The following is a 226,656-nucleotide window of genomic DNA, read 5'->3' as shown; positions in this document are numbered from 1 at the left end:
CATCAGGACGCTGTCGATGATGTACACCGTGGCGTTGGCCGTCTTGACGTTGCCGCAGACGACCTTGGCGGAGCCGTTGACGGTGTAGGACTCGCCCGAGCCGGAGGTGGTGAGCGTCGCCTTCTCCAGCGTCGGGAAGGAGCCGTGCGCCAGGTCCTTCGGCGCGAGCTGCTTGCCGACGACGTGGTAGGTGAGGATCTTCGTCAGCTGGGCCTTGTCATTGAGGACCTTGTCCAGGGTGGCCTTCGGGATCTTCGCGAAGGCGTCGTTGGTGGGCGCGAACACGGTGATGTTCTGGGCGTTGTTGAGGGTGTCGACCAGGCCGGCCTTCTTGACCGCGGCCACCAGCGTGGACAGCGCCGGGTTGTTGGAGGCGGCCGTGGCGACCGGGTCCTGGGCCATGCCGTCGAAGGAGCCGGCACCGTTCTCGGGCACGGCCGAACAGGCCGGACCGAACGGCTGGTCGGCCGAGGCGGTGCTGCCGGCGGAGCCCTTCATGGCGTCGTCGGAAGGGGCGGCGGATGCCGACGCCTTGGCGGAGGAGTCGGACTTGGCGGAGTCGCCGCTGTTGTCGGAGCAGGCGCTGAGGGCCAGCGGCAGGGCGGCCGCGGCGGCCAGGGTGACGGCGATACGGCGGATACGGGTGTTCACGGGGTTCTCCTGGTGGATCGGTGGATGAGTGGATGAGTGGATGTCACGGCAGCAGGTGCTGCCTTGTCGGTACGGGGAAACGGTCTTGGGGGGACTTGGCGGGTCTCGGCGGGTCTCGGCGCGGCTCAGTCGACGGTGACGACCACGGAGTGCCATCCGCTGGCCCCGTCGGGGATGGTGCGGGTGCGTTTGTCGGTCTGCCGCGCACCCGTACGGTCGGTGGCCCGCACGGTGAGGGTGTGGCCGCCCCTGGTCGCCTGCCACGGGAAGGACCACTGGCGCCAGGTGTCGGCGGTGTCCTCGGCGGCGAGCCGGGCCGGCTGCCAGGGGCCGTCGTCGACGCGGACCTCGACCCTGTCGATGCCGCGGTGCTGGGCCCACGCGGTACCGGCGACCATGACGGCGCCGGCCTTCGGCCGAGCGAAGGGCTTCGGCGTGTCGATGCGTGACCCGGTCTTGATCGGCGCTCGGCGGGCCCAGCCCCGCTTGACCCAGTAGGGGTCGTAGGAGTCGAACGTGGTCAGCTCGATCTCCTTGATCCACTTGCAGGCGGACACGAAGCCGTAGAGCCCGGGTACGACCATGCGGACCGGGAAGCCGTGCGCGAAGGGCAGCGGGGTGCCGTTCATGCCGAGCGCGAGAAGGGCGTCCCGGCCGTCCATGACGTCCTCGACCGGGCTGCCGATCGTCATGCCGTCCACCGAGCGGGCCACCAGCTGGTCGGCCGGGCCGCCGCGGGAGGGCGGCTCCACCCCGCACTCGGCCAGCAGGTCGGCCAGCCGCACGCCGATCCAGCGGGCGTTGCCGACGTAGGGACCGCCGACCTCGTTGGAGACGCAGGTGAGCGTGATGTCGCGCTCCACCAGATCCCGCCGCAGCAGGTCGTCGAAGGAGAGCGTGCGCGGCCGGGCAACACCCTTGCCGTGGAGGCGCAGCCGCCAGGTGCTGGCGTCCACCTTCGGCACCACCAGAGCGGTGTCCACCCGGTAGAAGTCGCTGTTGGACGTCACGAAGGGGCTGATCCCCGCGATCGCGAGCCCGGCGCCCCGGGGAACGGCCGCCGCCGGCGAGGCTGGGCGCGGCAGCGTGATGCTCGCGCGTGAGGCGACGGCGGCGTGGCCGCGCGCACCGTTCAGGCTCCTGCCGAGGACGCCGGCTCCGACCGACGCTGCGGCGGCCGCTGTCGCCGCGACCACGAAGCCGCGGCGGTCCCATCCCTCGCCCGACGAGGGCACCTCCGGTACGTCGGCGGCTTCGCCCGCGCGCCCGGGGCGGGTGAGACGGCCGACCAGGAGGAAGAGCACCGCGGCTCCGGCGAGCGCACCCGCCAGGGAGGGCAGCGCATCGGTGGGACCGGTCGAGTCCGGCCGGTTCAGGGCCGCGGCGGCCCCCACCACGCCGAACACCATGACGCCGGCGGCTCCGGTACGGCGGAAGCGCAGCGCCGCGGCTCCCAGCGCCAGGGCGAAGAGCATCAGCACGGCGAGGATGCCGAGTTGGAGAACCGTCTTGTCCTCGGTGCCGAAATGCCGGATGGCCCAGTCCTTCACGGCGGCGGGCGTACGGTCGATGGCCGCCCCGCCGACGGCCACGACCGGACTCGCCTCCGGGCGCACCGCCGCCGACGCCAGTTCGGCGACGCCGAGCGATGCGACGCCGGCCAGCACGCCGCTGCCGGCGGCCAGGCCGCGCCGGGCCCAGCCGGGGCGTTGCCGCGTTCTCTTCTCGTCGTCGGTCACGGCCGGAATCCGGCTCCGTGCGTCCGGTGGATTGGTCAACTCCCCCATCGAGTGAACATTTCCGCCGGACCCATCCGCAGCGGCCACGGCAACGGATAACGGGGAATTCGGCGAACGCGGCGTATGCGCGGCCCGATCAGGAGGCGGTGGTCCGGACCGGAGACCCGCGGCGCCCCGGACCCCTCGTCCGCCGGCGAAAGACCGGCGCCCCGGCCAATCCGCTGCCCCTGACGGCCTCGGATCACCCGCGTACGGCGTCAAGCCGCGACCGCCGCCCGACGCCGTACGAGGCGGGCGTCCGGAGCGCTCCCGGTGGGCGGGGCGGCGGGCATCCGGCGCATCGTCACGAGTTGCTCGCGCAACGCCCCTACAGGTAGGAGACCCCCACCCGATGAAGACACCCCGGAAGCCCCGGACCACCCCCACCACGCGGACCCCGCGCACCACCCGGTTGTCCCGGACCTCGCGGCCCGGCGCCGCCCACCAGCTCGCCGCACTCGCCGAAACAGCGCTCGGCGGCCCGCTCCCGCTGGCCCTGCGCGCCTGGGACGGCAGCGAAGCCGGCCCGGCCGGCGGCCCCGTCGTCGTGATCCGCTCCCGGCGGGCGCTGCGCCGTCTGCTCTGGCAGCCGGGCGAACTGGGCCTGGCCCAGGCGTACATCACCGGCGAGATCGACGTCGAGGGCGATCTCGCCGACGGTCTGCGCGCGATGTGGGCCGCCGCGCGGGAACGCCGTCTGCACGCGCCCCGCCTCGGGCCCGGCGACCTGTCCCGGGCCGCTGGTACGGCGCTCCTGCTGGGCGCCGCCGGCCCGCGGCCGCCCGTACCGGCCTCGCAGGCGCGGCTGCGCGGCGGCCTGCACACCAAGGCCCGCGACCGGGCCGCCATCAGCCACCACTACGACCTGTCCAACGACTTCTACCGGCTGCTCCTCGACGAGACCATGGCGTACTCCTGCGGCTACTGGACGCGCCAGGACCCGGACTTCACCGCGGCCGACGCCCAGCGCGCCAAGCTGGAACTGATCTGCCGCAAGCTCGACCTGCGACCGGGCGCGCGGCTGCTGGACATCGGCTGCGGCTGGGGTTCCCTCACGCTGTACGCGGCCGAGCGGCACCGGGCGAAGGTCACCGCCGTCACCCTGGCGGGAGAGCAGGCGGCCCACGTACGGGAGCAGGTCGCCGAACGCGGACTGCGGGACCTGGTCGAGGTGGTGTGCCAGGACTACCGGGACATCACGGGCGGCGGCTACGACGCCGTGTCCGCGGTCGAGATGGGCGAGCACGTCGGACCCGCCGGGTACCCGGCGTTCGCCGCCGCCCTGCACCGGCTGGTCCGCCCCCGAGGACGCGTGCTGGTGCAGCAGATGTCGCGGGGGGCGACGGCGCCCGGCGGCGGCGCCTTCATCGAGGCGTACATCGCCCCGGACATGCACATGCGCCCGCTCGGCGAAACGGTCGCCCTGCTGGAAGAAGCGGGGCTCGAGGTCCGCTCGGCCGAATCGCTCCGCGAGCACTACGTCCTGACGGTCGCCGCCTGGCACCGCACCCTCGAGGAACGCTGGGCCGACTTCGTCGCGCTCGTCGGCGAGGAGACGGCCCGCGTGTGGCGCCTCTACCTGGTGGGGGCGGCCCTGGCCTTCGAGGAGCGCCGGATGGGAGTCGACCAGGTCCTGGCCGTGCGTCCCACCGCCGACGGGCGAGCGGGCATGCCCGCGGCACCCGGGGGTTGGCAGGCGGCGCGCGACTCCGGCTGAGGAGCAGGACGACGGGGCCGTACCCTCAGGGCGGCCGTAGGAAAGGGGCGCCGGCATGGCACCGCACACCACCCACTCCCCCGCGCTGCTGTCGCGCCGGGCGCCCGATCGCCCCGTGGCCGCCGTCCTGTTCCTGCACGGTGGCCGGGCCGACAGCCGGGCGCCGTCACGTCCCTGGCACCTGGCGGCCCTGCGGATGCACCCCTTCGTCCGGGCGGTGGCCGCCGCGGCACCGGACGACGTCCTCGTCGGCAGCGTCCGCTACCGCATGCGGGGCTGGAACGGCCCGGACGCCGACCCGCTGCGGGACGTCCGCCAGGCGCTGGCGGAACTCCCGCTCCGCCCCGCGGCGATCCCCACGATCCTCGTCGGCCACTCGATGGGGGGCCGCGCCGCCCTGCGCGCCGCGGAGGCACCCCAGGTCCGGGCCGTCCTGGCGCTGGCGCCCTGGTGCCCCGACGGCGAACCGGTCGCCCACCTGCGGGGCAAGCGCGTCGTCGTGCTCCACGGCGACCGCGACCGGGTCACCGACCCCCGCGCGTCCGCCTCGTTCACCCACCGGGCGCGTTCAGCCGGCGCACACGCCGACATCACCCTCGTCCCCGGCGGCGACCACGCGATGCTCCGCCCCAGCACCTACTGGCACCGCACCGTACCCCCCACGATCGCCACCCTCCTGACCACCCTGCCCCCGCCGGCCTGACCAGCAAGGAGCAGCGCGGCAGCGGTCAGACGTTGAACCAGACCACGCACAACGCCCACCCTGGATACAGGCCGCGCAACACTCCGGGCTGTAATAGTTTCTGTACTAGACTTGTGGCCATGACGTCCTCCCGCCCCGGCGGCACGGAGAACATCTCCGTCTCGATGCCCTCGGAACTCCTCGGCGCCCTGCGCACGCGCACCGGCAAGCGCGGAGTTTCCGCCTATGTGACCGCGGCGGTCCGCCACCAGCTGGCGATGGACGGCCTCGCCGAGATCGTGGCCGCCTATGAAGCCGAGCACGAACCGTTGAGCGAGGCCGAGGTCCAGGCCGCGCAGCGCGAACTGTTCGGCGACGCACCGGCGCCGTACGCGTCCGGTGACAGCGCCGCATGAAGGAGCCCGCGGCCAGGTGCCTGGTGCTCGACTCCCAGGCGCTATCGCTGCTGCTGCGCAACGACCGCCGGATGATCACCCAGATCGAGGCTGCTCGTCGCGTGGGCGTGCCCGTCCTTGTGTCGGCCCTGACCGTGGTGGAGGCCGTCTACGGGAAGACGGACACTGCCCGGCTGCGCTGGCTGCTCTCCCGCCTTCAGGTCCAGGACGTCACCCAGGCGGACAGCCTCACCGCGGTGCAGCTCCTGAGCGACGCAGGCGGCCTTCACGGGCACAAGTACGCCATCGACGCCCTCGTCGCGGCGATGGCGCTCCGCTCCCCAGCACCCGTCCTCGTACTGACCTCGGACCGCGACGACTGGTCGAAACTGTGCGGCGACCGCGTACGGATCAAGGACGTCTGACCCCTCGGCCCTACTCAGGCTGAATCCACCTGCTGATCGACTGCGTGCTTCGTAGAAGGCATCTGCGAGGGCGACGATGATCGCGTTGACGACCGGCCCGTCGCCCACGAGTCTGCGGCACTTCTTCGCCTCCACTGCCCTGGCAGGCTGCGAGGCGTGAACCTGGTCTTACCGTCCACTTCGACCAGGCCGGCGGAGAGGCATGCCTTCTTGAACCGGTAGCCGTAGGAGGGGATGGTCGGCATCACGCCGGCGCCAGACTGACGCGGCGAGGAGAAGGTCCCGCGTCGAACCCGTTTGCCTCCTCGCTGGATGCGCTCACGCCCTCCACGCTTGTCGGCACGTGATCCATGCGCCACCATCGAAGGCCATACCGCGCTATGGTTGATGTATGGCTACCAAGAAGGTGACTATCACTCTCGACGAATCTCTGGTCGAAGCCCTAGCCGGAGCCGCTGAGGAAGAAGGCATCCCGCTCTCCCGCCTCGTCGCCGGAGCAGCCGAACGCGAGCTGCGCCTGCGGGCCGGCCGGGCCGTCATCCAGGAGTGGCAAGCAGAACACGGGGCCTTCACCCCCGAAGAGCTCGCTGCCGCCCGCGCGGATCTCGCCGCCGCCGACGCCGATTACCTCAGCGGCCCCGGAGCCTCGGCCGCGTGAACATCCCCTACCTGTACGACGCCGGGGCGCTCATCGCCATCGACAACGACGACCGGCGCATGTGGGCCCGCCACAGCCTGGCCCTCGACGACGGCCGGGACATCCACGTCCCGTCCGTCGTCGTCAGCCAGGCATGGCGGGACTCCCGCCGCCAGGTCAGACTCGGCAGGTTCCTCGCCGGGTGCCAGGTCGTTCCCGTCGGCATCGAAACCGCCAAAGCCGCAGGCATCCTCTGCGGCAAGGCCGGCACATCCGACATCGTCGACGCCACCGTCGTGACCATGGCAGCCAGCCTCGGCGCCATCATCTGGACCTCGGACCCGAACGACATCCGCACCCTCATCGACGCCCAGGACATCAAACCCGCTCCCGTCATCCGCACCGTCTAGCAACCGATGACAGCTGACGACCCGACCCGTTCGCGTACTCGCTGAGCCTTTTCATCATCGGTTTGGGTGAGCAGAGCCTGGCGGCCGGCACTCAGGCGCCGCCAGCGGCTACCCAGCTCCCGGCGGCGTGGAGCCCCTACGGACGCCGCTCCTCCTGAGCCGGATCAGGGGGAAATCACACCGCCACGAGCCGGACCCGCTCGCCGCACAGCTTGGCCATGTCGTCAATATCGGAAGTCAGCATGACCACGGGGCGGTGCTGTCGCAGCGCGGCCTCGGCGATGGCCGCATCGATCGCGTACTTGTGTCCGTGCAATCCGGCGTTCATCAGCAGCTTCGAGGCAGCCCTTGCCTCCTCGTCGGCGACGGGAACGACCCGCAGCCCGGAAAGTACCCGGTTCAGGCGGGACTTGTTCGTACGGGCGTGGACGGCCTCGATGATGGTGAGCGCACTGATCACGACCTCTATGCCACGCGAGCGCGCCTCAGCGATCAGAGCAACCACCTGTTCTTCGTCAGCGAGCAGCTTCGAAAGTCCCTCGCTGTCGAGGACGAGCGTCCCCTCGTGACTCAGCCTGCGGCGGGCCACTCGGCCTCTTCGGTGAACACCTCGTCGAAGACCTGCCGCGCCCGCTGACGAGCCGGCTCGGAGACCGGCCCCTTGCGGCTCTCGTAGTCCGCCAGGTACTCGTCCAGGATCTGCCCGCGCAGCTCACGCTCGACCGCCTCGGCGATGAACGCGGAGAACTCCCGCTTGCCCACCCGAGCCCGGATCGCCTCCGCGGTCCCCTCCGGCAGCGACAAGCTCACCCGCGTCGCCGGCCCTTCCCCGATGCTGTACGTCGCCTCAGCCATGGCCCCGATTGTGTCAAACGAGTAGGAAAAGCGTCACGTCCGCACTACCTTCACAGCTCGATCAGCGCCCCGCTCAGACAAATCCCAGCACGGGCACCCCCGTCCCATCCCAGCACCATCCCAGCACGGGAAAAAACCAAGGGCCCGACCCCGAAGGGCCGGACCCCATCTGACCTGCACATTTGCCAGATCGGCGACGTAATGGCACGTCGGCGACTACACGTTGAAGCGGAACTCCACGACGTCGCCGTCCTGCATGATGTAGTCCTTGCCCTCCATGCGGGCCTTGCCCTTCGCACGGGCCTCGGCGACGGAGCCGGTGGCGACGAGGTCGTCGAAGGAGATGACCTCGGCCTTGATGAAGCCCTTCTGGAAGTCGGTGTGGATGACACCGGCGGCCTCGGGGGCGGTGGCGCCGCGCTTGATGGTCCAGGCGCGGGACTCCTTGGGGCCGGCCGTGAGGTAGGTCTGGAGCCCGAGGGTGTTGAAGCCGACGCGCGCGAGGGTGGCGAGCCCGGGCTCGTCCTGGCCGACGGACTGGAGGAGTTCGAGGGCCTCGGCGTCGTCGAGCTCGGCGAGGTCCGCTTCGAGCTTCGCGTTGAGGAAGATCGCCTCGGCCGGGGCGATGAGCGCGCGCTGCTCGTCCTTGAACGCCTCGTCGGTCAGCTCGTCCTCGTCGACGTTGAAGACGTAGAGGAACGGCTTCGTGGTGAGCAGGTGCAGTTCGTGCAGCAGGGCGCCCTGCTCGGTGCCCTTGGTGATGCCGTGCGAGAAGAGGGTGTCCCCGGCGGCGAGGATCGTCTGCGCGGCCTCTGCCGCGGCCAGCACCTTCGCCTTGTCCTTCTGCATCCGCGACTCCTTGGCCAGGCGCGGGATCGCCTTCTCCACGGACTGCAGGTCGGCGAGGATCAGCTCGGTGTTGATCGTCTCGATGTCGTCCCGGGGCGAGACCTTGCCGTCCACGTGGACCACGTTCTCGTCCTTGAAGGCGCGGATGACCTGGCAGATCGCGTCGGACTCCCGGATGTTCGCGAGGAACTTGTTGCCCAGGCCCTCGCCCTCGGAGGCGCCGCGGACGATGCCGGCGATGTCGACGAAGTCCACGGTCGCGGGCAGCGTACGGGCCGAGCTGAAGATCTCGGCGAGCTTGTCCAGCCGCGGGTCGGGCACCCCGACCACACCCACGTTCGGCTCGATGGTGGCGAACGGGTAGTTGGCCGCCAGCACGTCGTTCTTGGTCAGGGCGTTGAAGAGCGTCGACTTGCCGACGTTGGGCAGGCCGACGATTCCGATGGAGAGCGACACGTGACGTCTTCCCGTGGCAGGAGGTGGGAGCTGGCGCCGACCAGTCTACGGGCCGCCGCCCCGCCCCCGGCCCCGCCCGCATCGCAGCACGCTCCCGCCGCCCGCATCGCAGCACACCCCCACCCCCCCGCTCCGCGAGCCGGCCGTCCACCCCGCAGGGCCCGCCACCCCCACCACCCCCACCCCTCACTCGAACGGGCCACTTCGAACAGAGGGCCCAGGCGAGCGAATCCGCGTGTCCCGGGCGCGCGCCGCCCTCGCCACGCGCCTACGTTGAGTAGGTGGAGCAACACACAGCGCGTACGAGCATGACCGCCCGCACCGTCCCCACCGCGCCGGCGGCCCCCGCGAACACCCGCACCGCGGCCCCCCGCACCGCGAACCGCCCGACCCCGAACCCGAACCAGCGCCCGAACCAGCGCCCCGGCAAGGCCCCCGCCAGACCCCCCGGCAAGCCCCCGGCCGGCACCTCCAGCGCCGCCCTCCTCACCGCGGCCACCCAACGCCTGCGCGCCCTGCCCCGCCCCCGTCCCCGCCTCACGGGCCTGGGCACCGGCGCCCTGACCACCGTGGTGACCGTGCTGGCCGGGGCCGCCGACGCCTTCCTCTTCGACGGCCCCGGCACCTTCTTCGGGCTGGTGTTCGTCGCCGTGTGCATCGCCGCCGCACTGTACGTACGGCCGTACGACCTGGTGGCGGCGCCGGTGGCGGCACCCATCGCGTTCGCCGCCGCCGTCACCCTGACGGCCGACGGGGGCGACGGGAGCCTCGTCGGGCACCTGGTGGGGGTCTTCACCGGCCTGGCCACGATGACCGGCTGGCTCTACACCGGTACGGTGCTGGCCGCCGCGATCGTGGCGGTCAGAGCTTTGCGGCAGCCATCGCCGCGCCGACGATCCCGGCGTTGTTCTGGAGCTCCGCGGGGACGATCTCCGCGCTGATCCCGTGGATCAGCGGCAGGAACTTCTCCGGTTTGCGGCTGACCCCGCCGCCGATCACGAACAGGTCGGGTGAGAAGAGCATCTCCACGTGCGCGAGGTACTTCTTCAGCCGCCGCGCCCAGTGCTCCCAGCTCAGGTCCTCGTCCTCGCGGGCCTTGACCGACGCGCGCTTCTCCGCGTCGTGGCCGTGCAGTTCGAGGTGGCCCAGCTCCGTATTGGGCACCAGGTGGCCGTCAACGAACAGGGCGCTGCCGATCCCGGTGCCCAAGGTGAGCAGCATGACGGTGCCGCCGCGGCCCCGCCCGGCCCCGAAGGTCATCTCGGCGACCCCGGCGGCGTCCGCGTCGTTGAGGATGACCACGGGCCGGCCGAGCCGCTCGCTGAGCAGCTTGCGCGCGTCCACGCCCACCCAGCCGCTGTCCACGTTGGCGGCGGTGCGGGTCACCCCGTCGACCACGACACCGGGGAAGGTGACGCCGAGCGGCCCGGAGTGGCCGAAGTGGCCGACCACCTCGGCCACCCCGTCGATGACGCTCTCCGGCGTCGCCGGGTGCGGGGTCAGCACCTTGAACCGCTCTTCCGCGAGCTCGCCCCGGTCGAGATCGACCGGAGCGCCCTTGATACCCGTACCGCCGATGTCCACACCGAACATGTTCATGGCCCCCAGGTTAAAGGTGGGTGGAATCGCTCACCTCTTGGCCGATGCCCGCTCGGCGGCCTCCGCACGCAGATCCCGGCGCAGTTCCTTGGGCAGGGAGAACTGGATGGACTCCTTCGCGGAGGTCACCACCGACACGTCGTCGAAGCCGCGCGCGGCCAGCCACTCCAGCACCCCGTCCACCAGGACCTCCGGCACGGACGCGCCCGAGGTGACGCCGACGGTGCGCACACCCTCCAGCCAGGCGTCCTCGCACTCCTCGGCGAAGTCCACCAGGTAGGACGCGCCGGCCCCGGCCTGGAGGGCGACCTCCACCAGCCGGATGGAGTTGGAGGAGTTGCGCGAGCCGACCACGATCACCAGGTCGGCCTCGGCGGCGATCTGCTTCACCGCGACCTGGCGGTTCTGCGTGGCGTAGCAGATGTCGTCGCTCGGCGGCGAGACCAGCTTCGGGAAGCGCTCCTGGAGGGCGTCGACGGTCTCCATGGTCTCGTCGACCGACAGCGTGGTCTGGGAGAGCCAGACCACCTTGGACTCGTCGCGCACCTTGACCTTCGCCGCGTCGGCGGGGCCGTCGACCAGGTGCATGCGCTCGGGGGCCTCGCCCATGGTGCCGACGACCTCTTCGTGGCCCTCGTGGCCGATGAGCAGGATGTCGTAGTCCTCGCCGGCGTACCGGACCGCTTCCTTGTGCACCTTGGTGACCAGCGGGCAGGTGGCGTCGATGGAGGCGAGGCTGCGCTCGGCGGCCTCCTCGTGCACGACCGGGGCCACGCCGTGGGCGGAGAAGATCACGATCGCGTTCTCCGGCACCTCCTCCGTCTCGTCGACGAAGACGGCGCCCTTCTTCTCCAGGGTCTGGACCACGTGTTTGTTGTGCACGATCTGCTTGCGGACGTAGATCGGGGCGCCGTACTGCTCCAGCGCCTTCTCGACGGTGACGACGGCGCGGTCCACACCCGCGCAGTACCCGCGGGGGGCGGCAAGAAGGACACGGCGGGCGGAGTCAGAGGTCATGCCGTCCATCGTACGGGGCCGCTCCCGACGCGGGGCGGGGTGTCGGCGGGGCGCATTAGGGTGCCGTCATGGCTCTGAACACCTCGGCGGAAGCGCCGATTCCGGTCGGCGAGGTGTCGCGGCTGATCGGCGGCTGGATCGACCGGCTCGGGGCGGTGTGGGTGGAGGGCCAGATCACGCAGCTCTCCCGCCGCCCCGGCGCCGGGGTGGTGTTCCTGACGCTGCGCGACCCCTCGCACGACACGTCGATCTCCGTGACCTGCTACCGCGCGGTGTACGAGCAGGTGGCCGACGTGGTCGGCGAGGGCGCGCGGGTCGTGGTGCACGCCCGGCCGGAGTGGTACGGGCCGCGGGGCACCCTGTCGCTGCGGGCGGCCGAGATCCGGCCGGTCGGGATGGGCGAACTGCTGGCGCGGCTGGAGCAGTTGAAGAAGGCGCTGGCCGCCGAGGGGCTGTTCGCGGCCGACCGCAAGCGTCCGCTGCCCTTCCTGCCCGGGCTGATCGGCCTGGTCACCGGGCGGGCGTCGGCCGCCGAGCGGGACGTACGGGAGAACGCGCGGCTGCGCTGGCCCGCCGTCCGCTTCGAGGTGCGCAACGTGCCGGTGCAGGGCGCCACCGCGGTGCCCCGGGTGATCGAGGCCGTGCAGCAGCTGGACGACCACCCGGAGGTGGACGTCATCGTGGTGGCCCGCGGCGGCGGCAGCGTGGAGGATCTGCTGCCCTTCTCCGACGAGCGGCTGGTCCGGGCGGTCGCCTCCTGCGGCACCCCGGTGGTCTCCGCGATCGGCCACGAACCGGACACCCCGCTGCTCGACCTCGTCGCCGACCTGCGCGCCTCCACCCCGACCGACGCCGCCAAGCGCATCGTGCCGGACGTGCGCGAGGAACTGGCCCGCGTCCAGCTTGTACGGGACCGGGCGCTGCGGGTGGTGCGCGGCATCCTCGACCGGGAGGAGCGCGGCCTGGCCGCGGCGCTCAGCCGCCCCGCCCTCGCGCAGCCCTACCGCATGGTCGAGCAGCGCGAGGCGGAGGTCGCCGACCGCACCGACCGCGCCCGGCGCACCCTCGGGCACCTCCTGGACCGCGCCGACGCCGACCTGACCCACACCCTGGCCCGCGTCGTCGCCCTCTCCCCCGCCGCCACCCTGCGCCGCGGCTACGCCGTCCTCCAGCGCTCGGACGGCACCGCGGTCCGCGCCCCGGCCGACGTCACCCCGGGTGACCCCCTGCGCGCCCGCGTCGCGGAGGGCGACTTCACCGTACGGGTCGAAGCGGCGGGGGAAGCAGCCCGGGAAGCCGGGGAAGCCGGGGAGGAGGGCACGGGATGAAGGACGAGCGGGAGTTCTACGAGGTGGCGGGGGTGGAGTGGCGGGCCGATCCCGGGGCGGCCGGGGTGGCCGAGCGGCGGCTGTCGGCCGGGGCGGACCCGGCGGTCGAGCAGACGCGGCTGGCGCGGTGGGAGCCGGGGCTGGACACCTCGGCCGCCGGCGTGATCCGGCACGCGTACTACGAGGAGGTGTACCTGCTGGAGGGCGAGTTGGAGGACCTCACGCTCGGCCGGGTCTTCACCGCCGGGTCCTACGCCTCCCGGCCGCCGGGGATGCCGCACGGCCCGTACCGCACCCGGACCGGGTGCGTGATGCTGGAGATCCGCACCCCGGCGTGACCGGGGGTGTCCGAGGTACGCCCTAGGCTTGCGGGTATGGCTGACCAGGATTCCGGCGCCGTCCTCGGCTACGAGCAGGCGCGCGACGAACTCATCGACGTGGTGCGCCGCCTGGAGGCGGGCGGTGCCACCTTGGAGGAGTCGCTCGCGCTGTGGGAGCGGGGCGAGGAGCTGGCCAAGGTCTGCCGGCGCTGGCTGGAGGGCGCCCGGGCCCGCCTGGACGCGGCGCTGGCGGCGGAGGAGCAGGCCGAGGAGGCGGACGGCCCCGGCACCGAGTAGCCGGACGAGCCGGGGGCAGAGCCGTACGGCTACGGCTACGGCTTGAGGGACGCGGCGAAGCTCTGGAGCCGGCTGGTCGGGGCGGTGCCGAGCACCACCGTGGTGACCCCGCCCTGCTCGCGGACGAGCGCGTCGTAGCGGCCGCCGGTCCAGCGCTGCCAGGCCACGCCGTTGACGGGCAGCGTGTGCCCGGTGTCGCGGTGGCCGTTGATCGTGACCTGGGTGATGAAGTCCGCCGGGTCGCCGTTGGTCTGCTCCAGGGCGACGTACTGCTGGTCGGGGTCGACGAAGCCGACGTGCCAGGTGACGTTCTTCGGGTCGCTGCCGGAGTACGTCACCGACGTCGCGTTCCACTTCGCGCCGAGCCCGGTGGGGCCGGCGACCGGGAAGGGCGCGTCCCGGCGGGCCTGCTGCAACTCCACGGTGTACCCGACGCTCTCGGTCTTCACCGGGGTGGCCTTCGAGTCGTGCGGAATGAACAGGTAGATCAGGTAGACCGCCACGCCGAGCACCAGCATCGACAGGATCAGGTCCCGCACCGTCTTGTTGCCACCACGCTTGTCCGCTGCCACGCGCCCTATCGTCCCTCATCCACGTTTGCGCTCCGTCCGCCGGGTACCCGCAAAGCAGTGCCCGCTCATGTGACATGCCCCCTGCTCAGATTCGCAGTTCACCCGATAGGGTCGCACTACCCTCATTTTCCGGCCGTCCTCGTACAGAAAGGTGCGCGTGATGACCGAACAGCACTTGCCTCCGCAACTCGAAGTGAGCCCGGAGGCGCCCGACCGCAACCTTGCCCTCGAACTCGTCCGGGTCACGGAGGCCGCCGCGCTGGCCTCGGCCCGCTGGGTGGGCCGGGGCGACAAGAACGGCGCGGACGGCGCCGCCGTGCGCGCCATGCGCACCCTCGTGCACACCGTGTCGATGAACGGCGTGGTCGTCATCGGGGAGGGCGAGAAGGACGAGGCGCCGATGCTCTACAACGGCGAGCGGATCGGCGACGGCACCGGTGCGGAGTGCGACGTCGCCGTGGACCCGGTGGACGGCACCACGCTGACCGCCAAGGGCATGCCGAACGCCGTGTCGGTGCTCGCCGCGGCGGACCGCGGCACCATGTACGACCCCTCGGCGGTCTTCTACATGGACAAGCTGGTGGCGGGCCCGGAGGCGGCCGAGTTCGTGGACATCACGGCGCCGCCGGCGGTCAACATCCGCCGGGTGGCGAAGGCGAAGGGCATCGCCGTGGAGAACGTGACGGTCGTGGTGCTCGACCGGCCGCGCCACGACGAACTGGCCCGGCAGATCCGGGAGACCGGCGCGCGGATCAAGTTCATCGCGGACGGCGACGTGGCGGGCGCGATCATGGCCGCCCGCGAGGGCACCGGCGTGGACCTGCTGCTGGGCATCGGCGGCACCCCGGAGGGCATCATCACCGCCTGCGCGATGGCCTGCATGGGCGGCACCATCCAGGGCAGGCTGTGGCCCAAGGACGACGCCGAGCGGCGCAAGGCACTGGACGCGGGCCACGACCTCGACCGCGTCCTGCACACCGCGGACCTGGTCAGCGGCGACAACGTGTTCTTCGTGGCGACCGGCATCACCGACGGCGAACTGCTGAACGGCGTGCGCTACCGCGCGGAGACGGCCACCACCTCGTCGCTGGTGATGCGGTCGAAGTCCGGCACGATCCGGCAGATCGACTCGGTGCACCGGCTGTCGAAGCTGCGGGCGTACAGCGCGATCGACTTCGACCGCGCGAACTGAGGCCCCCCGCGCACCGGTCGGCCCCCTTGACGGGCTGGTAGGCGCCCGCCCGCCCCGCTCCCGCCGGGCCGGGCGGGCGCCCCCCGGGGCGGCGGGGCGCGTTCTGCGCACCCTTCACCGCCGGTGCGCGGCGCGGTAGGTTGCGTCCTCGCCGGGGGGCGCTCGCGTGGCGAGTCCGCTGTGACGCGCGACGCGGTGCATCCGCCCGCCGGACCGACCGCGACGGAGGGGCGTGACGATGAAACGTGCGAGCGGGGACGGAAGAGCAGCGGGGGCGGGCCGGCAGCGGACCGGCAGGTGGCGGTTGGCCGGGCGCGTCACAGCGGCGGGCGCCGCGATCCTGGCGCTGGGCGCCGTGTCGCTGGCCGGCGCGGGCCCGGCGAGCGCGTCGCCGGGGACGCCGGGCAAGGCGGTGCGCGCCTCGTCCACGGCAGCGGCGAAACTCGAACTGACGGTGCACCGCGTGTCGGACGCCAGCCAGCAGGCGATGGACGACACCTTCGCCAACAGCAGCATCGATGCCATCGCGAACTCGGTGAACCACCACCTGCACGCCGTCAGCGGCTCCTCGTGCACCGCCGACGAGCGGGCCACCGTGCCGCTGGACCCGGCGACGGGCAGCGCCTACTGCTGGGACGCGGGCGACGCCGGCACGCAGAACTGGTCGCCGCAGGGCATGACCTCGTCCGGTGACGCCGACGCCGACGGCATGTGGGGCACCGACCGCGTGCTGCTCTCCGGCTGGGCCAGCGCGCCCCACACCACCGCGATGGGCCGCATCGCCGTCATCAACGACACCGAGGGCTCGGCGAACAGGTTCGGCTACCGGTGGGTGCTGCCGGTGATCCCGACGTCCGGCGGCACCGACTTCGCGCGCTTCGGCTCACACATGGGCGGCATGGTGTGGTGGGGCGACAAACTCCTGGTCACCGCATCGCTCGACGGCGACGCCCACCACAACGCGATCTACGTGTTCTCGACCAAGCACATCTACCGGGCCACCACGAACGCCTCCTGGATCGGGCACCGCGGCAGCGAGGTGTCGGCCCACGGCTACCAGTACTTCTGGCCGGCCATCGGGTCGTACAGCGTCACGTCGTCCTGCACCTACGACGACCACAGCGCCGACCGGCTGCCCTGTTTCGACGGCCTGTCCATGGACCGGTCGCAGAACCCGTACACACTGGTCGCCAACGAGTGGGTGAGCTCGGGCCTGACCGGGGTGACGTCCCGCATCTGGCGGTACAAGCTCGCGCCGACCAGCCGCCTCATGCCGATCGCGGTGAACAGCGCCGGCCATGCCGACCCGATCGACGTGTACGACACGGACATCGTCGGCATGCAGGGCACGCTGAACCGCACCGAGGACGGGGAGCGCGTCGTGTACACCGCCGACTCCCTGGGCAGCCCCGGGGTGCACGGCATCCCGTGGCGGGTCCCGCTGCCCGGCAGCGGCACGCAGACCGCGGCGAACGCCACCACCTCCACCGGCGGCAGCACCGGCGCCCAGCACACCTGGGCCCAGCACTCGGAGGGGATGACCTTCATGGCCGACCTCGACCAGGTGTGGGCGCAGACCGAATGGGCCGCAGGGCCCAACGGCGAGTACCCGACCAGCGGCACGGTACTGCGGCAGCGGATCGTGTTCGCCGTCCCGATGGGCGACCTGCGGTCCTCGCTGACGTCCTGACGGCTCCTGACGTCCCGACGGCCGACGGCGTCCGGGCGGCGTCCTGACGGCGTCCTGACGGCCTCCGATCGCCGCCGCGCGGCTCAGCCCGCGGCGGCGATCGGCGGGGCCGCGTGCTGGAGCTCCACCTCGCGGCGCCGCCGCCGGGCGAGTACCACCCGGCGCTCGGCCGCGGTCATGCCGCCCCACACCCCGTACGGCTCCGGCTGGAGGATGGCGTGCTCGCGGCACTCCAGCATCACCGGGCAGCGCGCGCAGACCCGCTTGGCGGCCTCCTCACGCGACAGCCGGGCCGCCGTCGGCTCCTTCGACGGGGCGAAGAACAGCCCCGCCTCGTCGCTCCGGCAGGCGGCCTCCGAGTGCCAGGGACCACCGAGATCCCGCGGATGTCCGAGCGGGAGCGTGGGGTCCGTGGCGGGCTCGATCGGTTGAAGCACGGGAAACTCCTGACGACGGCTTGGGGCCCCAAGGCGCGGAACTGGGGGGATTGCCACGCTTGCCCGTCACCACCCGGCGCCCGGGCGGTGCTGGGCGAGCAGCCGTGCGGCGGCGTGCCGTTCCCCTACCCGCTGTGCGCGACTTCATGCGCACCGTGTTCGTTCCCGCGTACGACCGTCGCTCCGGCGTACGCCGTATCGGACGCCCGGCCGGCGCGCCGCGGGCGACCGTCGGGCCCCGGCGCGCCCCGCTCACGTCAGGCGCTGAGCCGCTTCTTCGTCCAGTCGACGACGGTCTTGCCGCGCTTGGCCTTGGCCTCGACCCCGCCCCAGAACGCGACGCCGGTGACCCGTACCGACGGCGCCTGCGGGTCGGGCGACTCGAAGGCGCGTACGTCGGCGCCGCCCATGACGCCGATCACACCGCTGCCGTGCAACGTGACGTTCTCCGGCACCCTGATGCTGATGCCGCCCATCACCGCGGTGCAGTGGATGACCAGTTCGGGCGCGGTGAAGGTGGCCTCGGTCAGGTCGATCTCCACGCCACCCATGACCGCGACCGCGGTGATCCGGCTGCCGACCCGCCAGCGCCCCTTGCGTTCCGCGCCGCTCAGCACGGCCACGAGGTTGGGGTTCTCGCCGGTCGGGCCGACCGCGTACGGACGGGCCGCGGGGGCGGGGGCGGGGGCGGACGTGTTCCCGGCGGGCAGATCCCGTACCAGCGGCTCCAGTTCGCCCATCGTCTTGGCGGCGTAGACCCGGTCCAGCCGCTCGGAGTGCTCGGACGCGTCGAGCCGGCCCTCGGCGAGGGCCTCGCGCAGGATGTCGGCGAAACGGTCGCGGTCGGCGTCGGAGGCGCGCAGGGTCCCTGCGGGTGGCTGGGGGGAGGGTTGCGCGGGCGCGGGGGGCTGGGCGGGCGCCTCTACGGGGGGCTGGGCGGACGGTTGCGCGAGGTCCGCCGCGGGCTCGGTCACGGGCGCCGCCGCGGGTTCTGCCGCGGGCGGTGGGGGCTTCTGGAGCGGCGATTCGTCCACCCCGCCACGGTACACAGACGCGATAGATCGCGACTACCCCGAAGACCCCTGAACGCTCCCCTAGGGGGCGGGCCCCGGCGCCCCCCGGGAAGGGCCGCCGCGGGGGGATCTACTCTGAATACGCTTCAGCGTCGACGCAGCCTGTGAGGATGCCGCAATGCCCGAGTTCACGTACACGGATCTGCTTCCGCTCGGTGCGGACCCCACGTCGTACCGCCTGGTCACCACCGAGGGAGTCAGCACCTTCGAGGCGGACGGCCGCACCTTCCTGAAGGTCGAACCGGAGGCGCTGCGCCGGCTCGCGGCCGAGGCCATGCACGACATCTCGCACTACCTGCGCCCGACCCACCTCGCCCAGCTGCGCCGCATCCTGGACGACCCCCAGGCCAGCCCGAACGACCGCTTCGTGGCTCTGGACCTGCTGAAGAACGCGAACATCGCCGCGGCCGGGGTCCTCCCGATGTGCCAGGACACCGGCACCGCGATCGTGATGGGCAAGCGCGGCCAGCAGGTGCTGACCGAGGGCGGCGACGAGGAAGCCCTCTCCCGCGGCATCTACGATGCGTACACCAAGCTCAACCTGCGCTACTCCCAGATGGCGCCGCTGACCATGTGGGACGAGAAGAACACCGGCTCCAACCTGCCGGCCCAGATCGAGCTGTACGCCACCGACGGCGGCGCGTACAAGTTCCTCTTCATGGCGAAGGGCGGCGGCAGCGCCAACAAGTCCTTCCTCTACCAGGAGACGAAGGCGGTCCTCAACGAGGCGTCGATGATGCGCTTCCTGGAGGAGAAGATCCGCTCGCTCGGCACCGCCGCCTGCCCGCCCTACCACCTGGCGATCGTGGTCGGCGGCACCAGCGCGGAGTTCGCGCTCAAGACCGCGAAGTACGCCTCGGCGCACTACCTGGACGAGCTGCCGGAGTCCGGGTCGCCGGCCGGGCACGGCTTCCGCGACAAGGAGCTGGAGCAGCAGGTCTTCGAGCTGACCCAGAAGATCGGGATCGGGGCGCAGTTCGGCGGGAAGTACTTCTGCCACGACGTGCGCGTGGTGCGGCTGCCGCGGCACGGCGCGTCCTGCCCGGTGGCGATCGCGGTGTCCTGCTCGGCCGACCGGCAGGCGCTGGCGAAGATCACCGCGGAGGGCGTCTTCCTGGAGCAGCTGGAGACCGACCCGGCGCGCTTCCTGCCGGAGACCACCGACGAGCACCTCGACGACGACGTGGTGCGCATCGACCTCAACCGGCCGATGGACGAGATCCGCGCCGAGCTGACCAAGTACCCGGTCAAGACCCGGCTGTCGCTGTCCGGGCCGCTGGTCGTCGCGCGCGACATCGCGCACGCCAAGATCAAGGAGCGGCTGGACGCGGGCGAGGAGATGCCGCAGTACCTGCGCGACCACGCGGTGTACTACGCCGGTCCGGCCAAGACGCCCGAGGGGTACGCCTCCGGGTCCTTCGGGCCCACCACGGCGGGCCGGATGGACGCCTATGTCGAGCAGTTCCAGGCGGCGGGCGGCTCGTTCGTCATGCTCGCGAAGGGCAACCGCTCGCAGCAGGTCACCAACGCGTGCGCCGCGCACGGCGGGTTCTACCTCGGCTCCATCGGGGGACCTGCGGCGCGGCTGGCGCAGGACTGCATCAAGAAGGTCGACGTCCTGGAGTACGCCGAGCTGGGCATGGAAGCGGTCTGGAAGATCGAGGTCGAGGACTTCCCGGCGTTCGTCGTCGTGGACGACAAGGGCAACGACTTCTTCCAGGACCCGGCCCCCTCCCCCACCTTCACCTCCATCCCGGTCCGCCCGGGCGCCTGACCCGGATCTGGCGCGGGGTCCCGGGGGCGAGACGGGCCCGGGGGCGGGGCATCGCGGAGGAGTACGCCAGATGATCACCATCCCCGGCCCCAGAAGCACCGCGTGGGTCAAGAGCAGCTACAGCAGCGGCGAGGGCGGCAACTGCCTCGAATGGGCCCCCGCCCTCGCCCCCCACGGCACCGTGCCCGTGCGCGACTCCAAGGACCCCCACGGCCCCACCCTCACCTTCACCCCGGCCGCCTGGACCTCCTTCATCACCGCGGTCCGCACCGACGAACTCCCCACTGCCTGACCGCCATCCCCCGCAAGGAGAGACCCGCATGCTCGACGGCGTACTGATCGCGGAAAGCCTGCGGGTCGGCAGCGTCCTGGACGAGGTGCCCCTACGCCTCACCCGGATACGCCGCATCGAGGTGCCCGGCGCCGCACCCGCCCAGCCCCGCCACTGGACCCTCCTCGACTTCCAGGCCGAGGAGGCCCACGCCGAGCGCCTGGCAGCCGCCCTGTCGCGCTGCCTGGCGCCGACCGGCGGCTGGTACGCCAACTTCAACACCCCCACCGAGGCATACGTCGTCTTCCCCGACCGCGTCTTCCACTACCCCCGCGGCAACCCCGAGGCCCGCGCCGCAGCAGTCACCCACGCCCGCACCCTGGGCATCCCCACCCCCCAACTCGACTGGCAGGACTGACCCCCGGCGGCCCAACGCCAGCCCGCTCCAACGCGCCCCCATACCGGCGGCCTCACCACCCCGCCGACCGCATCGCCTCACTCCTCGCACACCGCGGCCAACAAACCCCCAACAAGCGCCCGACCGACGCAGAACGGGTGGACAACGGCCTCGCCTCGACCCGCCGGACAGCCACCCCCATCGAACCCGCCACCCTCCCCCGTCACTTCAACGCACTGCTCCGCGACGCGTCACTGCGGCCGTTCCGGTTTCACGACCTGAGGTACTCGACCGCGACTTTGCTCCTGCAGCAGGGCGTCGAACTCGTCGTCATCAAAAACTCCTCGGCCACGCCCTCGACATCGCCGACACCGACGATCCGCCAATTTGTACAGCTCCCGTCCGCTGACGCCACGATCAACTACTACTGTCGAGCCTCTCGAAACAGCACGTTGACCCCCGACAGGGAAACACCGACCCGGCCAATATCAGCTATCAAGGCCATTCAAAAATATAAAGATTGGACTCTCGACTAAATTTCTCTACTATCTCATGAACCTGCAATCCAAACTCGACTTCCGCCCATCGAATCATAGCGACCGAAAGTCCCTCCGACTGAAAATCCGATTCAACATACGAGATCGAATCAATTACTACCACCAGAGCCTGAGATCCGGCCTTCTCCGCGATCTCGCGAGAGACATGTCGCAGGCCCTTGGCAACTTCATCCTCCTCGGATTCCGTCAGCGTAGAAAGGCGGGGAAATTCCAGCCAGAGATGCTCCTCTGGAGATATCCGCATACCCTCCACGGCCATGCGGTGTTCAACGCGCGCCGTGATCGCAATACAGATTCCCCATGAGGACTTGATTAGTCGATAGACGTATGTGCTAGTCATCCCGGTTCGCCAGAGTTCAGTAGATGGAAGATATTGGACGAGAAGTAGTGTTCCGTTCCACGCGCCGTCGGCCGGGTTACGTTGTCCAAACCACGACTTCCATCACCATCCCAGAGATTCAAACCAGCGAGATCCTCGTTCCCGATGGAGAAGGACAAGATCTGCGCACCCGGCTTATTCGCAGCATAGGCTTCGGCTTCCGCGCGGATTCCCCAAGAGTAAACACCGGCCGGCCGCTCGCGACCAGTCGCGGTGGCGTGCCATCGGGAAGTGCTGCTCCAAGCGCCTGTCCCCGCTGACGCTGGCCTGCGTCCACTCCGTACTCAAGTCTGCTTTGGAGCACGCCGTCCGGCAGGAGGAGATCCTGCGCAACGTGGCCCGCAACGTCCGGATGGGCACACCCCGTCCCCGCCGATTCGAACCCCTCACCGCCGAAGAAGCCCGCGCGTTCCTCGCTGCCACCCACGGGCACCGGCTGAGCACGCTGTTCGAACTCGCCCTGCGCGCTCCGCAAAGGCGAACTTCTCGGCCTTCGCTGGGAAGACCGACCTGGCCGGCGGAACCGCCAGCATCCTCCGCACCCTCCAACGCACCAACACCGCCGGCCTGACCGCGCTGCCCACCAAGACCCAGAGCTCCGAACGACGCATTGCCTTGCCCACCGAGTGCCTGCACTCGCTCGCTCGCACGGCACCGCGACCGGCAACACCAGGAACGTGAAACGGCGGGGACCGGCTGGAAGTCCAGTGGCTACGTCTTCACCCGGCCCGACGGCTCCCCGATCGAGGGGGCCACTCTCACCCGGCACTTCAACACCCTGCTCCGCCGGGCCTCCCTGCGCCGCATCAGGTTCCACGACCTTCGCCACTCGGCGGCCACCCTCCTCCTCGAACAGGACGTCGAACTCGTTGTCATCAAGGAACTCATCAGCCCCACCCACATCGGTGCCACCGCCACTGTCTACGCCCACGTCCGACTCCGCCTCCAACGAGACGCCATCGACCTCCTCGGCAACGCCCTCCGCGATCCCGCCCAGCCCATTTTCCGACCTGACGAGGGCGACGAACCACCGCTTCGTGCAGCGCCCGTCCGCTGACGTTGCCGTCAACTACTGCCGTCAGAACACCACGAGAGACAAAAACAGCCCCGCCGGAGAACCTGGCAGGGCTGCTTTCTGCATACCAGAGCAGATTCCTTCATCGCAAACAGACGGATGCCGGAGACTTAACGCCGCGATATATTCTGCGGCTCATCTGGATGAGCATTGTCACGGAGTTCCTAGAATGCCTGACACTGCTTCGTGAACCTGAGTAGCGATACGAGTCAGCTGCCTGGCCTGGTCGGCTCCATGCGCAGCCCTTTCCATCTGCCACTCGATGAACATCGGAGCGAACCAGATGAGCTTTACGAGCCTCGAATTGATCATATCCCCTGGCTTCGGGATCTGCGAAAGCAGTGCTACATATGCCTCTCCAGCCTCCAAATCGAACTGCCCCGACCGGAGCTTCCCAAGGAATCCCGACTCGTCATCCCAGGCCGCATCTAGCAGCTCCAGCAACTCTTCCAAGACAACCTCCTACGGCCAGAAGCCAACGATCGCTTCTGCTGGCACATGTTGCCAGATTAGCACCTCAGAATCCTTCCTGGCGTAGGCGCTGTGCCTCGGACTTGACGGGAAAGGCCCATCGGAAATATCCGTATAACTAAACGGCATGCGACGCAGGTCGATTGCCACTACCCCATTTCCTTGATTGTACTTTCCGAAGGCAATGGCCGGATCCTTGCTCGTGGATATCCAGGGCGTCATCTTTTTTCCAGCGACGTGCGACAGCGGCGACACGCCAGCATTACTGGGATCACGTGCTGTCAGCCCCACCGAATGATCCTCACCGTGAGCAAGAGCCCGATAAACGATATTTCCATCGGGGTCCGGCCCGGAGGGACCGCACGTATTATGCACGAGGACCGGCGTGGCTCCCGCCAGCACATAGTACGTGTGGAGTTGCTGGACGGTGAGGTTCCAGCGGTTGGCGGTGCCGGGCGTCGCGTGGGTGCTGAGGACGGTGGCGTGGGTGTCGGTGGCGGTGTTGAGGGCGTCGCCGGGCTTGAGTTTGCCGGCGGGGACCCAGGTGTGGGTGGTGTCGTCCCAGAAGGGGTGGTTGGAGGTGGTGTGGAGGGTCGCGGCCTTGCCGTCGCTGCCCTCGATCGTCACGTCAAGGAGGTCCTTGTCGTGGTTGATCCAGACCGCCTCGACCTCACGTGGGCCCTTGTGCTTGCCGGTCGTCGGGTCCGCGGACTCGACCTCGTCGCCCTTCTTGATCTTCCCGATCGGCTTGGTCTTGCCCTTCGCCAGCAGCACGGGGGTGTCCGGCGAGAAGCTGCACTTTCCACCGCTGCTGCTGGCGGCGTCGTCGTGGGCGCCTTCGGACGCGCTGCTGGGTGCGTCCTTCGATCCGGAGCTGTGGGCGTCGTCGGTTCCTGACCCGTGGGAGTCGTGCTCGGGCTGCGGTTTCTCATGTGTGCCGCTGGCGGGCTTGCTCGGGGTGTCCGAGCCGTCCTCGTACCATCTGTCGGGGTCCATCAAGCTCGGATCGCCTGAGTCCGAAGAACCTTCCTCGGGAACTGGCCGGTAAGAGCCATGCGGCGAATCCTCGGACAGTCCAGGACCGGCATCCTCCGACTCCTCCGTGGTGGCGGAATCGTCCCCGAAGCCAGGGCCGCAATCCCCGTGCAGGAAGGCACCGCAGTCCCAACTGAGAGCCGCTCCTCCAGCGGCCATGCATTCTGGGGTGCCTATGAGGACAGTGATGTCTTCGCAGGATCCCAATGCAATGCCGGTCAATGCCGCTCCGACACCGAACCCTGTGTAATCAAGTCCCTTTCCGACCCAGTGCTTCCATCCTGTTTGGGTCGCCGTCCCCGAGCCTGACCCGGACTCCGTCGCTGTGGTCGCGCCCGTGGAGCCGCCCGAGCCGGCACCGCCGCCGCTGGACATGCCGGCACCCATTGCGGAGCCGCCTCCGGCGCCGGCCGTCGGCATGTTCACCAGCCCGGTGGGGTCGCTGCCGCTGGCGGGGTTGTCGCCGGCGTAGGTGTAGCCGCCCATCTGGTTGGGGTCGCCGGCTTCGAAGATGGGATCGGGGGTGAGGAAGCGGCCGGTGAGGGGGTCGTAGTCGCGGGCGCCGAGGAGATCCAACCCGGAAGTGGAGTCGGTGGGTTGGCCGAGGAAGCCGTGGTTCTCGTCGGCGGAGATCCAACTCGCCGGTGTGGTGCCGCGCGGGTTGCCGTACGGGTCGTAGTAGCGGCGGGTCACCGCCAGCGAGTCCGCGTCGATCGCGGTGGTGGCGGTGCCCTGGAGGTTGGCGATCTGGTAGGTCACCGTGCCGGTGCTGGACCGGGTGATGGTGGTGCCGTCGGGCCCGGTGTAGTTGCGCAGGGCCGTGCAGGTCTTGGCGGCGACGTTCAGGGTGATCTGCTCGGCGCCGCCGAAGAGGTAGAGGACGCGGGTCTTGTCGACCCCGTTGACGGCCGAGGTCTGCTCCAGCAGATTGCCGTCGGCGTCATACAGGTAGCTGCTGGTGTTCGTGCTCGTACCGGACGGCGTCGAGACCGTCGCGGTGCGGCCCTCGGCGTCGTAGGTGAGGGTCTGGGTCTGGCCGGGCGGCAGCGCGTCCGTTCCGGTGCCGATGGTGGTCCACTTCTGGCCGGCGCTGCCGCAGGTCGCCAGAGTGAGCGCGGTGCGCAGGGTGGAAGAGCCGCCCGGGTCGGTCACGCACATCGCGGAGTTCGCGACGCTGACGATCGTGCCCGAGGCGGTGACCTTCCACTTCTGGGTGGCGTCGCTGCTGCACGTGTCGAGCGTGACGACGGTGCCGGCCTTGGTGGCGTTGCCGGTGGTGTCCAGGCACATGCCCAGCACCTTCACGGTGCCGTCGGTCCCGAACGCCCATTGTTGGGCGGCGGAGTTGTTGCAGGTGTAGGTGCGGATGACGGCGCCGGGCGAGGTGTTGGCGTTGGCGTCGTCGATGCAGTACTTGACGCCGCCGGTGAGCGCGAATCCGGTGACGAGCGGGCCGGTGGTGGTCTCCTTGCGCGAGACGGTGTCGCCCGCGTTCGTGCCCGCGGGTACGGCGGCCGGATCGGCGTAGGACGGCGTCTGGGTGGCGGTGCCGACCGTGGGGTTGCTGGTGGTGGTGACGCCGGCCTGGTTGGGCAGCGACGCGGCGGTGGAACCGTTGGCCCCGGCGTAAGTGGTGGTCTGGGTGGTGTCGTTGAGCGCGTTGCCGGTGGTGTCGTGGTTCACCATGCCGGTGCGGTCGCCGAGCAGGTCGTAGGTGTAGGTCTGCCAGTACGGCGCCGGGCCGCCGACCGTGGTCGTCTTGACCGAGGTGGTCGCGGTGGTCTGGACGGAGGAGGAGGTGCAGCCGCCGACCGCGCCCACCGTCGCGGCCGTCGGGTCGGTGATGCCAGCGGTGTCGGTCCAGGCGGCGGTCAGCCGTTGGAAGGCGTCGTAGCTGAAGCACTGCGTGTCGTGCGTGGTGTTGTTCTGGAGGTCGTCGGACGCGGTGATCTCACCGGCCTGGTTGTAGCGGTAGCTGTAGACGTCGAGAGCAGTCGTCGACGGCTGGGTGAAAGTACTGTTCTGGATGACCCGGCCGGTGGTCTGGTCATACGAGGCGGTGGTGACGAGCTCCTTGCCCGGCACGCCGTAGTTGCTCTGCTGGACCCGGCCGAAGGGGTCGTGGACGGTGTTGTCCAGGTAGTCGGGGGTGTTCGCGTTGGAAATGAACCCGCCGATCTTGTCGAGGTCCCCAGCCAGGTTGTAGACGTAGCCCACCGTCTCGCCGGGGAGCCCTCCGTCGGCCTGGTAATCGACGCTGTCGAGCAGTCCGATGCCGCTCGTGTACTTGGCGGATTCGGTGTAGGTGACGCTGCCGCTGGTCGGCGCGCTGGCCTGGCCGGCCGCGGGGAATCCGTCCGCTGCGGGGACGGTCAGCGTGCTGCCCAGCGGCTGGTAGGCAGTGTTGTATCCGGTGACGGCCTGCGTGTACGCCTTGCCGGACGCGCCGTCGACGTAGCGGGTGGAGGACGTCGGGTAGCCCTTGGCCAGCGTGTCGTAGACGTACGACGCCTGCTGCTTGGACGGGTCGGGTGTCGCCGACCACGCGCCGGAGTAGGTGGCGGTGACGCGGTTGTCCCAGTCGTAGGCGTAGGAGAGGACCTGGCCGCGCGGGTCGGTGCTCTGGAGCAGGTTGCCCATCACGTCGTACTTGTCGTACGTGCTGGTGCCGGCGTCCGGGTCGGTCTGCTTGGTCTCCTGGCCCAGCAGGTTGTACTGGTACGACCAGGTGTTGCCGCCCGTGTCCTTGACGGAGGAGACCTGACCGGCCGGGGTGTAGGTGTAGCGCGTGGTGGAGTCGGCCGCGGGGACGGCTCCGGCGGTGCCCTGGGTCCACAGCGCCGTGGTGCCGTTGCTCGCTACCACGGCCACCGTGGAGTCGTTGCGGACCTTGAAGGTGGCGCCGGTGGTGGCCGCCAGGCCGGTGCTCCACTTCGAGGTGCCCGTCGTCGTGTAGACCCCGAGGTTGCCGTCCGTCCCGAACTTGGCATAGGCGCCGGGGTTGCCGGAGGTGCCGCTGTGCCAGATCTGCGTGCCGGTGGTGAGCGAGGTGAGGACGAGGTCGCCGTCGGCTTGCATCGTCAGCCGCACGCTGTCGCTGGTGAGCGACGTGCCGGACGGAATGAGCTGGCCGCCGGTGAGGGTGACGTCCTTCGCGGTGTTCTTGACGACCGTGCTCGTGGTCTGGCCCAGGCCGTTGGTGAACGTCGCGGTGGACGGCCCACCGGCAGGAGCCGTGCTGTCCGTCTCGTCCATGCCCGGGTAGGTCGTGGTGGTCGACCACTGCTTGATCGCGTTGTGCCACAGGGTGCTGCCGACCACCCGGCCCTGGCCGTCGTAGTCCGTGGTGGTCTCGGACGGGATCGTGTTCTCGTTCGCGGCGAACAGTGTGGAGGACGGCGGGGTGTCCGGCTCGGAGTAGGCAGCGTACGAAGCTGTGGCCCAGCCGTGGGAGTCGTAGAAGGAGTCCGAGATGACGCTGCCGTCGTCCGCCACCGACTCTTGCTGGGTCTGGCGGGGCTGGAGCATCCCGTCGTAGATGGTGACGGACGTCGCGTACGAGTCGTCGTCACGACGCGTTTTGGTGGTCACCGACGTCGGGTCGCCGGGGTGGGTGATGGTGCCGCCGGGCGCGGCCACGGCGCCGGGGTCGATCGAGTAGGTGTACGTCATGTCGGCGGTCTGGGTCGCCTTGTCGCGACCGGGCAGCCAGACCGCGGTGCGACGGCCGAGAGCGTCGTACGTCGTTTCGGTGACCCGCCCGTTCGGGTCAGTGCTCTTGGTCGTCTCTCCCCGCAGCGGGTCGAAGTCGGTGGTGACCTTCCACTGCTTGCTGTTGTACGTCTCGGTCTCGGTCGGTGCGGTGTTGCCGCCGGAACTGCTCCAGGCAGGGGTGAAGTCGGTATGCGTCTTCTGCCCGTTGGCGTCCACCGCGTCGGTGACACGGCCCGCGCCGTCGTAGGCGGTGCTGGTGGTGGTCTGCCACTGCTCGGTGCCGCCGGAGTAGGAGGTGGCGGTCCGGACGGCAGTCGGCTCGCCGGTCGGTGAGACGGTGCCGAACGTGCCCAGCGACGACAGGGTGCCGTTGTAGTAGGTCTGCGTGTCCGAGATGATGTTGCCGGAACTCACCGCGTCTGAGCACGGACCCGCGTGCGAGGTGACCTGGTCCGGGTAGGACAGCATCAGGGTGTTGCTGTCGGGTGCGGTGGCGTACGTGGTGGTCGCGCACGTCTCCTGAGTCGCGTCGGACACGTCCCCTTGTGCGTCGACGCTGACAGGTCGGCCTTGGGTGTCGTAAGAGGTGTCGGTCCGTGACTGGCGCCACTTGCCGCTCGCGAGGAGCGTGTACCCGCGTGTCTCGGTACCGGTGGTCCGGTGTGCGGTCAGTGCGGGCAGCGTGGAGAGGGCAGGTTCGCTGTCGCCGGGGTTGTCGTCCTGGGTCCAGGACGTCCAGGCGGTCCTGCTGTGAGTGGCCGTGGTGGTGAGGGAGAACGGGCCGTTGACGGTCTCGGCGTCGACGGTGCCGCCGGCCTTGGTGTAGGTGTCGGTCTCCAGCGGGGTCCCGGCGAGTGCGTCGGAGTCGGTGACGGTCTGGACTGTGCTGCCGCCCACCTGGGCGGTGACGCTGACCGAGCGGCGGGTGCCGTCGGCCTTGTAGTCCCCGTCCATCCCCTGGAGGTACGTGGTGGTCTGCTGGGTCACCGGTTCGGGTGCCGCACCCGTCTTGACGGTGACGGTGTGGAAGCCGCGGAACTGGTCCCAGGTGCGGTACTGGTCGTCCGTCAGGTCGGAGTCGTCGCGGTGCCACGCCGCGTCGCCGTAGCCGTACGTGGTGACCTGCGCCTCGGAACCGGCCGGGATCTTCTGCGCGTCAGGCTTGTACTGTGCGGCGATGGTGAGGTCGGACGCCGTGACCTGGTGGACCGTGACCTTGTTGAACCAGTCCTCGATCGGCTTGGACGCACCGGGGACGGTCCAGTAGACCGGGTAGCAGGAGTTGGTGTTGGAGTCCGCCATCGATGCCGACAGCGACTTTCCGGCACAGGGCGTCTCGTTGTAGTCCACCGCAATGGACTCGCCGGTCTCGGTCTGGATGGACGAGATCCGGGGTCGGTACAATGGTGGCGCCGCCGGCTCGAAGTCGTTGACCCGGTTGTCGATCTCGGTGCCGGTGAACGAGATCTCGTTGAGTGAGATGGCGCTGTTGCCGTTGCCGTACGTGTCCTTGCCGGTGTGCTGGATCGACTGGAGCCACATCACGGCCTGGAGCGATCCCGCGTCCTTCGGGTCCACGCTGGCGCCGGTGACCGGGTCGACCGCGCCGCCGGCGTCGGAGTAGACCTGGCCGAGCTGGTAGCTGTCGACCGGCAGGAGCTTGTCGGTCGAGGAGTCCTTGACATGGACCTCGGTCGTGATGGTGTCGAGCCGGGTGGTGCTCCAGAAGGTGGGGCCCGCGATGATGCACACGTCAGCCGGCACCGTGGTCGAGCCGTCCGGAATCTTCGTGGTGTCGGTGGCGTCGCAGTGGAGGTCGTACGGCACGTCGGGCCAGTGCGGGGCCGAGGAGTCCGTGAGGTCACCAGCGGCGCACTTCGTGTACGACGAGGTGGCCTGGCAGCGCTGCGCCGAGGCGAAGTCCACCTGCGCCGACGGCGTACGGTCGGCCTGCTCGTCGGCAAGGGTGTAGCCGTAGCTGATCGACTTCAGCGTGCCGCCACGGGTGTACGACGTGAGCGTGCCGGTGTCGCCGGTGGCCGCCTGGCCGCCGCCCAGGTCGTAGTAGTTCTTCTCCGCGGAGTAGTCGTAGCGCTGGACGAATCCGGAGGGCGAGACGACGAAGTCGAGGTTCCACCGCCAGCCCTCGGGATCGGCGCACTTGGACGCCTTGCCCTTGGCGGAGTCGTAGCACGGGTCGGACGACTGGGGATGCAGGACCGGGACGCCCCACGCCGACTGGGTGGAATCGTCAGACGGTGTGCCCGACTGCGGCTTGCCCGCGGTCCCGGCCGCTGTGGGGCTGTGGTCGGCGCCGAAGTACGCGGCCGTCCCGTCGGTCGTCAGGACCCGGTAGTACAGGCCGTCCTGGAGGCCGTTCGCCGCTCCGGACAGCTCCTGCACCACGGTGCCGTCGTCGCCCTGGAGCCGCCACTGCGCCACCTCGCCCGCGACGCTCGAATCCTTGCTGTCGGGCACCAGAACGCCCGAGTGCGAGCCGAAGGAGATGGTGGCGTTGTCCCCGCCCCAGCACTCGTCGCCCGAGCCCTTGAGGATCTTGTTTCCGCTGCCGTCCAGAAGGCTGCCGCACGGACGGTACGTGCGCTCGACGAAGCCCGGCTGGTAGTCCCAGCCGTCACCGATCCACGAGGACTGCGAGTTGCGGGCTGAGGTCTCACCGTCAGTGGACTGCGAGTCGTACGACAGCGCCACATCAGGGGCGCTGCCGCCGACCGCCGCCGGCACGTCGATCGGGTACGAGTAGGTGAAGGCTCCGGTCGCGGAGGCCCGCCACGTACTCGACGGGGTCAGCGAGGTGGCCGCGTAGTTGCCCTGCGACCCGCTGCTGCCGGACGTGACCACGAGCGCGGTGGCGGCCCCGGTCGCGGTGGTCGAGCTCGTGGCCTTGCTCTGGGTGCCGTCTGCTGTGCTTGCGGCGGACGAGGCGCTGAGCGACACGTCCGCGGTCAGCTCGGCCGACCCGGCGCGGTTGGTGAAAGCGATCGGTGTCTGCTGCTGGCAAGCGGCGGCCTGCGGAGTCGTCAGCGCGCAGGCAGGCACCTGACGCACCTGGAGGCGTGCGCCGTAGCCGCCGCCATATGCCTTGGTCAGGGAGGAGTAGTCGATGACCACCTTGACGTGGTCCGCGCCCGACTTGCCGTCAGCCCGGGTGAGACCGAGCAGCATGCCATTGGCTCCGAACTGCACCGCCGCGGCGTGGGAGGCGAGTTGCACCCGTACCGACGAGGCAGCAGTGGCCGCGTGGCTGCTCTTGGTCTTGGCTGCACGCGCGACCCATACCGGGAGCGAACCAGCACGTACCGGTTTGGCTGTGCTGGCCGCCGCGGACGGGGTCAGTGCGACGGTCGCGCTTCCCGCAGCGGCCCAGGACGGTTTTGACGCCTTGTACGGTGTCAGCGCCTTCGTGGCGGGCACCTTGACCGCCTGGGCCGCCGTCAGTCGATGGCCTCCCGGCGACGGCGTGGCGGCAAGCGTCTCAGGATTCCAAAGCTCACCCTTGAAGTCCGGCGACCAGGCTGTCGAGCCCTGCGCGAACGCCTCCGGAACCAGCAGCGCCGTGATCACGGCCATGACCACGGCACAGGTCAACGACCGCATCCAACTGCGGTGTCGCCGTGCCGCGAAGAAACCCCGCCCCCAAGCCATCGCGGTAACGCCCCCCTGCTGCATAGCCCGTGACGGGCCGTGTGAACACGACCACAGATGGTGCGATCGCCGGTTGGAGGCTATTGAGGCCGAACAGGCATTTCAATAGCCTGTGTTGGCCCGATGGGCATTCCATGTCCTTCTTGCGTAGCTCATGTGTCCATTCAGTGAAGGACGAAAGAGTCGCAGAAGGTGCCAATTCGGACGGCATCTTGATCACCGATCGTGACCAAGTGCCGTCGCAAACGTGTGATGGATCACAGGCCCTGGGGGGTCCTGACCTAAAGGAAGTGCCATCGTTGTTCCATTACCGCGCAAAAAAGCGCGTCCCGTCCCGTGCCCGATTCCGGCGCACGGCGCTGATCACCGCGGCTGTCGCCGTACTGTTCACGGCTCCCGCTCTTCCCTCCTACGCCGACACGCCGGCCCAGTCGGACGATCCGCTGGCGGCGGCGCAGGACCAGGCCGTGGCGAACGACCAAGCCGTCCCGGTCGACGCGTTGACCACCGAGACATACAGCGTTACCGCCAACCCTGACGGCTCCTTCACCGCGACCTCCGACCTCGATCCGGTACGCGTGCAGAAGAACGGCGGCTGGACACCGGTCGACGCCACCCTCGAGCCGAACACGGACGGCACGTACTCCCCCGCCGCGACGCCCAACGGCGTCACGCTCTCGGGCGGCGGCAGCGGCCCGCTGGTGACGCTCCACCATGCCGACGGGTCGAGCATGTCCCTGTCTCTGCCCTTCACGCTTCCCGCGCCCACCGTCACGGGCGCCGACGCGACGTACGCGTCAGTGCTCCCCGGGGTGGACCTGTCGGTGTCGGTGACGGACCAGGGCGGGTTCAGTGACGTCCTGGTCGTCCACGACGCCGAGGCTGCGGCCAATCCCCTGATCCGCCAACTGACTCTGGCCGCCTCCACCGACGGACTCACCCTGTCCGCCACTCCCTCCGGCGGTATGGAAGCCACAGCCGCCAACGGGAACCTCGACTACACCACCCCACAGCCCCTGATGTGGGACTCCGGATCCGGAAGCACGGCAACATCCTCGACAGTCGGAAAGTCATCGGCGCGCGCCGCGACCGTCGACGCATCCGGCTCGTCAACGACCGGCCCTGGCCCCGATTCCCAGGTCGTTCCCGTGCCGATGACCACCAGCGGAGACGGGCTCACCCTGACTCCGGACGCTTCGGTGCTCTCCGACCCGGACACCGCCTACCCGCTCTACATCGACCCGGCCACGAACCCGGTGTCGGAGAAGACCGGCCACTACGACGAGGTCTACTCCAACTCCGCCTGCTCCAATGTCCCCACATACGACCAGCCTCAGACCAAGGGCGAAGGAGTCGGCTACCAAGGCTACGGCGGTGCCTGCGGCAGCGGCATCGAGCGCTCCTACTACGCCATCACCACTGACAAGCTCACGACTGCCATGGTGGTGTCCAAGGCCAGCATTGCTGTCTCCACCACCTACGCCGCCAGTAACGACTGCTCCCACAACCAGCCGATCACTCTGCACACCACGAACTCCATCGACAAGAACACCGACTGGGAGAACAAGCCCGGCACCCTCGATTCCGACTACCCCGCCGTCGCCACCCACGTCGCCAGCGGAGCGAATCCGGACAACGGTTGCAGCAACACGACCGCGGACTTCAACGTCACTTCCCAGGCACAGACCATCGCCACCAGAGGCCACGACGTCTGGACCATCGGCCTGTTCGGAGACGAGAACAGTTCCGATCGGGACAACTACCTGCGGATGTCGACCGCGTTCGTCCTCACCGTGACCTTCGACATCCCGCCGTCGGTGCCGACGAGCCTGCACACGACGCCTGCTGCCCTCGGCGCCTTGAGTAGCTGCACGACCAGCGGTGACGGATGGATCGGTGCCGCCAGCGTCTCCGGTGGCTCCAGCGACGTGACCCTGCATTCCACCGTGACCTCGAACGTGTCGGGGGAAACCGTGGCGGCGCACTACCACGTGTGGGACCGGACCGTCCTCGATTCGAGCGGCGCCGCGCTGGACAAGTCCACCCCTGCCACCAGCCTGCTCGCGTCGGGAAGCGACGCTCCGAAGCCCATCGGCTTCGTCCTCAAGGACGGCCACGAATACGGCTGGGACGTCTACGCCGAGGACAAGGCCGGGAAGAGCTCGGCCATCAGCGACCACTGCTGGTTCCGGACCGACTTGACCCCTCCGCCCACGCCGACCATCGAACCCAACTCCTCTTTCCCCAGGGTCGGCGCCGGCTCTGCCGACCCGGTCGTCTACGCCAGCCCCACCGGCACCACCACGTTCGCCGTCAGCGGGACCGACAGCCTCGCCTCCGACAGCAGCTGCACCCCGAACGCCTGCCTGAGCAGCGGCATCGACCACTTCGTGTTCGCGCTGGACAGTGAACCCACCGCGACGAGCACCATCGGTCACGTGACCAGCACGAGCGCTGGCGTCGCCACCGGTTCCCTCGACGTCCCTCTGACTCACTGGGGCGTTCACACGCTCTATGTCGATGCCGTGGACAAGGCGGGCAACCTTTCGCAGGCACCGTCCAGTTACACCTTCGTCGTGCCCTGGAACCCGAACCCGGCCTACCGGCCGGGAGACATCACCGGAGACGGCAACCCGGACCTGCTGGTCACCACCAAGACCGGTGACCTGGAAGTGCTCCCGGGTGGCATGGACCCCGCGTCGAGCGCGATTCCCGTCCAGACCGGACCGGTCGCCGGCACGCAGCCCATCCGCCTCGGCGGACCGGCCATCGTCTCCACAGCAGCCCAAACACCTGGCGGCGGCGACTGGACCCACTATCTGCTCGCCCACCGCGGCAACCTGTCCGGCGGCGAAGGCGACGACCTGCTTGCCTACAACAAGGACACCCACAAGCTGTACCTCGTCAAGAACGATCTCGACCCGACCGGCGACCCATCCAGTACCCCGTGGTCGGAGTACCCCGGCTACACCGACAGCGGGAAGGACCGAATCGACCTGCTCGCCAAACCGGACTGCGAGACAACCGACAAGACGCCTGACGACTCGCTCTGCCGCACTGCCGGCTACGAAGACGACGCGCCCATCAGTCAACTCGTCGTCGCCGGAAACGTCTACCAGAACGAGCAGGGCAACCTCGCCCTGGTCACTGTCGAGAACAAAGAGTTGTGGATCTACCAGCTCAGCAACAATGGCCTCGACAACCCCATCCTGCTCGGTGACGGCGACTGGTCCGGCCTGACGCTCCTAGCCCCTGGCACCGTGAACGGCACTCCCACCCTGTGGGCTCGCGACAACAGCACCGGCGCCCTGTACAGCTACTCCCTGGCACTCGACCCTGCGACCAACACCGTGCCGCTGCTGCACGCCGCTACGCACACCACGCTGGGCCTCACCCTGCCGCCCGCCAGCTACCCGTTCGTCTCCTCCTCCGGTGACGCCAACGGCGCCACGGCGCTCGGAACAGCCGACGGCTGCCCCGACCTCTTCGCCATCACCACGAAGGGCGAACTCACCGAATTCCAGGGCGTCATGAGCGGAGGCGCCTGCGGCACCAGCTTCAGCGCCGCCCTGCCGATGGGACCGGCGACCGACGCATCCACCCACTGGTGGAACCTCGACGACGGCACCGGGACCACCGCCACCGATCAGAACGGCGCACTCGACGCCACACTGAACGGCGCCGCCGCGTGGAGCACCGACACCACCCGCGGCGAGGTCCTCGACCTCACCGGAACCAGCGGTTACGCCGAGACCACCGGACCCTCGCTCGACACGTCCAAGAGCTACTCGGTCTCCGCCTGGGTGAAGCTCACCTCCACCGCCGCCAACTCCACTTTCCTCTCCCAGTCCGACTCGAGCGGTAACACCAACGCCTTCCAGATCTACTACTCGTCCGGTGCCAACGCCTGGGCCTTCAACCGCCACAACTCCGACAACACCGTCTCCACCGACTTCACCGGGGTGTACAGCCCCACAGCACCCACCGTCGGCAAGTGGACCCACCTGGTCGCTGTCTACGACGCGAGCGCCCACACCATGACGCTCTACGTCGACGGCAGCAAAGCCGCCACCACCCAGTGGACCGGCACCGACTGGAACGCCGCAGGGCCACTTGAAATTGGCCGCCGCCAGTTCACCGGCAACTATGGCGAGTACGCCAACGGCGAGATCAGCGACGTCCGCGTCTACAACACGGCGCTCCCGCTGGCGGATGCCGTGAACATGGCCGACGACCCCAAGGCCACCCAGCTCGACTGATCCGGAAGCCGCGCCACCCGACGCGGCGGCGTCCGCCCGCCCCCTGGCGACGGGGAGCGGGCGGCGCCGTACCGGGCGGCAGTACGGCGCCTGGCAAGGGCGGGCCGTTCGGGGCCGAGGGCGCGCGGGCGGGGAGGGACGCGCCCGGGAACGTCATCTCGGCGCCGGAGAGGCCGCGTTGAGCGGACCCGCGCTTACGGGGTGACCGCCCGCCGTACGCAGTCCCGCAGGAGCTCGCGGCGCTGCTCGTGCAGTTCGGCGGGTTCGTCGGCCGCGGCCGCGTACACGTTGCTCACCGGCGACCAGGCCATGGACATCGCGATGACCAGGGCCATGATGTCGAAGGGGTCGCCCGGTCTGATCCGCCCGGCGGCCTGCGCCACGGCGATCGCGCGGAGCTTGTGGTCGTCGTAGCGCCGGGGGTCCTCGGTCAGGTGGCCGGTGGGGCGGCGCTCCAGGCGGGCCCAGGTGGCGAGGCGGATGAGGTCGGGGCGGGCCAGGTACTCGTCGTAGAGCCGCACGGCCCAGTCGGCCAGGTCCTCCACATCGATGGGCACCACGTTGGTGATGCGCTCCAGCGAGCCGAAGAAGATCGCGTCGAAGAGCTGTTCCTTGTTGCCGAAGTAGCCGTAGAGCTGCGCCTTGTTGGTGTGGGCCGCGGCGACGATCCGCTCCACGCGGGCCCCGGCGATGCCGTACCGGGCGAACTCCTGCGTGGCGGCGTCGACGATCCGGCGGTAGGTGGCGGCGCCGCGCGCGCTGGACGGCTGGTCGGACAGGGGGCCGGGCATGGGACCCACGTTAACAGACAAAACGGTCGGTTTGCCGGAGCGCCCCACGCGCCCTACGCTGAAACAGACCGAACAGTTTGTTTGTGATCTGAGACCGCGAAGGAGCCCCATGCGCACCACCACCGCCTGGCAGGCGGACGCCACGGCGCCCGCCCTCCGCCGCACCACGATCCGGCGCCGCGACCTGCGCCCGGACGACCTCGCGATCCGCGTGGACTACTGCGGCGTCTGCCACAGCGACCTCCACGCCCTGCGCGACCTTCGCGCCCGCCAAGGCGACGAGGGTGCCGCCTTGGTGCCGGGCCACGAGTTCACCGGCACGGTCCGCGAGGTCGGCAGCGCCGTCACCGGCTTCGCCCCCGGCGACCTGGTGGCGGTCGGCAACATCGTCGACTCGTGCGGGACCTGCCCGATGTGCCGGGCCGGCCAGGAGAACTTCTGCCGCGACTTCCCGACCCTGACCTACGGCGGCACCGACCGGCGGGACAGAACCACGACCCTGGGCGGCTACGCCCGCGAGTACCTCGTGCGCGAGGAGTTCGCGTACCACCTCCCCGCCGGCCTCGACCCGGCCGCGGCGGCCCCCCTGCTCTGCGCGGGCATCACCGTCTGGGAGCCGCTGCGGACCCTGGGCGTGGGCCCCGGCAGCAAGGTCGCCGTCGCCGGGCTGGGCGGGCTGGGGCACCTCGCGGTCAAGCTGGCCGTCGCGCTCGGCGCCACCACGTCCGTGATCAGCCGCACCCCGGACAAGGCCGAGGAGGCGCGCGGCCTGGGCGCGGACCGGCTGGTCGTCTCCACCGACCCCGCGCAGATGGCGGCCGTCCGGGACCGGTTCGACGTGGTCCTGGACACCATCTCCGCGCCCCACGACCTGTCCCCTTACCTGCGCGTCGTCGCCATGGACGGCACGCTCAGCCTCCTCGGCCACATCGGCCCGGTCACCTTGGACACCATCGACCTGCTGATCGGCCGCAAGAAGCTCAGCTCCGCCGGCAGCGGCGGCCGCCCCGCCACCGCCGCCCTGCTGCGCTTCTGCGCCGAGCACCAGGTCACCGCCGACATCGAGCTGGTGCCCTCGGCCCGGGTGAACACCGCGCTCGACCGCCTGGCCCGCAATGACGTCCGCTACCGGTTCGTGCTCGACATGTCCGATCTGGACGCGCCGGCGGCACAGGGCTGAGGGCGGCCAAGGCGCCCCGGAAACACGGCCGGTGACCTGCCGTTCGACCGCCGGGAACGGGTGCGCGACTGCATATGCACGCCACCGGCCGAGCGTGATCCATTACACGAACGAGTGAACGGGCAAGGGAACAAAGGGGGCGAGCGCGGCACTGTAAAAGGTATGGACGAGGGCATCGGCAAGGGCATGGACGACTTCCGGATCGAGCACGACTCGATGGGCGAGATGCGGGTCCCCGCGGCGGCCAAGTGGGGCGCGCAGACCCAGCGCGCCGTGGAGAACTTCCCGATCTCCGGGCAGCGGATCAGCCGCGCGCACATCGAGGCGCTGGCGCGGATCAAGGCCGCCGCCGCGAAGGCCAACGCGGAACTGGGCGTGATCGAGGCCGACATGGCGGCGGCCATCGTGTCCGCCGCGGCGGAGGTCGCCGAGGGCCGCTGGGACGAGCACTTCCCGATCGACGTCTTCCAGACCGGCTCGGGCACCTCGTCCAACATGAACACCAACGAGGTGATCGCCGCACTGGCCACCGAGCGGCTGGGCCGCCCCGTGCACCCGAACGACCATGTCAACGCCTCCCAGTCATCCAACGACGTCTTCCCCTCCTCCATCCACATCGCCGCGACCGCGGCCGTCACCGGCGACCTCGTCCCGGCGCTGGAGCACCTCGCGGAGGCGCTGGAGCGCAAGTCGGCGGAGTTCGCGGGCGTGGTCAAGGCCGGCCGCACCCATCTGATGGACGCCACCCCGGTGACGCTGGGCCAGGAGTTCGGCGGATACGCGGCCCAGGTGCGGTACGGCGTGGAGCGGCTCACCGCGGTGCTGCCGCGGCTGGCCGAACTGCCGCTGGGCGGCACCGCGGTGGGCACCGGCATCAACACCCCGCCCGGGTTCCCCGCCGCGGTGATCGCCGAGGTGGCGCGGGCGACCGGGCTGCCGCTCACCGAGGCCCGCGACCACTTCGAGGCGCAGGGCGCGCGGGACGGCATCGTGGAGGCGTCCGGCCAGCTGCGGACGATCGCCGTGGGGCTGACGAAGATCGCCAACGACCTGCGGTGGATGGCCTCCGGGCCGCGCACCGGCCTCTTCGAGATCAGCCTGCCCGACCTCCAGCCGGGCTCGTCGATCATGCCCGGCAAGGTCAACCCGGTGGTCCCCGAGGCGGTGCTGATGGTGGCCGCCCAGGTGGTCGGCAACGACACGGCGATCACCGTCGCGGGCGCCGCGGGCAACTTCGAGCTGAACGTGATGCTCCCGGTGATCGCCCGCAACATCCTGGAGTCGGTGCGGCTGCTGGCGAACGTCTCCCGGCTGCTCGCGGACCGCACCGTCGACGGCATCACCGCCCACCCCGAGCGCGCGCGCGAGTACGCGGAGTCCTCGCCGTCCGTGGTCACCCCGCTCAACCGCTACATCGGCTACGAGGAGGCGGCGAAGGTCGCCAAGAAGTCGCTGGCGGAGCGGAAGACGATCCGCCAGGTCGTGATCGAGGAGGGGTACGTCGCGCGCGGCGCCCTGACCGAGGCCCAGCTCGACGCGGCCCTGGATGTGCTGCGGATGACCCGTCCGTAGCCGGTGATCATCGCTGCGTAGTGGGAGGTGACCCATCCGTAACAGTGGGTTCCGTAAACTCCGTTCATGACAGCCGACCTCGACACGACGCAACCGGACGGACCGAACGCACCGCAGCCGCCCCGCTGGGCCGCCGGCGACCAGGTGCTGTGGCGCTACCGCGGCAACGGCACGGACGAGGTGCACATCTGCCGTCCGGTGACGGTGGTGCGCGACGCCCCGGACCTGCTCGCGGTGTGGCTGGCGCCCGGCACGCGCTGCATCAAGCCGGTGCTCGCCGACGGCACGCCGGTGCACCAGGAGCCGCTGGCCACCCGGTACACCAGGCCGCGCACCCGGGCGGTGGAGCAGTGGTTCGGCGCCGGGGTGCTGAAGCTGGCCCGGCCGGGGCAGCCGTGGTCGGTCTGGCTGTTCTGGGAGCAGGGCTGGCACTTCAAGAGCTGGTACGTGAATCTGGAGGAGCCGCTGCGCCGCTGGTCGGGCGGGGTGGACTCGCAGGACCACTTCCTCGACATCTCCGTCCACCCGGACCGCACGTGGTATTGGCGGGACGAGGACGAGTTCGCGCAGGCGCAGGCCGACGGGCTGATGCCGGCCGAGCAGGCCGCCCGGGTGCGGCAGGCCGGCGAGGACGCGGTGCGCGCGATCCGGGCCTGGGCGCCGCCGTTCCGCGACGGCTGGCCGGACTGGCGCCCCGATCCGGCGTGGCCGGTGCCCGCGCTGCCGGACGACTGGGACCGCCCCGCGGTGTGAATATGCCGCCCCCTGGCATGACCTTGGGTAACCGTCGGTACGGCGGCGGGGCGCGCGGCGGCGCGCCGCGATCCGGCCGCCGGGGCGCGCGGCAAAGGTGCGGGCGCCGGGCGCGATCCCCTTGGCACGCCCCCGGCTGCCGACCGTAGGATCGTTCCCGGGAAGCCTGCGCAATCGGCTGGCACGGCCTAGAGTTTGACGCCACGTCACGGGGGTACAAACGAGTGCCGCTCCTGTGCATATGCCGTACACCGCACCACCCGACCCACCCGGCCCGGCACTGTTCCACCCCGGTCCGCCCGCCCGTCCCGTACCAGCCCCGCCCCACCCCCGCACCAGCTCCGTTCGTCACAGCACGTCACAGCGCGTCACAGCAGTCAGGGAGGTCCTGAGCAGTGGATTCCGACGGTTACGAGCCCGTTGGCACGCCCTCCACCAACCCCGCGGCGGCAGCGGGGCGGGACCGTACCGGCCAGGCCGAGGCGTTCGACGCCATCGGCGACCGGTACGACGAGGCGTTCCCCCACAAGGACGGACAGCTCACCGCGGGCGGGTGGCTGATCGCCGAACTGCCGGCCGGCTCCCGGGTGCTGGACCTCGGCTGCGGGACGGGCCTGCCGTCCGCCCGGCAGTTCACCGACGCGGGCATGCGGGTGACCGGGGTGGACCTGTCCGCCGGCATGCTGGCCCGGGCCAGGGCCAACGTCCCCGAGGCGGAGTTCCTCCAGGCCGACATCGCCGACCTGGTCGAGGGCGGGCCGCTGGCGCTCGGCAGCTTCGCCGCGGTCGCGGCGTTCTTCACGCTGCTGATGCTGCCCAGAGCGGAGATCCCCGGCGCGCTGACGGCCATCCGCGACCTGCTGGTGCCCGACGGCCTGCTGGCGCTCGGCATGGTGGAGGCGGACGTCGACGACGTCTCGATCCCCTTCCTCGGGCACAGCATCCGGGTTTCGGGGTATCTGAAGGACGAACTGCTCGGCATCGTGGCGGACGCGGGCTTCGAGGTGGTCAAGGAGACGTCGTACACGTACGCCCCGGCGAGCACCGACGTGCCGCCGGAGGAGCAGATCTTCCTCTACTGCCGACGCGCCTGACCCAGCCCAGGCCGAAGCCCCGCCGCGCGCTGTCCGAGGCGGAGCACCGACGGATGGACCTACTCGCGTGACCACGGACCCGCCACACCCGCCCCGGCCGCACGCCGCGCCGCCCCCGCAGGACGCCCAGGACCCGCAGGACCCGCGCGGCCGGTTCGGGCTGCGCGCGCCGGTGCCGCCGGCCGAGGACGAGCCCGCGGCGCCGCCCGGCCCCGCGGCGCCGGGCGCTTCCGAGGCCGAGGCGCATCGCCACGACCACGGCGGAGCGGCGGCCATCGCCCGCGCGCACGACGAGCAGACCCCCGAGCCCGCCGCACCGGCCCGGCCCGGGGCGTACAGTGCACCGCGGAGCGGCAGTGCCCCGGCGGCGGGGCAGCACCACGCGGAAAGGGCGCCGGGCGAGGCGCACGGCGGGACCCGGCCCGAGGGGCCGGCCGCGGCACACGACACGGGATGGGTGCCGGCAGTGACGGAGGGGAGCGAGGCGTTGAGCTCGTTTGTGAGCACACCGCCGCGGGGCACGGCGCTGAACGCGCCCGGGCACACCGCGGACGAGGACTCGGTGGGCATGCGCATCCCGATGCCGGTGCAGACCGGCCCCGAGGCGGACCGGCTGCGGTACGTCGGCGCGGCCACCCGCCGGATCGCCCGCGGCCTCGACCTGGACGAGATCCTGCTCGGGCTGTGCCGCTCGGCGGTGCCCGCGTTCGCCGACGCCATCCTGGTCTACCTGCGCGAGCCGCTGCCGGTCGGCGACGAGCGCCCCTCGGGCCCGCTGCGGCTGCGGCTGCGCCGGGCGGACGGCGGGCTGGAGGGCCCGGGAGACACACCGGACGTGCCGGTCGGCACCCTGCCCGCGCTGGAGACGCCGTACGGCGGCGCCCCCGAGACCATCGGGGTGCTGCTGGACGGACCGCTCGCGGAGGTGCTGCGCGGGGTGCGCCCGGTCTTCGCGGAGTCGCAGCGGGCCGCCGACGCGATGGCCGAGCTGCTCGGCAACCCGCCCGGCCCGCTGCCCACCGGTCGGCGCGCCCTGCTGGCGCCGCTGCGCGGCCGGCGCCGAGTGATCGGCGCCGCGGTGCTGCTGCGGCGCGCGGACCGGCCACCGTTCGAGGCCGACGACCTGCTGGTGGCCGCCCAACTCGCCACGCACACCGCGCTCGGCGTGGACAAGGCGGTGCTCTACGGCCGCGAGGCGTACATCGCCGACGCGCTCCAGCGCGAGATGCTGCCGGACTCGCTGCCGCAGCCGACCGGTGTGCAGCTTGCCAGCCGCTACCTGCCGGCCGCGGAGTCCGCCCGGGTCGGCGGCGACTGGTACGACGCGATTCCGCTGCCCGGCAGCCGGGTGGCGCTGGTCGTCGGCGACGTGATGGGCCACTCCATGACGTCGGCGGCGATCATGGGCCAGCTGCGGACCACGGTGCAGACCCTGGCCGGGCTCGACCTGGCCCCCCAGGAGGTGCTCTACCACCTCGACGAGCAGGCCCAGCGGCTCGGTCAGGACCGGATGGCGACCTGCGTCTACGCGGTGTACGACCCGATCGCGCACCGCCTGGTGGTGGCCAACGCCGGCCACCCGCCGCCGGTGCTGCTGCACGCCGACGGCCTCGCCGAGGTGCTGCGGGTGCCGCCGGGCGCCCCGATCGGCGTGGGCGGGGTGCCGTTCGAGGCGGTGGAGCTGCCCGCGCCCGCCGGGGCGACGCTGCTGCTGTACACCGACGGGCTGGTGGAGTCGCGCAGCCGTGACGTGTGGGGCGGCATCGAGCTGCTGCGCGAGCGGCTGCACGACGCGGCGAGCGTGGTCTCCCCGCCGCCGCTGGAGCCGCTGTGCGACGAGGTGCTGGAGATCCTCGGGCCGGGTGACCGCGACGACGACATCGCGCTGCTCGCCGCACGGTTCGCCGGGATCGCGCCGAGCGACGTGGCGTACTGGTTCCTCGAACCGCAGGCGCAGACCGCCGGGCGGGCCCGGCGGCTGGTCCGGCAGGCGCTCACCCGCTGGGGGCTGGACGACCAGGTCGACGCGGCCGAGCTGCTGGTCAGCGAGATCGTCACCAACGCGGTGCGGTACGCCGAGCGCCCGGTGACGCTGCGGCTGCTGCGCACCGACGTCCTGCGCTGCGAGGTCGGCGACGACGCCCCGCTGCTGCCCCGGATGCGCCACGCCGCCCCGGAGGAGGAAGGCGGCCGCGGGCTCTACCTCGTCAACCGCATGGCCCAGCGCTGGGGCGCCACCCGTCTGGGCGCGGGCAAGGTCGTCTGGTTCGAGCTGCCGTTCTGACCGGGGCCCTCCTGCCAGGAGGGCACCCTCGTCGGGCTCCTCCGCACGGCCCTTCACACGGGTGCCATTCCCTCGTACGGCCGCCCGCTTCCAGGTGCCGTGCGGCCGGGTGCGGGCCAAGGTGGGAACCGTCATGCCCGACGGGAATCCCATGGAGGGGCGCGCGATGAGCACGTCGAAGGTTCCGGCCACGACCGACAACGCAGGCATCGCGGTGGAGAGCGACGAGCACTCGCTGACCGTCGGGCCGGACGGACCGATCCTGCTCCAGGACCACTACCTGATCGAGAAGATGGCCCAGTTCAACCGGGAGCGGGTCCCGGAGCGGGTGGTGCACGCGAAGGGCAGCGGTGCGTACGGCCGGTTCGAGGTGACCGGCGACGTGCGGGAGTTCACCAAAGCCGACCTGTTCCAGCCCGGCCGCAGCACCCGGATGCTGGCCCGCTTCTCGACCGTCGCCGGTGAGATGGGCAGCCCGGACACCTGGCGCGACCCGCGCGGTTTCGCCCTGAAGTTCTACACCGAGCACGGCAACTACGACCTGGTCGGCAACAACACCCCGGTGTTCTTCGTCCGGGACACCATCAAGTTCCAGGACTTCATCCGCAGCCAGAAGCGCCGCCCGGACAACGGCCTGCGCGACAACGACATGCAGTGGGACTTCTGGACCCTCTCCCCGGAGTCCGCGCACCAGGTGACCTGGCTGATGGGCGACCGCGGCATCCCGAAGACCTACCGGCACATGAACGGCTACGGCTCCCACACCTACATGTGGATCAACAGCGCCGGCCGGAAGTACTGGGTGAAGTACCACTTCAAGACCGACCAGGGCATCGACTTCCTCACCCAGGCCGACGCCGACGCGATGGCCGGCCACAACGCCGACTACCACCGGCAGGACCTGTGGGAGGCGATCGACCGCGGTGAGCACCCGTCATGGACGCTGTGGGTGCAGGTGATGCCGTTCGACGACGCGGCGGACTACCGGTTCAACCCGTTCGACCTGACGAAGGTGTGGCCGCACGGCGACTACCCGCTGATCGAAGTGGGGCGGATGACGCTGGACACCAACCCCGACGACTACTTCGTCCACATCGAGCAGGCCGCGTTCGAGCCGTCGAGCATGGTGCCGGGCATCGGCCCCTCCCCCGACAAGATGCTGCTGGGCCGGCTGTTCTCCTACCCGGACACCCACCGGTACCGGATCGGCCCGAACTACCAGCAGCTGCCGCCGAACCGCCCGCACGTGCCGGTGCACTCCTACGCCAAGGACGGCCCGATGCGCTTCGATCCGGCCCGCACCGGGGCGCCGTACGCGCCGAACTCCTACGGCGGCCCGGCCGCGTCCCCCGAGGCGTACGGGGACATCGCCGGGTGGCAGGCGGCCGGCGAGATGGTGCGGGAGGCGTACACGGCGCACCGGGAGGACGACGACTTCGGGCAGCCGGGAACCCTGGTGCGCGAGGTGCTGGACGACGCGGCGCGGGACCGGCTGGTCGGCAACGTCGCCGGGCACCTGTCCGACGGGGTGAGCGCGCCGGTGCTGGAGCGGGCCTTCGCGTACTGGCGCAGCATCGACCAGGCGGTGGGCGACCGGATCGCGCAGGCGGTCACGGCGCCCTGACCCCGGGCGGGCCGCGCGCCGGCCCGCCGCACGGGCGCAGCCCCGGGACACGTGTTCGCCCCCGTGCCCCGGGGCTGCTTCGTGTTCCGACCGCACCACCCAGAACGCGTCTGACCTGCAAAAACGCCCATGCGAGGAGTTATGCACAGTGGGTATACACGCGATGTATACGCATGGTGTAGTCTGCTCGCATGTCAATCGGCCAGACCTTGCTCGGGCTCCTGGAGTCCGGGCCGCGCCACGGTTACGACCTCAAGCGCGCCTTCGACGAACGCTTCGGACACGACCGGCCCCTCGCCTACGGCCAGGTCTACTCGACCATGGCCAGGCTGCTGAAGAACGGCCTGGTCGAGGTGGACGGCATAGAGCCCGGCGGCGGCCCCGAGCGCAAGCGGTACGCCATCACCGACGCGGGCATCACGGACGTGGCGGCGTGGCTCGCCCAGCCCGAGAAGCCCGAGCCCTACCTCCAGACGACCCTGTACACCAAGGTCGTCCTGGCCCTGCTGACCGGCCGCTCCGCGGTGGACCTGCTCGACACCCAGCGCGCCGAACACCTGCGGCTGATGCGCGAGCTGACCCGCCGCAAGCGGGACGGCGACCTCGCCGACCAGCTCATCTGCGACCACGCCCTGTTCCACCTGGAAGCGGACCTGCGCTGGCTGGAACTGACGGCGGCCCGGCTGGACCAGCTCGCGGCGGAGGTGGCCAAGTGACCACGGGGGGAAGCGGCGCGCACGACGCCGACACGTTCGGCACGCACCAGGGCGGCCGGGCGGCGCCACACCCCGAACCGCTGCTCCAGGCGGTCGAGGTGCGCAAGGCGTACGGACCGACCGCGGCACTCGAAGGGGCGGACCTGACCATCCGCGCCGGCGAGGTCGTCGCGGTGATGGGCCCGTCCGGGTCCGGCAAGTCCACGCTGCTGCACTGCCTGGCCGGCATCGTGCGGCCCGACTCCGGGCAGGTCCGCTACCGCGGGCAGGAGCTTTCGGCGATGACCGACGGCGAGCGCAGCGCCCTGCGCCGCACCGACTTCGGCTTCGTCTTCCAGTTCGGCCAGCTCGTCCCCGAGCTGACCTGCCTGGAGAACGTGGCGATGCCGATGCGGCTGGGCGGCGTCAAGCGCCGCATCGCCGAGCGGAAGGCCGCCGAGTGGCTGGAGCGGCTGGAGGTCGCCGACGTCGCCGCCAAGCGGCCCGGCGAGGTCTCCGGCGGGCAGGGCCAGCGGGTCGCGGTGGCACGCGCCCTGGTCGACGACCCGCGGGTCGTCTTCGCCGACGAGCCGACCGGCGCGCTGGACTCGCTCAACGGCGAGCGCGTGATGCGGCTGCTCACCGACGCGGCCCACGACACGGGCGCGGCCGTCGTCCTGGTCACCCACGAACCGCGGGTGGCCGCCTACTCCGACCGGGAAGTCGTCGTGCGGGACGGGAAGTCGCGCGACATGGAACGGGCGTCATGAGTACGCGGGAGACGGCCGCGCAAGTCGAGCCGTTCGCCGGGTTCGACGCGACCGGCGGCGGGCCCCGCCGCCCGGCGTCCGGCGGCGGACCGGCCGAGCGCTCGGCGGACGTGCGGACCTGGCTGCGCGACCTCGCGCTCGGCGCGCGCTTCGCCCTCGGCGGCGGGCGGGAGGGCTGGACCCGCACCCTGCTCACCGCGGTGGGCGTGGGGCTCGGCGTCGCCCTGCTGCTGCTGACCGCGGCGGTCCCGGCGATGGTCCACACCCACAGCCAGAAGGAGTACGCCCGGGAGAGCGCGAGCAACAGTTACGTCGCCCACCCCAGCGACCACACCCTGCTGTGGGCGAACGCCGACACGACCTACCACGAACACGACATCACCGGCTACCGGCTCCAGCGCGAGGGGGCGAAGGCGCAGCTCCCGCCGGGCCTGGACGCCTGGCCCGCCCCCGGCGAGATGGTGGTCTCCCCGGCGCTGAAGAAGCTGCTGGCCTCCGCGCCGCTGCTGCGCGAGCGCCTGGACCACCAGGTCACCGGCACCATCGGGAAGGCCGGACTCGTCGGCCCGGCCGACCTGTACTACTACGTCGGCAGCGACCAGCTGGTGGCCCGCGACGCCCAGTACGTGCACGGCAACGCCGACCGGATCACGGGCTTCGGTGCCCGCGACACCTCCGAGGACCTGGGCGCGCCGCTCGAACTGCTGCTGGTCATCGTGCTGGTGGTGCTCCTGCTGCCGGTCGCGGTGTTCATCGGCACCGCGGTCCGGCTCGGCGGCGAGCGCCGGGACCGGCGGCTGGCCGCGCTGCGGCTGGTGGGCGCCGACATCCGCATGACCCGGCGGATCGCGGCCGGCGAGGCCCTGCTCGGCGCGCTGCTCGGGCTGGCCGTCGGCGCCGCGCTCTTCCTGGGCGGGCGGCAACTCGCGGCGCACATCAGCGTGGTGTCGGTCTCGGCCTTCCCCTCGGACCTGACGCCGAACCCGGCGCTGACGGTGCTGATCGTGCTCGCCGTGCCGTTCGCGTCGATAGCGGTGACCCTGGCCAGTCTGCGCGGCACCGCGATCGAGCCGCTGGGCGTCGTACGCCAGGCGCTGGGCCGGCGGCGCCGGCTGTGGTGGCGGCTGCTGCTGCCCGCGGCCGGACTGGCGCTGCTGGCCCCGCTCTTCGGCAAGATCCACAACGGCTCGGGGATCAACGAGTACCAGGTCGCCGCCGGCGCCGTCCTGCTGCTCTTCGGGGTGACCGCGGTGCTGCCGTGGGCGGTGGAGGCCACCGTGGGGCGGCTGAGCGGCGGCCCGCTGTCCTGGCAACTGGCCACCCGCAGGCTCCAGCTGAGCAGCAGCGCCTCCGCCCGGATGGTGAGCGGGGTGACCATCGCGGTGGCCGGCGCGATAGCTCTGCAGATGCTCTTCAACGGCGTCAGCGACGACTACGTCAGCAGCACCGGCGCCGACACCCAGCGCGCCCAGGCGGTCGTGGACGGCCGGGTGGAGAACATCGCCCGGCTGAACGCCGACGCGAAGTCCGTCGCGGCGGCCCAGGGCGTCGCGCAGGTCTACGGCTACGGGGAGGTCCAGGCGACCCGCCCGGACGCGAGCAGCCTGCCCGGGCGCGCGGGCACGCAGTACACCGAACTGCCGGTCGACGTCGGCGACTGCGCCGCGCTGCGGCAGATGGCGCGGATCACCGCCTGCCGGCCCGGCAGCGTCTTCCTGGTGCCGGCGGACTCCGACAGCTATGCGGACGACGGCTACCAGCGCTATCTGCGGCCCGGCGCGAAGGTCGACCTCAACGCACCGGTCGGCGACACCTACACCGGCATTCCCCGGCTGTGGCAGATCCCGGCCACCGCCGTCCGCGCCGGCAGCCGGGCGGACGCGACGGGCTCTCACGCCTGGGGCGTACTGGCCACCCCGGAGGCGGTCAGCGGCGCGCCGCTCGGCGAGCTGGACGCGCGGCTGTCGGTGGTGCTCGACCCGCACCAGCCCGACGCGATCGAGCACGCACGCAACGCCGTGGCCCGGCTCGGCATCGACATGGACATCTACACCCTCTACGACACCCGGACGAAGGAGAGCTTCCTCCAGATCCGCCGCGGGCTGTTCGCGGGTGCGGCCTTCACGATGGCGCTCATCGGCGCCGGGCTGCTGGTGACGATGCTGGAGCAGTTGCGCGAGCGCAAGAAGCTGCTGGCGGTGCTGGTCGCCTTCGGCACCAGGCGCTCGGTGCTGGGCTGGTCGGTGCTGTGGCAGACCGCGGTGCCGGTGGTGCTCGGGCTGCTGCTGGCCGTCGCGGGCGGCATCGGGCTCGGGGCTGCGCTGCTCGCCATGGTGCAGCGGCCCTTCCAGATGGACTGGGCCGGGGTCGGCACGATGGCCGGGGTCGGGGCGGCGGTCATCCTCGCGGTGACCCTGCTGAGCATGCCGCCGCTGTGGCGGCTGATGCGGGCGGACGGGCTGCGCACGGAGTAGGAGCCCGGCAACGCCCGCGGGGACCCGCACTCCTGAAAGGGTGTGGGTCCCCGCGGGCGTTCCGATACGGCGAGGGCGGTGCGGCGCGGCTACTCCACGCCGTCCTCGACCGGTTCGCGCGGCTCGGCCGCCGCGTCCTCGGCCTGGGGCCCGGCGGGAGCCGCTGGAGCCGCAGCAGCCGCAGCGGCCTCGCCCGCCGCTCCCGCGCCGCCGTCCGCGGCGGGGGCGGGGGCCGGGCCGGTGGCCGCCGCCGGAGCCGCCGCCGGAGCCGGTGGAGCCTGCCCGGCGGGCGCGGCCACCGTCTCGGCCACCGGACCGGTTACTGGACCGGCCGTCGTGGCGCCGGACTTGGCCCGCGCCCGCAGCACACCGACGACCGTGTTGCTCACCGCGACCAGCGGCACCGCGCTGACCGCGCCGCCGATCCCGGCGATCAGCGAACCGGCCGCCACCGACAGCACCACCGCGAGCGGATGGACCCGCACCGCGCGGCCGAGGATGAACGGCTGGAGCACGTGCCCCTCGATCTGCTGCACCGCCAGCACCACCGCCAGCACCATCAGCGCGGTGAATGGCCCCTGCGTGACGAGCGCGACGACCACCGCCACCGCACCCGAGGCGACCGCGCCGACCAGCGGCACGAACGACGACAGGAAGATGACCACCGCCAGCGGCACCGCCATCGGCACCCCGAGGAAGAAGATCCCGATGCCGATGCAGATCGCGTCGATCAGCGCCACGATCACGGTGCCGCGCACGTACAGCGTCAGGGTCCGCCAGGCGCGCGGGCCGGCCTCGGCGAGCCCGGCCCGGGCGTCGGTCGGGAAGAGCCGCAGCACCCAGTTCCAGATGTTCGGCCCGTCGTAGAGCAGGAACAGGGTGCTGAACATCGCCAGCAGCACGCCGGTCAGGAACTCCACGATGACCGTGACGCCCTGCAGCCCCGCGTCCGTGAGCTGCTTGCTGTTGTGCCCGATGGCGTTGCTGAGGTTGTTGGCGACCTGGTTGATCTGGTCGTCGGTGACGTGGAAGGGGCTGTTGAGCAGCCACTTCTTCCCCTGGTCGATACCGTCCTGGAGGCTGGAGGACAGGTTGTCGACGTTGTCCATCACCTGCCACACCACGAACCAGCCGACCAGCCCCATGACGACGAAGCCGCCGATGAAGACCATCGCGGTGGCCAGCCCCCGCGGCACCCCGGAGCGTTTCAGCCGGGCCACGAACGGTTGGAGCAGCGCGGTGATCAGCAGCGCCGCCACGAACGCGAGCACCACCAGCCGGACCGCGCCGATCACCCGCATCAGCACCCACACGGTGCCGGCCAGTACCAGCAGCCGCCAGCCGATCTCGGCGGCGACCCGCATGCTCCACGGCACCACCGCGACCGGGTCCGGCACCGGCTGCGGCGCGGCGGCCTGTGCCGGGACGGCCGGCTCGGGCGCCGCGGGCGCCGCAGGAGCCGGGGCCGCCACGGGCGGCGCCGCCTGTACCGCGGCGGATTCGGTACGGTCCGGCGCGGGTTGCGCGGGCACGCCAGAGGGGGCCGTGGTGTTCACGGCCCCCTGGTGCTCCGCGTCGCGCGCGGAAACAGTGGCGTGTCTCTGATCCAGCCGCCCGGCGAGATTCGCCAAACCGGACGCGAGTGTCGCGCTCCAGTGGCGTTTGTCCGGCATCGCTGCTCTCCCCCTCGGCCCGTCGGCCGTCTGTGGCACTGCTGTGGGAGACGACGTTACCCGGGACAAGGTTGATCCGGCCGCGCGAGTGGCCGGATCGGGCGGGGTGCGCGCCGGACCCCGGTCCGGCGCCGCATCCTAGTAGTAGTGGTTGACCTGCCAGAACTGCCAGGCGTCACACGGACTGCCGTAGCGGCTGTTCATGTAGTTCAGGCCCCACTTTATCTGCGTGGCCGGGTTCGTCCGCCAGTCCGCGCCGGCCGAGGCCATCTTGGAACCGGGCAGCGCCTGCACGAGGCCGTAGGCGCCGCTGGACGCGTTGGTCGCGGTGTAGTCCCAACCGCTCTCGCGCGTCACGATGTTGGAGAAGCACATGTACTGGCCGCTGCCGACGATCTGCTTCGCCATCGCCTGCACCTGCGCGGTGCTGTACGAAGCCTGGACCGAGAAGCTCGCGCTCGGATCGCCCTTGCCGGCCTCCGCCTTGAGCTGGGCCGCCTTGGCCGCCGCGGCGTCGTCCGCCTTCTTCTTCTTGGCGGCGTCCTTCGCGGCCTGGACGCGGGCCGCCTGCTCCGCGGACTGCCTGGCCGAGGCGTCTGCCGCGTCGGACTGAGCCTGTACCTGCTCCGTCAACGACGCCTGCTGCACCTGCTGGCCGGCGGGGATGTCCGCGAGGAGGGTCGTCGTGCCCGCGGCTTCGACCGGCTGTTCGGCAGTGCCGTGGCCCTGGTCTGCACCCGACGCGACGCCGACCACGGCGCCCACAGTGGTGACCGCAGTGGCAGATGCCACCGCGAGTCCCCGGACCGAGATCCGGCTCACACGGTTTCCTTCCGGAATCGCCCGCTTGGTGACCGCACGGACGGAATCGTGCCCCTGGCGCGGTCCCCCTGGGCCGGTCCGCCGTACGGGCCGGGCGGTCACGGGGGTACTGGCCCGGTGCGAAGTCCCTTGCGGGGTCCGCGTGGTGCTCGGGCGGCTCATGGCGTCGATGTGGACTTGTGAGTGACGCGTTCCCGATCCCCGAGGGGTGACGGGAGTGCCATGAGCGGGGCCTGACAGCCTCACACCCTGCCGTACTCCGACGCCGTGCGGCAATTTCCGGTTGAGTGGCAAACTTCACATGCTGCGGAAGGAGGTAATTCCCTGCGTCCGCACCGCCCGAACGCTAAGCTGCTGCGCCCGGTTTACCCGGACGCAGCAGCATCAACTCACCTGATTATCGGACAGATACGGCGATTGCTCAGCTGCCGGCGTCCTCCAGCATCTCGGTGACGAGCGCCGCGATCGGCGACCGCTCGGACCGGCTGAGCGTCACATGCGCGAAGAGCGGATGGCCCTTCAGCTTCTCCACCACCGCGACCACGCCGTCGTACCGCCCCACGCGGAGGTTGTCGCGCTGGGCCACGTCATGGGTGAGCACCACCCGCGAGCCGGCCCCGATCCGGGACAGCACCGTCAACAGGACGTTCCGCTCCAGGGACTGGGCCTCGTCCACGATCACGAACGCGTCGTGCAGCGAACGGCCCCGGATGTGGGTCAGCGGCAGCACCTCCAGCATGCCGCGCGCCACCACCTCCTCGATGACCTCTTTCGACGTCACCGCCGCGAGGGTGTCGAAGACCGCCTGGGCCCACGGGCTCATCTTCTCCGCCTCGCTGCCCGGCAGGTAGCCCAACTCCTGCCCGCCGACCGCGTACAGCGGGCGGAAGACCATCACCTTGCGGTGCTGGCGGCGCTCCAGGACCGCCTCCAGACCCGCGCACAGCGCCAGCGCGGACTTGCCGGTGCCGGCCCGCCCGCCCATCGACACGATGCCCACCTCCGGGTCCAGCAGCAGGTCCAGCGCGATCCGCTGCTCGGCGCTGCGCCCGTGGATGCCGAACGCGTCGCGGTCGCCGCGCACCAGCCGCACCCGGCCGTCCGCGGTGACCCGGCCCAGCGCCTTGCCGCGCTCGGACTGGAGCACCAGGCCGGTGTGCACCGGCAGTTCCGCCGCCTCGGGCAGGTCGACGACCTCCTGCGCGAAGAGGGTGTCCACGTCCTCGGCGCCGACCTGGAGCTCCTCCATCCCGGTCCAGCCGGAGGTGATGGCGAGTTCCGCGCGGTACTCCTCGGCGAGCAGCCCGACCGAGGACGCCTTGACCCGCAACGGCAGGTCCTTGGAGACGACGGTCACGTCGTACCCCTCGGCCTGGAGGTTGCGGGCGACGGCGAGGATGCGCGAGTCGTTGTCACCGAGCCGGAAGCCCGCGGGCAGCACCCCGGGGTCCGAGTGGTTGAGCTCGACCCGGAGCGTGCCGCCGAAGTCGCCGATCGGGATCGGCGCGTCCAGCCGGCCGTACCTGATCCGGAACTCGTCGAGCGTGCGCAACGCCTGGCGGGCGAAGTAGCCGAGTTCCGGGTGGTGGCGCTTGGCCTCCAGTTCCGTCACCACCACGAGCGGCAGCACGACCTCGTGCTCCTCGAAGCGGGTGAAGGCGCCTGGGTCGGCGAGCAGCACGCTGGTGTCGAGTACGTATGTGCGCCGGTCGTGATCACGGCGGTTCTTGCTGGTCACCACGTGTGGACGAACCCCCTCGGGAGAGGTGAGTCTTGCGGTCCGGCAACCAGGACCCGGATGCCGGTCTGCCAGTGATATGCCCTGGAACAGCCGCGCGCATGCGGATGCATACGACAGTCACCCGACGGTCATCGCTCCGCCACGCAGCGCTCACCGCGCCCTACCGGGTCGCTCAGGCCCCGTAGCGGCGGTGCCGGGCGGCGTAGTCGCGCAGCGCCCGGAGGAAGTCGACCTTCCGGAAAGCGGGCCAGAAGACCTCGCAGAAGTAGTACTCCGAGTGGGCGCTCTGCCACAGCATGAAACCGGACAACCGCTGCTCACCGGAGGTGCGGATCACCAGGTCCGGGTCGGGCTGACCGCGGGTGTAGAGGTGCTCGGCGATGTGCTCGACGTCGAGGATCCCGGCCAGGTCCTCGATGGAGGTGCCGCGCCCGGCGTGCTCGTGCAGCAGCGAGCGGACCGCGTCGGCGATCTCCTGCCGGCCGCCGTAGCCGACCGCGACGTTGACCAGGATGCCCTCCTGGCCGTCGGTGGCCTGCTCGGCCTCCTTCAGCACGCTCTGGGTGTGCGCCGGCAGCAGGTCCATGGTGCCCACGTGGTGCACCCGCCAGCGCCCGGCCGCGGCCAGCTCGGTGACGGCGTCCTCGATGATGCCCAGCAGCGGCACCAGCTGGTCGGCCGGCCGGTCCAGGTTGTCGGTGGACAGCAGCCACAGCGTGACCACCTCGACACCGGTCTCCTCGCACCAGCCCAGCATCTCGGCGATCTTGTCCGCGCCGGCCCGGTGGCCCTGCTCCGGGCTGCCGCCGGACGCCTTCGCCCACCGCCGGTTGCCGTCCAGGATCACACCGATGTGCTTGGGGGCCTGCGACACGTCGATCCGGCGTTCCACCCGGCGGGAGTACAGCCCGTACACCAGGTCGCGCAGATTCATCGCGTACCAGCCCCTCATGTGCTCGTCGCCCGCGCGGCCACACTACTGCGCGAACAGCCGTACGCACGAACCGGGTCGAGCGGCCGCGGGCCCGCTTGCGCACCGGTTCGACGGCCGCGAACGGGAGAAGCTTCAACCACTCGTGATAAGCAGAGGCGGTGAACATCAGAAACCTCTACCGCGCCGCCGACGAGCGCTACGACACGATGGAGTACCGCCGCACCGGCCGCAGCGGCCTGAAGCTCCCGGCGGTCTCGCTGGGCCTGTGGCACAACTTCGGCGACGACCGCACCCTGGACTCGCAGCGCGCGATCCTGCGCCGCGCGTTCGACCTCGGGGTCACCCACTTCGACCTCGCCAACAACTACGGCCCGCCCTACGGCGCCGCCGAGGCGAACTTCGGCACCCTCTTCGCGCAGGACTTCCGCCCCTACCGCGACGAGCTGGTCATCTCCACCAAGGCCGGCTACGACATGTGGCCAGGACCCTACGGCGAGTGGGGCTCCCGCAAGTACCTGCTCGCCTCGCTCGACCAGTCGCTGTCCCGGATGGGCCTGGACTACGTCGACATCTTCTACTCCCACCGCTTCGACCCGGAGACCCCGCTCGAGGAGACGATGGGCGCGCTGGCCACCGCGGTCCAGCAGGGCAAGGCGCTGTACGTCGGCATCTCCTCCTACGGCCCGGAGCGGACCCGCGAGGCCGCCCGCATCCTGCGCGAGCTGGGCGTGCCGGCGCTGATCCACCAGCCGTCCTACTCGATGATCAACCGCTGGATCGAGGACGAGGGCCTGCTCGACGTCCTCGACGAGGAGGGCATGGGCTGCATCGGCTTCGTGCCGCTGGCGCAGGGCCTGCTCACCGACCGCTACCTCGGCGGCATCCCGTCCGACTCGCGGGCCGCCCAGGGCAAGTCGCTCGACCCCGAGCTGGTCAACGACGAGACGGTCACCCGGCTGCGCGCCCTCAACGACGTCGCCGCCGCCCGCGGCCAGTCCCTGGCGCAGCTCGCCCTGTCCTGGGTGCTGCGGGACCCGCGGGTCACCTCGGCGCTGATCGGCGCCTCGTCCGTCGCGCAGCTCGAGGCGAACGTCGCCGCCGTCGGCGCGGCGCCGCTGACCGCGGAGGAGCTGGCCGAGATCGACCGCCACGCGGTGGAGCCGGCCGGCGTGAACCTGTGGAGCGTCAGCAGCGACGCCTGAGCACCGGCCGCCCGGGTGCACCCAGTGCGGGGGCACCCGGGCGGGGCATCCGGGCGGGCGGGGCATCCGGGCGGCCGTCCGGCGGCGGTCAGGCCAGCAGGACCGCTGCCAGGGTGCCGGCGAGCATGAAGGGGCCGAAGGGCATCGCGGTCTTGCGGGTGGCGCGGCGGGCGGCGATGAGGCCGAGCCCCACCACGGCGCCGAGCAGGAAACCGGCGAAGGTGCCGGTCACCACGGCCCCCCAGCCGTACCAGCCCAGGACCAGCCCGAGGGTCGGGGCGAGCTTCACGTCGCCGAACCCCATGCCGGCCGGGTTGACGAAGAACAGCACCGCGTACAGCCCGCCCAGGACGGCGGCGGCGATCAGCGCCCGGGTCCAGGAGCCCTGCGCGGACGGCAGCAGGGCGGCGCCCCCGAGCAGCAGCGCGGTGAGGCCGAGCGCGGGCAGCGTGAGGACGTCGGGCAGCCGGCGGACGGCCAGGTCGACCCGCGTGAGAACGCCCCCGACGGGCACCAGCAGCAGCCACACCGCGAGTTCGGGGTGCCCGCCCACCCGCCAGGCCAGCGCCGCGCACACCAGCGCGCAGCCGAGCGCGGCGCCGTACCCGGGGCCGTACCGCCGCTGCCCCTGCGGGCACCGCGGGCAGCGGGCCGGGCCGAGCCAGCCCCCGACGGGATGCGCGTCCACCGGGCACAGCGCCGCCCAGGGCTCACCGGCGGGGACCGCCAACCGGTAGGCGGCACGCGGCAGGAGCAGCAGCCCGCTCGCTATTCCCCAGACGGCGGCGCCCGCGATCAGATAGACATGCACCGGGCCGACCGTACACGGGCGGCCGCGCCGTGAGGGAGGAACGGGTCATGCGCCGACGCTGGCGGGACGGCGAGGGGGCGCTGCGCACACCCACCGGCGAGGTGCCGCTGCACGTCGCCGCCTCCTACCGCGCCCGCACCCGGGGCCTGTTGGGCCGCAGCGGGATCGACGGCGCGCTGCTGCTCACCCCCGCGTCCAGCATCCACACCGTGCGGATGCGGTTCGCCATCGACGTGGCCTACCTCGACCGGCGGCTGCGGGTGCTCGCGGTGCGCACCATGCCGCCCGGCCGGCTGGGCCGCCCCCGGCTGCGGGCCCGGCACGTGCTGGAGGCGGAGGCGGGCGCGTTCGCCCGGTGGGGTGTGGCGAAGGGCGTCACCCTGGACGTACGGGACTGACGCCGGCTCGGGCGGCGCCGGGGTGGTGCGGAGCACGGTGCCGGCGCCGGTACGGGCGCGGCGTGCCGCGGTGCCGCACGGAAAACGGGCCGGTTCGCAGGGGGGGGAGCGCGAACCGGCCCGAGGGGGGGACTTGAACCGTACCGCGCCGGCGCCGTCCGCCGCGGTACGACACGCCGGGCTACGACGCCGCGGGTGGGGTGAAGGTGATCTCCACCCGGCGGTTCTCGCGGCGGCCGGCCTCGGTCGAGTTGTCGGCGATCGGGTACTGCTCGCCGTAGCCGCGGACCTGGAAGGTGTGGTTCGGGTCGCCGAGCGTGGCGAGCTGCGCGGCGAGCACGTTGTACACGGCGGTGGCCCGCTGCTTGGACAGCACGTCGCCGTGCGTGCTGCTGCCCAGGTTGTCGGTGAAGCCGAAGACCCGGATGGCCGAGGTGACGTGCTGCGCGTTGATGTCGCCGGCGATCGCCTGGATGCGGGACGTCGCGGTCGCCGAGAGCTTCGCGCTGTCCTTGGTGAACAGCACTTCGGACTGCAGGGCGTACGTCACCGTCGTGTTCGACGTCTCCTGCCGCTCCTCGGGCTGGCTGGCGGAGACCGAGCCCTGGTCGGTGACCGAGACGATGTCGAGGACCTTCGGCGGGGCGAGGGTTGCGCCCGCCTGGAGTTTCAGGTCAGGTGACTTCGGGTCGACCTGCACGGGCGGGGTGGCGGTGGTGTCGCCCGCGGTGGGCGGCGGGGTGGAGTCCGCGGCCGCGGGGGTGGCGGGGGCGGCGCACACGAGGATCAGGGCGGCCGCGGAGGCGCCGATCACGGCGGCGGCCCGGCGGGGGCGCGGCCCGGGGAGGGGGTAGGGCTGGGGGTGGGGACGCGGGTGGGGTGTGCGGGTCACGGCGGGGTCACCCCTCGGAGATGGAGATCTTGGCGGGGGGCATGGTGGGCAGTTCGAACTCGACGGAGGTGGTCGACTCCGGGGGGGAGGGGAACTGGGCGAAGAAGGGGCGGGTCTCCTGGGGCTGGATGCTCAGCAGCTTCATCGTGCACAGGCACCTGCCCTCGGTGTCCCTGAGGACGTAGTAGCGCTTCTTGCCGGCCTCGTCGACGAGCACCGCTCCGGCGACAGACGCGCCGGAAGCGCCGAGGGCTGTCTCATTGCCGACCCAGTCGTTGGCGTCGAACTCCGCCGTGCCGTCGTTGGTGATCTCCCCCTCCACGGTGACGAAGCCTCCGGAGTCGCGCACCGCGGAGTTGATGGTCACCTCGATGCCCTTCTCCCCCTTGATCTGGGCGAGCACCTGACTCGGGGTCGCGGACGGCGATGTCGCGCCCGTACTGGCCGGGGCGCTCGGCGAACCGCCGCCCGACGAGCTGGGTTTGGCATCGCTCTTCTGGCCGCCCCCGCCTCCGCAGCCCGCCAGCGACACGACGGCGAGGGCCGCGCATGCCACCGCGGTCGTCGCCCTGCGCCCGTACCTCATCGCTCCCCATTCCCTCACTGCTCGTCCTGCGGTGACTTGGCCAGGTGGACGGAGTAGAAGTCCGACAGGTCCAGTGTGAAGTCGCCCGCCTTCGGGTCGATGGCGAGCTCGCTGCCGTCACAGGTGAACCGGAGGATCTTCCCGTCCTTCGCGCCGAAGCTGCACCGGGGTTCGACCACGGCGGTCGCGGTCGCCTTCGCATGGGTGTCCTCGGTGCCGTCGATCACCGAACTGCCCACGGTGCTCTTCGTGATGACGGTGACGGTGTAGCCGGGCTTGTCGGCCAGCGAGTCGCACGTGGCCACCGTAGCGTCGTTGGCGTCCGCGTAGTCCGAGGCGGCGCCGCAGGCGGCCGCGTCGTCCACGCTCGCGCTTTCGAGCAGGCGGGCCAGCGCGGCGACGTCGTCGCCCTTCAAGGCGGCGAGGAAAGCGGCCTGGACGTCGTCGCGGTTCTCGCGGGCCGCCGCCAGCGCTGCCGAGTCCGCCGCCGTCTGGGCGCTGTTGCGGGTCACCGCCGCTTGGCCGACGGCGAAGTAGGCGAAGGCCAGGAAGAACAGCGCGCCGATGGCGACGATGTAGAGGCCGACCGTCTGGCCGCTGTCGTCGCCGAGCCGCCTTACTTGCCGCTGCCGCTGGTGATCTTGCCGATGGTGTTCGTGATGGCGTCCTTGATCTTCGTGCCGATGTCCGTCGTGCCCGCCAGGACTCCGATGATCACGGCGATCACCACCGCGATGCCGAGGTATTCGAAGGAGGTCTGGCCGCGGTCCGAGCGGGTCGCCGTGCGGGTGGCCAGGCGGGTGGTCAGCCGGTCCGTGCGGGTGCGGAGCCATACCTCGGCGTCCGTGTAGTGCTGGAGAACCCACCTGTTCATTGCTCGCCCCATTCCTGATCACCTGGCTCCTGGTCACGGCGGCCGGTTCCGGCCGGCCGGTTTCGTCGGGCACGGCGCACCGCCCTTCGCTGCTCCTGCCGCTCACAGCGGGCGCGTTCGCGCCCGCAGAGCCAGCATGACGCGAACTCACGCTGTGTCGTACCCCGTTCACGCAAAACAACCGGCTCACCCACCCCCGAAGAGGTCACCGAAGTGAATCTGCGAACCGATGATCGTGCCCGAGATGAGCAGGATCATGGTGGCCGGGACGAGCAGGATCGTGATGACCCCGGTCGCGCGCGGCACCATCCGCGCCGCGCGGCGGCGGGCGTTCTGCGCCTCGGTGCGGCGCATGTCGGTGGCGATCTGAAGCAGCGTGCGCGCGATCGGCGCGCCCAGCTCCTCCCCCTGCTGGAGTGCCGTGACGAACTGCCCCACCTGGTCGCTGCGGTTGCGCTTGCGCAGCTGGTCGAAGGCGTCCCGGCGGCTGACCCCGACGTCCATCTGCCGCAGCGCCACCCGGATCTCGTCCGACCAGGGGCCCTGGTACACGGAGTTGACCCGCTCCAGGGCCTGGCGGAAGCCGAGCCCGGCGCTGACCACGACCGCGAGCACGTCGAGGAAGTCCGGCAGGGTGCGCTCGATGTCGTCGCGGCGCCGCCGCACCGCCAGCCAGATCCCCAGGTCCGCCCACCACCAGGCGTACGCGAGCAGCAGCAGTGCGAGGAACCAGTTGCCGCGGGTGAGCAGCGCCAGCGCGGCGACGCCGCCGAGGAAGCCGTAGACCGCGCGGCGGGCGGCGTAGCGCTCCACGGTGAGGCCGTAGGGGTGGCCGGCGTGGTCGATCCGGGCGCGCATCTTCGCGATCCGGGCCGGGCCCATCATGCGCAGCACCATCGGCGCCCAGCGCATGCCGACCCGGTCGATGGCGTTGCCGGTGCGGGTGGTCCGGGTGCGGCCGACCTCCAGGGCGAGCGCGAGGTCGTCGGGGAGCTTGGCGTCCGCGCGCAGCAGGCCGATGCCGTGGACGACACCGGCGACGGCGGCGGCGAGGAGGACGGCGAGGCCGAGTCCGGTCAGGGTCATCGCGGCAGGCTCCTCACACGTCGATCCGGGACATCCGGCGGATGAGCGCGAACCCGACCACGTACAGCGCCAGGGCGACCAGTACGCAGATCCGGCCGATGCCCGAGCCGGTCATCGCGGCCAGCGAGCCGGGCATGATCCGGTTGAGCAGCAGCAGCGAGCCGACGCCGATCACCGGGACCGCGTAGGCGGTGACGGTGACCTGGGACATCTGGGTGCGGATCTCGCGGCGGGTCTCCTTGCGCTCCTCCAGGGTGACGGTGAGGTTGCGCAGGGACTCCACCAGGGAACCGCCGGCCCGGCTGGAGAGCACCAGCGTGGAGACCAGCACCACCAACTCGCGGCTGGGCAGCCGCTGCTGGAGCTCGCCGAGCGCGTCCTCCACGGAGTGGCCGAGCGCCATGGCGTCGGCGACCTGCTTCAACTCCTCGCCCGCGGGGGCCTCCAGCTCCTCCGCGGCCATGGAGACCGCGGTGCGCAGGGCCAGCCCGGCCTGGGTGGCGTTGGCCAGGACCCGGGCGAGTTCGGGGAGTTGGGCGATGAAGCGCTCGTTGCGCACCCGGCGCCGCCAGGTCAGGAAGGAGACGCCGGCCCAGCCGGCCAGCAGCGCGGCGATCGGCCCGAAGAACGGCGCGAGGAGCGTCGCGGCGACCACCCAGGCGGCGATGACGACACCGGCGACGGCGGCGGTGAACTGGCCGGGGGTGAGGTTGGTGCCGGTGGCGGCGAGCCGTCCGGCCAGCCGGCGGCCCCAGGCGTAGCGGCGCACCCGGCGGTCGAGCGCGGCGAACGCGGGCCGCCGGGCGGGGGCGTCGCCCTCTTCCCCGGCGAGGCGCTCGACCAGCGCGGCGCGGTCGGCGCGGCCGCCCCACCAGGCGTGCACGCCCCACACGCCGAGCGCGAGCGCGAGGGCGGCGGCGCCGAGCACGGCCAGCGGGTAGGGCCCGGAGGCGAACTGGGTGCCGGCGAGGAGGGTGCCGGCGAGGGAAGTTCCGGCGGCGAAGGGGCTGGTGGCGGTCACTTCGCCTCCCGGCTGTCGAGTTCGAGTGCGGTGGTGCCGACGCCGTAGGCGGCGGGGATGTGCTCACCGGACAGGTAGAGCCGCTCGCCGATCTCGCCGGGCAGCGGCCGGTGTTCGAACCAGCCGCGGACGATGCGGTCGACGCCGAGGGGTTCGGCGCGGAAGCGGGTGGCCGAGGTGAGCCGGAAGGTGTCGCGGCCGCGGGAGGACAGCACGGCGATCTCGGCGATCCGCCGGGTGCCGTCGACGTGCCGCTGGAGCTGGACCAGGACGTCCACCGCGGAGTTGATCTGGTCGCGCAGCGCCTCGAAGGGCACCTTGACCTCGCTCATGGAGGCCAGCGTCTGGAGGCGCAATACGGCGTCCTCGGCGGAGTTGGCGTGCACGGTGGCCAGCGAGCCGTCGTGGCCGGTGGACATCGCCTGGAGCATGTCGAGGGTCTCGCCGCCGCGGACCTCGCCGACGATGATCCGGTCCGGGCGCATGCGCAGGGAGTTGCGCACGAGGTCGCGGATGGTGATGCGGCCGTCGCCCTCGACGTTCGGCGGGCGCGACTCCAGCCGGATCACATGCTCCTGCTGGAGCTGGAGTTCGGCGGCGTCCTCGACGGTGATGATCCGCTCGCCGTCGGGGATCAGCCCGGACAGCGCGTTGAGCAGGGTGGTCTTTCCGGAGCCGGTGCCGCCGCTGACGATGATGTTGCACTTGGCGCGGACGAACGCGGACAGAAGGAGCAGCATGTGCTCGTCGAGGGTGCCCAGTTCGATGAGTTCCTGGAGCGTGTAGGCGCGCGGGAAGCGGCGGATGGTCAGCGTCGGGCCGGTCAGCGACAGCGGCGGGATGATGACGTTGACGCGCTCGCCGGACGGCAGGCGGGCGTCGACCATCGGATTGGACTCGTCCACGCGGCGGTTGACGGTGGAGACGATCCGCTCGATGGTCTGGAGGAGCTGGTCGGCGGAGGAGAAGCGGGCCGGGACGAGTTCGACCCGGCCGCCGCGCTCGACGTAGATCCGGTCCGGGCCGTTGACCATGATCTCGGTGACGGAGGGGTCCTCCAGCAGCGGTTCGAGGATGCCCAGGCCGAGGGCCTCGTCGACGACCCGGCGGATCAGCGCGGCGCGTTCGGCGCTGGACAGCACCGGGCCCTCGCGGCTGATGATGTGGCCGAGGACGCGCTCCAGGCGGGCGCGGCGCTCGGCGGCGGCCAGCGCGGACATCTCCGCGAGGTCGATCTCCTGGAGCAGCTTGGCCCGGTAGACGGCCACGAGGTGGCCCTCCTGGGTCTGCGGGGTGGCCTCTTCGACGGCGAGGCGGGCACGCAGGCTCATGGCGTCCAGTCCTCCTTCGGCATGGTCGCGTCGCGGTGCACCGGCCCGAACAGGTGGACCCCGGGCAGGACGGACGGGATGCTGACGGTGGCACGCGCGGTGATCTGCTCGGGGTTGTCCACCGGCCAGCTGATGTCGGGGTCGATCCAGCCGCTGACCGCGTCCTGGCCCGCCTGGGCTCCGGCGGTGGTGCCGCCCTGCGTGCCGTGCAGCGCGGCGGTGCGGGCGGCGGTGCGGGCCGCGGTGCCGGCCTGTGAGCCGCAGTAGGCGGCGATGCCGAGCTGGATGCCCGCGAGGGCGATGAGCAGGAGGAAGGGCAGCATGCCGAGGTATTCCAGCGACGCCTGACCGGCCGAGCGCCGCGCGGCGAGCCGCCCACCGGGCCGCCCGCCGAGCCGCCCGCCCCGGCTCCGCTCGGGACCGCCCCGGCGTCTCACGGGTTCACGCCCTGCGTGGCGGTCTCGTCGACCGTGGAGGCGTGCCCGTGCACGGTGACGGGGAAGTCGATGGCGCCCGGGAAGAGCACCGGCACCTTCAGCCCGAGGGAGACGGAGACCTGCCCGTCGGCGCGACCGACGTCCGGTCCCTGCATGCCGGAGGCCCACGCGCCCGGGAGGTCGTCGGCCGCGGCCGCGTGGAAGTCGGACCCGACGGCGGCGGCCCGGGCCGCCTGGTCGGCGGCGTTGCCCGCGAGGGTGAAGGTGTAGCCGGCCAGCACCGCCTGCCAGACGAGGATCAGCGTGATCAGGATGACCGGGGTCATGCCGAGCGTCTCCAGGGTGACCTGGCCGCGGTCCCGGTCGGCGCGGCGCAGCCGCTTCCCGCCGGACCGACCGGTCGGCGCCACCGCGGTGACCAGGCCCAACTCCCCGGCCAGCGACCAGATCCCGCCGCGGACGGCGGAGCGGCCGTCCAGGTCGTGCAGGCGTCCGGCGTCGATGACGGGCTGGAGTTCGCGGAAGCCGGCCGGGATCGCCGCCTCGGCGACCTTCGTGCCGGTGATCCGGCCGACCAGCGACGGCTGGATCTCGCTGCCGCGGGTGTAGCGGTTGACCGCGGTGGTGGTGTCCTGCGCCTTGCGGACCTGCAACCGGTCCCACATCCGCACCATCCGCTTGGCGGCGCGTACGGCGACGACGTCGGGGGTGGTGACCAACACGGCGGTGTCGGCGGTCTCGACGGCGACGGCGTTGGCGCTGGTGACCTGGGTGCCGCAGTCCACGACGACGACCTCGTACCGCTGCCGCAGGGCGGTCAGCACCAGGCGGGCGGCGCGGTCGGTGACCTCCTCGCCGCGCTCGCCCTCGGCGGGGGCGAGCAGCAGCGCGATCCCGGACTCGTGGACGTACATCGCGTCGTTCAGCACGCGGGAGGAGACGTCGGCGATGTCGGCCAGGTCGGCGACGGAGCGGCGGAACTGCACGTCCAGGTACGACGCGACGTCGCCGCCTTGCAGGTCGAGGTCGACCAGGGCGGTGGAGCGGCCCGACGCGTGGGCGGCCAGGGCGAGTTGGACGGCGGTGACGGTGGTGCCGACGCCGCCCTTGGCGCCGGCCACCGCGACCAGGGTGCCGCCGGTGACGGCGGGCAGCGCGGTCCGGCCGGGCGCGAGGTGGCGGCGCACCCCGTCCGCCCAGGCGGCCGCGGCCTCCACGCGGGCGCCCAACTCGTCGTAGGCCAGCGGCAGTCCGATCACGCCGCGGGCGCCGGAGTTCATCGCGGAGGCGAGCATCGACGGGCTGGGGTCGGCGGTGAGCAGCACCACGCCGACCGCGGGGAAGCGCAGCGCGATGTCCCGGACCAGGTCCAGGCCGGGCATCGGGCCGATCAGGTCGTGGACGACGACGACCTCGGGCAGCTCCTCGACGCCCGACTCGGCGGCGCGGGCGAGCGCGTCGAGCAGCGCGGTGGAACTGGGCAGGGCCGGCGCCGGTTCGGCGCCCGGGAGTTGGCCGAGCAGGCCGAGCAGCGCGCGGGCGGTGTCGGCGTCCGCTGTGCCGGCGAGGATGCGTACGGTCATCTCGGCCCTCCCCGGTCCGGCCGGCGCGCCGCCGTGCGGGGGCGGCCGGGGCGGCGGCCCGGAGCCGCGCCCGGCCTCATCGCCCGGCTCCCGCGGACGTGTCGCCGGAGAGCGTGTAGGTGCGGTCGCTGTCCGGGGGCGCCGCGGTGTCGCCGGGGGCGACCAGCGCGAGCCGGACATGCTCGGCGAACGACTCGGCGTACGCGACGCGTTGGGCGTCGGCGGCGTCGAGTGCGAAGGTGATCGGGACGCCCTCCTCGGACAGCCGCTGCGCGTCCTCGTTCTTGTCGAACGCCTTGATCTGGCCGACGTCCAGCACGGACGCGTTCGCCACGATGATCTTCGAGACGTCCGGGTCGGTGTCCTTGCGGCCGGCGAAGGTGGCGAAGATGTTCACCTTGGCGCCGGGGGTGATCTTGCCGGCCACCCCGGTCTCCGCGTCGATCATGATGGCGATCTCCATCTGCCCGGGCTTGAGTTCGGGCCGCGCGGCGACCATGTCGGACTCCAGCAGCGAGCCCTTCTTCAGCGCGACCGCGGCGATCTTCCCCTGGAGTGCGCCGAGGTCGCGTACCGCGGTGTCCGGCAGCCACCGCTTCGGCATGGATATCCGGCGCACCTTCGAGGAGTCCAGCGCGGTGTACGCGGGCACGTCGGCGGTCAGTTCGTACGCCGTCACCTTCTGGCCCACCTGGGTGCGGGCGTTGTCGACGACGGCGAGCACCCCGGCGAAGGCGGCGACCGCGCAGACCACGGAGACCACCAGGAGGACGACGCCACGGCGCTGACGTGAGTTCATGGGCGGGTGGACCTATCGCTTGTGGGGTTCGAGTTGGGGGCGGCGCGGCGTCTCCACGGCCCGGTCGGGCGGGCGGGCGGCGGCGTGCCGGGCGGGGGTGGTGCGCTCGCCGACCTTGGTGGCGCAGAACAGGCACTGGTCGCCGATGACTTCGAGCCCGCACCAGGTGCAGGTGTCGCGGCGCACCGAGGTGACGAGCTGGTAGAGCATGCCGACGTCGGCGATGTACGCGGTGAACTCGACCAGTCGCGAGGTGCCCCACCAGCGGGCGGAGTCGGCAGGCAGCGGCACCTCCCGCAGGGCCTGTGTCTGCCAGCCGGCGGCGAGCGGCCCGGCCACCCAGCCGGGGTCCAGGCCGCTGCCGGCCACCGCGAGCTGCGTGGCGTAGGAGGGACCGGGCGGCACGTGGGCCGCGTCGGCCTCGCCGAGGTAGGGCTCGGGGTGGGCGAGCACCGCGAAGTGCCGCCCGGGCACGAGGGACTTGACGTGGCTGCCGACGCCGACCGGCACCCGGTCCAGCTTGCTGACGGAGGCCAGCAGCGCGCCGGAGTGCAGGTAGTACGAGAGCAGGCGGGCGGCGCCGGCCAGCACGCCGGGGCCCAGGTCGGTGCCGGACAGCTGCCGCAGCTGCTCGCCGAGCAGGGTGCGGGCCAGCGGGGGCAGGGTCAGCGGCACGATGGCGATCCGGTCGCCCTCCAGCGCGGAGCGCACGGTGTGCATGCGGCGCCGGGCGGGGTCGTCCGCCTCGACGGGGGCGAGCGCGATCAGATGGCCGTGCGCGTCCAAGGCAGCGGAGGTGCGCACCACGTGCTCCTCCAGCGGCAGCGCGAGGTCGTCCGCGGTCACCGTGATGACGCTCGGCATGCGGCACCTCCCCATCTGCGGTGCGCCGGCCGGGTCGAGCGGGGGTCCGCCCGGCTGTACGCGGTGGTCAGCTTATCGACGTGTAGCAGGTTGAGCGCGGAAAGTCGCGGATCGGAAACCGTGAACGACCGGTGTCCACCAGGGGTCTTGACAACCTTATTGGTCTGGACCAACTTTCTCCCTATTACCTGTGTCCATGCCAACGATGGCCACCGGGTCACCCGCACACCCCACCACCCCCCAACTCCTTGCCCCCAGGAGGCAGTCGTGGAACGTGCATCGCGCGCGAATCAGCACCCAGCAAGCCATGCGAGGTCCGCGGCGACGTTGCGGCGCCGGCTGGTCGCCGGGCTCAGCGCCGCCGCCGTCATCGGCTCGGGCGTCGCACTCGTCACCCAGGGCGCCGCGTCCGCCGCCGACACCAACCTGGTCACCGACTCCGGCTTCGAGAGCGGGCTTTCGGGCTGGACGTGCAGCGCCGGCAGCGGCGCCGTCGTCACCAGCCCCGTGCACTCCGGGTCGAGCGCGCTCAAGGCCACCCCGACCGCGAGCGACACCGGGCAGTGCACGCAGACGATCAGCGTGCAGCCCAACTCCTCCTACACCCTCAGCGCTTGGGTGCAGGGGTCGTACGTCTACCTCGGCGCGACCGGCACCGGCGGCACCGACCCGTCCACCTGGACCCCGAGCGCCTCCTCCTACAGCCAGCTCAGCGTCAAGTTCACCACCGGCGCGAGCACCACCTCGGTGACCGTCTACACCCACGGCTGGTACGCCCAACCCGCCTACTACGCCGACGACGTGACCCTGACCGGCCCGGGCGGTACCGCGACCACCCCGCCGACCACGCCCCCCACCACTCCCCCGACGACCCCGCCCACCACTCCCCCGACCACACCTCCCACCACGCCGCCGACGAACCCGCCGGCCACCGACGTCCCCGCACACGCGGTGACCGGCTACTGGCAGGACTTCGACAACGGCGCGGCCGTGCAGACCCTGGCGCAGGTGCAGAACCAGTACGACATCATCGCCGTGGCCTTCGCCACCGCCACCACCACGCCCGGCGCGGTCACCTTCTCCCTGGACCCGGCGCTGAACTACAGCGACGCCCAGTTCAAGGCGGACATCGCGGCCAAGCAGGCGGCGGGCAAGAAGGTGGTGATCTCCGTCGGCGGGCAGAACGGCACCATCTCGGTGCGCGACTCGGCCTCGGCGACGAACTTCGCCGACAGCGTCTACAGCCTCATGCAGACCTACGGCTTCAACGGCGTGGACATCGACCTGGAGAACGGGATCGACTCCACCTACATGTCGCAGGCGCTGCGCGACCTCAGCGCGAAGGCCGGTTCCGGCCTGATCATCACGATGGCGCCGCAGACCATCGACATGCTCTCGGCCTCCAGTGACTACCTGGCCACCGCGCTGAAGATCAAGGACATCCTGACGGTCGTCAACACCCAGTACTACAACAGCGGTTCGATGAACGGCTGCGACGGCGGCGTCTACAGCCAGGGCAGCGTGGACTTCATCACCACGCTGGCCTGCACCGCGATCCAGGCCGGGCTGGACCCGTCCCAGGTCGGCATCGGCACCCCGGCCTCCAGCAGCGCGGCCGGCTCCGGCTACGTCTCCCCGACGGTGGTCGACAACGCGCTCGACTGCCTGGCCAGCGGCACCAACTGCGGCACCTTCCACCCCTCGGCCAAGTGGCCCACCATCCGCGGCGCCATGACCTGGTCCACGAACTGGGACGCGTCCAACGGGAACTCCTGGTCGAACACGGTCGGCGCGCACGTCCACGCGATGCCGTAGCCGGCACCAACCGGCAGGAGAAGAGCAGGAGAAGAAAGGGAGCGTCCCCCGGCCGGGGGGCGCTCCCTTCGTGTGCCGCCCTGCCAGGGGCGGCGGTTCGGCCCAGGCCGGCGCGGCGGTTCAGCCCAGGACGGCCAGCGCGTCGATCTCGATCAGCAGGCCGGCGGGCAGGCCGACGTAGACCGTCGTACGGGCCGCGGGCGGCTGCTCCAGGTCGGCGAAGTAGGCGTTGTAGAGGTCGTTCAGCTCGGCGAAGTGCGCGGTGTCGGTGAGGTAGACGCGGACCATCACCACGTCCTCCCAGCTCGCGCCGCCCGCGGTGAGCACCGCTTCCACGTTCGCGAGGGTCTGGAGGGTCTGCTCGCGCAGCGTCGGGCCGGCCGGGGTCGGGGCCTGGCCCGCCACCGCGGGCAGGAAACCGACCTGGCCGGCGACCTGGAGGATGTTGCCCTTGCGCACGCCGTGCGAGAACTTCGCCGGCGGGACGGTGTGCGTGGGCGGGGTGATCGCGGTCTTGAGGTGGTCGCTCATGCGTCGGTGTCCTCGTCGCTCGGTTCGTCTTCGTCAAGGTGGTGGCCACGGGGGCCTCGGTCGTCGTCGCGCGGGCCGCCGGCCGACCGGCCGGACAGCTCCTCCCCCACCGCGTAGGCGGTCCGCAGGATCAGCGGGCGCAGCCGCAGCAACTCCTCGGCGCCGACCACCACGTTGGGGGCGGAGACGGACATCGCCGCGCAGACCCGGCCGTCGGGGCCGTGGATCGGCGCGCCGACGCAGTTGATGGACTCCTCGTGGCCGCCGAGGTCACTCGCCCAGCCCTGCTCGCGCACCCGGGCCAGCTCCGCGAGGAACGCGGCCGCGTCCGGCGTCGAACGGGCGGTGTAGCGCGGGTAGTCCAGCCGTTCGGCGACCGCGCGCCGCTCGGGTTCGGGCAGGTCGGCCAGCAGCAGTTTGGCGACGGCGGCGACCGTGATGGCGACCGGGCGGCCGATCCGGGAGTACATCCGCACCGGGTAGCGGCTGTCCACCTTGTCGATGTAGACCACCTCGCCCTGCTCGTACACCGCCAAGTGCACGGTGTGGCCGGTGCGTTCGTTGAGCGCGGCCAGGTGCGGGTGGGCGATCTCGCGGATGTCCAGCGCTTCGACGGCCTGCTGGGCGAGTGCGAACAGGCGGGCGCCGAGCCGGTAGCGCTGGTCCTGCTGACGGTAGACGAGGCCGTGCTCGTGCAGGGTGCGCAGCAGCCGCAGCGCGGTCGACTTGTGCACGCCCAGCCGGGTGGCGACCTGTTCCAGGCCGGCCGGTCCCTCGGCGAGCAGCGGCAGGATGCTCAGCGCCCGGTCCACAGTCTGGCTCATCCCGGCACCCCCGCGGCCGCCGCCCGGGTCCACCCCGGGCCCAGCCGCAGCCCGGCCCACGCCTCGTCGTCGAGCGCCGCCAGCGCGTCGCAGCGCGCCCGCGGCGGCGGCACCGCGAGGTCGTCGGGCACGGTCAGGGCGGCGGCGGCCAGCAGGTGGCCGTGGCGCATCCGGTCGCGCAGCGGCAGCCCGCGCAGCGTCGCCGACAGGAACCCGGCGGCGAAGGCGTCGCCCGCGCCGACGTGCGCGACCACGTCCACGGCCGGTGCGGGCACGTGCAGCCGCACACCGCCGCCGGCCGCGGTGTGCGGCCGGGCGGCTCCTTCCGGCCCGTGGGCCGAGCCCAGGCCGGCCAGTTCCACGGGCAGCCGGGACTGCTGCGCGACGAACACCGTGGCCCCGGCGGCGCCCTGCTTGACCACCAGCACCGCCGGCTCCGGCAGCGCGGCCCGTACCGCGTCCGCGTCGGGCAGGCCCCAGGCCGCCTGGGCCTCGTCCTCCCCGACGAAGACCAGGTCGCAGCCGCGGGCGAGGTCGGCCAGCCGCCAGGGGTCGGCGTCCCGCCACAGCGCGGGGCGGTGGTTGACGTCGAAGGAGACCAGCGGGCGGCCGGGTTCGCGGTGGGTGAGGCGGGTCATCAGGGCCTGGCAGGTCGCCGAGAGCGCGCCGGTGATGCCGGTCAGGTGCAGCACCCGGCCGGCCCACACATCGCGGCGGCGCACCAGCGCGGGCGACAGCGCGGAGGCCGCAGAGCCCTTGCGGTAGTAGACGACCTCGGCGCGGCCGGCGCGGCGGTCGAGGGTGGTGGCGCGCTCCTGCGCGGTGCGGAAGTAGACGCCGGTGGGCCGGTGCGGGTCGCGCTGCACCGCGCCGACGTCCACGCCCGCCGCGGCGATGGTGTCCACCAGGTGGTCGCCGAAGCCGTCCGCGCCGACCCGGCTCACCCAGCGGGTGGCGTGCCCGGCGCGGGCGAGCGTGCAGGCCACGTTGGACTCCGCGCCGCCGATGGCCCGGTCGAAGGAGGGGACGTCGGCGAGCGGGCCGGTCCGGGAGGGCACGAAGGTGACCATGGACTCGCCCAGGCACACCACGTCGACGCGTTCGGTGCTCGGCGGTGCGCTCACGCGGGTCTCCGTTCTCGTCGGGGCGGCGGGCGGCCGGTCCTCGGCGCCCGTTGACCTCGCGCCGACCAGGATGTTAGACAACGGAGGACAAGATACGCAACGGCCGTTGCACACAGCGCAACGGCGGTACGACGAGACGCCGGCACCGCCGGAGCGCCTCCCGGGAGGGTGGATGGACATCGACGAGCAGGTCGCGGCGCTGGACGGCGAGCGGGTCGACCACCGGTTCAAGGGCCTGCCGCCGGACGCCGAGGGGCTGACCGTGGGCGAACTGGCCGCGCAGCGCCGCGACCTGTTCGGCGGCGGCTTCACCACCCCGCTGCTCGTGCTGTCCGAGGAGGCCCTGGAGCACAACCTGGCCGCGCTGGAGGAGTACACCGCCCGGTACGGGCTGGCCTTCGCCCCGCACGGCAAGACGTCGATGGCCCCGCAGCTGTTCGCCCGCCAACTCGCCCGCGGCGCCTGGGGGATCACCCTGGCCGTACCCCACCAGGTGCGGGTGGCACGGGCGTTCGGGGTGCCGCGGATCTTCCTGGCCAACCAGCTGGTCGACGCGGCCGCGCTGCGCTGGGTCGGCGCCGAACTGGACGCCGACCCGGACTTCACCTTCGTCGCCTACGTCGACTCGCTGCGCGCGGTCGAGCTGATGGACGCCGAGCTGCGCGCGGCCGGGGTACGGCGGCGGCTGGACGTGGTGGTGGAGCTGGGCGCCGGGCAGGGCGCGCGGACCGGGGTGCGCACCGACCGCGAGGCGCAGGCCGTCGCGGCGGCGGTGTCGGCGGCGGGCGCGCTGCGCCTGGTGGGCGTGGCCGGCTACGAGGGCGAGGTGCCGGCGGCCGACCCCGAGCGGGTCCGGGCCTACCTGAACCGGCTGGTGGCGCTCGCGGCCGCGCTCGACCGGGCCGGGCACTTCGCGGACGCCGAGGAGATCATCGTCAGCGCGGGCGGCTCGGCGTGGTTCGACGCGGTCGCCGACGTCCTCGCCGACGTCCCGGAGCTGTCCCGCCCGGTGCTGCGGCTGCTGCGCTCGGGCGCGTACGTCACCCATGACGACGACCACTACCGGCGGATCACCCCCTTCAACCGGGTGCCCGCCGACGGCGACCTGCAACCGGCCTTCCGGCTGTGGGCGCAGGTGGTCTCCCGGCCCGCGCCGGACCAGGCGTTCCTCAACGCCGGCAAGCGCGACGCCCCTTACGACCTCGGGCTGCCCGCGCCCCGCACGGTCCGCTCGGCCCGTGACGGCTCGACCCGCGCCGCGCCGGAGGGGCTGGAGGTGGTCAAGCTCTCCGACCAGCACGCCTGGTTGCGGGTGCCGCCCGGGGACGGCCTGGAGGTCGGCGACTGGGTGGCGCTGGGCGTGTCCCACCCGTGCACCACCTTCGACAAGTGGGTGCTCATCCCGGTCGCCCGGGCGGACGGCACGGTCACGTCGTACGTCCGCACGTACTTCTGACGCCGCCGCGTGGCGCCCCGTCCGCCGCCGGGTGGGAACCGGCGCGGCGCGACCGGGCGTGCTTGCTGACAGCAGCCCGGGGGGCTCCGTCATGGAGGTCGGTATGCAGCATCAGTCGTGGGGCCTGAGCGGCCCGCAGTTCCTGGCGCTCTACGCCGTGCTGGCGGTCGTGGCGGTGGCGGCGGTGCCGCTGCTGTGGTCGCCGCTGCGTACCGCCCGCGCGCATACCGGGCGACCCGTCGGCACTCGGAGTGACGTGTACACGCTCGCACTGGTCAGCGGTGGCGACAAGCGCGTGGTGGACACCGCCGTGCAGGCGCTCCTGGCCGCCGGGCAGGTCCGGGTCAGTCGCGACCACCGGATCAGGCCCGTGTCCGGCGCGACGGCCGCCGAACCCGTGCAGCAGGCGGTGCTGTCGGCGATCACGGCGCTGGACGGTGCGGATCTGCACGGCGTCCGCGCACGGGCGGGCGACAGCGCCGCCGTGCGCTCCGTGCACGACGAGGCAGTCGGGCAGGGCCTGGTGCTGGGCGGCCGTCAGCGGAAACGGGCTCGGCGGGCGCTGCTGGCTCCCGCCGCGGTCCTCGTGCTGGGCGTGGTGCGCGTGGTTCACGGGATCGCGGCCGGGCGGCCGGTGATACTGCTGTGCGTCGAGTTGATCGCCCTGGTCGCGGCCCTCGTGCTGCTGGGTGCCCGATTCCCCCGGCTGACCGCCGCCGGGCGGCAGTTACGGGCGCTGGCCGGCGGCGGCCCCGCCGATCTCCCGTCTCCGCTGCTGTTCGGCAACTACGGCGGCGGCTACCCCGCTTCGACGCCGGCCGTCGTCCTGGGCGTGGCGGCGTTCGGCGCCGTCGGCCTGGCCGACACGGAACTGCGCACGGCGCTGTACGGCAGCGTGTCGATGTCCTCCTCCGGCGGCGGCAGCAGTTGTGGCGGGAGCAACTGCGGTGGCGGCGGATGCGGTGGGGGCGGCTGCGGGGGGTGCGGCGGATGACCGGCGCGGCAGCCTACGCCGAAGCGCCGCGTCTGGGCTACGGCATCGGATGGCGACCGGCGATCGACCTGGCCGTGGAGCGGCTGGCCGGGGTGGAGTTCGTCGAGGCGGTCGCGGAGAACCTCGCCCCGGGCCGGCTGCCGGACTCTCTGCGGGCGCTGCGCGAGCGCGGTGTCCCGGTGGTCCCGCACGGGGTGTCGCTGTCGCTCGGCGGGGCGGAACGCCCGGACCCGGTCCGGTTGGCCCATCTCGCCTCCTGCGCTGCCGCGTTGGGGTCCCCGCTGGTCAGCGAGCACATCGCCTTCACCCGGGCCGGCGGCCTCGAGGCCGGTCACCTGCTGCCGGTGCCGCGTACCCGTGCGGCACTCGACGTCGTCGTGGCGAACGTCCGCGCCGCCCAGAGGGAACTGCCCGTGCCCCTCGCGCTGGAGAACATCGCACCGCTGTTCCGCTGGCCGGGCGAGGAGTTGACCGAGGGCCGCTTCCTGGCCGAACTCGCCGACCGTACCGGTGCGTTGCTGCTGGTCGACGTGGCCAACCTGCATACCGCGCACGTCAACCTCGGCATCGACCCGCGGGACGTGCTCGACGAACTCCCCCTGGAGCGGCTCGGATACGTGCACGTGGCCGGTGGCGCGGAGCGTGACGGCATCTGGCACGACACGCACACCCACCCGGTGACCGCGCCCGTACTCGACGTGCTCGCCGAACTGGCGTCGCGGACCCGTGTCCCCGGAGTGCTGCTGGAGCGCGACGGCGCCTACCCGGCCGACGCCGAGCTCGCCGCCGAACTGGGCGCGATCCGCACCGCCGTCACCGGAGCCGGCCGTGCCCGCTGAGCCGCACGGCCCCGACCGGGCGTGCGGCCCGTCCCACGACGCGCACGACCCGCACGACCCGGACGACCCGCACGACGCGCGCACCGCCCTGGCCGCGGCCCAGCACGCCCTGCTCGCCTGCCTCGTGACCGGCGCATCCGCACCCGACGGGTTCGACCGGCAGCGGCTCGCCGTCCAGGCCCGCGCCCTCCTCGCCAAGCGGGCCCGCACCGCGGCCGCCCACCACCCGTGGCTCGCCGCCGCCCTCGGCGAGGGCGCCTACCGGTCCGCCTTCGCCGACTACGCCCGCGCCCACCCGTTGCCGGCCGGCGGCTCCCACCCGGACGCCGTGGCCTTCGAGGCCCACCTCCGCGCGCACGGCCTGCTCCCCCGGGCCGAGCGTCCCCGTCCCCGCCGCCGGGACCGGTGGCGCCGGCGGGCCGGCTGACCGCCCCGGCCGCACCCGCGGGGGCCCGATCCGGCCTTTTGCGGATGTAAGGCAAGATGGCTGGCCATGGAGCTGGTATTTCGCGAAGCGCTGGTCGTGGACGGGACCGGTGGCCGCCCGTACGTCGCCGACGTCGGCGTGGACGGCGGGCGGATCACCGAGATCCGGCGGGAGCGCGACGGCGGGACCCGGCTGAGCGCGCGGCTCGCGGTGGACGCGCACGGTCTGGCGCTGGCCCCCGGGTTCATCGACATGCACGCGCACAGCGACCTCGCGCTGCTCACCGACCCCGTCCACGAGGCGAAGGCCGCACAGGGCGTCACCCTGGAGGTGCTGGGCCAGGACGGCCTGTCGTACGCGCCGGTCGACGACCTCGCCCTGAAGGAGCTGCGCACCCAGATCGCCGGGTGGAACGGCTACGGCTCCGACGCCGACTTCACCTGGCGCGGTGTCGGCGAGTACCTGGACCGGCTGGACCGGGGCATCGCGGTCAACGCCGCCTACCTGGTGCCGCAGGGCACCGTCCGGGCCATGGTGATGGGCTGGGCCGACCGGCCGCCGACCGGGCGCGAGCTGGACCGGATGAAGGAGGAGGTCGCCCGCGGCCTGGCCGAGGGCGCCGTCGGCATGTCCTCCGGGCTGACCTACACCCCGGGCATGTACGCCTCCGACGCCGAACTGACCGAACTGTGCCGGGTGGTGGCCGCCCACGACGGCTACTACTGCCCGCACCACCGCTCCTACGGCGCGGGCGCGCTGGCCGCGTACGAGGAGATGATCGCGCTCGCCCGCGAGTCGGGGTGCGCCCTGCACCTCGCCCACGCCACGATGAACTTCGACGAGAACACCGGCCGCGCCCCCGAACTGCTCGCCCTGCTCGACCGGGCCCTGGACGCCGGCGTCGACATCACCCTCGACACCTACCCCTACACCCCCGGCTGCACCACCCTGGTGGCCCTGCTGCCCAGTTGGGCCGCGGAAGGCGGCCCCGAGGCGACCCTCGCGCGGCTGCGGGAGGACCGCACGGCCGAGGCGATCCGGGTGGCCCTGGAGGTCGAGGGCTCCGACGGCTGCCACGGGGTGCCCGTCGACTGGTCCACCATCGAGGTCTCGGGCGTCGCGAACCCCGCCCTGTCCCCCCGAATCGGCACCCGGGTGGCCGACTGGCCCGCCGCCCGCCGCCTGCTGCTCGACGACCACCTCGGCACCACCATCCTCCAGCACGTCGGCGACGAGTCCAACGTCCGCACGATCATGCGCCACCGCGCGCACACCGCGGGTTCCGACGGCATCCTGCGCGGCGCCAAACCGCACCCCCGCGCCTACGGCACCTTCCCCGAGTACCTCGGCCGCTACGTACGGGAGTTGGGCGTGCTGACGCTGGAGGAGTGCGTGGCGCACCTCAGCGGGCGGCCCGCGGCCCGGCTGCGGCTGCCCGACCGTGGCCTGGTCCGCCCCGGCTACCGCGCCGACCTGGTGCTCTTCGACCCGGACACGGTCACGTCCGGCGCCACCTTCGACCACCCGCGCACCCTGCCCACGGGCATCCCGTACGTGCTGGTCGACGGCCGCTTCGTGATGTCCGACGGCCGCCGCACCGGCGTTCTCGCCGGCCGCTCCGTCCGCCGCTCCCCGCCCCGCCCCGGCCGGGGGTAGCAGGCGGGGTCGGTCAACCCGAGCCGGTGGAGGGGGAGTCTGGTGGGGCGGAGAGGGCGGTCAGGAGGAGTTGGGCGGCCTGGTCGGGGTCGCTGGTGATGCGGGCGCCGAGGTGTTCGGCCCGAAGCCGCTCGTTCGGGGTGAGGGTCGGGCTGTAGAAGACGACCGCGCCCTGGTAGTCCTGGTCCCGCCGGGCCGCCTCGATCAGCTCGAAGCCGTGGCCGCGCAGGCCGAACGCGGCAACGTGGCACAGCACCGCGGCCGGGCGGCGCGCGAGCCAGTCGTCCCACAGCACCTGGTTGAAGGCGAACTCCTGGCTCAGCCCGCTGCGTTGCAGCGCGAACCCGACCGACCCCGCCGCCTCGCCGGTGAAGCCGACCAGCACCACGACCGGCGGCGGCCCGCCCCGCGCCTCCGGCTGCGACCGCGGCGGCGGCGACGCCGCGCGCCCGCCGTAGCCGGACTGCGGGTAGGCCGCGGGGTAGCCCCCGGCGCCCTGCTGGTCGAGCGCCGGGCTGACCGGGTCGGCCGGCCCCGCCGGCCGCGCCGCGCCCTGTTGCGGCGCACCGCCCGGATCGGACCGCTGCGCCCCGTACGGTGCGCCCGTCGGCCCGGCCGCCCCCGCGGTCAACGCACCCCAGTCCGGGGTCTGTTCACCGCCCGACGGCGGCGCGGCCCCGCCGGAGCGCTCCTCCCCGGCCGCCTGCGCCGGCACTCCGCCCGGCCGCGCCGACGCCGCCTCCGGCGGCCCGAACTGCCCTTGTCCGTACGGCTGTTGCTGCTGCGTAAACGGCGGTTGCGGCCCCTCCGGGCGCTGTTGCGCCACCTGCCCGTACGGCGCCTGCCCGTACGCAGCCTGCCCGTACGGTGCCTGCTCCGACGGCGACGGGCGGTCGACCCCCTCCCGCAGGCGCTGGAACACCAGATCCGAACCCTCGAGCATCCGCAGCCCCCGCAGCAGCGACACGAACGCCGGATCGGCGGCCAGCACCGGGAAACTCTCCGGCAGTTCGCGCTCCAGCAGCCGCAGCGAGGTCTCGCGCTCGGCCTGGTCGTTCTCCGCCGGCAGCGCCACCGAGTGCGGGCCGAGGAAGTCCGCCAGCAGCCGCTCGCTGCCCGTCGTCCACCCCGCCCCGGCCCGCAGCAGCGTGCGGACCTCGCAGTAGGAGAAGAAGGTCTCGACCACCTCGGGCTGCGAGCCGGGCTCGTTCTGGACGGTCATCAGCCGGTAGAAGTCGATGTAGAGCTGCTGGATCAGCAGGGTGCGCAGCACCGCCTCGGTGCCGAGGCCGGACCAGATGGGATTGAGGTTCGCCTCCAGCAGCAGCCCGTTGACCAGGCGCTTGACCCGGCGCGGGTTGCGGGCGACCCGGTAGGCGATCAGCTCCACCAGCCGCTGGTCCTGGTCGAGCAGGTCGGCGATCCCGGCCCGCCGGGCGCACCGCTGAACGTAGTGCTGGATGTCGCGGTTGCCGGGCGCGGGGATGCGGTAGGTGGTCTGGAAGATCTTCTCCATGAAGGCGGCGCCGGCCGGGGTGAGGTTGCGCAGCATGCCGTCCTCGTTCATCGCCTCCGCGTCGCAGCCGATCACGAAGGCGAGCCCGGGCACGTCCAGGTAGACCTTGAGCGCCTCGCACAGCGCGAGCACGGTCTCCTGGGAGCAGCGGTCGAGGTCGTCGATGAAGACCACCAGCAGTCGGCCTGGGCCGCCCCGGCGCGGCACGGCCGTCCAGTCCGCGAGCATCACGCGCAGCGCCTCCCGCATCTGGTTGCGCGCGGTGGCGTCCGCGGACAGCGCGCGCCACAGCCCGTCCACCATCCCGGCCACCCCCAGCGGCGCCGCGAGCAGCAGCGTGAGCGCGCGCAGCAGCCGGGCCGGGCCGCTGCCGCTGCGCAGCCGGCGCAGCGTGCGGCGCAGGATGTTCGGGTCGAGCTGCGCCAGCACGGACTTGATCAGCCCTTCGAGCGCGTCGGCGCCGGTCGCGCTCCAGGCGTTGTACCAGACGGTGTGCACGCCGTCGGTGTGCTTCAGCCGGCCGTCGACCAGCCGCATCAGGCTGCTCTTGCCCATCCCCCAGCCGCCGTCCACCGCGAGGGTGAAGGGCGTGGCGTGCCGGGAGGCGAGCAGCAGCGCGGACAGCTGCTCGGCCGCCCAGCGGGCGCCCAGTTCGTCGTCGTCGGCGCCGGAGACCGGTTCGTCGTTGAGCAGCATCAGTCCGCCGAGGGCGTCCTCCCCCCTGCGCAGGGTGCCGGGCACGGCGAGCGGCGGGGTGGGCCACGGTTGCTGCGCCATGCCCGAAGTCTCCCAGTCCGGCCGCCGCCGCGGGCCCGCCTCGGCAAAATCCGCGCCGCGCCCTCGCGGCCGCCCGCCCGCCGGCCCCCGGCCGCCCCGGGCACCCTGGAGACCCCTCCCCGTCCACGTGGTGGAAAACACCGCGCGGTCGCGCCGACCCCGCCGTAAGGTGACCGGCATGCAGGTGATCCAGTCCACGAAGCTCGCGAACGTCTGTTATGAGATCCGGGGTCCGGTTCTTGAGGAGGCGATGCGGCTGGAGGCGGCCGGGCACCGCATCCTGAAGCTGAACACCGGCAACCCGGCGCCGTTCGGGTTCGACTGCCCGCCGGAGATCCTCGAGGACATGCTGCGCACCCTGGGTGACGCGCACGGCTACGGGGACGCGAAGGGGCTGCTGTCGGCGCGGCGCGCGGTCATGCAGCACTACCAGACCAAGGGCATCCCGCTGGACGTCGAGGACATCTACCTCGGCAACGGCGTCTCCGAACTGATCCAGATGTCGATGCAGGCGATGCTCGACGACGGCGACGAGGTGCTGGTCCCCGCCCCGGACTACCCGCTGTGGACCGCCTCGGTCTCGCTGGCCGGCGGCACCGCGGTGCACTACCGCTGCGACGAGCAGTCCGACTGGATGCCGGACCTCGCCGACATCGAGCGCAAGGTCACCGACCGCACCAAGGCGATCGTGGTGATCAACCCGAACAACCCGACCGGCGCGGTCTACGACGACGAGCTGCTGCGCGGCATCACCGACATCGCCCGCCGCCACCGCCTCGTGGTCTGCTCCGACGAGATCTACGACAAGATCCTCTACGACGACGCGACCCACACCCCGACCGCGGCAATCGCCCCCGACCTGCTCACCCTCACCTTCAACGGCCTGTCCAAGGCGTACCGGGTGGCCGGCTTCCGCAGCGGCTGGCTGGCGGTGTGCGGCCCGAAGAAGGACGCGGCCAGCTACATCGAGGGCCTGACGATCCTGGCGAACATGCGGCTGTGCGCGAACATGCCCGCGCAGCACGCCATCGCGACCGCGCTCGGCGGCCACCAGTCGATCAACTCGCTGGTGCTGCCCGGCGGCCGGCTGCTGGCCCAGCGCGACGCGACCTACGAGGCGCTGCTGGAGATCCCGGGCGTCACGTGCGTGAAGCCGAAGGGCGCGCTGTACGCCTTCCCGCGGCTGGACCCGAAGGTGTACAAGATCAAGGACGACCGGCAGATGGTGCTGGACCTGCTGCGCGCGGAGAAGATCATGATCGTGCACGGCACCGGGTTCAACTGGATGGAGCCGGACCACTTCCGTATCGTCACGCTGCCGCGCGCGGAGGACCTGCGCGAGGCGGTCGGCCGGATCGGCCGCTTCCTCGACGGCTACAGCCAGCCGTAGCGCTCGTCCCCGGTGGGGCGCGGGGCGGCTGCCCCGCGCCCCCGACCGCTCGGCCCGGGTGACCGCTCAGCCCAGGCGCGAGACCAGGGCCTTGTACTCCTCCCACAGCTCGGTGGGCGCGTGGGCGCCGAAGGTCTCCAGGTGGGACGGGATCAGCGCCGCCTCCTCCCGCCACACCTCGCGGTCGACGCTCAGCAGCAGCTCCAGGTCGTCCGCGGTCAGGCCCAGGCCGTCCAGGTCGAGGGAGCCGTCGGCCGGCAGCACCCCGATCGGGGTGCGCACCCCGTCGGCCTCGCCGTTGAGCCGCTGCACGATCCACTTCAGCACCCGGCTGTTCTCGCCGAACCCGGGCCACACGAAGCGCCCGGCCGCGTCCTTGCGGAACCAGTTGACGTAGTAGATCTTCGGCAGCTTCGCCGGGTCGTGCTCCTTGCCGAGCTTGAGCCAGTGGGCGAAGTAGTCGCCCATGTTGTAGCCGCAGAACGGCAGCATCGCGAACGGGTCCCGGCGCAGCTCACCGACCTTGCCCTCGGCGGCGGCGGTCTTCTCGCTGGCGACGTTGGCGCCGAGGAAGACGCCGTGCTGCCAGTCGAAGGACTCGGTGACCAGCGGCACCGCCGAGGCGCGGCGGCCGCCGAAGAGGATCGCGGAGATCGGCACCCCGCGCGGGTCCTCCCACTCCGGCGCGATGATCGGGCACTGGGCGGCCGGCACCGTGAAGCGGGCGTTGGGGTGGGCGGCCGGGGTGCCGCGCTCCGGCGTCCAGTCCTCGCCCTTCCAGTCGGTGAGGTGGGCCGGCGGCTGCTCGGTCATGCCCTCCCACCACACGTCGCCGTCGTCGGTGAGCGCGACGTTGGTGAAGACCGCGTTGCCGTACATGGTCTTCATCGCGTTGGCGTTGGTGTGCTCGCCGGTGCCGGGGGCGACGCCGAAGAAGCCGGCCTCGGGGTTGATCGCGTACAGCCGGCCGTCCGCGCCGAACCGCATCCAGGCGATGTCGTCGCCGATGGTCTCCACGCTCCAGCCGGCGACGGTCGGCTCCAGCATGGCGAGGTTGGTCTTGCCGCAGGCCGACGGGAAGGCCGCGGCGACGTACTTCGCCTCCCCGCGCGGCGGGGTGAGCTTCAGGATCAGCATGTGCTCGGCGAGCCAGCCCTCGTCGCGGGCCATCACCGAGGCGATCCGCAGCGCGTAGCACTTCTTGCCGAGCAGGGCGTTGCCGCCGTAGCCGGAGCCGTAGGACCAGATCTCGCGGTCCTCGGGGAAGTGCGAGATGTACTTCGTGCTGTTGCACGGCCACGGCACGTCGGTCCGGCCGTCGGTGAGCGGGGCGCCGACGGAGTGCACGGCCTTGACGAAGGCGCCGTCGGTGCCCAGCGCGTCGAGCACCGGGCGGCCCATCCGGGTCATGGTGCGCATCGACACCGCGACGTAGGCGGAGTCGGTGAGCTCCACGCCCATCGCCGACAGCTCCGAGCCGAGCGGGCCCATGCAGAACGGCACCACGTACATGGTCCGGCCGCGCATGGCGCCGCGGACCAGCCCGCCCTCGCCGCTGCCGGGGGCGCCGGTGAAGATCTCCCGCATCTCGGCGGGCGCCTTCCAGTGGTTCGTCGGGCCCGCGTCGGCCTCGCGCCGCGAGCAGATGAAGGTCCGGTCCTCGACCCGCGCCACGTCCGTGGGGTCGGACGCCGCGTAGTACGAGTTGGGGCGCAGGGCCGGGTCGAGCTTGGTGAAGGTGCCCTTGGCGACGAGTTCACCGGCGAGGCGGTGGTACTCCTCCTCCGAGCCGTCGCACCAGACGACCTCGTCGGGCTGGGTGAGGTCGGCGATCTCGCCGACCCAGTCGATCAGTTCCTGATGGTTGGTGGGAGCCGTAATACCGCGCGCCACGATCGCTCCGTCCCGCCGGGTCCGCACAGACCGGCGTGGTGTGAGGGTGTTGTCTCGGCCCCGTGGGGGCTGCGGCCCGGACGCGTTCGTGGTGTGCTCATCCGGTGCCGACCGCACTCAAATGAGTATGTCCCTCATCAAATGATTCCGTCCAGGGCGCGCAGCGTGACCATCACCACTCGGAGGGCGGTAATGTTACTTACGAGTAACTTACGATCTCGTAGGTAGTATCCGCGACATGACCGCTGTCGACGAGACCGACGACGCCCGCTCCGCCGTTGTTCCGGTCGGACTGCCCGCCCTGACGAAACCCAAGCTCAGAGGGTGGCTGCATGCGGGAATGTTCCCCGCTGTCCTGATTTCCGGCGTCGTGCTCACCGCCTTCGCGCAGAGCACCAGGGGACGGATCGCCTGCGCCGTCTTCACCGTCACCGCCTGCGCGCTCTTCGGCGTCAGCGCGCTCTACCACCGCGGCAACTGGGGGCCGCGGGGCGCCGGAATTTTGCGACGACTTGACCATGCGAACATCTTCCTGATCATCGCGGGCACCTACACCCCCCTGACGATCCTGCTGCTGCCGGGAGGCACCTCCGAACTGCTGCTCTGGCTGGTGTGGGCCGGCGCGCTGGCCGGCATCGCCTTCCGGGTCTTCTGGGTCGGCGCCCCGCGCTGGCTCTACACGCCCTGCTACATCGCGCTCGGCTGGGTCGCCGTCTTCTTCCTGCCGGACTTCCTGCGCACCGGCGGGGTCGCGGTGATGGTCTGCGTGGTCGTCGGCGGCATCCTCTACAGCACGGGCGCGGCGGTCTACGGCTTCAAGCGCCCGAACCCCTCACCGCGCTGGTTCGGCTTCCACGAGGTCTTCCACTCCTTCACGCTGGTGGCGTTCATCGTCCACTACGTGGGCATCTCGCTGGTCGCCTACAGCCACAACTGACCCGCCGCCCCACTCCGCCCCTCCTCGACCCGCCCCCCGCAAACCCCGCAAAGCCCCGCATTCCCGACCACGGGAGTGCGGGGCTTTCGTATGCCCTGCGGGGCAGCGCCGGCGGCGCGGGCTCCTAGGGCCTGTCGTTTGGATCTCCGTGGGAGAAGGAGCGGGGTCCGGTGCGTGCAACTGCAAGGCGGAGGAGGGAGTCGACGCTGGGGGTCCCTCCCACGCCGCAGGCTGTGGGGGAGTCGGTGACCGACGAGAACGCAGCAGATGTGCGTGCCGGGCGACGCGACGCCGCGGAGATCCAAACGACAGGCCCTAGTCGTCGGCCCGCAGGTGGGAGCGCAGGGCGCGCGGGTCGGAGGTGGGCGCGTCGCAGACGAACCTGCGGCAGACATACGCCGCCGCGCGCCCGGCCCGTGTCGGGCGGCCCCGCAGCAGCGGGAACTCCCCGGCGCCCTCCTCCCCGACGGCCACCACGGCGCCGGGCGCCGCGGCCAGCAGCGCGGTGCGGTGCAGTTCCTCGGTGAGCGGGTCGCCGACCGCGCCGACGACCGCCACCTCGCGCGGCCCGTCGAGCATCGCCTCGGCCACCGCCAGCCCCCACCCGACGAAGCGCGGCGCGCGGGCGGCCAGCGCGCCCACCACCCCGAGCGCGCGCTCCGCGGTCGTACGGTGCCGCTCCGACCCGGTGTGCGCGGCGTACGACAGCAGGGCGCCGGCCGCCGCGTTCCACCCGGAGGGCACCGCGTTGTCCGTGGGGTCCTGCGGGCGGCGGATCAGCGCCTCCGCGTCGTCCGCGGTGTCGTAGAGGGTGCCGTCCGGCGCGGTGAAGCGGGTGAGCACCGTGTCCAGCAGCAGGCCGGCGAAGTCCAGCCAGACGCCCTCGCCGGTGACGGAGGCGAGCGCCAGGAAGCCCTCGGCGACGTCGCCGTAGTCCTCCAGCACGCCCGCGTTGGTGCCCGGGGTGCCGTCGCGGGAGGTGCGCAGCAGCCGCCCGTGCACGTCGAGGTGGACCCGGACCAGCAGGTCGGCGGCGTCGACCGCGGCCTGCACCAGGTCGGGGCGGTCGAAGTAGGCGCCGGTCTCGGCGAGTGCGGCGATGGCCAGGCCGTTCCAGGCGGCGACCACCTTGTCGTCCCGGCCCGGCCGCGGGCGGCGGGCCCGGGCTTCGAGCAGCCGCTCGCGTACGGCGGCCACCCGGTCGGCGTCCACCACGCCGTTGCCCTGCGGCAGGCGCAGCACCGAGGTGCCCTCCTCGAAGTTGCCCTCCTTCGTCACTCCGAAGTAGCCGGCGGCGAACTCCCCGTCGGCCGCGCCGAGTTCCTCCGCCAGTTGGGCGGGCGTCCACACGTAGTAGGCGCCTTCGACGCCGCGGCCGGTGCCGTCGTCGCTGTCGGCGTCCAGTGCGGAGGCGAACCCGCCCTCGGCGGTGCCGAGTTCGGCGACCATGAAGTCCGCGGTCTCCAGGGCGATCCGGCGGGCGAGGTCGGAGCCGGTGGCCCGCCACAGGTGCGCGTACACCCGGGTGAGCAGCGCGTTGTCGTAGAGCATCTTCTCGAAGTGCGGCACCTGCCACGCGCGGTCCACGGCGTACCGGGCGAAGCCGCCCCCGAGTTGGTCGTAGATCCCGCCGCGGGCCATCGCCTCGCAGGTGTCCCGCACCATGCGCAGGGCGCCCTCGGCGCCGGTACGGGCGTGGTGGCGCAGCAGGAACTCCAGCGCCATCGACGGCGGGAACTTCGGGGCACCGCCGAACCCGCCGTGCGTCTCGTCGTACGCCCGGGTCAAACCCACCAGCGCCGCGGTGAGTTCGCCCTCCCCCACGCTGCCGGCCGCGCCGCCGTACGCCCCGGCCCGCTCGGCCAGTTCCCGGACGATCCGGGCGGCCACCTCGCCGACCTCCTCGCGGCGCTCCCGCCACGCGCCGACGACGCCCTCCAGCACCTCCCGGAACCCGGGCAGCCCGCCCCGCGCGCGCGGCGGGAAGTACGTGCCGAAGTAGAACGGCTCCCCGTCGGGGGTGAGGAAGACCGTCATCGGCCACCCGCCCTGCCCGGTCGCCGCCTGCACCGCCTCCATGTACACCGCGTCGACGTCCGGCCGCTCCTCCCGGTCCACCTTGACCGCGACGAAGTGCTCGTTCAGGTACGCGGCGACCGCCTCGTCCTCGAAGGACTCGTGAGCCATCACATGGCACCAGTGGCAACTGCTGTAGCCCACGCTCAACAGCACCGGCACCCCCCGCTTGCGCGCGGCGGCGAAGGCGTCCTCCCCCCACGGCCACCAGTCCACCGGGTTGTCCGCGTGCTGGAGCAGGTAGGGCGACTGCGAGTTGCCCAGTCGGTTCATGCCGCCATCGTCGCACGATCCCCCGCGGGCCGGGCCCAGCCACCCGGCCGCGTCGCCAACGCCCGCAGCCGTTCCGGATCAGGTGTGCCGGCCGTACGGTTCCGTAGGCTGGTGCGCGCAGCGCCGGAACCGCCGAGGCTCCTCGAACGCGTTACCGGTGCTTCGCGCCATGGTCGAACTGCCGCGTGAGGTGGCCGTCCGCGCCCGCGGCCCTACGCACTCGGTTCCGGCGCCGCCTTGGTGTTGCCCGCCGCCTGCACGGCCTCGATCAGGCTCGCCATGCCCTGGTCGAAGCGCTGCTGGTACTTCTTCACCTGGTCGGCGCTCATCCGCCCGGGGCCGAACGTGTGCGCGAAGTCGATCAGGTTGAGCTTCGCGGATGTCGCCGAGGTGCCCTCGGCGGGCTCCTCGTCCACCGCGATGAGCACGCTCGCCGCGATGAAGGCGAGGCCCGAGCTCTTCGCGGCCTCCCGGACGTGCATCAGCTTCTCCACGAGGACGTCGTGGACACTGCCCTCCTCGGCGAAGCCGCCCACGATCTTCTCGGACGCCCGCCCGATCTCGCGTCGGCTCTTCCCCTTGAGGCCCGTGCCGCCGACCGCCCGGTAGCCGCGGCTCGCGGAGCCGGTCACCGCGTCGGCGACCTTCAGCTTCATCTTCTTCTTCCAGGCGTCGGCCTTCGACATGCTGGCGAGCAGTTCCTGCTTGCTTGCGGTGCTTTCGCCCACCTTGATGTCGAGGAGCTTCGGCTTCGTCATGCCGGACGTCAGGTTCGCGATGTAGATGTGGGTCGCGTCGTCGCCCTTCTTACCGTCCTTCTGCTCCACCTGCTCGGCGGTGTACGAAGCGGGTGCCACTCCGTCCAACGCGGGGTGCTTGCCCGCGCGCATGTCGGCGTAGAAGTCCCGCTCCACCTCGTTCGTGGGCTTTCCGATGATGCTGCCGCCGGCACGCCACTCCATCCCGCCGTGCCCGCCGGTCGCCTCTTCCTCCGCACGCTGGACGGTCCGGCTGGGTGCGGCCGCGCGTGCAGCCCGCTGGATCGCCGGAACGCCACCCGCCGACCGGCTGCGCCACCCGCCCGCGGCGAGCTGCGCGACGGCGGCGTTTCCCGCGGCCCCCTGCACCGTCCGCATCATCGCCGCGATGGAACCGGCTGCCTCCTGCGGACGGGCCGCCGTGCTGTCCGGGTGCACCGGGCCGCGCCGGGCGGCGGACTCGTGTCCGATGTCGCGCCGATCTCCGTGCGAGTACAAAGCTGCCCCTTCCAGCGGACCTTCCCGGCCCGGCATGACGACGACACAGCCATGAATATCGGAGTGTCAACAGCTGACGCAATGGGATCGAGCGGTGTCAACGACCCTACTCACGGCGGGAACTGACCGTTGCCCGGTCAGCCCGCACAGCGTGGCCCATCGGCGGCGCCGATGCCCCGGCACGGTCCCCGTCCGCCCCGCTCTCGGGGTGGACGCGCGTCCTCCGGGTGGTCCGCGTACCCGTCGCACGGGGGTCAGGGGTGGGAGGTGAGGCCGACTCCACCGTCGGCTCTGCCGGGGCGGGCCGCATCCGCTGCCACGTCGGGAGAACCCCGGTCCACCGCGGCGCGGAATGCACCGCCGTTGCAGGTACTGCCGGAACCCCCACCCGGCAGCGGCTACCGGGAAGTGAGGACGTGGCGGTCGCGGCTGGCGGCGATGCCGCCGGCGAGTTGCAGGAGCAGCAGCGCACCGAGGACGAGCAGCGGAACGCCCCAGCCGCCGGTGAGCGTGTGGACCAGGCCGATGCCGACCGGGCCGAGGCCCGCGAAGAGGTAGCCGACGCCCTGCGCCATCGTGGAGACGTGGCCGGTGTGCCGCGCGTCCGGGGAGCGCAGCACGATGTACGTCAGGGACAGGCTGATCGCCGCGCCCTGGCCGAGGCCGAGCAGGGTCATCCAGACGTAGGCGCCGGCCACCGGCGCGGTGCCCAGGCCGAGGTAGGCGGCGCCGGTGAGCAGGACGGACAGCAGCACCGGCAGCCAGGTGGGGCGCATCCGCCGGGCCATCCCGGGGACGAGCAGCGCCGCCACGATCCCGGGGAAGGCGGAGTAGGCGATCAGCCAGCCGGCGGTGTGCTGGTCCGTGCCGTGGTCCTGCAACAGCGTCGGGAGCCAGGTCAGGCAGGCGTAGTACGCCAGGCTCTGCGTGCCCATGAGGGTCGTCACCGCGATCGCGACGGGGTCCTTGAACAGGGCCCGGAACGTCGGCTCGCCCCGCTCGGAGGGCACGTCGGCCACCTCCCGCGTGCGCGGGTCGCGCCGCGGCGCGCGGACCATCTGCGGCAGGACCGCGCCGAAGGCGACGACCGCGGGGATCGCCCACACCGCCAGCGCCGCGCGCCAGGACCCGCCGACCGCCGAGGCCAGCGGCGCCGTGAGTCCCGAGGCGAGGGCGGCGCCGACGAACAGGGCCGTCGAGTACAGGCCCATCATCAGCCCGGACTGGCGGGCGAAGTCGCGCTTGACCGCCGCGGGCATGACGACATTGGCGACGGCTATCGCCGCGCCCACCAGGACGGTGCCGGTGAACAGCCCGGCCAGGCTGGGCTGGAGCCGCAGCGCGATGCCCGCGGCCAGCGCGAGCATTGTGAGTCCGAGCAGGCGGTGCATGCCGAAGCGGCGGGTCAGCGCCGGGGTGAGGAACGCGAACGCGCCGAACGCGACGATCGGGATGGTCGTCAGCAGGCTCGCCACGGACGCCGGAAGTCCCAGGTCGTCGCGGATGCTGGACAGGACCGGCCCGATGGAGGCGACCCCGGGGCGGAGGTTCAGGGCGGTCAGCAGCAGGCCGCCGGCCAGCACCGCGGTACGTACGGGGGTGCGCGCCGACCGGTCGCCGGGGTGCTCGGGCCGGGAAGGGCCACCCGTCCCGCCGACCGCGCTCCGGTCGCTCTCACGCGTCTCCACGTTGTCTCCCTCACCTGTCGTGACCAGCGCCTTCTGCCTGGTGGACACCGTCAAGTCAACGCCCTGCCGCCTGGGCCGACCACTGTTAATCTGACGCGTGATGCCCGAAACCCGACACACGTCGACGCGCCCGGAGCAGTACCTCCTGCTCGGGCACGACGAGCGCACCCACGCGCACGCGCACACCCGCGGCCACCTGGTCTACCCGGCCTCGGGAGTGCTCTCGATGGTCACCGAGGCCGGGGCGTGGGTCGCGCCGCCGAACCGGATCGTGTGGATTCCGGCCCGCTTCACGCACGAGCACCGGGCGCACGGCGCGACCGACATGCGCATCGTCTTCCTGGCGCCCCGGCTGGCGGAGCTCCTGCCGCCGCGCCCGGCGGTGCTCGCGATGACGCCGCTGGCCCGGGAGGCCGTCCTCGCGCTGACCGCCGGCGAACCGCGCTCCCAAGCCGCCCGCGCCCGCCTGCGCCGCGTCGTCATCGACGACGTCGTCGCCGCGCCCGAACAGCCCCTGCACCTGCCCGCGCCCCACGACCCCCGCCTCGTGGCCGTGACCGGGCTCGTCCAGCAGGACATGTCCGCGCCCGCCACGCTCGCCGCGCTCGGCCGCATCGTGGGGGCCAGCGAGCGCACCCTCAACCGCCTGTTCAAGAGCGAGACCGGGATGAACTTCGTGCAGTGGCGCACCCAGTTGCGCATCCACCGGGCCCTGCTGCTGCTCACCGACGGGAGGTCCGTCACCCGGACCGCGGCCGCGTGCGGCTGGGCCAACCCCAGCGCCTTCATCGGCGCGTTCACCTCCCTCGTCGGCCAGAGCCCCGGCCGCTACCAGCGCTCGCTGAGCGCCCCGTCCGAGCCCGCACGGGAGGAGAGCCGGACGCCGCGGCGGGGTTGAGGCGGGGCCGGTACGGGAACCTCCTACTACCCGTGGACTGTCGTATGCCACGGGGGCCGGAAGGCAACGGGAGGGCATGTGGCGGATACGCGGAGCGCGTTGCGGGGGGCGGACCGGGCCGAGGTGGAGCGGTTGCTGCGGCGGGCGGCGGCCGGCGCCGCGGGCGACCGGCGCGGGCTGCTGGCGCGCGGCCGCAAGGAGTTGGACACGCTGGCGGCCGCCGCCCCTGCGGAGTACGCCGCCTACCGTACGGCGCTGCGCGAGGGCCGGGCGGCGTCCCATGTGTCGGCGGCGGCGCCGGGCTCGGTCCCGGGGCTCGCCGCGATCACGGCGGCGGTGGCCGCGTTCTGCGTGGACCTCGCGCACGGCCTGTCCGCCGGTGCGGCCGTGACCACCGCGCTGGTCGCCGCGGCCGCCACCTTCGCCGTCGCGGCGCTGCGCACGCTGCGGGCCCACCAGGCGCTGCCGGCCGGTGCCGCGCAGGCCCGGGCCGCTTGGCTGGCGGCCGTGGAGGAACGCGCCATAGGACCGTTCGTACGGCAGGCGCAGGCGCCCCCGGCGGCGAAGGCCGCGGCACCGAAGCGGCCGCAGCCGGCCGCCCCCGCGCCCGTGCCCCCGCCGCCACCGGAGCCGGCCGCCGACCACCGCGCCCCCGCTCCCCCGCCGCCGCGCGCGGCCGAGCGGCCCCCGGTGGCGAAGACCCGGCGCGGCGGGGGCGACCGCAGCGCCGCCGCCCGCACCCGCGCCGTCCTGGAGCAGTCCTTCCAGCAACTCCCCGAGGCCGAGGGCCCGTTCGCGGGCCGCCGGGCCCACCTCGCCCGGATCGCCCAGTGGGTGCACCAGTCCCGTGCCTCGACTGCCGTACGGCCCACGGTCGTTGTCCTGCACGGTCCGGCAGGCGGCGGCCGCACTTCCCTGGCGGTGCGCGCGGCACGGGAGTTGAGGGACCAGTTCAAGGGCGCGTGCGTGGTGGACCTGCGCGGCGCGGGGCCCAGCCCGCTGCCGGTCCGGGACGCGCTGCTGCACCTGCTCAACCGGCTCGGCGCGCCCCGCGACCAGTTGCTGTTCCGGGAGCGGCCCGAGCGGCAGGACCACGGCCAGCACCTGACCCGCCTCGCCGAGCAGTACCAGCAGCACCTGACCGGTGTCCCGGTGGTGATCGTGCTGGACGACGCGACCGACGCCGAGCAGGTCCGGCCGCTGGTGCCCGAGCGCTCCGAGAGCCTGGTGCTGGTCACCGCCGCGGAACCGTTCGACCCCGACGTGCCGGGCGCGGTCGTCCACCACCTGCCCGTGGGCCCGCTGGACCTCGACGACACCTTCGAACTGCTCGGCGAGATCGCCGACGCGGCCGGCACGGACACCGCGCCGCCCGAACAGGCCGAGCGGCTGCGCGCGTTGACCGCCGGGCTGCCCATCGCCCTGCGGATCGCCGGCTCCGGGCTCGCCGCACACGGCGGCGCGGCCCGACTGGCCGACGACATCGAGGTGTTCGGGCCGCGCGACCCGGTCGACCGGGTGCTCGCCCTGCGCTACCACGACCAGCCCGAGCCGGGCCGCCGCCTGCTGCGCCGCCTCGCGCTCGCCGGGCGGGCCAGCTTCGGGGCGGCCGCCGCGGCGGCGCTGCTGGCCACCGACGAGCAGGAGGCCGGCCGCCGCCTGGCCGAACTCGCCGCCGCCGGACTGCTGGAGAACGTCCGCGGCAGCCGCTACCGGCCGCACGACCTGGTCCGGGCGTTCGCCGCCGAGCGGCTGCTCGACGAGGAGGACCCGGTCGAGCGCGCCGCCGCCCACGAGCGGCTGATCCGCTCCTACGCCGACCTCGCCGACACCGTGATCCGGCTGGTCGAAGGGAAGACGTCGACCCGCGCCGGGCGGTTCGGCCCGCACGGCTTCGCCTCCCTCGACCTCGCGCTGCGCTGGCTGGACGAGGAGTCGTCGTTCATCACCGCCGCGCTGCGCGACACCGCGGGGGTGGACCAGGCCGCCGTGCAGGCGCTGCTGGGCGCGCTGTGCGACTACTGCCTGCTGCGCGGCGACCTGTACCGGCTCGGCGAGATCAGCGAGATGGCCCAGGCGCAGCAGGCGGCCGGCGGCCGCTCGGGCCCCGAGGGCGACCGCTCGGTGCTGGTGCGGTCGGTGCAGTGGCGCACCGGCATCGCGGCCCGGCAGTTGGGCGAGCTGGACCGTTCGAAGTCGACCCTCAGTGCCGTGGTGGACCTGTACTTCGAGGCGGAGCACCCGGCCGGCGCCGCCCGCGCCCTGGACAGCCTCGGCATCACCCTGCACCACCAGGGCAACCTGAAGGAGGCCGAGCTGCGGCTGCGCGAGGCGGTCGACATCCAGGGCGCGCCGGGCCTGGAGGAGGACCGGGCCTGGACGCTGCACGCGCTGGGCGCGGTGCTGCGCGATCGGGACGAGGTCGCCCAGGCCCTCGCGCTGCTGGAGGAGTCGCTGGCGCTGCACCGGGAGAACGAGAGCGTGCAGGGCGAGGCGTGGGCGCACCTCCAACTCGGGCAGGTGCAGTTGCGGCTGGGCCGGCTGGACGAGGGCGAGGAGGAGCTGCGCGCGGCCGGGCGGTGCTACGCGCTGGCCCGCGACCCGCGCGGCACCGCGTGGACGCTCACCCAACTGGCCCGCGCGCGGCTGATGCGCGGCCAGGCCCGGGAGGCCGCCCACGACCTGGACGAGGCGGTGCAGCGGCACCGGGCGACGGAGGACGCCCGCGGCGAGGCGTGGACGCTGTACTACCTCGGGCACGCGCTGGAGGAAAGCGGCGACACCGACGCGGCGCTGCGCACCCTGGAGCGGGCGCGCAGCATGTTCTCCCGGATGCGGGACGTCTACGGGCTGGCCTGCGCCCGGCACCACTCGGCGCGGGTGACCCGCGACCAGCGGGCGGCCCGGACCGGGAACCTGCGCAACAGCGGCTTCGCCCGGCAGCTGCTCCAGGACGCGCGGCAGGACTTCCGGCGGATCGGGGTGGCGCACGGCGAGGCGTGGTCGTGCGTGGAGCTGGCGGTGATCGACGCGGGCAACGGGCGGCTGCTGGAGGCGCTGTCGCTGCTGGACGAGGCGGGCGGGCTGTTCGCCGGGCTCGGCGACCGGCGCGGCCACGACTGGGCGGTGTTCCTGCGGGCCACGGTGCTGCCGCTGCTGGCCCCGGACCCGGCCGGGCCGGACGGCGCGGCCCGCGCGGACGAGGAGCTGCGGGCGCTGCTCGCCGCGTCCTTCCCCGAGCGCGACCCGGACCTGGCGGAGTACGCGGAGGCGTATCGGCTCCTGCTGGCGCGCGGCTCGATCGTCCCCGGGTCGCCCTGGAACGCGTGGGAGCTGGGCATGACCCCGACGAGGTCCGCCCGCATGGTCATGGCGGTGCCCACGTAGGGGCGGCGGACACCGGCCCGGTGGGGTGCCGGCCGGTGGCGTACCGGCTGCCGGCGTACTGGATGACGCCCTAGTCGCGGGCCGCCGGGATGGTGGGCTTGGACTCCGGGGCCGGCTGCTCCTCGAAGTCGATCTTCTTCATCTGCTTGTTCATGTTCTTCATGAGCGCCCACAGGCCGACGGCGATCACCGCGAAGACCACGAATCCGAGCAGCCCCGGGGTCACCTTGTTCTTGTCGAGCTCCTGGGCGAGCGGGACGAGCGGGTGGAGGGCGTGGTAGTCAGTCACGCCCTCCATTGTTGCTCAGACCGGAAAGCTCCCCGCAGTCAGGCCCCGCGAACGCCCGCGAACAGGTCGTCCTCGGGGAGGGAGACGTCCACCCGGGAGCGGGCGAGTTCGTAGTCCTCGGTGGGCCAGACCTCGCGCTGGACGTCCATCGGCACCCGGAACCAGCCGCCGTCGGGGTCGATCTGGGTGGCGTGGGCGAGCAGCGCCTTGTCCCGGATCTCGAAGAACTCGCCGCACGGCACGTGCGTGGTGAGGTTCCGCTCGGGCCGGTCGGACTGCTCGAACCGCTTGATCCAGTCCTCGTAGGGCGACTCCAGGCCGCGGGCGAGCAGCGCCTCGTGCAGGGCGAGGGTGCGGGCCTTGTTGAAGCCCTGGTTGTAGTAGAGCTTCAGCGGGGTCCACGGCTCGCCCGCCTCCGGATAGCGCTCGGGGTCCCCCGCCGCCTCGAACGCCGCCATCGAGATCTTGTGGGTCATGATGTGGTCGGGGTGCGGATAGCCGCCGTTCTCGTCGTAGGTGGTGATGACGTGCGGCCGGAACTCGCGGATGAGCTTCACCAGCGTGCCGGCGGCGGTGTCGACGTCCACCAGGCCGAAGCAGCCCTCGGGCAGCGGCGGCAGCGGGTCGCCCTCGGGCAGCCCGGAGTCCACGTAGCCCAGCCACGCCTGCTTGACGCCGAGGATCTGCCGGGCCTCGTCCATCTCCTTGGCCCGGACCTCGTGGATGTGCTCCTCGACGTAGGGGTCGCCCTGGAGCTTGGGGTTGAGGACGGAGCCGCGCTCGCCGCCGGTGCACGTCGCCACCAGCACGTCGACCCCCTCGGACACGTACTTGGCCATCGTGGCGGCGCCCTTGCTCGACTCGTCGTCGGGGTGGGCGTGCACGGCCATCAGTCGAAGCTGATCGGTCAAGGCTGGCTTCCTTATGTCTCCGGTCATCACAACAGTCTCGATCCCCTCCGAAACAACGGCCGGGGGCACCTCCTATAGTGACGGGAGACGGGGGCGATTAATTCCGCGGTCCCCGACGGGAGGACGATCATGACGGCCGTGCAGCCGGGTCCGGCACCGTCGCTGCCCGAGGGGCGGTACGGCGGCGGCGCAGACGCCGACGCACGCAAGGACCGGGCGCTGCGCAGGGCCGCGGTCGTGCTGGGCGTGCTGCTGGCCGCGGCTGTCGGCTACTTCGGCTGGCACTCCCTCCAGGAGAGCCGGATCAGCGCGCAGGTCGTGTCCTTCCAGGCGGTGTCCGCGCACTCCCTCCAGATCCACCTGGAGGTCCACAAGGGCGCCGGGACGACCGTGGTGTGCACCGTCCGCTCCCAGGACGACGACCACAACGAGGTCGGCCGCAAGGACGTGCGGATCAGCGAGCACGCCAAGGACGTCGACACGATCGTGACGTTGCGCACCACCGCGACCGGCAGCACCGGCGAACTGGTCGGCTGCCAGTCGGCGAAGAACAGCTGATCCGGGTCCGGCCGGTGGCCGGGCTCAGTGGGTCAGCGCGTTCGCGCCCACGATGACCAGGCCGATCACCACGTCCACGATGCCGACCCGGCAGGACGGCGCCCAGCGCTGCCCGGCCGCGCGGGCCGCCCACAGGCCCCAGCCGAAGAGCGTCGCGGTGTTGACCAGCAGCACCACGCCGACGCCGCCGCTCTCGCTCCACCACCCGGCCGACGCGCCGAGCAGCGCGACCAGTGTCGGGGCGACGGCGGCGACCAGCGGCCACTCGTCCAGCATCGACCGGAGCGTCTCCACGGTGGGCCGCCGCCCGCCCGCGGTCCAGTGGGCGATGGTGTGCGCGTAGCCGTGGGCGGCGGCCGCGGTGAGCGCGGCCACCAGAATCCACAGCGCGTCGTAGCGGGGGTCGGGCTGCCCGGTGTCCTGGTCCAGGGCGGAGGCGAGCGAGCTGGCCAGCACCGTGCCGTAGACCCCGCCGAACAGCAGGCGCTGCCGCGGCACGCCGAGGGGCGCGTACGGTGCGTGCTGGTGCGGGTCGTCCGGCATGGCGCCCCTTTCGACGCGGTGGCGGCGCGGTCGGCACCGGGGGGTGTTCCGCCGCACACGATGTAACCGCATATGGGGCAGCCTCGCCGGTCAGGAATTGTTAGGCTCGTGGTTTCGTCCCGGCGCCGGGTGGCAATGCACTTGTGCACCGGGAGGGGACACGCACCAGAACACCGCATGACCGTATCGACGAGGAGCACCAGTGACCCAGACCAGCGACAACGTCACCTGGCTCACCCAGGCGGCGTACGACCAGCTCAAGGCCGAGCTGGAGCACCTGTCTGGTCCGGCCCGCGCCGAGATCGTCGCCAAGATCGAGGAAGCTCGTCAGGAAGGCGATCTCAAGGAGAACGCCGGCTACCACGCGGCGCGTGAGGACCAGGGCAAGCTGGAGCTGCGCATCCGGCAGCTCAACCAGATCCTGGAGACCGCGAAGGTCGGCGAGGCGCCGGCCGACGACGGCGTGGTGGCGCCCGGCATGGTGGTGACCATCGCCTTCGACGGCGACCCGGACGACACCCTGACCTTCCTGCTCGGCTCGCGCGAGGGTGTCAGCAGCGACCTCGAGACGTACTCGCCGCAGTCCCCGCTCGGCCGCGGTGTGACCGGCAAGCGCAAGGGCGAGGACGCCACGTACGAACTGCCGAACGGCAAGACGGCAGCGGTGAAGGTCCTCGACGTGAAGCCCTACCAGGGCTGACCCCCTCCTCCTCCCCCCACCCGCCCCCGCAGCAGCCCCGCCCGTCCCCCGACGGCCGGGGCTGCGCTGCGTGGGCCGCCTCGGAGCCGCCTCGGGACATCGCCACTCGGGAAGAGTTGCGAATATTTCGAATACTGCGGATACTTCGAATATCAGGAGAAGGGGCACTCACATGGCCGCAGCAACAGAAGGCCGCAAGATCGCGCCGGGCACGGTCGACGCCGAAAGCGCGCAGCGAGCCCTCCGCAGGATTCGCGACTACCTCGCACACGACACCGACGTGACCACCGACGTCACCATCCTCGGCGAGCACGGCGATGACGACCCGCTCGTCCTGCCGCGTGCCACCGTCGAGATGTTCGCCACGATGCTTGCCGCGCTCGCCAACGGCCAGGGCGTTCAGCTCATGCCGGTCAACGCCATGCTGACCACCCAGCAGGCAGCGGACATGCTGAACGTCTCCCGGCCCTACCTGGTCGGGCTCCTCGAGAGCGGCAAGATCCCGTTCGGACTCGTCGGCCGGCACCGCCGGGTGAAGTTCAACGACGTCATGGAGTACAAGCGCAGGGACGACCGGGAACGGAAGGACGCCGCCGACTCCCTCACCAGTCTCGACGAGGAGCTGGGGCTCCTCTGAGATGGCCTTCACCGTCCTGTACGACTCGAACGTGCTCTACCCGAACACCGTCAGGGATCTGCTCATCCGCCTCGCTCGGCACGGCATCGTCCAGGCGAAGTGGACGGAGCAGATCCTGGACGAGGTGCAGGAGGCCCTGCGGCGCAACAACGTCGGCGACGACGCCAAGCGCGCAGAGCTCCGGCGCCGCATGAACGCAGCCGTCCGCGACTGCCTGGTGACCGGTTACGAGTCGCTGACCGAGGGCCTCAAGCTGCCCGACCCGGACGATCGGCATGTCCTTGCTGCCGCCGTCAAGTCCGGCGCACAGGTCATCGTGACCAACAACCGCAAGCACTTCCCGCCCGACTGCCTTGCCGAGTGGGGCATCGAGTCGAAGACGGCCGACGACTTCGTCATGGACCTGATCGACTTGGACGACCGGGTCATCTACGGCTGTGTCATGGAGATAGCGAACAGCCGCACACGGACGCCCGTCACGTTCGACGACGTCCTGGACCAGTTGGAGAGGTCTCAGCTGATCGGCGCCGTGAGCATGCTCCGTACGGGCTCCGGCCCGAGCACCTGACGGCGGCTGCGTCGACGGCCCGACCCAGGGCCCGCACCGCCCGGTCGGCTGTCCGTCGCTTTGCCGAACAGCCGACCGGGCACGTCGCACACGCGAACGCGGCTAGGCGGTGGCGGAGCGGTATTTGCGGACGGCGAGGGTGCGGAAGACCGCGACGATCAGGACGGACCAGGCCAGTGAGGCCCATACCGGGTGCTGCATCGGCCAGGCCGTGGAGTGGACGACGCCCGGGTTGCCGAAGAGGGTGCGGGAGGCCTGGACGGTGGCGCTGAAGGGGTTCCACTCCGCGACGTGCCGCAGCCAGGGCGTCATGTTCTGCGGGGAGACGAACGCGTTCGAGACGAACGTCACCGGGAAGAGCCAGACCAGGCCGCCGGAGGTGGCCGCCTCCGGGGTGCGCACCGTCAGGCCGATCAGCGCGCCGATCCAGGAGAAGGCGTAGCCGAGCAGCAGCAGGAGCGCGAAGGCGCCGAACATCTTCGGCAGGCCGTTGTGGATGCGCCAGCCGACGAGCAGCCCGACGCAGGCGAGCACCACGACGGTCAGCGCGGTCTGCACCAGGTCGGCGAGGGTACGGCCGGTGAGCACCGCGCCGCGGGACATCGGCAGCGAGCGGAACCGGTCGATCAGGCCCTTGTGCATGTCGTCGGCGATGCCCGCGCCGGCGCCGGCGGTGGCGAACGTCACGGTCTGCGCGAAGATCCCGGCCATCAGGAAGTTGCGGTAGTCCGAGGCGCTGAACGACCCGCCGACGTTGACCGACCCGCCGAAGACGTAGCTGAAGAGCACCACGAACATGATCGGCTGGAAGAGGCCGAAGATCACGACCTCGGGGATGCGCATCATCCGCAGCAGGTTGCGCTTGGCGACGACCAGGGAGTCGTGCAGCGAGCCGAGCGCGCCGCCGCGCGGGGTCGGCGCGAGGGTGGTCCGCGGGCTGTCCGGGGTGCCGGTGGCGACGCTCATTTCACGGTCTCCTTCGAGGATGCGGAGTCCGGGCCGCCGTCGCCGTCCCGCGCGGCCCGCGCCTCGGACTCCTCGGCGGTGTGCCCGGTCAGCGAGATGAACACGTCGTCGAGGGTGGGGCGGCGCAGCCCGATGTCGTCGATCTCGATGCTCTCGGCGTCCAGTTCGCGGATCACCTCGGCGAGCAGCTTGGCGCCGCCGGTGACCGGCACGGTCACCTTGCGGGTGTGCCGGTCGACGCTGACGGCGTCCTGGCCGCCCCGGCCGTACCGGACCAGTACGGCCACGGTGTCCTCGATCCGGCTGTGGTCGTGGGCGACGACCTCGATCCGCTCGCCGCCGGTCTGCGCCTTGAGCTGGTCGGCGGTGCCGCGGGCGATCACCACGCCGTGGTCGATGACGCAGATGTCGTGGGCGAGGTGGTCGGCCTCCTCCAGGTACTGCGTGGTGAGCAGCAGCGTGGTGCCGCCGGCGACCAGTTCCTGGATGACCTCCCACAGCTGCTGCCGGTTGCGCGGGTCCAGTCCGGTGGTGGGCTCGTCCATGAACATCACCGGCGGGCTGACCACGAGGGCCGCGGCCAGGTCCAGCCGGCGCCGCATGCCGCCGGAGTAGGTCTTGGAGACGCGGTTGGCGGCGTCGGCGAGGTGGAACCGCTCCAGCAGCTCGTCGGCGCGGGCCCGGGCCCGCTTGGCGCCGAGCTGGTAGAGCTGCGCGACCATCTGGAGGTTCTCCCGGCCGGTCAGGTACTCGTCGACGGCCGCGAACTGGCCGGACAGCCCGATGTGCCGGCGGACCTCGTTGGGGTGCTTGAGTACGTCGATGCCCGCGACGACGGCTCTGCCGCTGTCCGGGCGGAGCAGGGTGGTCAGGACGCGGACGGCGGTGGTCTTGCCCGCCCCGTTGGGGCCGAGCAGGCCGAGGACGGTGCCCTCCGGCACGTCGAGATCCACTCCCCCCAGTGCCCTGACGTCCCCGAAGGTCTTCACCAGACCCTCGGCGTAGATGGCGCCGGCCATGTCTTCGCTCCCGTCGGTTGTCCGTGTGTACACGTCCGCGGGGGGTTGTCCCGGGGTACGCGCGGTCAAAACGCCCGGCGGCCGTGCGCGCGGCCGGGTCCCGCTTCCCCGTTCGACCGGTGCGCCGACCGAAACTCATCGGCGGCCGGCACCCTCGCGATAGTTCGCGACTATGGCAGACGCGATATATCGCGTCAACTGTTTTCGCCGCCGGCCCCGGGAACGTCGGGCCGATCGGACCAGGCGAGCGGGTGAGCGAGTGAGCGGTCAGGCCAGGACGGCCCAGGTCAAGCCACGCCAGGTCAGGTCAGGTCAGGCCAGGACGGGTCAGCCGATCACCGTGTAGCCCGCGTCCTCCAGCACCGCCGCCACCGCCGCGCGGTGCTCGGGCCCCTTCGTCTCCAGATGCACCTCGACCTCCGCCTCGGTGAGCCCGAGCCGCGGGTCGGTGCGCATGTGGCTGATGTCCAGCACGTTGGCGTCCGCCTGCGACAGCGTCGCCAGCAGCCCGGCCAGCGCGCCCGGCCGGTCGGTGAGCCGCAGCCGCAGCGACAGGTAGCGGCCGGCCGCCGACATGCCGTGCCGCAGGATGCGCTGCATCAGCAGCGGGTCGACGTTCCCACCGGACAGCACCGCCACCACCGGCCCCTCGAACGACCGCGGCGCCGCCAGCAGCGCCGCCACCGAACTGGCCCCGGCCGGCTCCACCACGAGCTTCGCCCGCTCCAGGCACAGCAGCAGCGCGGAGGACAGCGCGTCCTCCGAGACCGTCACCACGTCGTCGACCAGCTCGCTGACCACCGCGAACGGCACGTCGCCGGGCCGGCCGACCATGATGCCGTCGGCCATGGTGGCCACCGAGCCCAGCGCCACCGGGCGGCCGGCCGCGAGCGAGGGCGGGTACGCCGCCGCGCCCGCCGCCTGCACCCCGACGACCCGCACGTCCGGCCGCAGCGCCTTGACCGCGACCGCCATCCCCGCCACCAGCCCGCCGCCGCCCACCCCGACCAGCACCGTGCGCACCTCGGGGCACTGCTCCAGCACCTCCAGGCCCACCGTGCCCTGCCCGGCGATGATGTCCGGGTGGTCGAAGGGGTGGATGAAGACCGCGCCGGTGGACTCCGCGTACGCGATCGCCGCCCGCAGCGTCTCGTCCACCACGGCGCCCTCCAGCCGGACCTCGGCGCCGTACTCGCGGGTCGCGGCGACCTTCGGCAGCGGGGCGCCCACCGGCATGAACACGGTGGAGCGCACCCCCAGCAGGGAGGCGGCGAGCGCGACGCCCTGCGCGTGGTTGCCGGCGCTGGCGGCCACCACGCCGGCCGCGCGCTCCTCGGGGCGCAGCCCGGCGATCCGCACGTAGGCGCCGCGGATCTTGAACGAGCCGGTGCGCTGGAGGTTCTCGCACTTCAGGTACACCGGCGCGCCGACCAGATCCGACAGGTGGCGGGAGCTCTCCATGGCGGTGACCCGCGCGACCCCGGCGAGCATCTTGTGCGCTCCGCGCACGTCGTCCAAGGTGACCGGCTGGAACCGCGTGTTGTCCATGGGGCACAGTGTCGCAGTCCGGCCGGGCGATCACGGGCAGGCGTTCACCCGCGAAGTCGCACATGCGGCCGCGAGGCTCCCGATGGCCTCCGGGGCCGCGTACTCTTCTCCCAACTTCCCGCCGTTCCGGCGCCGTACGCCCGTCTGCCCGCCGCGACCGCAATCCGCGCCGGCGCGCATCCACCGAACCGACAGAACGCGAGCTTGAAGGTCATGTCCAACCCTCCGGAGACCTCGACCGAACTCCTCGAGAGCCTCCAGCACCAGGTCGCCCTCTTCGCCCGCCGCGCCGAGCAGACCCGGCTCGGCGGGATCGGCGGGGCCCGCAACTCCATGGACCGCGCCGCCTACCTCCTGCTCAACCGGCTCGACCACGAGGGCCCGATGGGCGTCAAGGCGCTCGCCGAGGCGATGGGGATCGACTCCTCGACGGTGACCCGCCAGGTCGCGCCGCTGGTGGACACCGGCCTGGTCAAGCGCACCTCGCACCCCGAGGACGGGCGGGCGGTGGTGCTCGCGCTGTCCCCGCGCGGCCGCGCCCGGCTGGGCGAAGTACGGGACTCACGACGGCAGTTGATGGCGAAGGTCACCGAGGACTGGTCGGAGCAGGAGCGCGAGCTGTTCACCGAGCTGCTCGGCCGGTTCAACATCGCGCTCGCCGACTGGCACGCCGGCCTCACCCAGCGCGACCCGGAACGCGCCGACCGGTAGCGGACGGGCGGCGTCCGGCAGCGGACAGGCGACGGCCCGGCAGCGGACGGGCGGCGGTCCCGGCGGCAGTACCGCAACGGCCCGGCGGCAATCCCGGCAGCGAGCCCGGTCGCGGGTATTGACCGCGTGGCCGCCCGTGCCGTCCCATGTCCGCGTGGGCACCCCAGGGGGTCGGCGCCGGGCGGCCGCGGAGGCCCGCAGGGACGCCGAGTTCGCCGATTTCGTCGCCGGCGCGGGCGGGCGGCTGCTGCACTCCGCGCTGCTGCTGACCGGTGATCCGGCCGCGGCCGACCGGCTGCTGACCGGCGCGCTCGCCCGGCTCTACGCCCACTGGCCGGAGCCGGCCGGCGACGACCCCTACGACCGCGCCCGCGCGGAGCTGTTCGTACGGTACGGCTACCGGCCGTGGCGGCGCCCGCACGGCGGCCCGCTGGACGGCCTGACGGTGCGTCAACGGCTCGTCGTCACCATGCGGTACTTCGAGGGGATCGGGGAGGAGCAGACCGCGGCGATGCTCGGGATGGCGTGCGAACGGGTCGCCCTGATCGCGGCGCGCGGCAGCGCGCGGCTGCGCAGCCGGCGGTGAGCCCCGCCGGCGGGCCGCCGCCGAACCGCCGCGAAGCGGAGGTGCGGCGGCTCCTCGACACCCCGCACCCCCCGCTCCCGCCGGACCTCGCCGAGCGTGCGGCCCGCAGGGGCCGCGCCCTGCTGCGGCGCCGCCGCACGCTCCGCCGCGCCCTCTGCGCCGCCCTGCTGCTCACCGCCGCCCTGGCCGCGGCCCTCCTCCTGACCTGAGCCCGGGGGCCGAACGCGTCAGCCGAGGGCCTGGCGGAGGTCCTCCACGAGGTCGTCGGCCGCTTCGATGCCCACCGAGATCCGTACGAGGTCGGCCGGGACCTCCAGCGCCGAGCCGGCGGCCGACGCGTGGGTCATCCGGCCCGGGTGCTCGATGAGGGACTCCACGCCGCCGAGCGACTCCCCGAGGGTGAACAGCCGCGCCCGGTCGCAGACGGCGACGGCCGCCTCCTCGCCGCCGGCCACCTGGAAGGACACCATCCCGCCGAAGTGGCGCATCTGCTTGGCCGCGACCTCGTGCCCGGGGTGCGAGGAGAGCCCGGGGTAGTGCACCCGGGTCACCTTCGGGTGGCCTTGGAGCATCTCCGCGATCCGCCCGGCGTTCTCGCAGTGCCGGTCCATGCGCACCGCGAGCGTCTTGATCCCGCGCATCACCAGCCACGCGTCGAACGGCCCGGCCACCGCGCCCATCGCGTTCTGGTGGTACGCCAGTTCCTCGCCGAGCGCGGCGTCGGAGGTGACCAGCGCGCCGCCGACCACGTCGGAGTGGCCGCCCATGTACTTCGTCATGGAGTGCACCACCACGTCCGCGCCCAGCGCCAGCGGCTGCTGGAGGTAGGGGCTGGCGAAGGTGTTGTCGACCACCAGCCGCACCCCGGCCTGCCGGGCCACCCCGGCCAGCGCGGCGATGTCGGTGATGCCGAGCATCGGGTTGGAGGGCGTCTCCACCCAGATCAGCTTCGTCTCGGGGCGTACGGCGGCCCGCACGGCCTGCACGTCGGAGGTGTCGGCGACCGACCAGAGCACGCCCCACCGCTCGGCGACCTTCGCGAAGAGCCGGAAGGTGCCGCCGTAGGCGTCGTCGGGGATGACCACGTGGTCGCCGGGGGTGAGCACCGTACGCAGCAGGCAGTCCTCCGCGGCCAGGCCGGAGGCGAACGCCAGGCCGCGGCGGCCGCCTTCGAGGGCCGCGAGGTTCTCCTCGAGCGCGGTCCGGGTCGGGTTCGCCGACCGGCTGTACTCGTAGCCGCCGCGCAGGCCGCCGACGCCGTCCTGCTTGTACGTCGACACCTGGTAGATCGGCGTGACCACCGCACCGGTCTGCGCGTCGGCCGGCTGGCCGGCGTGGATCGCCAGGGTCTCGAAGTGCTGGTGGGCACGCGGGGGGTGAGGGCTATCGTTCATGCGCCGAGCGTAGCCGCCGTACGGTCCCGTCCGCTGACCGCCGCCGCGGGCCGAACCGTACGGGCGCGCGGGCGTTCAGACCCGCGCGGCGCCGCGGGCGGGCACGTGCGGGACTGCCGCGGCCGGGTCGTACCCGGCGAAGACCAGCCCGATCACCAGGCCCGCCGCCTCCTCCAACTGCCGGGCCCGGCGCAGCGGTCCGACCACCGCCGCGGTCCCGCCCGCGTCGCCCGCGAGGACGGCGACCGTCCGCAGCGCGGCCTCGTCGTCACCCGCGACGGGTACGGTGACCGGTCCGCCCGCCGCCGACCACCGCGCGGCGGGCAGGAGGTGGAACGCCTTGACCACGCGGGCGCCCGGTGCGAGGTCCGCGATGTGCTCGGCGGCGGCGCGGCCGTCGGTCAGCAGGTGCTCGCCGACGCCGTGGTCCACCGCGTTGACCGGGTCGACCAGCACCGTGCCGGCGAGCGCGCCGCGGTCGGCGCCCGCCGCGCGCAGGATGTCGGGCACCCCGGCCCAGGAGACGGCGAGCAGCACCGCGTCCCGCCCGGCGGCCGCCTCCGCGGCGGTGGCGGCCGCGCGGGCCGTCGCGCCGCCGTCCGTACGGCCGTCGCCGCCGCCCATCGCCGCCGCGGCGGCCGCGGCCCGCTCCGCCGAGCGGCCGCCGACCAGCACCTCGTGCCCGGCCCGTACCCACGCCGTGCCCAGGGACGTCGCCAGGGCGCCGGTGCCGAGAATTCCGATCCTCATGGTGTGCTCCCGAAGTGTCGGGCGGCGCCCTGCCGGTCGCAGCCGCCGCGGGAGCGCCACCGTAGGAGAACCGATACGCACCGGACGGTAGGAAACACGTGCGGGAGGATGGGGGCATGGCAGCGACGACGGGAACGGACGGCGGCGGACCGGGGCGGGGCGCGGGGCAGGCGGACGCCCTGCGCGGGCGGACGCTCGTGGACTGCCGGCTGCGCGCGGCCACCGAGCTGCTCGCGCACACCTGGGACCCGGTGATCCTGGCGGGGCTGAGCGCGGGGCCGCTGCGGCGGGCCGGGCTGCGGGCGCTGGGCGGGGGGATCAGCGACAAGGTGCTCACCGAGTCGCTGCGCCGCCTGCTCGCCAACGGGCTGGTCGAGCGCCGCGCCTACCGCGCCGCGCCGCCCCGGGTCGACTACGGGCTCACGCCGCTGGGCGCCAGCCTGGTGGAGGGCCCGCTCCGGGCGATGGGCGACTGGACCCGGGAGCACGGCGAGGAACTGCTCGAGGCCCAGGAGCGGGCCGCCGGGCAGGACCTGACCGGCTGACCGGCGGCCCGCCGGCCCGGCTGACCGCCCGTGCCCAAGGCAGCAGGGCACGGGCGGGGCTCAGGAGCGGCGGGGCTCACTTCTTGGCGGACTCCCGCACCGTCAGGGTGCCCTTGCGGATGGTGGCCAGGCGGGGGGCGCGCTTGGCGATGGTGGAGTCGTGGGTGACGAGGATGAAGGTCAGCCCGCGGTCGCGCCACAGCCCTTCGAGCAGCCCCATGATGTCGTCGCGGGTGCTCTCGTCGAGGTTGCCGGTCGGCTCGTCGGCGAGCAGCACCTTGGGCTCCTTGACCAGGGCCCGGGCTATCGCGACGCGCTGCTGCTGGCCGCCGGACAGTTCGGACGGCAGGTGGGTCAGGCGCTCGCCGAGGCCCACGGACTCCAGGGCGGCCGCGGCGCGGGTGCGGCGCTCGGCGGGCTTGACGCCCATCGGCACCAGCGCGGTCTCCACGTTCTCCTGCGCGGTGAGCGTGGGGATGAGGTTGAAGCTCTGGAAGATGAAGCCGATGTTCTCCGAGCGGACCTTGGTCAGCCGCGCCTCGCTGAGCTTGGCCAGGTCGGTGCCGTCGAGTTCGACGGCCCCGGTGGTGGGGCGGTCGAGTCCGCCGAGCATCTGGAGCAGGGTGGACTTGCCGCCGCCGGTGGGGCCTTGGATGACGACCTGGTCGCCGTCGGCGATGGTGAGGTCGATACCGCGCAGGGCGTCGACGGTCGTCTTGCCCCGGCGGTACTGCTTGGTCACGCCGTTGAGCTGGTACATGGCTGGACTCCTGGGAGCGGAAGGGAAGGTGGGCGGCCGGGGTGGACGGCCCTGGCCGGCCGCCGCCCGCCCAGGGGAGGTGCGGGCGGCGGCCGGACCGGCGGCGGCTACTCGACGCGGCGCAGCGCGTCGGCCGGGCGCAGCCGCGAGGCGCGCCAGCCGCCGAAGGCACCGGCGATCAGTCCGCCGCCGATGGCCAGGCCGACGGCCAGCACGATGGTGCCGGCGCTGACCGGCGCGCTCAGCGCGATGTCGAGCGTCTTGGACGCGGCCTGCCGGGCACCGCCGCCGAAGCCGCCGCCCCCGCCGGGGCCGCCCGTGCCGCCGCCGGTGGAGGCGGTGGAGCCGAGCTGGGCGCTGAGCGTGGGGCTGATCTCGGTGACGGCGAACGCGCCGGCCAGGCCCAGCGCGATCCCGAGCACACCGCCGATCAGGCCGTTGACCAGGGCCTCGCCCATGACCTGGCGGGTGACGCGGCCGCTCTTCCAGCCGAGCGCCTTGAGCGTGCCGAACTCGCGCACCCGGCGGCTGACCGCCGAGGAGGTGAGCAGGCCGGCGACGAGGAACGCGGCGATCAGCACCGCGATGGACAGCCACTTGCCGACGTTGGAGGCGAGCGAGGAGGCCGTGGACAGCGAACCGGAGACCGTGGAGGCCAGGTCGGCGGAGGTGGTGACGGTGGTGCCGGAGATGTTCTTCTGGATCTCGGACTTCACCGTGGAGATCTGCTTGGAGTCCGACGCCTTGACGTAGATCGTGGTGATCTTGTTCGCCGAGGAGGCGAGGGTCTGCGCCTGCTTCAGCGGCAGGTAGAGGTTGGCCGCGGAGTCACCGCTGTCGGCGGTGGCGATGCCGATCACCTTGTACTTGGTGCTCTTGACGGTGACGGTGGAGCCGACCTTGAGCTTGTTCTGCTTGGCGTAGGCGGAGTCGGCGACCATCACCTTGGCGTTGCTGTCGGCGGAGGTGAAGGTGGTGCCGGAGGTGATCTTGGAGGAGGAGAGCGGGCCGAGCGCCAGGTTCGACACGTCCACGCCGTACATCGTGCAGCTGTTGGCGTCGAACTGCGCGCCGCCGCCCCTGACCTGGCCCTGCGGGGTGCTGCTGCCGGAGCCGCCGGGGAAGCCGCCGCCCCCGCCGGAGCTGCTGGAGCCGCTGGTCTTGTTCTGCTGGAACTGGCCGGGCGTGAAGGTGCCGTCGATCTTCAGCACCTGGAGGTTGAGGCCGCCGACCGCGCTGGCGACGTTCTTCTGCTTGCCGACGCTGGTGACGACCGAGGAGGCCAGGGTCTGGAAGCCCTGCACGGTGACCCGGTCGCTGCTCTGGGACGAGCCGTCGCTCTTGGCGTCGAAGTCGAACTTCGGGCGGGTGGTGGAGCCCGAGCCGGAGGCGGGCGCGGCCTTGGTCACCGTCATGTCGGTGCCCAGGCCGTAGAGCGACTTGAGGACCTTGCCCTGGGCCTGGTCCATGCCGGACGAGACCGAGTCGACCGTGATGACGAGGCCGATGCCGAGCGCGAGGCCCAGCGCGACCACGAGCGCCGCCTTGCGCCGGCGACGCAGCTCGCGCCGGAGATACGTGAAGAACATCCGATTCCTCGTGTTGGCAGGGATAGGCAGGGGAACCGCACCAGGACAGGTGCGAGGAGCAGGGGGTGGACGCGAGGAGGGCGAAGCGTCCACCCCCTGCTCCCACTGCGGCGCAACGGTAGGAATCGGTGGTGAGGGCGCCGTGAGGCGAATGTGAGGGGGAGTTGAGAAATGCCACGCGGGGATGAGAGCTCGCTGAGCGAAGGATTATTTCTTCCTTGGACAGGCCGCGCACGGCCTGTTCACAGCCGGTCCCCAGGTTCGTGCGGGAGTCTGTTCCGTCGCCCGGCCCGGCGTGCGCGCGACCTGCGCGGCCGGCGCACGCCGCACGGCTCAGCGCACGCCGAGCAGGTGGTCCATGGCGAGCTGGTCCAGCGCCTCGAAGGCCATCCCGCGCTCGCCCACGGCGTCCGCGTCGAAGTCCTCGTAGGCGCTGCGGTCGGCGAGCAGGTCGGCCAGCGTCTCACCGGAACCCAGCGTGCTCTGCCCGAGCTCGTCCAGACCGGAGGTCCGCAGCGCCTCCTGCACGACCGGGTCGGCGCGGAAGGCGGCGGCCCGCTCCTTGAGGATCAGGTAGTTGCGCATGCCCCCGGCCGCGGACGCCCACACCCCGCTCATGTCCTCGGTGCGCGGCGGCTTGAAGTCGAAGTGCCGCGGGCCCTGGTAGCCGCCCCGCTCCAACAGGTCCACCAGCCAGAACGCCGAGCGCAGGTCGCCGGCGCCGAAGCGCAGGTCCTGGTCGTACTTGATGCCGGTCTGGCCGTTGAGGTCGAGGTGGAAGAGCTTGCCGTGCCACAGCGCCTGGGCGATGCCGTGCGGGAAGTTCAGCCCGGCCATCTGCTCGTGGCCGACCTCGGGGTTGACGCCCACGATGTCGGGGCGCTCCAGCGAGTTGATGAACGCCAGCGCGTGGCCGACGGTCGGCAGCAGGATGTCGCCGCGCGGCTCGTTCGGCTTGGGCTCCACCGCGAAGCGCAGGTCGTAGCCCTGCTCGGTGACGTACTGGCCGAGGATGTCGAAGGCTTCCTTCATCCGGTCCAGGGCGACGCGTACGTCCTTGGCGCCGCCGGACTCCGCGCCCTCGCGGCCGCCCCAGGCGACGTAGGTCTCGGCGCCCAGCTCCACCGCCAGGTCGATGTTGCGGATCACCTTGCGCAGTGCGAAGCGGCGCACCTCGCGGAGGTTGGAGGTGAAGCCGCCGTCCTTGAACACCGGGTGGGTGAAGAGGTTCGTGGTGGCCATCGGCACCTTCATGCCGGTCTCGGCCAGCGCCTGCCGGAAGCGCTTGACGTGCTGCTCGCGCTCGGCGTCGGAGGAGCCGAAGGGGATCAGGTCGTCGTCGTGGAACGTCACGCCGTACGCGCCCAGCTCGGCGAGGCGGTGCACCGACTCGACCGGGTCGAGCGGCGCGCGGGTGGCGTCGCCGAACGGGTCGCGTCCTTGCCAGCCCACCGTCCACAGTCCGAAGGTGAACTTGTCGGCGGGGGTGGGAGTGAGGTTCGTCTCGGATGTCATGGCGGTCGGCTCCTATTCGTCAGACTGTTGAACAAATTAGTATGCGAGCCCGGTGTTGGGAAGTGGGACCGTGCGAAAGGACCCGGATCACATGGCGGGACAAGGGCAGGTCGTGCTCGGTGTGGACAGCTCGACGCAGTCCACGAAGGTGCTGGCGGTGGACGTGGACAGCGGCGAGGTGCTGGCCCGCGGCCAGGCCGCGCACACCGTCAGCGCCGGCGCCGGGCGCGAGACCGACCCCGAGGTGTGGTGGCGCGCCCTTCAGGATGCGCTGGGCCAGCTCGGCGGGTACGCCGGGCGCGCCGACGCGATAGCGGTCGGCGGGCAGCAGCACGGCCTGGTCGTGCTCGATGAGCGGGGCCGCCCGGTGCGGGACGCGCTGCTGTGGAACGACGTGCGGTCCGCTCCGCAGGCCGAGGAGCTGGTGGCGCGGCACGGCGCGGACTGGTGGGCCGAGCGGATCGGCTCGGTGCCCGCGGCGAGCTTCACCGTCGCCAAGTGGGAGTGGCTGCGCACCCACGAGCCCGAGGCGGCCGCGGCCGCCGCCGCGGTCCGGCTGCCGCACGACTTCCTCACCGAACGGCTGAGCGGCGCCGCCGTCACCGACCGCGGCGACGCCTCCGGCACCGGCTGGTGGGCGGCGAGCACCGGGGCGTACGACGAGGCGCTGCTCGCCGAGGTCGGGCTCGACCCGAAGCTGCTGCCCGCGGTGCTCGGGCCCGGTGAAGCGGCCGGCACCGTACGGGAGGGCGCCGGGGTGCGGCCCGGCGCGCTCGTCGGCGCGGGCACCGGCGACAACGCGGCCGCCGCGCTCGGGCTCGGGGTCGCCCCCGGGCAGCCGGTGCTCAGCCTCGGCACCTCCGGGACCGTCTACGCCGTCGCCCGCCAGCGTCCCGCCGACCCGTCCGGGACCGTCGCCGGGTTCGCCGCGGCCGACGGGGGCTGGCTGCCGCTGGCGTGCACGCTGAACTGCACGCTCGCGGTGGACAAGGTGGCGGAGCTGCTCGGGCGCGGCCGGGAGGAGGTCGAGCCGGGCGGCTCGGTCGCCTTCCTCCCCTTCCTCGACGGCGAGCGCACCCCCAACCTCCCCTACGCCTCGGGGCTGCTCACCGGAGTACGGCACGACACCACCGCCGGGCAGATCCTCCAGGGCGCGTACGACGGGGCCGTCTACGCCCTTCTCGCCGCGCTCGACCTCGTCCTCGCCGTCGACGGCGCCGGGCACGCCCCGGACGAGCCGATCCTGCTCATCGGCGGCGGCGCGCGCGGCGCCGCCTGGCGCGACACCGTACGACGGCTGTCCGGCCGCGCCGTCCAAGTACCCGCCGCCTCCGAACTCGTCGCCCTGGGCGCCGCCGTCCAGGCCGCCACCCTCCTCACCGGCGAACAGCCCGCCGCCGTCGCCGCCCGCTGGCGCACCGACCACGGCGACCTCCTCCCCCCGCTCCCCCGCGACCACGCCACCCTCGCCCGCCTCGCCGCCGCTCTCCCCCTCGCCGGCTGACCCCTCCCCCCCGCGCCCCGCCCCACCGGGGCGCGGGCTCCACCCGGCATGCTGCCGCATCGGGCAGACGCGCCCGCAGGGGCGCGGGGAACTGCGCGACCAGCCCACTACCCGGGACAGCCGGGGACGCGGGCGCAGCTCCGCGGCGGGCGGCCGGGACCAGAAGCGTGCCGTCGGGCAGAAGCGGGCGGGTGGGCGGGGAGAACACCCGGAAAGCCCCCGCACATAGGGTGGACGCAGCCCCGAAAACGGAAGGAGCCCCCTGATCAAATCCAAACGCACCGGCGCCCAATCGGAACTACGCCACCGCAACCTCTCCCTGGTCATGCGAGCCCTGGCAACGGAAGAAGACCTCACCCGCGCCACAGTCGCGACGACAGTCGGCCTCACCCGCGCCACCGTCTCCACCCTCGTCGACGAACTCCTCGCCGCCGGCCTCCTGGAAGAACGCGGCGCCCGCCGCCCCGGCACCGTGGGCCGCCCGGGCACCGCCCTCGCGCTGCCCGCCACCGGCCCCGCAGGGCTCGGCGCGGAAATCGGCGTCGACCACCTCGCCGCATGCGTCGTGGACCTGCGCGGCGAGGTCCGCTGCCGCACCGAGCTCCCGGCCGCGAACCGCGGCCGCCCGGCCCCCGCCGTCCTCGCCGAACTCACCGGCCTGACCGCCCAGGTCACGGAGGAAGCCGCCGCCCTGGACCTGCACCCGGTCGGCGCCACCGTCGCCGTCCCGGGCCTGGTCGGCCGCGACCGCGGCACCGTCCTGCGCGCCCCGAACCTCGGCTGGGAGAACGTCCCCGTCACCGCCCTGGGCCCCCACCCCACCGTCGTGGAGAACGAGGCGAACCTCGGCGCCCTCGCCGAACTCTGGCTCGGCGGCCACCACCGCCTCGCCGACTTCGTCCACGTCTCCGCCGAGATCGGCATCGGCGCCGCCCTGATCGTGGAGGGCCGCCTCTTCCGCGGCGCCCGCGGCTTCGCCGGCGAACTCGGCCACGTACCGGTCCGCCCCGACGGCCCCCTGTGCTCCTGCGGCGCCCACGGCTGCCTGGAGACCTTCGCGGGCGAGACCGCCCTGCTGCGCGCGGCCGGCGCCGCCACCCCCGCCGACCTGCGCGCGGCCGCGGCCGCGGGCGACAGTGCCGCCCTGGACGCGCTGGATCGGGCCGGCGAGGCCCTGGGCACCGCGCTGAGCGGCGCCGTCAACCTGCTCGACCCGCAGGCCGTGGTGGTCGGCGGCCCGCTCGCGGACCTCGCGCCCTGGCTGCTGCCCGGCGCCCGCCGCGAACTGGCCGCCCGTGTCACCGACCGCCGGTGGCGCCCGCAGGACGTGATCACCTCGCGGCTGGGCCGCGACGGGGTGCTGCGGGGCGCCGCGTACAGCGCGGTCCGGGCCGTCCTGGACGACCCGGCCGCCTGGATTCACACCGCCGCGGCCCCCGCCGCGACGGCGCCCTGACTACAGCGCCCTGACTACAGCGCCGAACCGGCCACCCACTGGCTCCACGACAGGTTCCAGCCGTTGAGCCCGTTGGACGCCTGGATCGTCTTGTCCTGCGAGTTCTTCACCACGACCACGTCGCCGATCAGCGAGTTGTTGTAGAACCACGCCGCGTCCGTCGTGTCGTCCTTGCCGCCCTTGACGTCGCTCAGGCCGATGCAGCCGTGGCTGGTGTTGGCGGTGCCGAAGACGGACTTCGCGGTCCAGTAGTTGCCGTGGATGAAGGTCCCGGAGTCGCTCAACCGCATGGCGTGCGGCACGTCCGGGATGTCGTACTCGCCCTTCCCGTCGCTGTCGGTGAAGCCGACGGACGCCCCGTTCATCCGGGTCGTCTGGTCCTTCTCCTCGATGACCATCTGGCCGTTGTACGTGCTGTGGTCGTCACTGCCCGCGGAGATCGGCAGCGTCTTGATCACCTTGCCGTCGCGGACCACGGTCATCGTGTGCGTGGACGCGTCGACCGTGGAGACCTGCGAGCGGCCCACGTCGAAGCTGACGGTCTTGTTCTGCACGCCGTACACGCCCGCGGAGCCCTCGACGCCGGCCAGCTTGAGCTTGAGCGTGACGTGCGAGCCCGCCGCCCAGTAGGTCTGCGGCCGCAGGTCGAGCCGGGTGGAGCTGAACCAGTGGCCCACCACCGCCTGCCCGCTGCTGGAGCTCACACTGATCCCGCGCTGCACCGCGGCCCGGTCGGCGGAGGAGATCGCCTTGCTGAAGTTGATCGAGACCGGCATGCCCACGCCCACGGTGGAGCCGTCCTCCGGGGTGAAGTACCCGACGAAGGTGCCGGTGCTCGACTTGGTGCCGAACGTCGACTGCGCGCTGGTGGTACGCCCCTGCGTGTCGGTGGCGGTGGCGGATATGTGGAACTGGATGCCGTGGGCGAGCGTGCCGTTCGGCGTCCAGGTGGTGCCGTCGGACGACAGCGTGCCGGAGACGGTGTGACCGGACGCGACGCCGGTCATCGTCACCTTGGTCAGCTTGCCGCCGGTGGCCTTCACCTGCACCGCGCCGCTCACCGCCGCACCGGTGGTGCCGGTCTTCGGCGTGATGGTGATCTTCGCGGCCGAGGTCTGCTTGGCGGCGGCCGCGTCCGCGGCTGCCTGGGCCGACGCGGAGCTGCTCGGGCTCGCGCCGCCACCGGACGCACCGGACGCACCGGAGGAGGAGGCGCTCGCGGTCGGGGAGATCGTCGCGGCCGCGTTCTGGCTGCTCGCGCTGCTGCTGTGCCCGCCGCACGCGGTCAGGCCCACCGCGCCACCGGCCACCACTGCGAGCGCCGCCAGGGTGCTGCGGCGGAAGACCTTCCGCTTCCGGCGGGCGGCCGCGGCAGGACCGTACGCGGCGGGACCGTCCTGCTCGGAGGTGGGGGTGTTTCCGGTGTCGGGCGGCGTCACGCGTCTCTCCCAAAAGTCGGGGTCGCCCGCAGGCCGAAGCGATCGGAGCGGGGCTTCTTCCACCACCCATGGAAACAGCCGAGCCGCCGCGTATGTCCTTTCCGCTGGAAATTGTGGGCTTTGACACGCCATCCGCCGTGATACCCGTCACGCGGCTTTCCGTAGCGCTCCGGCCACGCACCGCGCACCGCCCCGCGGCCCCCCGCCGCTTCCCACCGGCCGCCGCCAGTCACTACGATCGGCGCCTACGGTCAACTCGCCGCATCCGCTGGGGGATCAGATGGCCATGCCCCGCCCGTACGTCGCCGCGGCCGCCGCCGCCGTACTGGCGGCGCTTTACTTCGTCCCCTCCGCGCACGGCGCCACCGCCGCGGACACCGCACCGGCCGCGGCCACCGCACCCGCACCCGCCGCCGCCTCCGAGACGCAGGCCGCGCCGTTGTCGGGCCGGCTCGCCGAGACCGGCATGATCGACACCAAGCCCTACCTGATAGGCGGCGGCGTCTTCCTGCTGGCCGGTGCCGGCCTCGTCGTCAACGCCACCCGCCGCTCCCGCCAGGCGCTGGAAGCCGCCGACGCCGAGGACCCGGCCCCCGAGCCGTAGCCCCCTCTCGCGGAAGGGCCGCGGGATCAGGGGCACCCGGAGGCGGCCGGCGGATCAGGCCAGCGGCCCCGTCACGCTCTCCGCGGCCCGCACCAGCGAGCCGTCGCGTACGAAGGCGCACGCGGCCTCCAGGTCGGGCGCGAGGAACCGGTCCCGCCCGGGCCCGGGCACCCCGGCCGCGCGCAGCGCCGCGAGCACCGCGGCGGTCGCGGGCGCGGGCCGCGCCCGCGTACCGGTGGTCCGGATCTCCAGCGCCCGCGTGGCGGCGAACATCTCGACCGCTACCACCCGCGCCAGCGCGTCCACCGCGGTCCGCAGCTTCCGCGCCGCCGACCAGCCCATCGACACGTGGTCCTCCTGCATCGCCGAGGACGGGATCGAGTCGACCGACGCGGGCACCGCGAGCCGCTTCATCTCGCTGACCAGCGCCGCCTGCGTGTACTGGGCGATCATCAGCCCGGAGTCCACCCCCGGGTCGTCCGCGAGGAAGGGCGGCAGCCCGTGCGACCGGTTCCGGTCGAGCAGCCGGTCCGTACGGCGCTCCGCGATCGAGGCGAGGTCGGCCGCCGCGATCGCCAGGAAGTCCAGCACGTAGCCGACCGGAGCACCGTGGAAGTTGCCGTTCGACTCGACCGTGCCCGCCTCGGTCACCACCGGGTTGTCGATCGCCGCGGCGAGCTCGCGCTCGGCGACCAGCCGGGCGTGTGCCAGCGTGTCCCGTCCGGCCCCGGCGACCTGCGGCGCGCACCGCACGGAGTACGCGTCCTGCACCCGCGGCGCGTCGTCCTGGTGGTGCCCGGTCAGGCCGGAGCCGGCGAGCACCCTGAGCATGTTGTCCGCGCTGGCCGCCTGCCCGGGGTGCGGGCGGATCGCGTGCAGTTCGGGCGCGAGCACCCGGTCGGTGCCGAGCAGCGCCTCCAGCGTCAGCGCGGCGGTGACGTCGGCCGCGGTGAACAGCCCGGCCAGGTCCGCGCAGGCCATCACCAGCATGCCGAGCATGCCGTCGGTGCCGTTGATGAGGGCGAGGCCCTCCTTCTCCCGCAGTTCGACCGGCTCGATGCCGTGCTCGGCGAGCAGTTCGGCCGCCGGGCGCACCACGCCGTCCGGCCCCTCCGCCTCGCCCTCCCCCATCAGCACCTGCGCGCAGTGCGCGAGCGGCGCGAGGTCCCCGGAGCAGCCGAGCGAGCCGTACTCGTGGACGACCGGGGTGATCCCCGCGTTCAGCACCGCCGCCATCGTCTCCACGACCACCGGCCGCACCCCGGTACGGCCCGACGCCAGCGTCTTCAGCCGCAGGAACATCAGCGCCCGCACCACCTCGCGCTCCACCCGCGGCCCCATCCCCGCGGCGTGCGAGCGTACGAGGCTGCGCTGCAACTGCGCCCGCAGCTCCGGGCTGATGTGCCGCACCGCCAGCGCGCCGAACCCCGTCGACACCCCGTAGACCGGTTCCGGCTTCGCCGCCAGCGCCTCGACCGCCTCCCGGGCGCGCGCCACCCCCTGAAGCGCCTCCGCCCCGACCTCCACCCGGGCGTCTCCCCGCGCCACGGCCACCACGTCCTCGGCCGCGACCCCGTACGCCCCCACCACCACGTTCTGCATATTCATATTCACAAACCCTAAGCACTGAATCCCCCGCTGTCACCCGCCCCCATCGGCGCGCAGCCCGGTCGCGGCGGCAAGCTCGCGGACTCCGATGGCTGCCGGGTGGCGCCTGGCGAGGTCGGTGACGATGGCACGGATGCTGGGGCGGTCGCGAACCTCGGCAGGCGCTGCGCGGTGAGCGGCGAGGAGGGCGCCGGCGGTCTGCTCGGGCTTGTTCCACCGCCACCACGCACGGGCCATGTCCGTGTGGAGTCGGCCGCGGCGTTCGGCGGTGGCGAACTGGCCCGGCCTGAGGCCGCGACCGGCATGGACAGCGGCACCTGCGTCGCCCAGCGCCCACAGGACACCGACCTTGTAGAGGGTCACGGAGGCCGGGGTGACCGACAACGTCGGCGCGCCGTGCTGTTCCGGAAGGAGGGCGGCAGCGCGCTCGGCGTCCCGGATCATCTCAAGGGCGCGGTCCCGGTCGCCCGCTTCGGCCGCGGCGTAGGCGGTGGTGCAGAGCATCTGCGCGAACGCCCGGGCCTGGGCAGGAGTGGTCAGCCCGGTGGCCTCGACCTGGGCGGCGGCATGGAGGGTGACGCGCTGCGCGGTGGCAGCGCGCCCGGCATGCCGCAGGACGATGCTGAAGGCGCGGGCGGACTCGGCGCCGGCCAGGGGGTCCCCGGAGAGGCGCGCATAGGTGCTCGACCGGTCGGCGGTGATCCGGCTGGAGTCGTAGCGGCCGAGCTTGGACAGGGTCTCGGTGGCCAGGTCGTAGCAAGCGGCGAGCCGGGCGTAGTCGACGGCTTCGCCTTGGTCGGCGAGGGCTTCCGCCGTGGCCAGGAGATCGGGGAGCGCCTCGATCAGTGCGGCATGGGCACCGCGGTTGAACTGCGCCCGTGCCTGGCGGTACCGGACGGTCAGGCGGTCCGCGGTGGGAGCCGAGGCGGGCACGGGCAGCAGCGCGAGGGTCTCGTCGAGGTGGTCGAGCGCAAGAGCCGGCACGGCCAGGCCGGCGGTGAGGAGGGACCGGCGTTTCATCGGGTCCTCCTCGGAAAGGGCCGAGCGCTGGGCGCTGGCAACTGTAGTAGCCCGAGGCGGGGCAACGCCCAGCACCGCGGCAAGTACCCCCGCAGGGATGACGAGGGCGTCCGCGAACCGTTTGAGTACATCCAGGTCGGTGGCCGGCCGTTCGGCCGTCTCCAAGCGGCTGACGGCGGAGGCCGAGTAGCCGGTCGCCCTGCCGAGGTCCGCCTGGCGCCAGCCGCGCTGCTGACGAGCCCAGCGGATCAGGCCGCCGAAGTCGCGGTCCGCGACGAGTTTCCGGGCTCGGGGGGAGTTCCAGTCCGGTACCTGAGCATGCATGGCTGCCCCTTTCGCGTCCCCCCGGGCATCACATCAGCCCGCTCACGGTAGCCGGGCGGTGACACTCGGTCGAGCCGGTGTGCGCAATACGCAAACGGCGTGCCCGCAGCGGGATTTCCGTCGACCGGCGCCCGGCCCCGCGGTGTCCTGACCAGGTACGGGCCGCCGGGTGCCACCCGACGGTGGTCATCACCCTTTCGTCTGGAGGAATCGTCATGGACGACCGCACGCAGCACGCCGCCACCCCTTCGTCCCCGCCGTCCGCACCGCTGCTCATCGAGATCGGTGATCTGGTGGCTCTGACCCAGGGTCAGGGCGGCGGACAGAGCGAGGACAAGCGCCGCGCCTACAACTGCGCCTGAGCGACCGCCGTGCGGTGGGGCGTCCCCAGCCTCTCCGGCGTCCCACCGCACGGCCGGCCGTTCCGGCCTGAAAGGGGTTGTTGTGATCTTCGGAGGTTTTACCGACGGTGCCGGAACCAGACCACCGGCCGGTGCCGTTCGCCTCGGCCGAGCCGGACAGATCTGGCAGGCCGGATCGCCCTCAGCCCGGTCCCTCATCATGCCGAGCGGCGCTACGGTGACGGTGCTGGGCTGGTGCGGTGCCACCGATGCCGAACTGCGCGCGCTGTCCGCCCGGCCGGTGGCCGACGATGTCGCCTTGCGGTGGTCCGGCGCCTACACGGTGGTCGAGCAGGCCGGGGACCGCACGGTGGTGTACACCGATCCGGCAGGGGCGGTGCCCGTCTATGCGACCCGGTACCGGCGAGGATGGGCCTGGTCGAGTTCGGCACGCACCCTGGCCGGTCTCACCGGCTCCCCGGTGGACCATGTACGTGTTGCGGTCGCGGTGTTCCTGCCGCACGTCCCGGCAGCGGTGGGACGCAGGTCGTTCTTCACCGGCGTCCAGCAGTTGCCGCCCGGTTCCCGCATCGAACTCGCCGGCGGACGTGAGCTGCGGTCCCGCACGGTGTGGCGGCCCGATCCCGTACCGGGTCCTGCCGACGGCCGGCTGCGCACCTCCCTGGAGGACGCCGTCCAGCTGCGCGCCACGGCCGACCCCTGTCTGACGTGTGACCTGTCCGGTGGCCTGGACTCCTCCAGCCTCGCCCTGCTCGCCGCGACCGCGCGCCCCGCCGGCGGAGCACTGAACGCGGTCACCGTGCATCCGGCCGACCGGTACGACGGCGCCGACCTGACGTACGCGCGCCTTGCTGCCGCCCACCACCCGCGCATTTCCCACCACCTTCTTCCCCTGGGCAGCGAGCACCTGCCGTACACCGACATCACCGCAGTCCCGGCCACGGACGAACCCGCCCCGTCCACCCTGACCCGGGCCCGCTTCGAAGGGCAGCTGCGCTGGATGCTCGACCGGTTCGGCAGCCGCACCCACCTGACCGGGGACGGCGGCGACAGCGTCCTGTTCCTGCCGCCCGCCCACCTCGCCGATCTGGTGCGCCACCGGCTCCACCGGCGAGCCGCCGGCGAAGTCGCGGGCTGGGCCCGGCTGCGCCACTCCGCTGTCCTTCCGCTGCTACGCGATGTTCGTACCCTCAACCGCACTTCCCGCACGCAAGCCCTGACCGATCTGGCCACCACCCTGGAGCAGGGCGCCTCACCAACCTCCGTCGGCAATGGCGACGTCCGATGGTTCCCGGCGCTGCCGCTGCCCGGCTGGGCCACAGCCGAGGCTGTCCGCCTGCTGTCCGGCACGGTTCGTGAAGCGGCCTCGGCCGACGATCCGCTGCCGGGCCTCGACACAGCAGTGCGTATCGGGGTGGACGAGGTCCGCGAGGTCGCCCGGAGCGCGACCGCCGACGCCCAGTTCGCCGCCGCGTACGGTATCGACCTGCACAACCCGTTCCTCGACCCGCGCGTCATCGACGCCGTCCTGCGTACCGAACTGCGCGCCCGCCCCCCGGTCCACGCCTACAAGCCGGTGCTCGCACTGGCGATGTCCGGCGTACTACCGACGGCTCTGGCCGCGCGGACGACCAAGGGCAGTTTCAACGCCGACCACTACACCGGGCTGCGCACCAACCTGCCAGACCTCCGCCGGCTCGCCGACGGCCGGCTCGCGGCCCTCGGACTTGTCGATCCCGACCTGCTGCGCGCCCACCTCACCCAGGCCGCCTCAGGTGTACCGATGTCCCTCGCCATGCTGGAGCAGGCCCTCACCGTCGAAGCATGGCTCCGCACCACCGACCGCACGCCTGCCGCTTGGACCAGCCCCGGCAGGGGAGGACCGCGCCATGGATGACCTGCCTGCGTTCGCCACCTGCTCCGAGCACGTCCGCTGCCTCGACATCGGCCACGCCCTGGTCCTGGTCGACTACCGCACCGGCGGCGTCCGGATGCTCCGTCCTCCGGCTTCGGCCCAGTGGGAAGCAACCTCGCGCACCGGCGTCCTCGACGCCATCGACCCTGCCCTCGTCCGCCCGCTCCTGGCTCTGGGCCTCCTCACGCCGACGCGCGAACCGGCCCCGTGGCCGCCCGCGCTGCGTGCCGTGCCCACCGAGGCCGGCTGGGGCAGCGCAGAACACCGCGCAGCCGCCGATCGGCCGCTCGGCGGCACACGTGCCAGGACCCTCACCGCCGCCGCGGCCGCACTCGCCGTCGCGTTCGCCGTCACCCGCTGCGGCCGCCGCGGCATGTGGCGCACGGTCACACTCCTGTCCGCCGTCTGCGCGCGGGCCGTCCGCCCCGCGACGTCCGAGCAGGCAGCGGGCGCCGTCAACGCGGTCCGGCGCGCCGGCTGGTATTCCCCCGGCCGCACCGCATGCCTGGAGGAATCCGTCGCCGCGGTCCTGCTGCTGAGCGCCCGACGCCTCGGTGTCCGTTGGTGCCACGGCGTCGCGTCCGATCCGATCCGACTCCACGCGTGGGTGCAGACTGTGGACGGCGCCGATGTCGCCGAGCCGTTTTCGACTCGCGCCTACACGCCCGTGCTGACCATCGGAGGCCGCCATCACCAGCCCCGCCGACCCGACTGACCCGATCATCTGGCTGCGCACCGACACCTGCGGGCTCGGTGCCTACCGCGCCGACCTCGTCGAGACGTACTGGCAGTGGGAACAGGACCCGGCCGTGCTGATCGGCTACGGGCGCCAGGGGCCCGAGTCGCTGGAGGCGCGCGCCGAGGGCATGGCGCACCAGCTGCGCGGCGAGAACATCCGCTTCACCGTCTACGACCTCACCGGAGAGCGACCCGTACCGGCCGGGGTCACCACCCTGCTGCCCGACCACAGTGTCCGCACCGCCGAGTTCGTCGTGATGCTGGCCCCGCAGCACCGGGGCCGGGGCCTGGGCACGGCGGCGACCCGGCTCACGCTCGACTACGCCTTCCACGTCACCAATCTGCGGATGGTCTGGCTGAAGGTTCTCGCCCCCCACACGGAAGCGATCCGCACGTATGTGAAGGCCGGCTTCCGACACGTCGGCCTGATGCGACAGGCCGGCTACTGGCGCGGCAAGATCTGCGACGAACTGGTCATGGACGCGGTCGCCACGGAGTTCACCGCCCCCTCTGCCCTCTGACCAGCGGCTCCTCGACGGGCCGCGGTGCGTGCAGCCCACGCCGTGCCGGCGGGCGACAGCCGGGCCGTGCGAGGATGGCGCGAGGTTCGCGATCGTTAACTGCACGGGAGGGACGGGCGGCATGGGCGAGCAGGAGAACACCGGCGGCGCGCGCAGGTTCGGGGACGTCGTCGAGGTGCGGCGGCATGGCGAGCACGTCGCCGAAGTGGTGCTGGACCGCCCGCAGGCGATGAACGCGGTCTCCACCGCGATGGCCGAGGCGATCGCGGCGGCGTGCGCGGCGCTGGCCGCCGACCCGGCCGTCAGCGTCGCCGTCCTGACCTCCTCCAGCGAGCGCGCCTTCTGTGCCGGCGCGGACCTGAAGGAGCGCAACGAACTGAGCGACGCCGAACTGCTGCGCCAGCGCCCGCGGGCGAGGGCGGCCTACGGCGGGGTGCTGGACCTGCCGATGCCCGCGATCGCCGCGGTGGGCGGCTTCGCACTGGGCGGCGGCTACGAACTCGCGCTGTCCTGCGACCTGATCGTGGCGGACGAGGCCGCGGTGGTCGGCCTGCCCGAGGTCTCGGTGGGGGTGATCCCCGGGGGCGGCGGCACCCAGCTGCTGCCGCGCCGGGTCGGGGCGGCCAAGGCGGCGGAACTGGTCTTCACCGCGCGGCGCGTCCCGGCGGCCGAGGCGCTGGCGCTGGGCATGGTCGACCAGGTCGTACCGGCCGGCCGGGCCCGTACCGCAGCGCTGGAGCTGGCGGCGCGGATCGCGGCCAACTCCCCGGTGGGGCTGCGCGCCGCCAAGCAGGCCCTGCGGGTCGGCCACGGCCTGGACCTGCGCGCGGGGATGGAGGTCGAGGACGCGGCCTGGCGCACCGTCGCCTTCTCCGCCGACCGGGCGGAGGGCGTCGCGGCGTTCAACGAGAAGCGGCGGCCGGCCTGGCCGGGGTGGTGAACCCGGCGAGAGCAGTGGCAGGTCCGTTCGGCCCAGTGCGGGGCCGGGTCGCCCGTCGAGCCGGGGCGAAGGTGCCTAGCCTGGGGTGATGGCGGAAGGTACGGCCGATGTGCGGCTGCGGGCGGTCGTGGAGTTGGCGCAGGCGCTGGCCACGGCGCAGACCCCGCTCGCCACGGTGCGGGCAGGTGCCCGGGGCGCCCGGCTGGCGATGCAGGGCGCCTTCGCCGCGGTCTCGTCCTGGGAGCGGGAGTCCGGCCGGCTGCGGGTGCTGGTCAACGACGGCGACCTGGCCCCGGGCGAGGAGCCGGAGCCGGCCGACGAGTCGTACTCGGTGCACGACTTCCCGGAGATCGCCGAGTTCCTGCACGGCACTTGGGCGGCCGGCGGCGAGCCGCACGCCTGGGTGGAGACCGAGGACGCGTCCGGCACCTCGCCCGGCGGCGGGAGCTGGGGCCGGGCCGCGGCGCTGCGCCGGCGCGGCCGCGGCAGCTGCGTGGTCGCGCCGATCGTGCTGCACGGGCGGGCCTGGGGCGAGTTGTACGTCGCGCGGCGGGTGGGCGAGGCGGGCTTCGACCGCAAGGACGCCGATTTCGCCACGGTGCTGGCCACGCTGCTCGCGTCGGGCATCGCGCAGACCGAGCGGCTGGCGGAGGTCCGGCTCCTGGCGTTCACCGACCCGTTGACGGGGCTGGGCAACCGCAGGGCGGTGGACGTGCGGCTGGACGAGGCGCTGGAGCTGCACCGGCGGCAGGGCGTGGTGGTCAGCCTGATGGTGTGCGACCTCAACGGGCTGAAGCGGGTCAACGACCGGCTCGGCCACGCGGTCGGGGACCGGCTGCTGGAACGGTTCGGCTCGCTGCTGTCGCTGTGCGGGGCGATGCTGCCCGGGAGCCTGGCGGCGCGGCTGGGCGGGGACGAGTTCTGCATCGTGGCGGTGGGGCAGAGCGCGGACGAAGTGGTGCGCGCCGCCGACGAGTTGTGCCGCCGTGCGGCCGAACTGGAGGTCGGCGACGGGGTGGCGTGCGGGGTGGCCTCCACCGAGGACCCGATCGGGCCGGTCCGGTCCGCGCGGCGGCTCTTCCGGCTGGCGGACGCGGCGCAGTACCGGGCGAAGGCGCTGCGCGCGGACCACCCGGTGGTGGCCGGCCGCGAGGGCCCGCAGGACCCGGTGGTGCGGCTCGCCGACACCCCGCCGCCGCATCCCGACGCCGACCGCCGCACGCTCCGCGGCCATCACCCCTGAGGTACCACGCCCCGCCCGGCCCAGGCCCGCGGTGGGCGGGGGCGGGGCAGCGGCGGAAGCCCGCCCCCGGTCAGGTGTCGCGGCGGGACAGCAGCCAGGGCTCGACCACGCCGAGCCCGCGGACCGGGCGGCGCCACATCGGCTGGAGCGCGAAGCGGTACTTCTCGGTGGTCGCGTCGTCCGCCTCGACGTCCGCCTCCGACAGGGGCGCCTCGCCCGCCGCGCCGAGCGCCTCCGCGAAGTCGCCGTCCACCAGGACCGCGTCCCGGGGCGCTATCGAGGTGAGGCGGGAGGCGAGGTTGACGGTGGTGCCGAACACGTCGCCCATGCGCGTGGTGACGGTGCCGAAGGCCATCCCCACCCGCAGCGCGGGCATCGTCTCGTCGCCGGTCATCGTCTCGATCAGCCGCATCCCGATCTCGGCCGCCGTACCGGGGTCGTCGGCGACGAAGAGCACCTCGTCGCCGAGCGTCTTGATCAGCCGCCCCCCGTACGCGGCGACCTGGTCGGCCGCGGTGGTCTCGAACGCCTCGACCAGCTCGCCGAGTTCCTCCTCCTCCAGCCGGCGGGTGAGCCGGGTGAAGCCGACCAGGTCGGCGAAGCCGACCGCGAGCCGGCGGTCGACCGCCTCTTCGTCGTCGGACTGCACCACCCGGCTGGTGGCGGCCGCGACCTGGCGGCGCCAGACGTAGATCAGGAACTCCTCCAGCTCGGGCAGGAGCAACTCGACCAGCGGGTAGGCCACCTCGGCGCGGGTCATACCGGGCTCGGGCGGCTCGGTCAGCCCTTCGAGGAAGGAGTCGGTCTGCCAGTCGGCGAGCCGCGCGGTGGTCTGCCCGGTCGACCGCGCCACCTGGATCGCCATCGACTCGCTGAGCAGCCCCGCCTCGACCAGGCCCGCCAGTCGGCGCAGCGCCAGCACGTCGGCCTCGGTGAGCGCCTTGGCCTGGCCGATGTCGGCGAAGCCCATGGCCCGCCAGAAGCGGGAGGCCAGGTCCATGGACACGCCCGCGGTGCGGGCCGCCTGGAAGGGGGTGTACTGGCGCGGCGCGCCGAGGATCAGCTGCTCCAGCCGGAGGGCGAGCGGGTGTTCGCCCGGGCCCTCGGGGTCGCCGCCGTCCCCGGGGTCGCCCGAACCGCCCGGGTCGCCCGGGTCATCCGGGTCGCCCGCCTCACCGGACACGTCCGGCTCACCCGAGGTCTCACCCGGCTCACCCGAAGACTCGTCCGAAGGCTCACCCACTGTCCCGCCCGAAGGCTCACCCGCGGTCCCGTCCGGGCCCTGGACGGCACCGGCAGGCGCCGGCTCCCCGCCGCCCTCACCCTCGGGCACGTGCCCGGGCCCGTCACCGGACGCGGCGCGCGCACCGCCCGCAGCGGCACGCGCACCGTCGGAGGCGGCATCGCCGCCGGGGGCGCTCGGCGGGGGGCTGTCGTTGTCCACGCTTACCGCCCGGCCCCTGAGAAGTCCCTGCGCACAGCCCTTCCGATCATCGAGACGACGCAGCCCCTCAACGATACGGCAGGTGTGCCCTGGCTCACTCTCCTTCGGTGGGGCGCAGATGGACGACGTCCCCGGCGTCGACCGGCTGCTCGCCCTGCGGCCCGGCGATCACCAGCCGCCCGTCGCCGTCGACCGCCACCGCCGTGCCGGACAGGTCCCGGCCGCCGGGCAGCTCGGCCCGCACCTGGCGGCCGAGCGTGGCGCAGCCGGCCGCGTAGGTCTGCTGGAGCCGGGACGCGGCCGGGTCGCCGTCCGCGGCGCGCCAGGCGTCGTACCAGTCGCCGAGCGAGCGCAGCACCGCCCGCAGCAGCGGGTCGCGGTCGGTGCCGGCGGCCCCGGCCAGCGCCAGCGAGGTGGCGGTGCGCACCGGCAGTTCCTCGGCGCGCAGCGAGACGTTGAGCCCGATGCCGAGGACGACGGCGCCGTCCCCGACCCGCTCGGCGAGGATGCCGCCGGCCTTGCGCTCCTCGCCGTCGACGGTCAGCAGCAGGTCGTTGGGCCATTTGAGGGCCGTGTCGACGCCGGCGGCGCGGGACAGCGCGGTGGCGGTGGCCACCCCGGCCAGCAGCGGCAGCCAGCCCCACCGGTGCACGGGGACGGGCCGGCGCACGCCGTCGGCGGTCGCGGCCGCCTCACCCGGTCGGAGCAGGACCGAGAAGAACAGTCCGGAGCGGGCCGGGGCGCTCCAGCGCCGGTCCAGCCGGCCGCGGCCGGTGGTCTGCTCCTCGGCGACCAGCACCGCGCCCTCCGGCGCGCCGGCGGCGGCCCGGGCGGACAGGTCGCTGTTGGTGGAGCCGGTGGCCTCCACCACATCGAGCGAGGTCCATACCGCTTCCGGTGTGACCACCGCCTTGCGCAGGGCCACGGCGTTGAGCGGCGGCCGTTCCAGGTCGGACCAGCGGCTGGACGTCATGCCCCCACCCTATGAGCCGCGCCCGCCGCCGGGTGCCGCGCCCGCCCGGCACGTACGGGATGTGGTGAACGCCGCACTGCTCGTTCGTCTCCGTCACCACTACGCTACGCAACAGCGTTACTCGCCAGTCACGTACGCGCGGACCGTACGCGTACGACCCGCCGAGAGCAGGAGAGCCGCCTCCATGGCCGAGCCGCAGTACGACATCCACACGACGGCGGGCAAGCTCGCCGACCTGCGCCACCGCATCGAGGAGGCGACGCACGCCGGCTCGGCGCGTGCCGTGGAGAAACAGCACGCCAAGGGCAAACTCACCGCCCGGGAGCGGATCGAACTGCTGCTGGACGAGGGGTCGTTCACCGAGCTGGACGAGCTGGCCCGGCACCGCTCCACCAACTTCGGCATGGCGGCGAACCGGCCGTACGGCGACGGCGTCGTGACCGGCTACGGCACCGTGGAGGGCCGCCCGGTGGCGGTCTTCTCGCAGGACTTCACCGTCTTCGGCGGGGCGCTGGGCGAGGTGTTCGGCGAGAAGATCGTCAAGGTGATGGACTTCGCGCTGAAGACCGGCTGCCCGGTGATCGGCATCAACGACTCCGGCGGGGCCCGCATCCAGGAGGGCGTCACCTCGCTGGGCATGTACGGCGAGATCTTCCGCCGCAACACCCACGCCTCGGGGGTGATCCCGCAGATCAGCGTGATCGTCGGCCCCTGCGCGGGCGGCGCGGTCTACTCTCCCGCGATCACCGACTTCGTGGTGATGGTCGACCAGACCTCGCACATGTTCATCACCGGGCCCGACGTCATCAAGACGGTCACCGGCGAGGACGTCGGCATGGAGGAGCTGGGCGGCGCGCGCACCCACAACACCACCTCGGGCAACGCCCACCACCTGTCGGGCGACGAGAAGGACGCCTTCGAGTACGTCAAGGCGCTGCTGTCCTACCTGCCGGGCAACAACCTGGAGGAGCCGCCCGCCTTCCCGGCGACCGCGGACCTGGCCGCCACCGACGAGGACCGCGAGCTGGACACGCTGATCCCCGACTCGGCCAACCAGCCGTACGACATCCACCAGGTCATCGAACACGTGCTGGACGACGGCGAGTTCCTGGAGACCCAGGCGCTGTTCGCGCCGAACATCGTCACCGGGCTCGGCCGGATCGAGGGCCGGCCGGTGGGCGTGGTCGCCAACCAGCCGCTCCAGTTCGCCGGCTGCCTGGACATCAACGCCTCGGAGAAGGCGGCGCGGTTCGTGCGCACCTGCGACAGCTTCAACATCCCGGTGGTCACCTTCGTCGACGTCCCCGGCTTCCTGCCCGGCACCAGCCAGGAGTGGGACGGCATCATCCGCCGCGGCGCCAAGCTGATCTACGCCTACGCCGAGGCGACGGTCCCGCTGATCACGATCATCACGCGCAAGGCGTACGGCGGCGCGTACGACGTGATGGGCTCCAAGCACCTGGGCGCGGACCTCAACCTCGCCTGGCCGACCGCCCAGATCGCGGTGATGGGGGCGCAGGGCGCGGTGAACGTGCTGCACCGCCGCACGCTGGCCGAGGCGGCCACCCCGGAGGAGGCCGACGCGCTGCGGCAGCAGCTGATCACCGACTACGAGGACACGCTGCTGAATCCTTACGTCGCGGCCGAGCGCGGCTATGTGGACGCGGTCATCGAGCCGTCCAGGACCCGTGCCCACCTGGTCAAGGCGCTGCGCACGCTGCGCAACAAGCGGGAGAGCCTGCCGCCGAAGAAGCACGGCAACATCCCGCTGTGACGCCCCCGCGTCCGTCGGCTCGTCCGCTCGTCCGCTCGTCCGCTCGTGCGTGGTTCCCGCGCTTTGCGCCCCGCGCTTCCGTGCTTCCGTGCTTCCGTCGACAGGAGGACCGCAGAGATGATGATCAAGGTGGAGCGGGGCCGGCCGACCCCGGAGGAACTGGCGGCGGTCGTCGCGCTGGTCCAGGCGCGGGCCGCGGCGGCCGACCTGGGCGGCGGGCCGGAGCCGGCCGTGCGCAGCTCGTGGTCCGACCCGGCGCGTACGGTGCCGGGCGTCGCGCCCCGCCCCGGGCCGGCGGCGTGGCGCACCTCGGTGTGGCCGGCCTGACCACCGGTCCCGACCGGGCGGCAGTGAGTACCCGTACTCAGGCGCGGGGCGGCGCCGCGGTCCACCCTTGACGGCATGCTCTGGTCCGACGATCAACCGCGCCAGCGCGACGAGGAGTTGCGCCGGGCCCAGCTGATGGTGCGCCGGGCCATGCTGGTGCTCGCGGTGGCGGCGGTCGTCGGGATGGCGGTGGCGGCCTGGCACGCGTGACGGGCCGTGCAGGCGTTGCGCGGCCGGAACGGGACCGCGGGGCCGGGGCAGCGGCGGGCCTCTCCTACGATGGCCCGGTGACCTCGACACCGCGCCGCGCCCTCGTCCTCGCGTCCGCCTCGCCCGCCCGCCTCGGGCTGCTGCGCCAGGCGGGGCTCGACCCGCGGGTGGTGGTCTCCGGCGTCGACGAGGAGGCGATCACCGCGCCCTCCCCCGCCGAGCTGGCCCGCGTGCTGGCCGAGGCGAAGGCCACCGCGGTCGCGGAGGGCGGGCTGCTGGACGGCGGTGAACTCGTGGTCGGCTGCGACTCGGTGCTGGAACTCGACGGCGGCGCGCTGGGCAAGCCGCGGGACGCCGCCGAGGCGACCGACCGCTGGCGCGCGATGCGCGGGCGCAGCGGGGTGCTCAGGACCGGGCACTGCGTCATCGACACGGCCGACGGCCGCCGGGTCTCCCGGACCGCCTCCACCACGGTGCACTTCGGCACCCCCGACGACGACGAGGTCGCGGCCTACGTCGCCAGCGGCGAACCCCTCCACGTCGCCGGTGCCTTCACCCTCGACGGCCGTTCGGCGCCCTTCGTCACCGGCATCGAGGGCGACCCCGGCAACGTCATCGGCCTGTCCCTCCCCCTGCTGCGCACCCTCCTGGCCGAACTGGGCACCCGCCTCACGGACCTGTGGGCGTAGCCGCCTAGGGCCTGCCGTTTGGATCTCCGTGGGAGAAGGAGCGGGGTCCGGTGCGTGCAACTGCAAGGCGGAGGAGGGAGTCGACGCGGAGCGTCGGTGACCGACGAGAACGCAGCAGATGTGCGTGCCGGGCGACGCGACGCCGCGGAGATCCAAACGACAGGCCCTAAGTGGCCGGGGCGGCCTCGGCCACTCCGGCGGACTCGTCGCCCTCGTCGGGCGCGTACATCAGCAACGTCCCGACCAGCAGGGCGAGTACCACCATCATCGCCACGAAGGCGTACCAGCCGACCAGGCCCACCACGACCGCGCCGACCACGCCGTGGACGACCGCGCAGACGATGAGGACGATCCGCCCCACCCGCCCGGCCATCTCGTCGCGCAGCGCGATCCGCGCCACCAGTACCGCGCAGCACAGCAGGAAGAGCGCGAAGACGCCGCCGGCCGCCCACGCGCCGACGGTCATGGCGTGCGTCGGCAGCCCGCCGAGCGACATCTGCTGGCGGCGAACCGCCAGCCCGAGTATCCAGTTGACGGCCGCGATGGTCAGCGCGTCGAGCACGAGCACCACCGCGGTCGCCACGGCTATCCCTCTGCGCATTCCGTCCCCCTTGTCATGCCTGCCCGCCTTCGGGCCGGTTGGCCCCCGCGGCGCGCACCTGCGCCGCGGCCCGACCCGCCGGGATTTCCACGGGAGTTACCCCAGGTACCCAGGGCTCGCAGGCTACTCACGGGTATGCGCGGCGGCAAGGGTCCTGACCCAACCACCCGCCAGGGAACGCGCGGCAGCAAATTTTCCGTCCGCTGTTCGTAGGAATCCCACAAAGGATCGGCGCGTCGCAGGTCGGCCGACATGCGAGACGCGATCCACACCCGGGAGTGCGGGACATTGCGCCAATCCGCGCCGTACCTTGGAATGAGCAGGCTTTCACGGGGTTCTCCAGGCCCCTGGATCACCCTGCGTGTGGGCAACCTCACGTCCAGGGGCGCCTCGGTTTCAAGTGTGGCCATTGCCTAAACTCTGCTTGTTCCAAGGAGGGAGCCATCGTGCGCAAGGTGCTCATCGCCAACCGCGGTGAAATCGCTGTCCGTGTCGCTCGTGCGTGCCGGGACGCCGGCATCGGCAGTGTCGCGGTGTACGCGGAGCCGGACCGGGACGCCGTCCATGTCCGGGTTGCCGACGAGGCGTACGCGTTGGGTGGTGACACCCCGGCGACCAGCTATCTCGACATCGGGAAGGTGCTGGCCGCCGCAGCCGAGTCCGGGGCGGACGCGGTCCACCCCGGTTACGGGTTCCTGTCGGAGAACGCCGAGTTCGCGCAGGCCGTGCTGGACGCCGGACTGACCTGGATCGGCCCGCCGCCGCAGGCGATCCGCGACCTGGGCGACAAGGTGGCGGCCCGTCACATCGCCCAGCGCGCGGGCGCGCCGCTGGTGGCCGGCACCCCCGACCCGGTCTCCGGCGCGGAGGAGGTCGTGGCGTTCGCGAAGGAGCACGGCCTGCCCATCGCGATCAAGGCCGCCTTCGGTGGCGGCGGCCGCGGCCTGAAGGTCGCCCGCACCCTCGAAGAGGTCCCCGAGCTGTACGACTCCGCGGTGCGCGAGGCGGTGGCCGCGTTCGGCCGCGGCGAGTGCTTCGTGGAGCGCTACCTGGACCGCCCCCGGCACGTCGAGACCCAGTGCCTGGCCGACACCCACGGCAATGTCGTGGTGGTCTCCACCCGCGACTGCTCCCTCCAGCGCCGCCACCAGAAGCTGGTGGAGGAGGCCCCGGCGCCCTGGCTGTCGAAGGAGCAGAACGCGCAGCTGTACAGCGCGTCGAAGGCGATCCTGCGCGAGGCCGGCTACGTGGGCGCGGGCACCTGCGAGTTCCTGGTCGGCCAGGACGGCACGATCTCCTTCCTGGAGGTCAACACCCGGCTCCAGGTGGAGCACCCGGTCACCGAGGAGGTCTCCGGGATCGACCTGGTCCGGGAGATGTTCCGGATCGCCGACGGCGAGGCGCTCGGCTACGACGACCCGCCGTCGCGGGGCCACTCGTTCGAGTTCCGGATCAACGGCGAGGACCCGGGGCGCAACTTCCTCCCGGCGCCGGGCACGGTGACGCTGTTCACGCCGCCGTCGGGCCCCGGAGTGCGGCTGGACGCGGGCGTGGAGTCCGGCAGTGTGATCGGCCCGGCGTGGGACTCGCTGCTGGCGAAGCTGGTGGTGACCGGGGCGACGCGCGAGCAGGCGTTGCAGCGCGCGTCCCGTGCGCTGGGCGAGTTCACGGTGGAGGGGATGGCGACCGCGATCCCGTTCCACCGCGCGGTGGTGGTCGACCCGGCGTTCGCCCCGGTGGACGGGAACCCGTTCACGGTGCACACCCGCTGGATCGAGACGGAGTTCGTCAACACCATCCCGCCGTTCGCCGGGCAGGCGGCCGACGAGGAGGAGGGCGGCGGCCGGGAGACCGTCGTCGTCGAGGTCGGCGGCAAGCGCCTGGAGGTCTCGCTGCCCGCGCACCTGGGCATGACGCTGGCCCGTACGGGGCTGGCCGCCGGTGCCAAGCCGAAGCGGCGGGCCGCGACGAAGGCGACCGCGGCGGCGTCCGGTGACACGCTGGCCTCGCCGATGCAGGGCACCATCGTGAAGGTGGCCGCCGAGGAGGGCCAGAAGGTCGCCGAGGGCGACCTGATCGTGGTCCTGGAGGCGATGAAGATGGAGCAGCCGCTCAACGCGCACCGCTCCGGCACCGTCGTGGGCCTGAAGGCGGAGGTCGGCGCGTCGATCTCCTCCGGCGCGCTCATCTGCGAGATCAAGGACTGAGGTCCGCGCGGGGCGCCCGGCGTACGGGGCGCGGCAGCGGGCGGCGGGCGACCTTCGGGTCGGCCGCCGCCCGCTTCTCGGCTCCGCGGCCGCTCAGCGCAGCCGGGGCTTCGGGGGCGCCTTGAGCAGCAGCACCATCACCAGGGCGGCCGCCACGAAGACCGCCGCGAGGGTGAACGCGGCCGTGGCGCCGCTGATGAACGCGTCGCCGTGCGTGTGCCGGGAGACCGTGCCGAAGACGGTGACCAGGACCGACAGCCCGAGGCTGCCGCCGACCTGCTGCATCGTCTGGAGCAGGCCCGAGGCGGAGCCGGCCTCCTTCGGCTGGACGCCGGAGAGGATGAAGGTGTTCAGCGGCATCATCGTCCAGCCCACCCCGAACCCGATCAGCATCAGCGGGCCGAGCAGCCCGGCCGCGTAGCCGTCGGAGCTGCTGAGCTGGGTGATCCAGACCGTGCCCGCCAGGTTGAGCGGCAGCCCGAGGGCCACCACCGTCTTCGCGCCGAACCTGCCGATCATGCGTGGCGCGAGCCGCGCGGCGACGAACAGCAGCCCGGCCAGCGGCAGGAACGCGAAGCCGGTCCGCAACGGGCTGAAGTGCAGGTAGGTCTGGAGGTACTGGGTGGTGAAGTAGAAGACGCCGAACATCCCGGCCGGCACCAGCAGCATCACGCCGTAGGCGATGGCGCGGTTGCGGTCGGCGAACAGCCGCAGCACCACCAACGGCCGCTCCACCCGCGTCTCGTTGACCAGGAACGCGCCGAGCAGCGCGACGGCGGCCACGAACGAGGTGATCGCGCGTCCGTCGCTCCAGCGGCTCTCGCCCACCCGGATGAAGCCGTAGACCAGGGTGGCCATGCCGAGGGTGCCGGTCAGGGCGCCCGCGACGTCGAAGCGGCCGCCGCGGTGGCGCTCGGTCTCCGTGACGAAGCGCGGGGCCAGCAGCAGGATCGCGGCGCCCACCGGCACGTTGACGAAGAACACCCAGCGCCAGGTGCCCAGGTCGGTGAGGATGCCGCCGGCGGTCAGCCCGATCGCCGAGCCCGCGCCGGAGACCGCGGAGAACACGCTCAGCGCCCGGTTGCGCTCGGTGCCCTCGGCGAAGGAGGTCGCGATCAGGGCGAGGGTGCTGGGTGCGGCGAGCGCGGCGGCCGCGCCCTGGAGGCCGCGGGCGACCAGCAGGGTGGTGGCGTCGTTGGCCAGCCCGCCGGCGATCGAGGCGACGGTGAAGGCGCCGACGCCCCAGACCATCGCCGTCCGGCGTCCGACCAGGTCGCCTATTCGGCTGCCGAGCAGCAGCAGGCCGCCGAAGGCGAGGGTGTAGACGTTGAGCACCCAGGACATGCCGGTCGCCGAGAAGCCCAGGTGGGAGCCGATACCGGGGAGTGCGACGTTCACCACGGTCGCGTCGAGCAGGATCATCAGCTGGGTGCCGACGATGGCACCCAGCACGAGGTACGGATGGGCACGGCCGCGGGCTGAACGGTCCGCGCCCGGGAGACGGGTCGCACTGGTCGCAGGGGCCGCCGGGGTGGCAGGGTCCGCAGGGACGGCAGAGGCCGAAGGGGTCGAGCTTCTCGGGCGGGGTGAGCCGTCGGAGTCACGCGTCGTGGGCGTGGGCATGGCGAGGAAGCCTCCAGCAGTGGAAGTAAACGGAGGTCGTCTCCGAAACTATACGGAGACTTCCTCCGGAACCACCACCGGAACTACCATCTATTTCGGCGGGATGTTCCGGGACGGAGGCGTGACCAGGATGCGGGCAGACGCACAGCGCAACTACGACCGTTTGCTCGAAGAGGCGCGGCAGGCGTTCATCGTGCACGGCACCGACGTCGCACTGGAGGACATCGCCCGGCACGCGGGCGTCGGCATCGGCACCCTCTACCGCCACTTCCCCAACCGCTACAGCCTGATGAACGGCGTCTTCCACCGCGAGATCGACGCGCTGTCCGAGCGGGCGGCCGAACTCGCGACCGCGGCCGACCCGACCGAGGCCCTCACCACGTGGCTGTACGCGATCGCGACGCATTCCACCCTCTACCGCGGCATGGCCGCCGCCATCGGCGAGGCGTCGGACACGCAGATGCCCGCCTGCAAGGTGCGGATGCGCGAGGCGGGTTTGGTCCTGCTGACCCGCGCCCAGCAGGAGGGCGACGTCCGGGCGGACATCCAGATCGGCGACCTGCTGAAACTCACCTACGCGGTGGTGCAGGCGGCCGAGAAGGACCCCTCGGAGCACGGGGTGTTCAAGCGGCTCATGACGCTGATGATGGAGGGCATCCGGGTCCGGCAGCCGGCACCGGAACTCCAGCGGTGAGCGCCCACCGGGCGGCGGCTCCCCGGGGGCGCTTCCCCGGGGAGCCGGCCGCTCGCGTTCAGCGGCGGCGGACGTCCGCCAGGCGGGCCGCCGAGCCCTCGCCCGCCGAGCCCAACGGCGGGGCGCCGCGCAGCGGGTGGTGCCGTCGAGGCCCGGGCAGCCCCCGTCCGGAGGCGAGCGTCTCGGCGGTGGCGGCCGAGGCGGCCGCCGCGCCCGCACCCGGCACCGGTGCCACGGTCACCTGCACACCGCGGTCGGCCAGCGCCTGGAGTTCGGTACCCGCCCGCTCGTCGTCCGGCTCGGAGTCGTCGGTGACGAGATGGGTGATCTGGTCGGTCGGCACGGTCTGGAACATCGTGTCCGTACCGAGCTTCGTGTGGTCGGCGAGCACCACCACCTCCGCCGCGGCCTGCACCAGCGCCCGGTCCACGCTCGCGGAGAGCATGTTGGACGTCGACAGCCCGCGTTCGGCGGTCAGCCCCGCGCCGGACAGAAACGCCCGGGACACCCGCAGCCCTTGCAGCGACTGCTCGGCGCCGCTGCCGACCAGCCCGTAGTTCGAGCCGCGCAGGGTGCCCCCGGTCATCACCACCTCGACACGGTTGGCGTGCGCCAGCGCCTGGGCCACCAGCAGGGAGTTGGTCACCACGGTCAGCCCGGGCACCCGGGCCAGCCGTCTGGCCAGTTCCTGCGTGGTGGTGCCCGCACCGACCACGATCGCCTCGCCCTCCCCGACGAGGCCGGCCGCGAGATCGGCGATGGCCGTCTTCTCCGCGGTCGCTAGATGGGATTTCTGCGGGAAGCCGGACTCCCTGCTGAAGCCACCCGGCAACACCGCACCGCCATGCCGGCGGTCCAAGAGTCCTTCCGCCTCCAGCGCCCGCACGTCCCTGCGCACGGTCACTTCGGACGTCTGGACGACCCGGGCGAGCTCCCGGAGCGACACCGCTCCGTTGGCCCGCACCATTTCCAGAATCAACTGACGACGTTCTGCAGCGAACACAGAACCGACAGTAATGCCAACGACCGGACGGTTTCAGCGTTTTGCGCCCGTTGATGGAAGTCGTTCACAAAACAGACCGCCAAGTGCTATACCTCGACCGCACGTTCCCTTCCCACCCTAGGCGCGCCCGAGGTCCTTCAGGCGCACCGCTCCGGGCGCGAAGCTGCTGGAGTCGATGGCGACGTCCATGTTCCCCAGGTCGATGGACTGCACCTGCCACAGCCGCCCCGCGAACTCGACGGTACCGCCGACCGGCACGTCGCGGAACGTGCCTCCGCCCTCCTTGCCCATCACCGTGCTGATGTCGCACCGCGGCGGGTCCGCGGCGATGTCGGTCACCACGATGGACTTGTCGACGCCGCTGTCGTCCCGCGAGTTGACCGGCACGTGCCAGAGCAACGACAGCACACCCGCGCGGGTGGTGGGCCAGTCGGACATCTTCCCTCCCGTCTCGGCCGGAGCGTGCAGCCCCGGGCCGGTCAGAACGACGCGGTAGGTGCAGATCTCCGCGACGGTGTACACATGCCCGGCGAGGGTGACGTGCTGTGCGACCTTCACCGTGTGCCGGATGGAACCGGTTGCCAGCTCCGCGGTGCGGCTGGTGCCGTCCGCGTGCGCCGCGTCGTAGGCCACTTCCGTGCCGCCGGGCAGGGCGGCCCTGGCGTGGAGCAGGACGTGCAGCCCCTGCGCCGCTTTCCGCCCCGCGCACTCCGGCCCCGGGTCCATGGACGCGGAGACGGAAGGGCTCGGTGGATGCCCGGCTGTCGTACCCGAGTTGCCGCACGCGGCCGCAGCCAGGAGGCAGATACCGGCCCCCACCGCCCGGGCCCGCTTCCTCGACACGTCCATCAGCCCACCGACAGCCGCTGCGGAGCGGTGAAGTAGTCGTGGTACTGCTGCGGCGTGACGGTGATGTCGCGGTCCGGCCCCCAGGGGTTGCCCAGGATCATGTTGCCGTCGCCGTCGAAGCCCTTCACATAGAAGACGTGCCGCGTCACGTACTTGTCGTTCCAGTGGGGATCGAGGCCCTTCGACTTCAGGTCGGCGTCGGACGGCGTGGCGACGATCACCGGATGGCTCGACTGGTACGCCTTCTTGACCCCGTCGAAGCCGCCATCGATCGACTTCGACTTGTCGCCGGTGACATAGGGCGGCGCCTTGTCGGTCTCGTCCCACTCGGTGGCGCCGTAGTCGCCCTGCTCCGTGCGGTCGTAGAGCGGGTCGTCCTCGTGGCCGTCCGGGGCGCCGCCCTTGTCGCCCGCGTACATCAGGGCGAACGCCTTCTCGTAGTAGGCCGGCCAGCTCTCTCCGGTGCCGTAGGCGGACACGGGGACGTCGTTGCCGTCCATCGGGATGTCCGGTGTGACCGTCACCCAGTGCATCTTGCCGCTCTTGTCCCAGATCCGCACGTTCACCGTGCCGTTGGGATTCCGCTTGATGCCGTCGGCGATGAACTTCGGGTCGGCCTGGGCGGTCGCCTCCAGCGACGCCATGTACCAGCAGTCGGCGATCTGGCCCTGTGACACCCCGGAGGCATCGACGGTCCCGGGGTTCTTGAACAGCGGGTCCGTCGGCATGCCGTAGTGCATGTCCGGTACGCCCTCGCCCCGCTGGGAGTTCTGGCCCTCCAGCCAGGCATCCGTCGTGTCGAATCCCGGCTGCACCGGGAAGGCCGCCTCGATCTTGGGCCAGTGCGTGGGCCCCGCCTTGGCCAGCAGCGAACTGGTGAGGTCGCGGTACTCGCCGGCGGGCAGGCCGTTGTCGTGGTCGAAAGGCCAGATGCCGCTGCTGCCGGTGTGGGCGGCGACGGTGTTGAAGTGGGCGAGGTCGCCGGCCGGGACCTTGTCCAGGAAGGCGTCGAGTTCCGCCGGGGTGAGCCCGTCCAGGTCGCCCTTGATCCGCTCCAGGTCCGAGCGGCCGGCGGTGTCCCCGGCGTCCTTGCCGTTGAGCTTCGCGAGGTCGCTCATCGCGGCGTTGATCTTCTTCTGGTCCGGCGCCGTCTCGTCGTCGAAGTAGAGCGAGGGGTCGATGTGGTAGCCGCCGTCGACGAGGGCCTTCACTCCGGTGAGCTGGGCGTTGCGGCGCTTCATCGACGCCTGGGTGCCGTCGAGCTCGCGGACCAGAGTGCCGGGCAGGCAGCGGTAGTTGCCGAAGAAGATCCCTCCCATCAGGTCGCCGACGAGCGGCTGGAGCAGGGAACTGGTGGTGACCGGTGTGCTGCCGTCGAGCAGTTCGTCGGCACGCGTGAGCAGGGCGGCGGTCCTGCGGTGCAGCCCACCCGCGCCCTCGCTCGCCTTCTGCAGGTCCCCGGCCAGCGTGGCGATCTTGTCGGTGTCGAAGCCGGCGAACTCCATCAGTGCGCCCCCTTCGCGGCCTCGTCCTCCAACGTCTGGGCCGCGTTCTCCCAGCGCTTGGCGTCGGCGACGAGGTCGGACGCCATCTGGTGGAGTGTGGACTTGCGCGAGCCGAGCATCGCGGTCGTCGTCTCGGCGTACGGGCCTTTCCAGATCCCGGAGTTGGCCTGGGCGACCGCACTGTCCAGATACGGCCCCAGAGAGCCCGCGATCGTGCGGGCGTCGCGCGCGCAGTCGCGTAAGTCGTTCGCTCGCTGCTTCTTCTGAGCGGGCGTCTCGCCCGGTTCGTCCGGCGCTCGTCCCATGTGGCACCCCCCGATGGACACAAAGTGGTGCCACCGTAGGGGGCGGGGGACGCGGATGGAGGGCGGACAGACCGGGCGTTACGGAACCGCAACGACCGTGACCGTCCGGTGACAACCAGTGATCACCGGCCGGGGGCGGGGCGTCAGTTGGCGTGGTTGACCTTGCGGGTGTGGAGTTGGCGGGCGACTTCGGCGATCGAGCCGGACAGCGAGGGGTAGACGGTGAAGGCGTTCGCGATCTGCTCGACGGTCAGGCTGTTGTCGACCGCGATCGAGATGGGGTGGATCAGCTCGCTGGCCTTGGGCGCGACCACCACGCCGCCGACCACGATCCCGGTCCCGGGGCGGCAGAAGATCTTGACGAAGCCGTCGCGGACGCCCTGCATCTTCGCCCGCGGGTTGCGCAGCAGCGGCAGCTTGACGACGTTCGCCTCGATCCGCTTGGCGTCGATGTCCGCCTGGGAGTAGCCGACGGTGGCGATCTCCGGGTCGGTGAAGACGTTGGAGGAGACGGTCTTGAGGTTGAGCGGGGCCACCGCGTCGCCGAGAAAGTGGTACATCGCGATCCGGCCCTGCATCGCGGCGACCGACGCGAGCGCGAAGACACCGGTGACGTCGCCGGCCGCGTAGACGCCGGGGGCGCTGGTGCGGGAGACCTTGTCCGTCTTGATGTGGCCGGCGTCGGTGAGCTTGACGCCCGCCTCCTCCAGGCCCATCCCGCCGGTGTTGGGGATCGCGCCGACCGCCATCAGGCAGTGCGTGCCCTCGATCACCCGGCCGTCGGCGAGCGCGACCTCGACCCGGTCGCCGACCCGCTTCACCGACTGCGCCCGGGAGCGCGCCATCACGTTCATGCCGCGGCGGCGGAAGACGTCCTCCAGGACTGCCGCCGCGTCCGGGTCCTCGCCCGGCAGCACCCGGTCCCGGGAGGAGACGAGGGTGACGCGCGCGCCGAGCGCCTGGTACGCGCCGGCGAACTCCGCGCCGGTGACGCCGGAGCCGACCACGACCAGCTCCTCCGGCAGCTCGTCGAGGTTGTAGACCTGCGTCCAGTTCAGGATGCGCTCGCCGTCGGGCAGCGCGTCCGGCAGCTCGCGCGGGCGCGCGCCGGTCGCGATCAGCACCGCCTCCGCGGTCAGCCGCTCGGTGCTGCCGTCGGCCGCCTCGACCACGACGCACCGGGTGCCCCCGGCGGTCTGGCACCCCTCCAGCCGGCCCCGGCCGCGCATCACCCGGGCGCCGGCCCGGGTCACGGCCGCGGTGATGTCATGCGACTGGGCGAGCGCGAGCCGCTTCACCCGGCGGTTGACCTTGCCGAGGTCCACCCCGACCACCCTGCCGGAACGTTCCAGCGGCGGCGCGTCGTCGCCGACGATGATGCCCAGCTCCTCGTAGGAGGAGTCGAAGGTCGTCATCACCTCGGCCGTGGCGATGAGCGTCTTGGACGGCACGCAGTCGGTCAGCACCGACGCACCGCCCAGCCCGTCGGTATCCACGACGGTCACCTCCGCGCCGAGCTGCGCCGCAACGAGCGCGGCCTCGTAGCCGCCGGGTCCGCCACCGATGATCACGATCCGAGTCACGTACCCCATTGTCCCGCACGTGCCAAGCGACCGCCGCCAGGGTCCCGCCCGTACGGCGGAAGGGCGCGCGGAAGCGATCGCGGAAAGAGCGCGCACCCCGCCCCTGACCTGCCGCCGACCCGCCTTCCGCTCCTTACGCCGGGTGAACCCCGCTCCCGTACTCTCGTGTCCATGTCGCTCTACGCCGCCTACGCCGGCAACCTCGACGCGCGGCTGATGACGCGCCGCGCCCCGCACTCCCCGCTGCGCGGCACCGGCTGGCTCGACGGGTGGCGGCTGACGTTCGGCGGCGAGCAGATGGGCTGGGAGGGCGCGCTGGCCACGCTCGTGGAGGCACCCGAGGAACAGGTCTTCGTCGGGCTCTACGACATCGCCGAGGTGGACGAGGAGTCGATGGACCGCTGGGAGGGCGTGCCCCTGGGCATCTACCGGCGCACGACCCTGCGGGTCCACACCCTCGACGGCGACGTGGCGGCCTGGCTGTACGTCCTCAACGACTACGAGGGCGGCCTGCCCTCCGCCCGCTACCTCGGCGAGATCGCCGACGCCGCCGAGTCCGCCGGGGCGCCCCACGACTACGTGATGGAGCTGCGCAAGCGGCCCTGCTGAGGCGGCGCAAGCGGCCCCGCTGAGGCGGCCCGCACGGCCCCGCCCACCCGGGTGGACGAGCGCCGACCCCCTCGTAGATGGTCGGAAGATCCGATTTCCCACCACCAGGTCTTCGCGGCGTCTACGCGCGTAGGGAAACACGGGTTACTCTCATCCGCGTGAACGCTTCCCCAGAACCCGATCCCTACGCCGCGGCCGAGGCCGCCGCCGCCCGCCTCCGCGAGCTGACCGGCGCCGACACACACGACGTGGCCCTCGTCATGGGCTCGGGCTGGGTGCCCGCCGCCGACGCACTCGGCGCCCCCGACCACGAGGTACCGGTCACCGATCTGCCCGGCTTCCCCGAGCCCGCCGTCGCCGGGCACTCCGGACAGGTCCGCTCGGTACGGATCGGCGCGGTGCGCGCCCTCGTCTACCTCGGCCGCACCCACCTCTACGAAGGGCGCGGCGTCGACACCGTCGTCCACGGCGTCCGCACCGCCGTCGCCGCCGGCTGCAAGACCATCGTCCTCACCAACGGCTGCGGGGGGCTGCGCCCCGGCTTCCTCCCCGGGCAGCCCGTCCTCATCAGCGACCACATCAACCTCACCGCCACCTCGCCCCTGCGCGGGCCGCGCTTCGTCGACCTCACCGACCTCTACTCGCCGCGGCTGCGGACGCTGTGCCGCGAGGTCGACCCCACCCTGGAGGAAGGCGTCTACGTCCAACTGCCCGGGCCGCACTACGAGACGCCCGCCGAGATCGGGATGGTGCGGGCGATAGGCGGGGACCTCGTCGGGATGTCCACCGCCCTCGAGGCGATCGCTGCGCGCGAGGCGGGGGCCGAGGTGCTCGGGATCTCCCTCGTCACCAACCTCGCGGCCGGGATGACCGGGGCGCCCCTCAACCACGAGGAGGTCCTCGAGGCGGGGAGGGTTTCCGCGACGCGCATGGGGGCGCTCCTCTGCGAGGTGCTGGGCCGCCTCTGAACGGTGCCCATCCCGCCCGCCCGCCCCTTTGCCCTCAAACGCCGGGCGGGCTGAATTGGCTCGCCCAGACCCGCATGTCTGCCCTCAAACGCCGGGCAGGCTGATCATCGGTACCCGCCACAAACAAGCCCGCCCGGCGTTTGAGGGCAGGCAGACGGCACAACCCGCGCAAACACCGAGCCCGCCCGGCGATTGAGGGCAGGCAGACAGCACAACCCGCACAAACCCCGAGCCCGCCCGGCGATTGAGGGCAGGCGAGACCGGAAGAAGGTGAACCGACGGTGCGGCTGGAGCCCACGCAGTGGATCGCTGAGGACCCCGACCCCGAAACCCGCGCTGAGCTGGAGGCTCTGGTAGGGGCCGCGGCGGAGGGCGACGAGGAGGCCCGGGCGGATGTGGCGGACCGTTTCCGGGGGACCCTGGAGTTCGGTACCGCCGGGCTGCGCGGGGCGATGGGCGCGGGCCCGATGCGGATGAACCGGGTGGTGGTGATGCGCGCCGCGGCCGGCCTGGCCGCGTACGTGAAGGACGCGTTCCCGGACCACCCGGGCGGCGGCCTGGTCGTGATCGGGTACGACGCACGGCACAGGTCGGAGCGCTTCGCCCGGGACACCGCGGCGGTGCTGACGGGTGCGGGTCTGCCCGCGGCGGTGCTGCCGCGCCCGCTGCCGACCCCGGTCCTGGCGTTCGCGATCCGCCATCTCGGCGCCGCCGCGGGCGTGATGGTCACCGCGAGCCACAACCCGCCGCAGGACAACGGCTACAAGGTGTACCTCGGCGACGGCTCGCAGATCGTGCCGCCCGCGGACGCGGAGATCGCCGCGCGGATCGCGGCGGTGGGCCCGTTGAAGACGGTGCCGACCCCCGAGGACGGCTGGACCGTGCTGGGCGAGGAGGTCGTGGCGGCGTACCTGGAGCGCGCGGTGGGGGTCGTCGCGCCGGGCGGCCCGCGCGAGGTGTCCACCGTGTACACGCCGATGCACGGGGTCGGCCTGGAGACGCTGCGCGCCGCGTTCGACCGGGCCGGCTTCCCCGCGCCCGCGGTGGTGCCGCGGCAGGCGGAGCCCGACCCGGACTTCCCGACGGTGGCGTTCCCCAACCCCGAGGAACCCGGTGCGATGGACCTCGCGTTCGAGGCCGCCCGCGCGCACGGCCCGGACCTGGTGATCGCCAACGACCCGGACGCGGACCGCTGCGCGGCGGCCGTACCGGACCCGAACGCGCCCGGCGGCTGGCGGATGCTGCGCGGCGACGAGCTGGGTGTGCTGCTCGCGGTCCACCTGGTGCGGCGCGAGGTGGCTGTACCGGGCCGGGACACCTTCGCGGCGAGCATCGTCTCCTCGTCGCTGCTGTCGAAGATCGCCGCCCGCGCCGGCCTCGGCTACGCCGACACCCTCACCGGTTTCAAGTGGATCTCCCGCGTGCCGGGCCTGCGCTACGGCTACGAGGAGGCGCTCGGCTACTGCGTCGACCCGGCGGGGGTGCGCGACAAGGACGGGATCACCGCGGCGCTGATGGTCGCCGAACTCGCCGCCGACCTGAAGCGGGAGGCCCATACGCTCGGCGACCTGCTCGACGAGCTCGCCCTCGAGCACGGGCTGCACGCCACCGACCAGCTCTCCGCGCGGGTCGCGGACCTGTCGCTGATCGGCGCGGCCATGGAGCGCCTGCGGGCGCACCCCCCGGCCTCCCTCGCGGGGCTGGACGTCACCGGCGTCGACGACCTGGCCGCCGGGTCGGCGGAGTTGCCGCCCACCGACGGCCTGCGCTACCGCCTGGCCGGGCCCGGGGTGGACGGTGCCCGGGTGGTGGTCCGGCCCAGCGGCACCGAGCCGAAGCTCAAGTGCTACCTGGAGGTGGTGGTGCCGGTCGCCGCCGCCGCGGCCCTGCCCGCGGCCCGCGCCGCCGCGGCCGGCCTGCTCACCGCCCTCAAGCGCGACCTGGCGGCCGCGGCGGGCATCTGAACCGGCGTACGGGGGAACGGGAGGTACCGGTCCCGTTCAGGCGGCTGTCTCAGGCGGTGGCCGCCAGCACCGCCAGCACGATCGCGCCGGCCACCGATGGCGCGATGACCTCGTAGCACCAGCGGATCACCGGGTGCGCCTGCTCCTCCTCGCCCGGCCGCACCTCGTGGCGGTCGGCCAGTTCGCGCAGTTCGTACACCGCGCGGTCGGACGGCGCCCGTACGGTGCCGTCGGCGTCCGGTTGCCCCGGGCGGCGGCGCGGGATCGGGCCGAACGGGTCGCGGCGGCCGCCCCCGGACTGGGCCCGCTCGGTCTGCTTGGCCGCGCTCTTGCGGGCCCGCACCGACACCGGGATCGCCCAGAGCTGGAACTTGCGGCCGCCGGCCAGCATCTCCGTCGAGTAGCCGGAGCGGATGCTCTCCACGCCGGGCCACGGCACCGTGATCGTACGGAAGGGGTTGCGCACCCGGATGCGGTCGTCGTTGGCGTAGACCACCGGGCGCAGGGTGAACGCCACGATCAGGGGGACCGCGCAGAGCATCGCGGCGAGCGCGAGCCACGGGGTGTGGCCGGTGCCGCGGGCGACCGCGTCGCCCCCGATCCACCCCACCAGGACGAGCAGCAGCACACCGCCCACGACCCCCGCGACCGAGCGGTAGGCGCGGTCGGCGTACTTCGGCTGCCCGTCCCCGGCCGCGGCCGGACCCGAGCGGTCCTTCTTCGAGCTCGTCATCCCCCGATTCTGCCTCACGGCGCGCCGGACCCCCCGGTCTGCCCCGTCCGCGGGGCTGCGGGACCTTGCGGTGGGTGGGTGCCCCTGACCCTCCCGGCTGCCCCGCCCGGTGAGTGCCGGGACCACCTCCCGGTGGGTGGGCCCTCCAGGCTGCCCCGTCATGCGGGTGCCGGGGCCTTGCTGTCGCCACGGGCTGGTCGCGCAGTTCCCCGCGCCCCTGGTAATGCTCGGCTCCTCCCGCGAAAGAAGCTCGCGCCCCAAAGGGGCGCGGGGAACGGCGCGCGCAACAGGTCACCGGCCCGCCGCCGGGCACGCGCCACAACCACAACGGCGAGAGCCCGAGGGGCGCGGGGAACGGCGCGGTCAGCCGGACGCCGGGGGGTGGTCCCGGGACGGGGGAAGCGCGCACCCCGGGGGGACTGGCCGACCTGTTACGCGCGTAGATATGGTGATGTGGTGACCATGTCCTCCGAAGTTCCCCCGCCCCCTCCCGACGTCGCCGACGCCGTCGGCGTGCCCGGCACCCCCGGCATCCCCGGCGTGCCCGGCCTCGCGGACGTCGCCTCTTCCGCCCAGGCCCTGCGCAGCTACCTGCACGGACTGCCCGGCGTGGACGCCGTCGGCCTGGAGGCGCGGGCGGCAGCCCTGGGTACGCGCTCGATCAAGACGACCGCGAAGGCGTACGCGATCGACCTGGCGATCTCGATGATCGACCTGACCACGCTGGAAGGCGCGGACACGGCCGGCAAGGTCCGCGCCCTGTGCGCGAAGGGCGTCCGCCCGGACCCCACCGACCGTACGGCCCCGCGCGTCGCGGCGATCTGCGTGTACGGCGACATGGTCGCGACCGCGAAAGAGGCGCTGGCGGCGGCGGGCGGCGAGCAGGTGCACGTCGCCGCGGTGGCGACCGCGTTCCCCTCCGGCCGGGCCGCGCGCCGCGTGAAGCTCGCGGACACCGCGGAGGCGGTCGCGGCGGGCGCGGACGAGATCGACATGGTGATCGACCGCGGCGCGTTCCTGTCCGGCCGCTACCTGGACGTCTTCGAGGAGATCCGGGAGGTGCGGGCGGCCTGTGTCCGCCCCGACGGCACCCGCGCCCACCTGAAGGTGATCTTCGAGAACGGCGAGCTGTCGACGTACGACAACATCCGCCGCTGCTCGTGGCTGGCGATGCTCGCGGGCGCGGACTTCATCAAGACCTCGACCGGCAAGGTCGGGGTGAACGCCACCCCGGCGAACACCCTGGTGATGCTGGAGGCGGTCCGCGACTTCCGCCGCGCGACCGGCGTGCAGATCGGGGTGAAGCCGGCCGGCGGCATCCGTACCGCGAAGGACGCGGTGAAGTACCTGGTGATGGTGAACGAGACCCTGGGCGACGACTGGCTGTCGCCGCAGTGGTTCCGCTTCGGCGCCTCCAGCCTCCTCAACGACCTGCTGATGCAGCGGCAGAAGCTCAGCACCGGCCGGTACTCCGGTCCCGACTACGTCACGGTGGACTGATCCCTCATGGCAGACCAGAAGTTCGCGTACGCGCCCGCGCCGGAGTCCCGCGCGGTCGTGGAACTCGCGCCCTCGTACGGCTTGTTCGTGGACGGCGAGTTCACCGAGGCCGCCGACGGCCGGGTCTTCAAGACCGTCTCCCCCGCCACCGAGGAGGTGCTCGCGGAGGTCGCGCGGGCCGGTGAGGCGGACGTCGACCGCGCGGTGCGGGCGGCGCGCAAGGCGTTCGGGAAGTGGTCGGCGCTGCCGGGCGCCGAGCGCGGCAAGTACCTCTTCCGGATCGCCCGCATCCTCCAGGAGCGGGCCCGGGAGCTGGCGGTGCTGGAGACGCTGGACAACGGCAAGCCGATCCGCGAGACCAGGGACGTGGACCTGCCGCTGGTGGCGGCGCACTTCTTCTACTACGCGGGCTGGGCGGACAAGCTGGAGTACGCCGGCTGCGGGCCCGCCCCGCGGCCGCTGGGCGTGGCCGGGCAGGTCATCCCGTGGAACTTCCCGCTGCTGATGCTGGCGTGGAAGGTCGCGCCGGCGCTGGCCGCGGGCAACACGGTGGTACTCAAGCCGGCCGAGACCACTCCGCTGAGCGCGCTGTTCTTCGCGGACGTGTGCCGCCAGGCGGGCCTGCCGCGCGGGGTGGTCAACATCCTCACCGGCTACGGCGACGCGGGCGCGGCGCTGGTCGCGCACGAGGGCGTGGACAAGGTCGCGTTCACCGGGTCGACGGAGGTCGGCAAGGCGATCGCCCGCACGGTGGCGGGCAGCCGCAAGAAGGTGACGCTGGAGCTGGGCGGCAAGGCGGCGAACATCGTCTTCGACGACGCGCCGGTCGACCAGGCCGTCGAGGGCATCGTCAACGGGATCTTCTTCAACCAGGGCCATGTGTGCTGCGCCGGGTCGCGGCTGCTGGTCCAGGAGTCGGTGCAGGAGGAGGTGCTGGACGCGCTGAAGCGGCGGATGGGCACCTTGCGGGTGGGCGACCCGCTGGACAAGAACACCGACATCGGCGCGATCAACTCCGCCGAGCAGCTGGCCCGGATCACCGAGCTGGCCGCGGCGGGCGAGGCGGAGGGCGCCGAGCGGTGGGCGCCGGCGTGCGAACTGCCCACGTCCGGCTACTGGTTCGCGCCGACGTTGTTCACCGGGGTGACGCAGGCGCACCGGATCGCGCGGGAGGAGATCTTCGGCCCGGTGCTGTCGGTGCTGACCTTCCGCACCCCGGCGGAGGCGGTGGAGAAGGCGAACAACACGCCGTACGGGCTGTCCGCGGGGATCTGGACGGAGAAGGGTTCGCGCATCCTGGCGATGGCGGACCGGCTGCGGGCGGGGGTGGTGTGGGCGAACACGTTCAACAAGTTCGACCCCACCTCGCCGTTCGGCGGTTACAAGGAGTCCGGCTACGGCCGGGAGGGCGGCCGGCACGGCCTGGCGGCGTACCTCGCCGAGGAAGGGGAGCTGGACCGATGACGGAGTCCGAGCGTACTGAGGGTGCGGCGCGGCTGAGCGTCCTGAAGACCTACAAGCTGTACGTCGGGGGGAAGTTCCCCCGTTCCGAGAGCGGCCGGGTGTACGAGGTGACGGAGTCCAAGGGCGGCGGCAGTGGTCGCGGCCGCGGCAAGGGCGGGGGCGGCGGGGCGTGGCTGGCGAACGCGCCGCTCGCCTCGCGCAAGGACGCGCGGGACGCGGTGGTGGCCGCGCGCAAGGCGTTCGCGGGCTGGTCGGGCGCGACGGCGTACAACCGCGGGCAGGTGCTGTACCGCGTCGCGGAGATGCTGGAGGGCCGGCGCGAGCAGTACGTCCGCGAGGTCGGCGAGGCGGAGGGGCTGTCCCGGGCGAAGGCCGGCGCGGTGGTGGACGCGGCGGTGGACCGCTGGGTCTGGTACGCCGGCTGGACGGACAAGGTCGCTCAGGTGGTAGGGGGCGCCAACCCGGTTGCCGGTCCTTACTTCAACCTGTCCACCCCGGAGCCGACCGGCGTGGTGGCCGTCCTCGCGCCGCAGGACTCGTCCCTGCTCGGGCTGGTCTCCGTCCTCGCGCCGGTGATCGCCACCGGCAACACCGCGGTGGTGGTCGCCGCCGAGCGCGCGCCCCTGCCCGCCCTCTCCCTCGGCGAGGTGCTGGCGACCTCCGACGTCCCCGGCGGCGTGGTCAACATCCTCTCCGGCCGCACCGCCGAGCTCGCGGCGCCGCTCGCTGCCCACCAGGACGTCAACGCGATCGACCTCACCGGCGCGGCTCCCGAACTCGCCGCCGAACTCGAGGCCGCCGCCGCCGACAACCTCAAGCGCGTCCGCCGCCCCTCCCCCGCCGAGACCTGGACCGCCTCCCCGGGCACCTCCCGCCTCACCGCCTGGCTCGAGACCAAAACCGTCTGGCACCCCACCGGCGTCTGACCCCGGGCCCCGGTTCCCCGCCGGACCACCCCCCCGGTCACCCCGCGGCGACGTTCAGTCGGTCGCCTTGGGGTGACCGGTACCGGCGTAGGTGATCCATGCGGTCCGCGTGTCATCGTCCACGAGATACCAGATGCGTCCGCCCGACGTGACTTCGTACTGCCAGCGTTCCAGCGAGCAGCCCTTGAAGACGCCGCTCCCGAGGGAACCCTTCAAGCGGTGGTGGCGCGTGGGCTGGTCCGTGGCGCGGGGTGCCGCACGGATACGGTCGAACGCCCGTCGGAGGTTGCCCGCGGCCTGTCGGGCCAACTGCTCCCATCCGTCGGCCGCTTCGGCGCTGGCGAAGCGCAGGTCGTACTCGGTGCCGACCGGAGGCGGCGCGGCGCGGTCACCGCGTTTGGGTGTCATGCGCCGTTCTCCGGAACGGGCACCGGCCCGAGGTCTCCCTCGGGTTCGCGGGTGAGGAGGGCATGCAGTGCCGGGTCCGCGTGGACCTCGGCGGTGTGGCGCCACTGGGCGAGCAGCAGCGCGATCGGCGCGAGGTTGTCCAGAGCCAGCGCCCCGCGTGCGGTGGCCACCAACTCGGACAGCAGCGCGTCGATGTCGTCCGCGGGCAGAAACGTGCTCCACGGCAGCGCTTCGGGCAGCACCTGCCGCAGTGCGGCGATGTTCTCGCTCCGCACCAGGCCGGCCAGCAGCCGGGCGGAGAAGTCGACGACGGTGGCGTCCTGCTCCATCTGCGTCACGCTCATCAAGGCCAGGTCTTCCGCGTCGCGTCGCCGCAGTCTGAGCGCACGCACGGCGTCGAGCCTGCGCGCGGTCGCCGCCGGATGATGCAGCAGTTCGCTGAACGGAACGTCCTCGTAGGCAGAGGTCATGACATCCACACTACTTCGGATGTCCCTCTCGCGCACGGGCTTCCTCCGTCCGGGCGGCCGGTCAGCGGGAGAGGGTGCGGCCGAAGCCGGCGGCCAGGGGCATGCGCAGGCCGAGGGGCGGCGGGGCCGCGAGGGCGTCGGCGACGGGGCGGGAGAAGGGGCGTTCGAGGAGGGTGCCGAGGACGAAGTCCGCGGCGAGCGCGGCCACTTCGTGGCGGTGGTGGTGCAGCCCGTGCCCGTCGGAGTGCACCTCGAACCGGCAGACCTCCCGGTTCCCCTTCTTCGCCCGCTCGGCGAGCTCGTACGACAGCTCGGGGTCGGTCGTGCTGTCGTCGGTGCCGTGCACGATCAGCACGTGCCGCCCGTTGAGCTGCTTCACCGGCTCGGGCTCGTCGCCCTCCGGCAGCCAGGGCGCGAGCGCGACGGCGGAGCGCACGGCGGGGTGCCCGGCGGCGTGCAGCGCCGCCCGCGCGCCCATGTCGGTCCCGAGCAGGCAGACGGGCACGTCGCCGTAGCGGCGTACGACCTCGCCGACCGCCCACTCCGCGTCCTCCGCGGGGTGCGCGTGCGCGCCGTTCCACCCGCGGAAGCGGTAGTGCACGACGTGCGCGGCCACCCCGTCGGCCGCACCGACCCGCACCAGGTGCCGGGTCAGCGGCCACATCGCGGCCGCGGCCATCGGCGAACGCCGCCGGGTGCTCAGCGCGTTGCCGCCGGGCAGCGCGAGCACCACCGCGCGCACGGTCGGCACCTCGGTGTGCTGCCCCTGCTGCCGTGGTGTGCGCCCGGGTGCCACCTGCCGCCCGAGTCGTGCGCCACGCGCCGGTAATGCTTGCGAAGCCATGGCGCAACGATGGCAGACAGGAGGGTGTGCGTTCGATGGCCAGGCGGAAAATAGTTGCCTGGAAGGCGATATCTACGCGCGTAGGGGCTATCGTTCGAGGATGGAGAACGCCACGCCCACCCTCCCCTCGGGGGAGCAGATCCGCCGCGCCCCGAAAGTCCTGCTCCACGACCACCTCGACGGCGGCCTGCGCCCCGGCACGATCGTGGACATCGCCCGGGCGACCGGATACGAAGGGCTGCCCGAGACCGACCCGGACAAGCTCGGCCTGTGGTTCCGTGAGGCGGCCGACTCCGGTTCCCTCGAACGGTACCTGGAGACCTTCTCCCACACCTGCGCGGTGATGCAGACCCGCGACGCGCTGGTGCGGGTCGCCGCCGAGTGCGCGCAGGACCTGGCGGCCGACGGCGTGGTCTACGCCGAGGTGCGCTACGCCCCCGAGCAGCACCTGGAGGGCGGGCTGTCGCTGGAGGAGGTCGTCGAGGCGGTCAACGAGGGCTTCCGCGACGGCGAGCGGCGGGCGCGCGAGGCGGGCCACCGGATCAGGGTGGGCGCGCTGCTCACCGCGATGCGGCACGCCGCCCGCTCCCAGGAGATCGCCGAACTCGCCAACCGCTACCGGGACCTGGGCGTCGTCGGCTTCGACATCGCCGGCGCCGAGGCGGGCTTCCCGCCCACCCGGCACCTGGACGCGTTCGACTACCTCAAGCGCGAGAACAACCACTTCACCATCCACGCCGGGGAGGCGTTCGGCCTGCCGTCGATCTGGCAGGCCCTCCAGTGGTGCGGCGCCGACCGGCTCGGCCATGGTGTGCGGATCATCGACGACATCACCGTCGACGGCGACGGGGTGCACCTGGGCCGGCTCGCCTCCTACGTCCGCGACAAGCGGGTGCCGCTGGAGATGTGCCCCACCTCCAACCTCCAGACCGGCGCCGCCACCTCCTACCGCGAGCACCCCATCGGGCTGCTGCGGCGGCTGCACTTCCGGGTCACCGTCAACACCGACAACCGGCTGATGTCCGGCACCAGCATGAGCGAGGAGTTCGGCCACCTCGTCGAGGCGTTCGGCTACACGCTGGACGACATGCAGTGGTTCACCGTCAATGCGATGAAGTCGGCGTTCATCCCTTTTGATGAACGACTCGCCATGATCAACGAGGTGATCAAGCCCGGTTATGCGGCTCTGAAGGCCGAGTGGCTCTTCGCGGCGGGCGCCGCCGCACCCTCCGTGGCCAGCGGTTCCGCCGCCGAGCAGGGCTGAACCCGGCGCCGGCGCGGCGCGGCGCGCGGCGGGCGCAAAGCCGCGCCACGCCGGTTGCACACGGCGCGCCCGCGTCACTACGTTCTGTGCTCATGCAGACCCTCACCAAGAAGACCCTCACGACCGCCGTCCTCGGGCTGGCCGTCACCGCCGCTGCTGCGGGCACCGCGTCCGCGGCCGGGCTGGCGCAGTCGAGCGACGCCCTCGCGCCGGTCGGCTCGGCCGCCAACCTGCTGCCGGGTGCCGCCTCCACGGTGACCGGCGCGCAGACCGCGCTCAGCAACGGCACGTCCGCGCTGCCGACGGGCTCGGCCACCAGCCTGCTGCCGTCGGGCAACCACCTCTCCGGCAACTCCCTGGGCTCGGCCACCGGCCTGCTCGGCGGCCTGCCGATCGGCGGCTGACCCCGCAAGGGACCCCGCGGCCGGCGGCGGCCGCACTCCGCGGCGTTCCCCGTACCCCTTGCCGGGTGCGGGGAACGTCGTGCGTCGGGGCGGAGCGCCGGCGCGGCCCTACGGCATGCTGGCCGGGAGGGGTTCGTGGGCGGTCTGGGGGATCGGCGCGGCCTCGCGGAGGATACGGCGCCGGGCGGCCGGCACGATCAGCAGGTGCGCGGCGGCGACGCCCACCGTGTTGAGGATGAGGGCGTCCACGTCGAAGATCTGCCCGGGCACCATGGTCTGGGCGAACTCCACGAGCAGGGAGACCATCAGGCCGGCGAAGGTGGTGCGGACGAAAGACGCGAGCCCCGAGCTGTCCGCCCGGCCGCCGGCCATCGGCAGGAGCACGCCGAGGGGGGCCAGCAGCCCCAGCCCCGCGCCGAGCCGCCGGGCGGCTTGCAGGGGCCCCAGCGACAGGTCGTCGCGGATGGTGTCCAGCGGCTGGAGGTTGGGCGCGGACACCCACGCCACGTCGTGCGGCCGCAGGAGCTGCCACCCGACCAACACGAGATATGCGGCGGTGAGCAGCAGCCCGGCCGCGCGCACCCTGAAGACGAAGCCGTCGTGCCGCACGTTGTCGATGACGTCCGGGTCGCGCGCGCCGGTTCCCGGTCCGCCACCGCGACACGCCCGCCACCTGCGTGATCCCCATCACAAGCCGCGTGCGGGGCAGTTGCCACCGCCACCGGGCCCGGCGCGGGCGGTCAGCCGACCGCGGTGCCCGCGCCGTCCGCCGCGTCGGAACGGCTGCGCAGATCCGACGTGCAGGTGTAGGAGCGCAGCTTGGCGTCCTGCTCCGGGCCGCCGAGCACCACCGAGTGCCCGGGTGAGACCAGCGAGTCCGCGGTCAGCGTGCAGACCAGCTGCGCGAGCGCGAAGGACGGCAGGTCCTGCGGGCGGAGGTTGAGCAGCAGGGCGCCCTTGTGGCTGCCCGAGACGACCTCGACGACCTGGAGGGTGCCGGGCACGGCCGTGGAGAAGCCGGCCTTCGTCTCGGCGGTGCGCGGGCTCATCTGGAGCTGGGCGAGCAGCGTGCGGACCTCGCCGATCCGGTCGAGCCGGCCGTCGCGCACGTCGACGTACCGGCTGACCGGAGTGACCTGGGTGTTGCAGACCAGGTAGACCTTGTCGACCATCGTGTCCTGGCCCGGGGTGGCCGACGCGCCGGGCGGCGCGCACGCCACCCGGGAGGGCGCGGGCCCGTCGTCCACCGGCACGGTGGTGCTGCGGATGCCGCAGCCGGACAGCGCCGCCAGGGCCGCGCAGGAGGCCGCCAGGGCGGCCGTGGAGCCGCGCAGGGCACGCCGGCCCCCGGACCGCGGGGTGCCCGCGGGAGCGTTTCTCAGCGTCATCGCGCGCTCCCCGCGGGCCCGTCGGCGCCGCCCGCCGGTCCCGTACCGCCGTTGCCGTTGTTGCTGCCGCCGTTACCGCCGCCGTTGCTGCCGCCGCCGTTGCTGCCGCCGCCCTGGGCGTCGTCGTCGCCTTCCTCGGCGCGCGGCCGTACCGGCATCCGCAGGGTGAACACCGCGCCGCCGTCGGGGCTGTTGGCGGCCGTGATGTCGCCGCCGTGGATGTGCGCGTTCTCCATCGCGATGGACAGGCCGAGGCCGCTGCCCTCGGAGCGGGCGCGGGAGGCGTCGGCCTTGTAGAAGCGGTCGAAGACGTGCGGCAGGACGTCCTCGGGGATGCCCGGCCCGCGGTCGGAGACCACGATCACGATCTCGCCGTCCGCGCCGCCCTCCCGGCGCAGCGTGACCCGCACCGGGGAGCCGCCGTGCTTGAGGGCGTTGCCGATCAGGTTCGCCATGATCACGTCCAGGCGGCGCGGGTCGATCGTCGCCAGCACGCCGCGCGGCGCGTCCAGTTCGACCGAGTCCAGCCAGGCCCGCGCGTCCATGCACGCCATGATCATGTCGGCGACGTCGACCTCGTCGACCCGCAGCTTCGCCGTCCCGGCGTCGAACCGGGTGACCTCCATCAACGTCTCCACCAGTTCGTTCAGTCGCCGGGTCTCGCTGACCACCAGCCGTACCGCCGGGGCGATCATCGGGTCCAGCGCGTCCGCCTCGTCCTCCAGCACGTCGGTGACCGCGGTGATCGCGGTGAGCGGGGTGCGCAGTTCGTGCGACATGTCGGCCACGAAGCGGCGGCTGGCCGCCTCCCGGGCCCGCAACTCCTCGACCCGGCCCTCCAGTTGCTCGGCCGCGTTGTTGAAGGTCATGGACATCTCGGCGAGTTCGTCGGTGCCCGACACCTTCAGCCGCGTGTCCAGTTGCCCTTCGCCCAGCCGCTTCGCGGCCTCACCCAGCCGCCGCACCGGGCGCAGCACCGCGGAGCCGGCCGCCTGCGCCAGCAGGGCCGCCCCGATCAGCGCCAGCAGCGTGGCGATGCCCAGCGACCAGGCCAGCGAGTTGAGGTCCTTGCGCTCGGCGTCCAGCGACTTGAGCATGTAGCCGGTCGGGCCGTCGTCGTTGATCCGCGCACCGGCCACCAGGTAGGGGTGGCCGGCCAGGGATATCCGCTCCCAGTGCAGGTGGTAGCGGTTGTCGTCCTTCGTGTGCTTGGTGTTGACCGCCCGCACCAGCGACGCGGGCACGTCGTCCATCGAGAACGTGCTGCCCTCGGAGCGCTCCGCGCACCGCTGGTCCGACGTGATGTCGAGCAGGATGACCTGGTAGGTGTCCGGGCCGCCGATCCGGTTCGCCGCCGCGGCCACCGACTCGCAGGTGGGCTCCACCGGCAGCGAGGCGGCGTTGCGCTGGAGCGAGTCGCGGAAGTCGTCCAGCGCGCTGTTCTGCGCCCGGGTCAGCACCGCGTCGCGGTTGAGCCAGTACGCGATCCCCGACACCGACACCGCCGCGGTGAGCGCCACCAGCGCGAACACCCCGATCAGCCGCAGCCGCAGGCTGGTCCAGCGCAGCAGCCAGAACGGGCTGCCCTGAGCACGTTTCACTGAGGCGTGTCCAGGCGGTAGCCGACACCGCGCACGGTACGGATCAGCGTCGGCGACGACGGCACGTCCTCGATCTTCGCGCGCAGCCGCTGGACACACGCGTCCACCAGCCGCGAGTCGCCCAGGTAGTCGTGCTCCCACACCAGCCGCAGCAACTGCTGCCGCGACAGCGCCTGCCCCGGCCGGCGGCTCAGCTCCAGCAGCAGCCTCAGCTCGGTCGGCGTGAGCTGAAGGTCCTGGCCATCCTTGGTCACCGTCATCGCGCTGCGGTCGATCACGATCGCCCCGAACGCCGCCGAGTCCGTGCTGTCGCGCTCCCCGCGCCGCAGCACCGCCCGAATCCGCGCGTCCAGCACCCGCGGCTGCACCGGCTTGATCACGTAGTCGTCCGCGCCGGACTCCAGCCCCACGACCACGTCGATGTCATCACTGCGCGCGGTCAGCAGGATGATCGGCAGCTGGTCGGTCCGCCGGATACGCCGGCACACCTCGAAGCCGTCGATCCCCGGCAGCATCACGTCCAACACGATCAGGTCCGGGCGCTGCTCCTTGAGCAGCTTCAGCCCGTCCTCTCCCGTCGCAGCGGCCACCACACGGTGACCCTGCCGCGACAGGCCGAGTTCAAGACCCGTACGGATGGCGTCGTCATCCTCGATCAGCAACAGGAAAGGCACGGGCGCCATTGTTGCCTACTCGGGCACCTGAGCGGGAAGGGGTCTCACCCTCCTTTCATCTCCCCCACATCCACCGCCGACCACCACAGCTCAACCAAGGAAGTCCAGAAGCAACCCAGGGGCGCGGGGAACTGCGCGACCAGCCCCCACCGACAGGTGGTCCCGGAACCGACAGAAACCCCCCAGTACGCGGGCGGCCAGCGCAGGAAGTCCCGACAGTTACCCAGGGGCGCGAGGAACCGCGCGAGAACCCCCCACCGACAGGTGGTCCCTCAGCCGACAGCACCCCCCACCCCGGAGGGTCCGCCCAGCCAGCCGCACGGCTCTGTTGCGCGGCTGTGACACTCGCCGGACAGCCCGATGAAACTGGCCCGGCAGGGTTATCCCCATCGAAGAAACGCGGCGGCTTCAAAGCTACGACGCCGAAGACCACGCGGCAGGTTCCACAGACGGGGGCGCGATGATGAACGCACTGCACAGCACCACCACCACCGCAGTTCACAGCGCGCACACCCGCCCGGGGTTCCGCCGCACCGGCGGCCACACCGCGCCCCGCCCGCGCCCGGCGCACATCGCCCCGGTCGGCACCGAGCAGCCCACCGCGGAGCGGGTGCCCGCGCAGGCCGCGGCGCCGCGCACCCCGCAGCACTCCGCCGACGCGGAGGCCGCGTTCACCGCCTACGTGCAGGAGCGCCGGGCCTCGCTCTACGCCACCGCCTACCACCTCACCGGCGACCGCTTCGCCGCCGAGGACCTGCTCCAGAGCGCGCTGTTCTCCACCTACCGCGCCTGGGACCGGATCAGCGACAAGGCGGCCGTCGGCGGCTACCTGCGGCGGACCATGACCAACCTGCACATCAGCGCCTGGCGGCGGCGCAAGCTCAACGAGTACCCGACCGAGGAGCTGCCCGAGACGGTCGGCGACACCGACGAGATGGGCGGCACCGAGCTGCGCGCGGTGCTGTGGCAGGCGCTGGCCCGCCTGCCCGAGCAGCAGCGCACGATGCTGGTGCTGCGCTACTACGAGGGCCGCACCGACCCGGAGATCGCCGACATACTCAACATCAGCGTCGGCACCGTCAAGAGCAGCATCTGGCGCTCGCTGCGCCGTATGCGCGAGGACGAGGCGCTGAGCTTCGGCCGGGACGAGGAGGACGCGTTCGGCGAGCTGGTCGCCTGAGCCCGGGGGTTCCGGGGGCGTACCGCACGGGCAAGGGGGGCGTACGGGGGAGCGGGGCCGGACGGCACGGAGGGGTGCCGTCCGGCCCTCGCGCGTGTTCACCGGCCGCGCGCGGGGCGGCGGCTCACCCGCCGGCGGCCGGTGACGACACCGGCACCGTGGCGGCCGGTGCTGCGCTGCCGAGCCGGGTGATACGGGCCAGGGCCTCGCGCTGGTCGCAGGGCGAGCAGCCGAACCCGACCTGGCGCCCGACGATCGCGCGTTCGGCGCGGAAGAGGTGCCAGCCGCGCCGGACCAGGAAGCGTACGGACTTGCGGCCCTCGCGCAGGTCGCGCACGAAGCGGCGGCGGGCGGTGGTGGCGGGGCTGCCGCGCAGGCAGATCGCGTCGGCGAGCAGCCCGAGCGCGCGGCAGCGCTCGGCGATCTCGGCGGCGAAGATGCCTTCTGCCACGAAGTGGGGCGCCCCGGCGAGGTCCAGCCGGTTCCACCCGCTGATGGCGCTGGCGGAGATGTCGTACCGCGGGGTGTCGGTGCTGCCCTGTTCGCACAGTGCGCTGATCGCGGCGATCGCGGCGTCCGCGTGCCAGGAGTCCGGGGCGTCCCAGTCGACGGCGGTGCCGCCGGGCAGCAGCGGGAGCGTCGGGTCGCCGTCCTCCTTGTAGAAGTCGTCGAGTGCGAGGACGGGCAGCCCGGTGCGGGCGGCGAGCGAGGACTTGCCCGAGCCGGACGGCCCGGCGAGCAGGATCACACGGGAACGGGAAGGTGGACTCACGGACAACCATTCTCCCGCAACCCCGCCCGAGGGACGCCGCGCGGTATGACAACTACCGTCCGCGGTCATTGCGTTACGCTGCGACGGCAAGCCGTTACGTCGACAGGAGCCGTTCCATGCCCTCGCTGCGCACCGCCCTCGTCCTCACGCTGACCGCCGCGGCGGCGGTCGCCGCTCCCGCGGCCGGCGCCGTCGCCGCGGACGCCTCCACCGCGCTGCCCGACCTCCAGCGCACCACGGACGCGCTGCCCACCTCGGGGATCACCTCGGCGGTGCCCACCCAGTCCGTCACCGGCGCCCTCGCCAGCGGGATCGCGCCGGTCCGCGACCTGAAGCTCGACCCGCTGAACAACACCACGGTCGACCCGCTGACGAACGGCGTCGGCTCGCAGATCGCCGACTTCCGACCCGTCTCCACCACGGACGCCACCGCCCCGCTCACCAGCGGCGGCTCGCTCGGCACCCTCCCCCTCGTCGGCCCGCTCACCGGCGTCCTGACGCACTGACGCCGGGGGCTACCGGGCGCCGGTGAGGAGGGCACCGCCGTCGACGGTGAGCACGGTTCCCGTGACGAAGCGGTTGCCCATCAGGTAGAGGTGCGCGGCGGCGATCTCGTCGGCCTCGCCGATGGCCCCGGTGAGCGTCCGGTCGGCGAGGGAGGCGAACAGCGCGGTGCGCTGCGGCTCGGGGACCGGGTCCCACAGCGGCGTGCGGACCGCGCCGGCCCGGACCGCGTTGACGCGCAGCGGGGCGAGTTCGGCGGCCAGCCCGCGCGTAAGGCCCTCCATGGCGGCCGCGGAACCGGCCGCGAGCGCCGCGCCGGGCACCGGGCGGACCGCGACCGTGCCGGAGGTCAGCACGATGGAGCCGCCCGGCCGTATCCGCGGCGCCGCGTGCTTGACCGCGGTGACCGTGCCCCAGAAGCGGACGTCGAGGAGCTTGCGGGCCTCGTCGAGCGGCAGGTCGGCCAGCGGCTGCGGGCGCACCGCGTCCCCCGCGGTGTAGACGAGGTGGTCGAGCCCGCCGACGCGGGCGAAGAGGTCGGCGACGGCGGCCTCGTCGCGGATGTCGACGGCGGCGCCGTCACAGGTGTCCGGCAGTTCCGCGAGCGCCGCGTCGATCCGCGCCTGGCTGCTCGACGCGATCGTCACCGCCGCCCCGGCGGCCGCCGCGGCGCGGGCCGTGGCCAGCCCCATCCCCGAACTGCCGCCGATGACGACGACGCGCTGCCCCGAAAAAGTCCCTGCACCAGACATGGCGGTACTCCTGTGCCTCGAAGATGATGACTCAGTGAGCCGTCAGCGTAGCACCGATGATGTCCCAGCGAGTCGTCACTGTTAGACTGCGGGTATGCCGCGATGGGACCCGCACGCCGAAGACCGGCTGCGCGAGGCAGCGTTGGAGCTGTTCCTCCAGCACGGGTACGAGAACGTCACCGTCACGCAGATCACCGAGCGGGCGGGGCTGACCCGGCGCTCCTTCTCCCGGTACTTCGCGGACAAGCGCGATGTGCTCTTCGCCGAGGACGACCGGCTGCCGGCCGCCCTCGCGGGCGCGGTGCGGGCGGCCGACGAGGCCCTGTCGCCGTTCGCGGCGCTGCTGGCCGGCCTGCTGGACGTCTCGGACGCACTGGCCCGCCAGGCGCCGCTCGCCGTTCAGCGGCGCGCGGTCGTCCAGGCCAGCCCTGAGTTGCAGGAGCGGGGGCGCACCAAGTTCGCCGCCGTGACCGCGGCGGTGGTGGACGCGCTCGAGGACCGGGGCGCGACCGCGTCGCAGGCCGGGCTGCTCGCCCAGGTCGGTGTCGCCGTCTTCCGTACGGCCTTCGACCGCTGGACCGACGATCCGGGCAGCGCCGGACTGGCCGCCCGGATCGAGGAGGCGGCCGCCGAACTCGCCGACGGCCTCGGTTCGGTGGACTTCGCCGCGCTGCCCCGCCCCTGAGTCCTCGGGGCGGGGCAGCGCGGGCGGGCGGATCAGGCGGGGCTGACGCGGTCCAGGACCACCGGCGCGGGCGTGAAGGCGGTGCCGGCCGGGGAGATCGTGAACGCGCCGTCGAGCGCCTCCAGGGCGCCCTGGAACCGCTCGGGGGTGTCGGTGTGCAGGGTGAGCAGCGGGGCGCCCGCGGTGACCTGGTCACCGGGCTTGGCGTGCAGTTCCACGCCGGCCCCCGCCTGGACGGCGTCCTCCTTGCGGGCGCGGCCGGCGCCGAGCCGCCAGGCGGCGACCCCGACGTCGTAGGCGTCGAGCGCGGTGAGCACCCCGGAGGCGGGCGCGGTCAGGACGTGCTGCTCGCGGGCGACGGGCAGGGCCGCGTCCGGGTCGCCGCCCTGCGCCCGGATCATCCGGCGCCAGGCGTCCATCGCGGAGCCGTCGGCGAGCGCCTTCGCCGGGTCGGCGCCGGGCAGCCCGGCGGCGTCCAGCATCTCCCGGGCCAGCGCGAGGGTCAGCTCGACCACGTCGGCGGGGCCGCCGCCGGCCAGCACCTCGACGGACTCGCGCACTTCGAGGGCGTTGCCCGCGGTCAGCCCGAGCGGGGTGGACATGTCGGTGAGCAGCGCCACGGTGCGCACGCCGTGATCGGTGCCCAGGCCGACCATGGTGGCCGCCAGTTCCCGGGCGTCCTCGAGGGTCTTCATGAAGGCGCCGGAGCCGACCTTGACGTCCAGGACGAGCGCCCCGGTGCCCTCGGCGATCTTCTTGGACATGATCGAGGAGGCGATCAGCGGGATCGCCTCGACCGTGCCGGTCACGTCCCGCAGCGCGTAGAGCTTCTTGTCGGCAGGGGCCAGGCCGTCCCCGGCCGCGCAGATCACCGCGCCGACATCCGCGAGCACCGCGAGCATCTCGTCGTTGCCGAGCGAGGCCCGCCAGCCGGGGATGGACTCCAGCTTGTCCAGGGTGCCGCCGGTGTGGCCCAGGCCGCGCCCGGACAGCTGCGGCACGGCCGCGCCGCAGGCGGCGACGAGCGGCGCGAGCGGCAGCGTGATCTTGTCGCCGACCCCGCCGGTGGAGTGCTTGTCGGCGGTGGGCCGGGCCAGCCCGGAGAAGTCCATCCGCTCGCCGGAGGCGATCATCGCGGCGGTCCAGCGGGCGATCTCGGCCCGGTCCATCCCGTTGAGCAGGATCGCCATGGCCAGCGCCGACATCTGCTCGTCGGCGACCTCGCCGCGGGTGTAGGCGTCGATCACCCAGTCGATCTGCTCGTCGCCGAGCCGGCCGCGGTCGCGCTTGGCACGGATGACGGAAATGGCGTCCATGAAACGGTGGTTCCTAGCGGTCGAGGTCTTCGGGCCCGAAGGCGTCGGGCAGCACATCGCTCATCGGCCGCACCCCGCGCGGGGTGTCGACGAGCAGGTCGGGGCCGCCGTGCTCCCACAGCAGCTGGCGGCACCGGCCGCACGGCATCAGCGGGTTGCCGCGCAGGTCGGAGCAGGCGAACGCGACCAGCCGGCCGCCGCCGGAGGCGTGCAGCGCGGAGACGAGCCCGCACTCCGCGCACAGCGCGACCCCGTAGGCGGCGTTCTCCACGTTGCAGCCGACCACGGTCCGGCCGTCGTCGGTGAGGGCGGCCGCGCCGACCGGGAAGCCCGAGTAGGGCGCGTACGCCCGGGTCATCGCCTCCCGGGCGGCGGCGCGCAGCCCCGGCCAGTCCACGTCCGGCCCGGCCGCGGCCACCGGGGCCGGGCCGGCCGCCGGCCGCGGCCCCGTGCCGCCGCCGGCTTGCCGCCCGCCCGGTCCCCCGGTGTCGTCCGTCATCCGCTCTGCCCCTTCCGGTACGGCAGGCCGTCCGCCTTCGGCATCCGCAGCCGCTGCGCCGACAGGCCCATCACCAGCAGCGTCACGACGTACGGCGTGCCCTCCACGATCTCGTCGGGCACCGAGTCGGTCAGCATGTACCAGACTGCCAGCAGCACCGCGAAGCCCAGCGCCACGGCCGCGCCGATCCGCGCGCCGCGGTAGAACTTCCACACCGCCATCGCCAGCAGCAGCACCGCGATCAGCAGCAGCAGGGCGTGCACGGACGGGCCGCCGTTGCGCAGTTGGAGGCTGTCGGCGTAGCCGAAGAGCCCGGCGCCCATGGCCAGGCCGCCCGGCCGCCAGTTGCCGAAGATCATCGCGGCCAGGCCGATGTAGCCGCGGCCGCCGGTCTGCCCTTCGAGGTAGAAGTGCGTGCTCATGGCGAGGAAGACCCCGCCGAGCCCGGCGAGCGCGCCGGAGATGATCACCGCGGCGTACTTGTACGTGTAGACGTTGACGCCCAGCGACTCGGCCGCCACCGGGTTCTCGCCGCAGGAGCGCAGCCGCAGCCCGAACGGGGTGCGCCACAGGATGAAGAAGGTCGCCACGAACAGCACGATCGCCAGCAGCGTGATCGCGGAGATGTCGGTGACCAGGCCGCCGACCATCCCGGCCAGGTCGGAGACGAGGAACCAGTGGTGCTTCTCCACGCTGTCCAGCCAGTGCGACAGGCCCGGCACGGTGAACTGCTTCGCGTTGTCCAACTGCGGCGACTGCTTGGGGGTGCCGCCCTTGCGGGCCGCCTCGCCGACGTTGAACCAGCGCTTGGCGAGGTAGGAGGTGACGCCCGCGGCCAGGATGTTCATCGCCACACCGGCGACGATGTGGTCCACGCCGAAGGTGACGGTGACGATCGCGTGCACCAGGCCGCCCAGCGCGCCGCCGAGCACCCCGGCCAGCACCGCGACCCACGCGTTGGTCTGCCAGCCGGCCCACGCGCCGAAGAACGTGCCGAGGATCATCATGCCCTCGAGGCCGATGTTGACCACGCCGGCCCGCTCCGACCACAGGCCGGCCAGGCCCGCCAGGCCGATCGGCACCGCGCTGGCCAGCGCGCCCGCGACCTGCCCGGAGGAGGTGACGTCCTCCGCGCCGGTGATCGCCCGCACCGCGGAGACCGCGATCAGGGCGCCCGCGATGATCAGCAGGATCACCGGGAGGGTGAGCTTGACCCGCCCGCCCTTCCTGGCCGCGGCACCCAGGCTCGGCGGCGGCGTCTGAGTCGTGGTGGCGCTCATGCCGCGACCTCCTTCTTCTCCGTGCCCTGACCGGCCGCGGCGAGTTCCGCGCCGACCTGGCGCTGCTGCCGGGTGAGGCCGTAGCGGCGCACCAGTTCGTAGGCGACGACCACGGCGAGCACGATCACGCCCTGGATCACACCGACGATCTCCTTGTCGTACCCCTGGAACTCCAGGCCCGCCGAGGAGCGTTCGAGGAACGCCCACAGCAGCGCGCCGACCGCGACGCCGATCGGGTTGTTCCGGCCCAGCAGCGCGACCGCGATGCCGGTGAAGCCGATCCCGGTCGGGAAGTCGGTGCCGTAGTCGTAGGACTGGTTGAGCAGCGTCGGCATGCCGACCAGGCCCGCCATGGCGCCGGAGATCAGCATGCTGGTGATGACCATCCGCTTGACGCTGACCCCGCTCGCCTCGGCCGCGGACTCCGAGCGGCCGACCGCGCGCAGGTCGAAGCCGAAGCGGGTACGGGAGAGCAGGAACCAGTAGACGACGCCGGCCAGCACCGCGAAGACGATGAAGCCGAAGACCGGGTCGGTGGACGTCTTGAAGCTGAACAGGTGGCTGGAGGTCGGGATCGGCTTGGTGGACACCATGTTGGCGTCCTTGTCGAGCACGCCGAGCCGGCCGCCTTGCAGGAAGTAGCCGATCACGATGCCCGCGATCGAGTTCAGCATGATCGTGGAGATGACCTCGCTGACCCCGCGGGTCACCTTCAGCACCCCGGCGATCGCCGCCCATGCCGCGCCGACCGCCATAGCGGTCAGGATGATCACGGGCACCTCGACGACACCCGGGATGGACAGCGCGCCGCCGACCACGGCGGCGAAGAACGCCGCGAGCCGGTACTGGCCGTCCACGCCGATGTTGAACAGGTTCATCCGGAAGCCGACCGCGACGGCCAGGCCCGCCAGGTAGTACGTGGTGGCCTTGTTGAGGATGTAGACCTGGCTGTCGGACTTGCCGCCGTAGGTGAGCATCACGTTGAACGCGTGGAACGGCTCCTTGCCGGTGGCCAGCAGCACCAGCGCGGTGACCACCAGCGCGCTGACCACGGCCAGCACCGGCGCCGCGATCCCCAGCAGGGCGCGGTCCTTGTCGAACTTCCTCATCGGTCCTCTCCCCCGGCCTGCTTGCCGATCTGCCGTTCGAGGTGCCCGGACGCGGCGCCGGTCATCGCCGAGCCCAGCTGCTCCGGGGTGATCGTCGACGGGTCGGCGTCCGCGACCAGCCCGCCCCGGAACATCACCCGCAGCGTGTCGGACAGGCCGATCAGCTCGTCCAGGTCCGCGGAGATCAGCAGCACCGCCAGGCCCTCGCGGCGCGCGGCCCGGATCTGGTCCCAGATCTGCGCCTGCGCGCCGACGTCCACGCCCCGGGTCGGGTGCGCGGCGATCAGCAGCTTCGGCAGGTGGCTCATCTCGCGGCCGACGATCAGCTTCTGCTGGTTGCCGCCGGACAGCGACGCGGCGGTGACCTCGATGCCGGGGGTGCGCACGTCGTACTCGCGGACGATCCGCTCGGTGTCGCGGCGGGCGGCGGCCGGGTCGATCAGGAAGCCGCGGCTGTTGGGCTGCTCGGTGACGTGGCCGAGGATGCGGTTCTCCCACAGCGGCGCCTCCAGCAGCAGGGCGTGCCGGTGCCGGTCCTCGGGGATGTAGCCGATGCCGTCCTCGCGGCGGCGCCGGGTGGGGTCGGCGGTGATGTCCCGGCCGTCCAGGCTCAGCGAGCCGCTGTCCGGCGGGCGGGTGCCGATGATCGCCTCGACCAGTTCGGCCTGGCCGTTGCCCTCCACGCCCGCGATGCCGAGGACCTCGCCCTTGTGGATGGTGAAGGACACGTCGTCCAGCACGATCCGCTCGACGCCCTCCGGGTCCACCGCGGCCAGCCGCAGCCCGGTGACGGTGAGCATCGGCTCGTCGGTGACGGTGGACTCGCGGGTCTCCGGCGACGGGAGTTCGCTGCCGACCATCAGCTCGGCGAGCTGCTTGGCGGTGGTGTGCGCGGGGTCCGCGCTGCCCACGGTGGTGCCGCGCCGGATGACGGTGATGTCGTCGGCGACCGAGAGCACCTCGCCGAGCTTGTGCGAGATGAAGATGACCGTCAGGCCCTGGGACTTCAGCCCGCGCAGGTTCTCGAAGAGCGCGTCGACCTCCTGCGGCACCAGGACCGCGGTGGGCTCGTCGAGGATGAGGATGCGGGCGCCGCGGTAGAGGACCTTGAGGATCTCCACCCGCTGGCGGTCGGCCACGCCCAGGTCCTCCACGAGGACGTCGGGCCGCACCCCGAGGCCGTACGCGTCGGATATCTCGACGATCTTCGCCCGGGCCCGGCCGCCGATGCCGTGCAGCTTCTCGCTGCCCAGCACGATGTTCTCCAGCACGGTCAGGTTGTCGGCGAGCATGAAGTGCTGGTGCACCATGCCGATGCCGCGGGCGATCGCGTCGCCCGGGTCGCCGAAGGAGACCTGCTCGCCGTCGATCGCGATGGTGCCCTCGTCCGGCTTCTGCATGCCGTAGAGGATCTTCATCAGAGTCGACTTGCCGGCGCCGTTCTCGCCCACGAGGGCGTGCACGGTGCCGCGCCGCACGGTGATGTCGATGTCGTGGTTGGCGACGACCCCGGGGAAGCGCTTGGTGATGCCGCGCAGTTCGACCGCTGCCGCGCTGCCGGGTTGCGGCGGTTGCGGCGGGGTCGGCGCGGGTGGACTCGTGGACGCGTTGATGGCGCACTCCCCTCGGGGAAAGGCTCGGGCGGGCGGAACGTGGGGGTGAAGGTATCGCGCGAAGGTGAATCTACGCGCGTTGCGGTGCCGATTCACCGTGCGGGACCCGGCAGTGGGCGCCCCGGTGCGGACACAGGCGCGCAAATCCACCCGGTCCCGCGGGCCGCGGCACGGGGAAGGCCCGGCGAAGGGGGTGCCGGAGCAGCCCCCCTGCCGAGCCTCCGTGGTGCGGTCGTGCGGTCCCGCCGTGCGCTACCGGTTCACCCGGTGCGGGTCACGGAGTGGACTTGACCTTGATCGCCCCCGAGATGATCTTCTGCTTGGCCGCGTCGAGCTGCGACTGGATGTCGCTGATGAAGCCGCCCGAAGTCGCCAGCGAGACACCGCCGTTGGCCAGGTCGTACGTGTTGGTGCCGGTCTTCGGCTTGCCGTCATGCACCGACTTGATCAGGTCGTAGACGGCCACGTCGACGTTCTTCACCGCCGAGGTGAGGATCTGCTTGTTGTACTTCGCCAGCGCCGGGTCCTGGTACTGGTCGGAGTCGACACCGATCGCCCAGGCGCCCGCCTTGCCGGCGACCGTCTGGATCGAGCCGTCGCCGGACAGGCCCGCCGCGGTGTAGATGACGTCGACGCCCTTGTCGAGCATGCCCTTGGCCTTGCCGGTGGCGGCGGCCGGGTCGGCGAAGCCCTTGGAGTCGGTCTCGTACAGGTACTGGTCGGTGATCTGGACGGAGGGCTTGGTGGCCTTGACGCCCTGGTCGAAGCCGGCCTGGAAGGTGCCGATCAGCGTGTTGTGCACACCGCCGATGAAGCCGACCTTGCCGGTCTTGGTCTTCAGCGCGGCGGCGACGCCCGCCAGGTACGAGCTCTGCTCGGTGGCGAAGGTCATGCTGTCGACGTTGCTCGCGTCCACCACGGAGTCGACGATGGCGAAGGTGGTCTTGGGGTACTTCTTGGCTATCGCCTTGACCGCGTCACCGTAGGTGTAGCCCACCGCGATCACCGGGTTGTAGCCTGCTCCGGCAAGCTGGTCCAGCCGCTCCTCGCGGTCGGACTCGGTCTCGTCCTGGCTGGCGGTCTGCTCCTTCTCGCCGAGCTTGAACTCCTTCGTGGCCTTGTCCATGCCGCGGGCCGCGGAGTCGTTGAAGGAGTGGTCGCCACGACCGCCGACGTCGTACGCCATACCGACGCCCTTGTCCTTGCCACCGCTGTCGGTGGAGCTGCTGCCGCACGCGGTCGCGGTCAGCGCGAGGGCCGCGGAGGCGACACCCGCGGCAGCGATCTTGGATACCCGGCGCAAGAGGGTCCCCTTCAGTTCGAAAGCGCCCCGTCCGGCGCTGGCTAAGCCGGAGCTTAACGCGCGTAGATGACAGGTAAAGACCGCATGAAGACCCGTTATCGGATCGACGCATTTCGACCTGGTGAAGCCCCGGTAGCCGGGGCTTCACCCCCAGTCAGGACAGCAGCGCAGCGGCGGTGAAGAGCTCCACGCCGACCGCGATCGCGCCCTCGTCGATGTCGAAGTCGCCCTGGTGCAGATCGCGTGCGGTGCGGTCGCCGACCGGCCGCACCCCCAGCCGCGCCAGCGCGCCCGGCACCTGCTCCAGGTACCAGGAGAAGTCCTCGCCGCCGAGGCTCTGTTCGGTGTCCTCCACGGTGTGCGCGCCGAACCGGCGCGTCATCGCCTCGCGCAGCAGTTCCACCGACTCCGCCTCGTTGACCACCGGCGGCACCCCGCGCTGGTAGGCGATCTCGCACTTGGCCCGGTACATCGCGGCGATCTGGTCGACCACCTCGTGCACCAGGTCCGGGGCGTCGTGCCAGGCGCCCAGCTCCAGGCAGCGGACGGTGCCCTCGAGTTCGGCGTGCTGCGGGATGACGTTCGCCGCGTGCCCGGCCTCCATCCGGCCCCACACGATGCTCAGCCCCGCGCGCGGGTCCACCCGGCGGGACAGCGCGGCCGGCACCTCGGCGGCGAGCTTCGCCGCGGCCATCACCAGGTCCGTGGTCAGGTGCGGCCGCGCGCTGTGGCCGCCGGGGCCGTCCAGCACCAGCTTCAGCCGGTCCGCGGCCGAGGTGATCGGGCCGACCCGCAGGCCGATCCGGCCGACCTCCACCTTCGGGTCGCAGTGCAGCGCGAGGATGCGCTCGACACCGTCGAGCACGTCCGCCTTGATCGCGTCCAGCGCGCCGCCCGGCATCACCTCCTCGGCCGGCTGGAACAGCAGCCGCACCGGGCGCGGCAGCCGGCCGAGCCGGTCCAGCTCGGCGAGTACCAGCCCCGCGCCGAGCACCACCGTGGTGTGCGCGTCATGGCCGCAGGCGTGGGCCTGGCCCTCCACGGTCGAGCGGTACGGGACGTCCTTGCGGTCCGGCACCGGCAGCGCGTCGAGGTCGGCGCGCAGCGCGAGCCGGCCCCGCCCGTCGTCGGCCGAGCCGATGTCGCAGACCAGGCCGGTGCCGGACGGCAGCACGCGCGGCTCCAGCCCGGCCTGCGCCAGGCGGGCCCTGACCTGTTCGGTGGTGCGGAACTCCTGCCGGCTGACCTCGGGGTGGCGGTGCAGGTCGCGACGGAAAGCGATCAGTTCGGCGCGCAGCTCGTCGCTCACTGCGGCGTCTTCCGGCGCGCCGGACGGCGCTGAGGGTGAGTCATTCACCCAAGTCACGGTATGCCCCACGACCTGCTCCTCATCGGGTGATCAGAAAAACGATGTCCTGTTGTGCTCACGGGGAGGAGAAAGAATCGCCCGATCGGCGCATACCTGGTCATCCTCTGGGGTATGCCCTCCCTTTTGGGGCTAGGCCACCAACACTTCCATACTCCCGCACCCCCGTCCCAGAAGCGAGCCAACGCGCTCCCCGCGCGGGCCGGCACCTACTCGTCGACGGTGCAGGGGCCAGGGCCCAGCCGGTGGGGAGGCGGCGTCTCCGGCGCGCTGTGTCCGGGATGGAGCCGGCCGCGCTTGGTGCGTCGCTGATCAACCCGCTGCGATGTCGGCCTCGATCGCGTCGACGACATCCCTCAACTGGGAGCGGGCCGTGATGCCCAACTTGGGGAAGGCGCGGTAGAGGTGCGAGCCGACCGTTCGGGGGGACAGGAACAGCTTCTCCGCAACCTCACGGTTGGTCAGGCCGGTTGCCGCCAGCCGCACGATCTGCTGCTGCTGGGGCGTGAGCGCGGTGAAGGCGTTCGGCTCGGTTGTGCTCGTCTGTGCTCCCGCTGCCCGTAGTTCAGCCTGCGCGCGCGCCGTCCAGGGCCGGGCCCCCAGCCGCCGGAAGGTCGCTTCGGCCTCGGCCAGCGACGGGCGCGCCTCTGCGATACGGCGCCGCCGGCGCAGCCACTCCCCGTGCGCGAGCAGCGCCTGAGCCCGCTCCATTGGCCTGCGGCCGAGCACCGGGTCCGTCAGTGCCCGGGTGAAGTACGGCTCGGCCTCGTCGGGCGTGGAGAGGATGGCCCGGCTCAGCTGGACCAGGACCGCCCTGCGCGGCGCGAGATTGCCCGCGCTCTTCAAAGAGCGCTCGGCTGCGTCCACGGCGAGGGTGGCCTCGTCGTTCCTGCCGCAGCGGGCCGCGGCCGACGCGAGTTGGGGCAGGGCCGGGTAGGAGAGGTGGTAGTGGGTGGGATGGCCGTGGCCGTCGAAAAGGGCGCGGTAGTGCTGGTACGCCGTCTCGTGGTCGCCTTCCGCGGTGGCGGCGGTGCCCAGTGCACGGTGGGCGAGAACCATGATCCCACGGCTCTCCGCGGGGTCGACGAGTTCCAGGGCGTACCGGGCCTGGTCGCGGGCTCCGGCCAGGTCGCCACGCAGCGCGCGCACCATGGCGTCGGTGGCCGCGGAGCATGCGGCGGCGTGGTCCAGGCCCGCGGCGGACGCGACGGCCGCGAGTTCGGCGCAGGCCGTCTGCGCGCGGGCCCAGCGGCCTTGGTCGAGGTAGGCGAGGGCGGCAGTACCGCTCAGGCCGTTGGGGACCGGTCCCTTGGAGGCCCAGGACGCGAATGCGGTGTCGAAGGTTCCTGCGGCCAGGTCCGTCTCGTCGATCAGCCACGCGGCGATGGCCAGCAGGGTGAGAAGGTCAGGCTGATCGCTCACGGCCTTGACCAGGGTGGGCAGCCGCGACGGGAGACCGGGTTCGGCGGCCTCGGGACGCGCGACGGTCCTGGCCCAATCGGCGAGCAAGGTCCCCTGATCGGGGAGCGTGAGGCCATCGGGCTGCGTGGACGCCGATGCGACGGAGGCGTCGGCGTGCGTCAACAACCCTTCGATTTCCCGCAGTTGGCTCGGGTCGGACGAGTAGAAACCGACTACGGATGCCGCGGCCACGGCCTCCACAGCGGCGGCGGGGGCGGTGTCCAGGAGCATCCGGGCCGGGCGTATGAGCTGCCCGAACGCGGCGCTGTGCGAGGTGGTCATGGCCATGAGTCGTCCGACCTGCACGGCGGCGAGCGCCGCGGCCGTCGGGTCGTCCGTGTCGGCGCGGGTCCGCGCAGCCAGTCGTTCGACGGTGCTCAGCTTGCCGGTCAGGACCGCCGTACGGGCGGCGGTGACGAGCAACCGGGCGCGCTCGGCCTGGACGGGGTGCAGTTGCGCGGCGCGCTCCAGCAGGTGCGTGGCGGCGGAGTATCCGCTGCGGCGCCGCGCGCGGTCGGCGCTGTTCTCGAGCTCGGTGGCCACCCGCGCGCTCGGCCCGGTCGTGGCGGCTGCGAGGTGCCAGGCGTATCGGTCGGGGTCGCGCTCGCGGTACAGCCCGGCCAGTTCCAGGTGGGCGGTGCGGCGCTCGTCGGCGGGGGCGGCCTGGTGGACGGCGAGGCGCACCAGTGCGTGGGCCGCGACCAGCCGTCCCCCGGACCGGCGCACGAGCCCGGCCTTCTCGGCGGGGGCCCACACCGGATCTCCGCTGCCCGGGAGCCACGACAGCAGTGGCTGCGGCGGATCGTCGGCGTCCGCCGTTGCCAGGCGTACGATCGCGCGCCTTGTCGCGTCGGGCAGGGCCGCCAGCCGTTTCGCGTAGACGAGCTCCAGCCGGTCGGTGACCGGCAGGGGGCCGTCGGCGTCGCTCAGAGGGTACGGGCGCTCCGCGGCGGCGCGCGTAAGCTCCACCAGCGCCAGCGGGTTGCCCTCCCCTTGATCGAGGATCCGCTCGCGGGTGGCCGGATCGGTCTCCTCCGGCAGCCCGGCGAGCAGCAGCCGCGCCGCGTCCCGGTCCAGGGGAGGCAGGTCGATGGCCTGCTGCCACGGCACGAGTTCTGGCAGGACACCGTCGTGGGTGGCCAGCACCATCGTCACGGGCTCGTCGGCCAGGCGCCGGGCAGCGAAGGAGAGGGCGTCGAGCGAGGCGCCGTCGGTCCACTGGGCGTCGTCCATCACCAGCAGTACCGGGTGGTCGGCGGCGAGATCCGACAGCAGGGTGAGCACGCCCATGCCGATGAGCATCGGGTCAGGCGCCTCGTTCCGCTCGCCCAGTCCGAACGCGGTGCGCAGCGCGTCGCGCTGTCTGGGGGGCAGCCCGTCGATGCCCTCGCGGACCGGCCGCAGCAACTGATGCAGGGCGGAGAACGCCAGGTCGGCCTCGGACGGGACGCCGGCGGCGCGCAGCACCCGCCCGCCTGACGCCCCGAATCGCCCGGCGGCCCGAGTGACCAGGGTGGTCTTGCCCGCTCCGGGCGCCCCGATGATGACCAGTACCCCGCCCGTGCCGCGCGCCGCGTCCACAACGGCGAGGATTTCGTCCTGCTCCGCCTGCCTGACGGCCGAGGACTCCGTGTGGGGCGCGTCGTCCTGTTCGGTGGCTCCCGTGGCGTGCTCATCCACCAGATCTCCAGACGTCGCGGGCGCGGTGCGGGGCCGTGGCCCGGTGGATGGCGTCCGGCCTGCTCCATCGACGTTACCAGGCGTTTTCCACCGCGACGGGGGCTGCGGGCGCAGGTGCAGTCAGGTGTGCGATACCGCCGGCACCGGTGCCCGTCCCAGGCTGGGACCCGTCCGAACAGACGTAGGAGAAAGCCATGTCCCTCACCTCTCCCGCCCCCTCCGCCACCGCGAACGGGCAGGGTGCCGCTGCGAACGGCGCCCTCGAACCGACGGTCAGCACCATCGAGCTCGGTGATGTGCAGATCCACCGCGTCATCGAGTTCTCCGACACGACACCGATGACGACGGACGTCTTCTTCCCCAACAGCGAGCCCGAGGAGTGGAAGCTCCACACCGAACTGCTGGCGCCCCACCACTGGGACCCGGCCACCGACCTCACCCGCGCCGCCACCCAGTCCTGGGTGCTGCGCAGCGAGGGCAGGATCATCCTCATCGACACGGGCGCCGGCAACGACAAGTACCGGCCACTGCAGCCGATCTGGTCCTATCTGCGCACCGACTACCTGGCCAATCTCGCCGCGGTCGGCATCCGGCCCGAGGACGTCGACATCGTCGTCAACACCCATCTCCATGATGACCACGTCGGCTGGAACACCCGCTTGGAGGGCAGGGACTGGGTGCCCACCTTCCCGAACGCCACCTACCTCATGCCGCAGCGCGACTTCGAGTACTGGAAGCCCGAGAACCTGCACAACACGGTGTTCGGGCGGGGCAACCAGAACGTCTACGAGGACAGCATCGACCCGGTCGTCGAGGCCGGCCTGGTAGAGGTCTGGGACGAGTCGTACACCATCGACGCCAACCTCCGCCTCGAGCTGGCCCCCGGGCACACCCCCGGCGCGTCGATCATCCACCTGGAGTCCGCGGGAGACCGCGCCGTCTTCGCCGGTGACCTGCTGCACGGCGCGATCCAGGTGCACGAGCCCCACATCAACAGCTGCTTCGAGGAGGACGAGGACGGCGCCCGCGCGAGCCGAGCGCGGATGTTCGCCCACGCCGCCGACAACAACGCCCTCGTTCTGCCGGCCCACCTGCCAGGCCACGGCGCCTTCGAACTGCGTCGGCGCGGTTCCGGCTTCGAACTCACCAACTGGGCGCCCTTCTCCCGGACCTGACCACGACGCCCGACCTGCGTACGACGACGGCGCGGGGCTGTGGGAAGGCGCCTGGTTCCAGGGCCGCAACCAGCGGGACGGCAACCAATGGGCCAGCCGATCACAGGTGCAGAAGGCCGAGCCCGGAACCGCGTTCGCCTACACGGTCCTCGGCTCGGTGCCCGTGCCCATCGTCCGCTGGGGCTCCCTTCGCCCGCACACCCGCAGGGCCAAGCCCGCAGAAGGACACGAGAGATGAGCCACCGCCCCGATCCCGTCGTCACCACAACACAGGGGGCCATCCGCGGTCTGCACCTACACGACGGCATCGCCGCATTCCTGAACATCCCCTACGCCGCTCCTCCCCACGGCGGCGGCAGGTTCGCACCGCCCGAGCCGCACACGTCGTGGAACGGCGTGCGGGACGCCCGCATGCCGGGCCCCAACGCACCGCAGTCCGAGCGCAAGCTCGGCAGCATCGACATGTCCCCGTACTTCGGAACCGGTTGGAGCCGCGGCGAGGACTACCTCACCGTCAACGTCTGGACGCCCGCTGTCATGCACGGCGGCCTTCCCGTGATGGTGTTCGTCCACGGTGGCGGCTTCGTCGCCGGCTCGACACGGTCCGCCTTGTACGACGGAAGCGCCTTCGCCCGCGACGGCGTCGTGCTTGTCACACTCAACTACCGGCTCGGCATCGCCGGTTTCCTCGACCTGCCCGAGGCGCCCGCCAACCGCGGCCTGCTGGACGTCGTCGCCGCGCTGCACTGGGTGAACGAGAACATCGCCGCGTTCGGCGGTGCTCCGGACAACGTCACGCTCTTCGGCCAGTCAGCCGGGGCGACCATGGTCGGCGGCGTCCTCGCCGCCCCCGAGGCGGCAGGGCTCTTCCGCAGGGCGATCGTGCAGAGCGGCAGCGGCCTGGGAGCCTTCACCACCGAACAGGCCGCCCGCGTCACCGCCGCTGCCGCCGAGGCCCTCGGCATCAAGCCGCACGTGGACGCCTTCGCGGAGATCCCGGACGAGCGTCTGGTGGCCGCCGCCGCCAAGCTCGCCGGGATCGCATTGGAAACCGCCACCCACCGCGACCCGATGATCGGCCTCACGCCCTTCGGTCTGGTCCTGGACACCCAGCCCGCCGTATCCGTCGCTGCCGGACAATCGTCCGACGTCGACCTGCTCGTCGGGACCAACGCCGAAGAAGGCCGCCTCTACCTGGTCCCCGTGGACAGGTTCTCCTCCTCGACCGCCAAGGATCTGGAGGAGACGGCGGCGCGCTCGCACCCGAACCCGGCCCGGCTCATCGAGACGTACCGCACGACGCGTCCCGACGCGTCCTACGGCGAGCTGCGCTCAGCCATCATGGGCGACGCCTTGTTCGGCGTGGGCAGCCGGGCCCTGGCCGATGCCCATGCTGGTCGGGCCGGGTCCGCCACCTTCGCCTACGAGTTCGCCTGGCGCTCGCACGCCCTGGACGGAGAGTTCGGCGCCACGCACGCGGTCGAGTTGCCCTTCGTCTTCGATCTCACGCACCTGCCCCGACTGCACGGCCCCGCCGCCCTCCTCGGCCCGGACCGGCCCCCGGCGGATCTCGCGGCAGACGTACACCGAACGTGGGTCCGGTTCGCCAGGACCGGTGGCCCCGGCTGGGACCCCTACGACACCGAGCGCAGGGCCACGATGCGCATCGATGCCGAGTGGACCCGAGTCGACGACCCCACGGCCGCGAACGACAGGCGTGGAGCTGATGTGTGTGCCCCAGAGCGCGTTTGAGCAGTTCAGTGGGCTTGGCGTAGGGGTTCGGGGCCGGGCCGGGCGGCGGGTCGTCCACGGACGGTCCCGGGTAGGTCAAGACGTGGCAACCCGGGGGGACCGCTCACGGCCTCCCCAGGCGATACACCCCACCGCCGCCACACACAGCGCACCCCCGGTGACGAGGGCGGCCGTGCCCGACCAGGCGCCGGCGACCAGTCCGCCCCGCATGTTCCCGAGGTCGGGCCCGGCCTGCCCGACGATCTGCTCGGCCGCACCGACCCGTCCGAGCAGGGCGTCCGGCGTGTGGAGCCGTACGACCGTCCCGCGGGAGACCACCGCCACGGTGTCGGCCGCACCGGCGACCACGAGGCAGCCGAGCGCCGCCCAGGGGCGCGTCGCGAGCCCGAAGCCCATCAGCGCGACCCCCCACAGCGCGGACCCGCAGAACATGACGGCCCCGGGCCGTGCCCGCCGGGTGAACGCCCCGGACAGCACCGACGCCGCGATCCCGCCGACCGCGATCGCGGTGAGGAACAACCCGAGGGTGCGCGGACTCCCGCCGAACCGTTCGGCGTTGACCAGCGGGAAGAGGCTGATCGGCATGGACAGCACGGTGGCGGCCAGATCCGTGAGCAGGGCCGCCCGGACCACCGGGGTGCGGGCGAGGAACGCCAGGCCGTCGGCGATTCCGCGCAGCCCGGGCCGGGCCGGGGCACCGGCGCCCGCGGCCGTACCCCGGGGCGAGGGAGGCAGGCCGTACAGCCCGTACAGCCCGGCGGCGAAGGAGACCGCGTCGACCAGGTAGCACCCGCCGACGCCCCACACCCCGATCACCAGGCCGCCGAGGGCGGGCCCGACCAGCATCTGCGCCTGGAAGGCGACCCGGTTGAGCGCGAGCCCGGCGGCGAGCGACTCCTTGGGCAGCAGTTGCGGCAGGAACGCCCCCGCGGCGGGCCCGGAGAACGCGCCGAAGGACGACTGCACGGCGAGCAGCCCGAGGACGGCGGCCACCGGGGCGGGCCCGGCGAGCCCCTGGACGGCGAGCAGCGCCGAGCACACCGCCTGGCCGGCGGCCGCCAGCAGGCACAGCCGCCGCCGGTCCACCCGGTCCGCCACCGACCCGGCCCACAGCCCGAGCACGACCACCGGCAGTGCCTGCGCCAGCCCGACCGCGCCGCTCCACACGGTGCTACCGGTGGTCTGCCACACCTGGTACATGACGGCGACGAGCGTCATCTGCCCGCCGAAGCCGGAGACCGCCCGCCCGGTCCACAGCCGCCGGAAGACCGGGGAGGCACGCAGCGGCGCGGTGTCGACCAGTAAGTGCCTCACTGCCATTCCGGGTCCTGTGCGAGCTGCGCGGCGATCCGGTCGTGGAAGCTGCGGCGGGCCAGCGCGGCGCGCATGTCCTCGACCACGCGGCTGAGCGGGTACGGCAGTTCCGCCTCCAGCTCGGCGCTCGCCCGCTCGGTGGCCCGCCACTCCGCCGCCAGCCGGCCCGTCAGGCGCTTGGCCTTCGCGGTCAGCGTCACCTTCTTCGTCCGCGCGTCCGCGCCCGGCACGGTCCGCACCAGCCCGGCCGTCCGCATCGCCGCGACCTTCTGGCTGACCGCGGAGTGCGTCAGGCCCACGGACGCGGCGAGTTCGGTGATCGTCATGGGGCCGCGCGCGTGCAGCCGCAGCAGCTCCCCCACGTGCGTGGGCCTGATCTCGCCGAGCGCCGCCGCCGCGTAGATCCGCGCGATGTCGTCGTCCATCTCGCGCATCAGCACCCACAGCGGCCGCCACAGCCCCTCCTCGCTGGGGTCGCTTCCCGCCGCGCTCCCGGGCACCTGCTCCTTGCCGTCCATTCCACGAATGTAACAGCACTTATATAAGCACTGTCAAAGAGCGGCCGGGCGACGGAGGCGGGTTCCTAGCTCCCGCCGCCGGAGGCTGCGGGGGACGGCGTGGCGGGGCGCGGGCAGGACGAGGGGGAGGTGCGGGTGAGCTGCCAGCCGGGGGCGGTCACGACGATCCGGACCGGCTGCCGGGTGGGTTCGGGGGACACCTCGCCCGGGAGTGTCGCGGCGGCGGGGAGCGCCGAGGGCCACGCTTCGGCGGCGGTGCAGGCGAGTTGCTCCATCGCGAGCGCGTCGAGCCGGGGCCCGGCGGAAGGCAGCCGCACGGTGACCGTACGGCCCTGCACGCTCACCGGCGCGGCTACCGGGTACCGGGGCAGGTGCGTGGTGAGGTCGGGGCGCCCGGCGGCGGCGGGCCCGGCCAGCAGCAGGTCCACCGCCGCCGCCTCCGGCTCCGCCTGGTCCGGCACCGTGTGCTCGGCCGCCTGGAGCCGGCCGTCGGCGTCGAGGAAGTAGACCAGCGCGACGCGCACCGCGGCCGGGCCGCTGGGCAGCGCGTCCGCGGGCACGCCCACGTCGATGACGCCGGTGGTGGGCACCCCGCACCCGGCGAGCAGCGCCAGCGCGGCGGCGCCCGCCGCACCGGCCGCGCCGGCGTGCCATGCCCGCACGCCTCCTGCCCCGCGCCGTACCCTCACGTGTCCTCCCCCGACGGCACACCCGCCGGCACACCCGCGGGCCGCTCCGGCAGCTCCGGCAGCTCCACCGTGAAGACGGCGCCGCCGCCCGCCGCGTTCTCCGCCCGGACGGCCCCGCCGTGCAACCGCACGTTCTCCGCGGTGATCGCCAGCCCGAGCCCGCTGCTCTCGCTCCGGGTGCGCGCCGAACTCGCCTTGTAGAACCGATCGAAGACGTGCGGCAGCGCCTCCGGCGCGATCCCGGGCCCGCCGTCGGCCACCACCAGCCGCACCCCGGGCGGTTCCGCGTGCCGTGCCAGCGTCACGCTGACGGGCGGGGCGCCGTGCCGCAGCGCGTTGCCGACCAGGTTCGCCACCACCACGTCGAACCGCCGCGGGTCCACCGCCAGCCGCAGCTGCTCCGGCCCGGGCAGCCGTACCTCCACGCGTTCCTGCCAGCCGCGCGCGGCCAGCGTGCGCCGCACCGACTCGGCCAGGTCGATCTCGTCGAGGTGGAGTTCGGCCGCGCCCGCGTCGAACCGGGAGACCTCCATCAGGTCGTTCACCAGCCGCACCAGCCGCTCGGTCTCCTCACTGATCAGCCGCACCGCCTCGGCGGTGCCGTGCTCCAGGCCCGCCGCCTCCTCGTCCAGGACGTCGGTGACCGCCGACATCGCGGCGAGCGGCGTGCGCAGCTCGTGCGAGACGTCCGCGGCGAACCGCCGGGCCTGCGCCTCCATCCGGCGCAGCTCGGACACCGAGCGCTCCAGCGCCACCGCCGTCTCGTTGAACGCCGCCGACAGGTCCGCGAGTTCGTCCGAGCCGTTGACGCTGAGCCGGGTGTCGAGGTGCCCCGCGGCCATCCGGCGGGTGGCCTGGCGCAGCGCCCGCACCGGGCGCAGCACCCCGCGGGCGACGAACAGCGCGAGCAGCACCGCCAGGCACAGCGCCGGCAGCGCGGCGCGCTCGACCGACCCGACCAGCGCGGTGACATAGCGCTGCTCGGTGGTCTGCGGCACCACGAGGTAGCAGGCCAGCCCGGACGCGACCCGCCCGCCGTCCCCGGTGCCGTAGACGACGGGCAGGCCGACCACCAGCGAGGAGCTGCCGCCGGTGTGCACGCGCTGGAAGACGGCGACGTTGCGGGTGCGCACCGACTTCCGCAGTTCCGCGGTGAGTTCGGGGAAGCGGTCGCCGGGCTGCGAACCGGCCCGCAGCCCGCCGTAGGTGGCCAGCACCCGCCAGTGCTGGGAGCGGTGCGTGGCGGCGAGGTTCTCCACCAGTGCGGTCAGATCCTGCTGCCCGGGCCGGGACGGGATGCCGGGCGTCAGGGCGTCCACGCTGTCGCGGAACTGGTTGACGACGGTGTCCTGGCTCTGCTGGAGCACACCGGTGCGCGCCTCGCGGAAGGTCAGGGCTCCGGTGCCGAGCGCGCTGACCGCCGCGATCAGGGCGAAGCCGGCGACGAGGCGGAAACGCAGGCTGCGTACGGCTCCGGGCATCCTGGCCATGGCGTCCGGCCGACCTCACACCGCGCGGAAGCGGTAGCCGAAGCCGCGCACCGTCTCGATGCAGTCCTGGCTCCCGCCGGACGCGCGGGAGTCGTCGGAGGCGGCGCCGGCAGCCGGGCCGGATGCCGCACGCGCGCCCGGCCCCGAGCGTCCGCCGCTGCCGCTGCCGCTGCCGCTGCCGCCGAGCTTGCCGCGCAGCCGCTTCACACACGCGTCCACCAGCCGCACGTCGCCGTGGTAGCTGTGCTCCCACACCTGTTCCAGCAGCTGCTGGCGGCTGAGCACCCGTCCCGGGGACGCCGACAGCGCCAGCAGCAGCCGCAGTTCGGAGGGGGCGAGCGGCACCGGCCGGCCGCGGTAGGTGACGGCCATGGCGGTGCGGTCCACCACGAGGTCGCCGTAGGTGCTCGGCGCCGGCCGGGTGCGGCCGGCCGCGTCGGGGTCGGCGCGGCGCAGCACCGCGCGTATCCGCGCCTCCAGCACACCGGCCCGCACCGGCTTGACCACGTAGTCGTCGGCGCCCGCCTCCAGGCCGACCACCACGTCCACGTCGTCGCCGCGGGCGGTCACGATGATGATCGGGACCTGGTGGTGGTCACGTATCCGCCGGCAGACGTCGAGCCCGCGGATGCCCGGCAGCATCAGGTCGAGCACCACGACGTCCGGCCGGTAGGGCCGCAGGAGGTCGAGCCCCTCCTCCCCGGTGGGCGCGGACTCGACGGTGTGCCCGCGGTGCCGCAGCGCTACTTCCAGGCCCCGCCGGACGGCGGGGTCGTCTTCGATCAGCAGGACGCGGGGCACGCGCATCAGTATGTGGTCGCCCTGCGGGCGAGCGGCACGCCGGGACCGCTCCCGGGGCAACTGTTGCAGAACGGTCACACGGGCCGCGGGCCCTCCCACCGCCCCCCAGCAGGCACATCAGGCCGACTGTTACGGCTTCGTGACCGCGCGGGCCAGAGGTCATCATCTCCGGGCACGAGCCTGGAGCCGTTACGCACCGTACGCGGCCGCCCGGTCCCCCTCCCCCGCCGCCGTGGCACCGGTGCGCCGTCATGCCGTAGACCGGAGAGGACATGGAATGGGCACCAGGGCACGCAGGCGGAGGGCGACCGCACCCGCGGGCAGGGGCGCGGGCAGGCGGGCACCGGCCCGTCGCGGCCCGTATCTGCTCTTCGGACTGGTCTTCCTGGCGCTGCTCGGGGTGACGCTCGCCACGGTGCGCTCGGGCGGCCAGGCCCACGCCGGCACGTCGGCGGCAGCGGACGGCGGCACGGACCGTACAGCCGGGAGCGGTGCCCCCTCGGCCGGGGCCACGGCGCCCGCGGCCGGCTCGCCGAAGACCTCCGCACCGAGGACCTCGGCTCCTCAGACCACGGCCCCGAAGACCACGTCGCAGGCCCCCACCACCCAGAGCGTCCCGGCGCATGGCTCGGGCAGCTTCACCACGGCCGACGCGTCGGCGAAGGCGGTCGGCCACGGTGACATCCGCCGCTACGAGGTGCAGGTGGAGGGCGGCACCGGGGTCGCGTCGCAGGCCGCGGCGAAGGAGATCCAGGACATCCTGGCCGACTCGCGCGGCTGGACCAAGGACGGTCGGGACGGCTTCCAGCTCGTCTCGTCCGGCCCCGCCGACTTCGTGATCAAGATCGCCACCCCGGACACGGTGGACGCCATCTGCGGCGCCGCCGGCCTGCACACCCACGGCGAGGTCAACTGCGACGTCGGCGCGACGGTGGTGGTCAACCTCAAGCGCTGGCTGCTGGGTTCACCGCAGTTCCCCGGGCCGATCGAGGACTACCGGGCGCTGATCATCAACCACGAGGTCGGCCACCGCATCGGCCACGGCCACGAGGGCTGCCCGGGCGCGGGCAAGCTCGCGCCGGTGATGATGCAGCAGATCGACGGGCTGCACGGCTGCAAGGCCAACGCCTGGCCGTACGACAGCAAGGGCCGCTACATCCAGGGGCCGTCGGTCGCCTGACGGACCGATCGCCTTTGCGGGCACGGCAGTTGGCGGAAAGTCCCGCCGGCGCTCAGCGCAGGGGGCCGAGCAGCCGGGCGTACAGGTCGAGCAGCGGTGCCGACTCGGTCTGCCAGGACCACTGGCGCAGCACCTCCACCTTGTCGTACGCCTTGCGGTAGCGGCGCGGGTTGGTCAGCACCGCGCCGACCGCGCGGACGAAGTCGGCGGTGTCGCCGGCCCGGAACACCTCGCCGTTGCCGGCCTCGAGGGTGGCCGCGGACATCGCCCGCACGTCGGAGACCACCACCGGCAGCCTGGCGTGGGCGTATTCGTAGTAACGGGTGGCCAGCACCGTCTGGTGGTACGGCAGTTGGTGCACCGGCAGCACCCCGATGTCGGCCGAGGACAGGAACGCGGGCACCTCGGGCACCGGCACGTACGGCACCACGTGCAGCCGGGCGTGCACGCCGATCTGGGCGGCGCGGTCGCGGAGTTCGGCCAGGTACGGGTGGTCGGGGTCGGGCACGACGAAGGCTGCGTGCAGGTCGTAGAGCTTCGGCAGCGCCTCCACCACGGTGGACGGGCCGCGGTCGGGGGTGACCGGGCCGGTGTGCACCAGCAGCGGGACGTCCGGTCCGAGCCGGCAGTGGGCCCGCACCCCGTCGTCGCGGCCGGCGGGCGGCGCGGTCATCGGCGGGGTGTTGCGGACCACCGTGGGCAGCGTGGACAGGTTGTGCCGGACCAGCAGTTCACCGGCGAGGCGGTCCCCGACGGTGACCACGCCGTCGGCCTCGCGGGCGTACGAGCGCAGCAGCGCGTCGTCGGCGACGGCCGCCCGGCGGGTGGCGGCGGGGATGCGCGGCGGCGCGTCCCACACCACCTCGATCCGGTGGCCCGCGCCCTCCGCGCGCAGCGCCGCCCGGATCGCCAGGGCCAGCGCGCGGTGCCCCAGCGCGTGGATCAGGTGCGGGCGGACCGCGTCGAGCACCGGCCCGTACGCGACCTCCTCGTCCAGCAGGGACGGGTCCAGCCGCCGCCAGGCGCGGCGGCCCAGAAGCAGGCGGGCGAGTTCCGCGGCGAGGTCGTCGAGGCGGGTGTCGGGGCTGCGGCGGCGCTCCACCGCGGCGCGGTACTGGGCTCCCCGCAGGCCGGTCCAGCCGGCGCGTACCGCCAGCCGCGCCGACGTCAGGCCGTGCCCGGCCCGGGCGAACGCCTGGAGCGGCAACGGGCGGTGCACCACGTCGAGTTCGGCGGCCCGGGTGGCGCTCAGCAGGCGGTGCGCGGCCAGCAGGGCGGTGCGGCGCTCGTAGGACTCCGCGGCACGGTAGGCCAGCGGCCAGCGCAGGCCCGGGCGCGGGCGGCGCTCGCGGTGGGCGCCGAGCGCGGCGCCGGCGGCCACTTCCCTGACGGTGACCTCCGGTTGGGTCTGCCGGGTGGTCACCGCCGGGCCGGCGCCGACCAGGGTGACGGCGTACCCGGCGGAGTTCGCCGCCGCGGCCACGCGCAGGGCTCGGGAGTCGCCGTCCAGTACGCCATCCGTCACGATCGCCACGCGCAGCGTCGGCCGGGCTGAGGGCTCCGCCATTCCCGTATCCGACCCTACGGAAGTGAACGAACGCGACCCTCCGGGTTGCCTCGGGCTGTCGGTTGAGGGACCACCTGCCGGTGGGGGCCTCCCTCCGGGCTGCCCCGTCCGCCGGGTGCCGGGACCTTGCGGCCCGTCGTGGCTGGTCGCGCAGTTCCCCGCGCCCCTTCGGGCGCGAGCTTCTTTCGCGGAAGAGCCGAGCAACACAGGGGCGCGGGGAACTGCGCGACCAGCCCACCACCGGCGGGTGGTCCCTCAGCCGACAGGACACACCACCCCGGGGGGTCAGGGGCACCCCGCTTACGTGAGGTTGTGGAGGGTGCGGGCCTTGTCGGTGATGTCGGTGAGGAAGGTGTGGGCGCGGGGGGAGGCCGCGGTGGTGAGCCACTCCTGGTCGATGTCGCAGACGGTGATCGTCACCCCGGTGCCGGCCAGCGCCAGCGGCAACGTGTGCACGACGGTGGAGGGGAAGGAGAGCACCGCGCGCCCGATCGGCCCGCGGCGGGCGACGAGTTCGAGCGGCAGGTCCGGCCGTACGATCTCCAGCCCGGTCTCCGCGGCGAGCCGGTGGAGCTTCGCCGGGGCCTCCCGGCGGTGCGCGAAGTACCGCCGGGCACCGTGGCGTTCGGCGAGCCCGCGGACGACGGCGAGGTAGCGGTCGGGGTCCACGACACCGGTCTCGACCAGCGAGGTGCCGATCAGGTCGGTGCCCGCGAGGGTCCGCGGCGGCCCGAACCGCCCCCGGGTCCAGGCGAACCGGTTGGCGCGCAGCGCCATTCCGGGCGGCGGCGTCGCCGGCATCGCGCTGAACAGCTCGATCCGGGAGCGCCGCCGGGGGGTGAGCCGTCGGCGCGCGCTGCGGGCGAAGACGCCGAACGCCACGTCCGCCGGGGAGCGCCGCTTCCCGCTGCGGTGCCAGCGCACCAGCTTCCCGCGCCGCGCCAGGATCTCGGTGAACTCCATGGTCGCGGTGCCGTCGTCGACGACGGTGATGTCCTTGGCCCGGCACAGCGGCAGCAGCACCTGCACCAGCCGGGAGAACGGGTCGCCGATCACCAGCCGCTTCACCCGTATCAGGGTCGGTGCCAGCGCGAACGCGGTCCGCAGCAGCCCGCCGCGGCCGCCGCGCGCCTCGTACCACCGCACCGACGCGCCCTCGTCCCGGGCGAGTTCGGCCATCCGCCGCAACTGGCCGCGGCTGGTGGGGTCGGCGGGCGAGAGCACCACCACGGTCAGCGGCGCGACCTGCTCACCCGGTGCGGCCGGCGGCCGGACGTGGGCCCACTCCAGCACGTTGAGCAGCTGCACGGGCGACTCGACGAGCGCGACGGCACCCGGTGGGGCGGGCCGGTCGGCCATTCGGCTTCCTTTCGGTGGGCGGCCGCACGCGTCCGCCGTCAGCTCGGCCCGCGCCCGCGTGCGGCTCCTTCCGCGGAGGGAGCCGCACGCGCGGGCGCGGGCGATGGGGTTGGTGCCCGGGCGGAGCGGTCAGACCGTCGCGTCGGCCGTCTGCTGCGCCTCGGCCTCCGCCTCGGCCACCACGCCGGCCACCCGGCGCAGCTTCTTCATCGGGCCGATCTCGCCCTCGTAGACCTTCTTCACGCCGTCGCCGAGCGAGGTCTCGATGATGCGGATGTCGCGCACCAGGCGCTCCAGGCCCTGGGTCTCGACGGACGCGGCCTGGTCCGAGCCCCACATGGCGCGGTCGAGGGTGATGTGGCGCTCCACGAAGACCGCGCCGAGCGCGACCGCGGCGAGCGTGGTCTGGAGGCCGACCTCGTGGCCGGAGTAGCCGACGGGGACGTTCGGGAACTCGGACTGGAGGGTGTTGATCATGCGCAGGTTGAGCTCTTCGTGCTTCGCCGGGTAGGTCGACGTGGCGTGGCAGAGCACGATGTTGTCGCTGCCGAGCACCTCGACCGCGTGGCGGATCTGCTTCGGCGTCGACATGCCGGTGGACAGCACCACGGTGCGGCCGGTGGCGCGCAGCGCGCGCAGCAGTTCGTCGTCGGTGAGGCAGGCCGAGGCGACCTTGTGCACCGGCACGTTGAACTTCTCCAGGAACTCCACCGAGGGCACGTCCCACGGGGAGGCGAACCAGTCGATGCCCCGCTTGCGGCAGTACTCGTCGATGGCGCGGTAGCCGTCCTCGTCGAACTCGACGCGGTGCCGGTAGTCGATGTACGTCATCCGGCCCCAGGGGGTGTCGCGCTCGATCTCCCACTGGTCGCGCGGGGTGCAGATCTCCGGGGTGCGCTTCTGGAACTTGACCGCGTCGCAGCCGGCGGCCACGGCCGCGTCGATCAGGGCGAACGCGTTCTCCAGGTCGCCGTTGTGGTTGATGCCGATCTCGCCGGTGATGTACACGGGCTGGCCGTTGCCGATGTGGCGGGAGCCGACGGCGCGGAGGTTGGCGGGGAGCGTGGTGGTCACGGCGTGTTCCTTCACTACGGGGGTTGGGACTGGGGGTTGGCGCGGGCCGGAAGCCCGGGGGACGCAGGAACCGGAAAGGCGAGGGGAGTTCGGGGCGGCCGGGCTCAGCGGGCGAGCGTGGGGCCGAGCAGCCAGGCGGCGATCTCGCGGATCGCGCCGTCGCCGCCGTCCCGGGTGGTCACCGCGCGGGCGGCGGCGCGCACCACGTCGTGGGCGCCGGCCACGGCGACCGGCCAGCCGACGAGGCCGAAGCACGGCAGGTCGTTGACGTCGTTGCCCGCGTACAGCACCCGCTCGGGGGCGATGCCCTGCTCCTCGCACCACTGCTTGAGCGCCAGGTCCTTGCGGTCGATGCCGTGCAGCACCGGCACCTGGAGCTTGCGGGCGCGGGCGGCCACGACCGGGTTGGTCTCGGTGGACAGGATCAGCACGGGGACGCCCGCGCGGCGCAGCGCGGCGATGCCGAGGCCGTCGCCGCGGTGCACGCTGACCGTCTCGTGGCCGTCGGCGTCGATCAGCACCCGGTCGTCGGTCTGGGTGCCGTCGAAGTCGAGGACGACCGCGTCGACGTCGTCGCGGCGGGGCGTGGTGACTCCGGCGTCGAGCAGCGGGGCGAGGGCGCGGGCCCGCTCCAGGTCGGCGGGCTCGTCGATCTCCAGCACCCGGGCCGGGTCGGTCCACACCAGGCTGGTGCGGCCGAAGAAGCGGTGCCGGGCGGCCCGGAAGCCGTCGGCGCGGAAGCCGTAGGCGGCGCCGGTCTCCAGCAGGTCCTGCGGACGGTCCTGGCGGCGCGGGCGGGTGGACTTGTCGTGGTTGACGCCCACGCCGTTGCCGCGGAAGTCGGCGCTGCCCGCGCCTTCGGCGCCGTGCGAGCCGTGCGAGCCGTGCGAACCGCCGGCCGCCTCGGCGCCGTCCGGGCCGTCGGCCCGCCAGACGAAGCCGTGGAAAGGCGCGACGGTGTGCGCGGTGTCGGCTCCGCCCTCGGTGATCGCCTCGACCACCCCGTCCAGTTCCTCGCCGGTGACGAAGGGGCTGGTGCACTGGACGAGCAGCACCACCTCGGCGGCCGCGCCGCTCATCGCCTCGTAGGCGTCCATCGCGTGCAGCACCGCGGCCTCGCTGGTCGCGGTGTCCCCGGCGATCGCCGCCGGGCGCAGCACCACCTCGGCGCCCGCCGAGCGGGCCACCTCGGCGATCGCCGGGTCGTCGGTGGAGACCACGGTCGCGGTGATCCGGCGGGCGGCGCCGCAGGCGCGCACCGCGCGGGCCACCAGCGGCACCCCGCCGACCGTCGCCACGTTCTTGCCGGGCACGCCCTTGGAACCGCCGCGGGCGGGGATCACGGCGAGGACCCGCGCCTCGCCGGCCGACGCGCGGGACGGCTCCCCCGCGGACGTGATCGTCTGGGTCATCGTGCGGCTCCTGTCGTGGGGGTCGTGCGGGCCGCGGTCGCGGCGGGACGCGCCGCTTCGGCGCGTGCGGGGCGCACCGGGGTGCGCGGACTCGTACGGAGGCAGGTGCGCGGGCCGGGCGGCGGCGTCCCGCCGCGCCCCGGGCCCGCGGTGCGCGGCCGGCTCACAGCTGGCCCCAGCGGCGGATGGCCGGGGCGACGCGCTGCACGCCCTGGCGGTAGGCGGTGCGGGCGGACTTGCGGATCATCCGGCGGGCGGCCTTGCGCACCCGGTTGCTGCCGCCGGCGGCGGTGGCCGCGCGGACCGCGGGCAGGCCCTCGGGGTCCAGGCCCTGGCGGGCGAGGATGCCGGGCAGGTAGCCGGGCGCGGTGCGCAGCGTGTAGTAGGGGGTCAGCCGCGGCAGCCGGCCGGCGGCGAGCAGGGCCCGTACGCGGGCCCGCAGGTCGGCGTACGGGTCGCCGAGCGCCACCCCGTGGGCGGCGGTCCAGTCCGGGTCGGCCTTGGGCAGTTCGCCGTCGTCGAGCTGGTCCCAGGAGGCCAGGCAGCCCGAGCCGAGGAAGTGGTGGTTGCCCAGCGGCTCGCGGATACCGAGGTCGGTGAGGATGGCCGTGGGTATGCCGCGGTAGAGCGACTCCAGCGCGGCGGTGGAGCTGACCGTGACGAGCAGGTCGGTGCGGTCGAGCACCTCGCCCATTGCCCCGTAGACCAGCGAGACGTTCGCCGGCGGCTCCAGCGACTGCATCAGGTGCTGGTAGGGGTGCTCCTCGACGTGCGTGGTCTGCTCGCCGGGCATGCTGCGCAGCTTCACCAGCACCTCGCGGTCGGGGTGCCGCCGGGCGTGCTCGACGGCCCGGCGCAGCAGGTACAGCCGGTCCGGGCGCTCGGCGGGCGCCGACGGCTGCACCGCGAAGGTCACGGTGAACGGGGTGCTCGGGTCGCGGCGGTAGGGCGCGCCGTCCAGGAACGGCAGCGCCGTCTCCACGATCGCGCCGGTCGGGAAGCCGACCCCTTCGTACACCGCGCGGAACCGCAGCGCGTCGTCGGTGCTGTTGGCGAGCACCACGTCGGCGCCGGCCCGCAGCAGCAGCCCGTCGGCGAGCTTCTCGTAGACCACGCCGACGTAACCGGTGACCACCACCGGCCGGTTGGCGTGGCCGCGCCAGGCACGGTCCAGGCCGTGCAGGAAGCACTGGATGGTGCCGCCCACGCAGGAGATGACGAGCACGTCGCAGGTGTCCGCGCTGACCTCGGCGAGGATCTCGGCGGTGGTCTGCTCGGTCATCGAGTCGGCGGTGATGCCGAGTTCGGCGAGTTGGCGCTGCGTGGGGGTGGCACGGCCGCGGAGGAAGCGGGCGTCGATCCGCGCGTCCGGCGCGATCCGGCGCGCGGTCAGCGCACCCCACTTCCAACGGGTGTCCGAATCGGCGATCACCGTGACCCGCAGGGGCCCTGACGTACGTTCTGGCACATCGCAGACAGTAGGAAGCAGGTGGGTGGAATGGACTAATCGAAGGCCAACGGAAGGTAAACAGAATGCCGATACTTCGCGAGCTGCGGGCCGTCGCAGAGGGCACACCCGGTCGACATTCTCCGTTTACCTGGAAGTACGAATTCGGCAAAGTACCGGGCCGGAGCGCGTCCTAAAGTAATCGGGTGGTCAAGCTCTCCGTCATCGTGCCGTTTTTCAATGTGCAGCCATTCGTCCCCGACGCGCTGAGAAGCCTGCGGGCCAACGCCCGCGACGACTTCGAGTTCCTGCTGATGGACGACGGGTCGACCGACCGGACCCCGCAACTCCTGGAGGAGGGCGTCGGTTCGCTGCCCGGTGCCCGGATCATCCGCCGGGACCACACCGGGGTCGCGGCGCTGCGCAACGCGGGCATCGACGCGGCGCGCGGCGAGTACCTGACGTTCATGGACGGCGACGACTGGCTCGCCCCCGGCTACCTGCCGCAACTGGTGCGCGCCATGGACGACTTGGACGTCGACTTCCTGCGCACGGACCACGTGCAGTGCACCGGCACCAGCCGCAATGTGATCCGCGCCCCGCACGGCCGGCGCAACGCCCGGATCGACCCGCGCTCCGCGATCCTGCCGGCCAACCGGCCCACGCTGGTGGACTACCCCTACTCCTGGGCCGGCGCCTACCACCGGCGGATCGTCGAACAGGGCCTGGTGCACATGCCCGAGCACCTGCGCACCGCCGAGGACCGGCCGTGGATCTGGCGGCTGCACCGCGAGGCGAAGTCCTGCGCGGTGGTCGGCCTGCTCGGCGTGCACTACCGGCGCGGGGTGACCACCTCACTGACCCAGATCGGCGACGAGCGCCAACTCGACTTCGTACGCTCCTTCGACCAGGTCATAGCCGAACTCGCCGGCGACCGGGACGAGGAGCGGTTCCTGCCCAAGGCGATCCGCAACTACTGCGCGATCATCGCCCACCACCTGGACAACATCGACCGGTTCGAGCCCGCGCTCGCCCGGCAGTTGAAGACACTGTCCGCCGCCGCGCTGGGCCGGCTGCCCGCGCAGTTGCTCGCGGACGCGCTCGACTCGATGGACGACGAACGCAGCGCCCGGGTCCGCCGGCTGCGCGGGCGGATGGCGGCCAGAGGCGACAGCGGCGGCCCCGGCGCCGACGGCGAGGCCGACGCGCGCGACAACGCGACCAGCGGATCGGTGATGGCGTGATGGCCCGTACCCAGCTCCTCCTCGCCTCGACCCTGTACGGGATGGCCACGCTCGCCGCGGCCGTCGACGCCGGTGCGCTGCCGCCCGCCGACCGCAGGGTGCTGGTGGTCAGCAACAACGCGGGCGTGCCCGAGACCCACGACGCCCCGGACCGGGCGCCCGGCTTCGAGCCGCTGCGCGGCCGCTTCGACAAGGTGGTGTCCTGGAACGAGGCGATCCGCCCGCTGCACCCGGGCGGCTGGTCCCCGCGCACCGACGAAGTCCCCATGTGGGAGCGGTACTTCCGGCAGCTGTGGCAGCTGGGCGAGGACGACCTGGACCTGGTGGTGGAGTCCCTCCAGGTCGCGCCCGCGCTCTCCTTCGCGCAGGTCTTCACCGGCGCGCCGATCACCGTCTACGCCGACGGCCTGATGTCCTACGGCCCGACCCGCAACAAGCTCGGGCTGCTGGTGGACACCCGGATCGACGCGCTGCTCCACCTGGACCTGGTACCCGGTCTGGAGCCGCTGCTGCTCAGCGAGTTCCAGGTGCCCTCGCGGGTGGTGCCCAGCGCGGAGTTCACAAAGGTGCTCGCCGAAGTGGCCGACGCCACCCGCGGCTTCGGCGCGGCGGACCCGGCGGACCCGGTCGACGCGCTGCCGCGCGACGCGGCGCTGCTGCTGGGCCAGTACCTGTCGGCGCTGGGCATCCTCAGCGTCGAGGAGGAGGAGCGGCTGCACCTGTCGCTGGTGCGCGGCGCGGTCGCCCTCGGCCACCGCAAGCTGGTCTTCAAGCCGCACCCGACCGCCCCGTCGCACTGGCTGGAGCCGCTGCGGCAGGAGGCGCGCACGCTCGGCGCCGAACTGACCGTGCTGGACACCCCGGTGCTGGCCGAGGTGGTCTACCAGCGCGCCCGCCCGGCCCTGGTGGCCGGCTGCTTCTCCACCGCGCTGCTCACCGCGTCCGCGCTCTACGGCATCCCCGTCGCCCGCAGCGGCACCAAGCTGCTGCTCGACCGGCTCGCCCCCTACCAGAACAGCAACCGGGTGCCGGTGACCATCGTGCACGCGCTGCTGCCCGACATCTCCGACGCGGCCGCCGTACGGGCCTGGACCCCGCCCTCGCCGGAGCAGGTGGCCGCCGACCTCACCCCGCTGCTGCACACCGTCGGGTACTGCATGCAGGCCGAGGCGTACCCGCATCTGCGGGCGGAGGCCGAGGCATGGCTGGCGGCCCACCTCGGGCCCGGGGTGCAGCCGTACTTCAAGCGCCGCCGGCTGACCTCGCTCGGGCTGCCCGGCGCGCTGCCGCCCAAGCGGTCGCTGGTGCCGCGGGTGCGGGCGGTCCGGCAGGTGGCGCGCGGCGCCCGCGCGCTGAAGAAGGCGACGCTCGGCTGAGCGCGGTGCGGGGCCAGGGGTACGGGCGGGCCCGGTGCGGCGGCCGGAGACGGGCGGTGCCCCGATTAACGGACACGGGAGCTCATACGCCCTGCCCTACGATGGAACAGTGAGCGACATCACCCGTGGGAGTCTGCGCGAACAGCCGACGCGCGCCGAGGCGATCCTCGCGGCCGGGCTGCGCGACGAGAAGAGGCGGCAGACCCGGCGGCACATCGCCGAGGTGGCCACCGGGCTGTTCCTCGAACACGGCTTCGCCCGGGTGACCATCGCCGAGGTGGCCCGCACCGCCGAGGTGTCGGTGAACACCGTCTACACCTACTTCCCCTCCAAAGAGGACCTGGTCTTCTACCCCGAGGAGGCGTCCGCGCAGCGGATGGTGCAGATGGTCCGGGACCGCGCGCCCGGCCAGTCCGCGGCCGGGGCGGTGCTCGCCGCGCTGCGCGGGGAGCTGCGGGCCGGGGACCGCATGGTCGGCCTCACCCAGGGGTTCGGCCGCTTCCTGGAGATGGTCCGCGCCGAGCCGACGCTCTCCGCCCGCCTGGACGCCACCAACCGCGAGATGGTCGACGCGCTCGCCGAGACGCTCGCCGAGGAGACCGGCGCGGCCGGAGGCGACCCCATGCCCCGCCTGGTGGCCTCCCAGCTCGGCTGGGCGCAGGAGCAGCTCTTCCGGGAGATCGGGGAGCGCTCGCGCGCCGGGCGCCCGCCCGGCACCGTCGCCGAGGACGCGCTGGCGCTGCTCGACTGCGTCGAGTCGCTGCTCGGTGACCGCGTCCTGGCGTACGCGACCCGCTGACCGCGTCCCGCGCGTACGCCACCCGCTGCTCCGGCCTGCCCCGCCCGCCCTGTTCTTTGTCCGCCCCGTGGCTCGCGGCCCCCGCCGCGGGAGAGCGAGCGCGGCCGGGCAGGGGGAAAACGCACCCGGCCGCGCTCTGTGTCGTGGCCACCGGCACGGGGAGAGCCGGCGTCCACCGGGTCGATGACCAGTCGACCCACTACATAAGGGCGACACAGGGCCCGGAAGTGTCACCCACCCCGTTCGCCACCCCTGCCCGGCGCCGGGTGCGACCGGCTCAGTGCCCGAGGCTGCGGCCCTTGTCCCAGCCCAGGCGGCGCCCGCGGTCCAGGCGGTTCACCGTCCCTTCGCCCTCCCCGTGCTCGTCGTCGTCGGTGTCCCCCGGCGGCAGGAAGGACAGCCCGTCGGTGGGCAGGGTGCCGGCGTGGGAGGAAGGCGATGCCGTCGGAGGTGTCGGAGGTGTCGGAGCCGTCGGGTCGGGCGACTCCTCGGGTTGCAGCGCGTTCCGCCCGGACACACCCGAGCCGCCGGGGTCGGCCGTGGCCCCGCCCCCGTCCGAGGCGGCCGGTACGGGCACGCTGCTGCCCGCCGGGTGCACCGGCTGGCGCCCGCCGCTGCCGGCCGCGGTGGCCGCCACGCCGAGCGCGACACCGCCCAGCGCGACCACGGACGCGGCCGCGGCGAGCGCGATCCGGGTGGACCGCCCCTGCCGTACCCGCCGTGCGCGCCGCGCCCGCACCAGGCGCGCGGACCACGGCGGGAGGGCGGTGTGGCCGCCGACCACGACGGGTTCGGGCAGCGCGTCGCCCGCGGCGACGTCGTCCGCAGCCGTGTCCCTGGCGGCCGCGTCGTCAGCAGCCGCCTCGCCGGAGCACTCGTCCGCGGCCCGCCCGACCGCGACCGGCGGCGCGACCCGTGCCGCGACCCGCGCGGCCCGGAAGGCCGCGAGCGCCTCCTCCTCGCGTACCGGGTCGAGCGGCTGGAGCGCCGCGTGCTCGGCGGCGGCCGCCCGCAGCAGCATCGCCAGCCGGCGCGCCTCGCCCGCGTCCCGGCGGTCGGCCAGCGGCAGCTGACGCCCGGACAACAGCTCCTCCGCCGCCTCCCCGGTCAGCCACCGCCCGCCGGCGCAGGGCGCCCCGGCACCGTCGCCCTGCCCCTCGCGGGGCAGCTGCTCGGCCCGCCGCGGGTGCGGAAACCCCGCCGTCCGTCCGTCGTCGCTCATGCCGCACCCTCGCCGGAACCAGAACCAGAACCGGGGCCGAAACCGTAAGCGGAGCCGGCACAGGCGCGGGCAGCGGCACCGCAGCCGACACCGGCACCGGCACCGGCACCGGCATCGAACGCATGACCGGACCGCGCCGCCCGCCGCCCGGCGCCCGCGGACGCGGCCGCCACGCCGCCCCCGCCCCCGGCTCCGCCGCCGGTCCCGGTCGTCGACTCCACTCGGCACCGCTCCTCTCCTGCGCCCGCGGGCCTCATCCGCGCACGTCCAACCGCTCCTGCGGCGCGGTGTACGCCGTGCCCTCCCGCACCGCCGATCCCCCCTGCGCCGCCCCGCCCGGCGCGCCCTCATCCTCCCGCCCACCGGAAGCACCGGGCACCCGTTCCTCGGACGCCCGCTCCCCGGCCATCCGTTCCCCGGCTGCCCGCTCCGCGGGTTTCGACTCCCCCGATTCCCCCGGTTCCCGCTCCGCCGCCGACGGCTCGGCCGACAGCTGCTCGGCCAGCCGCCGCAGCCCCCGGTGCGTGGCCATCCGCACCGATCCGGCGCGCCGGCCCAGCACCTGCGCGGCGCTGGTGGAGTCCAGCCCCATCACCACGCGCAGCAGCACCGCCTCGGCCTGCTCGCGCGGCAGCGCCGCTATCGCCGCCAGCGCCCGGTCGGTGGCCACCGACTCCAGCGCCTCCCCGGCGGTGTCGGCCCGTCCGGGCAGCGCGACGAGCTCGTCCACACCGGCCCCGGCCACCGGGCGGCGGCTGCGCGCCCGGATGTGGTCCAGCGCCCGGTTCCGGGCGATCCGCGCCGCCCAGCCTTTGATACCGGTCCCGCCACCGCGGAAGCTCGGCAGGTCCCGGGCGATCTGCAACCACGCCTCCGAGGCGACGTCCTCCGCGTCGCCCGGCCCGACCAGGCTGCGCACGTACCGCAGCAACTGCGGCTGTACCGCGCGGTACAGCACCCTGAACGCGGTCTCGTCACCGCCTTGCGCCGCGTTCACCGCGGTCTCCAGATCCACTGTCCGGTCCCGCCCCCTCGACCCCCTTGGTCCCCCGCGAACGGGCACCATCCTGCCGCATTCCGGCCGGTGACACTTTCTTACGGTCATACGCCTTACAACTCGGCGGCCGGGGACGCTCCTGTGGGGGGAGGCGGACCCCGGCCGTCTTCACGCCGCTCCGGCCGTGCCCACCGCGCTCCTCCGCCCGCGCCTCGGCCCTCGACACCGCCCTCGTCACCGCGCCGGACCGCCCGCGACACGCCCGGTTCCGCCCGGTGTCCACAGCCCGTACGGGTGAATTCACCGATCCGCCCAACCGATCGGGCCGGGGCGGCGTCTACAGTTGCCGTGCCCCCCGTACTGCGCCCAGCCGCGCGCCCGCTTCCGGCGCGCCCGCCCCGCGACCCAGGAGCCCCGCTGTCCAGCGACACGCCGCCCGAGGGACTGCGCCTGCTCAACCGCGCGCCCGCGGCCGACGCCGAAGCAACCCTGCTCACCTGCTGCGGTTCCCACCGCTGGGCCCGCCGGATGACCGCCCACCGCCCCTACCCGACGCTGGAGTCACTGCTCGCCGCCGCGGACGAGGCCGCGTACGACCTCGCGCCCGCCGACCTCGCCGAGGCACTCCAGCAGGAGGACACCACCCCGCTGCCGGACCGCGGCAACCTCGCGGTGCACACCGCGCTGCGCGCCGCCCACGCCGCCTACGAGGCGAAGTTCGGCCATGTCTTCGTCATCGCGCTGGACACCGCCGACCCGGCCGTCGCCCTGGACCAGGCCATGGCCGGCCTGCGCACCCGCCTCGACCACGACGAGGACCACGAGTCGGCCGTCACCGCCGAGCAGTTGCGCCGTATCGCCCGCGCCCGGCTCGCCCGCCTCGCCACCCGCGGCGACGGGCCCCGCCGCCGTGCCCTCGCGCACGCTCACCGGCCGTAGCGTTCACCCGACCGTGCGGGATCGATCACACAAGCACGACCCCGCAGCATCCTGCACAGATCGCGTCGCTACGATGGCCGGGGCCGGTGGACCGTACCCGGCCGGGCGTGACCGACAAGAAGCCGGCAGCCCTCGTCCCGCTTCCGGAGGGTTTTTTCCGTGCCGGCAGGAACGCTCTACCGCGGCCGGGAAGGCATGTGGTCGTGGGTGGCTCATCGAGTCACCGGTGTCCTCATCTTCTTCTTCCTGTTCGTCCATGTCCTCGACACCGCGCTCGTGCGCGTCTCCCCCGAGGACTACGACAAGGTCGTGGCGACCTACAAGACCCCCATCGTCAGCCTGCTGGAGTACGGCCTGGTGGCCGCGATCCTCTTCCACGCGCTGAACGGTCTGCGGATCATCGCCGTCGACTACTGGACCCAGGGCCCCCGCTACCAGAAGCAGATGTTCTGGACGGTGATGGGCCTGTGGGTCGTCCTGATGATCGGCGCGATCTACCCGGTACTCGGCCACGCCGCCCGAGTCCTCTTCGGGAGCTGACGTCCCATGGCCACTGAAGTCTCCCCCAAGGACGCCGTCGAGCTGACCGGCTCCAGCGTCTCCTACAGCCCCGAGAACCCGGCGCCGCTGATCGAGCCGCCGCGGGCCCGGACCAAGCGCACCCCGCGCCGCGGCCGCACCAACTTCGAGCTGTACGGCTGGCTGTTCATGCGGCTGTCCGGCGTGGTGCTCGTGGTGCTGGTCATCGGCCACCTGCTCATCCAGCTGGTGCTGGACGGCGGTGTCACCAAGGTCGGCTTCGCGTTCGTCGCCGGCCGCTGGGCCTCGCCGTTCTGGCAGTTCTGGGACCTGGCCATGCTGTGGCTGGCGATGCTGCACGGCGGCAACGGCCTGCGCACGGTCATCAACGACTACGCCGAGCAGCCGAACACCCGCGTCTGGCTGAAGACGATTCTGTTCACGGCCGTGGCGTTCACCATCGTGCTCGGGTCGCTGGTGATCTTCACCTTCGACCCGAACATCCGCTAGGCCAGGGCAGGGAAGCGACCCCCATGCAATTCCACACGTACGACACCGTCATCGTCGGCGCGGGCGGCGCCGGTATGCGCGCCGCCATCGAGGCGACCAAGCGCAGCCGCACCGCCGTCCTGACCAAGCTCTACCCGACCCGGTCCCACACCGGCGCGGCCCAGGGCGGCATGGCCGCCGCCCTGGCCAACGTCGAGGAGGACAACTGGGAGTGGCACACCTTCGACACGATCAAGGGCGGTGACTACCTGGTCGACCAGGACGCCGCCGAGATCCTGGCGAAGGAGGCCGTCGACGCGGTCCTCGACCTGGAGAAGATGGGCCTGCCGTTCAACCGGACGCCCGAGGGCCGGATCGACCAGCGCCGCTTCGGCGGCCACACCCGCAACCACGGCGAGGCCGCGGTGCGCCGCGCCTGCTACGCCGCGGACCGCACCGGCCACATGATCCTCCAGACGCTGTACCAGAACTGCGTCAAGGAGGGCGTGGAGTTCTTCAACGAGTTCTACGTCCTGGACCAGCTGCTCACCGAGGTCGACGGCGTCAAGCGGTCCGCCGGCGTGGTCGCCTACGAGCTGGCCACCGGCGAGATCCACGTCTTCCAGGCGAAGGCCGTGATCTACGCGTCCGGCGGCACCGGCAAGTTCTTCAAGGTGACGTCCAACGCGCACACCCTCACCGGTGACGGCCAGGCCGCCGTCTACCGGCGCGGACTGCCGCTGGAGGACATGGAGTTCTTCCAGTTCCACCCGACGGGCATCTGGCGGATGGGCATCCTGCTCACCGAGGGCGCCCGCGGCGAGGGCGGCATCCTCCGCAACAAGGACGGCGAGCGCTTCATGGAGAAGTACGCGCCCGTCATGAAGGACCTCGCCTCGCGCGACGTCGTCTCCCGCGCGATCTACACCGAGATCCGCGAGGGCCGCGGCTGCGGCCCCGAGGGCGACCACGTCTACCTCGACCTGACCCACCTGCCGCCGGAGCAGCTGGACGCGAAGCTGCCGGACATCACCGAGTTCGCCCGCACCTACCTGGGCATCGAGCCGTACACCGACCCGATCCCGATCCAGCCCACCGCGCACTACGCGATGGGCGGCATCCCCACCAACGTGCACGGCGAGGTGCTCTCCGACAACACCACGGTGGTGCCGGGCCTGTACGCGGCCGGCGAGGTCGCCTGCGTCTCCGTGCACGGCGCGAACCGGCTGGGCACCAACTCGCTGCTGGACATCAACGTCTTCGGCCGCCGCTCCGGCATCGCCGCCGCGGAGTACGCCCACGCCAACGACCTGGTGCCGCTGCCGGAGAACCCGGCCGAGCAGGTCGAGGCGCAGGTCGAGCGGCTGCGCGCGTCCACCGGCAACGAGCGGGTGGCCACACTGCGCCTGGAACTCCAGGAGTGCATGGACGCCAACGTGATGGTCTTCCGCACCGAGCAGACCATCAAGACGGCGGTGGAGAAGATCGCCGAGCTGCGCGAGCGCTACCTCAACGTCTCGATCCAGGACAAGGGCAAGCGGTTCAACACCGACCTGCTGGAGGCCGTCGAGCTGGGCAACCTGCTCGACCTGGCCGAGGTGATGGCGGTCTCCGCGCTGGCCCGCAAGGAGTCCCGCGGCGGCCACTACCGCGAGGACTTCCCCAACCGCGACGACGTCAACTTCATGCGGCACACGATGGCGTACCGCGAGGTGGACGCGAACGGCACCGAGTCGATCCGCCTCGACTACAAGCCGGTCGTGCAGACCCGCTACCAGCCGATGGAGCGTAAGTACTGATGAGCACCCCGACGATCGACAAGCACTCGGCGGCCCTGGACGCGGCCGAGGTCACCGGATCGCACCTGATCCCGATCACCCTGCGGGTGCGCCGCTTCAACCCCGAGGTCTCCGCGGAGTCCGAGTGGGTCGACTACCAGATCCAGGTCGACCCCAAGGAGCGCGTGCTGGACGCGCTGCACAAGGTCAAGTGGGAGATCGACGGCTCGCTGACCTTCCGCCGGTCCTGCGCGCACGGCGTGTGCGGGTCCGACGCGATGCGGATCAACGGCAAGAACCGGCTGGCGTGCAAGACGCTGATCAAGGACATCAGCCCGGAGAAGCCGATCACCATCGAGGCGATCAAGGGCATGACGGTCCTGAAGGACCTCGTCGTCGACATGGAGCCGTTCTTCCAGGCGTACCGCGACGTGATGCCCTTCCTGGTCACCACCGGCAACGAGCCGACCCGCGAGCGGTTGCAGTCCGCCGAGGACCGGGCGCGGTTCGACGACACCACCAAGTGCATCCTGTGCGCGGCGTGCACGTCGTCCTGCCCGGTGTTCTGGAACGACGGGCAGTACTTCGGGCCGGCCGCGATCGTCAACGCGCACCGGTTCATCTTCGACTCCCGCGACGAGGGCGGTGAGCAGCGCCTGGAGATCCTCAACGACAAGGACGGGGTCTGGCGCTGCCGCACCACCTTCAACTGCACGGACGCCTGCCCGCGCGGCATCGAGGTCACCAAGGCGATCCAGGAAGTCAAGCGCGCCCTGATCACGCGCCGCTTCTGATCCTCTTGACGCGCGTTCGGCCCCGCTTCCCCCGTGGCAGCGGGGCCGACCGCTTTCACAGCTGGCTCAGGACCGCCGGGTCGGTGATCTCCGTGTCCCGGGCGAGCATCATCGCCTTGCTGAGGACGATCGCGAGGGTGCGGTCGCCCTCGAAGGGCAGGTAGCCGACCGCCGGGGTGCCGGGCGCGGCCTTGGGCACGATGCACAGGTAGCGGCCGTCGGGCGTCCGCAGGATGTTCCCGGAGCCGAGGTGGATCTTGTACGTGTGCCGGTCGCCGCGTACGTGCAGGAAGCGGCCCTCCACGCTGCACCGCTCGGCGATCGCCAGGCGGGGCACCAGCCGGGCGAGCAGGTCGCGGCGGGCGAGGGCGGTCTGCGACAGCTCGCCGAAGCCGTAGCTCTGCCAGTAGGTCCGGAAGCGGCCCTCGGGGCCGCCGTCCTGCCACTCCGGGTCGTTGCCGACGCTGGCCACCCCGACGAAGAGGTCCACGTCGCGAAGCACCTCGCTGAGCACCAGCGGGGGGACCTCCGCCAGCGGCACCGGCTCGGCGGGCTCCTGCCCCCGCACCGGTCCGTACCGGCCGACGTGGGCGTGCGCGACGTTCTCCGCCGCACCGGCGCGGTAGAAGCGCACCTGGTCGGTGGCCAGCCACACGAAGGCCCCGGACTCCGAGACGTCCTCCTCCACGCCCTCGACCCAGTACTCGGCCCGCAGCCCCCACCGCGGCAGTTCGCGGGTCGCGGGCGGGAAGTCGTCGTCGACCGCCAGCCGCAGCGGGTCGCGCCAGCCGCGGACCGCGGCCAGCGCGTGGAACGGGTACTGCCGCAGCACATGCCCGGCGAACCGGTTGGAGTACGTCCCCGTGGCCCGCTCGGCGTCGGTGAGCGGATACACCTCGCGGTGGGCCTGCTTGAACGGCTGGGTGACCGCGTGCCGCTCCAGCCAGTCCCGCCAGCCGGCGACCTCGGCGGGCTCCTGGCCCACCGGGTGCCACAGCTCGACGGCGGCGTCCTCCGCGACCGTCCCCAGCTCCTCGTCCGTGAGGGTCCGCAGCGCGCCCCGCGCCCAGCCGCAGGCGCGGCCGTCGACCGTCCACAGCAGGCGTCGGGCGAGGGTGCCGAGCAGCGGGTGGTCGAGGTAGCGGGCGCGCCACGCGGCGTAGGGCCAGGTGCGGCGGGCCAGGAACTGCCGGTCCAGCCGTTCGGTCTGGGCGCGGAGCATCTTGTCGATGTCCTTCGCGGCGGCCTTCAACTCCGTGATCAGCTCGGGCTGTTCGCGCTTGAGTGCGGCGGGCGGGCTCTTGACCGCCTTGCCCGCGGGGGTGCGCCAGGTCAGCACCGCCTTGCCGCCGGTCACCGCCAACTCGCCGTGTTCGTGCGGCAGCCGGCCGACCTCGGTCAACCCGTAGGCGGGCACGGCGAGTTCCTCGACCTCCTCGCGGCTCATGCCGAGCGCGGCGGCCCGCGCCCCGAGGGCGGTGTCGAGCTGCTTGAGGGTGCCCTTGAAGGTGACGCGGGCGGCGAGCCGGGCGAGTTCGGCGAGGGCGGCCTCGTCCTCGATCCGGGACAGCGCCAGCACGGCGGCGTTGGCGACCTTGGGGTGGCGCGGGCCGATGCCGGGCACCTTGCGCAGCGACGTCTCGACCAGCCGGCCGAGCGCGCGGGCGGTGTCCGGGTGCGGCGGCAGCAGCGCCAGCAGCCAGGCCAGGCCGCGCAGCGCGTTCGCGTTGTAGGGGTCGTAGAGGTCGTCCTGCGCGACCTGGGCGTATCCGCGCCCCCGGTACGGCAGGGTGCGGGGGCGGCCGACGAGCGCGAGCCAGCCGGTGATGCGGGTCCGGGCGGTGTCCGCGCCGAGCCGGTCCAGCAGCGCGCTGCCCTGCGCGTTCCACCCGGCGGTGGGCCGGGCGGCGGTGGCGGTGGCGGCGTGGCGCAGCAACGCGCTCCAGGGCGGGCCGAGTTCGGCGGCGTCGGCGAGCGCGGTGTCCGACCACGCCTCGCCGACGTCCAGGGCGGGTTCGGTGAGGACCGCCGCCAGCCCGGCCATCCGCCCGGGGGTGTAGGCGGTCAGGGCGGTGCGGCGGACGACGGCGACGACGTCGGCGGGTACGGGGCGGCCGGCGGCGCGCTCGTCCTCGACCAGGTCGGCGAGCCCGTCGAAGATCGCGACGCTGTGCAGGGCGGCGTAGCGGTCGAAGTGCCCGGCGCGGGTCGCGGTCAGCGCGTCGTCGCCGAGACCGCGGGCCAGCCGGAGCACCAGCTTGAACAGCCCGTCGAGGAACGGTTGGTTGTCCTCGCCGGCCAGGTGCCGGGCGGTCAGCAGGTCGAGCAGCCGGCGCCGGTCCGCCTCGGGCAGCTCCTCGACCTGTGCGAAGAGTCCACCGCCCCGGTGGTATCCGCCGATCTTCCCGGCCACGCACGCCAGCGGGTCCGCCAGCGCCTCGATGTCCCGCGCGGCCAGGTGCTGCCGGCAGACGGTCAGGAGTTCCTCGAAGTCGTTCATCAGCCACCCACCAGCGGCACGAGCTTGAGGAAGACCACTTCGGTGCCCGGGGGCAGGTCGACCTCTTCGTCCCACTCCTGGACCTGGCGGTCCCCGACGAGCACCAGGAAGCCGTTGCGCCCGAACGCCTCCCGGGCCAGCGCGTACTGCTGCTCGGGGTCGATCCGGCGCGGGGTGCCCGACCGGTGGGCGTCCGGCGCCGCTGCGGTGCCGGCCGGCTGGACGAGGCCGCGGAACGGCGCGCCGTCGGCCGCGTGGTGCTCCGCGACCTCCTGGAAGACCCGTCTGCGGACCAACTCGCCCACGGTCAGCCGCTCTTCGGCGATCTCCAGACCCCAGGAGCCGCCCCGTCCACCAGATGTCGTCTCGTCGACGTATGTGACCCTTGCCATAGCCGTCACCCTAGGTGACCCCACTGACAGTCAGCCGGCTCGTACGGGGCTCCGGCGGACGGGGTCCTACGCCCCCTGCGCCGAGCACGTCGACGGCCGGAGGTGGCCGGTGACGAAGGCGGCGATCTGGTCGAGGGCCTCGGCCGCCTCGTCGACGAGCGGGGCGAAGCCCTGGAACACGTGCGGCGCTTCGGGGAAGATCCGCAGGGTGACCGGGACGTCGGCGTGGGCGGCCCGCGCGGCGAGCCGCAGGGCGTCGTCGAGCAGGATCTCCCGGCCGCCGGCCTGGATCAGCAGCGGGGGCAGTCCGCGCAGATCGGCGTGGAGCGGGCTGGCCAGCGGGGTGCGCGGGTCTGCTCCGGCGAGGTAGTCGGCGGCCCGGGTCTCCAGGGCCCGGCGGGTGAGCGCCGGATCGGCGTCGGCCCGGGTGGCCATGGTGCCGCCGGACTGGGTGAGGTCGGTCCACGGCGACAGGACGCTCGCGGACGAGGGCTGCGGCAGCCCCGTGTCCCGGATCGCCAGCAGCAGGGCGAGGGCGAGGCCGCCGCCGGCCGACTCGCCGGTCACCGCGATCGAGTCGGCCGGGGTGCCCCGGGCGAGCAGCGTCCGGTAGGCGGCCAGCGCGTCGTCCACGGCGGCCGGGAAGGGGTGTTCGGGGGCGAGCCGGTAGTCGACGGACAGGGCGGTGGCCGCGGTGCGCCGGGCGATCTCGGAGGCCAGGCCGACGCCCGCGGCGGCGGAGCCGATCGCGTAGGCGCCGCCGTGGAAGTACAGCAGGGTGCCGGCCGCCGCCGCGGTGCCGCCCGCCCGCACCTCGACGGCGGGCACCCCGCCCAGGTCGGTTTTCCGGGTGCGGACGTCGCCGGGCAGCGGCCCGGCGCCGAGCACCTCCTCGAAGACGCGGCGCATCGTGGCCACGTCGCCGCCCAGGTCCAGCGGCGAGTTCAGCAACAGGTCACTGACGGCGTCCAGTTGACTGCGGGTCATGTCGTGTCCATTCGTCAGGGAAGGCGAGGTGATCGGTGACGGACCAGGTAACGGGAGCAGGTACGGAACACGGGCGCGGGGCCGCCTACACCCGGGCGACGTGCAGGACCTCCTCGAATCCCATGCGCCGCACGAAGTCCGTGCGCGCCTCCAGCACGGCGGAGTTGGCCTGTTCGACTTGCGAGTTGGTCAGGTCCACCACGCTGCGGAAGGGGCGCTCGCCGAAGGGCAGGGACAGAATCCTGGCGATCTCCTCGGCGACGGCCGAGGGGTCGGCCGGCGTGCCCGGGGTGAAGAGGCGCTCCGTGGCCTGCTCGTTGCGGGCGACCAGCGGGTCCAGCGCCTGGTAGCCGGCGGCGACACCGGTGGTGTCCGCGGGCCGTCCGGCCTTGGGGAAGTGGTCGGTGCCCTGGGTGAAGGCGCCCGGCATGACGATCACCGTCTCGATGCCGAGCGGGGCCACCTCGTAGGAGGTCACCAGGGCCAGCGCGTCCATCGCCGCCTTCGAGACCACGTACGGACCGAGGAACGGCGGTGTGGTCACCGGGATGGTGCTGCCCACGTAGAGAAGGGTGCCGCTGCCCTGTCCGCGCAGGTGCGGCAGCGCGGCACGGTTGAGCCGCTGGACACCGAGGGTGTTGACGTCGACCAGGCGGGCGATCTCCTCCGCGGTGAACGCCTCGACGTAGCCGGTGACCAGGTGCCCGGCGTTGTGGATGACGACGTCGAGCGCTCCCCCGTCCGCCAGCACGGCCGCCACCGCGCGGTCGGCGGACTCCTGCGAGGTGACGTCGAGTTCGACCACCTTCAGGTCGAGCCGTTCGGCCTCGGCGAGCCGGCGCAGTTCCGCGGCGGGGGCGGCGTTGCGGGTCCCGGGGCCGCGCATCGAGGCGTGGACGCGGTGGCCGGCCCGGGCCAGGGCCCTGGCGGTGAGGTTGCCGATACCGGTGGCGGCGCCCGTGATGAGCACAGTGGACATGGTGGTCTCCTGCCGGAGGGGGTGGAGGGGAGGAAAGTCGGTGGGCGGGGGCGGCGTCGTCGGTCAGGCGATGCCGCCGTTGCTGAACAGCACTTGGCCGTTGATCCAGCGGCCGGCGGGGCCGGCCAGGAAGGAGACGGCCTCGGCGATGTCCTCGGGGGTGCCGAGCCGCTCCAGGGGTGCGGCGGCGGCGATCCGGGCGATCAGCTCCTCGCTCTTGCCCTCGGCGAAGAGCGGCGTCGCGGTGGGCCCGGGGGCCACCGCGTTGACGGTCACGTCCCGGCCGCGCAGCTCGCGCGCCAGGATCAGGGTCATGGCCTCGACCGCGCCCTTGGTCGCCGCGTAGCCGCCGTAGCCGGGTTGCTGGAGCCGGGTCACCGAGGTGGAGAAGTTGATCAGCGCGCCGCCGGGGCGCAGCCTGCGGGCGGCGAGTCGGGAGACCACGAAGGTCCCCCGGACGTTGACCCGGTGCATACGGTCGAAGGCTTCCAGCTCCATCTCGGCGAGCGGAGCCAGCAGCATGATCCCGGCGGTGTTGACGACCGTGTCGACGCCGCCGAACCGTTCCTCCGCGGCGTCGAAGAGCGCGGCCGCCTCCGCGGGCTCGGCGACGTCGCCGGGCAGAGCCGCCGCCGTGCCGCCGGCGGCGATGACCGACTCGACGACCGCCTCGGCCTTCGCCGCGCTGCCCGCGTAGTGGACGACGACGGCCATGCCGTCCGCGGCCAGCCGGCGCGCGACCGCGCCGCCGATGCCGCCCGAGCCGCCGGTCACCACGGCCACCCTGGGGCGGCCGGGTCCGTTCTGCGATACCGCGTGGTCCATCGCTGCTCCTTGTCCGGCATCCGCGGGGACACCTGGCACCGGGGGTTCGCGGGCGGTCGCCCGACGACGGGATCAACCCTCCGCCACGTGCTGGTATTTGTCTAATGCATCATGGAGATGTAGATTATTCGAATGGTGCATATTGAACGGGTCGACCTCAACCTGCTGGTCCCCCTCGCCGCACTGCTGGAGGAGCGGCACGTCTCGCGCGCGGCCGAAGTCGCCGGGATGAGCCAGCCCGCGATGAGCCGGGCCCTCCAGCGGCTGCGGGACACCCTCGACGACGAACTGCTGGTACGCACCCCGCGCGGGTACCGGCTCACCCCGCGGGCCGAGCGCGTCCACCGCCGGCTGCGGGCGGTCCTGCCGCGCCTGGAGGGCCTGTTCGCTCCGGAGGGGTTCGACCCCGCCTCGGCCGCCGAGGCGTTCCGGGTCGCGGGCACCGACTTCACGCAGGTGTTCGCGCCCGCGGTCTTCCAGCGGGTGTTCCGGGAGTCGCCGCGCTCCACCCTGCACTTCCGCACCTGGCACGACGCCATCTACGAGGACCTCGACCGGGGGGTCGTCGACCTGGTGTTCTTCGCCAGGTCGACGCCGCTCACCGCCCTGCACACCGAGCATCTCCTCGACGACCGGTTCGTGTGCGTGCTCTCCGCGGACCATCCGCTCGCCGAACGCCCGGAGATCGCCCTGGCGGAGTACCTGGACGCGGCCCACGTCGTCGTCGGCACCCTCGGCGAGCGCCAGACCGCGATCGAGCAGCGCCTGGAAGACCTCGGCGAGCACCGCCGGGCCGGGCTGACCGTCCCCTACCACTCCCTGGCCCTGCGCTCGGTCCCGGGCACCCGGCTGATCCTCACCCTGCCCGCGCGGCTGCTGGCGGTGCAGCGCCCGGACCCCGGCGTCCGCATCCTGCCCGCCCCCGAGGAAGTCCGCCCGCTGGGCTACCAGATGGCCTGGCACCCCCGGCTCGACGGCGACCTGGGGCAGCGCTGGCTGCGGAACGTCATCCGCACCGTCACCTCCGAACTGCCGGAGCCGGCCGAGCACTTCTGACCCCGCGCCCTGGTCCCGCGCCGCCCGCGCAGCGCGTCCGGGAACGGCCCGTCAGACCGGGGTGAGCCGACCGGCGGCCGCGGGCAGGGTCACATGGACGGTCAGGCCGCCCTCGGGCGCGCTCTCCACGCCGACGCGGCCGTGGTGGGCCTGCACCAGCGCCTGCACGATGGACATCCCCAGGCCCGCGCCCCCGGTGTCGCGGGCCCGGTCGGGCGCGGCCCGGAAGAAGCGGTCGAAGACGCGGCGGGCGTCCTCGGGGGCGAGCCCCGGGCCGCGGTCGGTCACCGACAGCCGTACCTCGCCCTCGCCGTGCGCGGCGACCTCCACGGTGACCGGGACCCCGGCGGGGGTGTGCACGCGGACGTTGTCCAGCAGGTTGCCGACGATCTGGCGCAGCCCGGCCTCGTCGCCGAGGACCGCGGGCAGGTCCTCGGCACCCTCCCCGCCCCCGGCCGCGCCGGCCCCCTCGCCGTACGCCGCCCCCTCGCCGTCGGGCTTCGCCCCGCCATACGCCTCCCCCGCACCGGCCGCTCCCCGGCCCGGCACCAGGACCGTCACCGGCCGCCCGGGCTGCTGCGCGGCCAGATCGGCGGCGGCCTCGCGGGCCAGGCAGGCGAGGTCGACCGGGCCGAACCGCAGGGCGGGGCGGTCGTCCAGCCGGGCCAGCGCGAGGAGTTCGTCGACCAGGCGGCTCATCCGCAGCGCCTCGGCCGACACCCGGCGCAGCGCCCGGTCCTGCTCGTCGGCGTCGAGCATGCCCTTCTCGTAGAGCTGGAGGTAGCCGCGTACGGACGCCAGCGGGGTGCGCAGTTCGTGCGAGGCGTCGGCGAGGAACTGCCGCAACTGGGCGGTGGCGCGGTCGCTTTCGGTGAGCGCGGTCTCGATCTGCTGGAGCATCGCGTTGAGCGAGCCGCTGAGCTGCTCCACCTCCTCGCAGCCGTGCCGCGCGGTCGGCTCGGGCACCCGCCGGGACAGGTCGCCCTCCGATATGGCGGCCGCGGTCTCCACGATGGCCTCCAGCGGCCTGAGCCGGCGCCGGGCGGCGGTGAGCGAGCCGACGGCGAGCAGCACCAGCAGCACCGCGCCCACGCAGCCCTCCACGACGAGCAGTTCGCCGATCGCGTGGTACACGCCGCTCAGCCGCATGCCGCGGACCACGACGGTGCCGTCCGCCAGCCGCATGCCGATCACCCGGTAGGACCTGCCGCGGGCGTGCACGGTGACCGCGCCGGCGCCGGCCAGGTGCCGCGGGTCGGGCAGTGCGGCGGCCAGCGCCCGCTGCTCGCCGTCGACCGGGGTCGCGCTGCCCGGGCACATCGCGCCCGGGCGGCCCTGCGGGTCGAGCACGACCAGCAGTTCCTGCTGGAAGGTCTTGGCGAGCACCGAGTCGTCCTTGCCGCCCAGCAGGTCGGCGAGCGTGCACAGCTGCCGCAGCCCGCGGGCGTCGACGGCGGTGTGCGCGATCGCCGACTGCGACGACTTCAGCGAGTCGTCGATCTCGTTGATCAGCACCATGTACGTGGCGGCGATGCTCGCGGCCGCGGCGAGCACCAGCCCGACGGCGACGAAGGCCACGGTGGCGATGGTGAACCGGCCGCGCAGGGACTGCGGGCGCGGCCAGAAGCCGCAGCGCACCCAGGCGGTGGCGGCGCCCCTCACGCCGGACCGCCCCCGGGCGGCAGGGCGGTCGGCTCGCAGAAGTCCAACTCGCTCTCGTCGTAGGGGCGTTGCGCCGCATCCCGGCGGACGGCGGCCTCGTCCGGCCCGGGTCCGGGGAAGATGCCGTAGCCCACCCCGCGCCGGGTCTGGATCAGCGGCGGCCCGAGCCGGTCCAACTTCCGCCGCAGGTAGGAGATGTAGGTCTCCACGACGGTGGAGGAGGAGACGGCGCAGTCGTAACGCCAGACGTGCTGGAGGAGTTGTTCCCTGGTGAGGATGCGGCCGGCGTTGCGCAGCAGGTGCCGCAGCAGGTTGTACTCGGTGGGGGTGAGTTCGACCGGCTGTCCGGCGCGGCGCACGGTGTGGGCCGCCTCGTCGAGTTCCAGGTTGCCGTGGCGCAGCACCCGCGCGGCGGGCAGCGGGTCGCGGCGCCGGGTGCGGCGCAGCACCGCGTGCACCCGGGCCACCACCTCGTCGACCCCGAAGGGCTTGGTGATGTAGTCGTCGCCGCCGAGGGCGAGTCCGGCCACCACGTCGCGCGGCGCGTCGCGGGCGGTGACGAAGATGACCGCGGGGCCGTCGGGCTGCCCGCCGGCCGCCTCGCCGCTCCCGGCGGCGTGCTCGCGGCGCAGCGTGCGGCAGACCTCGAAGCCGTTGCCGTCGGGCAGCATCACGTCGAGCAGCACCAGGTCGGGCCGGTGCTCCCGGGCGGCGGCGAGCGCCTGCCGGCCGGTCGCCGCCTCATATACGGTGAATCCGTTGTATTTCAGGGTGATCCGCAGGATGTCGGCGATACCGGGTTCGTCCTCGACGATGAGCACCGTGGCGTCCATGCCCCTCAGTATCCGTGGCCGCGACGGCGGTTGGCGGCACCGAACTTTGGAGTTCCTTGAGAGAACGCGGTTCGGCTTGGTGGTGCGGTGTGCGGCCGCGGACGCTGGGAGGGCGGGGTGCGCCGGGCGCCGAGGCGGCCGGCCGGCCCCCGCCGAGGACACCGGGAACGGCGAAGACGACGAAGACGACGATGGGGATGTGGACGTGGCGGGTGTGGCGCGCTGGTGCTTCCGGCACAAGTGGTGGGTGATCCTGCTCTGGTCGGTGGCGCTGCTGTCCGTGGGCGGGGCGGGCCGGGCGGCCGGGGACGCGTACTCCAACGCGTTCTCGCTCAAGGGCACCGAGTCCGCGAAGGTGCTCGACCTGATGGGCAAGGCGGTGCCCCAGCAGTCGGGTGAGGCCGACACAGTGGTGTGGCACGTGGACTCCGGCTCGGTGCGGGACGCCGCGGTGCGCGAGCGGATCAGCCCGATGCTGGCGCGGGTCGCGCACCAGAAGGACGTCGGCGCGGTCGTCGGGCCGTACACCGCGGCGGGTGCGGCGCAGATCAGCAAGGACGGCCGGACCGCCTACGCCACGGTGACGTACACCAAGCTGGGCGGTGAACTCTCCAACGACCAGGCGTCGTTGCTGATCGACACCGCGCACGCGGCGCGGGCGCCCGGGCTGCGGGTGGAGGTGGGCGGCGCCAAGCCCGCGCAGGCCGAGCAGCCGCTGCCCGAACTCGCCGAGGGGATCGGCATCGCGGCCGCCGGAGTGGTCCTCTTCCTCGCGCTGGGTTCGCTCTTCGGCATGCTGCTGCCGATCGTCACCGCGCTGTTCGGCATCGGCATCGCGTCGTCCGCGATCATCCTGCTCAGCCACGGGATGGATGTCGCGGACTTCGCACCGGAGTTGGCAACGCTGGTGGGCCTGGGCGTCGGCATCGACTACGCGCTGTTCATCGTCACCCGGCACCGGCGGGCGATCCTGCGCGGCCGCAGCCCGCAGGACGCGGCGGTCCTCGCCCTCAACACCTCGGGCCGGGCGGTGCTGTTCGCCGGCGGCACCGTGTGCATCGCGCTGCTGGGCATGTTCACCCTGCGGCTGACCTTCCTCAACGGGGTCGCGGTGGCGGCGGCGTTGACGGTCGTGATCACCGTGGCGGCGGCGATGACGCTGCTGCCCGCGCTGCTCGGCGTGCTCGGCATGCGGGTCCTCAGCCGCCGCCAGCGGCGGGCGCTGGCCGCGTCGGGCCCGCGGACGGAGTCGGCCACCGGGGCGGCGGCGCGCTGGTCGGGCTTCCTGCAGCGGCACCCGCGCTCGCTCGCGGCGGTCGCGGTCGTGGTGATGGCCACGCTGGCGGTCCCGGCGCTGTCGCTGCGGCTCGGCTCCTCCGACCAGGGCAACAACCCGACGGGCACCACCACCCGCAAGGCGTACGACATGCTGGCCGCGGGCTTCGGTCCGGGCTTCAACGGCCCGCTGACGATCCTCGCCGAGCTGCCGCACTCCGGTGACCAGGCCGCGCTGGACGGCCTGGTGACGTCGCTGCGCGCCACCCGCGGCATCGCCTACGCGGCGCAGCTGCCGACCGCGGGGGACGGGAAGGTCGCCCTGGTCGAGGCGGTGCCGACCACCTCCCCGCAGGACAAGGCGACGTCCGACCTGATCGACCACCTGCGCGACGACGTGGTGCCCGCGGCCGAGCGCGGCAGCACCATGCGGGCGTACGTCGGCGGCCAGACCGCGGTGTTCGAGGACTTCTCGACGGTGCTGTACGGCAAACTGCCGCTGTTCGTCGGGGTGATCATCGCGCTGGGCTTCGTGTTGCTGCTCTTCGCGTTCCGCTCGCTGCTGGTGCCGCTGACCGCGGCGGTGATGAACCTGGTGGCGGCCGCGGCCTCCTTCGGGGTGCTGGTCGCGGTCTTCCAGTGGGGCTGGGGCGGGCCGCTCGCCGGGCGGGCCGGGCCGGTCGACGCCTTCCTACCGGTCATCATGCTGTCGCTGCTCTTCGGGCTGTCGATGGACTACCAGGTGTTCCTGGTCAGCCGGATGCACGAGGAGTGGGTGCACACCCGGGACAACGCGCGGGCGGTACGGGTCGGCCTCGCGGAGACCAGCCGGGTGATCAACTCGGCTGCCGTCATCATGATCTGTGTCTTCGCGGCCTTCGTGCTCAGCGGGCAGCGGGTGCTGGCGATGTTCGGCATCGGCCTGGCCGGCGCGGTGGCGCTGGACGCGTTCATCCTGCGGACGGTGCTGGTGCCCGCGCTGATGCACCTGTTCGGCGCGGGGAACTGGTGGCTGCCCGGGTGGCTGGACCGGCGGCTGCCGCACCTGGCGGTGGAGCCCGCCGAGGAGGACGCCGGGGACGCCTCGGGTGCCCCGGGTGCCGGGCCGAGTGGGCCGGGTGAGCCGGGTGAGCCGGGTGAGCCGGCCGTCCCGGCGCCGCGCGGCGGTTCCGGCGCGGGCACACTGGTGCGCGGCCGGGTGACCGGTGCGGCCGGAGTGCCGGTGCCGCGCGCGGAGTTGACGCTGATCGCGGCGGACGGCCGCCAGGCGGCCCGGGCGCGCGCCGCCCAGGACGGCGCCTACACCCTGCCCGCCCCCGCTCACGGCTCCTACGTCCTGGTGGCGAGCGCTCCCGGCCACCATCCGCAGACCGCGAGCGTGCTCACCTCGGGCGGCGAGGTCGACTGCGACCTGGAGCTGACCGGCACCGGCACGCTGGCCGGCACGGTGCGCCGCGCGGACGGCCTGCCCGTCGAGGACGCGAAGGTCATCCTCCAGGACGCCGACGGCCACCAGGTCGCCGAGGTGCGCACCGGCGCCGACGGGTCGTACGCCTTCACCAACCTCCACCCCGGCAGCTACACCGTCGTCACCGTCGGGTACCCGCCCTTCCCCGCCGCGGTCCGCCTCAGCGACGACGACCCCGACGGCGACGGCACCCTCGACGTCCACCTCACCCACTCCGACTGACCCCTCCCCCCACCGCCCAGGGCCCGGCCTCCCTCACGGGGCGCCGGGCCCTTCCGCGTCCCCAACTCCCCCTGCTTACGGGGCAACCCGAGCTTGAACACGTTCAAAAACAGGTCTAGCATCCTTACTGTCAGAGAGTTTTGAACAGGTTCAACAACGCTCTTCCAGGGGTGGAACGCACCATGAACCTCACTGTCCTCGCCTACGTGATCTACCTGGCGGTCAGCGTCACGCTGACGGTCTGGGTGGCCCGGACCCTCAGCCACCACGGCCGGCTCTTCCTGTCCGACGTCCTGCACGGCGACGAGAAACTGGCCGACGCGGTCAACCACCTGCTGGTGGTGGGCTTCTACCTGGTCAACCTCGGCTTCGTCGCGCTGTATCTGAAGACCGGCGACGACATCGAGAACGCCCGCGGGGTCTTCGAGGCGCTGTCGGTCAAGCTCGGCGTCGTCCTGCTGGTGCTCGGCGCGATGCACCTGGGCAACGTCTACGTCCTCAACCGCTTCCGGCGCCGCGGCCTGAGCGACCGGGAGCAGTTCCCGCCCGTCGACCCGGACGACACCACGCCGACCGCGTGGGCGCCCGAGCCCGCCGGTGCCTGAGATGGCCGCCCGCACCCCGACCGGCCGCCTCCCGCTGCGCGCGCTGACCGTCCTGTACGACCCGGACTGCGCACTGTGCGCCTTCGTCGCGGGCTGGCTCGCCCGGCAGCGGCAACTCGTCCCGATCTCGCTGGTGCCCGCCGGCTCCGCCGAGGCCCGGCGCCGCTTCCCGGCACTGGACCACGCCGCCACGGCCCGGGAGGTCACCGCGGTCGGCGACCGGGGGCAGGTCTACCGGGGCGACAGCGCCTGGATCGTCTGCCTGTGGGCGCTGGCCGGGCAGCGGCGGCTCGCGCACACCCTGAGCCGTCCCGCCGGGCGGCGGATGGCCCGGGCCGCGGTGCTCGGTGCCGCGAAGTACCGCGGCGCCGCCGGCCACTCCCGGGCCGCCCGCCCGCCGGCGCGGCCGAAGGCGACGTACGGGATGGCGCCCGGCTGGACGTACGACCGCGTCACCGGCTGGTCCCAGGCGCCGGTACCGACGCCGACGCTGACGCCTGCGCCCCCGCCTGCGCCTGCGCCTGCGCCTACGCCGACCGCGGCACCGCCGCCGGCACCCGGCGGGCCCTGCGCGGACGGGTGCGGGCCCGGCCCCGGATAGGCTCACCCGGGTGGAGGACACGAACGACCGCACCACCGCGAAAGCCGCCGCCGCGGGCGAGGCGGAGCCGCTGCCCGGCGGCCGGGCCAGGCCGAAGACGGGCAAGAGCGAGCAGACCCGCGCGGCCATCCTCGACACGGCGATGCGGCTGTTCCAGGAGCGCGGCTACGACAAGACCACGATGCGGGCCATCGCCCAGGAGGCCGGGGTCTCGGTCGGCAACGCCTACTACTACTTCGAGTCGAAGGAATTCCTGATCCAGGGGTTCTACGACCTGATGACGCGCGAGCACGCGCGCGACGCGGCATCCCGCATGGAGGGGGAGCGGGATTTCGCCCGGCGCCTGGAGACCGCACTGGCCTCCTGGCTGGACTGCGCGGCGGACTACCACGAGTTCGCCGCGCAGTTCTTCCGGACCGCCGCCGACCCCGACAGCTCGCTCAGCCCGTTCTCCAGCGAGTCGCACCCGGCCCGTGAGACCGCCGTCGCCCTCTTCGGCGACGTCCTGGCCGGGTCCGACCTCGCGCCCAAGCTCGACGCCGAACTCGCCGGCCTCCTGCCCGAGCTGCTCTGGCTGCACCTCATGGTCGTCGTCCTCTACTGGGTCTTCGACCGCACCGAGGACACCGCCCGCACCCGGGAGTTCGTCCGCCGCTCCACCCCCCTGGTGGCGCGCCTGATCTCCCTGTCCCGCTACCGCGTCTTCCGCCCCCTGGTCCGCGACGCCACCGCCCTCATCCAGGACTTCGTCCTCCCCACCCTCGGCAAGTCCCCCCTCCCCCGCACACCCGCCTCCCCTCCCGGCAAACGCAGGTGACGGTCAGGGCGACGGTCGGTGACATGGACCTACCGCTCAGATGAAGCCGTTCTGCTTGGCCCAGGGAATGAGTTGGCCGGGCTGGCAGGGATAACGCATCCCGGTCCCGATCAGCGCGTCGACGAACGTGGTGGCCACATATGCGGTCGTGCGCCCGTCCGCGATGGCCTCGGCCACGATCCGCAACGAGCCGCAGACACCGAGCCCGTGTCGTCGTCCGATCCGCCGCGCGTCGCCGTCGTCGACCACCGCGACCGCCCTGTGCACGTCCGCCCAGGCAAGGACAGTCGCCTCGCCGTGGTTCGACTTCTGGCCCGATACCCGTTCCATCCAGACGACCAGCCGGTTCAACTCGTCGAGGTCGTCCAGGCGCACCACGTCAAGCCAGTCCAACCCGCCGAGTTCCAGCCCCTGGCGGGTGATCTCGTGGCGGACCGTCTGTGTGGTGACGTTGCGCCGCGGCCCGCCGCTCCAGGTGCGGGCGAAGTCGTGCAGCACATCGGTCTTGCCTGCCTTGATCGCGTGCAGCAGGGGCGAGGTGTCCCAGATCAGTACCGGACCCGCGGCCACCGGTGGAGAGGTCTGCGAGGTCACGGCAGCTCGTCCTCCAGGTCGCGGCTGGGGAGTTCGTCCTCGCCGACGGCGCCGTAGAGCAGTTCGACGGCGCGCGGGGCGGTGACCGCTCCTGCCGACCAGGCTGCCAGCGCTGCCTTGCGCCACTGGGTGCCGGTCGTACCGGTCTCCAGATCGGGCACCGGTTGGCTGCCGTGGGCGGCGAGGAAGTCACCGCGCCGCGGTATGTCCGCCTTGAGACGACGGGCATCCGTGACATCGATGAAGCCCAGGTGACGCACCCGGTTGACGGCCGCGCTCCACGACACGCGGTAGCGGGCGGCGATGTCCAACAGAACGACGCGGGGCGGTGCCCCCGCTTCGGTCCCCGCCCATGCCGAACGCATGTCGTCCGCGGGCAGCAGGAACTCCTCGGCGAAACGGTCGATGAGCTGCTCGCGCTCGTCCCGCCCGGCCGCGACCCCCGCGTCGCTGTGGTACTCGTCCTGGAACAGGTGGTGACCCAGTTCGTGGGCGGCCGTCCACCGCCGTCGGCCCGGCTGGGGCTCTCCGCTGATCACCGCGACGCCATAGCCGTCCCGGAGAAGGGAAGCGCCTTCCCCCGGTTCGTCGACGACGGTCAGGTAGAGGCCGAAGTGCTCCAGCACGTCGACCAGCCCGCCGAGCGGTCCGGAGCGGACTCCGGCCGTCTTGCGCGCTGCCTGGGCCAGTTGCAGCGGATCTGGCGACGCGCCTGAGTCGCGTAGCAGCACGTCGTCGAGCCGTGTCGGGCGCAGGTAACCGTGCGAGAACAGCCAAGCGGCGAACCGCGCGTGCTCCTCGAGGCGGGCATCGAGCCGGTACCGGGAGCGTGCGGCGCTGTCGGAAGTCTCTTCCAGGGCGGTCCGGCGCGAGACCAGAGGCTCAAGGGGGCGCGAGAGCAGGTGCGCCAGCGGGACGCCCAACGCGTCGGCCAGCCGGTACAGCTCCAGCGCCGTGATGCGCCGCTCGCCCGCTTCGACCCGGACGACCGCGGTGCGGTCGAGGCCGACCCGCAACGCGAGATCGCCCTGGCTCAACCCCGCGGCGAGGCGCGCCTCGGCGATCCGCTCGCCGACCTCTCCCCAGTTCTGCGCAGTCTCCATGTGTGCGATTTTTGCACACCCGCGTCGGCCGCGCGGTCCGCTTCCCACACGTGCCGTGCAGGAGCGCGGAGCGACGCGTCCGGCCCCGCCTGCTCAGGTGACCGCTACCGGTCGGCGGTGGCCGGTTGCTGGGGCTCGTCCGCTGACGGGGTGGGCGGGGTGGGCTGGGGGGCGGCGGGGGTGCGGTGGAGGGTGCGCAGGGAGCGGATGCCGAGGACCCCGATCACGGTGCCCAGGACCGTGGAGGTGATCGCGAGGGCGAGGTGGATCCAGAAGTACGCGGTGGGGTGGGAGTGGTCACCGTGGTGGAAGGCGAGACCGCTGGTGTCCTTCCAGAGGTTCTTCACAAAGGTCGTCCAGACGATCCAGGACCACACCCCGAAGGCGACCAGGAACCAGGAGACGCGGCGGCTGAGCTTCATACGCACCAGTATGGGCGGAGTCCGGACGTCGACGGCGGCCGGGGGGAGGGGGTTGCGGGCGGCGGGCGTGCGAAGGGTCACGTGGCGCTCCCGGCACCCGGGGGCGCGGGCGGGCGGCCGGGCCGGGTACGTTCTGCGGGTGGCCACCACAGTCTCCTCAGCCCTGAAAGCGTCCGCGGCGTCCCTGACCGCCCTCCTGCTCGGCGGGAGCGTGCTGGCCGGCACCGCGCAGGCCGCCCCCGCGACGGCGAAGACGCCCAGTCCGCCGTCGGTGATGTCGAAGGTCGGCGGCGACCGGCTGAGCCTGCCGGGCACCCAGGTCAACGCCGCCACCGGCGTGCCCGCGCTCCCCAAGGGCATCACCGCCCGCTCCTGGATCGTCACCGACGCCGAGACCGGCGAGATCCTGGCCGAGCACAACGCCCACTGGAAGCTCGCCCCGGCCAGCACCCTGAAGATGCTGCTCGCCGACATGCTGATACCCAAACTGCCGGCGTCGACCGTGCACAAGGTGGTGCCGTCGGACCTGAAGGGCATGGGCGAGGGCAGCAGCCTGGTCGGGGTCAAGGAGAACCTGACCTACACCGTCAAGGACCTGTGGCTCGGGGTCTTCCTGCGCTCGGGCAACGACGCGGTGCACGTGCTGTCCGCGATGAACGGCGGCGTCCCGGCCACCGTCGCCGACATGAACGCCGAGGCCCACGAACTGCAGGCCGACGACACCCACGTGGTCTCCCCGGACGGCTACGACATGCCCGGCCAGGCCAGCAGCGCCTACGACCTGACGCTGTTCGCGCGCGCCGGGCTCCAGATCCCCGAGTTCCGCGAGTACTGCTCGACGCTCACCGCACAGTTCCCCGGCGACTACAAGAAGGTCAAGAACCCCAAGAAGGGCCAGCCGAGCAAGGTCCGGGAGTCCTTCCAGATCCAGAACACCGACCGCCTGCTCAGCGGTGACTACGACCTGAAGCCGTACCAGGGCATCGCCGGGGTGAAGAACGGCGACACCACGAACGCCGGCGCCACCTACACCGGGGTCGCCCAGCGCGACGGCCGCAAGCTGCTGGTCACCGTGATGCACCCGGACCCGAAGTCGGGGCACAACGCGGTCTACCGCGAGGCGGCCTCGCTGCTGGACTGGGGCTTCAAGGCGGCGCCCACGGTCCAGCCGGTCGGCACCCTGGTGCCGCCGCTGAGCCAGGTCGCCGCGAGCAAGGCGAGCGCGCAGCCGTCCTCCGCCACGCCCCGGTCCACCGCGGCAGCGGCCCCGGTGGCCGCCTCCTCGTCCTCGCGCGGGCTGTGGACCGCGGCCGGGATCACCGCCGCGACGCTGGTGCTGCTCGCCGCGGTGATCATCGTCGTACGCCGCCGCCGTCCGCTTCCGTCCGCGGTGGCCGCCAGCGGTGCGAGCCCGACCCCGGTGTCCGCGCCGGCTCAGCGCCGGGCTCCCGATCAGGAACAGGGCCAGGAGCAGCGTCAGGAGCAGAGCCAGGAGCAGGGCCCGCGTCAGGGCCAGGCGCGGGCGAAGCGCCCTCGCGGTCTCCGGAAGCACTGACCCCGGACGGGCCCGCCCCGCCCGGCGGCCTCACCTCGCCGTACTGCGTCGCGGTCCACGCGGCGCAGTACAGCAGCAGCTTCGCCATGAAGTTGAACCACAGCAGCAGCGCGATGGGCGTGCCGAACGCACCATAGACGTTCCGGCCCGCGACGCCCCGCAGGTAGCCGCTGAGCGCGATCTTGAGCACCTCGAAGCCGACCGCCCCGATCAGCGCCGCCACCGCGACGGCGCGGCGGGGCGGGTCGACGCCGGGCAGCAGCGTCAGCACGTACAGCAGGATCAGGAAGTCCGCGACGACCGCCAGGACGTAGCCGACGACGGCGAGCAGCACCCGGCCCGGGCCGTGGTGGTCCAGGCCGATCCGGTCGGCGGTCCAGTTGACGGCGGCGGTGGCGAACCCGGAGGCGGCGAGCGAGACCAGTACCGCGCCGCCCAGGCCCAGCAGGACGCCGCCGTCGGAGAGTTTGGCCGTGACCGGGTTGCGTTCCTCGTCGTCCTTGAGCCACACCGCCCGCAGGCAGCCGCGCAGCGAGCCGACCCAGCTGATGCCGGTGAAGAGCAGGGCGGCGGAGGCCGCGATGCCGATGGTGCCGGCGTTGGCGACCAGGCTGTTGATGTCGAGCTTGTCGGCGATCCCCGGGATCTGCTCGGTGATCCGGTGCTCCAGCTTGTCGAGCCGCCGCTGCGACAGGGTCGCGGCGCCGACGGCGGCGACCACCGCGAGCAGCGGGAAGAGCGCGAGGAAGCTGGTGAAGGTCATCGCGGCCGCCAGCCGCGTCCAGTGCACCGTCTGGAGGTGCGCGAACGCCCGCCACGCGTGGGTGCGCATCGCCCGCGCGATCCGCGGGCCGATCCACGGCAGCCGGGTCAGCCAGTCCATGTCGGGCGGTTACCCTCCCCCGCCGCCCGCACGCCCGCACGGTCCGCCACTCCCCCGTCCGGGTGAGGCGCGGAGCCGAACACCAGCGTCCGCGTCCCCCAGAACCGCACCGCGGTCGCCAGTGCCATCCCGACCCCGGCCCCGGCGACGACGTCGGCCCGCGCGGAGGTGCAGCCGAGGACGTAGTGGGAGAAGCCGAGGCACGCCAGCTGCACCAGCGCCCCCGCGAGGTTCACCGCGAAGAAGGCGCCGAACCTGCGGGCCCGGCCGCCCCGGGCCCGGCCGCGGTAGGCGCCCAGCGCGTTGCCGGCGTACGCCACCGAGCAGCCGGCCAGGAACGACAGCGCCTTGGCGGTCAGCGGCCCCGCCCCGCCCGGCCCGCGCAGCCACACGAACAGCCCGAGGTCCACCGCGTACGCGGCGCCGCCGGCCAGGGCGAAGCCCAGCAGCTCCGGGCCGACGCCGCCTCGTACGCCGCCCCGTACGCCGGCCCGTGCACCGCCCCGTACGCCGGCCCCCGCCGGGTCCCGCCTCACGAATTGACCACCGCGAGCACGTACAGCGCGCTCCACGCCACCGCGATCACCAGCAGCGGGCGGTCGCGCAGCACCACGTCCTCGGGTTCACCGGCCGCGCCGGCGTCCGCGAAGACCGCGTAGCGCAGCACCGACAGGGTGAAGGGCACCATCGACAACTGCCGCCAGGGCAGCAGCCCGTGCTCGCCGCCGCTGCTCTCCAGCGCCCACAGGCAGTACGCGAGCACCGCCACGCCCGCCGCCAGCTGCCACACGAACCGCAGGTAGCCGATGGTGTACTCGCCCAGCAGCGCACGGGTGGCGGTCAGGTCGCCGTCGCGCTCCGAGACCAGGACCAGTTCGGAGTACCGCTTGGCGGCGACCATGAACAGCGCGCCGAAACCGGAGGTGATCAGGAACCAGCGCGACAGCGCGATGTCCAGCGCGAGCCCGCCGGCCATGGCGCGCATCAGGAAGCCGGTGGTGACGATCACCAGGTCGACCACGAGCATGTGCTTCAGCCGCAGGCAGTAGGCGAGTTGCATGGCCACGTAGGCGGCCAACAGCGCCGCGGTGTGGCCGTTGCAGGCCGGCACGGCGAGGGCGGGGGCGAGGACCGCCAGCAGCGCGCCGGCGGTGTAGGCGGCCGGGACCGGGACCTGGCCGCTGGCGACCGGGCGGCGGCACTTCACCGGGTGCGCCCGGTCCGCCTCCGCGTCGCGGGCGTCGTTGATCAGGTAGACCGCGGCCGAGCAGGCGACGAAGAGCGCCAGCGCGGCCGCCAGCCGTATCGCCTCGTCCAGGCCGAGCGGCCGGGCGGCGGCGAAGGGCGCGGCGAGCACCAGCCCGTTCTTCACCCACTGCCGGGGGCGGGCGGCCCGCAGCAGGCCGGTGGCGAGCGTCCAGCCGGTGCCGGGCGCGGCGAGCACCGGCGGCGCGGGCTGCTCGATGACGACGGCGGGTTCACTCATCGCACACCCCTGTGGGTCCAGTCCCGCCCCAGGCGGGCGGTGGTCGCGCCGAGCAGCGCGCCGAAGACGACGTCGGTCGGGTAGTGGACGCCCGCGACCAGCCGGGACACGCAGACCGCGGCGGCGAGCGGGCGCAGCGGCGCGGCCGGGACGAGCGTGCCGAAGGCGAGCGCGGCCGCGGCGGAGGAGGCGGCGTGCGAGCTGGGGAAGCTGTGCCGGCCGGCGGTGCGCACCAGCGGCGCGGCGCCGGGCGTCAGTTGGGGGCGGGGGCGGCGCACCACGCGCTTGACGGCCATGCTCGCCGCGTGCGCGGCGGCGACCAGGGCGGTGGCGCGCAGCCACGCGCCGCGGCGGGCCGGGTCGGCGGCGGCGCCGGTCAGCCCGGCGGCGAGCCAGACCGCGCCGTGCTCGCCGGCCAGGGACAGGCCGCGGGCCGCGGCGGCGGCGCCGGGCCGGCGGCCGCAGCCGCGCAGCACGGCCAACAGGTCGTGGTCCGGGCGGAACACGTGATCCGGGCGGAGCACCGGCCGCACCTCCTCGTTTCCTCCGTCGGGTTTCCCGCCCCCACGCCGTCCGTGCCGCACCCTCCTCGTCGCGTCCCCTCCGGCCAAAGCGCGGCCGAAGCGCGGCCGGACCGCAGGCACGCCCCGTACGGCCCCACACGGCGCGTGAGTCATACGATTCGGCCATCGGACTGTGAATCCCTACCGTGCGACCCCCGCCCTTATCCCTACCGATCGCCCGTTACGGTGAGAAAAGCCGCATTTCCCACCGAACCTCACCCAAGAGGGCACTCCTTCGGGTTGCCCGGCGGTACGTTCACCGGCATGCCCGTACCGCTCGCGCCGGCCACCACCTCCGTCACCGGCTGGGGACGCACCGCCCCGACCGCCGCCCGGCTGCTGCGCCCGGGTACGTACGAGGAGGCCGTCGAGGCGGTACGGGCCTGCGACGACCGCGGCGCCATCGCCCGGGGCCTGGGCCGGGCGTACGGCGACGCGGCCCAGAACGCCGGCGGCGCCGTCCTGGACATGACCGCGCTGGACCGCATCCACGAGATCGACGCCGTGGGCGGCGTGGTCACCTGCGACGCGGGCGTGTCGCTGCACCGGCTGATGGAGGTGCTGCTGCCGCTCGGCTGGTTCGTGCCGGTCACCCCCGGGACCCGGTACGTCACCGTCGGCGGCGCGATCGGCGCCGACATCCACGGCAAGAACCACCACGTCTCCGGCTCCTTCAGCCGCCACGTACGGGCCTTCGAGCTGCTGACCGGCGACGGCGAGACCCGGCTGGTGACCCCCGAGGCCGAGCCCGAGCTGTTCTGGGCGACCGCCGGCGGCATGGGCCTGACCGGGGTGGTGCTGGCCGCCACCCTCCAACTGCTGCCGGTCGAGACGTCGTTGATGACCGTGGACACCGAGCGGGCCACCGACCTGGACGACCTGATGGCCCGGCTGACCGCCACCGACCACCGCTACCGCTACTCGGTGGCCTGGATCGACCTGCTCGCCCGCGGCGCCCGGACCGGCCGGGCGGTCCTCACCCGCGGCGACCACGCACCGCTGGCGGCGCTGCCGGTCCGGGCCCGCCGCGACCCGCTCGCCTTCCGCCCGCGCCGGCTGCCGGCCGCCCCGCGCCCCGCCCCCGACGGGCTGCTCGGCCGCACCAGCGTCGGGCTCTTCAACGAACTGTGGTACCGCAAGGCGCCCCGCGAGCGCCGCGGCCAGTTGCAGAAGCTCGCCTCGTTCTTCCACCCGCTGGACGGCCTGCCCGACTGGAACCTCGTCTACGGCCGGTCCGGCTTCGTGCAGTACCAGTTCGTGGTCGGGCACGGCCAGGAGGAGACGCTGCGCTCGGTGGTGCGGCGGCTGAGCACCCGCGGCTGCCCGTCGTTCCTCGCAGTGCTCAAGCGGTTCGGGGCCGGCGACCCGGGCTGGCTCTCCTTCCCGATGGCCGGGTGGACGCTCGCGCTGGACCTCCCCGCCCGGCTGCCGGGCCTTGGCACCCTGCTGGACGAGCTGGACGAGGAGGTCGCGGCCGCCGGCGGCCGGGTCTACCTCGCCAAGGACTCCCGGCTGCGCCCGGAGACGCTCACCCGGATGTACCCGCGGCTGGACGACTTCCGTTCCCTGCGCGCCCGCTACGACCCGCGCGGCGCCATCACCTCGGACCTGGCGCGGCGGCTCGCGCTGTGACGTTGGGAGTGCGCTCATGAAGGACGCGTTCGGGGCTCCCCAGTCCCTGCTGGTGCTCGGCGGCGGCTCCGAGATCGGGCTGGCCACCGCGCGGCGGCTGATCGCCCGCAGGACCCGGCGGGTGCACCTGGCCGGGCGGCCCTCCCCCGTGCTGGACGCCGCCGCGGCCGAGTTGTCGGCGCTCGGCGCCGACGTGCATGTCACCGCCTTCGACGCGCTCGACCCGGGCAGCCACGAGGAGGTCCTCGGGAAGGTCTTCGCCGAGGGCGACATCGACATGGTGCTGGTCGCCTTCGGCGTGCTCGGCGACCAGGCGCGCGACGAGCAGGAGCCGCTGTCCGCGGTGCGGGTCGCCTCGACCAACTACACCGGGGCGGTCTCGGCGTCGCTGGTCTGCGGCGCCGCGCTCCAGCGGCAGGGGCACGGCTCGCTCGTGGTGCTCTCCTCCGTGGCCGGCGAGCGGGCCCGGCGGGAGAACTTCATCTACGGCAGCAGCAAGGCCGGGCTCGACGCGTTCACGCAAGGGCTCGGGGACGCGCTCCACCCCTGCGGGGTGCATGTGATGGCCGTACGGCCCGGGTTCGTCCGGGGACGGATGACCGCGCACCTGCCCGCGGCGCCGTTCGCGACCACCCCCGAGGCCGTGGCCGAGGCCATCGAGGCGGGCCTGCGCCGCCGCTCCGAGGTCATCTGGGTGCCGGGCCGCCTCCGCCCGGTCATGTCCGCCCTGCGCCACCTCCCCCGCCCCCTCTTCCGCCTCATCACCACCCCCCGCTGACCCGCCCCCACCGGCCGCTCCTCCACGACCGGCGGGAGCTGTTCCGCATGCGGTGAACCCGCAAGACGGGAACCCGCAGGAGCGGAATCTGCGATCTCGCTAATGTGGCGGATGCAGAACAGCCGAAAAGCCATCAACGACCGGCGTTGGTGGACGAGGAGGTAGGGGCGACGTGAGCAGCCGTGCACCCGCCGTGCTCGTGACGCGTGTGCGGATCACCGGTTTCCGTTCGATCGCCCGTTGCGACGTGCGGCTCGGAGCGCTGACGGTCGTCGCCGGGCCGAACGCGGCGGGCAAGTCGAACTTCCTCGACGCCCTGTGCTTCGTCCGGGATGCCCTGCGTGCACCGCTTGAGCAGGCACTCGAGCCCCGGGGGGGTCTGGAAGGCGTGCTCCACCGGTCTCCGACCGGCGATCAGGCCGACTTCTTCCGCATCCAGCTCGATCTCAGGGTTCCTTCGAAGAAGGCCGACGGCGGACCTGCCACGAACGATGTCTCCTACGTCGTGGAGATCGGAGCAGTCGCCGCGGAGGGCAACAGGCCGGGTGTCCGATGCGAGGAGCTGTTGTCCGCCGGACAAACCCTGCTCCTTTCGGAGCCGGCGCGGGCCCCCGAGGAGTGGCCCCACAGTCTGGCGCTGTCGCAGAACAAACAGCGTGACGAACCGGCCCGGCGGCTCCACGCCATGCGCTTCTACGAACTGCACACGCCCGTCCTGCGGGACATCGATCAGACACGCCGCCCGCGCGCTGCGTCCCCGCTGGGTGAGCAGGGGCAGCACCTCGCCCGTGTGCTCAGTTCCCTGGCACACGGCACGACCGCCGTCAAGGACGCCATCGACGGCTACATCTCCACCATGATCGAGAACGCCGCCGGGGTGGACGGCAGAGAAGTCGCCGAAGCCGATCTGGCCTACGTCGTCGGCCGCTTCCTGGAGGACGGACGCCAGAAGGAGGTCGACCGGCGATCGCTGTCCGATGGCACCTTGCGCTTGGCCGGCGTCCTGGCCGCGCTCTACCAGCCCCGCGCGCTGGACGGGTCGATCCCGTTCGTCGGGATCGAGGAACCCGAGATCTCCCTGCATCCGCCGATGCTGGGGGCCCTCTATGACGCGCTCGTGGGCGCGTCGCAAAACACCCAGGTCATGGTGACCACCCAGAGCGCCGACCTGCTGGACAACCCTGCCGCCGATCCGGACCATCTGCTGGTCGTCCGCGACGAGGGCCACGGAAGTGTCATAGGTCCGATCGACGAGGCCGGTCGCCGTCTCCTGGCCGACGGCGTGCTGACACTGCCCGAACTGCTGCGCAGCGGGGAGATGCGGCCGCAGGGGGGCAGCGGGCGGTGAACGGCTCCTACCCGGTGATCGCGCCCATAGTGGAGGGCCACGGCGAGGAACGGGCCCTCCAGGGGCTTCTGCACCGGCTCGTTCCCTACCTCCGCGAGGGCGCCTACGCCGACGTCCAGCAGCCGTACCGCCTTCCGCGGGACCGGATGCTGAAGCCGGCCACGCTCGCGCAGGCACTGACCGTCGTCGCGGCGCGCCGGCCGCAGCCCACCGCGGTGCTTGTCCTTCTGGACTCCGATGACGACTGCGCCGTGGAGTTGGCCGCGCGGGTGCGGGACCTGGCGCGCCAAAGCCACTCCCATATCCCGCTCACCGCGGTGGTGGCCGTTCGCGAGTTCGAGGCGTGGTTCCTCGCCGGAGCCGCCGGGTTGGCCGGGCACATGGGACTGCCCCACGACCTCGTCGCACCACCCGACCCGGAGGGCATCCGGGGAGCGAAGGAATGGCTGTCCGACCGGATGCCTCCAGGCGTCACCTACCGTCCGCCCGCACACCAGCCGTCCTTCGCCCAGCACTTCGACCTGGCGGCCGCTCGCGCCGGGGCCCCGTCCTTCGACAAGCTGTGCCGGGAGGTGGCGGGGCTGCTCGGGTGAGGGGGGCGGGGTCTGGTCAGGTCAGGGCCTCGCGGAGGCGGGACAGGGACCAGGTGAGGTCGTCCTCGGTGATGGTCAGCGGGGGAGCGAGGCGGATGGTGGAGCCGTGGGTGTCCTTGGCCAGGACGCCGCGCTCGAGGAGCCGCTCGGTGAGGGCGCGGCCGGTGCCGAGGGAGGGGTCCACGTCGAGCCCCGCCCACAGCCCGCGGCCGCGTACCGCGGTGAGCAGGCCCTCGGACCGCAGGGCCGCCAGCTCGCGGTGGAGCAGGTCGCCGAGTTCCGCGGCCCGCTGCTGGTACTCCCCGGTGCGGAGCATCGCCACGACCTCGATGCCGACCGCGCACGCCAGCGGGTTGCCGCCGAAGGTGGAGCCGTGCTCGCCCGGGTGGAAGACGCCGAGCACGTCGCGGGAGGCGGCCACCGCGGAGACCGGTACGACCCCGCCGCCCAGCGCCTTCCCGAGGACGTACATGTCCGGCACCACGTCCTCGTGCTCGCACGCGAAGGTGCGGCCGGTACGGCCCAGCCCGGACTGGATCTCGTCCGCGACGAAGAGCACCCCGCGCTCGGCGGTGAGCTGCCGCACCCCGGCGAGGTAGCCCGGCGGGGGCACCAGCACCCCCGCCTCGCCCTGGATCGGCTCGATCAGCACCGCCACGGTGTCGTCGTCGACCGCGGCCCGCATCGCGTCGAGGTCGCCGTACGGGACGACCGTGAACCCCGGGGTGTACGGGCCGAAGTCCGCGCGGGCCTCGGGGTCGGTGGAGAAGCTGACGATGGTGGTGGTGCGGCCGTGGAAGTTCCCCTCGGCGACGACGATCTTCGCCCGGCCGTCCGGCACGCCCTTGACCTGGTACCCCCACTTGCGGGCGGTCTTGACCGCGGTCTCCACCGCCTCCGCCCCGGTGTTCATCGGCAGCACCATGTCCTTGCCGCACAGCTCGGCCAGCCCGCGGCAGAACTCGGCGAAGCGGTCGTGGTGGAAGGCCCTGGAGGTGAGCGTCACCCGGTCCAGCTGCGCCTTGGCAGCGGCGATCAGCCGCGGGTTGCCGTGGCCGAAGTTGAGCGCCGAGTACCCGGCGAGCATGTCGACGTACCGGCGGCCCTCGACGTCAGTCACCCACGCGCCCTCCGCGGCGGAGATGACGACGGGCAGCGGGTGGTAGTTGTGGGCGCTGTACTCCTCGACGACCGCGATCTCGCGGTCGGTCGCCGCGTGGTCGGCGGTGCCGGGGTGCTCGCCTGCGGCCGGTTCGCTGCCCGGGGCCGGGCGGGCGGGGGCGTCGTTCGTCACGTGCGTACTCCGTTCGTCGTGCGTCAGGAGCCAGGGCCAGCCTGGGAGCGGGCGGGGGTGGTGCCCTGCTTCCATGGTCGCGCACGGCGGTCCCGGTGGAAACTCCCCCGACCGCGCCCCCGGGCCGGCCCGCGCCGCGCGCCCCGGCGGGCGGCGCTCAGGGGTGTGGGAGCAGGTCCGCGGCCTGAGAGAATGGGGGTATGGCCAACCTGCGACCTCGTGCCCTGTCCGGCATCCAGCCCACTGCCAGCTCCTTCCACCTCGGCAACTACCTGGGTGCGATCCGGCAGTACGTCTCGATGCAGGAGACCCACGACGCCTTCTACATGGTGGTGGACCTGCACGCGATCACCGTGCCGCAGGACCCGGCGACGCTGCGCGCCAACACCCGGCTGGCCGCCGCGCAGCTGCTGGCCGCGGGCCTGGACCCGGACCGCTGCACGCTCTTCGTGCAGAGCCATGTGCCCGAGCACGCGCAGCTCGGCTGGCTGATGAACTGCATCACCGGCTTCGGCGAGGCGTCCCGGATGACGCAGTTCAAGGACAAGTCCGCCCGGCAGGGCGCCGACAGCACCACCGTCGGCCTCTTCACGTACCCGATCCTCCAGGTCGCCGACATCCTGCTCTACCAGGCCGACGCGGTGCCGGTCGGCGAGGACCAGCGGCAGCACATCGAGCTGACCCGCGACCTGGCCGAGCGGTTCAACGGGCGGTACGGCGAGACCTTCAACCTGCCCGCGGCGCACATCGTGCGCGAGGTGGCGAAGATCTACGACCTCCAGGACCCGGCGGCGAAGATGAGCAAGTCCGCGGCCTCGGCCAAGGGTCTGGTCAACCTGCTCGACGAACCGAAGGCGTCGGCGAAGAAGTTCCGCAGCGCGGTCACCGACACCGACACGGTCATCCGGTACGACGAAACGGAGAAGCCGGGCATCAGCAACCTGCTCAGGATTCACTCCGCCCTCACTGGCACCGGAATCGCCGAACTGGAGGAGCAATACGCGGGCAAGGGCTACGGTGCGCTCAAGACCGACCTCGCGGAGATCTTCGTGGCGTGGGTCACACCGTTCCGTGAGCGCACGCAGGAGTACCTGGGGGACCCCGAGACGTTGGACTCCGTTCTGGCCAAGGGAGCCGAGAAGGCCCGGACCGTCGCCGCCGAGACGCTGGCGCTGGCGTACGACCGGATCGGCTTCCTCCCGGCGAAGCACTGACGCCGCGGCCGTCCCGCGGCTGTGACAGTAGTCGGATCGGGCTGTGACGTACGTCGCGGTCCGGTTCGTCCGCGTGCGCGCGACACTGAGCAGGACGACCGAGCAGGGCACAAGCAGCACACAGCAGGAGCACGCGGGCGGCCGGCCGCGGGGCCCTGCGGCGGAGCGGCGACCCGGGGAGAGGTGAACGCAGTGGGTACCACCACCATCGGCGTGTCCATCGCGGTCCCGGAGCCGTACGGACGGCTGTTGCAGGACCTGCGGGCCGGGTTCGGCGACCCCGCGGCCCACGCGATCCCCACGCATGTGACGCTCCTGCCGCCCACCGAGCTCGCCCGCGAGGAACTGCCCCGCTTCGGCCGGCACCTCGCCCGGGTCGCCGCGGACGGGCGGCCGTTCACCATGCGGCTCGACGGCACCGCGACCTTCCGGCCCGTCTCGCCCGTGGTGTACGTGCGCATCGCCGAGGGCGGTACGGACTGCGGCGCCCTCCAGGAGCAGGTCCGCTCCGGCCCCGTCGCCCGCGAGCTCCAGTTCCCCTACCACCCGCACGTCACCGTGGCCCACGGCATCTCCGACGACGCCATGGACCGCGCCCAGGCCGCCCTCGCGGACTTCACCGCCGACTGGACCGCCTCCGGCTTCGCCCTCTACGAACAGGGCCGCGACGACGTCTGGCGCCAACTGCGCGTCTACCCCTTCGGCACCGAGCCCCTCCCCCCGCTCCCCCACCAGCACACCTCCGCGGCCACCCAACCCTCCCGCATCCCCCGCCCCGTCGCCTGAGGCCCCCTGCCGTTGGGTGTTCTTTCCTCCGCGGAAGAAGCTCGCGCCCCAAAGGGGCGCGGGGGACGGCGCGACCAGCCCCCACCGGCGGGTGGTCCCGGCACCGACAGAACCGGCCAACCCGGGGGGTCAGGGGCGCCCCCGATAGCATCGGCAGATGCTGACCGGACTGCTGGCGGCGCTCGGCGCCGCGTTGTGTTTCGGCGCGGCCACCACCCTCCAGGCGAAGGCCGCGCGGTCAGCGCGGGGCGGCGGCGCGGCGGGCCTCCTCGTGGCGGCGCTCCGCCAGGCCCCGTACCTCGCGGGCCTGGCCCTGGACGGCGCCGGCTTCGTGCTGGAAGTGGTCGCGCTGCGCGCGCTGCCGGTCTACACGGTGGGCGCGGCGCTGGCCGCGAGCCTGGCGGTCACCGCGGTACTCGCCGCCCCACTGCTGGGCGCGCGGCTCGCCCGCGGGGAGTGGGCCGGGGTGGCCACCGTGTGCGGCGGGCTCGCCCTGCTGGCGCTGGCCTCGGGCGGGGAGGGCCCCGGCCACGGCGGGGGCGCGCTGCGCTGGGGCACGCTAGCGGCGGCGCTGGCCGTACTGGCGCTGGGCGCGGTGCCCGCAGCGCGGCTGCCGCGGCGGGCGCGGGCCGCGCTGCTCGGCCTGGGCGCGGGCCTGGGCTTCGGGGTCGTCGAGGTCGCGGTACGGCTGCTGGACCCGGTCACGCCGAAGGCGCTGGCGGCGAACCCGGCGTCGTACGCCCTGCTGGTCGGCGGCGGGGCCGCCTTCCTGCTGCTGACCTCGGCGCTGCACCAGGGCTCGGTCACCGCGGCCACCGCGGGGATGGTGCTGGGCGAGACGGTCGGCCCGGCGCTGGTCGGGGTGCTGGCGCTGCACGACCGCACCCGGGGCGGCTGGGCGCCCGCGGCCGCGGCCGGTTTCGTGCTGGCGGTGGCCGGCGCGCTGGCGCTGGCCCGCTACGGGGAGGGCGGCCCGCCGGCGGAGGCCGCCGGCAGCACCCGCCCGGAAGGGGTCACGCTCGGGTCCGGGGGCTGAGCCGGCAGGTGACGCCGATCCGGTTCCAGGCGTTCATCGTCACGCACAGGGCGATCAGCCGGGGCAGTTCGGTGCCGTCGAAGAGCGCGGCGGCGCCGTCGTAGGCGGCGTCGGCGACGCCGTGCGGGCCGAGCGCGGTGACGGCCTCGGCCAGTTCGAGGGCGGCGCGTTCGCGGGCGGTGAAGAACGGGGTCTCCCGCCACACCGTCAGCCCAGTGAGCTTCTGCTCGGTGATGCCGAGCGCGCGGGCGGCGGCGCTGTGCTCGTCCACGCAGTACGCGCAGCCGTTGAGCTGCGAGACGCGTACCCGGACCAGTTCGCGGACGACCAGGTCGAGCCCGGCGGTCGCGGCCTTGTCCAGGCTGATCATGGCCCGGTAGAAGTCGGGCGCGGCGGCGTTCAGGTCGATCCGGCGCGGCGGGGCGGGCACGGTGGCGTCACCGGCGGGGGCCGGGTGGTCGGCCGGGGTGCCGGTCGGGTTGTCGGTCGGGTTGTCGGTCGGGGCGGAGGTGGTCGGCTCGGAAGTGCTCATGCCTTCAACGTAGCCGCGAAGTGGCCCTGTCCCGTGGTCCACTTGACCTGTGAACGCAAGGGCCACTTCGGGCGAGCCGGGCCGGGCCGGCGGCTACGACCTGCTGATCGACCTCGCCGCCCAGCGGCAGCGGGGCGCGGGCGCCCGGGCGGGCCTGGAGGCGGCGCTGCGGGAGGCGGTGCGGGACGGGCGGCTCGGCGCGGGCACCCGGCTGCCGTCGAGCCGGGCCCTCGCCCGGGACCTGGGCCTGGCCCGGAACACGGTCGCGGAGGCGTACGGCCAGCTCGTGGCGGAGGGCTGGCTGACCGCGCGGCAGGGCTCGGGCACGGCGGTCGCGGCGCGCCAGACCGCGGCGGAGCAGGCGCAGCGGACAGGACAGACTGAGCGGACGGCGGCGCGTACGGCGACAGGGCCGGCCGGCCCGCCCGCCGCGGTGCCGGACGCGGTGCGGCTGCCGTACTCGCTGTGGCCCGGCTCCCCCGACGTCTCCGCCTTCCCCCGGGCCGCGTGGGGCGCCGCCGCCCGCCGGGCACTCACCGCGGCGCCGAGCGAGGCGTTCGGCTACTCCGACCCGCGCGGGCGGCCCGAGCTGCGGGCGGCGCTGGCGGCGTATCTCGCCCGGGTGCGCGGGGTGCGGGCCGATCCGGAACTGCTGGTGGTCTGCACCGGCTTCGTCCAGGCGGTCGGCCTGCTCGCCCGGGTGCTGCGGGACCGCGGCGGGCGCCGGATCGCCGTGGAGGAACTGGGCTTCCCCGACACCCGTACGCTGCTGCGGGCCAACGGCCTGGCGACGGTGCCGCTGCCGCTGGACGGCGACGGCGCCCGGGTGGAGGGCCTCGACGGCACGGCGGACGCGGTGCTGCTCACCCCGGCGCACCAGTTCCCGACCGGCGTACCGCTCTCCCCCGCGCGCCGCACCGCGGTGGTGGACTGGGCCCGCGCCACCGGCGGAGTGGTCCTGGAGGACGACTACGACGGCGAGTTCCGGTACGACCGCCAACCCGTCGGCGCCGTACAGGGGTTGGCGCCCGAGCACGTCGTGTACGCGGGGACCGCGAGCAAGAGCCTGGCGCCGGGGCTGCGGCTGGCGTGGATCGCGGTGCCGCCGGACCTGCTGGACGCGGTGGTGCGGGAGAAGCGGCTCGCCGACCACCACTCGCCGGTGCTCGACCAGTTGACGCTGGCGGAGTTCATCGGCTCCGGCGCCCACGACCGCCACGTGCGGCGGATGCGGCTGCGCTACCGGGACCGCCGGGACCGGCTGGTGGCCGCGCTCGCCGAGCGGGTGCCTTCGGTACGGGTCTCGGGTATCGCCGCCGGGCTGCACGCCGTCGTCGAACTGCCGCCGGGCGCCGCCCCGTCGGCCGTGCTGACCGAGCGGGCCCGGCAACGGGGGCTGGCACTGGGCGGGTTGGACCTGCTGGGCGCCCGCGCCGACCGCCCGGCCCTGGTGATCGGGTACGCCACTCCGCCCGACCACGCCTTCGCCGGGGCGCTGGAGCGGCTGTGCGCGGTGCTGGCGGAGTCCTGCGGCTGACACCCCGGGACCGGCGCCCGTAGGCGCGGACGGCCCCGCCGCTCACCGGGGTGAGGGCGGGGCCGTCCGGACCGGCTGGGCTCAGATCAGGCCGAGGGCGCGGACCGCGTCGCGCTCCTCCGTCAGCTCCTGCACCGACGCGTCGATGCGCGGGCGGGAGAAGTCGTTGATGTCCAGGCCCTGGACGATCTCGTACGTGCCGTTCTTCGTGGTGACCGGGAAGGAGGAGATCAGCCCGGCCGGGACGCCGTAGGAGCCGTCGGAGACGATGCCCATGGAGGTCCAGTCGCCCTCGGCGGTGCCGTTGACCCAGGTGTGGACGTGGTCCAGGGCGGCGGAGGCGGCCGAGGCGGCGGAGGAGGCGCCGCGGGCCTCGATGATGGCCGCGCCGCGCTTGGCGACGGTCGGGATGAAGGTGTCGGCGAGCCACTGCTCGTCACCGATCACCTCGGCGGCGTTCTTGCCGGCGATCTCCGCGTGGAAGACGTCCGGGTACTGGGTGGCGGAGTGGTTGCCCCAGATGGTGACGCGCTTGATGTCGGCGACGGCGGCACCGGTCTTCTTCGCCAGCTGGCCGACCGCGCGGTTGTGGTCCAGCCGGGTCATCGCGGTGAAGCGGTCGGCGGGGACGTCGGGGGCCGCGGACTTCGCGATCAGCGCGTTGGTGTTGGCCGGGTTGCCCACGACCAGGACCTTGATGTCGTCGGCGGCGTGGTCGTTGATCGCCTTGCCCTGCGGCTTGAAGATGCCGCCGTTGGCCTCCAGCAGGTCGCCGCGCTCCATGCCCTTGGTGCGGGGGCGGGCGCCGACCAGCAGCGCCACGTTGGCGCCGTCGAAGGCCACGTTCGGGTCGTCGGTGATGTCGATGCCGCGCAGCAGCGGGAAGGCCGCGTCGTCCAGCTCCATGGCGGTGCCCTCGGCCGCCTTGAGGCCCTGCGGGATCTCCAGCAGCCGGAGCCTCACCGGCACGTCCGCGCCGAGCAGGTGGCCCGAGGCGATACGGAAGAGGAGCGCGTAGCCGATCTGGCCGGCCGCTCCGGTGACGGTGACGTTGACGGGAGTGCGAGTCATTGCCTTCTCCTGGCCTTCTGCTTCGGGTGGTGCTGCGGGTGGTACTGGCGGGTACTCGGTCGCCCCGGCAGCGGCCCGAGCGGCCCCGAACGTGGATCTCTCGGCGTCAAGAGAGCCAGTCGCCAGGCTATCGCGCGCCGCCCGCGCCCATCACGCGGCCTCCTGTGGCACCAGTCACCCGATCCGGTGACAGGCGCGGCCGGGGGCCGCGCGGCGGCGGGGGGGGGGGGGGGGGGGGGGGGGGAGGCGGGGGGAGGGG

199 protein-coding genes and 5 pseudogenes (1 of these 204 only partly in view) are annotated in these 226,656 nt (G+C 72.9%); 96 read left to right on the top strand and 108 right to left on the bottom strand.

Annotated elements, in window-relative coordinates; genetic code table 11:
* On the bottom strand, nt 1-651 hold the 5' portion of the coding sequence (locus tag AC3ERT_RS04780) for a fasciclin domain-containing protein (protein WP_435172810.1). The gene continues 12 nt to the left of window position 1, outside the view; 651 of the gene's 663 nt are visible here — the first part of the coding sequence; its start codon is at nt 649-651; its stop codon lies off the left edge, out of view.
* 125 nt (nt 652-776) lie between these two features.
* The gene (locus AC3ERT_RS04775) at nt 777-2,438 is read right to left on the bottom strand and encodes a molybdopterin-dependent oxidoreductase (RefSeq protein ID WP_435172809.1); all 1,662 of its coding nucleotides are present in this window, start codon (nt 2,436-2,438) and stop codon (nt 777-779) included.
* A 343-nt stretch (nt 2,439-2,781) separates the two neighbouring features.
* Here AC3ERT_RS04775 and AC3ERT_RS04770 point away from each other — a divergent pair, with 343 nt between their 5' ends.
* The 6 genes from AC3ERT_RS04770 (at nt 2,782) to AC3ERT_RS04745 (ending at nt 6,695) form a co-directional block, all read left to right on the top strand.
* On the top strand, nt 2,782-4,146 hold the full coding sequence (locus tag AC3ERT_RS04770; RefSeq protein WP_435125672.1) for a class I SAM-dependent methyltransferase: 1,365 nt from the start codon (nt 2,782-2,784) through the stop codon (nt 4,144-4,146).
* 55 nt (nt 4,147-4,201) lie between these two features.
* Nucleotides 4,202-4,849: an alpha/beta hydrolase gene (locus AC3ERT_RS04765; protein ID WP_435172808.1), complete on the top strand. Its 648-nt coding sequence runs from the start codon at nt 4,202-4,204 to the stop codon at nt 4,847-4,849.
* 119 nt (nt 4,850-4,968) lie between these two features.
* Nucleotides 4,969-5,244, top strand: a complete 276-nt coding sequence (locus AC3ERT_RS04760; protein ID WP_435172807.1) for a hypothetical protein — start codon at nt 4,969-4,971, stop codon at nt 5,242-5,244.
* A complete protein-coding gene (locus tag AC3ERT_RS04755; RefSeq protein WP_435125664.1) occupies nt 5,241-5,648 on the top strand; it encodes a PIN domain-containing protein in 408 nt (135 codons plus the stop codon). The genes AC3ERT_RS04760 and AC3ERT_RS04755 overlap by 4 nt, the downstream gene beginning before the upstream one ends.
* Nucleotides 5,649-6,039: 391 nt before the next feature.
* On the top strand, nt 6,040-6,306 hold the full coding sequence (locus tag AC3ERT_RS04750) for a hypothetical protein (RefSeq protein ID WP_435125661.1): 267 nt from the start codon (nt 6,040-6,042) through the stop codon (nt 6,304-6,306).
* Entirely contained in the window at nt 6,303-6,695 is a 393-nt protein-coding gene (locus AC3ERT_RS04745) for a type II toxin-antitoxin system VapC family toxin (protein WP_435125659.1), read from the top strand. Before AC3ERT_RS04750 ends, AC3ERT_RS04745 begins: the two co-directional genes overlap by 4 nt.
* A gap of 175 nt (nt 6,696-6,870) precedes the next feature.
* On the opposite strand, the gene AC3ERT_RS04740 is transcribed toward AC3ERT_RS04745, so the two are convergent.
* The 3 genes from AC3ERT_RS04740 to ychF form a co-directional block, all read right to left on the bottom strand.
* Nucleotides 6,871-7,284 carry a PIN domain-containing protein gene (locus tag AC3ERT_RS04740; protein ID WP_435125656.1) on the bottom strand — a complete coding sequence of 138 codons (414 nt, stop codon included), beginning with the start codon at nt 7,282-7,284 and terminating at the stop codon, nt 6,871-6,873.
* Entirely contained in the window at nt 7,266-7,550 is a 285-nt protein-coding gene (locus AC3ERT_RS04735) for a hypothetical protein (RefSeq protein ID WP_435172806.1), read from the bottom strand. The genes AC3ERT_RS04740 and AC3ERT_RS04735 overlap by 19 nt, the downstream gene beginning before the upstream one ends.
* Nucleotides 7,551-7,766: 216 nt before the next feature.
* Nucleotides 7,767-8,855 carry a redox-regulated ATPase YchF gene (gene ychF / locus AC3ERT_RS04730; RefSeq protein WP_335980717.1) on the bottom strand — a complete coding sequence of 363 codons (1,089 nt, stop codon included), beginning with the start codon at nt 8,853-8,855 and terminating at the stop codon, nt 7,767-7,769.
* Between the two features lie 281 nt (nt 8,856-9,136).
* Between ychF and AC3ERT_RS04725 the strand changes: the two genes are divergently transcribed.
* Nucleotides 9,137-9,796, top strand: a complete 660-nt coding sequence (locus AC3ERT_RS04725; RefSeq protein ID WP_435172804.1) for a DUF6542 domain-containing protein — start codon at nt 9,137-9,139, stop codon at nt 9,794-9,796.
* Here AC3ERT_RS04725 and ppgK read toward each other — a convergent pair.
* Both ppgK and AC3ERT_RS04715 read right to left on the bottom strand, forming a co-directional pair.
* Nucleotides 9,717-10,454 (bottom strand): polyphosphate--glucose phosphotransferase, encoded by a 738-nt coding sequence (gene ppgK, locus AC3ERT_RS04720; RefSeq protein ID WP_335980722.1) that lies wholly within the window; start codon nt 10,452-10,454, stop codon nt 9,717-9,719. The genes AC3ERT_RS04725 and ppgK overlap by 80 nt on opposite strands.
* Nucleotides 10,455-10,484: 30 nt before the next feature.
* Complete coding sequence (locus AC3ERT_RS04715) at nt 10,485-11,480, bottom strand: 4-hydroxy-3-methylbut-2-enyl diphosphate reductase (protein ID WP_335980723.1); 996 nt, start codon at nt 11,478-11,480, stop codon at nt 10,485-10,487.
* Between the two features lie 59 nt (nt 11,481-11,539).
* Here AC3ERT_RS04715 and xseA point away from each other — a divergent pair, with 59 nt between their 5' ends.
* The 3 genes from xseA to AC3ERT_RS04700 are packed head-to-tail and all read left to right on the top strand — an operon-like array spanning nt 11,540 to nt 13,416.
* Nucleotides 11,540-12,799: an exodeoxyribonuclease VII large subunit gene (xseA, locus tag AC3ERT_RS04710; RefSeq protein ID WP_435172803.1), complete on the top strand. Its 1,260-nt coding sequence runs from the start codon at nt 11,540-11,542 to the stop codon at nt 12,797-12,799.
* Complete coding sequence (locus tag AC3ERT_RS04705) at nt 12,796-13,137, top strand: cupin domain-containing protein (protein WP_335980727.1); 342 nt, start codon at nt 12,796-12,798, stop codon at nt 13,135-13,137. Before xseA ends, AC3ERT_RS04705 begins: the two co-directional genes overlap by 4 nt.
* Before the next feature lie 36 nt (nt 13,138-13,173).
* The gene (locus AC3ERT_RS04700) at nt 13,174-13,416 is read left to right on the top strand and encodes an exodeoxyribonuclease VII small subunit (protein WP_435172801.1); all 243 of its coding nucleotides are present in this window, start codon (nt 13,174-13,176) and stop codon (nt 13,414-13,416) included.
* 35 nt (nt 13,417-13,451) lie between these two features.
* Here the strand turns inward: AC3ERT_RS04700 and AC3ERT_RS04695 are convergent, their stop codons facing one another.
* The gene (locus AC3ERT_RS04695) at nt 13,452-13,988 is read right to left on the bottom strand and encodes a DUF4245 domain-containing protein (RefSeq protein WP_435124659.1); all 537 of its coding nucleotides are present in this window, start codon (nt 13,986-13,988) and stop codon (nt 13,452-13,454) included.
* Between the two features lie 160 nt (nt 13,989-14,148).
* Between AC3ERT_RS04695 and glpX the strand changes: the two genes are divergently transcribed.
* Both glpX and AC3ERT_RS04685 read left to right on the top strand, forming a co-directional pair.
* The gene (glpX, locus tag AC3ERT_RS04690; RefSeq protein ID WP_335980733.1) at nt 14,149-15,180 is read left to right on the top strand and encodes a class II fructose-bisphosphatase; all 1,032 of its coding nucleotides are present in this window, start codon (nt 14,149-14,151) and stop codon (nt 15,178-15,180) included.
* A gap of 238 nt (nt 15,181-15,418) precedes the next feature.
* On the top strand, nt 15,419-16,870 hold the full coding sequence (locus AC3ERT_RS04685; RefSeq protein WP_435172799.1) for a hypothetical protein: 1,452 nt from the start codon (nt 15,419-15,421) through the stop codon (nt 16,868-16,870).
* An 83-nt stretch (nt 16,871-16,953) separates the two neighbouring features.
* Here the strand turns inward: AC3ERT_RS04685 and AC3ERT_RS04680 are convergent, their stop codons facing one another.
* Together AC3ERT_RS04680 and AC3ERT_RS04675 are read right to left on the bottom strand one after the other, a co-directional pair.
* Nucleotides 16,954-17,307, bottom strand: coding sequence for a WhiB family transcriptional regulator (locus tag AC3ERT_RS04680; RefSeq protein ID WP_435124665.1), 354 nt, complete (start codon nt 17,305-17,307; stop codon nt 16,954-16,956).
* Between the two features lie 257 nt (nt 17,308-17,564).
* Nucleotides 17,565-18,281 carry a DUF1707 SHOCT-like domain-containing protein gene (locus tag AC3ERT_RS04675; protein ID WP_435172860.1) on the bottom strand — a complete coding sequence of 239 codons (717 nt, stop codon included), beginning with the start codon at nt 18,279-18,281 and terminating at the stop codon, nt 17,565-17,567.
* Between the two features lie 217 nt (nt 18,282-18,498).
* Here AC3ERT_RS04675 and AC3ERT_RS04670 point away from each other — a divergent pair, with 217 nt between their 5' ends.
* From AC3ERT_RS04670 to AC3ERT_RS04660, 3 genes are all read left to right on the top strand, one after another.
* The gene (locus tag AC3ERT_RS04670) at nt 18,499-20,154 is read left to right on the top strand and encodes a fumarate hydratase (RefSeq protein WP_435172798.1); all 1,656 of its coding nucleotides are present in this window, start codon (nt 18,499-18,501) and stop codon (nt 20,152-20,154) included.
* Between the two features lie 70 nt (nt 20,155-20,224).
* The gene (locus AC3ERT_RS04665; protein WP_435172796.1) at nt 20,225-20,446 is read left to right on the top strand and encodes a DUF397 domain-containing protein; all 222 of its coding nucleotides are present in this window, start codon (nt 20,225-20,227) and stop codon (nt 20,444-20,446) included.
* Between the two features lie 28 nt (nt 20,447-20,474).
* On the top strand, nt 20,475-20,843 hold the full coding sequence (locus AC3ERT_RS04660; RefSeq protein ID WP_435124672.1) for a hypothetical protein: 369 nt from the start codon (nt 20,475-20,477) through the stop codon (nt 20,841-20,843).
* Nucleotides 20,844-21,317: 474 nt separating this feature from the next.
* Here AC3ERT_RS04660 and AC3ERT_RS04655 read toward each other — a convergent pair whose 3' ends face one another.
* Complete coding sequence (locus tag AC3ERT_RS04655) at nt 21,318-21,638, bottom strand: hypothetical protein (RefSeq protein WP_435172794.1); 321 nt, start codon at nt 21,636-21,638, stop codon at nt 21,318-21,320.
* A gap of 313 nt (nt 21,639-21,951) precedes the next feature.
* Here AC3ERT_RS04655 and AC3ERT_RS04650 point away from each other — a divergent pair.
* Nucleotides 21,952-22,815, top strand: a pseudogene (locus tag AC3ERT_RS04650) (tyrosine-type recombinase/integrase); the annotation flags it as partial.
* A gap of 171 nt (nt 22,816-22,986) precedes the next feature.
* Here AC3ERT_RS04650 and AC3ERT_RS04645 read toward each other — a convergent pair.
* Together AC3ERT_RS04645 and AC3ERT_RS04640 are read right to left on the bottom strand one after the other, a co-directional pair.
* On the bottom strand, nt 22,987-23,286 hold the full coding sequence (locus tag AC3ERT_RS04645; protein ID WP_435172793.1) for a hypothetical protein: 300 nt from the start codon (nt 23,284-23,286) through the stop codon (nt 22,987-22,989).
* Nucleotides 23,287-23,295: 9 nt separating this feature from the next.
* Entirely contained in the window at nt 23,296-31,644 is an 8,349-nt protein-coding gene (locus AC3ERT_RS04640) for a ricin-type beta-trefoil lectin domain protein (protein WP_435172792.1), read from the bottom strand.
* A gap of 374 nt (nt 31,645-32,018) precedes the next feature.
* Between AC3ERT_RS04640 and AC3ERT_RS04635 the strand changes: the two genes are divergently transcribed.
* Nucleotides 32,019-35,978, top strand: coding sequence for a LamG domain-containing protein (locus AC3ERT_RS04635; RefSeq protein WP_435172790.1), 3,960 nt, complete (start codon nt 32,019-32,021; stop codon nt 35,976-35,978).
* A gap of 194 nt (nt 35,979-36,172) precedes the next feature.
* On the opposite strand, the gene AC3ERT_RS04630 is transcribed toward AC3ERT_RS04635, so the two are convergent.
* Nucleotides 36,173-36,769 (bottom strand): TetR/AcrR family transcriptional regulator, encoded by a 597-nt coding sequence (locus AC3ERT_RS04630; RefSeq protein WP_435172789.1) that lies wholly within the window; start codon nt 36,767-36,769, stop codon nt 36,173-36,175.
* Between the two features lie 109 nt (nt 36,770-36,878).
* Here AC3ERT_RS04630 and AC3ERT_RS04625 point away from each other — a divergent pair, with 109 nt between their 5' ends.
* From AC3ERT_RS04625 to AC3ERT_RS04585, 9 genes are all read left to right on the top strand, one after another.
* Nucleotides 36,879-37,949, top strand: a complete 1,071-nt coding sequence (locus AC3ERT_RS04625) for an NAD(P)-dependent alcohol dehydrogenase (protein WP_435172788.1) — start codon at nt 36,879-36,881, stop codon at nt 37,947-37,949.
* Between the two features lie 186 nt (nt 37,950-38,135).
* Nucleotides 38,136-39,521: a class II fumarate hydratase gene (locus AC3ERT_RS04620; protein ID WP_435125548.1), complete on the top strand. Its 1,386-nt coding sequence runs from the start codon at nt 38,136-38,138 to the stop codon at nt 39,519-39,521.
* Nucleotides 39,522-39,587: 66 nt separating this feature from the next.
* Complete coding sequence (gene fomD, locus AC3ERT_RS04615) at nt 39,588-40,274, top strand: cytidylyl-2-hydroxypropylphosphonate hydrolase (protein ID WP_435172786.1); 687 nt, start codon at nt 39,588-39,590, stop codon at nt 40,272-40,274.
* A 395-nt stretch (nt 40,275-40,669) separates the two neighbouring features.
* Nucleotides 40,670-41,368 carry a class I SAM-dependent DNA methyltransferase gene (locus tag AC3ERT_RS04610; RefSeq protein WP_435124686.1) on the top strand — a complete coding sequence of 233 codons (699 nt, stop codon included), beginning with the start codon at nt 40,670-40,672 and terminating at the stop codon, nt 41,366-41,368.
* 67 nt (nt 41,369-41,435) lie between these two features.
* Nucleotides 41,436-43,652, top strand: a complete 2,217-nt coding sequence (locus AC3ERT_RS04605; RefSeq protein WP_435172784.1) for an ATP-binding SpoIIE family protein phosphatase — start codon at nt 41,436-41,438, stop codon at nt 43,650-43,652.
* Between the two features lie 166 nt (nt 43,653-43,818).
* Complete coding sequence (locus AC3ERT_RS04600) at nt 43,819-45,276, top strand: catalase (protein WP_435124691.1); 1,458 nt, start codon at nt 43,819-43,821, stop codon at nt 45,274-45,276.
* A gap of 191 nt (nt 45,277-45,467) precedes the next feature.
* Nucleotides 45,468-45,992, top strand: coding sequence for a PadR family transcriptional regulator (locus AC3ERT_RS04595; protein WP_335980754.1), 525 nt, complete (start codon nt 45,468-45,470; stop codon nt 45,990-45,992).
* An 80-nt stretch (nt 45,993-46,072) separates the two neighbouring features.
* Nucleotides 46,073-46,741, top strand: a complete 669-nt coding sequence (locus tag AC3ERT_RS04590) for an ABC transporter ATP-binding protein (RefSeq protein WP_435125551.1) — start codon at nt 46,073-46,075, stop codon at nt 46,739-46,741.
* Complete coding sequence (locus AC3ERT_RS04585; protein ID WP_435172782.1) at nt 46,738-49,215, top strand: ABC transporter permease; 2,478 nt, start codon at nt 46,738-46,740, stop codon at nt 49,213-49,215. The genes AC3ERT_RS04590 and AC3ERT_RS04585 overlap by 4 nt, the downstream gene beginning before the upstream one ends.
* A gap of 89 nt (nt 49,216-49,304) precedes the next feature.
* Here the strand turns inward: AC3ERT_RS04585 and AC3ERT_RS04580 are convergent, their stop codons facing one another.
* The 4 genes from AC3ERT_RS04580 to AC3ERT_RS04565 all read right to left on the bottom strand — a co-directional run bounded on the left by AC3ERT_RS04580 (nt 49,305) and on the right by AC3ERT_RS04565 (nt 54,385).
* A complete protein-coding gene (locus AC3ERT_RS04580; protein ID WP_435172780.1) occupies nt 49,305-50,888 on the bottom strand; it encodes an AI-2E family transporter in 1,584 nt (527 codons plus the stop codon).
* A gap of 138 nt (nt 50,889-51,026) precedes the next feature.
* Nucleotides 51,027-51,710, bottom strand: a complete 684-nt coding sequence (locus AC3ERT_RS04575; RefSeq protein ID WP_435124700.1) for an aggregation-promoting factor C-terminal-like domain-containing protein — start codon at nt 51,708-51,710, stop codon at nt 51,027-51,029.
* A 421-nt stretch (nt 51,711-52,131) separates the two neighbouring features.
* Nucleotides 52,132-53,451, bottom strand: coding sequence for an RNA 5'-3' helicase PhoH2 (phoH2, locus tag AC3ERT_RS04570; protein ID WP_335980758.1), 1,320 nt, complete (start codon nt 53,449-53,451; stop codon nt 52,132-52,134).
* 172 nt (nt 53,452-53,623) lie between these two features.
* Nucleotides 53,624-54,385, bottom strand: coding sequence for an isoprenyl transferase (locus AC3ERT_RS04565; protein ID WP_335980760.1), 762 nt, complete (start codon nt 54,383-54,385; stop codon nt 53,624-53,626).
* 158 nt (nt 54,386-54,543) lie between these two features.
* On the opposite strand from AC3ERT_RS04565, the gene mgrA reads away from it, so the two are divergent.
* On the top strand, nt 54,544-55,587 hold the full coding sequence (gene mgrA, locus AC3ERT_RS04560) for an L-glyceraldehyde 3-phosphate reductase (protein WP_435172778.1): 1,044 nt from the start codon (nt 54,544-54,546) through the stop codon (nt 55,585-55,587).
* A gap of 88 nt (nt 55,588-55,675) precedes the next feature.
* Here mgrA and AC3ERT_RS04555 read toward each other — a convergent pair whose 3' ends face one another.
* A complete protein-coding gene (locus tag AC3ERT_RS04555; protein ID WP_435172776.1) occupies nt 55,676-56,398 on the bottom strand; it encodes a prepilin peptidase in 723 nt (240 codons plus the stop codon).
* 47 nt (nt 56,399-56,445) lie between these two features.
* Between AC3ERT_RS04555 and AC3ERT_RS04550 the strand changes: the two genes are divergently transcribed.
* The gene (locus AC3ERT_RS04550) at nt 56,446-56,796 is read left to right on the top strand and encodes a DUF192 domain-containing protein (protein ID WP_435172775.1); all 351 of its coding nucleotides are present in this window, start codon (nt 56,446-56,448) and stop codon (nt 56,794-56,796) included.
* Nucleotides 56,797-56,977: 181 nt separating this feature from the next.
* On the opposite strand, the gene AC3ERT_RS04545 is transcribed toward AC3ERT_RS04550, so the two are convergent.
* From AC3ERT_RS04545 to AC3ERT_RS04495, 11 genes and pseudogenes are all read right to left on the bottom strand, one after another.
* Entirely contained in the window at nt 56,978-57,688 is a 711-nt protein-coding gene (locus tag AC3ERT_RS04545; protein ID WP_435172773.1) for an OmpA family protein, read from the bottom strand.
* A 7-nt stretch (nt 57,689-57,695) separates the two neighbouring features.
* Nucleotides 57,696-58,274, bottom strand: a complete 579-nt coding sequence (locus AC3ERT_RS04540) for a hypothetical protein (protein ID WP_435172771.1) — start codon at nt 58,272-58,274, stop codon at nt 57,696-57,698.
* Nucleotides 58,275-58,288: 14 nt separating this feature from the next.
* Nucleotides 58,289-58,858, bottom strand: a pseudogene (locus AC3ERT_RS04535) (pilus assembly protein TadG-related protein); the annotation flags it as partial.
* A gap of 32 nt (nt 58,859-58,890) precedes the next feature.
* Nucleotides 58,891-59,148, bottom strand: a complete 258-nt coding sequence (locus tag AC3ERT_RS04530; RefSeq protein ID WP_435172769.1) for a hypothetical protein — start codon at nt 59,146-59,148, stop codon at nt 58,891-58,893.
* Nucleotides 59,149-59,334: 186 nt separating this feature from the next.
* Nucleotides 59,335-60,234 carry a DUF5936 domain-containing protein gene (locus AC3ERT_RS04525; protein WP_335980766.1) on the bottom strand — a complete coding sequence of 300 codons (900 nt, stop codon included), beginning with the start codon at nt 60,232-60,234 and terminating at the stop codon, nt 59,335-59,337.
* A 13-nt stretch (nt 60,235-60,247) separates the two neighbouring features.
* Nucleotides 60,248-61,168 carry a type II secretion system F family protein gene (locus tag AC3ERT_RS04520; protein WP_435172858.1) on the bottom strand — a complete coding sequence of 307 codons (921 nt, stop codon included), beginning with the start codon at nt 61,166-61,168 and terminating at the stop codon, nt 60,248-60,250.
* An 83-nt stretch (nt 61,169-61,251) separates the two neighbouring features.
* Nucleotides 61,252-62,586 carry a TadA family conjugal transfer-associated ATPase gene (locus AC3ERT_RS04515; protein WP_435172767.1) on the bottom strand — a complete coding sequence of 445 codons (1,335 nt, stop codon included), beginning with the start codon at nt 62,584-62,586 and terminating at the stop codon, nt 61,252-61,254.
* Nucleotides 62,583-63,023: a TadE/TadG family type IV pilus assembly protein gene (locus AC3ERT_RS04510; protein ID WP_435172765.1), complete on the bottom strand. Its 441-nt coding sequence runs from the start codon at nt 63,021-63,023 to the stop codon at nt 62,583-62,585. Before AC3ERT_RS04510 ends, AC3ERT_RS04515 begins: the two co-directional genes overlap by 4 nt.
* A complete protein-coding gene (locus AC3ERT_RS04505; RefSeq protein WP_435172764.1) occupies nt 63,020-64,606 on the bottom strand; it encodes a CpaE/TadZ family protein in 1,587 nt (528 codons plus the stop codon). Before AC3ERT_RS04505 ends, AC3ERT_RS04510 begins: the two co-directional genes overlap by 4 nt.
* Before the next feature lie 76 nt (nt 64,607-64,682).
* A complete protein-coding gene (gene cpaB / locus AC3ERT_RS04500) occupies nt 64,683-65,405 on the bottom strand; it encodes a Flp pilus assembly protein CpaB (protein WP_435172762.1) in 723 nt (240 codons plus the stop codon).
* Between the two features lie 12 nt (nt 65,406-65,417).
* Nucleotides 65,418-66,269 carry a hypothetical protein gene (locus AC3ERT_RS04495; protein ID WP_435172760.1) on the bottom strand — a complete coding sequence of 284 codons (852 nt, stop codon included), beginning with the start codon at nt 66,267-66,269 and terminating at the stop codon, nt 65,418-65,420.
* 267 nt (nt 66,270-66,536) lie between these two features.
* Between AC3ERT_RS04495 and AC3ERT_RS04490 the strand changes: the two genes are divergently transcribed.
* Nucleotides 66,537-68,084, top strand: a complete 1,548-nt coding sequence (locus AC3ERT_RS04490) for a chitinase (RefSeq protein WP_435172758.1) — start codon at nt 66,537-66,539, stop codon at nt 68,082-68,084.
* A 120-nt stretch (nt 68,085-68,204) separates the two neighbouring features.
* Here AC3ERT_RS04490 and AC3ERT_RS04485 read toward each other — a convergent pair whose 3' ends face one another.
* The 3 genes from AC3ERT_RS04485 to AC3ERT_RS04475 are packed head-to-tail and all read right to left on the bottom strand — an operon-like array spanning nt 68,205 to nt 70,509.
* A complete protein-coding gene (locus tag AC3ERT_RS04485; RefSeq protein WP_435172756.1) occupies nt 68,205-68,615 on the bottom strand; it encodes a RidA family protein in 411 nt (136 codons plus the stop codon).
* Nucleotides 68,612-69,439, bottom strand: coding sequence for an IclR family transcriptional regulator (locus AC3ERT_RS04480; RefSeq protein WP_435172755.1), 828 nt, complete (start codon nt 69,437-69,439; stop codon nt 68,612-68,614). The genes AC3ERT_RS04485 and AC3ERT_RS04480 overlap by 4 nt, the downstream gene beginning before the upstream one ends.
* Complete coding sequence (locus AC3ERT_RS04475) at nt 69,436-70,509, bottom strand: sugar kinase (protein ID WP_435172857.1); 1,074 nt, start codon at nt 70,507-70,509, stop codon at nt 69,436-69,438. Before AC3ERT_RS04475 ends, AC3ERT_RS04480 begins: the two co-directional genes overlap by 4 nt.
* A 226-nt stretch (nt 70,510-70,735) precedes the next feature.
* Here AC3ERT_RS04475 and AC3ERT_RS04470 point away from each other — a divergent pair, with 226 nt between their 5' ends.
* The 4 genes and pseudogenes from AC3ERT_RS04470 (at nt 70,736) to AC3ERT_RS04455 (ending at nt 75,935) form a co-directional block, all read left to right on the top strand.
* Nucleotides 70,736-72,019, top strand: a complete 1,284-nt coding sequence (locus AC3ERT_RS04470; RefSeq protein WP_435124736.1) for an alanine racemase — start codon at nt 70,736-70,738, stop codon at nt 72,017-72,019.
* A 103-nt stretch (nt 72,020-72,122) separates the two neighbouring features.
* On the top strand, nt 72,123-73,013 hold the full coding sequence (locus AC3ERT_RS04465) for a TIGR04222 domain-containing membrane protein (protein ID WP_435172754.1): 891 nt from the start codon (nt 72,123-72,125) through the stop codon (nt 73,011-73,013).
* Nucleotides 73,010-74,279 (top strand): annotated as a pseudogene (locus tag AC3ERT_RS04460) (MbnB/TglH/ChrH family RiPP precursor modification enzyme). Before AC3ERT_RS04465 ends, AC3ERT_RS04460 begins: the two are co-directional and overlap by 4 nt.
* Before the next feature lie 66 nt (nt 74,280-74,345).
* Nucleotides 74,346-75,935 (top strand): N-acyl-D-amino-acid deacylase family protein, encoded by a 1,590-nt coding sequence (locus tag AC3ERT_RS04455; RefSeq protein ID WP_435172753.1) that lies wholly within the window; start codon nt 74,346-74,348, stop codon nt 75,933-75,935.
* A 13-nt stretch (nt 75,936-75,948) separates the two neighbouring features.
* Here AC3ERT_RS04455 and AC3ERT_RS04450 read toward each other — a convergent pair whose 3' ends face one another.
* Complete coding sequence (locus AC3ERT_RS04450) at nt 75,949-78,228, bottom strand: KAP family P-loop NTPase fold protein (protein WP_435172751.1); 2,280 nt, start codon at nt 78,226-78,228, stop codon at nt 75,949-75,951.
* A gap of 178 nt (nt 78,229-78,406) precedes the next feature.
* Between AC3ERT_RS04450 and AC3ERT_RS04445 the strand changes: the two genes are divergently transcribed.
* Nucleotides 78,407-79,618, top strand: coding sequence for a pyridoxal phosphate-dependent aminotransferase (locus AC3ERT_RS04445; RefSeq protein ID WP_435124751.1), 1,212 nt, complete (start codon nt 78,407-78,409; stop codon nt 79,616-79,618).
* Between the two features lie 66 nt (nt 79,619-79,684).
* Here the strand turns inward: AC3ERT_RS04445 and AC3ERT_RS04440 are convergent, their stop codons facing one another.
* Nucleotides 79,685-81,511 (bottom strand): phosphoenolpyruvate carboxykinase (GTP), encoded by a 1,827-nt coding sequence (locus AC3ERT_RS04440; RefSeq protein WP_435172750.1) that lies wholly within the window; start codon nt 81,509-81,511, stop codon nt 79,685-79,687.
* Between the two features lie 238 nt (nt 81,512-81,749).
* On the opposite strand from AC3ERT_RS04440, the gene trhA reads away from it, so the two are divergent.
* Nucleotides 81,750-82,448, top strand: coding sequence for a PAQR family membrane homeostasis protein TrhA (gene trhA / locus AC3ERT_RS04435; RefSeq protein ID WP_335980783.1), 699 nt, complete (start codon nt 81,750-81,752; stop codon nt 82,446-82,448).
* A 315-nt stretch (nt 82,449-82,763) separates the two neighbouring features.
* Here trhA and AC3ERT_RS04430 read toward each other — a convergent pair whose 3' ends face one another.
* The 3 genes from AC3ERT_RS04430 to AC3ERT_RS04420 form a co-directional block, all read right to left on the bottom strand.
* On the bottom strand, nt 82,764-84,797 hold the full coding sequence (locus AC3ERT_RS04430; RefSeq protein WP_435172749.1) for a thioredoxin domain-containing protein: 2,034 nt from the start codon (nt 84,795-84,797) through the stop codon (nt 82,764-82,766).
* Nucleotides 84,798-85,009: 212 nt separating this feature from the next.
* Nucleotides 85,010-86,053: an inositol polyphosphate kinase family protein gene (locus tag AC3ERT_RS04425; protein WP_435172748.1), complete on the bottom strand. Its 1,044-nt coding sequence runs from the start codon at nt 86,051-86,053 to the stop codon at nt 85,010-85,012.
* A gap of 398 nt (nt 86,054-86,451) precedes the next feature.
* Nucleotides 86,452-87,741 (bottom strand): CynX/NimT family MFS transporter, encoded by a 1,290-nt coding sequence (locus AC3ERT_RS04420; RefSeq protein ID WP_435172746.1) that lies wholly within the window; start codon nt 87,739-87,741, stop codon nt 86,452-86,454.
* 100 nt (nt 87,742-87,841) lie between these two features.
* Between AC3ERT_RS04420 and AC3ERT_RS04415 the strand changes: the two genes are divergently transcribed.
* Nucleotides 87,842-88,639, top strand: a complete 798-nt coding sequence (locus AC3ERT_RS04415) for an AraC family transcriptional regulator (protein WP_435172744.1) — start codon at nt 87,842-87,844, stop codon at nt 88,637-88,639.
* Nucleotides 88,640-88,717: 78 nt separating this feature from the next.
* A complete protein-coding gene (locus AC3ERT_RS04410; RefSeq protein WP_435172743.1) occupies nt 88,718-92,026 on the top strand; it encodes a tetratricopeptide repeat protein in 3,309 nt (1,102 codons plus the stop codon).
* A 70-nt stretch (nt 92,027-92,096) separates the two neighbouring features.
* Here the strand turns inward: AC3ERT_RS04410 and AC3ERT_RS04405 are convergent, their stop codons facing one another.
* On the bottom strand, nt 92,097-92,324 hold the full coding sequence (locus AC3ERT_RS04405; protein WP_435172741.1) for a hypothetical protein: 228 nt from the start codon (nt 92,322-92,324) through the stop codon (nt 92,097-92,099).
* Between the two features lie 29 nt (nt 92,325-92,353).
* Nucleotides 92,354-93,226 (bottom strand): mycothiol conjugate amidase Mca, encoded by an 873-nt coding sequence (gene mca / locus AC3ERT_RS04400; RefSeq protein ID WP_335981656.1) that lies wholly within the window; start codon nt 93,224-93,226, stop codon nt 92,354-92,356.
* 129 nt (nt 93,227-93,355) lie between these two features.
* On the opposite strand from mca, the gene AC3ERT_RS04395 reads away from it, so the two are divergent.
* Complete coding sequence (locus AC3ERT_RS04395; RefSeq protein ID WP_335981658.1) at nt 93,356-93,784, top strand: DUF4307 domain-containing protein; 429 nt, start codon at nt 93,356-93,358, stop codon at nt 93,782-93,784.
* 24 nt (nt 93,785-93,808) lie between these two features.
* On the opposite strand, the gene AC3ERT_RS04390 is transcribed toward AC3ERT_RS04395, so the two are convergent.
* Complete coding sequence (locus tag AC3ERT_RS04390; RefSeq protein ID WP_435124774.1) at nt 93,809-94,327, bottom strand: hypothetical protein; 519 nt, start codon at nt 94,325-94,327, stop codon at nt 93,809-93,811.
* A 202-nt stretch (nt 94,328-94,529) separates the two neighbouring features.
* Between AC3ERT_RS04390 and greA the strand changes: the two genes are divergently transcribed.
* From greA to AC3ERT_RS04375, 3 genes are all read left to right on the top strand, one after another.
* Nucleotides 94,530-95,027 (top strand): transcription elongation factor GreA, encoded by a 498-nt coding sequence (gene greA, locus AC3ERT_RS04385; RefSeq protein WP_335981662.1) that lies wholly within the window; start codon nt 94,530-94,532, stop codon nt 95,025-95,027.
* Nucleotides 95,028-95,199: 172 nt separating this feature from the next.
* Nucleotides 95,200-95,664 carry a helix-turn-helix domain-containing protein gene (locus tag AC3ERT_RS04380; RefSeq protein WP_335981664.1) on the top strand — a complete coding sequence of 155 codons (465 nt, stop codon included), beginning with the start codon at nt 95,200-95,202 and terminating at the stop codon, nt 95,662-95,664.
* Between the two features lies 1 nt (nt 95,665).
* Nucleotides 95,666-96,232 (top strand): PIN domain-containing protein, encoded by a 567-nt coding sequence (locus AC3ERT_RS04375; RefSeq protein WP_335981666.1) that lies wholly within the window; start codon nt 95,666-95,668, stop codon nt 96,230-96,232.
* A gap of 102 nt (nt 96,233-96,334) precedes the next feature.
* On the opposite strand, the gene AC3ERT_RS04370 is transcribed toward AC3ERT_RS04375, so the two are convergent.
* From AC3ERT_RS04370 to ilvA, 3 genes are all read right to left on the bottom strand, one after another.
* Nucleotides 96,335-97,198 (bottom strand): ABC transporter permease, encoded by an 864-nt coding sequence (locus AC3ERT_RS04370; RefSeq protein ID WP_435172738.1) that lies wholly within the window; start codon nt 97,196-97,198, stop codon nt 96,335-96,337.
* On the bottom strand, nt 97,195-98,217 hold the full coding sequence (locus tag AC3ERT_RS04365) for an ATP-binding cassette domain-containing protein (protein WP_335981670.1): 1,023 nt from the start codon (nt 98,215-98,217) through the stop codon (nt 97,195-97,197). Before AC3ERT_RS04365 ends, AC3ERT_RS04370 begins: the two co-directional genes overlap by 4 nt.
* 327 nt (nt 98,218-98,544) lie before the next feature.
* Entirely contained in the window at nt 98,545-99,765 is a 1,221-nt protein-coding gene (gene ilvA / locus AC3ERT_RS04360; RefSeq protein ID WP_335981672.1) for a threonine ammonia-lyase, read from the bottom strand.
* Between the two features lie 213 nt (nt 99,766-99,978).
* Between ilvA and AC3ERT_RS04355 the strand changes: the two genes are divergently transcribed.
* From AC3ERT_RS04355 to AC3ERT_RS04345, 3 genes are all read left to right on the top strand, one after another.
* Complete coding sequence (locus tag AC3ERT_RS04355) at nt 99,979-100,476, top strand: MarR family winged helix-turn-helix transcriptional regulator (RefSeq protein WP_335981674.1); 498 nt, start codon at nt 99,979-99,981, stop codon at nt 100,474-100,476.
* A 154-nt stretch (nt 100,477-100,630) separates the two neighbouring features.
* Entirely contained in the window at nt 100,631-101,062 is a 432-nt protein-coding gene (locus tag AC3ERT_RS04350) for a sigma factor-like helix-turn-helix DNA-binding protein (RefSeq protein WP_335981677.1), read from the top strand.
* On the top strand, nt 101,059-101,271 hold the full coding sequence (locus AC3ERT_RS04345; RefSeq protein ID WP_435124782.1) for a hypothetical protein: 213 nt from the start codon (nt 101,059-101,061) through the stop codon (nt 101,269-101,271). Before AC3ERT_RS04350 ends, AC3ERT_RS04345 begins: the two co-directional genes overlap by 4 nt.
* 18 nt (nt 101,272-101,289) lie before the next feature.
* On the opposite strand, the gene AC3ERT_RS04340 is transcribed toward AC3ERT_RS04345, so the two are convergent.
* The gene (locus tag AC3ERT_RS04340; protein ID WP_435172736.1) at nt 101,290-102,456 is read right to left on the bottom strand and encodes a cystathionine gamma-synthase; all 1,167 of its coding nucleotides are present in this window, start codon (nt 102,454-102,456) and stop codon (nt 101,290-101,292) included.
* 75 nt (nt 102,457-102,531) lie between these two features.
* The gene (locus tag AC3ERT_RS04335; RefSeq protein ID WP_435172735.1) at nt 102,532-103,206 is read right to left on the bottom strand and encodes an NADPH-dependent F420 reductase; all 675 of its coding nucleotides are present in this window, start codon (nt 103,204-103,206) and stop codon (nt 102,532-102,534) included.
* 116 nt (nt 103,207-103,322) lie between these two features.
* Between AC3ERT_RS04335 and AC3ERT_RS04330 the strand changes: the two genes are divergently transcribed.
* Nucleotides 103,323-103,751, top strand: coding sequence for a winged helix-turn-helix transcriptional regulator (locus AC3ERT_RS04330; protein WP_335981684.1), 429 nt, complete (start codon nt 103,323-103,325; stop codon nt 103,749-103,751).
* Between the two features lie 76 nt (nt 103,752-103,827).
* Here the strand turns inward: AC3ERT_RS04330 and AC3ERT_RS04325 are convergent, their stop codons facing one another.
* From AC3ERT_RS04325 to xylA, 3 genes are all read right to left on the bottom strand, one after another.
* Nucleotides 103,828-104,511: an ABC transporter ATP-binding protein gene (locus AC3ERT_RS04325; RefSeq protein ID WP_335981686.1), complete on the bottom strand. Its 684-nt coding sequence runs from the start codon at nt 104,509-104,511 to the stop codon at nt 103,828-103,830.
* 107 nt (nt 104,512-104,618) lie between these two features.
* A complete protein-coding gene (locus AC3ERT_RS04320; RefSeq protein WP_435172733.1) occupies nt 104,619-106,100 on the bottom strand; it encodes an ABC transporter permease in 1,482 nt (493 codons plus the stop codon).
* A 333-nt stretch (nt 106,101-106,433) separates the two neighbouring features.
* Complete coding sequence (xylA, locus tag AC3ERT_RS04315) at nt 106,434-107,615, bottom strand: xylose isomerase (RefSeq protein WP_335981690.1); 1,182 nt, start codon at nt 107,613-107,615, stop codon at nt 106,434-106,436.
* Nucleotides 107,616-107,706: 91 nt separating this feature from the next.
* Here xylA and xylB point away from each other — a divergent pair, with 91 nt between their 5' ends.
* Together xylB and AC3ERT_RS04305 are read left to right on the top strand one after the other, a co-directional pair.
* Nucleotides 107,707-109,119: a xylulokinase gene (gene xylB, locus AC3ERT_RS04310; protein WP_435172731.1), complete on the top strand. Its 1,413-nt coding sequence runs from the start codon at nt 107,707-107,709 to the stop codon at nt 109,117-109,119.
* Nucleotides 109,120-109,444: 325 nt separating this feature from the next.
* Nucleotides 109,445-110,575, top strand: coding sequence for an ROK family protein (locus AC3ERT_RS04305; protein WP_435124800.1), 1,131 nt, complete (start codon nt 109,445-109,447; stop codon nt 110,573-110,575).
* A gap of 14 nt (nt 110,576-110,589) precedes the next feature.
* Here AC3ERT_RS04305 and AC3ERT_RS04300 read toward each other — a convergent pair whose 3' ends face one another.
* Nucleotides 110,590-111,870, bottom strand: coding sequence for a L,D-transpeptidase (locus tag AC3ERT_RS04300; protein ID WP_435172856.1), 1,281 nt, complete (start codon nt 111,868-111,870; stop codon nt 110,590-110,592).
* A 424-nt stretch (nt 111,871-112,294) separates the two neighbouring features.
* Here AC3ERT_RS04300 and AC3ERT_RS04295 point away from each other — a divergent pair, with 424 nt between their 5' ends.
* Nucleotides 112,295-112,618 (top strand): hypothetical protein, encoded by a 324-nt coding sequence (locus AC3ERT_RS04295; RefSeq protein ID WP_488180720.1) that lies wholly within the window; start codon nt 112,295-112,297, stop codon nt 112,616-112,618.
* A gap of 54 nt (nt 112,619-112,672) precedes the next feature.
* Here AC3ERT_RS04295 and hutH read toward each other — a convergent pair whose 3' ends face one another.
* Entirely contained in the window at nt 112,673-114,226 is a 1,554-nt protein-coding gene (gene hutH / locus AC3ERT_RS04290; RefSeq protein WP_335981696.1) for a histidine ammonia-lyase, read from the bottom strand.
* A 33-nt stretch (nt 114,227-114,259) separates the two neighbouring features.
* Nucleotides 114,260-115,570 carry a helix-turn-helix domain-containing protein gene (locus AC3ERT_RS04285; protein WP_435172727.1) on the bottom strand — a complete coding sequence of 437 codons (1,311 nt, stop codon included), beginning with the start codon at nt 115,568-115,570 and terminating at the stop codon, nt 114,260-114,262.
* 215 nt (nt 115,571-115,785) lie between these two features.
* Here AC3ERT_RS04285 and AC3ERT_RS04280 point away from each other — a divergent pair, with 215 nt between their 5' ends.
* The 6 genes from AC3ERT_RS04280 (at nt 115,786) to AC3ERT_RS04255 (ending at nt 121,289) form a co-directional block, all read left to right on the top strand.
* Complete coding sequence (locus AC3ERT_RS04280) at nt 115,786-115,932, top strand: albusnodin family lasso peptide (protein WP_435172725.1); 147 nt, start codon at nt 115,786-115,788, stop codon at nt 115,930-115,932.
* Nucleotides 115,933-116,014: 82 nt separating this feature from the next.
* Nucleotides 116,015-117,829, top strand: coding sequence for an albusnodin/ikarugamycin family macrolactam cyclase (locus tag AC3ERT_RS04275; protein ID WP_435172724.1), 1,815 nt, complete (start codon nt 116,015-116,017; stop codon nt 117,827-117,829).
* Nucleotides 117,822-118,562, top strand: a complete 741-nt coding sequence (locus AC3ERT_RS04270) for a lasso peptide biosynthesis B2 protein (RefSeq protein ID WP_435172722.1) — start codon at nt 117,822-117,824, stop codon at nt 118,560-118,562. The genes AC3ERT_RS04275 and AC3ERT_RS04270 overlap by 8 nt, the downstream gene beginning before the upstream one ends.
* The gene (locus tag AC3ERT_RS04265; RefSeq protein WP_435172854.1) at nt 118,537-119,106 is read left to right on the top strand and encodes a GNAT family N-acetyltransferase; all 570 of its coding nucleotides are present in this window, start codon (nt 118,537-118,539) and stop codon (nt 119,104-119,106) included. The genes AC3ERT_RS04270 and AC3ERT_RS04265 overlap by 26 nt, the downstream gene beginning before the upstream one ends.
* 121 nt (nt 119,107-119,227) lie before the next feature.
* Nucleotides 119,228-120,046: an enoyl-CoA hydratase/isomerase family protein gene (locus AC3ERT_RS04260; protein WP_435124810.1), complete on the top strand. Its 819-nt coding sequence runs from the start codon at nt 119,228-119,230 to the stop codon at nt 120,044-120,046.
* Nucleotides 120,047-120,134: 88 nt separating this feature from the next.
* Nucleotides 120,135-121,289 carry a GGDEF domain-containing protein gene (locus AC3ERT_RS04255; protein ID WP_335981699.1) on the top strand — a complete coding sequence of 385 codons (1,155 nt, stop codon included), beginning with the start codon at nt 120,135-120,137 and terminating at the stop codon, nt 121,287-121,289.
* A 70-nt stretch (nt 121,290-121,359) separates the two neighbouring features.
* Here the strand turns inward: AC3ERT_RS04255 and AC3ERT_RS04250 are convergent, their stop codons facing one another.
* Together AC3ERT_RS04250 and AC3ERT_RS04245 are read right to left on the bottom strand one after the other, a co-directional pair.
* The gene (locus AC3ERT_RS04250) at nt 121,360-122,622 is read right to left on the bottom strand and encodes an adenylate/guanylate cyclase domain-containing protein (protein ID WP_435172852.1); all 1,263 of its coding nucleotides are present in this window, start codon (nt 122,620-122,622) and stop codon (nt 121,360-121,362) included.
* A gap of 205 nt (nt 122,623-122,827) precedes the next feature.
* Nucleotides 122,828-123,706, bottom strand: a complete 879-nt coding sequence (locus AC3ERT_RS04245) for a biotin--[acetyl-CoA-carboxylase] ligase (protein ID WP_435124813.1) — start codon at nt 123,704-123,706, stop codon at nt 122,828-122,830.
* Nucleotides 123,707-123,890: 184 nt separating this feature from the next.
* Between AC3ERT_RS04245 and AC3ERT_RS04240 the strand changes: the two genes are divergently transcribed.
* From AC3ERT_RS04240 to AC3ERT_RS04225, 4 genes are all read left to right on the top strand, one after another.
* Nucleotides 123,891-125,480, top strand: coding sequence for an acyl-CoA carboxylase subunit beta (locus tag AC3ERT_RS04240; RefSeq protein WP_335981705.1), 1,590 nt, complete (start codon nt 123,891-123,893; stop codon nt 125,478-125,480).
* 117 nt (nt 125,481-125,597) lie between these two features.
* A complete protein-coding gene (locus AC3ERT_RS04235; RefSeq protein ID WP_435124818.1) occupies nt 125,598-125,807 on the top strand; it encodes an acyl-CoA carboxylase epsilon subunit in 210 nt (69 codons plus the stop codon).
* A 75-nt stretch (nt 125,808-125,882) separates the two neighbouring features.
* Nucleotides 125,883-126,017, top strand: a complete 135-nt coding sequence (gene mmpB / locus AC3ERT_RS04230) for a morphogenic membrane protein MmpB (protein WP_335981706.1) — start codon at nt 125,883-125,885, stop codon at nt 126,015-126,017.
* 77 nt (nt 126,018-126,094) lie between these two features.
* Nucleotides 126,095-126,706: a nucleoside triphosphate pyrophosphatase gene (locus tag AC3ERT_RS04225; protein WP_335981707.1), complete on the top strand. Its 612-nt coding sequence runs from the start codon at nt 126,095-126,097 to the stop codon at nt 126,704-126,706.
* A 166-nt stretch (nt 126,707-126,872) separates the two neighbouring features.
* On the opposite strand, the gene AC3ERT_RS04220 is transcribed toward AC3ERT_RS04225, so the two are convergent.
* A complete protein-coding gene (locus AC3ERT_RS04220; protein ID WP_435172720.1) occupies nt 126,873-127,307 on the bottom strand; it encodes a hypothetical protein in 435 nt (144 codons plus the stop codon).
* 446 nt (nt 127,308-127,753) lie between these two features.
* On the opposite strand from AC3ERT_RS04220, the gene AC3ERT_RS04215 reads away from it, so the two are divergent.
* Nucleotides 127,754-129,514, top strand: a complete 1,761-nt coding sequence (locus AC3ERT_RS04215) for an acetyl/propionyl/methylcrotonyl-CoA carboxylase subunit alpha (RefSeq protein ID WP_435124823.1) — start codon at nt 127,754-127,756, stop codon at nt 129,512-129,514.
* A 93-nt stretch (nt 129,515-129,607) separates the two neighbouring features.
* On the opposite strand, the gene AC3ERT_RS04210 is transcribed toward AC3ERT_RS04215, so the two are convergent.
* Complete coding sequence (locus AC3ERT_RS04210) at nt 129,608-131,137, bottom strand: MFS transporter (RefSeq protein WP_435172718.1); 1,530 nt, start codon at nt 131,135-131,137, stop codon at nt 129,608-129,610.
* Between the two features lie 130 nt (nt 131,138-131,267).
* On the opposite strand from AC3ERT_RS04210, the gene AC3ERT_RS04205 reads away from it, so the two are divergent.
* A complete protein-coding gene (locus AC3ERT_RS04205) occupies nt 131,268-131,831 on the top strand; it encodes a TetR/AcrR family transcriptional regulator (RefSeq protein WP_435172716.1) in 564 nt (187 codons plus the stop codon).
* 58 nt (nt 131,832-131,889) lie between these two features.
* Here the strand turns inward: AC3ERT_RS04205 and AC3ERT_RS04200 are convergent, their stop codons facing one another.
* The 5 genes from AC3ERT_RS04200 to AC3ERT_RS04180 all read right to left on the bottom strand — a co-directional run bounded on the left by AC3ERT_RS04200 (nt 131,890) and on the right by AC3ERT_RS04180 (nt 137,085).
* A complete protein-coding gene (locus tag AC3ERT_RS04200; RefSeq protein WP_435172850.1) occupies nt 131,890-132,798 on the bottom strand; it encodes a DeoR/GlpR family DNA-binding transcription regulator in 909 nt (302 codons plus the stop codon).
* Nucleotides 132,799-132,951: 153 nt separating this feature from the next.
* Entirely contained in the window at nt 132,952-133,560 is a 609-nt protein-coding gene (locus AC3ERT_RS04195; protein ID WP_435172715.1) for a hypothetical protein, read from the bottom strand.
* A gap of 122 nt (nt 133,561-133,682) precedes the next feature.
* Complete coding sequence (locus AC3ERT_RS04190) at nt 133,683-135,188, bottom strand: C2 family cysteine protease (RefSeq protein WP_435172713.1); 1,506 nt, start codon at nt 135,186-135,188, stop codon at nt 133,683-133,685.
* Complete coding sequence (locus AC3ERT_RS04185; RefSeq protein ID WP_335981719.1) at nt 135,188-135,493, bottom strand: hypothetical protein; 306 nt, start codon at nt 135,491-135,493, stop codon at nt 135,188-135,190. Before AC3ERT_RS04185 ends, AC3ERT_RS04190 begins: the two co-directional genes overlap by 1 nt.
* A 143-nt stretch (nt 135,494-135,636) precedes the next feature.
* Nucleotides 135,637-137,085: an NAD(P)H-quinone dehydrogenase gene (locus AC3ERT_RS04180; RefSeq protein ID WP_335981721.1), complete on the bottom strand. Its 1,449-nt coding sequence runs from the start codon at nt 137,083-137,085 to the stop codon at nt 135,637-135,639.
* Nucleotides 137,086-137,247: 162 nt separating this feature from the next.
* On the opposite strand from AC3ERT_RS04180, the gene AC3ERT_RS04175 reads away from it, so the two are divergent.
* The 3 genes from AC3ERT_RS04175 (at nt 137,248) to AC3ERT_RS04165 (ending at nt 140,617) form a co-directional block, all read left to right on the top strand.
* On the top strand, nt 137,248-137,685 hold the full coding sequence (locus tag AC3ERT_RS04175) for a gamma-glutamylcyclotransferase family protein (protein WP_335981722.1): 438 nt from the start codon (nt 137,248-137,250) through the stop codon (nt 137,683-137,685).
* 158 nt (nt 137,686-137,843) lie between these two features.
* The gene (locus tag AC3ERT_RS04170; RefSeq protein ID WP_335981724.1) at nt 137,844-138,653 is read left to right on the top strand and encodes a purine-nucleoside phosphorylase; all 810 of its coding nucleotides are present in this window, start codon (nt 137,844-137,846) and stop codon (nt 138,651-138,653) included.
* Between the two features lie 281 nt (nt 138,654-138,934).
* Entirely contained in the window at nt 138,935-140,617 is a 1,683-nt protein-coding gene (locus AC3ERT_RS04165) for a phospho-sugar mutase (protein ID WP_435172711.1), read from the top strand.
* Nucleotides 140,618-140,666: 49 nt separating this feature from the next.
* Here AC3ERT_RS04165 and AC3ERT_RS04160 read toward each other — a convergent pair whose 3' ends face one another.
* Nucleotides 140,667-141,350 (bottom strand): PH domain-containing protein, encoded by a 684-nt coding sequence (locus AC3ERT_RS04160; protein ID WP_435172710.1) that lies wholly within the window; start codon nt 141,348-141,350, stop codon nt 140,667-140,669.
* Between the two features lie 462 nt (nt 141,351-141,812).
* Here AC3ERT_RS04160 and deoC point away from each other — a divergent pair, with 462 nt between their 5' ends.
* The 3 genes from deoC to AC3ERT_RS04145 are packed head-to-tail and all read left to right on the top strand — an operon-like array spanning nt 141,813 to nt 145,240.
* The gene (gene deoC / locus AC3ERT_RS04155; RefSeq protein ID WP_435172848.1) at nt 141,813-142,850 is read left to right on the top strand and encodes a deoxyribose-phosphate aldolase; all 1,038 of its coding nucleotides are present in this window, start codon (nt 141,813-141,815) and stop codon (nt 142,848-142,850) included.
* A 6-nt stretch (nt 142,851-142,856) separates the two neighbouring features.
* Entirely contained in the window at nt 142,857-144,314 is a 1,458-nt protein-coding gene (locus AC3ERT_RS04150; protein ID WP_335981730.1) for an aldehyde dehydrogenase family protein, read from the top strand.
* Nucleotides 144,311-145,240, top strand: a complete 930-nt coding sequence (locus AC3ERT_RS04145; RefSeq protein ID WP_335981731.1) for an aldehyde dehydrogenase family protein — start codon at nt 144,311-144,313, stop codon at nt 145,238-145,240. Before AC3ERT_RS04150 ends, AC3ERT_RS04145 begins: the two co-directional genes overlap by 4 nt.
* A gap of 54 nt (nt 145,241-145,294) precedes the next feature.
* Here AC3ERT_RS04145 and AC3ERT_RS04140 read toward each other — a convergent pair whose 3' ends face one another.
* The 3 genes from AC3ERT_RS04140 to AC3ERT_RS04130 form a co-directional block, all read right to left on the bottom strand.
* On the bottom strand, nt 145,295-145,648 hold the full coding sequence (locus AC3ERT_RS04140; protein ID WP_435124845.1) for a hypothetical protein: 354 nt from the start codon (nt 145,646-145,648) through the stop codon (nt 145,295-145,297).
* Complete coding sequence (locus tag AC3ERT_RS04135; RefSeq protein ID WP_435172709.1) at nt 145,645-146,118, bottom strand: hypothetical protein; 474 nt, start codon at nt 146,116-146,118, stop codon at nt 145,645-145,647. Before AC3ERT_RS04135 ends, AC3ERT_RS04140 begins: the two co-directional genes overlap by 4 nt.
* A gap of 61 nt (nt 146,119-146,179) precedes the next feature.
* Entirely contained in the window at nt 146,180-146,962 is a 783-nt protein-coding gene (locus tag AC3ERT_RS04130; protein ID WP_335981733.1) for a dienelactone hydrolase family protein, read from the bottom strand.
* A gap of 100 nt (nt 146,963-147,062) precedes the next feature.
* On the opposite strand from AC3ERT_RS04130, the gene AC3ERT_RS04125 reads away from it, so the two are divergent.
* Together AC3ERT_RS04125 and AC3ERT_RS04120 are read left to right on the top strand one after the other, a co-directional pair.
* On the top strand, nt 147,063-148,226 hold the full coding sequence (locus AC3ERT_RS04125; RefSeq protein WP_335981735.1) for an adenosine deaminase: 1,164 nt from the start codon (nt 147,063-147,065) through the stop codon (nt 148,224-148,226).
* A 92-nt stretch (nt 148,227-148,318) separates the two neighbouring features.
* Nucleotides 148,319-148,630 (top strand): hypothetical protein, encoded by a 312-nt coding sequence (locus tag AC3ERT_RS04120; RefSeq protein WP_335981737.1) that lies wholly within the window; start codon nt 148,319-148,321, stop codon nt 148,628-148,630.
* Nucleotides 148,631-148,738: 108 nt separating this feature from the next.
* Here AC3ERT_RS04120 and AC3ERT_RS04115 read toward each other — a convergent pair whose 3' ends face one another.
* The 4 genes from AC3ERT_RS04115 to AC3ERT_RS04100 all read right to left on the bottom strand — a co-directional run bounded on the left by AC3ERT_RS04115 (nt 148,739) and on the right by AC3ERT_RS04100 (nt 152,293).
* Entirely contained in the window at nt 148,739-149,239 is a 501-nt protein-coding gene (locus AC3ERT_RS04115) for a VanZ family protein (RefSeq protein ID WP_335981739.1), read from the bottom strand.
* A 131-nt stretch (nt 149,240-149,370) separates the two neighbouring features.
* The gene (locus AC3ERT_RS04110; RefSeq protein WP_435172707.1) at nt 149,371-150,018 is read right to left on the bottom strand and encodes a hypothetical protein; all 648 of its coding nucleotides are present in this window, start codon (nt 150,016-150,018) and stop codon (nt 149,371-149,373) included.
* On the bottom strand, nt 150,015-151,619 hold the full coding sequence (locus AC3ERT_RS04105; RefSeq protein WP_435172705.1) for an ATP-binding protein: 1,605 nt from the start codon (nt 151,617-151,619) through the stop codon (nt 150,015-150,017). The genes AC3ERT_RS04110 and AC3ERT_RS04105 overlap by 4 nt, the downstream gene beginning before the upstream one ends.
* Nucleotides 151,616-152,293, bottom strand: a complete 678-nt coding sequence (locus AC3ERT_RS04100; RefSeq protein WP_335981745.1) for a response regulator — start codon at nt 152,291-152,293, stop codon at nt 151,616-151,618. The genes AC3ERT_RS04105 and AC3ERT_RS04100 overlap by 4 nt, the downstream gene beginning before the upstream one ends.
* 463 nt (nt 152,294-152,756) lie before the next feature.
* Here AC3ERT_RS04100 and AC3ERT_RS04095 point away from each other — a divergent pair, with 463 nt between their 5' ends.
* Nucleotides 152,757-153,473, top strand: coding sequence for a SigE family RNA polymerase sigma factor (locus AC3ERT_RS04095; protein ID WP_335981826.1), 717 nt, complete (start codon nt 152,757-152,759; stop codon nt 153,471-153,473).
* Between the two features lie 124 nt (nt 153,474-153,597).
* On the opposite strand, the gene AC3ERT_RS04090 is transcribed toward AC3ERT_RS04095, so the two are convergent.
* A complete protein-coding gene (locus AC3ERT_RS04090) occupies nt 153,598-154,221 on the bottom strand; it encodes an ATP-binding protein (protein ID WP_435172704.1) in 624 nt (207 codons plus the stop codon).
* A gap of 140 nt (nt 154,222-154,361) precedes the next feature.
* Here AC3ERT_RS04090 and AC3ERT_RS04085 point away from each other — a divergent pair, with 140 nt between their 5' ends.
* The gene (locus AC3ERT_RS04085) at nt 154,362-154,751 is read left to right on the top strand and encodes a hypothetical protein (protein WP_335981748.1); all 390 of its coding nucleotides are present in this window, start codon (nt 154,362-154,364) and stop codon (nt 154,749-154,751) included.
* 9 nt (nt 154,752-154,760) lie between these two features.
* Here the strand turns inward: AC3ERT_RS04085 and AC3ERT_RS04080 are convergent, their stop codons facing one another.
* Entirely contained in the window at nt 154,761-155,501 is a 741-nt protein-coding gene (locus AC3ERT_RS04080; protein ID WP_435172703.1) for an SDR family oxidoreductase, read from the bottom strand.
* A gap of 94 nt (nt 155,502-155,595) precedes the next feature.
* On the opposite strand from AC3ERT_RS04080, the gene AC3ERT_RS04075 reads away from it, so the two are divergent.
* Complete coding sequence (locus AC3ERT_RS04075) at nt 155,596-156,186, top strand: TetR/AcrR family transcriptional regulator (protein WP_435124868.1); 591 nt, start codon at nt 155,596-155,598, stop codon at nt 156,184-156,186.
* A 32-nt stretch (nt 156,187-156,218) separates the two neighbouring features.
* On the opposite strand, the gene AC3ERT_RS04070 is transcribed toward AC3ERT_RS04075, so the two are convergent.
* The 8 genes from AC3ERT_RS04070 to AC3ERT_RS04035 form a co-directional block, all read right to left on the bottom strand.
* The gene (locus AC3ERT_RS04070; RefSeq protein WP_435172702.1) at nt 156,219-157,502 is read right to left on the bottom strand and encodes a thymidine phosphorylase; all 1,284 of its coding nucleotides are present in this window, start codon (nt 157,500-157,502) and stop codon (nt 156,219-156,221) included.
* A gap of 13 nt (nt 157,503-157,515) precedes the next feature.
* The gene (locus AC3ERT_RS04065) at nt 157,516-158,001 is read right to left on the bottom strand and encodes a cytidine deaminase (protein ID WP_335981756.1); all 486 of its coding nucleotides are present in this window, start codon (nt 157,999-158,001) and stop codon (nt 157,516-157,518) included.
* Nucleotides 157,998-159,281, bottom strand: a complete 1,284-nt coding sequence (locus tag AC3ERT_RS04060; protein ID WP_435124873.1) for an ABC transporter permease — start codon at nt 159,279-159,281, stop codon at nt 157,998-158,000. The genes AC3ERT_RS04065 and AC3ERT_RS04060 overlap by 4 nt, the downstream gene beginning before the upstream one ends.
* A complete protein-coding gene (locus AC3ERT_RS04055; RefSeq protein ID WP_335981759.1) occupies nt 159,278-160,390 on the bottom strand; it encodes an ABC transporter permease in 1,113 nt (370 codons plus the stop codon). The genes AC3ERT_RS04060 and AC3ERT_RS04055 overlap by 4 nt, the downstream gene beginning before the upstream one ends.
* A complete protein-coding gene (locus AC3ERT_RS04050; RefSeq protein ID WP_435125570.1) occupies nt 160,387-162,003 on the bottom strand; it encodes an ABC transporter ATP-binding protein in 1,617 nt (538 codons plus the stop codon). Before AC3ERT_RS04050 ends, AC3ERT_RS04055 begins: the two co-directional genes overlap by 4 nt.
* A gap of 274 nt (nt 162,004-162,277) precedes the next feature.
* On the bottom strand, nt 162,278-163,306 hold the full coding sequence (locus AC3ERT_RS04045) for a BMP family lipoprotein (protein ID WP_435124879.1): 1,029 nt from the start codon (nt 163,304-163,306) through the stop codon (nt 162,278-162,280).
* Nucleotides 163,307-163,460: 154 nt separating this feature from the next.
* Nucleotides 163,461-164,663 carry a M20 family metallopeptidase gene (locus AC3ERT_RS04040; RefSeq protein ID WP_435124881.1) on the bottom strand — a complete coding sequence of 401 codons (1,203 nt, stop codon included), beginning with the start codon at nt 164,661-164,663 and terminating at the stop codon, nt 163,461-163,463.
* A gap of 321 nt (nt 164,664-164,984) precedes the next feature.
* On the bottom strand, nt 164,985-167,813 hold the full coding sequence (locus tag AC3ERT_RS04035; protein ID WP_435172701.1) for a helix-turn-helix transcriptional regulator: 2,829 nt from the start codon (nt 167,811-167,813) through the stop codon (nt 164,985-164,987).
* 194 nt (nt 167,814-168,007) lie between these two features.
* Here AC3ERT_RS04035 and AC3ERT_RS04030 point away from each other — a divergent pair, with 194 nt between their 5' ends.
* Nucleotides 168,008-168,988, top strand: a complete 981-nt coding sequence (locus AC3ERT_RS04030; RefSeq protein ID WP_335981766.1) for an MBL fold metallo-hydrolase — start codon at nt 168,008-168,010, stop codon at nt 168,986-168,988.
* A gap of 234 nt (nt 168,989-169,222) precedes the next feature.
* Nucleotides 169,223-170,715: pseudogene (locus AC3ERT_RS04025) on the top strand (carboxylesterase/lipase family protein).
* A 100-nt stretch (nt 170,716-170,815) separates the two neighbouring features.
* On the opposite strand, the gene AC3ERT_RS04020 reads toward AC3ERT_RS04025, so the two are convergent.
* From AC3ERT_RS04020 to AC3ERT_RS04000, 5 genes are all read right to left on the bottom strand, one after another.
* Nucleotides 170,816-172,060, bottom strand: coding sequence for an MFS transporter (locus tag AC3ERT_RS04020; RefSeq protein ID WP_435172698.1), 1,245 nt, complete (start codon nt 172,058-172,060; stop codon nt 170,816-170,818).
* Nucleotides 172,051-172,572, bottom strand: a complete 522-nt coding sequence (locus AC3ERT_RS04015) for a MarR family winged helix-turn-helix transcriptional regulator (protein WP_435124893.1) — start codon at nt 172,570-172,572, stop codon at nt 172,051-172,053. Before AC3ERT_RS04015 ends, AC3ERT_RS04020 begins: the two co-directional genes overlap by 10 nt.
* Before the next feature lie 65 nt (nt 172,573-172,637).
* Nucleotides 172,638-173,234 (bottom strand): GerMN domain-containing protein, encoded by a 597-nt coding sequence (locus AC3ERT_RS04010; RefSeq protein WP_435172696.1) that lies wholly within the window; start codon nt 173,232-173,234, stop codon nt 172,638-172,640.
* A 23-nt stretch (nt 173,235-173,257) separates the two neighbouring features.
* Nucleotides 173,258-174,751: an ATP-binding protein gene (locus AC3ERT_RS04005; RefSeq protein ID WP_435172694.1), complete on the bottom strand. Its 1,494-nt coding sequence runs from the start codon at nt 174,749-174,751 to the stop codon at nt 173,258-173,260.
* A 15-nt stretch (nt 174,752-174,766) separates the two neighbouring features.
* Nucleotides 174,767-175,552, bottom strand: a complete 786-nt coding sequence (locus AC3ERT_RS04000; RefSeq protein WP_335981776.1) for a response regulator — start codon at nt 175,550-175,552, stop codon at nt 174,767-174,769.
* 277 nt (nt 175,553-175,829) lie between these two features.
* On the opposite strand from AC3ERT_RS04000, the gene AC3ERT_RS03995 reads away from it, so the two are divergent.
* Entirely contained in the window at nt 175,830-176,732 is a 903-nt protein-coding gene (locus AC3ERT_RS03995; protein ID WP_435172693.1) for a DUF3152 domain-containing protein, read from the top strand.
* A gap of 52 nt (nt 176,733-176,784) precedes the next feature.
* On the opposite strand, the gene AC3ERT_RS03990 is transcribed toward AC3ERT_RS03995, so the two are convergent.
* The 5 genes from AC3ERT_RS03990 to AC3ERT_RS03970 all read right to left on the bottom strand — a co-directional run bounded on the left by AC3ERT_RS03990 (nt 176,785) and on the right by AC3ERT_RS03970 (nt 183,612).
* Nucleotides 176,785-178,299, bottom strand: coding sequence for a glycosyltransferase (locus tag AC3ERT_RS03990; protein ID WP_435172692.1), 1,515 nt, complete (start codon nt 178,297-178,299; stop codon nt 176,785-176,787).
* A gap of 300 nt (nt 178,300-178,599) precedes the next feature.
* Nucleotides 178,600-179,658, bottom strand: a complete 1,059-nt coding sequence (locus tag AC3ERT_RS03985) for a hypothetical protein (protein WP_335981781.1) — start codon at nt 179,656-179,658, stop codon at nt 178,600-178,602.
* A gap of 129 nt (nt 179,659-179,787) precedes the next feature.
* Entirely contained in the window at nt 179,788-180,732 is a 945-nt protein-coding gene (locus AC3ERT_RS03980; RefSeq protein ID WP_435172690.1) for an N-acetylneuraminate synthase family protein, read from the bottom strand.
* Nucleotides 180,733-180,836: 104 nt separating this feature from the next.
* Entirely contained in the window at nt 180,837-182,144 is a 1,308-nt protein-coding gene (locus tag AC3ERT_RS03975) for a cytidylyltransferase domain-containing protein (protein WP_435172688.1), read from the bottom strand.
* 163 nt (nt 182,145-182,307) lie between these two features.
* Nucleotides 182,308-183,612 carry a DUF6716 putative glycosyltransferase gene (locus AC3ERT_RS03970; protein ID WP_435172686.1) on the bottom strand — a complete coding sequence of 435 codons (1,305 nt, stop codon included), beginning with the start codon at nt 183,610-183,612 and terminating at the stop codon, nt 182,308-182,310.
* Between the two features lie 185 nt (nt 183,613-183,797).
* Between AC3ERT_RS03970 and AC3ERT_RS03965 the strand changes: the two genes are divergently transcribed.
* The 3 genes from AC3ERT_RS03965 (at nt 183,798) to AC3ERT_RS03955 (ending at nt 187,010) form a co-directional block, all read left to right on the top strand.
* Nucleotides 183,798-184,835, top strand: coding sequence for a glycosyltransferase family 2 protein (locus AC3ERT_RS03965; protein WP_335981789.1), 1,038 nt, complete (start codon nt 183,798-183,800; stop codon nt 184,833-184,835).
* Nucleotides 184,835-186,211: a polysialyltransferase family glycosyltransferase gene (locus AC3ERT_RS03960; protein WP_435124918.1), complete on the top strand. Its 1,377-nt coding sequence runs from the start codon at nt 184,835-184,837 to the stop codon at nt 186,209-186,211. The genes AC3ERT_RS03965 and AC3ERT_RS03960 overlap by 1 nt, the downstream gene beginning before the upstream one ends.
* 109 nt (nt 186,212-186,320) lie before the next feature.
* Nucleotides 186,321-187,010, top strand: coding sequence for a TetR/AcrR family transcriptional regulator (locus AC3ERT_RS03955; protein WP_435172676.1), 690 nt, complete (start codon nt 186,321-186,323; stop codon nt 187,008-187,010).
* 277 nt (nt 187,011-187,287) lie between these two features.
* Here AC3ERT_RS03955 and AC3ERT_RS03950 read toward each other — a convergent pair whose 3' ends face one another.
* Both AC3ERT_RS03950 and AC3ERT_RS03945 read right to left on the bottom strand, forming a co-directional pair.
* Nucleotides 187,288-188,232 (bottom strand): hypothetical protein, encoded by a 945-nt coding sequence (locus tag AC3ERT_RS03950; RefSeq protein ID WP_435172675.1) that lies wholly within the window; start codon nt 188,230-188,232, stop codon nt 187,288-187,290.
* 253 nt (nt 188,233-188,485) lie between these two features.
* The gene (locus AC3ERT_RS03945) at nt 188,486-189,298 is read right to left on the bottom strand and encodes an RNA polymerase sigma factor (RefSeq protein WP_435124924.1); all 813 of its coding nucleotides are present in this window, start codon (nt 189,296-189,298) and stop codon (nt 188,486-188,488) included.
* Nucleotides 189,299-189,577: 279 nt separating this feature from the next.
* Here AC3ERT_RS03945 and AC3ERT_RS03940 point away from each other — a divergent pair, with 279 nt between their 5' ends.
* From AC3ERT_RS03940 to AC3ERT_RS03920, 5 genes are all read left to right on the top strand, one after another.
* Entirely contained in the window at nt 189,578-190,168 is a 591-nt protein-coding gene (locus AC3ERT_RS03940) for a 2-oxo-4-hydroxy-4-carboxy-5-ureidoimidazoline decarboxylase (RefSeq protein WP_435124926.1), read from the top strand.
* A gap of 159 nt (nt 190,169-190,327) precedes the next feature.
* Nucleotides 190,328-190,708 carry a succinate dehydrogenase, cytochrome b556 subunit gene (gene sdhC / locus AC3ERT_RS03935; RefSeq protein WP_335981801.1) on the top strand — a complete coding sequence of 127 codons (381 nt, stop codon included), beginning with the start codon at nt 190,328-190,330 and terminating at the stop codon, nt 190,706-190,708.
* Nucleotides 190,709-190,714: 6 nt separating this feature from the next.
* Nucleotides 190,715-191,197 (top strand): succinate dehydrogenase hydrophobic membrane anchor subunit, encoded by a 483-nt coding sequence (locus tag AC3ERT_RS03930; protein WP_335981802.1) that lies wholly within the window; start codon nt 190,715-190,717, stop codon nt 191,195-191,197.
* Between the two features lie 23 nt (nt 191,198-191,220).
* A complete protein-coding gene (sdhA, locus tag AC3ERT_RS03925) occupies nt 191,221-192,975 on the top strand; it encodes a succinate dehydrogenase flavoprotein subunit (RefSeq protein WP_335981803.1) in 1,755 nt (584 codons plus the stop codon).
* A complete protein-coding gene (locus AC3ERT_RS03920) occupies nt 192,975-193,748 on the top strand; it encodes a succinate dehydrogenase iron-sulfur subunit (protein ID WP_335981804.1) in 774 nt (257 codons plus the stop codon). The genes sdhA and AC3ERT_RS03920 overlap by 1 nt, the downstream gene beginning before the upstream one ends.
* A 55-nt stretch (nt 193,749-193,803) precedes the next feature.
* Here AC3ERT_RS03920 and AC3ERT_RS03915 read toward each other — a convergent pair whose 3' ends face one another.
* From AC3ERT_RS03915 to AC3ERT_RS03895, 5 genes are all read right to left on the bottom strand, one after another.
* Nucleotides 193,804-196,248 carry a DUF4132 domain-containing protein gene (locus tag AC3ERT_RS03915; RefSeq protein WP_435172674.1) on the bottom strand — a complete coding sequence of 815 codons (2,445 nt, stop codon included), beginning with the start codon at nt 196,246-196,248 and terminating at the stop codon, nt 193,804-193,806.
* Nucleotides 196,248-196,640 (bottom strand): hypothetical protein, encoded by a 393-nt coding sequence (locus tag AC3ERT_RS03910; RefSeq protein WP_435172672.1) that lies wholly within the window; start codon nt 196,638-196,640, stop codon nt 196,248-196,250. Before AC3ERT_RS03910 ends, AC3ERT_RS03915 begins: the two co-directional genes overlap by 1 nt.
* 66 nt (nt 196,641-196,706) lie before the next feature.
* Complete coding sequence (locus tag AC3ERT_RS03905; RefSeq protein ID WP_435172670.1) at nt 196,707-197,627, bottom strand: alpha/beta hydrolase; 921 nt, start codon at nt 197,625-197,627, stop codon at nt 196,707-196,709.
* Nucleotides 197,628-197,712: 85 nt separating this feature from the next.
* The gene (locus AC3ERT_RS03900) at nt 197,713-198,606 is read right to left on the bottom strand and encodes an SDR family oxidoreductase (protein ID WP_435124938.1); all 894 of its coding nucleotides are present in this window, start codon (nt 198,604-198,606) and stop codon (nt 197,713-197,715) included.
* 63 nt (nt 198,607-198,669) lie between these two features.
* Nucleotides 198,670-199,431 (bottom strand): SDR family oxidoreductase, encoded by a 762-nt coding sequence (locus AC3ERT_RS03895; RefSeq protein WP_335981812.1) that lies wholly within the window; start codon nt 199,429-199,431, stop codon nt 198,670-198,672.
* Between the two features lie 132 nt (nt 199,432-199,563).
* On the opposite strand from AC3ERT_RS03895, the gene AC3ERT_RS03890 reads away from it, so the two are divergent.
* The gene (locus AC3ERT_RS03890; RefSeq protein ID WP_435124941.1) at nt 199,564-200,487 is read left to right on the top strand and encodes a LysR family transcriptional regulator; all 924 of its coding nucleotides are present in this window, start codon (nt 199,564-199,566) and stop codon (nt 200,485-200,487) included.
* A 51-nt stretch (nt 200,488-200,538) separates the two neighbouring features.
* Here the strand turns inward: AC3ERT_RS03890 and AC3ERT_RS03885 are convergent, their stop codons facing one another.
* Both AC3ERT_RS03885 and AC3ERT_RS03880 read right to left on the bottom strand, forming a co-directional pair.
* On the bottom strand, nt 200,539-202,149 hold the full coding sequence (locus AC3ERT_RS03885) for a sensor histidine kinase (protein ID WP_435172668.1): 1,611 nt from the start codon (nt 202,147-202,149) through the stop codon (nt 200,539-200,541).
* A complete protein-coding gene (locus AC3ERT_RS03880; protein WP_335981817.1) occupies nt 202,146-202,982 on the bottom strand; it encodes a response regulator transcription factor in 837 nt (278 codons plus the stop codon). The genes AC3ERT_RS03885 and AC3ERT_RS03880 overlap by 4 nt, the downstream gene beginning before the upstream one ends.
* 199 nt (nt 202,983-203,181) lie before the next feature.
* Here AC3ERT_RS03880 and AC3ERT_RS03875 point away from each other — a divergent pair, with 199 nt between their 5' ends.
* The 4 genes from AC3ERT_RS03875 to AC3ERT_RS03860 all read left to right on the top strand — a co-directional run bounded on the left by AC3ERT_RS03875 (nt 203,182) and on the right by AC3ERT_RS03860 (nt 207,970).
* Nucleotides 203,182-205,947 carry an MMPL family transporter gene (locus tag AC3ERT_RS03875; protein ID WP_435172666.1) on the top strand — a complete coding sequence of 922 codons (2,766 nt, stop codon included), beginning with the start codon at nt 203,182-203,184 and terminating at the stop codon, nt 205,945-205,947.
* Nucleotides 205,948-206,129: 182 nt separating this feature from the next.
* Entirely contained in the window at nt 206,130-206,552 is a 423-nt protein-coding gene (locus tag AC3ERT_RS03870; RefSeq protein WP_435172664.1) for a hypothetical protein, read from the top strand.
* A 1-nt stretch (nt 206,553) separates the two neighbouring features.
* The gene (locus tag AC3ERT_RS03865; protein ID WP_435172662.1) at nt 206,554-207,153 is read left to right on the top strand and encodes a thiol-disulfide oxidoreductase DCC family protein; all 600 of its coding nucleotides are present in this window, start codon (nt 206,554-206,556) and stop codon (nt 207,151-207,153) included.
* Between the two features lie 10 nt (nt 207,154-207,163).
* The gene (locus tag AC3ERT_RS03860) at nt 207,164-207,970 is read left to right on the top strand and encodes a TetR/AcrR family transcriptional regulator (RefSeq protein ID WP_435172660.1); all 807 of its coding nucleotides are present in this window, start codon (nt 207,164-207,166) and stop codon (nt 207,968-207,970) included.
* A gap of 36 nt (nt 207,971-208,006) precedes the next feature.
* Here AC3ERT_RS03860 and AC3ERT_RS03855 read toward each other — a convergent pair whose 3' ends face one another.
* From AC3ERT_RS03855 to AC3ERT_RS03845, 3 genes are all read right to left on the bottom strand, one after another.
* Nucleotides 208,007-208,564: a PIN domain-containing protein gene (locus AC3ERT_RS03855; RefSeq protein WP_435172659.1), complete on the bottom strand. Its 558-nt coding sequence runs from the start codon at nt 208,562-208,564 to the stop codon at nt 208,007-208,009.
* Complete coding sequence (locus AC3ERT_RS03850) at nt 208,561-209,667, bottom strand: helix-turn-helix domain-containing protein (protein WP_435172657.1); 1,107 nt, start codon at nt 209,665-209,667, stop codon at nt 208,561-208,563. Before AC3ERT_RS03850 ends, AC3ERT_RS03855 begins: the two co-directional genes overlap by 4 nt.
* A 104-nt stretch (nt 209,668-209,771) precedes the next feature.
* Entirely contained in the window at nt 209,772-210,089 is a 318-nt protein-coding gene (locus tag AC3ERT_RS03845; protein WP_435172655.1) for an SCO4848 family membrane protein, read from the bottom strand.
* A 139-nt stretch (nt 210,090-210,228) separates the two neighbouring features.
* Here AC3ERT_RS03845 and AC3ERT_RS03840 point away from each other — a divergent pair, with 139 nt between their 5' ends.
* Entirely contained in the window at nt 210,229-211,644 is a 1,416-nt protein-coding gene (locus AC3ERT_RS03840) for a D-alanyl-D-alanine carboxypeptidase family protein (RefSeq protein ID WP_435172653.1), read from the top strand.
* A gap of 106 nt (nt 211,645-211,750) precedes the next feature.
* Here the strand turns inward: AC3ERT_RS03840 and AC3ERT_RS03835 are convergent.
* From AC3ERT_RS03835 to AC3ERT_RS03820, 4 genes and pseudogenes are all read right to left on the bottom strand, one after another.
* Nucleotides 211,751-212,407: pseudogene (locus AC3ERT_RS03835) on the bottom strand (YihY/virulence factor BrkB family protein); the annotation flags it as partial.
* Nucleotides 212,408-212,514: 107 nt separating this feature from the next.
* Complete coding sequence (locus AC3ERT_RS03830) at nt 212,515-212,976, bottom strand: GtrA family protein (protein ID WP_435125573.1); 462 nt, start codon at nt 212,974-212,976, stop codon at nt 212,515-212,517.
* An 83-nt stretch (nt 212,977-213,059) separates the two neighbouring features.
* Nucleotides 213,060-214,013, bottom strand: a complete 954-nt coding sequence (locus AC3ERT_RS03825) for a decaprenyl-phosphate phosphoribosyltransferase (RefSeq protein WP_435172651.1) — start codon at nt 214,011-214,013, stop codon at nt 213,060-213,062.
* Nucleotides 214,010-214,537 (bottom strand): phosphatase PAP2 family protein, encoded by a 528-nt coding sequence (locus AC3ERT_RS03820; protein WP_435172649.1) that lies wholly within the window; start codon nt 214,535-214,537, stop codon nt 214,010-214,012. Before AC3ERT_RS03820 ends, AC3ERT_RS03825 begins: the two co-directional genes overlap by 4 nt.
* A gap of 303 nt (nt 214,538-214,840) precedes the next feature.
* Here AC3ERT_RS03820 and dprE1 point away from each other — a divergent pair, with 303 nt between their 5' ends.
* From dprE1 to AC3ERT_RS03800, 4 genes are all read left to right on the top strand, one after another.
* Nucleotides 214,841-216,208 carry a decaprenylphosphoryl-beta-D-ribose oxidase gene (gene dprE1 / locus AC3ERT_RS03815; protein WP_435172647.1) on the top strand — a complete coding sequence of 456 codons (1,368 nt, stop codon included), beginning with the start codon at nt 214,841-214,843 and terminating at the stop codon, nt 216,206-216,208.
* Nucleotides 216,209-216,224: 16 nt separating this feature from the next.
* Nucleotides 216,225-216,986, top strand: coding sequence for a decaprenylphospho-beta-D-erythro-pentofuranosid-2-ulose 2-reductase (gene dprE2, locus AC3ERT_RS03810; protein WP_435172645.1), 762 nt, complete (start codon nt 216,225-216,227; stop codon nt 216,984-216,986).
* 172 nt (nt 216,987-217,158) lie between these two features.
* The gene (locus tag AC3ERT_RS03805; protein ID WP_435172643.1) at nt 217,159-218,334 is read left to right on the top strand and encodes an AAA family ATPase; all 1,176 of its coding nucleotides are present in this window, start codon (nt 217,159-217,161) and stop codon (nt 218,332-218,334) included.
* The gene (locus AC3ERT_RS03800) at nt 218,331-218,927 is read left to right on the top strand and encodes a DUF4276 family protein (RefSeq protein WP_435172641.1); all 597 of its coding nucleotides are present in this window, start codon (nt 218,331-218,333) and stop codon (nt 218,925-218,927) included. Before AC3ERT_RS03805 ends, AC3ERT_RS03800 begins: the two co-directional genes overlap by 4 nt.
* A 16-nt stretch (nt 218,928-218,943) precedes the next feature.
* Here AC3ERT_RS03800 and rocD read toward each other — a convergent pair whose 3' ends face one another.
* Complete coding sequence (gene rocD / locus AC3ERT_RS03795) at nt 218,944-220,125, bottom strand: ornithine--oxo-acid transaminase (protein ID WP_435172846.1); 1,182 nt, start codon at nt 220,123-220,125, stop codon at nt 218,944-218,946.
* Between the two features lie 296 nt (nt 220,126-220,421).
* Between rocD and trpS the strand changes: the two genes are divergently transcribed.
* The 3 genes from trpS to AC3ERT_RS03780 all read left to right on the top strand — a co-directional run bounded on the left by trpS (nt 220,422) and on the right by AC3ERT_RS03780 (nt 223,257).
* Complete coding sequence (trpS, locus tag AC3ERT_RS03790; protein WP_335978116.1) at nt 220,422-221,435, top strand: tryptophan--tRNA ligase; 1,014 nt, start codon at nt 220,422-220,424, stop codon at nt 221,433-221,435.
* Between the two features lie 192 nt (nt 221,436-221,627).
* The gene (locus tag AC3ERT_RS03785) at nt 221,628-222,221 is read left to right on the top strand and encodes a 2'-5' RNA ligase family protein (RefSeq protein WP_435124974.1); all 594 of its coding nucleotides are present in this window, start codon (nt 221,628-221,630) and stop codon (nt 222,219-222,221) included.
* Nucleotides 222,222-222,378: 157 nt separating this feature from the next.
* Complete coding sequence (locus AC3ERT_RS03780; RefSeq protein ID WP_435124976.1) at nt 222,379-223,257, top strand: hypothetical protein; 879 nt, start codon at nt 222,379-222,381, stop codon at nt 223,255-223,257.
* Here the strand turns inward: AC3ERT_RS03780 and AC3ERT_RS03775 are convergent.
* Entirely contained in the window at nt 223,235-223,789 is a 555-nt protein-coding gene (locus tag AC3ERT_RS03775; protein WP_435172639.1) for a carboxymuconolactone decarboxylase family protein, read from the bottom strand. The genes AC3ERT_RS03780 and AC3ERT_RS03775 overlap by 23 nt on opposite strands.
* 49 nt (nt 223,790-223,838) lie before the next feature.
* On the opposite strand from AC3ERT_RS03775, the gene pdxR reads away from it, so the two are divergent.
* Nucleotides 223,839-225,326, top strand: coding sequence for a MocR-like pyridoxine biosynthesis transcription factor PdxR (gene pdxR, locus AC3ERT_RS03770; RefSeq protein WP_435172637.1), 1,488 nt, complete (start codon nt 223,839-223,841; stop codon nt 225,324-225,326).
* Between the two features lie 81 nt (nt 225,327-225,407).
* Here pdxR and AC3ERT_RS03765 read toward each other — a convergent pair whose 3' ends face one another.
* Complete coding sequence (locus AC3ERT_RS03765) at nt 225,408-226,397, bottom strand: malate dehydrogenase (RefSeq protein ID WP_335978124.1); 990 nt, start codon at nt 226,395-226,397, stop codon at nt 225,408-225,410.
* Between the last annotated feature and the right edge of the window lie 259 nt (nt 226,398-226,656).

The sequence above is a fragment of the Actinacidiphila sp. bgisy145 genome (genome assembly GCF_057708125.1).
The sequence above is the reverse complement of the archived record's forward strand: the minus strand, read 5'-3'. Positions and strand labels throughout refer to the sequence as shown.

Excerpts from the sequence above, each read along its gene's own strand:
- AC3ERT_RS04775 (WP_435172809.1), bottom strand. The coding sequence starts at position 2,438 with ATGGGGGAGTTGACCAATCCACCGGACGCACGGAGCCGGATTCCGGCC.
- AC3ERT_RS04770 (WP_435125672.1), top strand. The coding sequence starts at position 2,782 with ATGAAGACACCCCGGAAGCCCCGGACCACCCCCACCACGCGGACCCCG.
- AC3ERT_RS04765 (WP_435172808.1), top strand. The coding sequence starts at position 4,202 with ATGGCACCGCACACCACCCACTCCCCCGCGCTGCTGTCGCGCCGGGCG.
- AC3ERT_RS04760 (WP_435172807.1), top strand. The coding sequence starts at position 4,969 with ATGACGTCCTCCCGCCCCGGCGGCACGGAGAACATCTCCGTCTCGATG.
- AC3ERT_RS04755 (WP_435125664.1), top strand. The coding sequence starts at position 5,241 with ATGAAGGAGCCCGCGGCCAGGTGCCTGGTGCTCGACTCCCAGGCGCTA.
- AC3ERT_RS04750 (WP_435125661.1), top strand. The coding sequence starts at position 6,040 with ATGGCTACCAAGAAGGTGACTATCACTCTCGACGAATCTCTGGTCGAA.
- AC3ERT_RS04735 (WP_435172806.1), bottom strand. The coding sequence starts at position 7,550 with ATGGCTGAGGCGACGTACAGCATCGGGGAAGGGCCGGCGACGCGGGTG.
- ppgK (WP_335980722.1), bottom strand. The coding sequence starts at position 10,454 with ATGAACATGTTCGGTGTGGACATCGGCGGTACGGGTATCAAGGGCGCT.
- AC3ERT_RS04715 (WP_335980723.1), bottom strand. The coding sequence starts at position 11,480 with ATGGACGGCATGACCTCTGACTCCGCCCGCCGTGTCCTTCTTGCCGCC.
- xseA (WP_435172803.1), top strand. The coding sequence starts at position 11,540 with ATGGCTCTGAACACCTCGGCGGAAGCGCCGATTCCGGTCGGCGAGGTG.
- AC3ERT_RS04705 (WP_335980727.1), top strand. The coding sequence starts at position 12,796 with ATGAAGGACGAGCGGGAGTTCTACGAGGTGGCGGGGGTGGAGTGGCGG.
- AC3ERT_RS04700 (WP_435172801.1), top strand. The coding sequence starts at position 13,174 with ATGGCTGACCAGGATTCCGGCGCCGTCCTCGGCTACGAGCAGGCGCGC.
- glpX (WP_335980733.1), top strand. The coding sequence starts at position 14,149 with ATGACCGAACAGCACTTGCCTCCGCAACTCGAAGTGAGCCCGGAGGCG.
- AC3ERT_RS04685 (WP_435172799.1), top strand. The coding sequence starts at position 15,419 with ATGAAACGTGCGAGCGGGGACGGAAGAGCAGCGGGGGCGGGCCGGCAG.
- AC3ERT_RS04670 (WP_435172798.1), top strand. The coding sequence starts at position 18,499 with ATGCCCGAGTTCACGTACACGGATCTGCTTCCGCTCGGTGCGGACCCC.
- AC3ERT_RS04665 (WP_435172796.1), top strand. The coding sequence starts at position 20,225 with ATGATCACCATCCCCGGCCCCAGAAGCACCGCGTGGGTCAAGAGCAGC.
- AC3ERT_RS04660 (WP_435124672.1), top strand. The coding sequence starts at position 20,475 with ATGCTCGACGGCGTACTGATCGCGGAAAGCCTGCGGGTCGGCAGCGTC.
- AC3ERT_RS04655 (WP_435172794.1), bottom strand. The coding sequence starts at position 21,638 with ATGGCCGTGGAGGGTATGCGGATATCTCCAGAGGAGCATCTCTGGCTG.
- AC3ERT_RS04640 (WP_435172792.1), bottom strand. The coding sequence starts at position 31,644 with ATGGCCGTGATCACGGCGCTGCTGGTTCCGGAGGCGTTCGCGCAGGGC.
- AC3ERT_RS04630 (WP_435172789.1), bottom strand. The coding sequence starts at position 36,769 with ATGCCCGGCCCCCTGTCCGACCAGCCGTCCAGCGCGCGCGGCGCCGCC.
- AC3ERT_RS04625 (WP_435172788.1), top strand. The coding sequence starts at position 36,879 with ATGCGCACCACCACCGCCTGGCAGGCGGACGCCACGGCGCCCGCCCTC.
- AC3ERT_RS04620 (WP_435125548.1), top strand. The coding sequence starts at position 38,136 with ATGGACGACTTCCGGATCGAGCACGACTCGATGGGCGAGATGCGGGTC.
- fomD (WP_435172786.1), top strand. The coding sequence starts at position 39,588 with ATGACAGCCGACCTCGACACGACGCAACCGGACGGACCGAACGCACCG.
- AC3ERT_RS04600 (WP_435124691.1), top strand. The coding sequence starts at position 43,819 with ATGAGCACGTCGAAGGTTCCGGCCACGACCGACAACGCAGGCATCGCG.
- AC3ERT_RS04595 (WP_335980754.1), top strand. The coding sequence starts at position 45,468 with ATGTCAATCGGCCAGACCTTGCTCGGGCTCCTGGAGTCCGGGCCGCGC.
- AC3ERT_RS04585 (WP_435172782.1), top strand. The coding sequence starts at position 46,738 with ATGAGTACGCGGGAGACGGCCGCGCAAGTCGAGCCGTTCGCCGGGTTC.
- AC3ERT_RS04580 (WP_435172780.1), bottom strand. The coding sequence starts at position 50,888 with ATGCCGGACAAACGCCACTGGAGCGCGACACTCGCGTCCGGTTTGGCG.
- AC3ERT_RS04565 (WP_335980760.1), bottom strand. The coding sequence starts at position 54,385 with ATGAATCTGCGCGACCTGGTGTACGGGCTGTACTCCCGCCGGGTGGAA.
- AC3ERT_RS04550 (WP_435172775.1), top strand. The coding sequence starts at position 56,446 with ATGCGCCGACGCTGGCGGGACGGCGAGGGGGCGCTGCGCACACCCACC.
- AC3ERT_RS04540 (WP_435172771.1), bottom strand. The coding sequence starts at position 58,274 with ATGAGGTACGGGCGCAGGGCGACGACCGCGGTGGCATGCGCGGCCCTC.
- AC3ERT_RS04530 (WP_435172769.1), bottom strand. The coding sequence starts at position 59,148 with ATGAACAGGTGGGTTCTCCAGCACTACACGGACGCCGAGGTATGGCTC.
- AC3ERT_RS04525 (WP_335980766.1), bottom strand. The coding sequence starts at position 60,234 with ATGACCCTGACCGGACTCGGCCTCGCCGTCCTCCTCGCCGCCGCCGTC.
- AC3ERT_RS04515 (WP_435172767.1), bottom strand. The coding sequence starts at position 62,586 with ATGAGCCTGCGTGCCCGCCTCGCCGTCGAAGAGGCCACCCCGCAGACC.
- AC3ERT_RS04505 (WP_435172764.1), bottom strand. The coding sequence starts at position 64,606 with ATGACCGTACGCATCCTCGCCGGCACAGCGGACGCCGACACCGCCCGC.
- cpaB (WP_435172762.1), bottom strand. The coding sequence starts at position 65,405 with ATGAACTCACGTCAGCGCCGTGGCGTCGTCCTCCTGGTGGTCTCCGTG.
- AC3ERT_RS04495 (WP_435172760.1), bottom strand. The coding sequence starts at position 66,269 with ATGCCGAGCGTCATCACGGTGACCGCGGACGACCTCGCGCTGCCGCTG.
- AC3ERT_RS04485 (WP_435172756.1), bottom strand. The coding sequence starts at position 68,615 with ATGAGCGACCACCTCAAGACCGCGATCACCCCGCCCACGCACACCGTC.
- AC3ERT_RS04480 (WP_435172755.1), bottom strand. The coding sequence starts at position 69,439 with ATGAGCCAGACTGTGGACCGGGCGCTGAGCATCCTGCCGCTGCTCGCC.
- AC3ERT_RS04475 (WP_435172857.1), bottom strand. The coding sequence starts at position 70,509 with ATGGTCACCTTCGTGCCCTCCCGGACCGGCCCGCTCGCCGACGTCCCC.
- AC3ERT_RS04470 (WP_435124736.1), top strand. The coding sequence starts at position 70,736 with ATGGACATCGACGAGCAGGTCGCGGCGCTGGACGGCGAGCGGGTCGAC.
- AC3ERT_RS04465 (WP_435172754.1), top strand. The coding sequence starts at position 72,123 with ATGCAGCATCAGTCGTGGGGCCTGAGCGGCCCGCAGTTCCTGGCGCTC.
- AC3ERT_RS04455 (WP_435172753.1), top strand. The coding sequence starts at position 74,346 with ATGGAGCTGGTATTTCGCGAAGCGCTGGTCGTGGACGGGACCGGTGGC.
- AC3ERT_RS04450 (WP_435172751.1), bottom strand. The coding sequence starts at position 78,228 with ATGGCGCAGCAACCGTGGCCCACCCCGCCGCTCGCCGTGCCCGGCACC.
- AC3ERT_RS04445 (WP_435124751.1), top strand. The coding sequence starts at position 78,407 with ATGCAGGTGATCCAGTCCACGAAGCTCGCGAACGTCTGTTATGAGATC.
- trhA (WP_335980783.1), top strand. The coding sequence starts at position 81,750 with ATGACCGCTGTCGACGAGACCGACGACGCCCGCTCCGCCGTTGTTCCG.
- AC3ERT_RS04430 (WP_435172749.1), bottom strand. The coding sequence starts at position 84,797 with ATGAACCGACTGGGCAACTCGCAGTCGCCCTACCTGCTCCAGCACGCG.
- AC3ERT_RS04415 (WP_435172744.1), top strand. The coding sequence starts at position 87,842 with ATGCCCGAAACCCGACACACGTCGACGCGCCCGGAGCAGTACCTCCTG.
- AC3ERT_RS04405 (WP_435172741.1), bottom strand. The coding sequence starts at position 92,324 with ATGGAGGGCGTGACTGACTACCACGCCCTCCACCCGCTCGTCCCGCTC.
- AC3ERT_RS04395 (WP_335981658.1), top strand. The coding sequence starts at position 93,356 with ATGACGGCCGTGCAGCCGGGTCCGGCACCGTCGCTGCCCGAGGGGCGG.
- AC3ERT_RS04390 (WP_435124774.1), bottom strand. The coding sequence starts at position 94,327 with ATGCCGGACGACCCGCACCAGCACGCACCGTACGCGCCCCTCGGCGTG.
- AC3ERT_RS04380 (WP_335981664.1), top strand. The coding sequence starts at position 95,200 with ATGGCCGCAGCAACAGAAGGCCGCAAGATCGCGCCGGGCACGGTCGAC.
- AC3ERT_RS04375 (WP_335981666.1), top strand. The coding sequence starts at position 95,666 with ATGGCCTTCACCGTCCTGTACGACTCGAACGTGCTCTACCCGAACACC.
- AC3ERT_RS04370 (WP_435172738.1), bottom strand. The coding sequence starts at position 97,198 with ATGAGCGTCGCCACCGGCACCCCGGACAGCCCGCGGACCACCCTCGCG.
- AC3ERT_RS04365 (WP_335981670.1), bottom strand. The coding sequence starts at position 98,217 with ATGGCCGGCGCCATCTACGCCGAGGGTCTGGTGAAGACCTTCGGGGAC.
- ilvA (WP_335981672.1), bottom strand. The coding sequence starts at position 99,765 with ATGGACAACACGCGGTTCCAGCCGGTCACCTTGGACGACGTGCGCGGA.
- AC3ERT_RS04355 (WP_335981674.1), top strand. The coding sequence starts at position 99,979 with ATGTCCAACCCTCCGGAGACCTCGACCGAACTCCTCGAGAGCCTCCAG.
- AC3ERT_RS04340 (WP_435172736.1), bottom strand. The coding sequence starts at position 102,456 with ATGAACGATAGCCCTCACCCCCCGCGTGCCCACCAGCACTTCGAGACC.
- AC3ERT_RS04335 (WP_435172735.1), bottom strand. The coding sequence starts at position 103,206 with ATGAGGATCGGAATTCTCGGCACCGGCGCCCTGGCGACGTCCCTGGGC.
- AC3ERT_RS04330 (WP_335981684.1), top strand. The coding sequence starts at position 103,323 with ATGGCAGCGACGACGGGAACGGACGGCGGCGGACCGGGGCGGGGCGCG.
- AC3ERT_RS04325 (WP_335981686.1), bottom strand. The coding sequence starts at position 104,511 with ATGTACCAGCTCAACGGCGTGACCAAGCAGTACCGCCGGGGCAAGACG.
- AC3ERT_RS04320 (WP_435172733.1), bottom strand. The coding sequence starts at position 106,100 with ATGTTCTTCACGTATCTCCGGCGCGAGCTGCGTCGCCGGCGCAAGGCG.
- xylA (WP_335981690.1), bottom strand. The coding sequence starts at position 107,615 with ATGACATCCGAGACGAACCTCACTCCCACCCCCGCCGACAAGTTCACC.
- xylB (WP_435172731.1), top strand. The coding sequence starts at position 107,707 with ATGGCGGGACAAGGGCAGGTCGTGCTCGGTGTGGACAGCTCGACGCAG.
- AC3ERT_RS04305 (WP_435124800.1), top strand. The coding sequence starts at position 109,445 with ATGCGAGCCCTGGCAACGGAAGAAGACCTCACCCGCGCCACAGTCGCG.
- AC3ERT_RS04295 (WP_488180720.1), top strand. The coding sequence starts at position 112,295 with ATGGCCATGCCCCGCCCGTACGTCGCCGCGGCCGCCGCCGCCGTACTG.
- hutH (WP_335981696.1), bottom strand. The coding sequence starts at position 114,226 with ATGAATATGCAGAACGTGGTGGTGGGGGCGTACGGGGTCGCGGCCGAG.
- AC3ERT_RS04285 (WP_435172727.1), bottom strand. The coding sequence starts at position 115,570 with ATGCATGCTCAGGTACCGGACTGGAACTCCCCCCGAGCCCGGAAACTC.
- AC3ERT_RS04280 (WP_435172725.1), top strand. The coding sequence starts at position 115,786 with ATGGACGACCGCACGCAGCACGCCGCCACCCCTTCGTCCCCGCCGTCC.
- AC3ERT_RS04270 (WP_435172722.1), top strand. The coding sequence starts at position 117,822 with ATGGATGACCTGCCTGCGTTCGCCACCTGCTCCGAGCACGTCCGCTGC.
- AC3ERT_RS04260 (WP_435124810.1), top strand. The coding sequence starts at position 119,228 with ATGGGCGAGCAGGAGAACACCGGCGGCGCGCGCAGGTTCGGGGACGTC.
- AC3ERT_RS04255 (WP_335981699.1), top strand. The coding sequence starts at position 120,135 with ATGGCGGAAGGTACGGCCGATGTGCGGCTGCGGGCGGTCGTGGAGTTG.
- AC3ERT_RS04245 (WP_435124813.1), bottom strand. The coding sequence starts at position 123,706 with ATGACGTCCAGCCGCTGGTCCGACCTGGAACGGCCGCCGCTCAACGCC.
- AC3ERT_RS04240 (WP_335981705.1), top strand. The coding sequence starts at position 123,891 with ATGGCCGAGCCGCAGTACGACATCCACACGACGGCGGGCAAGCTCGCC.
- AC3ERT_RS04235 (WP_435124818.1), top strand. The coding sequence starts at position 125,598 with ATGATGATCAAGGTGGAGCGGGGCCGGCCGACCCCGGAGGAACTGGCG.
- mmpB (WP_335981706.1), top strand. The coding sequence starts at position 125,883 with ATGCTCTGGTCCGACGATCAACCGCGCCAGCGCGACGAGGAGTTGCGC.
- AC3ERT_RS04220 (WP_435172720.1), bottom strand. The coding sequence starts at position 127,307 with ATGCGCAGAGGGATAGCCGTGGCGACCGCGGTGGTGCTCGTGCTCGAC.
- AC3ERT_RS04210 (WP_435172718.1), bottom strand. The coding sequence starts at position 131,137 with ATGCCCACGCCCACGACGCGTGACTCCGACGGCTCACCCCGCCCGAGA.
- AC3ERT_RS04205 (WP_435172716.1), top strand. The coding sequence starts at position 131,268 with ATGCGGGCAGACGCACAGCGCAACTACGACCGTTTGCTCGAAGAGGCG.
- AC3ERT_RS04200 (WP_435172850.1), bottom strand. The coding sequence starts at position 132,798 with ATGGTGCGGGCCAACGGAGCGGTGTCGCTCCGGGAGCTCGCCCGGGTC.
- AC3ERT_RS04195 (WP_435172715.1), bottom strand. The coding sequence starts at position 133,560 with ATGGACCCGGGGCCGGAGTGCGCGGGGCGGAAAGCGGCGCAGGGGCTG.
- AC3ERT_RS04190 (WP_435172713.1), bottom strand. The coding sequence starts at position 135,188 with ATGGAGTTCGCCGGCTTCGACACCGACAAGATCGCCACGCTGGCCGGG.
- AC3ERT_RS04185 (WP_335981719.1), bottom strand. The coding sequence starts at position 135,493 with ATGGGACGAGCGCCGGACGAACCGGGCGAGACGCCCGCTCAGAAGAAG.
- AC3ERT_RS04180 (WP_335981721.1), bottom strand. The coding sequence starts at position 137,085 with ATGGGGTACGTGACTCGGATCGTGATCATCGGTGGCGGACCCGGCGGC.
- AC3ERT_RS04175 (WP_335981722.1), top strand. The coding sequence starts at position 137,248 with ATGTCGCTCTACGCCGCCTACGCCGGCAACCTCGACGCGCGGCTGATG.
- AC3ERT_RS04160 (WP_435172710.1), bottom strand. The coding sequence starts at position 141,350 with ATGACGAGCTCGAAGAAGGACCGCTCGGGTCCGGCCGCGGCCGGGGAC.
- deoC (WP_435172848.1), top strand. The coding sequence starts at position 141,813 with ATGTCCTCCGAAGTTCCCCCGCCCCCTCCCGACGTCGCCGACGCCGTC.
- AC3ERT_RS04150 (WP_335981730.1), top strand. The coding sequence starts at position 142,857 with ATGGCAGACCAGAAGTTCGCGTACGCGCCCGCGCCGGAGTCCCGCGCG.
- AC3ERT_RS04145 (WP_335981731.1), top strand. The coding sequence starts at position 144,311 with ATGACGGAGTCCGAGCGTACTGAGGGTGCGGCGCGGCTGAGCGTCCTG.
- AC3ERT_RS04140 (WP_435124845.1), bottom strand. The coding sequence starts at position 145,648 with ATGACACCCAAACGCGGTGACCGCGCCGCGCCGCCTCCGGTCGGCACC.
- AC3ERT_RS04135 (WP_435172709.1), bottom strand. The coding sequence starts at position 146,118 with ATGACCTCTGCCTACGAGGACGTTCCGTTCAGCGAACTGCTGCATCAT.
- AC3ERT_RS04130 (WP_335981733.1), bottom strand. The coding sequence starts at position 146,962 with ATGGCTTCGCAAGCATTACCGGCGCGTGGCGCACGACTCGGGCGGCAG.
- AC3ERT_RS04125 (WP_335981735.1), top strand. The coding sequence starts at position 147,063 with ATGGAGAACGCCACGCCCACCCTCCCCTCGGGGGAGCAGATCCGCCGC.
- AC3ERT_RS04120 (WP_335981737.1), top strand. The coding sequence starts at position 148,319 with ATGCAGACCCTCACCAAGAAGACCCTCACGACCGCCGTCCTCGGGCTG.
- AC3ERT_RS04110 (WP_435172707.1), bottom strand. The coding sequence starts at position 150,018 with ATGACGCTGAGAAACGCTCCCGCGGGCACCCCGCGGTCCGGGGGCCGG.
- AC3ERT_RS04095 (WP_335981826.1), top strand. The coding sequence starts at position 152,757 with ATGAACGCACTGCACAGCACCACCACCACCGCAGTTCACAGCGCGCAC.
- AC3ERT_RS04085 (WP_335981748.1), top strand. The coding sequence starts at position 154,362 with ATGCCCTCGCTGCGCACCGCCCTCGTCCTCACGCTGACCGCCGCGGCG.
- AC3ERT_RS04080 (WP_435172703.1), bottom strand. The coding sequence starts at position 155,501 with ATGTCTGGTGCAGGGACTTTTTCGGGGCAGCGCGTCGTCGTCATCGGC.
- AC3ERT_RS04075 (WP_435124868.1), top strand. The coding sequence starts at position 155,596 with ATGCCGCGATGGGACCCGCACGCCGAAGACCGGCTGCGCGAGGCAGCG.
- AC3ERT_RS04070 (WP_435172702.1), bottom strand. The coding sequence starts at position 157,502 with ATGGACGCCATTTCCGTCATCCGTGCCAAGCGCGACCGCGGCCGGCTC.
- AC3ERT_RS04065 (WP_335981756.1), bottom strand. The coding sequence starts at position 158,001 with ATGACGGACGACACCGGGGGACCGGGCGGGCGGCAAGCCGGCGGCGGC.
- AC3ERT_RS04060 (WP_435124873.1), bottom strand. The coding sequence starts at position 159,281 with ATGAGCGCCACCACGACTCAGACGCCGCCGCCGAGCCTGGGTGCCGCG.
- AC3ERT_RS04055 (WP_335981759.1), bottom strand. The coding sequence starts at position 160,390 with ATGAGGAAGTTCGACAAGGACCGCGCCCTGCTGGGGATCGCGGCGCCG.
- AC3ERT_RS04030 (WP_335981766.1), top strand. The coding sequence starts at position 168,008 with ATGTCCCTCACCTCTCCCGCCCCCTCCGCCACCGCGAACGGGCAGGGT.
- AC3ERT_RS04020 (WP_435172698.1), bottom strand. The coding sequence starts at position 172,060 with ATGGCAGTGAGGCACTTACTGGTCGACACCGCGCCGCTGCGTGCCTCC.
- AC3ERT_RS04015 (WP_435124893.1), bottom strand. The coding sequence starts at position 172,572 with ATGGACGGCAAGGAGCAGGTGCCCGGGAGCGCGGCGGGAAGCGACCCC.
- AC3ERT_RS04005 (WP_435172694.1), bottom strand. The coding sequence starts at position 174,751 with ATGGCCAGGATGCCCGGAGCCGTACGCAGCCTGCGTTTCCGCCTCGTC.
- AC3ERT_RS03995 (WP_435172693.1), top strand. The coding sequence starts at position 175,830 with ATGGGCACCAGGGCACGCAGGCGGAGGGCGACCGCACCCGCGGGCAGG.
- AC3ERT_RS03990 (WP_435172692.1), bottom strand. The coding sequence starts at position 178,299 with ATGGCGGAGCCCTCAGCCCGGCCGACGCTGCGCGTGGCGATCGTGACG.
- AC3ERT_RS03985 (WP_335981781.1), bottom strand. The coding sequence starts at position 179,658 with ATGGCCGACCGGCCCGCCCCACCGGGTGCCGTCGCGCTCGTCGAGTCG.
- AC3ERT_RS03975 (WP_435172688.1), bottom strand. The coding sequence starts at position 182,144 with ATGACCCAGACGATCACGTCCGCGGGGGAGCCGTCCCGCGCGTCGGCC.
- AC3ERT_RS03960 (WP_435124918.1), top strand. The coding sequence starts at position 184,835 with ATGGCCCGTACCCAGCTCCTCCTCGCCTCGACCCTGTACGGGATGGCC.
- AC3ERT_RS03950 (WP_435172675.1), bottom strand. The coding sequence starts at position 188,232 with ATGAGCGACGACGGACGGACGGCGGGGTTTCCGCACCCGCGGCGGGCC.
- AC3ERT_RS03945 (WP_435124924.1), bottom strand. The coding sequence starts at position 189,298 with ATGGTGCCCGTTCGCGGGGGACCAAGGGGGTCGAGGGGGCGGGACCGG.
- AC3ERT_RS03930 (WP_335981802.1), top strand. The coding sequence starts at position 190,715 with ATGGCCACTGAAGTCTCCCCCAAGGACGCCGTCGAGCTGACCGGCTCC.
- sdhA (WP_335981803.1), top strand. The coding sequence starts at position 191,221 with ATGCAATTCCACACGTACGACACCGTCATCGTCGGCGCGGGCGGCGCC.
- AC3ERT_RS03920 (WP_335981804.1), top strand. The coding sequence starts at position 192,975 with ATGAGCACCCCGACGATCGACAAGCACTCGGCGGCCCTGGACGCGGCC.
- AC3ERT_RS03915 (WP_435172674.1), bottom strand. The coding sequence starts at position 196,248 with ATGAACGACTTCGAGGAACTCCTGACCGTCTGCCGGCAGCACCTGGCC.
- AC3ERT_RS03910 (WP_435172672.1), bottom strand. The coding sequence starts at position 196,640 with ATGGCAAGGGTCACATACGTCGACGAGACGACATCTGGTGGACGGGGC.
- AC3ERT_RS03905 (WP_435172670.1), bottom strand. The coding sequence starts at position 197,627 with ATGACCCGCAGTCAACTGGACGCCGTCAGTGACCTGTTGCTGAACTCG.
- AC3ERT_RS03900 (WP_435124938.1), bottom strand. The coding sequence starts at position 198,606 with ATGTCCACTGTGCTCATCACGGGCGCCGCCACCGGTATCGGCAACCTC.
- AC3ERT_RS03895 (WP_335981812.1), bottom strand. The coding sequence starts at position 199,431 with ATGGACCACGCGGTATCGCAGAACGGACCCGGCCGCCCCAGGGTGGCC.
- AC3ERT_RS03890 (WP_435124941.1), top strand. The coding sequence starts at position 199,564 with ATGGTGCATATTGAACGGGTCGACCTCAACCTGCTGGTCCCCCTCGCC.
- AC3ERT_RS03880 (WP_335981817.1), bottom strand. The coding sequence starts at position 202,982 with ATGGACGCCACGGTGCTCATCGTCGAGGACGAACCCGGTATCGCCGAC.
- AC3ERT_RS03870 (WP_435172664.1), top strand. The coding sequence starts at position 206,130 with ATGAACCTCACTGTCCTCGCCTACGTGATCTACCTGGCGGTCAGCGTC.
- AC3ERT_RS03865 (WP_435172662.1), top strand. The coding sequence starts at position 206,554 with ATGGCCGCCCGCACCCCGACCGGCCGCCTCCCGCTGCGCGCGCTGACC.
- AC3ERT_RS03850 (WP_435172657.1), bottom strand. The coding sequence starts at position 209,667 with ATGGAGACTGCGCAGAACTGGGGAGAGGTCGGCGAGCGGATCGCCGAG.
- AC3ERT_RS03845 (WP_435172655.1), bottom strand. The coding sequence starts at position 210,089 with ATGAAGCTCAGCCGCCGCGTCTCCTGGTTCCTGGTCGCCTTCGGGGTG.
- AC3ERT_RS03825 (WP_435172651.1), bottom strand. The coding sequence starts at position 214,013 with ATGAGTGAACCCGCCGTCGTCATCGAGCAGCCCGCGCCGCCGGTGCTC.
- dprE1 (WP_435172647.1), top strand. The coding sequence starts at position 214,841 with ATGCCCGTACCGCTCGCGCCGGCCACCACCTCCGTCACCGGCTGGGGA.
- dprE2 (WP_435172645.1), top strand. The coding sequence starts at position 216,225 with ATGAAGGACGCGTTCGGGGCTCCCCAGTCCCTGCTGGTGCTCGGCGGC.
- trpS (WP_335978116.1), top strand. The coding sequence starts at position 220,422 with ATGGCCAACCTGCGACCTCGTGCCCTGTCCGGCATCCAGCCCACTGCC.
- AC3ERT_RS03780 (WP_435124976.1), top strand. The coding sequence starts at position 222,379 with ATGCTGACCGGACTGCTGGCGGCGCTCGGCGCCGCGTTGTGTTTCGGC.
- AC3ERT_RS03775 (WP_435172639.1), bottom strand. The coding sequence starts at position 223,789 with ATGAGCACTTCCGAGCCGACCACCTCCGCCCCGACCGACAACCCGACC.
- AC3ERT_RS03765 (WP_335978124.1), bottom strand. The coding sequence starts at position 226,397 with ATGACTCGCACTCCCGTCAACGTCACCGTCACCGGAGCGGCCGGCCAG.